General features: G+C 75.2%; 198 protein-coding genes, 3 rRNA genes, 4 pseudogenes and 1 riboswitch (1 of these 206 running past the window's edge). Of the genes and pseudogenes, 127 read left to right on the forward strand and 78 right to left on the reverse strand.

Going from position 1 to position 230,686, the window contains the following annotated elements; genetic code table 11:
- Positions 1-70: 70 nt before the first annotated feature.
- On the forward strand, positions 71-259 hold the full coding sequence (locus tag GY42_RS02780) for a DUF5302 domain-containing protein (protein ID WP_046528167.1): 189 nt from the start codon (positions 71-73) through the stop codon (positions 257-259).
- 89 nt (positions 260-348) lie between these two features.
- Here GY42_RS02780 and serA read toward each other — a convergent pair whose 3' ends face one another.
- Both serA and GY42_RS02790 read right to left on the reverse strand, forming a co-directional pair.
- Positions 349-1,548, reverse strand: a complete 1,200-nt coding sequence (gene serA, locus GY42_RS02785; protein ID WP_046528168.1) for a phosphoglycerate dehydrogenase — start codon at positions 1,546-1,548, stop codon at positions 349-351.
- 107 nt (positions 1,549-1,655) lie between these two features.
- Positions 1,656-3,905: a HelD family protein gene (locus tag GY42_RS02790; RefSeq protein WP_046530464.1), complete on the reverse strand. Its 2,250-nt coding sequence runs from the start codon at positions 3,903-3,905 to the stop codon at positions 1,656-1,658.
- 215 nt (positions 3,906-4,120) lie between these two features.
- Here GY42_RS02790 and GY42_RS02795 point away from each other — a divergent pair, with 215 nt between their 5' ends.
- From GY42_RS02795 to GY42_RS02815, 5 genes are all read left to right on the forward strand, one after another.
- Positions 4,121-5,335, forward strand: a complete 1,215-nt coding sequence (locus GY42_RS02795; protein WP_046530465.1) for a PP2C family protein-serine/threonine phosphatase — start codon at positions 4,121-4,123, stop codon at positions 5,333-5,335.
- On the forward strand, positions 5,332-6,930 hold the full coding sequence (locus GY42_RS02800) for a sensor histidine kinase (RefSeq protein WP_226235843.1): 1,599 nt from the start codon (positions 5,332-5,334) through the stop codon (positions 6,928-6,930). The genes GY42_RS02795 and GY42_RS02800 overlap by 4 nt, the downstream gene beginning before the upstream one ends.
- On the forward strand, positions 6,931-7,368 hold the full coding sequence (locus GY42_RS02805; protein WP_046528170.1) for a response regulator: 438 nt from the start codon (positions 6,931-6,933) through the stop codon (positions 7,366-7,368).
- 119 nt (positions 7,369-7,487) lie between these two features.
- A complete protein-coding gene (locus tag GY42_RS02810) occupies positions 7,488-8,426 on the forward strand; it encodes a proteasome assembly chaperone family protein (RefSeq protein ID WP_046528171.1) in 939 nt (312 codons plus the stop codon).
- Positions 8,427-8,740: 314 nt separating this feature from the next.
- Positions 8,741-8,944, forward strand: a complete 204-nt coding sequence (locus tag GY42_RS02815) for a cold-shock protein (RefSeq protein ID WP_046528172.1) — start codon at positions 8,741-8,743, stop codon at positions 8,942-8,944.
- 67 nt (positions 8,945-9,011) lie between these two features.
- On the opposite strand, the gene GY42_RS02820 is transcribed toward GY42_RS02815, so the two are convergent.
- Entirely contained in the window at positions 9,012-9,944 is a 933-nt protein-coding gene (locus tag GY42_RS02820; protein ID WP_046530466.1) for a fused MFS/spermidine synthase, read from the reverse strand.
- Positions 9,945-10,058: 114 nt separating this feature from the next.
- Between GY42_RS02820 and GY42_RS02825 the strand changes: the two genes are divergently transcribed.
- The 3 genes from GY42_RS02825 (at position 10,059) to GY42_RS19290 (ending at position 11,445) form a co-directional block, all read left to right on the forward strand.
- Complete coding sequence (locus tag GY42_RS02825; protein ID WP_236686695.1) at positions 10,059-10,499, forward strand: SAV_6107 family HEPN domain-containing protein; 441 nt, start codon at positions 10,059-10,061, stop codon at positions 10,497-10,499.
- A 151-nt stretch (positions 10,500-10,650) separates the two neighbouring features.
- Positions 10,651-11,055, forward strand: a complete 405-nt coding sequence (locus tag GY42_RS02830) for a DUF3040 domain-containing protein (RefSeq protein ID WP_046528173.1) — start codon at positions 10,651-10,653, stop codon at positions 11,053-11,055.
- Between the two features lie 57 nt (positions 11,056-11,112).
- Complete coding sequence (locus tag GY42_RS19290) at positions 11,113-11,445, forward strand: putative quinol monooxygenase (protein ID WP_160309390.1); 333 nt, start codon at positions 11,113-11,115, stop codon at positions 11,443-11,445.
- Here the strand turns inward: GY42_RS19290 and GY42_RS02840 are convergent.
- The 3 genes from GY42_RS02840 to GY42_RS02850 are packed head-to-tail and all read right to left on the reverse strand — an operon-like array spanning position 11,432 to position 16,046.
- A complete protein-coding gene (locus GY42_RS02840; protein ID WP_046528174.1) occupies positions 11,432-13,795 on the reverse strand; it encodes a transglutaminase domain-containing protein in 2,364 nt (787 codons plus the stop codon). The two genes, GY42_RS19290 and GY42_RS02840, sit on opposite strands and share 14 nt — an antisense overlap.
- On the reverse strand, positions 13,792-15,048 hold the full coding sequence (locus tag GY42_RS02845) for a DUF58 domain-containing protein (RefSeq protein WP_046528175.1): 1,257 nt from the start codon (positions 15,046-15,048) through the stop codon (positions 13,792-13,794). The genes GY42_RS02840 and GY42_RS02845 overlap by 4 nt, the downstream gene beginning before the upstream one ends.
- Positions 15,048-16,046 (reverse strand): AAA family ATPase, encoded by a 999-nt coding sequence (locus tag GY42_RS02850; RefSeq protein WP_046528176.1) that lies wholly within the window; start codon positions 16,044-16,046, stop codon positions 15,048-15,050. The genes GY42_RS02845 and GY42_RS02850 overlap by 1 nt, the downstream gene beginning before the upstream one ends.
- A gap of 497 nt (positions 16,047-16,543) precedes the next feature.
- Between GY42_RS02850 and mraZ the strand changes: the two genes are divergently transcribed.
- The 20 genes from mraZ (at position 16,544) to dnaE (ending at position 41,390) form a co-directional block, all read left to right on the forward strand.
- Positions 16,544-17,017: a division/cell wall cluster transcriptional repressor MraZ gene (gene mraZ / locus GY42_RS02855; RefSeq protein ID WP_046528177.1), complete on the forward strand. Its 474-nt coding sequence runs from the start codon at positions 16,544-16,546 to the stop codon at positions 17,015-17,017.
- A 230-nt stretch (positions 17,018-17,247) separates the two neighbouring features.
- Positions 17,248-18,246: a 16S rRNA (cytosine(1402)-N(4))-methyltransferase RsmH gene (rsmH, locus tag GY42_RS02860; protein ID WP_046528178.1), complete on the forward strand. Its 999-nt coding sequence runs from the start codon at positions 17,248-17,250 to the stop codon at positions 18,244-18,246.
- Positions 18,243-18,662, forward strand: coding sequence for a hypothetical protein (locus GY42_RS02865; protein ID WP_046528179.1), 420 nt, complete (start codon positions 18,243-18,245; stop codon positions 18,660-18,662). Before rsmH ends, GY42_RS02865 begins: the two co-directional genes overlap by 4 nt.
- Positions 18,663-18,778: 116 nt before the next feature.
- On the forward strand, positions 18,779-20,644 hold the full coding sequence (locus GY42_RS02870; RefSeq protein WP_236686696.1) for a peptidoglycan D,D-transpeptidase FtsI family protein: 1,866 nt from the start codon (positions 18,779-18,781) through the stop codon (positions 20,642-20,644).
- Positions 20,645-20,667: 23 nt separating this feature from the next.
- Positions 20,668-22,230: a UDP-N-acetylmuramoyl-L-alanyl-D-glutamate--2,6-diaminopimelate ligase gene (locus GY42_RS02875; protein WP_052748183.1), complete on the forward strand. Its 1,563-nt coding sequence runs from the start codon at positions 20,668-20,670 to the stop codon at positions 22,228-22,230.
- On the forward strand, positions 22,227-23,657 hold the full coding sequence (locus GY42_RS02880) for a UDP-N-acetylmuramoyl-tripeptide--D-alanyl-D-alanine ligase (RefSeq protein WP_046528180.1): 1,431 nt from the start codon (positions 22,227-22,229) through the stop codon (positions 23,655-23,657). The genes GY42_RS02875 and GY42_RS02880 overlap by 4 nt, the downstream gene beginning before the upstream one ends.
- A complete protein-coding gene (gene mraY, locus GY42_RS02885) occupies positions 23,654-24,736 on the forward strand; it encodes a phospho-N-acetylmuramoyl-pentapeptide-transferase (protein WP_046528181.1) in 1,083 nt (360 codons plus the stop codon). Before GY42_RS02880 ends, mraY begins: the two co-directional genes overlap by 4 nt.
- The gene (murD, locus tag GY42_RS02890; protein WP_046528182.1) at positions 24,737-26,206 is read left to right on the forward strand and encodes a UDP-N-acetylmuramoyl-L-alanine--D-glutamate ligase; all 1,470 of its coding nucleotides are present in this window, start codon (positions 24,737-24,739) and stop codon (positions 26,204-26,206) included. It begins immediately after the preceding gene.
- Positions 26,203-27,471, forward strand: a complete 1,269-nt coding sequence (gene ftsW, locus GY42_RS02895; protein WP_082131333.1) for a putative lipid II flippase FtsW — start codon at positions 26,203-26,205, stop codon at positions 27,469-27,471. Before murD ends, ftsW begins: the two co-directional genes overlap by 4 nt.
- Positions 27,464-30,139 carry a UDP-N-acetylmuramate--L-alanine ligase gene (gene murC / locus GY42_RS20090; protein ID WP_046528183.1) on the forward strand — a complete coding sequence of 892 codons (2,676 nt, stop codon included), beginning with the start codon at positions 27,464-27,466 and terminating at the stop codon, positions 30,137-30,139. Before ftsW ends, murC begins: the two co-directional genes overlap by 8 nt.
- Positions 30,140-30,709: 570 nt before the next feature.
- Entirely contained in the window at positions 30,710-31,261 is a 552-nt protein-coding gene (locus tag GY42_RS02905; protein WP_236686697.1) for a cell division protein FtsQ/DivIB, read from the forward strand.
- 216 nt (positions 31,262-31,477) lie between these two features.
- Entirely contained in the window at positions 31,478-32,755 is a 1,278-nt protein-coding gene (gene ftsZ, locus GY42_RS02910) for a cell division protein FtsZ (protein ID WP_046528184.1), read from the forward strand.
- Between the two features lie 8 nt (positions 32,756-32,763).
- Positions 32,764-33,546 (forward strand): polyphenol oxidase family protein, encoded by a 783-nt coding sequence (locus tag GY42_RS02915; RefSeq protein WP_046528185.1) that lies wholly within the window; start codon positions 32,764-32,766, stop codon positions 33,544-33,546.
- A gap of 176 nt (positions 33,547-33,722) precedes the next feature.
- The gene (locus GY42_RS02920; RefSeq protein ID WP_046528186.1) at positions 33,723-34,199 is read left to right on the forward strand and encodes a cell division protein SepF; all 477 of its coding nucleotides are present in this window, start codon (positions 33,723-33,725) and stop codon (positions 34,197-34,199) included.
- Between the two features lie 3 nt (positions 34,200-34,202).
- Positions 34,203-34,487 carry a YggT family protein gene (locus GY42_RS02925; RefSeq protein ID WP_046528187.1) on the forward strand — a complete coding sequence of 95 codons (285 nt, stop codon included), beginning with the start codon at positions 34,203-34,205 and terminating at the stop codon, positions 34,485-34,487.
- 169 nt (positions 34,488-34,656) lie between these two features.
- Positions 34,657-35,355, forward strand: a complete 699-nt coding sequence (locus GY42_RS02930; protein WP_046528188.1) for a DivIVA domain-containing protein — start codon at positions 34,657-34,659, stop codon at positions 35,353-35,355.
- 235 nt (positions 35,356-35,590) lie between these two features.
- On the forward strand, positions 35,591-36,049 hold the full coding sequence (locus GY42_RS02935; RefSeq protein WP_370297454.1) for a TraR/DksA family transcriptional regulator: 459 nt from the start codon (positions 35,591-35,593) through the stop codon (positions 36,047-36,049).
- 26 nt (positions 36,050-36,075) lie between these two features.
- The gene (gene lspA / locus GY42_RS02940; RefSeq protein ID WP_152667379.1) at positions 36,076-36,801 is read left to right on the forward strand and encodes a signal peptidase II; all 726 of its coding nucleotides are present in this window, start codon (positions 36,076-36,078) and stop codon (positions 36,799-36,801) included.
- Positions 36,798-37,733: an RluA family pseudouridine synthase gene (locus tag GY42_RS02945; RefSeq protein WP_046528190.1), complete on the forward strand. Its 936-nt coding sequence runs from the start codon at positions 36,798-36,800 to the stop codon at positions 37,731-37,733. Before lspA ends, GY42_RS02945 begins: the two co-directional genes overlap by 4 nt.
- A gap of 63 nt (positions 37,734-37,796) precedes the next feature.
- The gene (gene dnaE, locus GY42_RS02950) at positions 37,797-41,390 is read left to right on the forward strand and encodes a DNA polymerase III subunit alpha (RefSeq protein WP_046528191.1); all 3,594 of its coding nucleotides are present in this window, start codon (positions 37,797-37,799) and stop codon (positions 41,388-41,390) included.
- Positions 41,391-41,490: 100 nt separating this feature from the next.
- Here dnaE and GY42_RS02955 read toward each other — a convergent pair whose 3' ends face one another.
- The gene (locus GY42_RS02955) at positions 41,491-41,715 is read right to left on the reverse strand and encodes an RNA-binding S4 domain-containing protein (protein ID WP_046528192.1); all 225 of its coding nucleotides are present in this window, start codon (positions 41,713-41,715) and stop codon (positions 41,491-41,493) included.
- A gap of 135 nt (positions 41,716-41,850) precedes the next feature.
- Between GY42_RS02955 and hisD the strand changes: the two genes are divergently transcribed.
- Entirely contained in the window at positions 41,851-43,173 is a 1,323-nt protein-coding gene (gene hisD / locus GY42_RS02960; RefSeq protein WP_046528193.1) for a histidinol dehydrogenase, read from the forward strand.
- A 42-nt stretch (positions 43,174-43,215) separates the two neighbouring features.
- On the opposite strand, the gene GY42_RS02965 is transcribed toward hisD, so the two are convergent.
- On the reverse strand, positions 43,216-45,357 hold the full coding sequence (locus GY42_RS02965; protein WP_046528194.1) for a RecQ family ATP-dependent DNA helicase: 2,142 nt from the start codon (positions 45,355-45,357) through the stop codon (positions 43,216-43,218).
- 165 nt (positions 45,358-45,522) lie between these two features.
- On the opposite strand from GY42_RS02965, the gene GY42_RS02970 reads away from it, so the two are divergent.
- From GY42_RS02970 to GY42_RS02995, 6 genes are all read left to right on the forward strand, one after another.
- Entirely contained in the window at positions 45,523-46,614 is a 1,092-nt protein-coding gene (locus GY42_RS02970; protein ID WP_046530473.1) for a histidinol-phosphate transaminase, read from the forward strand.
- Entirely contained in the window at positions 46,611-47,234 is a 624-nt protein-coding gene (gene hisB, locus GY42_RS02975) for an imidazoleglycerol-phosphate dehydratase HisB (protein WP_046528195.1), read from the forward strand. Before GY42_RS02970 ends, hisB begins: the two co-directional genes overlap by 4 nt.
- A complete protein-coding gene (locus GY42_RS02980) occupies positions 47,231-47,710 on the forward strand; it encodes a hypothetical protein (RefSeq protein ID WP_046528196.1) in 480 nt (159 codons plus the stop codon). Before hisB ends, GY42_RS02980 begins: the two co-directional genes overlap by 4 nt.
- 82 nt (positions 47,711-47,792) lie before the next feature.
- Positions 47,793-48,440 (forward strand): imidazole glycerol phosphate synthase subunit HisH, encoded by a 648-nt coding sequence (gene hisH, locus GY42_RS02985; RefSeq protein WP_046528197.1) that lies wholly within the window; start codon positions 47,793-47,795, stop codon positions 48,438-48,440.
- Between the two features lie 52 nt (positions 48,441-48,492).
- Positions 48,493-49,245, forward strand: coding sequence for a bifunctional 1-(5-phosphoribosyl)-5-((5-phosphoribosylamino)methylideneamino)imidazole-4-carboxamide isomerase/phosphoribosylanthranilate isomerase PriA (priA, locus tag GY42_RS02990; protein ID WP_046528198.1), 753 nt, complete (start codon positions 48,493-48,495; stop codon positions 49,243-49,245).
- Positions 49,242-49,970 carry an SseB family protein gene (locus GY42_RS02995; protein ID WP_046528199.1) on the forward strand — a complete coding sequence of 243 codons (729 nt, stop codon included), beginning with the start codon at positions 49,242-49,244 and terminating at the stop codon, positions 49,968-49,970. Before priA ends, GY42_RS02995 begins: the two co-directional genes overlap by 4 nt.
- Positions 49,971-50,018: 48 nt before the next feature.
- On the opposite strand, the gene GY42_RS03000 is transcribed toward GY42_RS02995, so the two are convergent.
- From GY42_RS03000 to GY42_RS03010, 3 genes are read right to left on the reverse strand one after another with little or no spacing between them, the layout of a single operon-like run.
- Positions 50,019-50,420 (reverse strand): hypothetical protein, encoded by a 402-nt coding sequence (locus GY42_RS03000; protein WP_046528200.1) that lies wholly within the window; start codon positions 50,418-50,420, stop codon positions 50,019-50,021.
- 22 nt (positions 50,421-50,442) lie between these two features.
- Positions 50,443-51,171: a S1C family serine protease gene (locus GY42_RS03005; protein WP_046528201.1), complete on the reverse strand. Its 729-nt coding sequence runs from the start codon at positions 51,169-51,171 to the stop codon at positions 50,443-50,445.
- Positions 51,168-51,818 (reverse strand): hypothetical protein, encoded by a 651-nt coding sequence (locus GY42_RS03010; RefSeq protein ID WP_046528202.1) that lies wholly within the window; start codon positions 51,816-51,818, stop codon positions 51,168-51,170. The genes GY42_RS03005 and GY42_RS03010 overlap by 4 nt, the downstream gene beginning before the upstream one ends.
- Before the next feature lie 158 nt (positions 51,819-51,976).
- Here GY42_RS03010 and GY42_RS03015 point away from each other — a divergent pair, with 158 nt between their 5' ends.
- Positions 51,977-53,311, forward strand: coding sequence for an MFS transporter (locus GY42_RS03015; protein WP_046528203.1), 1,335 nt, complete (start codon positions 51,977-51,979; stop codon positions 53,309-53,311).
- Positions 53,312-53,314: 3 nt separating this feature from the next.
- Here the strand turns inward: GY42_RS03015 and GY42_RS03020 are convergent, their stop codons facing one another.
- The 4 genes from GY42_RS03020 to GY42_RS03035 all read right to left on the reverse strand — a co-directional run bounded on the left by GY42_RS03020 (position 53,315) and on the right by GY42_RS03035 (position 56,696).
- Positions 53,315-53,818 carry an FBP domain-containing protein gene (locus GY42_RS03020; protein WP_046528204.1) on the reverse strand — a complete coding sequence of 168 codons (504 nt, stop codon included), beginning with the start codon at positions 53,816-53,818 and terminating at the stop codon, positions 53,315-53,317.
- A 401-nt stretch (positions 53,819-54,219) separates the two neighbouring features.
- Positions 54,220-54,594 (reverse strand): DUF1844 domain-containing protein, encoded by a 375-nt coding sequence (locus GY42_RS03025; protein ID WP_046528205.1) that lies wholly within the window; start codon positions 54,592-54,594, stop codon positions 54,220-54,222.
- A gap of 114 nt (positions 54,595-54,708) precedes the next feature.
- A complete protein-coding gene (locus GY42_RS03030) occupies positions 54,709-56,214 on the reverse strand; it encodes a catalase (protein WP_046528206.1) in 1,506 nt (501 codons plus the stop codon).
- A gap of 68 nt (positions 56,215-56,282) precedes the next feature.
- On the reverse strand, positions 56,283-56,696 hold the full coding sequence (locus GY42_RS03035) for a Fur family transcriptional regulator (protein WP_046528207.1): 414 nt from the start codon (positions 56,694-56,696) through the stop codon (positions 56,283-56,285).
- A 387-nt stretch (positions 56,697-57,083) separates the two neighbouring features.
- On the opposite strand from GY42_RS03035, the gene infC reads away from it, so the two are divergent.
- From infC to GY42_RS03075, 8 genes are all read left to right on the forward strand, one after another.
- Positions 57,084-58,157, forward strand: coding sequence for a translation initiation factor IF-3 (gene infC, locus GY42_RS03040; protein ID WP_236686698.1), 1,074 nt, complete (start codon positions 57,084-57,086; stop codon positions 58,155-58,157).
- 89 nt (positions 58,158-58,246) lie between these two features.
- On the forward strand, positions 58,247-58,441 hold the full coding sequence (gene rpmI / locus GY42_RS03045) for a 50S ribosomal protein L35 (protein WP_046528208.1): 195 nt from the start codon (positions 58,247-58,249) through the stop codon (positions 58,439-58,441).
- 63 nt (positions 58,442-58,504) lie between these two features.
- Positions 58,505-58,888, forward strand: a complete 384-nt coding sequence (gene rplT / locus GY42_RS03050) for a 50S ribosomal protein L20 (protein ID WP_046528209.1) — start codon at positions 58,505-58,507, stop codon at positions 58,886-58,888.
- A gap of 127 nt (positions 58,889-59,015) precedes the next feature.
- Entirely contained in the window at positions 59,016-59,846 is an 831-nt protein-coding gene (locus tag GY42_RS03055) for a TrmH family RNA methyltransferase (RefSeq protein WP_236686699.1), read from the forward strand.
- A 95-nt stretch (positions 59,847-59,941) separates the two neighbouring features.
- The gene (gene thpR / locus GY42_RS03060; RefSeq protein ID WP_046528210.1) at positions 59,942-60,580 is read left to right on the forward strand and encodes an RNA 2',3'-cyclic phosphodiesterase; all 639 of its coding nucleotides are present in this window, start codon (positions 59,942-59,944) and stop codon (positions 60,578-60,580) included.
- 272 nt (positions 60,581-60,852) lie between these two features.
- A complete protein-coding gene (gene pheS / locus GY42_RS03065; protein ID WP_046528211.1) occupies positions 60,853-61,926 on the forward strand; it encodes a phenylalanine--tRNA ligase subunit alpha in 1,074 nt (357 codons plus the stop codon).
- 1 nt (position 61,927) lies between these two features.
- Positions 61,928-64,507, forward strand: a complete 2,580-nt coding sequence (gene pheT, locus GY42_RS03070) for a phenylalanine--tRNA ligase subunit beta (protein ID WP_046528212.1) — start codon at positions 61,928-61,930, stop codon at positions 64,505-64,507.
- Between the two features lie 271 nt (positions 64,508-64,778).
- Positions 64,779-69,758 (forward strand): ExeM/NucH family extracellular endonuclease, encoded by a 4,980-nt coding sequence (locus tag GY42_RS03075; RefSeq protein ID WP_052748184.1) that lies wholly within the window; start codon positions 64,779-64,781, stop codon positions 69,756-69,758.
- 59 nt (positions 69,759-69,817) lie between these two features.
- Here the strand turns inward: GY42_RS03075 and GY42_RS03080 are convergent, their stop codons facing one another.
- A complete protein-coding gene (locus tag GY42_RS03080) occupies positions 69,818-71,128 on the reverse strand; it encodes a TrpB-like pyridoxal phosphate-dependent enzyme (protein ID WP_046530477.1) in 1,311 nt (436 codons plus the stop codon).
- A gap of 200 nt (positions 71,129-71,328) precedes the next feature.
- Positions 71,329-71,427, forward strand: a riboswitch (TPP riboswitch).
- On the opposite strand from GY42_RS03080, the gene thiM reads away from it, so the two are divergent.
- The 3 genes and pseudogenes from thiM (at position 71,419) to thiD (ending at position 74,490) form a co-directional block, all read left to right on the forward strand.
- Positions 71,419-72,276: a hydroxyethylthiazole kinase gene (gene thiM, locus GY42_RS03085; RefSeq protein WP_082131335.1), complete on the forward strand. Its 858-nt coding sequence runs from the start codon at positions 71,419-71,421 to the stop codon at positions 72,274-72,276. Its footprint overlaps the riboswitch before it by 9 nt.
- 50 nt (positions 72,277-72,326) lie before the next feature.
- A pseudogene (locus tag GY42_RS18555) lies at positions 72,327-72,809 on the forward strand (thiamine phosphate synthase); the annotation flags it as partial.
- Positions 72,810-72,948: 139 nt separating this feature from the next.
- A complete protein-coding gene (gene thiD, locus GY42_RS03095) occupies positions 72,949-74,490 on the forward strand; it encodes a bifunctional hydroxymethylpyrimidine kinase/phosphomethylpyrimidine kinase (protein ID WP_236686700.1) in 1,542 nt (513 codons plus the stop codon).
- Positions 74,491-74,561: 71 nt separating this feature from the next.
- Here the strand turns inward: thiD and GY42_RS03100 are convergent, their stop codons facing one another.
- On the reverse strand, positions 74,562-75,314 hold the full coding sequence (locus GY42_RS03100; RefSeq protein ID WP_046528214.1) for a DsbA family oxidoreductase: 753 nt from the start codon (positions 75,312-75,314) through the stop codon (positions 74,562-74,564).
- Positions 75,311-76,294 carry a quinone oxidoreductase family protein gene (locus GY42_RS03105; RefSeq protein WP_046528215.1) on the reverse strand — a complete coding sequence of 328 codons (984 nt, stop codon included), beginning with the start codon at positions 76,292-76,294 and terminating at the stop codon, positions 75,311-75,313. Before GY42_RS03105 ends, GY42_RS03100 begins: the two co-directional genes overlap by 4 nt.
- Positions 76,295-76,377: 83 nt before the next feature.
- Between GY42_RS03105 and argC the strand changes: the two genes are divergently transcribed.
- From argC to GY42_RS03240, 27 genes and pseudogenes are all read left to right on the forward strand, one after another.
- On the forward strand, positions 76,378-77,442 hold the full coding sequence (gene argC, locus GY42_RS03110; RefSeq protein ID WP_201775252.1) for an N-acetyl-gamma-glutamyl-phosphate reductase: 1,065 nt from the start codon (positions 76,378-76,380) through the stop codon (positions 77,440-77,442).
- Positions 77,439-78,665 (forward strand): bifunctional glutamate N-acetyltransferase/amino-acid acetyltransferase ArgJ, encoded by a 1,227-nt coding sequence (gene argJ / locus GY42_RS03115; protein WP_046528217.1) that lies wholly within the window; start codon positions 77,439-77,441, stop codon positions 78,663-78,665. The genes argC and argJ overlap by 4 nt, the downstream gene beginning before the upstream one ends.
- Positions 78,662-79,669, forward strand: a complete 1,008-nt coding sequence (gene argB, locus GY42_RS03120; RefSeq protein ID WP_046528218.1) for an acetylglutamate kinase — start codon at positions 78,662-78,664, stop codon at positions 79,667-79,669. Before argJ ends, argB begins: the two co-directional genes overlap by 4 nt.
- Positions 79,666-80,979 (forward strand): acetylornithine transaminase, encoded by a 1,314-nt coding sequence (locus GY42_RS03125; RefSeq protein ID WP_046528219.1) that lies wholly within the window; start codon positions 79,666-79,668, stop codon positions 80,977-80,979. Before argB ends, GY42_RS03125 begins: the two co-directional genes overlap by 4 nt.
- Entirely contained in the window at positions 80,976-81,908 is a 933-nt protein-coding gene (gene argF / locus GY42_RS03130; RefSeq protein WP_046528220.1) for an ornithine carbamoyltransferase, read from the forward strand. Before GY42_RS03125 ends, argF begins: the two co-directional genes overlap by 4 nt.
- A complete protein-coding gene (locus GY42_RS03135) occupies positions 81,905-82,411 on the forward strand; it encodes an arginine repressor (protein ID WP_046528221.1) in 507 nt (168 codons plus the stop codon). Before argF ends, GY42_RS03135 begins: the two co-directional genes overlap by 4 nt.
- A gap of 73 nt (positions 82,412-82,484) precedes the next feature.
- Complete coding sequence (locus tag GY42_RS03140; protein ID WP_046528222.1) at positions 82,485-83,723, forward strand: argininosuccinate synthase; 1,239 nt, start codon at positions 82,485-82,487, stop codon at positions 83,721-83,723.
- Positions 83,720-85,138 carry an argininosuccinate lyase gene (argH, locus tag GY42_RS03145; RefSeq protein ID WP_046528223.1) on the forward strand — a complete coding sequence of 473 codons (1,419 nt, stop codon included), beginning with the start codon at positions 83,720-83,722 and terminating at the stop codon, positions 85,136-85,138. The genes GY42_RS03140 and argH overlap by 4 nt, the downstream gene beginning before the upstream one ends.
- A 96-nt stretch (positions 85,139-85,234) precedes the next feature.
- Positions 85,235-86,476: a methyl-accepting chemotaxis protein gene (locus GY42_RS19755; protein WP_052748185.1), complete on the forward strand. Its 1,242-nt coding sequence runs from the start codon at positions 85,235-85,237 to the stop codon at positions 86,474-86,476.
- A 93-nt stretch (positions 86,477-86,569) separates the two neighbouring features.
- Positions 86,570-87,175 carry a uridine kinase family protein gene (locus tag GY42_RS03155; protein ID WP_236686701.1) on the forward strand — a complete coding sequence of 202 codons (606 nt, stop codon included), beginning with the start codon at positions 86,570-86,572 and terminating at the stop codon, positions 87,173-87,175.
- An 89-nt stretch (positions 87,176-87,264) separates the two neighbouring features.
- Positions 87,265-87,897: a DNA-3-methyladenine glycosylase gene (locus tag GY42_RS03160; protein ID WP_152667380.1), complete on the forward strand. Its 633-nt coding sequence runs from the start codon at positions 87,265-87,267 to the stop codon at positions 87,895-87,897.
- A 75-nt stretch (positions 87,898-87,972) separates the two neighbouring features.
- A complete protein-coding gene (gene tyrS / locus GY42_RS03165) occupies positions 87,973-89,265 on the forward strand; it encodes a tyrosine--tRNA ligase (RefSeq protein ID WP_046528226.1) in 1,293 nt (430 codons plus the stop codon).
- A gap of 591 nt (positions 89,266-89,856) precedes the next feature.
- Positions 89,857-91,376 (forward strand): 16S ribosomal RNA (locus tag GY42_RS03170).
- Between the two features lie 412 nt (positions 91,377-91,788).
- A 23S ribosomal RNA gene (locus tag GY42_RS03175) occupies positions 91,789-94,900 on the forward strand.
- A 73-nt stretch (positions 94,901-94,973) separates the two neighbouring features.
- A 5S ribosomal RNA gene (gene rrf / locus GY42_RS03180) occupies positions 94,974-95,090 on the forward strand.
- The 16S, 23S and 5S rRNA genes sit together here, the layout of an rRNA operon.
- Before the next feature lie 1,442 nt (positions 95,091-96,532).
- Positions 96,533-97,348, forward strand: coding sequence for a hypothetical protein (locus GY42_RS03185; RefSeq protein ID WP_236686850.1), 816 nt, complete (start codon positions 96,533-96,535; stop codon positions 97,346-97,348).
- Complete coding sequence (locus GY42_RS03190; protein ID WP_046528227.1) at positions 97,345-98,355, forward strand: HAD-IIA family hydrolase; 1,011 nt, start codon at positions 97,345-97,347, stop codon at positions 98,353-98,355. Before GY42_RS03185 ends, GY42_RS03190 begins: the two co-directional genes overlap by 4 nt.
- Before the next feature lie 277 nt (positions 98,356-98,632).
- On the forward strand, positions 98,633-98,869 hold the full coding sequence (locus tag GY42_RS03195; RefSeq protein WP_046528228.1) for a hypothetical protein: 237 nt from the start codon (positions 98,633-98,635) through the stop codon (positions 98,867-98,869).
- On the forward strand, positions 98,866-99,714 hold the full coding sequence (locus GY42_RS03200; protein ID WP_046528229.1) for a TlyA family RNA methyltransferase: 849 nt from the start codon (positions 98,866-98,868) through the stop codon (positions 99,712-99,714). Before GY42_RS03195 ends, GY42_RS03200 begins: the two co-directional genes overlap by 4 nt.
- Complete coding sequence (locus GY42_RS03205; RefSeq protein WP_046528230.1) at positions 99,711-100,583, forward strand: NAD kinase; 873 nt, start codon at positions 99,711-99,713, stop codon at positions 100,581-100,583. Before GY42_RS03200 ends, GY42_RS03205 begins: the two co-directional genes overlap by 4 nt.
- Positions 100,580-102,316: a DNA repair protein RecN gene (recN, locus tag GY42_RS03210; RefSeq protein ID WP_046528231.1), complete on the forward strand. Its 1,737-nt coding sequence runs from the start codon at positions 100,580-100,582 to the stop codon at positions 102,314-102,316. The genes GY42_RS03205 and recN overlap by 4 nt, the downstream gene beginning before the upstream one ends.
- A gap of 6 nt (positions 102,317-102,322) precedes the next feature.
- On the forward strand, positions 102,323-103,510 hold the full coding sequence (gene steA / locus GY42_RS03215) for a putative cytokinetic ring protein SteA (RefSeq protein WP_046528232.1): 1,188 nt from the start codon (positions 102,323-102,325) through the stop codon (positions 103,508-103,510).
- A gap of 105 nt (positions 103,511-103,615) precedes the next feature.
- The gene (locus tag GY42_RS03220; RefSeq protein ID WP_046528233.1) at positions 103,616-104,692 is read left to right on the forward strand and encodes a copper transporter; all 1,077 of its coding nucleotides are present in this window, start codon (positions 103,616-103,618) and stop codon (positions 104,690-104,692) included.
- A pseudogene (locus GY42_RS20175) lies at positions 104,689-105,596 on the forward strand (hypothetical protein). The gene GY42_RS03220 and the pseudogene GY42_RS20175 overlap by 4 nt, the downstream one beginning before the upstream one ends.
- The gene (gene murJ, locus GY42_RS03230; RefSeq protein ID WP_046530482.1) at positions 105,593-107,266 is read left to right on the forward strand and encodes a murein biosynthesis integral membrane protein MurJ; all 1,674 of its coding nucleotides are present in this window, start codon (positions 105,593-105,595) and stop codon (positions 107,264-107,266) included. The pseudogene GY42_RS20175 and the gene murJ overlap by 4 nt, the downstream one beginning before the upstream one ends.
- A gap of 67 nt (positions 107,267-107,333) precedes the next feature.
- Entirely contained in the window at positions 107,334-108,998 is a 1,665-nt protein-coding gene (locus tag GY42_RS03235; RefSeq protein WP_046528234.1) for a CTP synthase, read from the forward strand.
- Positions 108,995-109,603, forward strand: coding sequence for an NUDIX domain-containing protein (locus GY42_RS03240; protein ID WP_046528235.1), 609 nt, complete (start codon positions 108,995-108,997; stop codon positions 109,601-109,603). Before GY42_RS03235 ends, GY42_RS03240 begins: the two co-directional genes overlap by 4 nt.
- Before the next feature lie 112 nt (positions 109,604-109,715).
- Here the strand turns inward: GY42_RS03240 and GY42_RS03245 are convergent, their stop codons facing one another.
- From GY42_RS03245 to GY42_RS03255, 3 genes are read right to left on the reverse strand one after another with little or no spacing between them, the layout of a single operon-like run.
- On the reverse strand, positions 109,716-110,735 hold the full coding sequence (locus GY42_RS03245) for a COX15/CtaA family protein (RefSeq protein WP_236686702.1): 1,020 nt from the start codon (positions 110,733-110,735) through the stop codon (positions 109,716-109,718).
- 24 nt (positions 110,736-110,759) lie between these two features.
- Entirely contained in the window at positions 110,760-111,551 is a 792-nt protein-coding gene (locus GY42_RS03250; RefSeq protein ID WP_046528237.1) for an ABC transporter permease, read from the reverse strand.
- Positions 111,548-112,489: an ABC transporter ATP-binding protein gene (locus tag GY42_RS03255; protein ID WP_046528238.1), complete on the reverse strand. Its 942-nt coding sequence runs from the start codon at positions 112,487-112,489 to the stop codon at positions 111,548-111,550. Before GY42_RS03255 ends, GY42_RS03250 begins: the two co-directional genes overlap by 4 nt.
- A 170-nt stretch (positions 112,490-112,659) precedes the next feature.
- Between GY42_RS03255 and GY42_RS18035 the strand changes: the two genes are divergently transcribed.
- From GY42_RS18035 to GY42_RS03300, 9 genes are all read left to right on the forward strand, one after another.
- Positions 112,660-113,265 (forward strand): hypothetical protein, encoded by a 606-nt coding sequence (locus GY42_RS18035; protein WP_052748186.1) that lies wholly within the window; start codon positions 112,660-112,662, stop codon positions 113,263-113,265.
- 191 nt (positions 113,266-113,456) lie between these two features.
- The gene (locus tag GY42_RS03265; RefSeq protein ID WP_046528239.1) at positions 113,457-114,245 is read left to right on the forward strand and encodes a helix-turn-helix transcriptional regulator; all 789 of its coding nucleotides are present in this window, start codon (positions 113,457-113,459) and stop codon (positions 114,243-114,245) included.
- A 64-nt stretch (positions 114,246-114,309) separates the two neighbouring features.
- Positions 114,310-115,767 (forward strand): Fe-S cluster assembly protein SufB, encoded by a 1,458-nt coding sequence (sufB, locus tag GY42_RS03270; protein ID WP_046528240.1) that lies wholly within the window; start codon positions 114,310-114,312, stop codon positions 115,765-115,767.
- Positions 115,767-117,071 (forward strand): Fe-S cluster assembly protein SufD, encoded by a 1,305-nt coding sequence (gene sufD, locus GY42_RS03275; RefSeq protein ID WP_046528241.1) that lies wholly within the window; start codon positions 115,767-115,769, stop codon positions 117,069-117,071. Before sufB ends, sufD begins: the two co-directional genes overlap by 1 nt.
- The gene (locus tag GY42_RS03280) at positions 117,068-117,400 is read left to right on the forward strand and encodes a non-heme iron oxygenase ferredoxin subunit (protein ID WP_046528242.1); all 333 of its coding nucleotides are present in this window, start codon (positions 117,068-117,070) and stop codon (positions 117,398-117,400) included. Before sufD ends, GY42_RS03280 begins: the two co-directional genes overlap by 4 nt.
- A 20-nt stretch (positions 117,401-117,420) precedes the next feature.
- Complete coding sequence (gene sufC, locus GY42_RS03285) at positions 117,421-118,185, forward strand: Fe-S cluster assembly ATPase SufC (RefSeq protein WP_046528243.1); 765 nt, start codon at positions 117,421-117,423, stop codon at positions 118,183-118,185.
- Positions 118,186-118,324: 139 nt separating this feature from the next.
- Positions 118,325-119,656 (forward strand): cysteine desulfurase, encoded by a 1,332-nt coding sequence (locus GY42_RS03290; protein ID WP_046528244.1) that lies wholly within the window; start codon positions 118,325-118,327, stop codon positions 119,654-119,656.
- Complete coding sequence (sufU, locus tag GY42_RS03295) at positions 119,653-120,171, forward strand: Fe-S cluster assembly sulfur transfer protein SufU (protein WP_082131336.1); 519 nt, start codon at positions 119,653-119,655, stop codon at positions 120,169-120,171. Before GY42_RS03290 ends, sufU begins: the two co-directional genes overlap by 4 nt.
- Positions 120,168-120,533 (forward strand): metal-sulfur cluster assembly factor, encoded by a 366-nt coding sequence (locus tag GY42_RS03300; protein WP_046528246.1) that lies wholly within the window; start codon positions 120,168-120,170, stop codon positions 120,531-120,533. Before sufU ends, GY42_RS03300 begins: the two co-directional genes overlap by 4 nt.
- Before the next feature lie 72 nt (positions 120,534-120,605).
- Here GY42_RS03300 and ypfJ read toward each other — a convergent pair whose 3' ends face one another.
- From ypfJ to GY42_RS03320, 4 genes are read right to left on the reverse strand one after another with little or no spacing between them, the layout of a single operon-like run.
- Positions 120,606-121,478 (reverse strand): KPN_02809 family neutral zinc metallopeptidase, encoded by an 873-nt coding sequence (gene ypfJ, locus GY42_RS03305; protein ID WP_046530484.1) that lies wholly within the window; start codon positions 121,476-121,478, stop codon positions 120,606-120,608.
- Between the two features lie 48 nt (positions 121,479-121,526).
- Positions 121,527-122,192 (reverse strand): energy-coupling factor transporter transmembrane component T family protein, encoded by a 666-nt coding sequence (locus tag GY42_RS03310; RefSeq protein ID WP_082131337.1) that lies wholly within the window; start codon positions 122,190-122,192, stop codon positions 121,527-121,529.
- Positions 122,189-122,920, reverse strand: coding sequence for an energy-coupling factor ABC transporter ATP-binding protein (locus GY42_RS03315; protein WP_046528247.1), 732 nt, complete (start codon positions 122,918-122,920; stop codon positions 122,189-122,191). The genes GY42_RS03310 and GY42_RS03315 overlap by 4 nt, the downstream gene beginning before the upstream one ends.
- Positions 122,921-122,930: 10 nt before the next feature.
- Positions 122,931-123,593 (reverse strand): biotin transporter BioY, encoded by a 663-nt coding sequence (locus GY42_RS03320; protein ID WP_046528248.1) that lies wholly within the window; start codon positions 123,591-123,593, stop codon positions 122,931-122,933.
- 234 nt (positions 123,594-123,827) lie between these two features.
- Between GY42_RS03320 and GY42_RS03325 the strand changes: the two genes are divergently transcribed.
- Entirely contained in the window at positions 123,828-125,426 is a 1,599-nt protein-coding gene (locus GY42_RS03325) for an ABC-F family ATP-binding cassette domain-containing protein (RefSeq protein ID WP_046528249.1), read from the forward strand.
- Positions 125,427-125,478: 52 nt separating this feature from the next.
- On the opposite strand, the gene GY42_RS03330 is transcribed toward GY42_RS03325, so the two are convergent.
- From GY42_RS03330 to GY42_RS03340, 3 genes are read right to left on the reverse strand one after another with little or no spacing between them, the layout of a single operon-like run.
- A complete protein-coding gene (locus GY42_RS03330) occupies positions 125,479-126,435 on the reverse strand; it encodes an SURF1 family cytochrome oxidase biogenesis protein (protein WP_236686703.1) in 957 nt (318 codons plus the stop codon).
- Positions 126,432-126,680, reverse strand: a complete 249-nt coding sequence (locus tag GY42_RS03335; protein ID WP_046528250.1) for a hypothetical protein — start codon at positions 126,678-126,680, stop codon at positions 126,432-126,434. The genes GY42_RS03330 and GY42_RS03335 overlap by 4 nt, the downstream gene beginning before the upstream one ends.
- Entirely contained in the window at positions 126,677-127,012 is a 336-nt protein-coding gene (locus GY42_RS03340; RefSeq protein WP_046530487.1) for a DUF3099 domain-containing protein, read from the reverse strand. Before GY42_RS03340 ends, GY42_RS03335 begins: the two co-directional genes overlap by 4 nt.
- Before the next feature lie 164 nt (positions 127,013-127,176).
- On the opposite strand from GY42_RS03340, the gene fabG reads away from it, so the two are divergent.
- The 3 genes from fabG (at position 127,177) to GY42_RS03355 (ending at position 129,352) form a co-directional block, all read left to right on the forward strand.
- Positions 127,177-127,926: a 3-oxoacyl-ACP reductase FabG gene (fabG, locus tag GY42_RS03345; protein ID WP_046528251.1), complete on the forward strand. Its 750-nt coding sequence runs from the start codon at positions 127,177-127,179 to the stop codon at positions 127,924-127,926.
- Positions 127,927-127,998: 72 nt separating this feature from the next.
- Positions 127,999-128,766, forward strand: coding sequence for an enoyl-ACP reductase FabI (fabI, locus tag GY42_RS03350; RefSeq protein WP_046528252.1), 768 nt, complete (start codon positions 127,999-128,001; stop codon positions 128,764-128,766).
- A 67-nt stretch (positions 128,767-128,833) separates the two neighbouring features.
- The gene (locus GY42_RS03355) at positions 128,834-129,352 is read left to right on the forward strand and encodes a SixA phosphatase family protein (RefSeq protein ID WP_046528253.1); all 519 of its coding nucleotides are present in this window, start codon (positions 128,834-128,836) and stop codon (positions 129,350-129,352) included.
- 7 nt (positions 129,353-129,359) lie between these two features.
- Here the strand turns inward: GY42_RS03355 and serB are convergent, their stop codons facing one another.
- Together serB and GY42_RS03365 are read right to left on the reverse strand one after the other, a co-directional pair.
- Complete coding sequence (gene serB / locus GY42_RS03360) at positions 129,360-130,025, reverse strand: phosphoserine phosphatase SerB (protein ID WP_269082295.1); 666 nt, start codon at positions 130,023-130,025, stop codon at positions 129,360-129,362.
- A 100-nt stretch (positions 130,026-130,125) separates the two neighbouring features.
- On the reverse strand, positions 130,126-131,367 hold the full coding sequence (locus GY42_RS03365) for a glucose-1-phosphate adenylyltransferase (protein ID WP_046528254.1): 1,242 nt from the start codon (positions 131,365-131,367) through the stop codon (positions 130,126-130,128).
- 107 nt (positions 131,368-131,474) lie between these two features.
- On the opposite strand from GY42_RS03365, the gene glgA reads away from it, so the two are divergent.
- Complete coding sequence (gene glgA / locus GY42_RS03370; protein WP_046528255.1) at positions 131,475-132,704, forward strand: glycogen synthase; 1,230 nt, start codon at positions 131,475-131,477, stop codon at positions 132,702-132,704.
- Between the two features lie 10 nt (positions 132,705-132,714).
- On the opposite strand, the gene GY42_RS03375 is transcribed toward glgA, so the two are convergent.
- Entirely contained in the window at positions 132,715-133,473 is a 759-nt protein-coding gene (locus tag GY42_RS03375; RefSeq protein WP_046528256.1) for a hypothetical protein, read from the reverse strand.
- A gap of 77 nt (positions 133,474-133,550) precedes the next feature.
- Positions 133,551-136,031 (reverse strand): DNA gyrase/topoisomerase IV subunit A, encoded by a 2,481-nt coding sequence (locus GY42_RS03380; RefSeq protein ID WP_046528257.1) that lies wholly within the window; start codon positions 136,029-136,031, stop codon positions 133,551-133,553.
- 135 nt (positions 136,032-136,166) lie between these two features.
- Between GY42_RS03380 and GY42_RS03385 the strand changes: the two genes are divergently transcribed.
- The 4 genes from GY42_RS03385 (at position 136,167) to GY42_RS03400 (ending at position 141,460) form a co-directional block, all read left to right on the forward strand.
- Positions 136,167-138,947, forward strand: coding sequence for a GNAT family N-acetyltransferase (locus GY42_RS03385; protein WP_046528258.1), 2,781 nt, complete (start codon positions 136,167-136,169; stop codon positions 138,945-138,947).
- Positions 138,948-139,039: 92 nt separating this feature from the next.
- A complete protein-coding gene (locus GY42_RS03390) occupies positions 139,040-139,612 on the forward strand; it encodes a DUF5998 family protein (RefSeq protein WP_046528259.1) in 573 nt (190 codons plus the stop codon).
- A complete protein-coding gene (locus GY42_RS03395) occupies positions 139,609-140,784 on the forward strand; it encodes an alkaline phosphatase family protein (RefSeq protein ID WP_082131338.1) in 1,176 nt (391 codons plus the stop codon). The genes GY42_RS03390 and GY42_RS03395 overlap by 4 nt, the downstream gene beginning before the upstream one ends.
- Positions 140,785-140,800: 16 nt before the next feature.
- Entirely contained in the window at positions 140,801-141,460 is a 660-nt protein-coding gene (locus GY42_RS03400) for a thymidine kinase (RefSeq protein ID WP_046528260.1), read from the forward strand.
- Between the two features lie 45 nt (positions 141,461-141,505).
- Here GY42_RS03400 and sepH read toward each other — a convergent pair whose 3' ends face one another.
- The gene (gene sepH / locus GY42_RS03405) at positions 141,506-142,585 is read right to left on the reverse strand and encodes a septation protein SepH (RefSeq protein ID WP_046528261.1); all 1,080 of its coding nucleotides are present in this window, start codon (positions 142,583-142,585) and stop codon (positions 141,506-141,508) included.
- Positions 142,586-142,752: 167 nt separating this feature from the next.
- Between sepH and GY42_RS03410 the strand changes: the two genes are divergently transcribed.
- The 3 genes from GY42_RS03410 to GY42_RS03420 all read left to right on the forward strand — a co-directional run bounded on the left by GY42_RS03410 (position 142,753) and on the right by GY42_RS03420 (position 144,777).
- Positions 142,753-143,337 carry a trimeric intracellular cation channel family protein gene (locus GY42_RS03410; protein WP_233421057.1) on the forward strand — a complete coding sequence of 195 codons (585 nt, stop codon included), beginning with the start codon at positions 142,753-142,755 and terminating at the stop codon, positions 143,335-143,337.
- Between the two features lie 40 nt (positions 143,338-143,377).
- Positions 143,378-144,208 carry an inositol monophosphatase family protein gene (locus GY42_RS03415; protein WP_046528263.1) on the forward strand — a complete coding sequence of 277 codons (831 nt, stop codon included), beginning with the start codon at positions 143,378-143,380 and terminating at the stop codon, positions 144,206-144,208.
- Positions 144,209-144,477: 269 nt separating this feature from the next.
- On the forward strand, positions 144,478-144,777 hold the full coding sequence (locus GY42_RS03420; protein WP_029287753.1) for a DUF4193 domain-containing protein: 300 nt from the start codon (positions 144,478-144,480) through the stop codon (positions 144,775-144,777).
- Positions 144,778-144,838: 61 nt separating this feature from the next.
- Here the strand turns inward: GY42_RS03420 and GY42_RS03425 are convergent, their stop codons facing one another.
- Positions 144,839-145,357, reverse strand: coding sequence for a DUF3093 domain-containing protein (locus GY42_RS03425; protein WP_046530490.1), 519 nt, complete (start codon positions 145,355-145,357; stop codon positions 144,839-144,841).
- A gap of 104 nt (positions 145,358-145,461) precedes the next feature.
- Between GY42_RS03425 and dut the strand changes: the two genes are divergently transcribed.
- The 4 genes and pseudogenes from dut (at position 145,462) to GY42_RS03440 (ending at position 147,928) form a co-directional block, all read left to right on the forward strand.
- Complete coding sequence (gene dut, locus GY42_RS03430) at positions 145,462-145,968, forward strand: dUTP diphosphatase (RefSeq protein ID WP_046528264.1); 507 nt, start codon at positions 145,462-145,464, stop codon at positions 145,966-145,968.
- A 260-nt stretch (positions 145,969-146,228) separates the two neighbouring features.
- Positions 146,229-146,654 (forward strand): annotated as a pseudogene (locus GY42_RS20105) (DUF3710 domain-containing protein); the annotation flags it as partial.
- Between the two features lie 133 nt (positions 146,655-146,787).
- Positions 146,788-147,159 (forward strand): OB-fold nucleic acid binding domain-containing protein, encoded by a 372-nt coding sequence (locus GY42_RS19575; protein WP_046528265.1) that lies wholly within the window; start codon positions 146,788-146,790, stop codon positions 147,157-147,159.
- A 4-nt stretch (positions 147,160-147,163) separates the two neighbouring features.
- Complete coding sequence (locus GY42_RS03440) at positions 147,164-147,928, forward strand: DUF3159 domain-containing protein (protein WP_046528266.1); 765 nt, start codon at positions 147,164-147,166, stop codon at positions 147,926-147,928.
- Here the strand turns inward: GY42_RS03440 and GY42_RS03445 are convergent.
- Together GY42_RS03445 and GY42_RS03450 are read right to left on the reverse strand one after the other, a co-directional pair.
- Positions 147,861-148,535: a potassium channel family protein gene (locus GY42_RS03445; RefSeq protein WP_046528267.1), complete on the reverse strand. Its 675-nt coding sequence runs from the start codon at positions 148,533-148,535 to the stop codon at positions 147,861-147,863. The two genes, GY42_RS03440 and GY42_RS03445, sit on opposite strands and share 68 nt — an antisense overlap.
- Positions 148,532-149,182 carry a potassium channel family protein gene (locus tag GY42_RS03450; protein ID WP_046530491.1) on the reverse strand — a complete coding sequence of 217 codons (651 nt, stop codon included), beginning with the start codon at positions 149,180-149,182 and terminating at the stop codon, positions 148,532-148,534. The genes GY42_RS03445 and GY42_RS03450 overlap by 4 nt, the downstream gene beginning before the upstream one ends.
- A gap of 118 nt (positions 149,183-149,300) precedes the next feature.
- Here GY42_RS03450 and GY42_RS03455 point away from each other — a divergent pair, with 118 nt between their 5' ends.
- Both GY42_RS03455 and GY42_RS03460 read left to right on the forward strand, forming a co-directional pair.
- Positions 149,301-151,304, forward strand: coding sequence for an APC family permease (locus GY42_RS03455; protein ID WP_046528268.1), 2,004 nt, complete (start codon positions 149,301-149,303; stop codon positions 151,302-151,304).
- A complete protein-coding gene (locus GY42_RS03460) occupies positions 151,294-152,550 on the forward strand; it encodes a class I SAM-dependent RNA methyltransferase (RefSeq protein ID WP_046528269.1) in 1,257 nt (418 codons plus the stop codon). Before GY42_RS03455 ends, GY42_RS03460 begins: the two co-directional genes overlap by 11 nt.
- Here GY42_RS03460 and GY42_RS19295 read toward each other — a convergent pair.
- Together GY42_RS19295 and GY42_RS03465 are read right to left on the reverse strand one after the other, a co-directional pair.
- Positions 152,540-152,716 (reverse strand): hypothetical protein, encoded by a 177-nt coding sequence (locus GY42_RS19295; protein WP_160309391.1) that lies wholly within the window; start codon positions 152,714-152,716, stop codon positions 152,540-152,542. The genes GY42_RS03460 and GY42_RS19295 overlap by 11 nt on opposite strands.
- Complete coding sequence (locus tag GY42_RS03465) at positions 152,713-152,976, reverse strand: helix-turn-helix domain-containing protein (protein WP_052748187.1); 264 nt, start codon at positions 152,974-152,976, stop codon at positions 152,713-152,715. Before GY42_RS03465 ends, GY42_RS19295 begins: the two co-directional genes overlap by 4 nt.
- Before the next feature lie 202 nt (positions 152,977-153,178).
- Between GY42_RS03465 and GY42_RS18040 the strand changes: the two genes are divergently transcribed.
- From GY42_RS18040 to acnA, 4 genes are all read left to right on the forward strand, one after another.
- Positions 153,179-153,793, forward strand: a complete 615-nt coding sequence (locus tag GY42_RS18040) for a hypothetical protein (protein ID WP_052748188.1) — start codon at positions 153,179-153,181, stop codon at positions 153,791-153,793.
- Between the two features lie 110 nt (positions 153,794-153,903).
- Positions 153,904-154,308, forward strand: coding sequence for an ImmA/IrrE family metallo-endopeptidase (locus tag GY42_RS03475; RefSeq protein ID WP_052748189.1), 405 nt, complete (start codon positions 153,904-153,906; stop codon positions 154,306-154,308).
- Positions 154,309-154,418: 110 nt separating this feature from the next.
- Positions 154,419-154,583, forward strand: coding sequence for a hypothetical protein (locus tag GY42_RS03480; RefSeq protein ID WP_046528270.1), 165 nt, complete (start codon positions 154,419-154,421; stop codon positions 154,581-154,583).
- A gap of 252 nt (positions 154,584-154,835) precedes the next feature.
- The gene (gene acnA, locus GY42_RS03485; protein WP_046528271.1) at positions 154,836-157,565 is read left to right on the forward strand and encodes an aconitate hydratase AcnA; all 2,730 of its coding nucleotides are present in this window, start codon (positions 154,836-154,838) and stop codon (positions 157,563-157,565) included.
- A gap of 102 nt (positions 157,566-157,667) precedes the next feature.
- Here acnA and GY42_RS03490 read toward each other — a convergent pair whose 3' ends face one another.
- From GY42_RS03490 to GY42_RS03505, 4 genes are read right to left on the reverse strand one after another with little or no spacing between them, the layout of a single operon-like run.
- Complete coding sequence (locus GY42_RS03490) at positions 157,668-158,555, reverse strand: aminoglycoside phosphotransferase family protein (RefSeq protein WP_046528272.1); 888 nt, start codon at positions 158,553-158,555, stop codon at positions 157,668-157,670.
- 58 nt (positions 158,556-158,613) lie between these two features.
- Complete coding sequence (locus tag GY42_RS03495) at positions 158,614-159,309, reverse strand: NUDIX hydrolase (RefSeq protein WP_046528273.1); 696 nt, start codon at positions 159,307-159,309, stop codon at positions 158,614-158,616.
- Entirely contained in the window at positions 159,306-160,007 is a 702-nt protein-coding gene (locus GY42_RS03500) for a type 1 glutamine amidotransferase (protein WP_046530495.1), read from the reverse strand. The genes GY42_RS03495 and GY42_RS03500 overlap by 4 nt, the downstream gene beginning before the upstream one ends.
- A gap of 5 nt (positions 160,008-160,012) precedes the next feature.
- A complete protein-coding gene (locus tag GY42_RS03505) occupies positions 160,013-161,467 on the reverse strand; it encodes a GuaB1 family IMP dehydrogenase-related protein (RefSeq protein WP_046528274.1) in 1,455 nt (484 codons plus the stop codon).
- A 137-nt stretch (positions 161,468-161,604) separates the two neighbouring features.
- Here GY42_RS03505 and GY42_RS03510 point away from each other — a divergent pair, with 137 nt between their 5' ends.
- The 4 genes from GY42_RS03510 to pflA all read left to right on the forward strand — a co-directional run bounded on the left by GY42_RS03510 (position 161,605) and on the right by pflA (position 167,560).
- Positions 161,605-162,213 carry a DUF4126 domain-containing protein gene (locus GY42_RS03510; RefSeq protein ID WP_046528275.1) on the forward strand — a complete coding sequence of 203 codons (609 nt, stop codon included), beginning with the start codon at positions 161,605-161,607 and terminating at the stop codon, positions 162,211-162,213.
- 60 nt (positions 162,214-162,273) lie between these two features.
- Complete coding sequence (gene dxs, locus GY42_RS03515; RefSeq protein WP_046530496.1) at positions 162,274-164,151, forward strand: 1-deoxy-D-xylulose-5-phosphate synthase; 1,878 nt, start codon at positions 162,274-162,276, stop codon at positions 164,149-164,151.
- A gap of 162 nt (positions 164,152-164,313) precedes the next feature.
- Positions 164,314-166,584: a formate C-acetyltransferase gene (gene pflB / locus GY42_RS03520; protein ID WP_046528276.1), complete on the forward strand. Its 2,271-nt coding sequence runs from the start codon at positions 164,314-164,316 to the stop codon at positions 166,582-166,584.
- 94 nt (positions 166,585-166,678) lie between these two features.
- Positions 166,679-167,560, forward strand: a complete 882-nt coding sequence (gene pflA, locus GY42_RS03525; RefSeq protein ID WP_082131681.1) for a pyruvate formate-lyase-activating protein — start codon at positions 166,679-166,681, stop codon at positions 167,558-167,560.
- 175 nt (positions 167,561-167,735) lie between these two features.
- On the opposite strand, the gene GY42_RS18045 is transcribed toward pflA, so the two are convergent.
- The 6 genes from GY42_RS18045 to GY42_RS03555 form a co-directional block, all read right to left on the reverse strand.
- Positions 167,736-168,653 carry a type IV toxin-antitoxin system AbiEi family antitoxin gene (locus tag GY42_RS18045; protein WP_052748190.1) on the reverse strand — a complete coding sequence of 306 codons (918 nt, stop codon included), beginning with the start codon at positions 168,651-168,653 and terminating at the stop codon, positions 167,736-167,738.
- Positions 168,654-169,030: 377 nt separating this feature from the next.
- A complete protein-coding gene (locus GY42_RS03535) occupies positions 169,031-171,151 on the reverse strand; it encodes a 3-hydroxyacyl-CoA dehydrogenase NAD-binding domain-containing protein (protein ID WP_046528277.1) in 2,121 nt (706 codons plus the stop codon).
- Complete coding sequence (locus GY42_RS03540) at positions 171,148-172,386, reverse strand: thiolase family protein (protein ID WP_046528278.1); 1,239 nt, start codon at positions 172,384-172,386, stop codon at positions 171,148-171,150. Before GY42_RS03540 ends, GY42_RS03535 begins: the two co-directional genes overlap by 4 nt.
- 197 nt (positions 172,387-172,583) lie before the next feature.
- A complete protein-coding gene (locus tag GY42_RS03545; protein ID WP_046530499.1) occupies positions 172,584-173,831 on the reverse strand; it encodes an HRDC domain-containing protein in 1,248 nt (415 codons plus the stop codon).
- Positions 173,832-173,922: 91 nt separating this feature from the next.
- Positions 173,923-174,468 carry a helix-turn-helix transcriptional regulator gene (locus GY42_RS19985; RefSeq protein ID WP_269082296.1) on the reverse strand — a complete coding sequence of 182 codons (546 nt, stop codon included), beginning with the start codon at positions 174,466-174,468 and terminating at the stop codon, positions 173,923-173,925.
- Between the two features lie 46 nt (positions 174,469-174,514).
- Positions 174,515-175,096 carry a DUF3000 domain-containing protein gene (locus tag GY42_RS03555; RefSeq protein WP_046528279.1) on the reverse strand — a complete coding sequence of 194 codons (582 nt, stop codon included), beginning with the start codon at positions 175,094-175,096 and terminating at the stop codon, positions 174,515-174,517.
- A 170-nt stretch (positions 175,097-175,266) separates the two neighbouring features.
- On the opposite strand from GY42_RS03555, the gene gndA reads away from it, so the two are divergent.
- Genes gndA through GY42_RS03570 form a run of 3 tightly spaced genes read left to right on the forward strand, consistent with a single transcriptional unit; the run spans position 175,267 to position 178,720 of the window.
- Entirely contained in the window at positions 175,267-176,721 is a 1,455-nt protein-coding gene (gndA, locus tag GY42_RS03560; protein WP_046528280.1) for an NADP-dependent phosphogluconate dehydrogenase, read from the forward strand.
- Positions 176,718-177,974, forward strand: coding sequence for a carboxylate--amine ligase (locus tag GY42_RS03565; RefSeq protein WP_046528281.1), 1,257 nt, complete (start codon positions 176,718-176,720; stop codon positions 177,972-177,974). The genes gndA and GY42_RS03565 overlap by 4 nt, the downstream gene beginning before the upstream one ends.
- Entirely contained in the window at positions 177,971-178,720 is a 750-nt protein-coding gene (locus GY42_RS03570; RefSeq protein WP_046528282.1) for an aspartate/glutamate racemase family protein, read from the forward strand. Before GY42_RS03565 ends, GY42_RS03570 begins: the two co-directional genes overlap by 4 nt.
- Positions 178,721-178,787: 67 nt before the next feature.
- Here GY42_RS03570 and GY42_RS03575 read toward each other — a convergent pair whose 3' ends face one another.
- Genes GY42_RS03575 through GY42_RS03605 form a run of 8 tightly spaced genes read right to left on the reverse strand, consistent with a single transcriptional unit; the run spans position 178,788 to position 186,191 of the window.
- On the reverse strand, positions 178,788-179,273 hold the full coding sequence (locus tag GY42_RS03575) for a hypothetical protein (RefSeq protein WP_046528283.1): 486 nt from the start codon (positions 179,271-179,273) through the stop codon (positions 178,788-178,790).
- Positions 179,270-180,073 (reverse strand): dihydrofolate reductase family protein, encoded by an 804-nt coding sequence (locus tag GY42_RS03580; RefSeq protein ID WP_052748191.1) that lies wholly within the window; start codon positions 180,071-180,073, stop codon positions 179,270-179,272. Before GY42_RS03580 ends, GY42_RS03575 begins: the two co-directional genes overlap by 4 nt.
- Before the next feature lie 9 nt (positions 180,074-180,082).
- Positions 180,083-181,282 (reverse strand): uroporphyrinogen-III C-methyltransferase, encoded by a 1,200-nt coding sequence (gene cobA / locus GY42_RS03585; protein ID WP_046528284.1) that lies wholly within the window; start codon positions 181,280-181,282, stop codon positions 180,083-180,085.
- A complete protein-coding gene (locus GY42_RS03590) occupies positions 181,279-182,727 on the reverse strand; it encodes a sulfate adenylyltransferase subunit 1 (protein ID WP_052748192.1) in 1,449 nt (482 codons plus the stop codon). Before GY42_RS03590 ends, cobA begins: the two co-directional genes overlap by 4 nt.
- Positions 182,727-183,659, reverse strand: coding sequence for a sulfate adenylyltransferase subunit CysD (cysD, locus tag GY42_RS03595; protein WP_046528285.1), 933 nt, complete (start codon positions 183,657-183,659; stop codon positions 182,727-182,729). Before cysD ends, GY42_RS03590 begins: the two co-directional genes overlap by 1 nt.
- Complete coding sequence (locus tag GY42_RS03600) at positions 183,656-184,369, reverse strand: phosphoadenylyl-sulfate reductase (RefSeq protein ID WP_175578555.1); 714 nt, start codon at positions 184,367-184,369, stop codon at positions 183,656-183,658. Before GY42_RS03600 ends, cysD begins: the two co-directional genes overlap by 4 nt.
- Positions 184,366-184,524, reverse strand: a complete 159-nt coding sequence (locus GY42_RS19580) for a hypothetical protein (RefSeq protein WP_163274735.1) — start codon at positions 184,522-184,524, stop codon at positions 184,366-184,368. Before GY42_RS19580 ends, GY42_RS03600 begins: the two co-directional genes overlap by 4 nt.
- On the reverse strand, positions 184,521-186,191 hold the full coding sequence (locus GY42_RS03605) for a nitrite/sulfite reductase (RefSeq protein ID WP_046528286.1): 1,671 nt from the start codon (positions 186,189-186,191) through the stop codon (positions 184,521-184,523). Before GY42_RS03605 ends, GY42_RS19580 begins: the two co-directional genes overlap by 4 nt.
- A gap of 349 nt (positions 186,192-186,540) precedes the next feature.
- On the opposite strand from GY42_RS03605, the gene zapE reads away from it, so the two are divergent.
- Entirely contained in the window at positions 186,541-187,593 is a 1,053-nt protein-coding gene (gene zapE / locus GY42_RS03610) for a cell division protein ZapE (RefSeq protein WP_046528287.1), read from the forward strand.
- A gap of 226 nt (positions 187,594-187,819) precedes the next feature.
- Here the strand turns inward: zapE and GY42_RS03615 are convergent, their stop codons facing one another.
- The 5 genes from GY42_RS03615 to GY42_RS03635 all read right to left on the reverse strand — a co-directional run bounded on the left by GY42_RS03615 (position 187,820) and on the right by GY42_RS03635 (position 195,905).
- Complete coding sequence (locus GY42_RS03615) at positions 187,820-188,302, reverse strand: DUF1269 domain-containing protein (protein ID WP_236686704.1); 483 nt, start codon at positions 188,300-188,302, stop codon at positions 187,820-187,822.
- A 145-nt stretch (positions 188,303-188,447) separates the two neighbouring features.
- Positions 188,448-190,238: a malto-oligosyltrehalose trehalohydrolase gene (gene treZ, locus GY42_RS03620; RefSeq protein WP_046530505.1), complete on the reverse strand. Its 1,791-nt coding sequence runs from the start codon at positions 190,236-190,238 to the stop codon at positions 188,448-188,450.
- An 83-nt stretch (positions 190,239-190,321) separates the two neighbouring features.
- Positions 190,322-192,832 (reverse strand): malto-oligosyltrehalose synthase, encoded by a 2,511-nt coding sequence (gene treY / locus GY42_RS03625; protein ID WP_046528288.1) that lies wholly within the window; start codon positions 192,830-192,832, stop codon positions 190,322-190,324.
- A complete protein-coding gene (glgX, locus tag GY42_RS03630; RefSeq protein WP_046528289.1) occupies positions 192,829-195,021 on the reverse strand; it encodes a glycogen debranching protein GlgX in 2,193 nt (730 codons plus the stop codon). The genes treY and glgX overlap by 4 nt, the downstream gene beginning before the upstream one ends.
- A 77-nt stretch (positions 195,022-195,098) precedes the next feature.
- Positions 195,099-195,905 (reverse strand): transglutaminase-like domain-containing protein, encoded by an 807-nt coding sequence (locus GY42_RS03635; RefSeq protein ID WP_046528290.1) that lies wholly within the window; start codon positions 195,903-195,905, stop codon positions 195,099-195,101.
- A gap of 204 nt (positions 195,906-196,109) precedes the next feature.
- Between GY42_RS03635 and GY42_RS03640 the strand changes: the two genes are divergently transcribed.
- The 3 genes from GY42_RS03640 to GY42_RS03650 are packed head-to-tail and all read left to right on the forward strand — an operon-like array spanning position 196,110 to position 198,201.
- Positions 196,110-197,378, forward strand: coding sequence for a glycosyltransferase (locus tag GY42_RS03640; RefSeq protein WP_082131340.1), 1,269 nt, complete (start codon positions 196,110-196,112; stop codon positions 197,376-197,378).
- Positions 197,375-197,908, forward strand: a complete 534-nt coding sequence (locus GY42_RS03645) for a hypothetical protein (RefSeq protein WP_046528291.1) — start codon at positions 197,375-197,377, stop codon at positions 197,906-197,908. The genes GY42_RS03640 and GY42_RS03645 overlap by 4 nt, the downstream gene beginning before the upstream one ends.
- A 23-nt stretch (positions 197,909-197,931) precedes the next feature.
- Positions 197,932-198,201 (forward strand): DUF6457 domain-containing protein, encoded by a 270-nt coding sequence (locus GY42_RS03650; RefSeq protein WP_046528292.1) that lies wholly within the window; start codon positions 197,932-197,934, stop codon positions 198,199-198,201.
- Here the strand turns inward: GY42_RS03650 and mobA are convergent.
- The 5 genes and pseudogenes from mobA to GY42_RS03675 form a co-directional block, all read right to left on the reverse strand.
- The gene (gene mobA / locus GY42_RS03655) at positions 198,173-198,775 is read right to left on the reverse strand and encodes a molybdenum cofactor guanylyltransferase (protein ID WP_046528293.1); all 603 of its coding nucleotides are present in this window, start codon (positions 198,773-198,775) and stop codon (positions 198,173-198,175) included. The two genes, GY42_RS03650 and mobA, sit on opposite strands and share 29 nt — an antisense overlap.
- A gap of 16 nt (positions 198,776-198,791) precedes the next feature.
- Positions 198,792-199,511, reverse strand: coding sequence for an ATP-binding cassette domain-containing protein (locus GY42_RS03660; protein WP_052748193.1), 720 nt, complete (start codon positions 199,509-199,511; stop codon positions 198,792-198,794).
- Positions 199,508-200,289, reverse strand: a pseudogene (locus GY42_RS20180) (ABC transporter permease). The gene GY42_RS03660 and the pseudogene GY42_RS20180 overlap by 4 nt, the downstream one beginning before the upstream one ends.
- A gap of 125 nt (positions 200,290-200,414) precedes the next feature.
- The gene (modA, locus tag GY42_RS03670; protein ID WP_236686705.1) at positions 200,415-201,284 is read right to left on the reverse strand and encodes a molybdate ABC transporter substrate-binding protein; all 870 of its coding nucleotides are present in this window, start codon (positions 201,282-201,284) and stop codon (positions 200,415-200,417) included.
- Positions 201,281-201,679, reverse strand: coding sequence for a TOBE domain-containing protein (locus tag GY42_RS03675; protein ID WP_046528294.1), 399 nt, complete (start codon positions 201,677-201,679; stop codon positions 201,281-201,283). Before GY42_RS03675 ends, modA begins: the two co-directional genes overlap by 4 nt.
- A gap of 129 nt (positions 201,680-201,808) precedes the next feature.
- Between GY42_RS03675 and GY42_RS03680 the strand changes: the two genes are divergently transcribed.
- Entirely contained in the window at positions 201,809-202,264 is a 456-nt protein-coding gene (locus GY42_RS03680) for a molybdenum cofactor biosynthesis protein MoaE (protein WP_046528295.1), read from the forward strand.
- A 25-nt stretch (positions 202,265-202,289) separates the two neighbouring features.
- Here GY42_RS03680 and GY42_RS03685 read toward each other — a convergent pair whose 3' ends face one another.
- Positions 202,290-202,583: a MoaD/ThiS family protein gene (locus tag GY42_RS03685; protein ID WP_046528296.1), complete on the reverse strand. Its 294-nt coding sequence runs from the start codon at positions 202,581-202,583 to the stop codon at positions 202,290-202,292.
- Entirely contained in the window at positions 202,580-203,629 is a 1,050-nt protein-coding gene (gene moaA / locus GY42_RS03690; RefSeq protein WP_046528297.1) for a GTP 3',8-cyclase MoaA, read from the reverse strand. Before moaA ends, GY42_RS03685 begins: the two co-directional genes overlap by 4 nt.
- Positions 203,630-203,710: 81 nt before the next feature.
- On the opposite strand from moaA, the gene GY42_RS03695 reads away from it, so the two are divergent.
- The 3 genes from GY42_RS03695 to GY42_RS03705 are packed head-to-tail and all read left to right on the forward strand — an operon-like array spanning position 203,711 to position 205,918.
- Complete coding sequence (locus tag GY42_RS03695; RefSeq protein ID WP_046528298.1) at positions 203,711-204,961, forward strand: molybdopterin molybdotransferase MoeA; 1,251 nt, start codon at positions 203,711-203,713, stop codon at positions 204,959-204,961.
- Entirely contained in the window at positions 204,958-205,437 is a 480-nt protein-coding gene (gene moaC / locus GY42_RS03700; RefSeq protein ID WP_046528299.1) for a cyclic pyranopterin monophosphate synthase MoaC, read from the forward strand. The genes GY42_RS03695 and moaC overlap by 4 nt, the downstream gene beginning before the upstream one ends.
- Positions 205,430-205,918, forward strand: coding sequence for a MogA/MoaB family molybdenum cofactor biosynthesis protein (locus tag GY42_RS03705; protein ID WP_046528300.1), 489 nt, complete (start codon positions 205,430-205,432; stop codon positions 205,916-205,918). The genes moaC and GY42_RS03705 overlap by 8 nt, the downstream gene beginning before the upstream one ends.
- Positions 205,919-205,928: 10 nt before the next feature.
- Here GY42_RS03705 and GY42_RS03710 read toward each other — a convergent pair whose 3' ends face one another.
- The 9 genes from GY42_RS03710 to GY42_RS03750 all read right to left on the reverse strand — a co-directional run bounded on the left by GY42_RS03710 (position 205,929) and on the right by GY42_RS03750 (position 217,049).
- Positions 205,929-207,176 carry a ThiF family adenylyltransferase gene (locus GY42_RS03710; RefSeq protein ID WP_046528301.1) on the reverse strand — a complete coding sequence of 416 codons (1,248 nt, stop codon included), beginning with the start codon at positions 207,174-207,176 and terminating at the stop codon, positions 205,929-205,931.
- Positions 207,173-207,514, reverse strand: coding sequence for a cupin (locus GY42_RS03715; protein WP_046528302.1), 342 nt, complete (start codon positions 207,512-207,514; stop codon positions 207,173-207,175). Before GY42_RS03715 ends, GY42_RS03710 begins: the two co-directional genes overlap by 4 nt.
- Before the next feature lie 45 nt (positions 207,515-207,559).
- Entirely contained in the window at positions 207,560-208,315 is a 756-nt protein-coding gene (gene narI, locus GY42_RS03720; RefSeq protein ID WP_046528303.1) for a respiratory nitrate reductase subunit gamma, read from the reverse strand.
- Positions 208,312-208,989, reverse strand: a complete 678-nt coding sequence (narJ, locus tag GY42_RS03725) for a nitrate reductase molybdenum cofactor assembly chaperone (RefSeq protein ID WP_046528304.1) — start codon at positions 208,987-208,989, stop codon at positions 208,312-208,314. Before narJ ends, narI begins: the two co-directional genes overlap by 4 nt.
- A complete protein-coding gene (gene narH, locus GY42_RS03730) occupies positions 208,986-210,686 on the reverse strand; it encodes a nitrate reductase subunit beta (protein WP_046528305.1) in 1,701 nt (566 codons plus the stop codon). The genes narJ and narH overlap by 4 nt, the downstream gene beginning before the upstream one ends.
- A gap of 61 nt (positions 210,687-210,747) precedes the next feature.
- Positions 210,748-214,464: a nitrate reductase subunit alpha gene (locus GY42_RS03735; RefSeq protein ID WP_046528306.1), complete on the reverse strand. Its 3,717-nt coding sequence runs from the start codon at positions 214,462-214,464 to the stop codon at positions 210,748-210,750.
- 48 nt (positions 214,465-214,512) lie between these two features.
- Positions 214,513-215,817, reverse strand: coding sequence for an MFS transporter (locus GY42_RS03740; RefSeq protein ID WP_046528307.1), 1,305 nt, complete (start codon positions 215,815-215,817; stop codon positions 214,513-214,515).
- 168 nt (positions 215,818-215,985) lie between these two features.
- A complete protein-coding gene (locus GY42_RS03745; protein ID WP_046528308.1) occupies positions 215,986-216,291 on the reverse strand; it encodes a DUF2249 domain-containing protein in 306 nt (101 codons plus the stop codon).
- Complete coding sequence (locus GY42_RS03750) at positions 216,288-217,049, reverse strand: helix-turn-helix transcriptional regulator (protein WP_046528309.1); 762 nt, start codon at positions 217,047-217,049, stop codon at positions 216,288-216,290. Before GY42_RS03750 ends, GY42_RS03745 begins: the two co-directional genes overlap by 4 nt.
- Before the next feature lie 125 nt (positions 217,050-217,174).
- On the opposite strand from GY42_RS03750, the gene GY42_RS03755 reads away from it, so the two are divergent.
- From GY42_RS03755 to GY42_RS03775, 5 genes are all read left to right on the forward strand, one after another.
- Positions 217,175-218,359 (forward strand): hypothetical protein, encoded by a 1,185-nt coding sequence (locus GY42_RS03755; protein ID WP_046528310.1) that lies wholly within the window; start codon positions 217,175-217,177, stop codon positions 218,357-218,359.
- A complete protein-coding gene (locus GY42_RS03760) occupies positions 218,356-221,037 on the forward strand; it encodes a multicopper oxidase domain-containing protein (protein WP_046528311.1) in 2,682 nt (893 codons plus the stop codon). The genes GY42_RS03755 and GY42_RS03760 overlap by 4 nt, the downstream gene beginning before the upstream one ends.
- Before the next feature lie 220 nt (positions 221,038-221,257).
- On the forward strand, positions 221,258-222,688 hold the full coding sequence (locus GY42_RS03765) for an MFS transporter (protein WP_082131341.1): 1,431 nt from the start codon (positions 221,258-221,260) through the stop codon (positions 222,686-222,688).
- On the forward strand, positions 222,688-226,947 hold the full coding sequence (locus GY42_RS03770; RefSeq protein WP_046528312.1) for a bifunctional nitrate reductase/sulfite reductase flavoprotein subunit alpha: 4,260 nt from the start codon (positions 222,688-222,690) through the stop codon (positions 226,945-226,947). The genes GY42_RS03765 and GY42_RS03770 overlap by 1 nt, the downstream gene beginning before the upstream one ends.
- A 191-nt stretch (positions 226,948-227,138) precedes the next feature.
- Positions 227,139-227,492: a hypothetical protein gene (locus tag GY42_RS03775; protein WP_046528313.1), complete on the forward strand. Its 354-nt coding sequence runs from the start codon at positions 227,139-227,141 to the stop codon at positions 227,490-227,492.
- A gap of 63 nt (positions 227,493-227,555) precedes the next feature.
- On the opposite strand, the gene GY42_RS03780 is transcribed toward GY42_RS03775, so the two are convergent.
- Positions 227,556-229,139 (reverse strand): molybdopterin-dependent oxidoreductase, encoded by a 1,584-nt coding sequence (locus GY42_RS03780; protein ID WP_046530510.1) that lies wholly within the window; start codon positions 229,137-229,139, stop codon positions 227,556-227,558.
- 185 nt (positions 229,140-229,324) lie between these two features.
- Here GY42_RS03780 and nirB point away from each other — a divergent pair, with 185 nt between their 5' ends.
- Positions 229,325-230,686: the 5' portion of a nitrite reductase large subunit NirB gene (gene nirB, locus GY42_RS03785; protein ID WP_046528314.1), read on the forward strand. 1,197 nt of this gene lie beyond the right edge of the window; only the first 1,362 of its 2,559 coding nucleotides appear in the window; it begins with the start codon at positions 229,325-229,327; its stop codon lies off the right edge, out of view.

The raw sequence follows: 230,686 nt of genomic DNA on the forward strand, positions 1-230,686 counted from the left end.
GCGTCGGGCCCTCGCGTCCACCACGCTGGGGGAGCCCGACGACCACGTCGCGAGAGCGGAGGACCATCGCATGACGCAGGACGAGAAGCCGTCGGCAGTGAGCGACGAGACCAGGGAGAAGTTCCGCGAGGCGCTCGAGCGCAAGAGGTCGAGCGGCCACCGGACGGCCGACGGGGGCCGGAACACCGGGGCCGTGCACGGGTCGGAGACCGCCGGGCCCGTGCAGCGGCGCTTCCAGCGCAAGTCCGGCTCCGCCTGACACCACGCACGACGAGGGCCGCGCAGCACGTGCTGCGCGGCCCTCGTCGTGCGTGCGGCCCGGGGCGGGCGGGCGCTCGCCGACGGACGTCAGTCGAGCAGGCGCAGCCGCAGCGACTCGGGTCGCTCGGTGAGCGCGGCGGCGACGGCCGCGGGCACGGGCGACGCGACGTCCGTGACCACGTAGCCCAGCTCGCCGCGCGTCGCGAGCAGCTGGCCCTCGATGTTGACGCCGTGCTCGGCGAGCGTCGCGTTGATGGTCGCCAGCACGCCCGGCACGTTGCGGTGCAGGTACGCGACGCGGTGCGCGTCGGGGCGCTGGTCGAGCGCGAGGTTCGGCAGGTTCACGGACAGGTTCGTCGAGCCCGTCGCGAGGTAGTCGCGCACCTTGTGCGCCACGAACTGGCCGATGGCCTCCTGGGCCTCCTCGGTCGAGCCGCCCGTGTGAGGCGTGAGGATGACGTTGGGCAGGCCCTGCAGCTCGGAGACGAACGGGTCGCCCTTGCGCTTGGGCTCCTCGGGGAAGACGTCGACCGCCGCTCCCGCCACGTGACCGGCGAGCACGGCGTCGCGCAGCGCGGCGTAGTCGACGACGAACCCGCGCGACAGGTTGAGGAAGATCGCACCCGGCTTCATGCGGGCGATCTGCTTGGCGCCGAACATGCCGGCGTTGCCGGCGCGGCCGTCGACGTGCAGCGTCACGACGTCGGCGGTCTCGAGCAGCTCGTCGAGCGTGCGCATGCGACGCGCGTTGCCGAGCGCGAGCTTCTCGGCAGTGTCGTAGAAGACCACCGACATACCGAGGTTCTCGGCGAGGACCGACAGCTGCGTGCCGATGTTGCCGTAGCCGATGATGCCCAGCGTGCGTCCGCGGACCTCGTGCGCACCGGTGGCGGACTTGTTCCAGACGCCCGCGTGCATCTCCTTGTCCAGCACCGTCTGGCGCCGCGTCAGCGAGATGATGTCGGCGATCGCGATCTCCACGACCGAGCGCGTGTTGGAGAACGGCGCGTTGAACACGGCGATGCCGCGCCCGGCCGCCGCGTGCAGGTCGACCTGGTTGGTGCCGATGCAGAACGCGCCGACGACCTCGAGGTCGCGCGCGGCGGCCAGCACGTCGGCCGACACCTGGGTCTTGGAACGGATCCCCAGGACCTGCACGCCGGACAGGGCCTCGGCGAGCTCGTCCTCGTCGAGCGCGCCGGTCCGCGTCACGACGTCGAAGCCCGCGGACTCGAGGATGGTCCGGGCGTGGGGGTGGAGGTTCTCGAGCAGCAGCGCGGTAGGCACGCCCCATGGTGCTCCCGGTCCGCGGGGCGGACCAAAGCCGTCCCGAAGGACGGGACGGTGTGCCCGGCGCGGCCGTGTCGCACCGCCGGGCGCCGTACGGCGGTCGGTCAGTCCCGCTCGACGAATCCCCGCGGGAGGTCCCGCGCGTGCACGACGTGCAGCGCGTGGGTCGGGCGGGTCATCGCGACGTAGAGGTCCCCGGCCGAGGCCGCGAGCACGTCGGCGGGCTCGACGAGCACGACGACGTCGAACTCGAGCCCCTTGGCCTGACCGGGCGTGAGCACGACGAGCGTCTGCTCGAGGTCCGGCAGCTCGCCGCCCGGGGCGTCCTCGGCGGTGCCGTCCAGCGCGCGGCGCACCGCGGCCGCGTGCGCGGGCGTCGCGACCACCGCGACGCGGCCCGCACCGCCGGCCTGGCCGACCGTGGCCGCCAGCTCGCGTGCGGTGGCCGCGGCGGCCGTCGTGACGTCGCCGCCGGCGACCCGGTGCAGACGCAGCGCGTCGGGCACGTCCCGCGCCGACGTCTGCGGGCTCACTGGCAGGCCCGCGGCCAGCGCGACCCGCCGCGCGGCGTGCGCGACGGTCGCGGGCGTGCGGTAGTTGACGGTGAGCTCGGCCAGCCGCCAGGACCCGCGCAGCAGCGGCCCGAGCATCGCCTCCCAGTCGTGCGTGCCCCCCGCGGACGACGTCTGCGCGACGTCCCCGACGATGGTCAGCGACCGCGTCGGCACGCGCCGCAGCAGCGCGCGCCACGCCATCGCGGACAGCTCCTGGGCCTCGTCGACGACCACGTGGCCGTAGGTCCACGAGCGGTCCGCGGCGGCCCGCTCGGCGGTCGTCAGCGACGGCCCGCTGCTCGCGAACCGGTCGGCGAGCGCCTCGGCGGACACGAGGTCCCCGGCGCCCGTGCTCTGCAGCACCTGGCGCGCGTACTCGAGCTCCTGCGTGCGCCGCTCGGCGTCGGCCCGCGCCTGCGCGCGGGCGGCCTGGTCGTCCTCGCCGAGCAGCTCGGCGGCCTCGTCGAGCAGCGGCACGTCGGCGGCCGTCCACGGGGCGTCCGCGGGCCGGACCAGCAGCGCGCGCTCGCGGTCGGACAGCTCGGGCGCGGCGGCCGCGAGCCGGTGGGGCTTGGTCCACAGGTCCGTGAGCAGGCCCTGGGGCGTGAGCGGCATCCACGCGAGGTTGAGCGCGATGCGGATCTCGCGCGTCGTGCGCAGGTCCTCGACGATCTCCGCGCGGTCCTCGGGCGGCACGTCCCACGCGAGCTGCTGCACGTACTGGTCGGCGAGCCGCGCGAGCATGTCGCGCACGAACGTCACGCGCGCGAGGTTGTGCGGCTTGTTCTGCCGGCGCGCGCGCGCGATGGCCCCCGCGACGTCCTTGGGTCGCACGACGACCGTGCGGCCGTCGATCCGCACGCTGGTGGGCTGCGCGGGCACGCGCTGCCGCTGGCGCACGGCCCGCGCGACGACGCGCGCCATCAGCGCCCGCCCCTTGATCTCGGCGACGGCGTCGGGCTCGGTGCCGCGCGCCTCGACGCCCGGGTACAGCTCGGCGAGCGTCGCGGTGACGACGCCGGTCTCGCCGAGCGAGGGCAGCACCTGGTCGATGTAGCGCAGGAAGGTGCGCGACGGGCCGACGAGCAGCACGCCCGAGCGCTCGAGCAGGCGGCGGTGCGCGTAGAGCAGGAACGCGGCGCGGTGCAGCGCGACGGCGGTCTTGCCGGTGCCGGGGCCGCCCTGCACGACGAGCGCGCCCGCGAGCTCGGAGCGGATGATCGCGTCCTGCTCGGCCTGGATGGTCGCGACGATGTCGCCCATGCGGCCGGTGCGCGCCGCGCCGAGCGCCGCGAGCAGCGCACCCTCGCCCGAGACGCCCGCGAGCGAGTCGGGGTCGACGCCCGCCGCGGCGAGCGCGTCGACGTCGAGCACGTCGTCCTCGAGGCCCGTGACGCGCCGGCCGGCCGTGACGAGGTGGCGGCGGCGCGCGACGCCGTCCGGGTGGGCGGCGGTGGCGCGGTAGAACGCCTGCGCGGCCGGTGCGCGCCAGTCGGTCAGCAGCGGCGTCTGCTCCTCGTCGGTGAGCCCGAGCCGTCCGATGTAGCGCCGCTCGCCCTCGCGCAGGTCGAGCCGGCCGAACGCGAGCCGGTCCTCGACCGCCTCGAGCTGCGCGACCCGGTCCTCGTAGAGCGTCGCGAACGCGTCGCGCTCCGAGCGGTTCTGCGGCGAGCCCGAGGGTCCGGCGCGGCGCACCGACGCGAGGCGGCGACGCGCCTGCGCGCGCAGCTCGTCGAGGCGCGCGTACAGCCCGTCGACGACTCGCTGCTCGCCGTCCAGCTCGCTGTCGATCCCTGCCACCAGCCCGTCCACCCCCGTCGTGCCGGGTGCGAGCCCGGTCGTCGGCGCCGTCGGGACCCGCCCGACCGCCCCCGCCCGTCGCGGGCGGCCGTCCATTATCCGCTCGTCGCGGCGGTGCCCGGGCCACGACGCGCGCGACGACACGATCGACGCCCTCGTCGCACGTGCGTGACGGTCCTGCCTTACAGTGCGTGCACACCGACGGGAAGGACCCCATGCACGGCTCTGCTGCACGCGAGGCCGAGGCGCCCCCCGCCTCCACCGCGGACGACCTGCCGTTGCGCATCCTCGTGGTGGAGGACGACGAGGGGGACGCGGTCCTGGTGCAGGAGCACCTGCAGGACGCGGGTCTCGTGCACGAGACCGTGTGGGCCCGCTCGGTCGACGAGGCGCTCGAGAACCTCGACGTCGACTGCGTGCTGCTCGACCTCGGGCTGCCCGACGCGATGGGGCTGAGCGCGCTGCAGCGCGTGCTCGACGCGGGCGCGCCGCCCGTCGTCGTGCTCACGGGGCTGACCGGCACCGACGCGGGCCTCGAGGCCGTCGCGGCGGGCGCGCAGGACTTCCTCGTCAAGGGGGACGTGCACCCCGACGTCCTCGCGCGTTCCGTGCGGTACGCGGTGCAGCGCCGCCGCCTCGAGGACACGGGCCGGGCGCTCTACCGCAGCCTGGTCCGTGCCGCGGAGACGACGCGCCTCGAGCGCGCGCTGCTCCCCACGCCGCGCGTGACCGACGAGCGCCTGGAGGTCCGCGTCGGCTACCGCGCGGGGCGCGACGGCCTGCTGGGCGGCGACTTCTACGACGTGGTCGAGCGTCCCGACGGGACGGTGCTCGTGATGGTGGGGGACGTGTGCGGGCACGGCCCCGACGAGGCGGCGCTCGGCGCGACGCTGCGCACCGCGTGGCGCACGCTCGTGATCGCGGGGACCCCGGCCGACGAGATCCTCGGGCTGCTCGAGCGCGTGCTGCAGGCCGAGCGCTCGCGCCCCGAGGTGTTCACGACGGCGACGATGCTCGCGATCCACCCCGACCGGCGCTCGGCCGACCTCTACCTCGCGGGCCACCCCGTGCCGCTGCTGGTGGGCGACCCGTCGTCGCTGCTGCCGGCCGACGCGCGCGGCCGCGCGCTCGGCATCCCCGTGGGCGGCGGCTGGCCCGCGCGCCGCCTCGACCTGGGGCCCGCGTGGCGCGTGCTGCTCTACACCGACGGCCTGCTCGAGGCCACGGTCGCCGCCGACGGCACGCGGCTGGGCAAGCCGGGTCTGCTCGAGCTCGCCGACCGGACGCTGCACGCGGCGCCGGACGACGGTGCCGCGGTCGCGCCCGACGAGGACCCGGTGCTCGGCCGGCTGCTGTCGGCGGTCCGCGAGCGCCACGGCGGCGACCTCGTCGACGACGCGGCGGTCGTGCTGGTCGGGTGGCCCGCGTGACGGCGTCCGCGCGCCCCGGCCCACCGCGCGCGACGCTGCGCCGCCGGCTCGGCGTCCTGCTGGGCGTCGCGGCCGCGGTCCTCGGTGCGGTCCTCGTGCTCACGGGGTACGTCGCGGCCCGCTCGTCGCAGGCGCAGGAGCTCGTCACGCAGACGTACTTCGACGCGGTCACGCGCGCCGACGCCGCGTACATCCGCCTCGTCGACGCCGAGACCGCGGTCCGCGGCTACGCGCTGACCGGTGACGACGTCACGCTCGAGCCGTACCACCGCTCGCGCGAGCAGGAGGACTCGATCACGGATGTCGCGCAGCGCGTCGAGCGGACCTCGCAGGACGAGGTGCTCGTCGCGAGCGCGCGCGCCGCGCGCGACGCCGCCGACCGCTGGTACGACGAGTTCGCCGAGCCCACGATCGCGGCCGTCGCCGCGGGCGGGCCGACGGCCGTCGACCCCGCCGCGATCGAGACGGGGCGCGTGCTGTTCGACGAGACGCGCACGGCCGTCGAGGTCTACAACGCCGAGCTGCGCGCCAACCGGCTCGAGGCCGTCGCGGCGGTCGAGCAGTGGCAGCGGCTCACCGCCCTGATCATCGCCGGGCTCGTGGTCGCGGCGCTCGCGGTCGGGACGACGCTGTGGGTCGTGCTGCGGCGCTGGGTGCTCGCACCCGTGGACGAGCTCGCGGCCGCGAGCCGCGCGGTGTCCTCGGGCGACCTCAGCCACGTCGTGCGCGTCGACGGGCCGGGGGAGATCGAGCAGCTCGCGGCCGACGTCGAGGCGATGCGCGTCGGGCTCGTGACGCAGCTCGCGGCGCTCGAGGAGTCGCGGCGCGAGATCGCCGACGCGCACGACCGGCTGACCGAGCAGGCCGAGGAGCTGCGGCGCTCCAACCGTGACCTCGAGCAGTTCGCGTACGTCGCGTCGCACGACCTGCAGGAGCCCCTGCGCAAGGTCGCGAGCTTCACGCAGCTGCTCAAGAAGCGCTACGGGGGTCAGCTCGACGAGCGGGCCGACCAGTACATCGACTTCGCGGTCGACGGCGCCAAGCGCATGCAGCGGCTGATCCAGGACCTGCTGGGGTTCTCGCGCGTCGGTCGCGTCGGGGGCGAGGTCGTCGACGTCGACGTCGCGCAGGCGCTCGACCGCGCGGTCGACCAGCTCTCGGAGCGCGTCGAGGAGACCGGTGCCGTCGTCACGCACGACGGCCTGCCGGTCGTCCGGGGCGAGGAGCCGCTGCTGGTCCAGCTGCTGCAGAACCTCGTCGGCAACGCCGTGAAGTTCCGGCACCCGGACCGGGTCCCGCACGTCCACGTCAGCGCGACGCGTGTGGAAGACTCCTGGGAGTTCGAGTGCCGGGACAACGGCATCGGCATCGACCCGCAGTACGCGGAGCGCGTCTTCGTCATCTTCCAGCGGCTGCACGCCAAGGACCTGTACGAGGGCACCGGGATCGGGCTCGCGCTGTGCAAGAAGATCGTCGAGTTCCACGGCGGTCGGATCTGGATCCCGGAGACCGCCGGGGACGGCACCAGCATCCGCTGGACGCTGCCGGCGGCCGAGGACGACGCCCCGCCCGCCGGGGTCGAGGGGCAGGCCTGAGTGTCCGTGCAGAAGCCGATCGACGTGCTGCTGGTCGAGGACGACCCGGGCGACGTGCTCATGACGCGCGAGGCGTTCGAGCACAACAAGGTGCGCAACCGCCTCTCGGTGGTCGCGGACGGCGTCAGCGCCCTCGAGTTCCTGCGCAAGGAGGGCGAGCACGCCGACGCCCCGACGCCCGACCTCGTGCTGCTCGACCTCAACCTGCCGCGCATGGACGGCCGCGAGGTGCTCGAGGCCATGAAGTCCGACGCGACGCTGCGCGCGATCCCCGTCGTCGTCCTGACGACGTCGGAGGCCGAGGAGGACGTCCTGCGCTCCTACTCGCTGCACGCCAACGCGTACGTGACCAAGCCCGTCGACTTCGACCGCTTCATCGACGTGGTCCGGCAGATCGACGAGTTCTTCGTCGAGGTCGTGCGCCTGCCCGGTCACTGACCTGGCTGGCCCCCACGGTCCTCCCGCGCGGTGCCGTGCAGGTCACGGCGCCGCGCGGGAAGAGTCCGGGCGGGTCCGGCGTTGCACCTCTCGACCGCACGACGAGAGGCGAGTGAGCGATGCTGGACCCCCGGGACATCTACGACGTGGACGTCGACGTGGCCGAGCGCGTGGACGCGGCGACGCGCGACGGCGGCGCCGGACCCGTGCTGGTGCACGCGGTGCGCGGCTTCGTCGACGCCGGCCACGCGGGTCAGGTCGCCGTCGACCACCTCGTGTCGGGCGCGCCCGCCCAGCGGCTCGTGACGTTCGACGTCGACCAGCTGGTCGACTACCGCTCGCGCCGCCCCGTCATGACGTTCGACGAGGGCTGGACGGGCTACGACGCGCCCGAGCTCGTCGTGGACCTCCTGCACGACGCGCAGGGCACGCCGTTCCTGCTGCTGCACGGGCTCGAGCCCGACGTGCAGTGGGAGCGCTGGGTCGCCGCGGTGCGCCAGGTCGTCGAGCGGTTCGACGTGCCGCTCGTCGTCGGGCTGCACGGCATCCCGATGGGCGTGCCGCACACGCGGCCGATCTCGGTGACCGCGCACGCGACGCGCGCCGACTTCGTGGCGGACCACACGTCGTTCTTCGGCACCGTGCAGGTGCCGGCCAGCGCGTCGGCGCTGCTCGAGCTGCGTCTCGGCGAGGCGGGTCACGACGCGATGGGCTTCGCGGTGCACGTGCCGCACTACCTCGCGCAGTCGCCGTACCCCGCTGCGGGTCTCGCGGGCCTGCGGCACGTCCAGCGCGCGGCCGGGCTCGACCTGCGGCTCGCCGACCTCGAGCCCGCGGCCGCCGAGGCGACGCGCGAGGTCGAGCGTCAGGTCGAGGGGTCGAGCGAGGTCGCGGCGGTCGTGCAGGCCCTCGAGGAGCAGTACGACGCCTTCACGCGCAGCGTGGGGCGGACGAGCCTGCTGGCCCAGGCGACCGACCTGCCGACGGCCGAAGAGATCGGCGCCGAGCTCGAGCGCTTCCTGGCGACCCAGGTGGACGAGGGCGGGGACGAGGGCTGACCCGTCCGCCGCCGTGCCGGCCGTCCGCGCGCGAGCGCTCGGTGCCGGGGGCGTCGTGACCGGATCGTTGCCGTCCCGCGGGGGACGAAACGGCCCGTTCCGTGGCGTACGCCACACCGGCGTGAAAGGATCGCGAGCGTTGCAGTGACGTACGGACGCTCGACCGGTCTCGCGCCGTGACCTCGGTCGCGGTGGCATGAGGTTCCGCCCGTCCCCGTGGGGACCGGACCGCCCGGTGCAGGACGTGAGGCATTGCGGCGCGGTGCGGGCAGTCGGCGCGCACCGTCACACGGTGGGACAGAAGGATGCGGGACATGGCACAGGGCTCGGTCAAGTGGTTCAACGCCGAGAAGGGCTTCGGGTTCATCGCGCAGGACGACGGCGGCGCCGACGTCTTCGTGCACTACTCGGCGATCGACACGCAGGGCTACCGCTCGCTCGACGAGGGGCAGCGCGTGGAGTTCGACATCACGCAGGGTCAGAAGGGTCCGCAGGCGGAGCACGTCCGCCCGCTGTGACCTGCGTCCCCGGCGCGACGCCGGGGCGCCGATGCGGGGCCGCACCGTCCGACGGTGCGGCCCCGCGTCATGCCCGGGGGGAGGCGCCCGGCGCGCGCCCGACCTCGCCCGCGCCGCCCGCCGTCCCCTCGGCGGGCGTGGGCGGGTCGTGGCGCGGCGTCGCGCGGCCCGCGAGCACGCGCGTCTCGCCGTCGGTCAGCAGGCGCGCCGGCACCGGCAGCGTCCGCAGCGTCCGGTCCAGGCCCGGCTCGTCGAGCAGCGAGGGGTCGTCGGTGCCGACCAGGACGAGGTTGCCGTAGCGCCGCCCCCGCAGCAGCGCGGGCTCGGCGACGACGCCGATGCGCGCGAACGCCGCCGCGAGCGTGGCGAGCTCGGCGCGCGCGAGCGCCAGCGGCGGACGGTCGGCGCAGTTCGCCAGGTAGACGCCGCCCGGGCGCAGCACGCGCGCCACGTCGCGCGTGAGCTCGAGCGTCGTGAGGTGGTCCGGGGTCCGGTCGCCCGCGAAGACGTCCCGCACCACGACGTCGAACGACGCGTCGGGCAGCGTCGCGAGCTCGGCGCGCGCCTCGCCCGTGCGCAGGCGCAGGTGCGGCGCGCGGGGGAGGGCGAACCACTCGCGCGCCAGGCGTGCGAGCTCGCCGTCGAGCTCGACCGCGAGCTGTCGGACGTGCGGGTGCCGGTGCGCCAGCGCGCGGGCGAGCGCGCACCCGCCGGCGCCGAGGTGCAGCACCGACAGGTCGGGGCGGGTGGCCGCGACCACGTCGATCACGGCGGCCGCCTGCTGCATGTACTCGAAGTCGAGCAGAGCGGGGTCGTCGAGGTCGACGAACGAGCTCGGCACGCCGTTGACCAGGAGCGTCGCGGCGCGGGGGCGGCCGGGCTCGGGGACGACCTCGGCCGTGCCGGTCGTGATCGGCACGGGGCCGTCCGGCCAGGTCGGCGCCGTCGCCGTCGATGTCGGTGGTCGGCGGGACGATGCATCACGACGTCGGGCAGCCACGCGCACACCGTACGTCGTGGCGGCTGCCGTGGGCGGCAGCTGTTGACGGAGTCGAACACGTGTTCGAAGATGGACCGGTGGCGGGAGTCCCGCCGGTCGAGGGAGGTGGCGGTCGTGAGCGCTGAGGTCGTCGTGCTGCACCCCGGGTCGCTGCCCCCGCAGACGAGCGAGCTGCTCGGGCGTGCCGACGCCGAGCTGCTCGCGGCGCAGTTCTCTGGCGAGCCGTGGGAGATGTTCTCGCACGCGCACATGGCCGCCCTGCGCGCCGGTGCGGCCCTCGTCGCCGCTCGCGGTCGCCCGACGGGACGGGGGGCGCCCCGGACCGTCTGGGGCATGCTGGACGTGGTGGCCCCCGAGCTCCACGCCCAGGCGGCCTTCTTCGCGCACGCGGCGACGCTCCGGTCGGCGGTGGACGCGGGGAGGTTCGAGCTCGTGGCCCCGGCGCGTGCCGAGCGGACGCTGTGCGCCGCGGAGGACATGGTCGACGCGGTCCGTGCCGTCCTCGTGCGTGACGCGGCGGACGGGGGTGAGGTGCGTGCGGTGGCGGGCAGGTGAAGCCTCGGTGCGCGACACGCCCGGCGGTGGCGCTCGCACAGGTTCGTGACGCATGATGATCGCCCTGCCGCAGGGACTGCTCGACTACCACGTTGGTGTGAGCCGATCTATCCTGAGGCGAAGAGTCCATTGGAGTGCGACGGGGGTCGGGATGCCACTCTCCGAGTACGAGCAGCGCGTGCTCGAGCAGATGGAGCGTCAGCTGACGTCTGACGACCCGCGGCTCGCCAACACGCTCACCCAGCGAGGTGGGCGACGGCCCGTCGTGCGCTACGTCGTCGCCGGTGTCGGCGCGGTCGTCGGCCTGCTGCTGCTGGTCGTGGGCGCCGCGACGTCGCTCCCGTGGCTCGGCGCCGCCGGGTTCGTCGTGATGTTCGCCGCGGTCGGGTTCGCGTTCGCGGGGCCGCACGGCACGCCTCGCGGCCCCCAGGGCACCGTGGCCCCGGACGGGACAGTCCGACCCGCGCCGGGTCGCACGGCGGCGAAGAAGAAGCAGGGCTTCATGTCGCGCTTCGAGGAGCGGTGGGACCGGCGCCGCGACGGCGACGGACGCTGACGACGCGTCTCGACGTGCTCGGACGGTGACGGGGACGTCCGTCCCGACCGTTGGAGCATGCCCGGTGGCACGCTCGTCAGCGTGATCCATCTCTACCTGCACGCTCGTGCGCTCCCGGGCGCGCGGCCCGCGGTCGAGTCCTTCCTCGCCGAGGCGCGCGCCGTCTACGAGGAGCCCGACGGCGTCGCCGTGCGGCTGCAGTGGTCGACCACCGACCCGGACGCCTTCGTCGAGATCATGGAGTACGCCGACGAGGCGACCTGGCGTCGTGACCAGGAACGCGTCGAGCACGATCCGCGCATGCGCGCCCTGATCGAGCGGTGGCACGGCCTGCTCGCCTCCGGTCCGGTCGTGTCGACCTACGAGGACGTGCCGATCACCGTGCCGTGACCTGCTCCCGGCGGCGCGCCGTCGACGACGCGACCGCCTCGTCGACGCCCGCGCGGACCGCCAGTCGCCACGCGTCGAGCTCGCCCGGCCGGACCGGCGCCGGCGACGGTGCGTACCGCGCCTGCTCGACGGCCGTCGCGAGGTGCTCGAGCGCGGCGAGCGGCGCCCCCGCGAGCGGGACCCCGGTGCGCTCCTCGAGCGTGGTGCGCACCCGTCGCACCGCGGCGCGAGGGCTGTCGGAGTCGGACCAGCGCAGGTCGGCGCGCGCCAGCTCACGCCGCAGGAGCGTCCACGCGTGCTCCGGGGACGCCGCGGACGCGCGGCGCCGCCGGGCGACGAGCACGAGGGCTCCCGCGCCCAGCAGCAGGACGGTGCCCACGGCGGTGCCCACCGCGACCGGCACCCACGGGGTGCTCGCGTCGTCCGCGGCCGACGGCGGGGTCGACGGTTGCGCGGTCGGGGCCGCGGACGGGGCTGCGCCGGGCTCGACGGCGTCGAGGTCGTCCTCCGGGACCTGGTCGGTCGCCGTCGTCGCCGCGAACGGGTCCGCCCAGACGGGCGGCGGGCCGGTCTGCGACGCCGGCGTCGGCTCGAACCGCACCCATCCCTGACCGTCGAAGTACAGCTCGGGCCACGCGTGCGCGAGCCGGCCCGTGACGACGTACTCGCCGTCCCGGTTCCGCTCGCCGGGCAGGAACCCCACGCCGACGCGGGACGGGATGTCGAGCGTGCGGGCCATGATCGCCATCGCGGTCGCGAACTGCACGCAGTACCCGCGCCGGTCCTCCAGGAAGTCCCACACGGCGTCGGACGACCGTGCGGGGGGCACGCGCGTGTCGTACGTGAAGTTGGCGATCGAGCGCAACCAGGTCTGCAGCGCGAGCGCCTGCTCGTACGGTCCCTGCGCGTCGGCCGTCAGCTCGGCGGCGAGCGCCGCGATGTCGTCCCGGTGCTGCGTCGCGGGCACCGCGGTGTACAGCTCCGCGTCCTCGGGCACCCCGACCTCGGCCCCGCGGAGGTCGGCCGCGCTGAGCGACGGCACCTGCACCTGCATCGCGTAGGTGAGACCCTCGCGCGTCGCGCGCTCGCCGACGACCTCGTCGCGCTGCTGGTCGTACCCCCACGCTCCCTCGACCGTCAGCGTGCGGGCGAACGTGCTCAGAGGCAGTCGCCGCTCCCGCAGCGCGCCGACCGAGACGTCCACCTGCGCGAGCGTGCCGGCCTCGGGCGACGGCGGCACGCCGCGCAGTGCGGGGTCGGAGGACAGCAGCAGCGCGGGGTCCCAGTCGGTGAGGCGGTCCGAGTCCGTGCGCTCCCAGAGCCGGCCGTCGAACGTCGCGAGGGTGAAGGCCCGGAGCGGGCCCACGAGGCGCGCGTCGACGGCGGGCGCCGCCGCTGCGTCGTCGCCGGCCTCCTCGGGGACGGGCGGCCCGGTGGCGTCGTCGTCCGCGTCCTCGGGGACCGGCGCCGCGGCGGCGTCGTCGTCCGCGCCGGGGTCGTCCGCCGCCGCGTCGGGCCCGGCGGTGGGGTCGACGACCCGGTACGTCAGCACGACCTGCCCCGAGCGCTGGCCGAGGCTGTCACGCAGGTCGAGGTCGTCGCTGAGCTCGAGCGGCCCGACCGCTCCCGACCCGAACGTCGGCAGCGAGACGCTCGCCCAGCCGGGCGCGTCCATCAGCGGCGGGCCGGCCACGACGGTCAACCCGGCCAGGGCCGCCGCCGTCACGGCGGCGACGACCGCGCGGCGCGCGCGCCCGACGTGCACGTGCAGGGGTGCGGCGCCGTAGGCGAGCAGCGCGAGGTAGGCGGTGGCGGTCCAGAAGACGGCCGCGGCGCCGGCGGGGAAGCCGAGCACGACGGCGGGCACCCAGAGCGCCAGCAGCGGGGCGCCGGCCAGCGCCGGCACCCGGAGCGCGAGCACCGCCGCGTCGACGAGCAGGAGCACGGCGACCGCGCCGACGACGACGAGCATCTCGCCCGGACGCACGTCCGGCATCGGCACGAAGGAGTCGTTCACGACCGCCACGCCCTGCTGCGCGGTCGCCCACGCACGGCGCAGCGCGTCGAGGTCGGGCAGGAACTGCGGTCGTCCCGGTGGTGCGCCGTAGCGCAGGACGAGCCCCACGACCGCGACCGCGGCACCGGCGGCGGTCGGCACCCACCACCGGCGGGTGAGCGCCCGGGTCAGCGCGGTCGTCGCGCCGACGACGAGCACCGCGGCCCCGGCGACGACGAGCCACCGCGTCCCCACGATGAGCCCCGACAGCGCGAGCAGCGCGGCCCAGGTCGCGAGGACGCCCAGCGCGGCGCCGAGCCACGCGCGCGCGCCCTGCTCGGGGGTCGGCGTCATCGTGCGCCCCCCAGCAGCTCGAGCCAGCAGGTCTGCAGGTCCGTGCCCGTGGTGACCTGCACGGCGCGCCATCCCGCTCGGCGCAGCGCCAGCACCGTGGCGTGCGCGTCGCGTGCGTCGCCGGAGGTCCGGCCGTCCTCGCGGACGACCGCCCACGCCTGCGCGGCGTCACCGAGGTGCGCGAGGCCGGCCCGAGCCCCCGGGGTCAACGGCCCGAGCGCCGCGAGCACGATCTCGCCGCCCGTCTGGCTCGTGCCCAGGACGCGGACCGCGTCGACGAGCGCGGCCTCACCCTCGGGCGCCGACCGGGCCGGCTCGAGGTCGATCGTCAGGTCGAGCAGCGCCGCGCGCGACTCCGGGCCGCTGCGGGCGTGGACGAACGGCGACGCGCCCGACCCCCCGCCCGGTGCGACGCCGGCACCCGCCAGGCGCACGGGGTGCCCGGCCTCGAGCATCGCGAGCGCCATCGACGCGGTCAGCGAGATCGTCCACTCGGCCGCGCTCGCGCGCACGGGCAGGTCGAGCAGCACGGTCACCGGGCGCAGCCCGGCACGCTCGTCCGAGCGCACCAGCAGCGAGCCGCGGCGTGCGCTCGAGCGCCAGTGCACGCGGCGCAGGTCGTCGCCCTCGCGGTAGTCGCGCAGGTGGGCGTCGTCGGTCGACGGGGTGCGCGCACCGAGCGCGACGCGGTCGGGCTCGCCCACCAGGACGTCGGAGGGTGCGGGGAGGGCCGCGACGGCGGGCCACACGGCCACCTGGGTCTCGTCGCCGAGGGTCGCGCGCGAGCGCACGACGCCGAAGGTGTCGACGCGCGTCACGACCAGCGGCCCCAGCGGCCAACGGCCCCGCCGGCCCGCGCGCACGGTGTAGCGGACGCTGGCCGTCTCCGGCCGGCGCACGACACGCGCGCGCAGGGCCCGACCGCCCGAGAGCTCGACCGCCGCCTGCTCCGAGAACCGCAGACCCGCGAGGCGTGCGCGGCCCGCGCGGTCGGTGGCGCGGACCTCGACCTCCACCTGGGACTCCTCACCCGCGTGCACCGGGTCCGGCAGCACGGACCGCCGGACGGCGAGTCCTCGTCGTCCGCGGGCCGCGTCGACCGCGACCGCGACGCCGAGCGCGACCACGGGCAGGGCCAGCAGCAGGACGCCGATCCGGACGAGGTCGAGCGAGCCGAGGCCGATCCCGACCTGCAGCGCGACGAGACCCGCCGCGGCGAGCGCCCAGCCCCGGGCGGTCGGACGCTGACGCATCAGCCCGCGGTCTGCCGGGCGGGTGCGGCGGTCGTGGCGACCGGCAGCGGCGTGCGGGCGACGACGGCGGCGACCACGTCCTGCGTCGTGCGTCCGGACAGCCGCGCCTCGGTGCTCGGGAGCAGGCGGTGCGCGAGCACCGCGACCGCGAGCTCCTGCACGTCGTCGGGCAGCACGTGATCGCGTCCCGCCATCGCGGCGAGCGACTTCGACGCCCGCAGCAGCTGGATCGCGGCGCGCGGCGACGCGCCGAGCCGCAGGCCCGGGTCCTCGCGCGTCGCGGTCACCAGGTCGACCACGTAGCGCTTGACGGCGGGTGCCGCGTAGAGCCGGCGCGCGACGTCGACGCAGCGCTGCACCTCGGCCGCGTCGGTGACGGGTCGCAGCCGCGCGAGCGGGTCCGCGGTCTCCTGCGCGTCGAGCATGTCGAGCTCCGCCTCGACGCTCGGGTAGCCGACGGTGAGTCGTGCCATGAACCGGTCGCGCTGCGCCTCGGGGAGCGGGTAGGTGCCCTCCATCTCGACCGGGTTCTGCGTCGCGACGACGAGGAACGGACGGGGCAGGGGGTAGGAGCGGCCGTCGACCGTGGCCTGCGCCTCCTGCATGCACTCGAGCAGCGCGGACTGCGTCTTCGGCGACGCGCGGTTGATCTCGTCCCCGATGACCACGTGCGCGAAGACGGGCCCGGGCCGGAACTCGAACTCGTGGGTCTGCGCCCGGAAGATGTTGACGCCCGTGAGGTCGCTCGGCAGCAGGTCCGGCGTGAACTGGATCCGCCCCACCGAGGCGTCGATGCTGCGCGCGATCGCCTTGGCGAGCGTCGTCTTGCCGACGCCGGGCACGTCCTCGAGCAGCAGGTGGCCCTCGGCCAGCAGGACGGCGAGCGACGTGCGCACGAGCTCGGGACGGCCGGTCACGACGGACTCGACGTTCGCGCGCAGGCGGGTGGTGACGGCGACGAGCGCGGCGAGCTCGTCCGGGGTCGGCGGTGTCGACATGTGTACGGCTCCCTCGGCGGACTGGGACGAGCGTACGCATGGCGCGCGCGCCGCGGGTGGCCTTCGTCGCCCGGGGTCGTCCGTCCGTGGTCGCCCGCGTCGTGCGCGGCCGTGCGGCCCGCGTCCCTCCACATCGCCCCACCCGGGTGCCGCGTCAGGGCCGCAGGGGAGCGCCGGTGGCGTCCGAGCACCCGTGGCGGGGTCGTATTGCCTGGGTTGGCCCCGGTTCGTCCGGCGTCCCGATCGCGCGCGACGCGCCGCGGCGCCACCGGGCGCGTCCGGGCCCTCCACTTCACTCCACGTGTCTGACCTGCGTGAACGCGGATCGAACGGGTGAACTTCCGGCATTCAAAAGATGCGGGTGGAGGGAAGTGGAGTACCGTGGAGGCACGTGGTGAGGGCTGGGGGGAGCTGGTCCGCACCGCTGCGGAGCGAGGGTCGGTGAGGCCCTCGCGCCGGGGTGGTCGACCGGTCGGGGCGCACGGGAGGGGAGTGAGGTGTCGTATGAGTCGTCCGGCGCCTTCGGCTCCTTCGCGCCCTTCCTCGGGACGTACACGCCGCGCCTGGACGACAAGGGGCGGCTCATCCTCCCGGCGAAGTTCCGGCCCCAGCTCGCCGGTGGGCTCGTGATGACGCGCGGGCAGGAGCGCTGCCTCTTCGTGCTCCCGATGGACGAGTTCCGCCGGATGCACGACCAGCTGCGCACCGCGCCCGTCACGAGCAAGCAGGCCCGCGACTACCTGCGCGTCTTCCTGTCCGGTGCGAGCGACGAGCAGCCCGACAAGCAGGGGCGCATCTCGATCCCGCCGATGCTCCGGACGTACGCCGGGCTCGACCGGGACGTGGCCGTGATCGGCACCGGCACCCGCGTCGAGATCTGGGACCTCCAGGCGTGGGAGACGTACCTGGCGGAGCAGGAGGCCGGGTACGCCGACACCACCGAGGAGGTCTTCCCGAACGGCCCCTTCTGACGAGCAGCACCCGCCCGAGACCGCCCGACGACCGCTCCGCCCGACGAGACCTCCTCCCGTCCGCTCTGACGCCACTTCCCCGGCGCCAGAGGGTCGGTGGGGGATCTGGCCGGACGGAGGAGGGACCGTCCGGCCATCCACGGGCACGACCGGCACCACCACACCGAGCACCGCACGCACCGCGACCCGCACGAGCGGACGGCCGCGGCGAGACCAGCAGGGGAGGGCAGATGGACGAGCAGCACGACGCCGCGACCCGGCACACGCCGGTGCTCCTGCAGCGGTGCCTCGACCTGCTCGCGCCCGCGCTCGCCGCCCCCGGTGCCGTGATGGTCGACTCGACGCTCGGCATGGGCGGGCACACCGAAGGCGTGCTGCGCGCGTTCGACCACGTGCGCGTCGTCGGGATCGACCGCGACCCGCAGGCGCTCGCGTTGGCCTCGGCGCGGCTCGCGCCGTTCGGTGACCGGTTCACGGGCGTGCACGCCGTGTACGACGAGATCCGCGACGTCCTCGACGACCTCGGCATCCCGGCGGTCCAGGGCGTCCTCATGGACCTCGGCGTGTCGTCGCTGCAGCTCGACGAGGTCGAGCGCGGCTTCGCGTACGCGCACGACGCACCGCTCGACATGCGCATGGACCCGACCACCGGCCCGACCGCGGCCGACGTCCTCAACACCTACGACGAGCGGGCGATCGCCCGGGTGCTGCGCGAGTACGGCGAGGAGCGCTTCGCCGCGCGCATCGCGCGCGGCGTCGTGCGGCGCCGCGAGCAGCGGCCGCTCACGCGGACCTCGGAGCTGGTCGACGTCGTCCGCGCGGGCGTGCCGGCGGCCACCCGGCGCACGGGCGGCCACCCCGCCAAGCGCACGTTCCAGGCGCTGCGCATCGAGGTCAACGGCGAGCTGGCGGCCCTCGAGCGCGCGCTGCCCGCGTCGGTCGAGGCGCTCGCGGTCGGCGGGCGGATCGTCGTCGAGTCGTACCAGTCGCTCGAGGACCGCCTCGTCAAGCGCACGCTCGCCGCGGGCGCGACGTCGAGCGCACCGCCCGACCTCCCGGTCGAGCCCGCGACGCACGCGCCCTACCTGCGGCTCCTCACCCGGGGCGCCGAGGAGGCCGACCCCGACGAGCTCGCGCGCAACCCGCGCGCGCAGTCCGTCCGCCTGCGAGCCGCCGAGCGGCTGCGTCCCACCCCCGACCACCTGCGCACCCCGAGGAGAGCCGCATGAGCGCCCTGCCCCTGGCCGCCGCCCGCACCGGTGCCGCGCGGGCCTACCCGCAGCCGGCACGCCCGGCCCCGGCGCCCCGCCCGCGGCTGCGCGTCGTCCGCGCGCCCGCGCAGTCCCGGTCCCGCGTGCCGTTCGTGCTCGCCTGCATGGCCGTGCTGGGCGGTGCGCTGCTCGCCGCCCTGCTGCTCAACACGCAGGTCGCGTCGCTCGCGTTCGAGCGGTACGAGCTGTCCAACGAGCTCGGGCGGCTGCGGCAGGACCGCATGGACCTCGTCGCGCAGCTCGACGCGAAGTCGTCGCCGACGCAGCTCGCCGAGGCGGCGCGCGCGCTCGGCATGGTGGAGGCCAACGGCACGGGGTGGCTGCGGCTCGCGGACGGCAGCGTCCAGGGAGCCCCCGCCCCCGCGGCCGGATGAGCACCCAGGCGCCCGGCGGTGCGTCGCGGGTGCGTCGCGCGCCGCACGCGCGCTCGGGGGCAGCCGCCCCGCGCGCCGCTGCGGATCGTCGCGCGTCGCGTGGCACCGTGGGCGGCGTGAGCGAGCGCACGGGCACCGTCCCGCGTCGTCGGCCCGGCGCGGGCGGCCCGACGCGTGACCGCGTCGCCGCGCGCCCGGCGACGGGCGCCGTCCGCGCGGGCCGACGCCTGCCCGCGGGCGACGCCGCGCCGCGCACCGTCGTGGCGTCGCGCGGGCGCATGGTCGCGCTGGTGGTCACGCTCGCGCTCGTGCTGTCGGTGTTCGTCGGCCGGCTGGTCTACGTGCAGGGCGTCGCCGGTCCCGAGATCGCGGCGCAGGCGCGCGCGGCGCGCATGACGCAGGTCTCCACGCTGGGCGCGCGCGGCGAGATCACGGACGCCGACGGCGTCGTGCTCGCGTCGTCCGTCGAGCGGTACCGCGTCGTCGTCAACCAGAACCAGGTCGCGGCGTACAAGGGGCGCGGGTCGGCCGACGCGCTGAGCGGGGCCGCGGGCGTCGCGTCGCAGCTCGCGCCGCTGCTCGGCACGAGCCCGGCCGAGCTCGGCGGGCGGCTCGTGGGGGACCGCGGCTACGTCGTCGTCGCCAAGGACGTGCTCCCGGAGGTCGCACGCGAGATCCGGGCCCTGCGGCTCGACGGCATCGTGGTCGAGCGCGTCGCGGACCGTGTGTACCCGAAGGGCGCGGTGGGCGGCAACATCGTCGGCTTCGTCAACTCCGAGGGCGTCGGGCTGCAGGGGCTCGAGTACGCGCTGGACGGCGAGCTGCAGGGCACCGCCGGCCAGGAGAGCTACGAGCGCGGGCGCGGCGGGCAGCCCCTGCCCGGCGGTGCCGGCGAGCAGACCCCCGCGCGCGACGGCCGGTCGGTGCGGCTCACGCTCGACCTCGACCTGCAGTGGAAGGCCGAGGAGGCGCTGCGCAACCAGGTCGCGGCGACGGGTGCCGAGGCCGGGACCGTCGTCGTGATGACGAAGGACGGGCGCGTGCTCGCGCTCGCCGACTCCACGGCGTTCGACCCGAACGCACCGGGCGACGCCGCGGCCGACGCGCTGTCGCGCAGCGTGTCCGACGCGTTCGAGCCCGGCTCCACGAGCAAGGTCGTGACGATGGCGGCGGCGCTCGAGGAGGGCGTCGTGCAGCCGACCGAGCGGTTCCAGGTCGCGGACCGGTGGCAGACCCCCCAGGGGGAGACGATCAAGGACTCGCACGACCACCCCGTGCTCAAGCTCACGGCCACGGGGATCTTCGCGGAGTCCTCCAACGTCGGCACGGTCGAGTTCGGCCAGCGGCTCTCGAAGCAGCAGCGGTACGACTACATGGCCAAGTTCGGGTTCGGGCAGCGCACCGGGATCGAGATGCCCGGCGAGACGCCGGGCAGCCTGCGCACGCCCGACAAGTGGCAGGGCCGCGACGAGTACGCCGTCATGTTCGGGCAGGCCGTGTCGGTCAACGCCCTGCAGGCCGCGAGCGTCTTCGCGACGATCGCCAACGGTGGCGTGCGCGTGGCGCCGCACATGGTCGCGGGGTACACCGACGCCGACGGCACCTACGTCGCGAAGGACGCCCCCGAGGCCACGCGCGTCGTCTCCGAGCAGACCGCCGCGAGCGTGCTGTCGATGATGGAGAGCGTCGTCGACGACGGCACGGGCACCAACGCGGCCATCCCCGGCTACCGTGTCGCCGGCAAGACCGGCACCGCGCAGCGCTTCAACCCGAGCGGCTACACGTCGTCGTTCATCGGGGTCGCCCCGGCCGACGACCCGCAGATCGTGACGGCGGTCATCCTGCACAACCCCCGCACGTCGACGTACGGCGGCACGGTCGCCGCGCCCGTGTTCGCGGACGTCACGGGATACGCGCTGCAGCAGCTGGGGATCGCGCCCTCGGGGGCCGCTCCGACGCTGTACCCGGCGACGTGGGAGTGACCGACCGGGGTAGATTCCTCCCCATGACGTCCCCCCTGGGCCGGCTGCGCCCTGAGCACCCGCCGGCCCGCAGGGTCGACGACCTCGTCGCGGCGTTCGCGCTGCGGACCACCGGCCCCGACGCCGCCGGGACCACCTTCACGGGTGTGTCCATGGCGAGCGGCGACGTGGCGCCGGGCGACCTCTTCGTCGCGGTGCCGGGCCTGAAGGTCCACGGCGCACGGTTCGCGGCCGACGCGGTCGCGCGCGGGGCCGTGGCCGTGCTGACCGACGACGAGGGCGCCGCGCTCGTGCCCGCCGGCACGCCGGTGCTCCTCGCCGACGACCCCCGGCTGCTGGCCGGGCCGGTGGCCGCGTGGGCGCTGGGCGACCCCGGCGAGCGCCTCGTGACCGTCGGCGTCACCGGCTCGAACGGCAAGACCACGACGACGTACTTCGTCGACGCCGCGCTGCGGGCCGTGCACGAGCGCACCGCCGTGCTGGGCACGGTCGAGCTGCGGATCGGCGACGACGCGGTCGAGAGCCCGCGCACGACCGTCGAGGCGCCCGTCCTGCAGTCGCTGCTCGCGCTCGCGCGCGAACGCGGCGCGACGGCGCTGACGACCGAGGTCTCGTCGCACGCGCTCGCCCTGGGGCGCGTGCTCGGCACGCGGTTCGACGTCGTGGGCTTCACGAACCTGCAGCGCGACCACCTCGACTTCCACGGCGACATGGAGGGGTACTTCCGCGCGAAGTCGCGGCTGTTCTCGCCCGAGCAGGCGCGCCGCGGCGTCGTCGTCGTGGACGACGTGTGGGGCCAGCGTCTCGCCGAGGAGGCGCCGATCCCGGTCGAGAGCGTCGCGACGCGCGCGGGCAGCCCGGTGTGCGCGGGCGCCGACTGGGTCGTGGTCGACGCCGACGTGGGCCTCGACGGCGTGGGCTCGCGGTTCTCGCTGCGCGGGCCCGACGGCCGCGTGCACGAGGCGCACAGCCCGCTGCCGGGTCTCGTCAACGTGTCGAACGCCGCCCTGGCGGTCGTGCTCGCGCACGCCGCGGGCGTGCCGCTGGGCGCCGCGATCGACGCGGTCGGGCGCGCGCACGCGATCCCGGGACGCATGGAGCGCGTCGTCGAGCGCGGCGACGGCTGGCCGCTGTGCCTCGTCGACTACGCGCACACGCCCGACGCGCTCACGCTCGCGCTCGAGGCGGTGCGCCCGATCACGCCGGGCCGGCTCGTGCTGGTCTACGGGTCCGACGGCGACCGCGACCGCGGCAAGCGCCCGATCATGGGCCAGGTCGGCGCCCGGCTGGCCGACGTGCTCGTGGTCACCGACGAGAACCCGCGCTCGGAGGACCCCGCGTCCATCCGGGCCGCCATCCTCGAGGGCGTGCGCGACGTGCGCCCCGACCTGGCCGACGTGCACGAGGCGACCAGCCGCGCGCAGGCCATCCGCGACGCCCTTCGTCTGGCTGGTCCGGACGACACCGTGATCGTCACGGGCAAGGGCCACGAGCCGACCCAGGAGATCGCCGGGGTGTTCCACCGCTACAACGACCGTGACGTGTTCCTCGCCGCCCGCGCCGAGCGCCGGGAGCAGCACGCGTGATCGCCCTCACCGCCGCGGAGATCGCGGCCGCGACCGGCGGCACGCTCGCCGGCGTCCCCGCGCACCAGGTCGTCACCGGCCCGGTCGTCGTCGACTCGCGCGAGGCGCTGACCGGCGGCCTGTTCGTCGCGCTGCCCGGCGAGCACGTCGACGGGCACGACTACGCGCCCGCGGCCGTCGAGGCCGGCGCCGCGCTGGTGCTCGCCGCGCGCGCCCTCGACGGCGTCCCGTGCGTCGTGGTGCCCGACGTCGAGCGCGCGCTGGGCGACCTGGCCCGCGACGTGCTCGTGCGCCTGCGCGAGGCCGCGGCGGCCCCCGGCGGCAGCGGCCTGCGCGTGCTGGGCGTCACCGGCTCGGTCGGCAAGACCACGACCAAGGACCTGCTCGCGCAGCTGTGCGGCGCGGCGGGCCCCACGGTCGCCCCCGTGCGGTCGTTCAACAACGAGATCGGGCTGCCGCTCACGGTGCTGCGCGCCGACGAGGCCACGCGGTTCCTCGTGCTGGAGATGGGCGCGAGCGGCCCCGGCCACCTCACGTACCTCACCGACGTCGCACCCCCCGACGTCGCCGCGGTCCTGCTGGTGGGCCACGCCCACCTGGGCGGCTTCGGCGGCACGGTCGAGGACGTCGCGCGCGCCAAGGCGGAGATCGTCGCGGGGCTCGTGCCCGACGGCACGGCCGTGCTCAACGCCGACGACCACCGCGTGCGCGCGATGGCAGCGCAGGCGCCCGGCCCGGTCGTGCTGTTCGGCGTCGCGCCCGACGCGCAGGTGCGCGCGGCGGACGTGCGTCTCGACGGGCTCGGGCGCGCGTCGTTCACGCTCGTGCACGCCGTGGACGGCGCGACCCACGAGCGCCGCGTGGAGCTGCGGCTCGTGGGGGAGCACCACGTGCACAACGCGCTCGCTGCCGCCGCGTGCGCGCTCGCGGTCGGCCTCGACCTGGACGACGTCGTCGCGGGCCTGTCCGCGGCCGACGCGCTGTCGCCGCACCGCATGCACGTCGTGGACCGCCCCGACGGCGTGACCGTGGTCGACGACTCGTACAACGCCAACCCGGACTCGATGCGCGCCGCGCTCAAGGCGCTCGCGGTCATCGCCGGGCGCGAGCGTCGCTCGGTCGCGGTGCTCGGCGAGATGCTCGAGCTGGGCGACGAGCACCGCACGGCGCACGACGCGATCGGGCGGCTCGTGGTGCGCCTCAACATCGGGCTCACGGTCGTCGTCGGCGAGGGCGCGCGTGCGATCCGCGACGGGGCCAACCACGAGGGGTCGTGGGGCGACGAGGTCGTGCTGGTCGACGACGTCGACGCCGCGGCCGCGTTCCTCGCGGACGAGCTCCGCGCGGGCGACGTCGTGCTCGTGAAGTCGTCGTACGGCGCCGGCCTGTGGCGCCTCGGCGACGTGCTGACGGGGGCCGACGCATGAGGGCAGTCCTGATCTCGGGCGGCATCTCGATGCTGCTGGCGCTGCTCGGCACGCCCCTGTTCATCCGGTTCCTCGTGCGGCGCCAGTACGGCCAGTTCATCCGGCAGGACGGCCCGACCGCGCACTTCACCAAGCGCGGCACGCCCACGATGGGCGGCGTCGTCATCATCGGCGCGACGCTCGTCGGCTGGGCGCTCGGCCTGCTGCTGACGGGGACCCGCCCGAGTGCGTCGGCGCTGCTCGCGCTGTTCCTCATGACCGGGCTGGGCGTCGTCGGCTTCCTCGACGACTTCATCAAGATCTCCCGGCAACGGTCCCTCGGGCTGTCGCCGCTGTGGAAGATCGTGGGCCAGGGCGTCGTGGGCGTCGTGTTCTCGGTGCTCGCGCTGCAGTTCCCCAACGGGCAGTTCCGCACGCCCGCCTCGACGCGCATCTCGTTCATCCGTGACACGAACCTCGACCTCGCGTTCGCGGGCGTCACGGTCGGCCTCGTGCTGTTCGTGGTCTGGGCCAACTTCCTCATCACCGCCTGGTCCAACGCGGTGAACCTCACCGACGGCCTCGACGGGCTCGCGACCGGTGTGTCCCTCATCGTGTTCGGTGCGTACGTGCTGGTGGGCGTCTGGCAGTTCAACCAGAGCTGCCAGGCGATCCTGTCCGCCGGGCCACGGTGCTACGAGACCCGCGACCCGCTCGACCTCGCGGTGGTCGCCGCGGCCATCACGGGTGCGCTGTTCGGCTTCCTGTGGTGGAACGCCAGCCCCGCGAAGATCTTCATGGGCGACACCGGCTCGCTCGCGCTGGGCGGTGCGCTCGCGGCGCTCACGATCCTCACGCGCACCGAGATCCTCGGCGCGATCATCGGCGGGCTCTTCGTGCTCATCGTGCTGTCGGACGTCATCCAGATCGGGTTCTTCAAGATGACCGGCAAGCGGGTGTTCAAGATGGCACCGCTGCACCACCACTTCGAGCTGTCGGGGTGGGGCGAGGTGACGATCGTCATCCGGTTCTGGATCATCGCCGGGCTGTTCGTGGCGCTCGGCGTCGGGATCTTCTACGCGGAGTGGGTGGCGCAGTAGGTGGACGCACGTTTCGACGGTCGCACGGTGCTCGTCGCGGGCCTGGGGGTCTCGGGCCGCGCCGCGGCCCAGGTGCTGGCCGACCGCGGCGCCCGGGTCGTGACGTACGACGACCGCGCGCCGGAGGCGGACGCGCACGACGTCGCGGTCCTGGTCGCCGACGGTCTCGCCGGCGCGGACCTCGTCGTCGCGTCGCCGGGCCTGCCGCCGCACCACGCCCTGCTGGTCGCGGCGCGCGAGCGCGACGTGCCCGTCTGGAGCGAGGTCGAGCTCGCGTGGCACGTCCGCGTGCCGCGCGACGGCGGCGACGGCCCCGCGCCGTGGCTCGCCGTCACGGGGACGAACGGCAAGACGACGACCGTCGGGATGCTCGAGTCGATCCTGCGCGCCGCCGGTCGGCGCACGCTCGCGGTGGGCAACGTCGGCACGCCGGTCGTGCTCGCGGCCGTCGACCCCGCGCTCGACGTGCTCGCGGTCGAGCTGTCGAGCTTCCAGCTGCACCACACGTCCTCGATGTCGGCGCAGGCCGCGGCGGTGCTGAACGTCGCCCCCGACCACCTCGACTGGCACGGGTCGCTCGAGGCGTACGCGGCGGACAAGGGCCGCATCTACGAGCACGCGCAGGTCGCGTGCGTCTACGACGCGAACCAGCCCGTGACCGAGCGGCTCGTGCGCGACGCGGACGTCGTCGACGGCTGCGTCGCCGTCGGTTTCACGCTCGGCACGCCCGCCGTGGGGCAGGTGGGGCTGGTCGACGACGTGCTCGTCGACCGGGGCTTCGCGCGGCTGCGGCACACGCACGCGGCCGAGCTCGGCACGCTCGCGGACCTGGCGCAGCTCGCCGGGCCGGGCGGCGTCGTGCCGCCGCACGTCGTGCGCAACGCCCTCGCGGCGGCCGCGCTCGCGCTCGCGCACGGCGTCGAGCCCGCGCACGTGCGGGACGGGCTGCGGGCGTTCGCGCCCGGGGCGCACCGCATCGTGACGGTCGGCCGCGTCGACGACGTCGCGTACGTCGACGACTCGAAGGCGACCAACGCGCACGCCGCGTCGGCCTCGCTCGCGGCCTTCGAGCCCGGGTCGGTCGTGTGGGTCGCGGGCGGCCTCGCCAAGGGCGCGGAGTTCGACGACCTCGTGCGCGAGCGGCGCGACCGGCTGCGCGGCGTCGTGCTCGTCGGCGTGGACCGTGCGCCGCTGCGCGACGCGCTCGCCCGACACGCGCCCGACGTCCCGGTCTTCGAGGTGGACGCCGGTGACACTGAACCGGTGATGGACCGCGCCGTGACCGCCGCGCGCCGGCTCGCCGCCGGTGCGCCGGAGGGCGTGCCCGTGACCGTGCTGCTGGCACCGGCCTGCGCGTCGATGGACCAGTTCGCCTCGTACGCCGCGCGTGGCGACGCGTTCGCCGCGGCCGTCCACCGCCTCGGGGGCGACGACGCCGGGCAGGAGCGGCGCGCGGACGGCGCGCCGTGACGCCCGGCCCCGACGCGCGCCCGCGCAGCGCACCGACCCGCGCGGTCACGCCGCCCGGCGGCACGCCCGAGGTGCGCGAGCCCGCGTTCCTCGGCACCTGGAACTCCGCCGTGACGAGCTACTACGTGCTGCTCGGGGCGACGCTGCTGCTCGTCGCGATCGGGCTGGTCATGGTGCTGTCGAGCTCGAGCGTCGAGTCGCTCGCGGCCGGGAAGTCGCCGTACGCGGTGTTCTTCAGCCAGGCGCAGTACGCGCTCATGGGGCTGCCCGTGCTCCTCGTGCTGTCGCGGGTGCCCGTGCGTCTCATGCGGGCGGCGGCGTGGCCGCTGCTGGGGTTCGCCGTGGTGTTCCAGCTGCTGGTGTTCACGCCGCTCGGGTGCGGTGCGGGCGGCAACCGCAACTGGGTGTGCGTGCCGGGCTTCACGGCGCAGCCCTCGGAGGCGGTCAAGCTCGCGCTCGTGGTGTGGCTCGCGGCGGTGCTCTCGCGCAAGCTGCGGCTGCTGCACGAGTGGCAGCACGCGCTGGTGCCCGCCGTCCCGGTGGCGGGCGTCGCGATCGGCGTGGTGCTCCTCGGGCACGACCTGGGCACCGCGATGGTGATGGTGCTGCTCGTGGCGGGGGCGATGTTCGTCGCGGGCGTGCCCCTGCGGATCTTCGCGGTCGCCGGCGCGGTGGCCGCGGCGGGCGTCGCGGCGCTCGCGATCGGCAGCGAGAACCGAATGGCGCGCATCATGTCGTGGCTGTCGGCGGACTGCGACGTGCAGAACGAGTGCTACCAGACGCTGCACGCGGGCTACGGCCTGGCGACGGGCGGCTGGAGCGGCGTCGGCCTCGGGCAGAGCGCCGAGAAGTGGTCCTACCTGCCGGCCGCCCACAACGACTTCATCTTCGCGATCCTCGGCGAGGAGCTCGGCATGGTCGGCACGCTGCTCGTGCTGGCGCTGTTCGCGCTGCTCGCGTTCGCGATGGTCCGCATCATGCGCCGTCACCCCGACCCCTTCGTGAAGATCGCCACCGCGGCCGCCTTCGCGTGGATCGTCGGGCAGGCGCTCGTCAACATCGCCGTCGTCATCGGACTGGCCCCCGTCATCGGGGTGCCGCTGCCGCTCGTCTCCGCCGGAGGTTCCGCACTCATCATGACCATGGCCGCCCTGGGCATGCTGCTCTCGTTCGCCCGCTCCGAGCCGGGCGCCGCCGAGGCGCTCGCCGCCCGACCCTCGGTCGTGCGGCGTTCGCTCGCGGTGATCGGGCGGACCCGTGGCTGACGCGCCGGGCGTCCTGCTCGCGGGCGGCGGCACCGCGGGGCACGTCAACCCGCTGCTCGCGGTCGCCGACGAGCTGCGCCGTCGGCACCCGCACGGGCGGATCGCGGTGCTCGGCACGGCCGAGGGACTGGAGTCCCGGCTCGTGCCCGAGCACGGCTACGACCTGCACGTCGTGCCGCGCGTGCCGCTGCCGCGCCGTCCCACGCCCGACTGGCTGCGGCTGCCCGGGCGGCTGCGCGCCGCGGTGCGTGCCGCGCAGGACGCGATCGACGCGGTCGACGCGCACGTGGTCGTCGGGTTCGGCGGGTACGTCGCGACGCCCGCGTACCTCGCGGCGCGCCGGCGCGGGATCCCCGTCGTCGTGCAGGAGCAGAACGCCCGCGCGGGCCTCGCGAACCGGCTGGGTGCGCGCTGGGCGGCCGCGGTCGCCGTGACGTTCGAGGGCACCGCGCTCCCGGGTGCGCAGGTGACCGGCCTGCCGCTGCGCACCGCGGTGCAGGACCTGCTCGCGGCCCGCGCCGTCGACGCGGCCGCGACGCGCCGCGAGGGTGCCGCGGCGCTCGGGCTCGACCCCGAGCTGCCGACGCTGCTGGTCACCGGGGGCTCGCTGGGCGCGGTGAGCGTGAACCGCGCCGTGGCCGGTGCGGCCGCCGACCTGCTCGCGACGGGTGCGCAGGTGCTGCACCTGACGGGCCGCGGCAAGGCTGACGAGGTGCGCGCGGCGCTCGAGGGCGTGCCGGGCGCCGAGCGCTACCACGTGGTGGAGTACCTCACGGCCATGGACCGCGCGCTCGCGGTCGCGGACGTCGTCGTCGGCCGCGCGGGCGCCGGCACGGTCTGCGAGCTCGCCGCGCTCGGGATCCCGGCGGTCTACGTGCCCCTGCCGTTCGGCAACGGCGAGCAGCGGCTCAACGCGGCGGGCGTCGTCGCCGCGGGCGGCGGGGTCCTCGTGGACGACGCCGACCTCACGCCGGCGTGGGTCCGCGCCCACGTCCCGGTGCTGCTGGGCTCGGGGGACGCGGCGCAGACCCGCGCGCGCATGGGCGCGGCGGCCGCCGCGGTCGGCGTCCGCGACGCCGCCGCGCGCGTCGCGGACCTGGTCGACGCGCAGCTGCCCGCGCACCTGCGGGCCACGGCACCGGCGGCCGCCGGGCGCCGCGCGCACGTCCCCGCCGTCGCGGACCCGGGGGAGCGCGGGCCGGTGGCGCTGGCCGACCTCGGCCGTGTGCACCTCGTCGGCGTGGGCGGTGCGGGGATGTCGGCGGTCGCGCCGCTGCTCGCGGCGCGCGGCCTGCGGGTCAGCGGGTCCGACGCGCACGACGGCCCGGCGCTCGCGCCGCTGCGGGCCGCGGGCGTGACGGTGCACGTGGGGCACGACGCCGCGCACGTCGAGGACGTCGACACGCTCGTGGTCTCGTCGGCGGTGCGCGACACCAACCCCGAGGTCGCCCGGGCGCGCGAGCGCGGCGTCCCGGTGCTGCACCGGTCCGAGGCGTTGGCCGCGCTCATGGCGGACCGCGACGCGGTCGCCGTCGCGGGCGCGCACGGCAAGACGACGACGTCGGGCATGGTGGCCGCGGCGCTCGTGCACGCGGGCGCCGACCCGTCGTTCGCGATCGGCGGGGTCGTGCGCTCGACCGCGGGCACGCTCGGCGGTGCGCGGCACGGCGAGGGGCCGTTCGTCGCCGAGGCCGACGAGTCCGACGGCTCGTTCCTCGCCTACGAGCCGCTCGTCGCGGTCGTGACGAACGTCGAGCCCGACCACCTGGACCACTACGGCACGCAGGAACGCTTCGAGGCCGCGTTCGAGCGGTTCGCCGACCGCGTGCGCGACGGCGGGCTGCTCGTCGCGTGCGCGGACGACGCGGGATCGGCGCGCCTCGTGGCCGCCGCGCGCGACCGGCTCGCGACGCGCGGTGTCGAGGTGCGCACGTACGGCGCGGCCCCGGACGCGGACGTGCGCGTCGGCGAGAGCACGGCGACCGACGACGGCCGGTGGCGCGTCGAGCTGACGCCGCGCGACGAGTCGCCGGTGGTGCTGCACCTGCGCGTGGCCGGTGCGCACATGGCGCTCGACGCGGCCGCGGCCTGGTGCGCGCTGCGTCGGCTGGGCGTCCCGGGCGAGGAGGCCGCGGCCGGGCTCGGCGACTTCGTCGGGACGGGTCGCCGCTTCGAGGACCGCGGCAGCGCGGACGGCGTGCGCGTGGTCGACGACTACGCGCACCACCCGACCGAGGTCGCGGCGCTGCTGCGGACCGCGCGCCAGGTCGCGGGCGAGGGGCGCGTCGTGGTGCTGTTCCAGCCGCACCTGTTCTCCCGCACGCGCACGTTCGCGCGCGAGTTCGGCGCGGCGTTCGACCTCGCCGACGCGGTGGTCGTGACCGACGTGTACGCGGCGCGTGAGGACCCGGACCCCGAGGTGACGGGTGCGCTCGTCGTCGCGCACGTGCCGACGCCCGGCAAGGCCGTGTTCGTGCCGGGCCGGGAGGACGCCGCGCGGGCCGCGGCCGCGCTCGCGCGCCCCGGCGACCTGCTGCTGACGGTCGGGGCTGGTGACGTGACCGACCTGGGCCCGGTCGTGCTGGCGGAGCTGGCGGCCCGCGCCGAGGTCGCGGGCGCGGAGGCGACGCCGGCCGACGGTGGTGCCGCGGGTGGTGCCCGGCCGTGAGCCCGCAGCGCCCGCCGGCACCGCGACGCCCGGCGGCGTCGCGGCCGGCGGCGCCCCGGCGTCCGGTCGCACGCCCCGGTCCTGGGCCGACCGCCGAGCCCTCGCCGTCCGGCGACGAGCCCGACACGACGCCGACCCGCGCGGCGCGTCCGGTCGCGCGCCCGGGGCTCGCCGACGGCCCGGCGGGAGCCGGCGGGTCGGGGCGCGCGGCGAGCGGTCCCGGGTCGCGTCCGGCACGGGCTGCCGACGCGACGCCGCGCGAGGGTGCGCGGGGTGCGGCGCGGGCGACGTCGGGTGCGACGCCGACGGTGCCGTCGACGGGGCGACGCGGACCGTCACGACGTACACGACGGGTCGGTTCTCCGGGCCCGTGCGACCGGCCGTGGTGTCCACCACGTCCCAGGAGCGGTTCGCCGAGCGCGCGCGGGCGCGCCGGCACCTCGCGCGCCGGCAGCTGCTGCTCACGGCCGGGGGCGTCCTGGGTGCGGGGAGTCTGGCTTGGCTGCTGCTGCTGTCGCCGGTGCTCGCGCTCGACCCGCAGAAGGTCGAGGTCACGGGGCCGGGACGGTCGTGGCGGTCGACCAGGTGCTCGCGGTGGTCGCGGAGCGCGCGGGGACGCCGCTGCCGCGGCTCGACACCGTGGGTCTGCGCGACGCGGTGCTCGACGTGCCGGGGGTGCGCGAGGCGCGCGTGGTGCGCGAGTGGCCGGACGGGCTCGCCGTCCAGCTGGTGTCCCGCGAGCCGGTCGCCGCGGTGCCCGAGCCCGACGGCGGGGGCGTCGTCCTGCTCGACGAGCAGGGCGTGCAGGTCGGTCGCGCCGACGCCCCGCCGGAGGGGTTGCCCACGGTCGACGTGCCGGTCGGCGACGAGCGCACGCTGACGGCCGTCCTGCGGGTGCTCGAGCAGCTGCCGCCCGACCTGCTGGCGCAGGTCGGGTCGGTGGCGGCCCGGACGCAGGACACCGTGACGATGCAGCTGCGCGACGGTCCCCAGGTCGACTGGGGGAGCGCGGACGAGACGCCGTTGAAGATCGCGGTGCTGCAGGCGTTGCGTGCGGCGCCGCAGGCGGCCGGTGCGTCGGTCCTCGACGTGTCCGCACCGCGCCTGCCGATCACCCGGTGACGGGGTCGACGCCGCCGATGGCGGCGAGGATCGCCGACACGCGCGCGGTGGTCGTTGAACGACGGGGAGCGGCGACCTAGCGTCACGTCCCGACAACACACCTGACATAACTCTCACCCTCAACCTGAGGGTGAAGGTTCATCGCACCAGTCCCGCGCGCCGGGGCGAGCACCAGCGGCCCAGCACGCCGCGACCCGCGAACGAGAGGCACCCACCGTGGCAGCTCCGCAGAACTACCTGGCGGTCATCAAGGTCGTCGGCATCGGCGGGGGCGGCGTCAACGCCGTGAACCGCATGATCGAGGTCGGCCTCAAGGGTGTCGAGTTCATCGCCGTCAACACCGACGCCCAGGCCCTGCTCATGTCCGACGCCGACGTCAAGCTCGACGTCGGCCGCGAGCTCACGCGCGGGCTCGGCGCGGGCGCCGACCCCGAGGTCGGCAAGAAGGCCGCCGAGGACCACGCGGAGGAGATCGAGGACGTCCTGCGCGGCGCCGACATGGTCTTCGTCACCGCGGGCGAGGGCGGCGGCACCGGCACGGGCGGTGCGCCCGTCGTCGCGCGCATCGCGCGCTCGCTCGGCGCGCTGACGATCGGTGTCGTCACGCGGCCGTTCACCTTCGAGGGCCGCCGCCGCTCGGTCCAGGCCGACGCGGGCATCGACGCGCTGCGCGCCGAGGTCGACACCCTCATCGTCATCCCGAACGACCGGCTGCTGTCGATCTCCGACCGCAACGTCTCGGTGCTCGACGCGTTCCACTCCGCCGACCAGGTGCTGCTGTCCGGCGTCCAGGGGATCACCGACCTCATCACGACCCCCGGCCTCATCAACCTCGACTTCGCCGACGTCAAGTCCGTCATGCAGGGCGCCGGGTCCGCCCTCATGGGCATCGGGTACGCGCGCGGCGAGGACCGCGCCGTGCAGGCCGCCGAGATGGCGATCTCCTCGCCGCTGCTCGAGGCGAGCATCGACGGGGCGCACGGCGTCCTGCTGTCGATCCAGGGCGGCTCCGACCTCGGGCTGTTCGAGATCAACGAGGCCGCGCGCCTCGTCCAGGAGGCGGCGCACGCCGAGGCGAACATCATCTTCGGCGCGGTCATCGACGACGCGCTCGGCGACGAGGTGCGCGTGACCGTCATCGCCGCCGGGTTCGACGGCGGTGGTCCGGTGCAGCGCCGCGACGGCCGCGCGCTCGGCCAGGTGAGCGGGTCGACGGCCCGCCAGGTCCCCGCGGTCGCGCCCGTCACGACCCTGCCGGGTGCGTCGGCCGTGCCGACGCCGCGCCCCGTGCAGGTCGCGGACGAGGACCTCGTGCCCGTGGGCTCGTCCGCGGCGACGGGGGCCTCGCCGCAGCAGGAGGTGCCCGCGTTCCTGTCGACCGAGGCCGAGCCGCGTCCGGTCACCGGTGCGCTCGAGGTGCCGCGGGTCCTCGCCGAGGAGCCGCCGGCCCGTCGTGAGCGCGACGACCTCGACGTGCCCGACTTCCTCAAGTAGGGGCGGTCGTGCCGGGCGCGCCCGCACCGGCGGACGACGTCGAGCTCGCCGTCGTCCCGCTCGGGGCGGGTGTCCTCGCGGGGTTCACGTCGCGGGCGGGCGGCGCCAGCGCCGGACCGTGGGCGGGGCTCAACCTCGGGTCTGCCGTCGGCGACGACCCGCGGGTCGTCGCCCGCAACCGGCACGCCGTCGCGCAGCGCCTCGGTGCGCCGCTCGTGCTCGCGACCCAGGTGCACGGCGCCGACGTCGTCCGTGTCGGCCCCGGGGGACTCGACCCCGAGGTCCGCGCCGACGCGCTCGTGACCACGGCGACCGGGGTCGCGCTCGGGGTCTACGTGGCCGACTGCGCGCCCGTGCTGCTCGCGGACCCCGTGGCGCGCGTCGTCGCGGCGGTGCACGCGGGTCGCCCGGGGCTCGTGGCCGGCGTCCTGCAGGCCGCGGTCGCGGAGATGGTCGCGCTGGGCGCCGACCCCGGCCGCACCCGCGCGGCCGTCGGGCCCTGCATCGCGGCCGCCTCCTACGAGGTCCCCGCGGCGATGCGGGACGCCGTCGCGGCCCGGGTCCCCGCGGCCGCGGGCGTGACGGCGGCGGGCACCCCCGCGGTCGACCTCGCGGCGGGCGTGGTCGCGGTCCTCGCGGCGTGCGGCGTCGGCGACGTCCACGTGGACGGCCGCGACACCTACGGCGACGCGGCGCTCTACTCGCACCGCCGCTCCGTCCACGAGCGCGCCCCGGCGACGGGGCGCTTCGCGGGCGTCGTCCGGCTCGTGGACCCGGCCGCGGCGCCGTGACGTGGCACAGGTCACGGCCGGTGCGCCCGACTCCCGACACGCCCGCGTGTCGCCGAGCCGCGTGCGGTCCGCGTTGCTAGCGTGACCAGCGCAGGGACGTCCGGCACCGGTCCGACGGTGACGGGGCGTGCGGGGGCGCGGGAGTCGGGGAGACCTGGCGGATGGGAGACGACGCGATGGCCGGAGCGCTGCGCAAGACGATGCTGTACCTCGGCCTGGCCGACGACCGGTCCGACCACGAGGAGTACCTCGAGGAGTACGAGGAGACGGAGACCGCCGTGCCCGAGGAGACGTACGAGGCGCAGGTGACGCCGCTGCACCGCACGCCGCGCGTGCAGGCCGCGCCCGCCCCGCGCGAGTCCGGCGACCTGCGACGCATCACGACGATCCACCCGCGCTCGTACAACGACGCGCGCAAGATCGGCGAGGCGTTCCGCGAGGGCACGCCCGTGATCATGAACCTCACCGACATGGACGACGCGGACGCCAAGCGCCTCGTCGACTTCTCGGCCGGGCTGATCTTCGGCCTGCACGGAGCCATCGAGCGGGTCACCGCCAAGGTGTTCCTGCTCTCGCCCGCGCACGTCGAGCTCGCGGGCGACACCGCGGCGCCCGAGCCGCCGGCGCGCGCCGGCTTCTACAACCAGAGCTGACGCGTGCGCATCTTCGCGAACCTGCTCTACCTGGTCGTCCTCGTCTTCTTCCTGCTGCTGCTCGTGCGGCTCGTCCTGGACTGGGTCCAGGTGTTCGCGCGCGAGTGGCGGCCGACCGGCTTCGTGCTGGTCGTCGCCGAGGTCGCCTACAGCGTGACCGACCCGCCGCTGCGCGCGCTGCGACGCGTGCTGCCCCCGATCGGCATCGGCTCGGTGCGTCTGGACCTCGCGTTCCTGGTGCTCGCGCTGGGCTGCACGTTCCTGATGTCGCTGCTCGCGAGCGTGTGAGCAGCCGAACGACACCGCGGCGGACCCGCCGTGATGCACGCCGGGCGACCCGCGTCGCCCGTGCCCCGGGGGGCGTGCACCGCCCCGAAACTCCGCTACCGTGGCCCGAGGTGGTCGGTGGACTGACTGCCGCCGACCGGACCCAGTACGACCGACAGAGGTGACGACGATGGCACTGCTCACCGCAGACGACGTCCTGAACAAGAAGTTCCAGGCGACCAAGTTCCGTGAGGGCTACGACCAGGACGAGGTCGACGACTTCCTGGACGAGGTCGTCAACACCCTGCGCGACCTGCAGGGCGAGAACGACGACCTCAAGACGAAGCTCGCGGCCGCCGAGCGGCGCATCGCCGAGCTGAGCCGTGCCGGGGCCCAGCAGTCCGCGCCGGCGCCCAAGCCGGAGCCGACGCCCGAGCCCACTCCCGCCCCGGCGCCCGCGCCGGTGCAGCCCGCGCCCGTGCCGGCCCTGGCGCAGCCGCCGGTGGCGGCCACGTCGGCGCCCGCGCCGGGTCGCAGCAGCGAGCCGGAGTCCGCGACGGGCATGCTCGCGCTGGCCCAGAAGCTGCACGACGACTACGTCCGCAGCGGCCAGGAGGAGTCGGACCGGCTCATCAACGAGGCCAAGACCCGCGCGACCCGCATCGTGCGGGAGGCCGAGGAGACGTCGCAGCGCACGCTCGGCCAGCTAGAGCAGGAGCGGTCGCTCCTCGAGCGCAAGATCGACGAGCTGCGCGTCTTCGAGCGCGACTACCGCACGCGTCTGAAGAGCTACCTCGAGAACCTGCTGGGCGACCTCGAGAACCGCGGCAACGCGCTGCCCCCGCGCTCCGGCCAGGGTCAGCCGGTCGCGGAGACGCAGAGCATCTGACGTACCACGACGCCGCCGGGGGAGGTGCCACCCCCGGCGGCGTCGGCGTACCCCGGGACGGCCGGGGCGGTGTGGTCGCGCGACCACACCGCCCCGGCCGTCGTCGCGTGCCCCACGTCACGGCGCGGGTGCAGGTCGGCACGGCGTGTCGCGCCCGCGGCGGGGGCGGCGCGTGATGTTGTGCGCGGGCGCAGACGCGCATACAGTCGCCGCACTCGAGACGGGGGGAACGTCCGTGAGCACCAACGATGCACTGAGCACGCTGACGACGGGGTCGCAGAAGGGTCGGGCGGCCCTCGTGGCGGTGCTGCCCGTCCGTGACGGGGAGGACCCGTGGACCGACGGGGAGCTCGCGGAGGTCGCCACCGAGCTGACCGCCGACCGCGAACGCCTGACCGCGGAGCTGGCCGAGGCCGACGCCGAGCTCTCCGAGCTCCTGCGCAACTCCGGCGACGGCGCCGGTGACGACCAGGCGGACTCCGGGTCGTCGGCGCTCGAACGCGAGCACGAGCTGACGCTCGTGAACAACACGCGTGACCTGCTGGAGCAGACGACGCACGCGCTCGACCGCCTCGCGGCCGGCACGTTCGGGGTCTGCGAGTCGTGCGGTCAGGCGGTGGGCAAGGCGCGCCTGCAGGCGTTCCCGCGCGCCGTGCTGTGCGTGACGTGCAAGCAGCGCGAGGAGCGGCGCTGACGCGCCCGTAGACTCCTGCGGTGCCCATGACGGACGACGACACCGCCCTGCCCGACGAGCGCCCGGACGGCGACGCCCCGACGGCGGGCGCGACGGCCGCGCCGACGCCCGCCGCTCCCGCGGCGGTGGACCCGGCACGGCGCCGTCGTCTGCTGCGCGTCTTCGGTGCGCTCACCGCGGGTGTCCTGCTGGTCGACCAGCTCACCAAGGTGTGGGCGGTCGCGGCGCTGCGTCCGGGTGAGCGCACGCCGCTGCTCGGTGACCTGTTCGGGCTGCAGCTCGTGCGCAACGACGGCGCCGCGCTGTCGATCGCGAGCGGCATGACGTGGGTGCTGACGCTCGTCGCGGTGGCCGTCGTGGTCGTGATCGTGCGGGTGTCGCGCCGGCTCGGCTCGCCCGGCTGGGCCGTCGCGCTGGGCCTGCTGCTCGGCGGTGCGCTCGGCAACCTCGTCGACCGCATGGTCCGCGAGCCGGGGCCGCTGCACGGGCACGTCATCGACTTCCTCGCGTACTGGCGGCTGTTCATCGGCAACGTCGCAGACATCGCGATCGTGGTGGCGGCGGTCCTCGTCGTGTGGTTGACCGCGCGCGGGGTGCACGTCGACGGCACGCGCGACGGCGCGTCCGACGCGGCCGAGGACGGGGCCGGTGCGGGGGACGCGGGCGACGGGCCCGCCGACGCGGCCGGCCGGCCCGCTGCCGCCGTCGACGACGGTCCGGGCACGGCACGGGGCCGGGACGGTGCCGCGTGAGCGGCGTGCGGTCGCTGCCGGTCCCGGACGGCCTGGCCGGCGAGCGGGTCGACGCGGCCCTCGCGCGGCTGCTCGGGCTCTCGCGCACGCGCGCGGCGGACCTCGCGACGGACGGCGCCGTGCGGGTCGACGGCCGCGCGGTCGCCAAGTCGGACCGGCTGGTCGCGGGCACGTGGCTCGAGGTCGACCTCACCGAGCCCGCACCGGCGACGCCCGTGGTCGTGCCCGAGCCCGTGCCGGGCATGCGGATCGTGCACGACGACGACGACGTCGTGGTCGTCGACAAGCCCGTCGGCGTGGCCGCGCACCCGTCGCCGGGGTGGACGGGGCCGACGGTGGTCGGGGCGCTCGCGGCGGCCGGCTACCGGATCTCGACGTCCGGCTCGGCCGAGCGCCAGGGGATCGTGCACCGCCTCGACGCGGGCACGTCGGGCCTCATGGTCGTGGCGAAGAGCGAGCACGCGTACACGGTGCTCAAGCGCGCGTTCAAGGAGCGCACCGTCGAGAAGGTGTACCACGCGCTCGCGCAGGGCCACCCGTCGCCGACGACCGGCACGATCGACGCACCGATCGGCCGGCACCCGTCGTCGGACTGGAAGTTCGCGGTCGTCGCGGACGGCAAGCCGTCGGTGACGCACTACGAGGTGCTCGAGATGCTGCCGGGCGCGTCGCTCGTCGAGGTGCACCTCGAGACCGGGCGCACGCACCAGATCCGCGTGCACTTCGCGGCGCTGCGGCACAGCCTCGTGGGCGACCTCACGTACGGCGCGGACCCGGCGCTCGCGGCGCGCGTGGGCGTGCAGCGGCAGTGGCTGCACGCCGTCCGGCTGGGGTTCGAGCACCCGGGCACGGGGCAGTGGCTCGAGACGCGCAGCGAGTACCCCGACGACCTCGCGGCGGCGCTCGAGGCGTTGCGGGGCGCGTACTCCTGATCGGCACCCCTGGCCCGGCGGGCCGCGTCGGGGGCGTCGGTGGGGCGACGTAGGATCGCACGCATGGCTGCTGGAGGATCCCCGGACCCGTCCTTCGTCCACCTCCACGTGCACAGCGAGTACTCGATGCTCGACGGTGCCGCCCGCATCGGCGAGATGCTCGACGAGGCCGCGCGCCTCGGGCAGCAGGCGATGGCGATCACCGACCACGGGTACCTGTTCGGGGCGTTCGAGTTCTGGCAGAAGGCCACCGACCGGGGCGTGAAGCCCATCATCGGGGTCGAGGCGTACGTCACGCCGGGCACGAGCCGGTTCGACCAGAACCGCGTGCGGTGGGGCGAGGCGCACCAGGCCGCCGACGACGTGTCGGCGCGCGGCGCGTACACGCACATGACGCTGCTGAGCCGCACCACCGCGGGCATGCACAACCTGTTCCGGATGGGGTCGCTCGCGTCCGTCGAGGGGCAGATGGGCAAGTGGCCTCGCATGGACCGCGAGCTGCTGTCGCGCTACGCCGACGGCCTGATCGCGACCACGGGCTGCCCGTCGGGCGAGGTGCAGACGCGGCTGCGCCTGGGTCACTGGGACGAGGCCGTGCGCGCCGCGGGCGAGCTGCAGGACATCTTCGGCAAGGAGTTCTTCTACGTCGAGGTCATGGACCACGGGCTCGACATCGAGAAGCGCGTCATCAAGGACCTGCTGCGCGTCGCCGAGGCCATCGGGGCGCCGCTGGTCGCGACGAACGACCTGCACTACACGCGCGAGGAGGACGCCCACGCGCACGAGGTGCTGCTCGCCGTCCAGTCCGGGTCGACGCTCGACGAGCCGACCAGCGACAACGGCGGGTCGCGGTTCGCGTTCGGCGGCACGGGCTACTACGTGAAGTCCGCGGCCGAGATGCGCCGCACGTGGGCCGAGCTGCCCGAGGCGTGCGACAACACGCTGCTCATCGCCGAGCAGTGCGACGTGTCGTTCAACACCGGCGCGAACTACATGCCGCGGTTCCCCGTGCCCGCGGGGGAGAACGAGGACTCCTGGTTCGTCAAGGAGGTCCAGAACGGTCTGCTGCGGCGCTACTCCGGCTCGATCCCGGACGCGGTGCAGAAGCAGGCCGACTACGAGGTCGGCGTCATCACGCAGCTCGGGTTCTCCGGCTACTTCCTCGTGGTCGCGGACTTCATCAACTGGGCCAAGGCGCAGGGCATCCGCGTCGGGCCGGGCCGTGGCTCGGCCGCCGGCTCGATGGCGTCGTACGCGATGGGCATCACCGAGCTCGACCCGCTCGAGCACGGCCTGATCTTCGAGCGCTTCCTCAACCCCGAGCGCGTGTCCTGGCCCGACGTCGACGTCGACTTCGACGAGCGTCGGCGCGGCGAGGTCATCCGGTACGTCACCGAGAAGTACGGCGACGACCGGGTCTGCCAGATCGTCACCTACGGCACCATCAAGGCCAAGCAGGCGCTCAAGGACGCGTCGCGCGTGCTGGGCTTCCCGTTCGCGATGGGGGAGAAGCTCACCAAGGCGATGCCGCCGCCCGTCATGGGCAAGGACATCCCGCTGTCGGGCATGTACGACCCCGAGCACCCGCGGTACGCCGAGGCGGACGAGTTCCGCCAGGTCGTCGCGGCGGACCCCGAGGCGCAGCGCGTGCTCGAGACCGCGCGCGGCCTGGAGAACCTCAAGCGGCAGTGGGGCGTGCACGCGGCCGGCGTCATCATGTCGAGCGAGCCGCTGCTCGACATCATCCCGATCATGAAGCGCCCGCAGGACGGCGCGATCATCACGCAGTTCGACCAGCCGGCGTCCGAGGCGCTCGGGCTGATCAAGATGGACTTCCTGGGCCTGCGCAACCTCACGATCCTCGACGACGCGCTCGAGAACATCGTGATGAACGGCAAGGAGCCCATCGCGATCGAGGAGGTCCCCCTCGACGACCGCGCGACGTACGAGCTCCTGGGCCGCGGCGACACCCTGGGCGTGTTCCAGCTCGACGGCGGGCCGATGCGGTCGCTGCTGCGGCAGATGCGCCCCGACAACTTCGAGGACGTCTCGGCCGTCATCGCGCTGTACCGCCCCGGCCCGATGGGCATGAACTCGCACGTGAACTACGCGCTGCGCAAGAACGGGCTGCAGGAGATCGAGCCGATCCACCCCGAGCTCGTCGAGCCGCTCGAGGACGTGGTGGGCGTCACCCACGGCCTGATCGTCTACCAGGAGCAGGTGCAGCGCGCCGCGCAGAAGCTCGCCGGGTACTCGCTCGGCCAGGCCGACCTGCTGCGCCGCGCGATGGGCAAGAAGAAGAAGGAGGTCCTCGACAAGGAGTTCGTGCCCTTCCAGGCGGGCATGCGCGAGCGGGGCTACTCCGACGCGGCGATCCAGGCGGTGTGGGACGTGCTCGTCCCGTTCGCCGGGTACGCGTTCAACAAGGCGCACTCCGCGGCGTACGGCGTCGTGTCGTACTGGACGGCCTACCTCAAGGCGAACTACCCGACCGAGTACATGGCGGGCCTGCTCACGTCGGTGCGCGACGACAAGGACAAGTCGGCGCTGTACCTCGGCGAGTGCCGCCACATGGGCATCACGGTGCTGCCGCCCGACGTCAACTCGTCGTCGGCGAACTTCACGGCCGTGGGCGCCGACATCCGCTTCGGCCTCACCGCGGTCCGCAACGTCGGCGCCAACGTGGTCGACGCGATCGTCGCGGCGCGCGAGGAGAAGGGCGCGTTCACGTCGTTCACCGACTTCCTCGACAAGGTGCCGGCCGTCGTGTGCAACAAGCGGACGATCGAGTCGCTCATCAAGGCGGGCGCCTTCGACTCGCTCGGGCACGCGCGGCGTTCGCTGCTGCTGATCCACGAGCAGGCGGTCGACGCGGTCATCGACGTCAAGCGCAAGGAGGCGACGGGCCAGTTCGACCTGTTCGCCGAGCTGGGCGGCGACGAGGAGACCGGCAGCGGCATCGCCGTGACCATCCCCGACCTGCCCGACTGGGACAAGAAGCAGCGGCTCGCGTTCGAGCGCGAGATGCTCGGCCTGTACGTGTCCGACCACCCGCTGTCGGGTCTCGAGCACGTGCTGTCCGCGCAGGCCGACGTCTCGATCGCGACGCTCAACGCCGACGAGGCGCGCCCCGACGGGTCGACCGTCGTGGTGGCGGGGCTCGTGACGAGCCTGCAGCGCAAGATGTCCAAGCAGGGCAACCCGTGGGCCGCCGTGACGCTCGAGGACATGGAGGGCTCGGTCGAGATCATGTTCTTCGGCGAGACCTACCTCGCCTACTCGACCGTGCTCGCCGAGGACGCGGTGCTCGTGATCCGCGGGCGCGTGCGACGGCGCGACGACCAGATGCAGCTGCAGGCGATGGAGGTGACGATCCCCGACACGTCGGCCGTCGCCGACGCGCCCGTCGTGGTGTCGCTCGCCGAGTCGCGCTGCACGCCGCCCGTCGTCGAGCGGCTGCGCGAGGTGCTGTCGACGCACCCCGGCGTGACCGAGGTGCACCTGCGGCTCACGAGCCCCGGTCGCGCGGTCGTCATGCGCCTCGGCGACGGGTTCCGCGTCGAGCGCTCGCCGTCGCTGTACGGCGACCTCAAGGCGCTGCTCGGGCCGAGCTGCCTCGCGACGCCGGGGCAGGCGACGGTGGGGCTGGCCTCCTAGCGGCGCGCGGGTCCGTGGCGGGTGCGCCGCCGCGGACCTGGCGCCCGCGGACCTGGCACCGCGCCCGCGGCGGAGGGCGCCGTCGGTCGGTGCGCCGCGCTCAGTCCTCGTCGTCGAGCTCGACGACCGCCTGCAGCGGACCGCCCGGCAGGTCGACCTCGACGACGTCCCCGACCTGCAGCTGCCGGCCGCGGCGCGTCTCCGGTTCGCCGTTGACGGTCACGGCGTCGTCGTCGAGCAGCGCGCGGGCGTGCCCGCCGGTCTCGGCGAGCCCGACGAGCTTGAGGAACTGGCCGAGGCGGATGGGGTCGTCGCGCGTGCTCACGCGCCCAGTCTGGCAGGACACGGAGCACGTGCGACGACGGGCCGTGCGGGTCGCGGCCCCGGGGACGGCACCCGGGCGCGAGGTGTGTCGCGGACGGACGGGAGCACGCGCGCCTCGCGGCCTAGAATCCGAGACGTGATCTCCCGCATCGACCTGCGCGGTCGGACCCTGTCGCGTCGTGAGCTGCTCGACGAGCTGCCCCGGGCCGAGCTCGACGTCGAGCACGCCGCGGCGGCCGTCGCGCCGATCCTCGAGCAGGTGCGCGCGCACGGCGCGGCCGCGCTGCGCGACCTGTCCGAGCGCTTCGACGGCGTGCGGCCGGTGCACGTGCGCGTGCCGGCCGAGGTCGTCGCGGCCGCGGTGGACGCGCTCGACCCGCGCGTGCGCGCGGCGCTCGAGGAGACGATCGTGCGGGTGCGTCGCGTGCACGCCGCGCAGCGACCCGCCGACTTCACGGTCGAGGTGGCCCCCGGAGCGCAGGTGCGCCAGCGGTGGCTGCCCGTGCGGCGCGTCGGGCTGTACGTGCCCGGCGGGCTCGCCGTGTACCCGTCGTCGGTGGTCATGAACGTCGTGGCGGCGCAGGAGGCGGGCGTCGAGTCGCTCGCGGTCGTGTCGCCGCCCCAGAAGGACCGCGACGGGTTGCCCGACCCGGTCGTGCTCGCGACGTGCGCGCTGCTCGGCGTCGACGAGGTGTACGCGGTCGGCGGCGCGCAGGCCGTCGCGATGCTCGCGTACGGCGCCGCCGGCTCGGAGGACGTCGACGGCGAGACGCTCTGCGAGCCGGTCGACGTCATCACCGGGCCCGGCAACGTCTACGTCGCGGCGGCCAAGCGCCTCGTGCGCGGTCTCGTCGGGATCGACGCCGAGGCCGGGCCGACCGAGATCGCGGTCCTCGCGGACGGCACGGCCGACGCCGTGCACGTCGCGGCCGACCTCGTGTCGCAGGCCGAGCACGACCCGCTCGCCGCGGCCGTGCTCGTCACGCCGTCGGTCGAGCTCGCGGGCGCGGTCGAGGCCAAGCTCGTCGACCGCGTCGAGGACACCGTGAACCGCGAGCGGGTCGCGACCGCGCTGCGCGGCTCGCAGTCGGCGATCGTGCTCGTCGACGACCTCGAGGCCGGGCTGGCCGTCGTCAACGCGTACGGCGCCGAGCACCTCGAGATCCAGACGGTCGACGCGGCCGCGTGGGCGCAGCGCGTCACGAGCGCCGGTGCGATCTTCGTCGGCCCCTGGTCGCCCGTGTCGCTCGGCGACTACATGGCGGGGTCCAACCACGTGCTGCCCACGGGCGGCTGCGCGCACTTCGCGAGCGGGCTCGGCGTGCACTCGTTCCTGCGCGCCGTCCAGGTGATCGAGTACGACGCCGACGCGCTCGCGGTCGTGGCCGACCGGGTCGTCGCGCTCGCGGACGCCGAAGGCCTGCCCGCGCACGGCGAGGCGGTGCGCGCGCGGTTCTGACGCGCCCACGGCTCGGGCGGTCGCCCGGCGGGGCGCCTCGGGTCAGCCGACGCCGAGCACGAACGGCAGCACCTGCTGCGCGCCCGCGCGCCGCAGCAGACGGCCCGCGACCGTCAGCGTCCACCCCGTGTCGGTGCGGTCGTCCACGAGCAGCACGCGTCGCCCCGCGACCGCGCCGGCCACGTCGGGCGGCAGGTCGAGGTGCCGCAGCACGTCGGCGAGCCGCTGGGCCGAGTTCACGTCGTGCCGCGACGGCGTGCCCGTCGGCACGAGCGCGCCGACGAGCGGCACGCCCAGCAGCCGTGCCGTCCCGGCGGCGAGGTGCTCGACGAGCGCGCCCCGGCTCTCGGACGCCACCGCGACGACCACGTCGACCTGCGGCGCCCACGCGTCGAGCACCGTGCGCACCGGTGGGCGCAGGTTCGCGGGCAGCTCGGCCGGGACCTGCTCGCGCAGCGCCTCGCGCAGCGGACCGCCCCACCCGAGGGCGTCGAGGCGGCCGACCGCGCGCCCCTCCTCGACCTGCTCGTCGGCGGGGATGCGCCCCTTGAGGTCGAGGCCGAGCGACCCGAGCCCCGACGGCCACTGCCGCCGTGCCGTCACGGGCTCGCCCGGCACCGCGAGCAGCTCGCGCGCGTGCTCGACGGCCGACGTGTCCGGAACGGCGCCCACGGCCTCGCCGGTGCAGCGGTCGCACCGGTCGCAGCGCCAGCCGTCGGGCAGGTCCGGGTCGTCGAGCGCGGCCCGCAGGAACGCCATGCGGCAGCCCTCGGTCGCCTGGTAGTCGAGCATCGTGCGCTGCTCGGCGCGCCGTGCCGCCGTGACGCGCGCGTACCGCTCGCCGTCGTACGACCACGGCTGACCGGTCGACTCCCAGCCGCCCCGCACGCGCCGCACGGCGCCGTCGACGTCGAGCACCTTGAGCATGCCCTCGAGGCGGCTGCGCCGCAGGCTCACGAACGTCTCGAGGCCCGCGGTCGACAGCGTGCCGTGCGCGTCGAGCGCCGCGAGCGTCGCGCGCACCTGGTCCTCGGGCGGGAACGCGGTCGAGGCGAACCACTCCCAGATCGCCTGGTCGTCGTGTCCCGGCAGCAGCACCACGTCGGCCCGCTCGGTCGCGCGACCCGCGCGGCCCACCTGCTGGTAGTACGCGATCGGCGACGACGGCGCGCCGACGTGCACGACGAAGCCCAGGTCGGGCTTGTCGTACCCCATGCCGAGCGCCGACGTCGCGACGAGCGCCTTGACCCGGTTGGCGAGCAGGTCGGCCTCGGCCTGCTCGCGCTCGGTCGGGTCGGTCTGCCCGGTGTACGCGCGCACGTCGAGCCCCGCGGCCCGCAGGTGCTCGGTGACCTGCTCGACCGCCGCGATCGTCAGGCAGTAGACGATGCCGGACCCCTGCAGCGCCGGGAGCGTCGCCGCGAGCCAGGCCAGGCGCGTCGCGACGTCGGGCAGCGTGGTCACCTGCAGGCGCAGGCTCGGGCGGTCGAGCGTGCCGCGCAGCACGAGCGCACCCGCGTCGTCGTCGCCGACCGCGAGCTGCTCGGCGACGTCGGCCGTCACGCGCGCGTTCGCGGTCGCCGTCGTCGCGAGCACCGGCACGCCGTGCGGCAGGTCGGCCAGGAGCGTGCGGATGCGGCGGTAGTCGGGGCGGAAGTCGTGCCCCCAGTCCGACACGCAGTGCGCCTCGTCGACCACCACGAGACCGGCGTCGGAGGCGAGCCGCGGCAGCACCTCGTCGCGGAAGCCCGGGTTGTTGAGGCGCTCGGGGGAGACGAGCAGCACGTCGACCTCGCCCGCCGCGATGCGCGCGTGCACGTCGTCCCAGTCCTGCTGGTTCGCCGAGTTCAGCGTCTCGGCTGCGATGCCCGCGCGGCGCGCCGCCTCGACCTGGTTGCGCATGAGCGCGAGCAGCGGCGACACGATGATCGTCGCGCCGCGCGGCGGACCGGCCGCGCCGCGGCGCAGCAGCGCGGTCGCGACGAAGTAGACGGCCGACTTGCCCCACCCCGTGCGCTGCACGACGAGCACGCGACGCCGGTCGGCGACGAGCGCCTCGACGGCCTGCCACTGGTCCTCGTGCAGGCGCGCGTCGGGCCGCCCGACCAGCGCGCGCAGCACGTCCTCGGCCTGCGCGCGCAGCGCGGTGCGGTCGACGGCGGCGGGGTCGGCGTGGGTCGGCATGACCGGCAGCGTACGTGCGTGCACCCACACCGCCCGCTGGGTGGGCGGGGCCGCGGGTGCGCCGCGCACGGTCCCTACACTCGGGGCGTGACCGTCTCGTCCGACCTCCCGCCCGACCCGTCGACCGTCCCCTCGACGGGCGGCGCGGCCGGCGCCCCCGGCGCGGTGCTGCCGCTGCGCCCCGAGCTCGCGGGCCTCGAGCCCTACGGCGCGCCGCAGCTCGACGTGCCCGTGCTGCTCAACGTCAACGAGAACCCGTACGCACCGTCGGAGCAGGTCGTCGCCGACGTCGCCGCGGCCGTCGCGCAGGCCGCGCGCGGGCTCAACCGGTACCCCGACCGCGACTTCGCGGACCTGCGGGCCGACCTCGCCGCGTACCTGCTCGCCGAGTCCGGCGTCGCGCTCACGCCCGCGCAGGTGTGGGCCGCCAACGGCTCGAACGAGATCATGCTGCACGTCCTGCAGGCGTTCGGCGGTCCCGGCCGCACGGCACTGTCGTTCGCGCCCACGTACTCGATGTACCCCGAGTACGCGCGCGACACCTCGACCCGGTGGGTCGTGGGGCGACGCGCGGAGGACTTCACGCTCGACCCCGAGCACGCGCGCGCGACGATCGCCGAGCACGCCCCCAGCGTCGTGCTGCTGGCGAGCCCCAACAACCCCACGGGCACCGCGCTGCCCGCCGCCACCGTGCGCGCGGTCCTCGACGCGGCGGCGCGCGTGCCCGGCGGCTGCGTGGTCGTCGTCGACGAGGCGTACGGCGAGTTCCGGCGTGCCGGCACGCCGTCGGCGCTCGAGCTGCTGGCGGAGCACCCGCACCTCGCGGTGAGCCGCACGATGTCGAAGGCGTTCGGCCTCGCCGGCGCCCGCGTGGGCTACCTGGCGGCCGCGCCCGCGCTCGTCGACGCGCTGCGGGTCGTGCGCCTGCCGTACCACCTGTCGGCCGTGACGCAGGCCGTCGCGCGCGCCGCGCTCGCGCACGCGCCCGAGCTCATGGCGCAGGTCGGCTCGCTGCGCGACGAGCGCGACGCGCTCGTCGCGTGGCTGCGCGGCCGCGGGTTCGAGGCGGCCGACTCGGACGCCAACTTCGTGCTGTTCGGCCGGTTCGACGACCGCGACGCGGTCTGGCAGGGTCTGCTCGACCGGGGCGTGCTCGTGCGCGTCACGGGCCCCGAGGGGTGGCTGCGGGTGTCGGTCGGCACCCCGGCGGAGACGGCGGCGTTCACGGACGCCCTGGTGGAGGTGACGGGACGATGAGCGGGGAGCCCAGCGGGACGGGCCGTCGCACGGCGCGCGTCGAGCGCGGCACGAGCGAGTCGAGCGTCGTGGTCGAGGTCGACCTCGACGGCACGGGACGCACGCAGATCGACACGGGCGTGCCGTTCTACGACCACATGCTCACGGCGCTCGGCAAGCACTCGCTGATCGACCTCACCGTGCGCGCGCAGGGCGACACGCACATCGACGCGCACCACACGGTCGAGGACACCGCGATCGTGCTCGGGCAGGCGCTGCGGCAGGCGCTGGGCGACAAGCGCGGCATCGTGCGCTACGGCGACGCCACGGTGCCGCTCGACGAGGCGCTCGCGCACGCGGTCGTCGACGTCTCAGGCCGGCCGTACTTCGTGCACTCGGGCGAGCCCGAGGGGCAGCAGTACCACCTCATCGGCGGCCACTTCACGGGCTCGCTCACGGCGCACGTGCTTGAGTCGATCGCGCACCACGCGGCGTTCACGGTGCACGTGCGCGTGCTCGCGGGCCGCGACCCGCACCACATCGTCGAGGCGCAGTTCAAGGCGCTCGCGCGCGCGCTGCGCACCGCGGTCGCGCTCGACCCGCGGGTGGACGGCGTGCCGTCCACCAAGGGGGCCCTGTGAGCGGCACGGACGACCTCGACGGCGTCGAGGTCCCCGACGACCTGTCGTCCCTGACGGCCGAGCAGCCGCCGACCGTCGCCGTGGTCGTCACGCAGGTGGCGGTCGCCGACGCGCTCGCGGCGGCGTGCTCGCTCGCCAAGGTCGACGTCGACGCCGTGCCCTCGCCGATCGGCGCGCTCGCGGTGGTCCGCGACCCGACGGCCGGCTCGGAGGCGGCCGGTGCCGTGTCGCGGCTGCTGCGGCAGGTGCCGGTGGTCCTGCTCGAGCGGCGCGAGGGCAAGATCGCCGCGTCGCAGTGGGTCGGCGGTGCGCGCGAGAAGGACCTGCCGGCAGGACTCGTGCTGTCCGGCGCGCCCCCGGTGCTCGAGGACCTGCTGCTCGGCGACGTGCCGGTGGGCGAGCTCGAGGGCGTCGTGACGTCGGTCGGGCTGTCGCGGTGGAAGGCCATGCGCATGCTGGCGGCGCACCGTCGCTGACGCGCCGGCGCCGTACGTCGGCCCGACGTCCGCCCGACGGACGCCCGACGGGCGCCGACCGGGGCGCGGGTAGCCTGTCCGGGTGTCTCCTCGCGTCGTCGTCCTCGACTACGGCTTCGGCAACGTGCGCTCCGCCGTCCGGGCCCTCGCCCGCGTCGGCGCCGACGTCGAGCTGACCGCCGACAAGCAGGCCGCGCTCGAGGCCGACGGGCTCGTGGTCCCCGGCGTCGGCGCGTTCGCGGCCGTCATGGCCGGTCTGCGCGCCGTGGGCGGCGACCAGATCGTCGACCGCCGACTCGCGGGCGGACGTCCCGTGCTCGGCATCTGCGTCGGCATGCAGGTGATGTTCGGCGAGGGCGTCGAGCACGGCGTGCGCACCGACGGCCTGGGCGAGTGGCCCGGCGTCGTCGACCGCCTCGAGGCCGACGTCGTGCCCCACATGGGCTGGGCGACGGTCGACGCCCCCGTGGGCTCGGTGCTGTTCGACGGGCTCGCCGACGAGCGCTTCTACTTCGTGCACTCCTACGCGGCGCGCACCTTCCCGCTGCACGACGCGCCGGCCGCAGGCGAGCACCCGCTCCCGCCGCCGCTCGTCACGTGGTCCGACCACGGCGGGCGCTTCGTCGCCGCGGTCGAGAACGGGCCGTTGTCGGCCACCCAGTTCCACCCCGAGAAGTCCGGCGACGCCGGCGCGCAGCTGCTGTCCCACTGGGTCGGCTCGCTGCGCTGAGCACCGCCCGCACCCGCCTCCGGCGCGTGCGGACCCCACCCGGAGAGGACCCATGACACCCACGCGTGAGCCCCGGCTCGAGCTGCTGCCCGCCGTCGACGTCGCGAACGGCCAGGCCGTGCGCCTCGTGCAGGGCGAGGCCGGTTCGGAGACGTCGTACGGCGACCCGCTGTCCGCGGCGCTCGACTGGTACGCGGGCGGTGCCGAGTGGATCCACCTCGTCGACCTCGACGCCGCCTTCGGGCGCGGCACCAACGCGGTGCTGCTGGGCAAGGTCGCGGCCGAGCTCGCCGCCAAGGGGGTCAAGGTCGAGCTGTCGGGCGGGATCCGCGACGACGCGTCGCTCGAGCGTGCGCTGGCGACGGGTGCGACGCGCGTCAACCTGGGCACGGCTGCGCTCGAGGACCCCGAGTGGACCGCGCGGGTCATCGCGTCGCACGGCGACCAGATCGCCGTCGGTCTCGACGTGCGCGGCACGACGCTCGCGGCCCGCGGCTGGACGCAGGAGGGCGGCGACCTGTGGGAGGTGCTCGCGCGCCTCGACGACGCGGGCTGCGCGCGGTACGTCGTCACCGACGTCACCAAGGACGGCACGCTGCGCGGCCCGAACCTCGACCTGCTGCGCGAGGTGTGCGCGCGTACGTCGGCGCCGGTCGTGGCGTCGGGCGGCGTCTCGAGCCTCGAGGACGTCGCGGCGCTGCGCACGCTCGTGCCGGCGGGCGTCGAGGGCGCGATCGTCGGCAAGGCGCTGTACGCGGGTGCGTTCATGCTGCCGCAGGCGCTGGACGTCGCCGGGCGCCCGTGACCGGCCGCGCGCTGCCGCCGTCGTCACCGTTCGCGGGCGACGACGGCTCGGCCGACCCCGCGCTCACGGCGACGCTCGCACGGTACGCCGACGGCGGTGCCGAGCTCGCGGACGTCGTCGCCGCGCTCGCGCCGACGCGCGTGCTCGTGCCCGTGCTGGCCGAGCTCGAGGTCGAGGGCGTCGTCGAGCACGACGGCCACGCCCACACCGTCGACAAGGAGGCGTCGGCCGGCGTCGTCGCGCTGCGCACGCCCGACGGCCGCACGGCGCTGCCCGTCTTCACGGGCGTCGCGGCGATGACCCGCTGGCGCGCCGACGCGCGCCCGGTGCCGTCCGACGTCGCGCGCGCCGCGCTCTCGGCCGTCACCGAGGGCTGGGAGGTCATGGTCCTCGACGCGGGCGGACCGGTCACCGCGGTGCTGCCGCGCACGGCCGTCTACGCGCTTGCCCAGGGTCAGCCGTGGCGCCCGGCGGTGCGCGCGGGCCGGGTCGACGACGACGTCCGCGCCGCGGTGCGCGACGCCGTGGCCGGCGTGCGCCTCGTCGCGGGTGCCGACGCGGTGCCCGGGACGCGCGCCGAGGTCGCCGTCGAGCTCGCGGTGCTGCCCGGTCTCGACCGCGCCGCGCTCGACCGCGTGCTCGGTCAGGTCAACGCGGCGCTCGCGCAGCACCCCGACGTCGCCGCGCGCGTCGACTCGCTCGAGCTGCGGGTCCGCACGGCCTGAGCGGCCTCGCCCGCGGCGGGTCGTCCCAGCGTACGCCGGCGGGTCGTCTCAGCGACGCCGCAACGCCCACGCGAGCGCGAACGCGCACCCGACGACCGCGCCCACGAGCTGCCCGCCGAGGATCACGCGGTTGAGGTCGAGCGCCGGGTGCCAGTGCGCACCGTCGTCGTCGACGACGAACACGCCGACCGCCTTGACGTGCGTGCCGAACGCACCCGCACCGGCGTCGCCGGTGCCGTACGGCCCGGCGCCGCGGTCGTCGTCGCGCCGCGGGCCGCGCACACCGCCGTCCCCGGTCGCGGTCGCCGCCCCCACGGCGCCCGTGACGCGCGCGACGGGCACGACGAGCGCACAGTCCCGCTCGTACGGCTCGCCGAAGACGCGGCGGACCGTGAACGTGTCGTCGGCGGAGCGCGTCAGCGCGGCGGGGTCGAGGCGGTGGTCACCCATGTCGTGCGTCCTCTCGGTGGGGTCACCCGCACGCGGGTGCGGGTGCGAAGGCCGTCTCGTCGGCCAGCAGGTCGCGCAGCGTGCTCACGGGCACGAGGAAGCTCATGTCGTCGGCGTTCTTGGCGTACACCACGCCGATGACGCGTCCCTCGGCGTCGAGCGCCGCCGACCCGGACGACCCGGGCTCGACGGGCGCGTCGGTCACGAGCACCTCGCCCAGGTTCTCGTTGAGGGGGTCCGTGACCGCACCCACGACGCGGCCGTCGGTCACCGTCAGCTGCCGCCCCAGCGGGTACCCGACGACCGTCACGGGGTCGCCCACGGCCGGGTCCGCGTCGGCGAGCACGGGTGCGGCGGGCAGCGCGTCGACCGTCCGCACGACCGCGAGGTCCGCGAGGGCGGCCGTGCTCGCGGCCTCGGCGGCGACGTCCCGGCCGTCGTACGTGCTGAGCTCGAGCTCGGCGGAGTCCGCGACGACGTGCCGGTTCGTCACGAGCGTGTGCTCGTCCACCGCGAACCCCGACCCGGTCGACAGCGCCCCGCACCCGATGTTCCGGATGCGCACGGCCATGCGCTGCGCGGCGTCGAAGCCGTCGGGCGACAGCTGCGAACCGTCCGCGCTCGCGGACGGCGCGGGCGCGCTGCTCGGGACGACGCTGCCCGGCACGGGCGGCGCGGGCTGCGGCAGCGCCGCGCACCCGGCCAGCGCGAGCACGCCCACGAGCGTCGCCGCGCCGACGCGGCGGCTCACCGCGCGAGCTCCCGCTGCAGCGCCGCGTTCGCGTCGGTCGCCGCGCCGCACACGCGCTCGACGTCCGCGCGGAACCGCGCGAGGTCGTCCGCGTCGTAGCGCGACGTGTCGCCGAGGTACTCGATGAGGCGCTTCTGACCGTCGATGCAGTTCGTCAGCGCCGTCGCGACGTCGCCCGCCGCGCGCGACACGCGCGTCTGGTAGTCGGCGAGCTGCTGCTGCGCGGCCGTCGTGTCGCCGAGCTGCGCCTTCTCGTCCGCGAGCTCGGTGATGCGGGTCTGCGCCGTCGCGAGCTGGCCGCGGGTCGCCTCGAGCTCGGACGACGTCGCCTCGAGGTCGGCCTGCGTCTGCGCGACCTGCGCACCGTGCTCGCGCGCGAGCGCCTCCCAGTCCGCCGCGGCGTCGCGCCACGAGTCGCTCGTGCGCCACAGGTACGTGCCGAGCACGCCCGCGCCGACCAGCGTGAGCACCAGCAGCACCGCGAGGACCGCGACCGCGGGGCGCCGGCGCCGCGCGGGCGGGGGAGCGGCCGTGGGTGCCGGCTGCGGGCTCGGCGCCGCGGCCGGCCAGCCGCCCGGCGGCACCGACGGCGGGACGGCAGGGGGCTGGGGTCCGGGGGAGGGGACGGGTCCGCTCGGGCCGCTCATCGCCCCAGGATAGGCGTGCGACGTGTGACGTCGGGCGCAGTCGCGCCGCGCGCGACGGGTGCGCTCCGGACGGGACGGGACGAGCCGGACAGGTCGCTGCGGTGCGCCCGGGACGGGCGGACCGGGGCACGGTGCGCGGCGTGTGACGATACGGACTCGTGATCTCCTCGTACCGCGACGTGCTGCGCCTGCCCGGCGTGCTGCGGCTGTTCCTCGTCTCGCTCGTCGCGCGCGTGCCGCACGCGACGACCGGCGTCGTGCTGACGCTGCACGTCGTCACGGCGCTCGACGAGGGGTACGCGCGTGCGGGCGTCGTCGCCGCGGCGATGACCGTGGGCCTCGCGATCGGCGCGCCGTGGCGCGGTCGCCTCGTCGACCGGGTGGGGCTGCGCCGTGCCGTCCTGCCGTCGGTGGTGGTCGAGTCGGGCGTCTGGCTCGCGGCGCCCCACCTCGCGTACGTGCCGCTGATCGCCGCGGCGTTCGTCGCGGGCGTCTTCCTCGTGCCCGTCTTCTCCGTGACGCGGCAGTCGCTCGCGGTGCTCGTGCCGCCCGCGCACCAGAAGGCGGCCTACGCGCTCGACTCGGTCTTCACCGAGCTCACGTTCATGCTCGGCCCCGTCCTCGGCGTGCTGCTCGTGACGCAGGGGTCGAGCGCGCTCGCGCTCACGGTGGTCGGGTCGGCGACCGTCGCCGCGGGCCTGCTGCTGCTGTGGGCGAACCCCCCGACGCGCACGGCCGGCGTCGAGCACGCGCCGCTGCCGCCCGGCACGCGCGTGCTGTCCGCGCACCTGCTGGTCGTGCTGCTCGCGGCCGCCGCCGCGTCGTTCGTGCTGATGGGCACCGACGTGTCGCTCGTCGCGGCGCTCAACGACGCCGGGCGCGCCACGGACGTCGGCTGGATGATCGCGCTGTGGGCCGGCGGGTCGGCCGTCGGCGGCCTGCTGCACGGCGCGAGCCCGCGGCAGCCGTCACCGCTGCTGCTCGTCGCGGTGCTCGCCGCCGCGACGCTCCCGGCCGCGTTCGTGCAGGGCCCGGTCGCGCTCGCGGTGGCCGTGTTCGTCGCGGGCCTGCCGTGCGCGCCCGCGCTGTCGTCCATCAACGCGACGCTCGTGCGGCTGGTCCCCGAGCAGCGCCGCGGCGAGGTCATGGGGTGGAGCGGGACCATGCAGACCGTCGGCAACGCGCTCGGCGCGCCGCTGTGCGGGTGGGTCATCGACCACGTGGGCGCGGGCGGCGGCTTCCTCACGGCGGCCGTCGTGGGCGGCGGCGTCGCGGGCCTCGGGCTCGTCGTGGTCGCGGTGCGCCGTCGCAGGCCCGCCCTCCTGGCGCCGGCGGGCGCGGCGGGCGACGTGCCGGCCGTGCCGTCGTCGCCGGCCGTCGTCACGTCGCCCGCCGCGGAGACGCCCGCCGAGGTCGTCGTCGACGACCCGGTCGGTGCGCGCGACGGCGCGGCCGGTGCGGACCCGCGGGGGCACGCGCCGACCGCGCCGTGACGCTCAGCGCGTGCTGAGGATCTCCGCGACGAACCGCGCGGAGCGCTCGCGCAGGCCCGCGACGCGCCGCTCGACGATCAGCTCGCGCATCGCCTCGGCGTCGGACCCGGCCTCGGTGCGGGTCGGTGGCCGCCGCACGTTGCGCGAGCACGTGAAGTCCGTGCAGATCAACGTGCCGATCGTGTTGCCGCGCCGCCCCGACGCACCGCCGCGACGCGCGACGTACAGCGTGACGTCGTCCGTCACGACGACGTCCTCGCACCACGCGCACACGGCACGGCGGCGGGCACGGGACGCGTCGGACGCGCGCAGCAGCACGCCGGTGGGCGCACCGTCGAGCTCGAGCACGACGTACGCGGACAGGGGCGCGCGGCGGTCGCGCCACCCCAGGTAGTCGAGGCGGTCCCAGTCGAGGGTCGTCAGGTCGGGGAGGGTCGCGTCGGCGGCCTCGCGGCGCGAGGCGTTGACGAGGGCGGAGCGCAGCTGCTTCTCGGTCAGGGGGAGCATGGGTTCTCGGTCTTCCGTGCGGCGGGGACCGTCGTCCCACCACGGTGCGCCGCGACCGGGGACGGGCGCGGGCGGGCCGGGGGACGACGGCAGGGCGGGCGGGGCCGCCACCGGCCGTCACGGGGACCGCGGGTGTGGTCGGCGCGTCGTCGGCACCCGTCGAGGGTGCGCGAGGACGGCGCGCCAGCGTGCAGGACGGTGCCCGGGCGCTCAGGAGACGGCGGTGCGGCGACGGGGGACGCCCGAGCAGGCCTGCACGGCCACCTCGCTCCCCCCGGTCACGCACCGCATGCTCGCTCCTCCGGTCGGTCGACGGCGCGCACGGGCCGCGCGCCTCGTCGAGGGTACGCCCGTGGTCGGCGCCCCGTCGCCCCGATTGCCGCGGGCGGTCGCGAGAGCGGTCAGGAGACCGGGCCGGTGAAGGCCTCGCCCGGGCCCTCGCCCGGCGCGTCCGGGAACGGCGACGCCTCCCGGAACGCGAGCTGCAGCGAGCGCAGGCCGTCGCGCAGCGAGCGCGCGTGCTGGTTGCCGATGTCGGGCGCCGACGCGGTGACGAGCGCCGCGAGGGCCGTGATGAGCTTGCGCGCCTCGTCGAGGTCGCGGTGCCGCGCACCGGCGCCGTGCGCGTCGTCCTCGGCGAGCCCGCACTTGACGGCGGCCGCGCTCATGAGGTGGACGGCGGCGGTCGTGATGACCTCCACGGCGGCGACGTCGGCGATGTCGCGCACCGCCTCGGCGGTCGGGTCCGGCGCGTCGTGGGCGGGCGAGTCGCTCATGCCCCGATCCTCTCACCGGTGCGGCGCACGGCCCGCACGCGGTCGGGCGGGCGCGGTGACGTGCGACGGCCCCGCACCCACCGGGGGTGCGGGGCCGTCGTGGGGCTCGGGGCGTCAGGCGACCGGCGTGCTGGCCGTCCCGGGCTCGCCAGCCTCGACCGGCGCGCCGGCGGCGACGAGCGCGGCCCGCAGCGCGGCGCCGAGCCCGGCGTCGACGTTCGTCCAGTACTGCACGGCGCGCGCGCGGATCTCGTCGCTGCGCACGGCGCCGACGTGGCCCGTGATCGTCTCGAGGAACCGCTCGCGCGCGGCGTCGTCGAACACGTCGCGGTAGAGGGTGCCGGCCTGGCCCCAGTCGTCGTCCTGCGGGTGCAGGGTCGCGGCGGCGCGGACCATCTCGCCGTCCGACTCCCAGCCGCCGGTCTCGGCCGCGCGCGCCGGGTCGGCGGCGGGGCCGCCGAGCGAGTTCGGCGCGTAGACCGGGCGGTCGGCGGGCGGGAACGCGTAGCGCGCGGCGCCGTCCTTCGAGTACGAGTGCACCTCGGCGTGGGGCGCGTTCACCGGCAGCTGCGCGTGGTTGGTGCCGACGCGGTACCGGTGCGCGTCGGCGTAGGAGAAGATCCGCGCGAGCAGCATCTTGTCGGGGCTCGGGCCGATGCCGGGCACGAAGTTGCTGGGCGCGAACGTCGCCTGCTCGATCTGCGCGAAGTAGTTCTCGGGGTTCCGGTTGAGCTCCATGACGCCGACGTCGATGAGCGGGTAGTCGGCGTGCGGCCACACCTTGGTGAGGTCGAACGGGTTGAACCGGTAGGTCTTCGCGTCCTCGTACGGCATGACCTGCACGCGCAGCGTCCAGCGCGGGAAGTCGCCGTCGGTGATGTGCTCGAACAGGTCGCGGATGTGGTGGTCGGCGTCGGACCCCGCGAGCTGCGCGGCCTCGTCGGCCGTGAGGTTGTCGATGCCCTGCTGGGTCTGGAAGTGGTACTTGACCCAGAACCGCTCGCCGGCCGCGTTGACCCACTGGTAGGTGTGCGAGCCGAAGCCGTCCATCGTGCGCCACGACCGCGGCAGGCCCCGGTCGCCCATGAGCCAGGTGACCTGGTGCGCCGACTCGGGCGACAGCGACCAGAAGTCCCACTGCATGTCGTTGTCGCGCAGGTTCGAGCCCGGCAGGCGCTTCTGCGACCGGATGAAGTCGGGGAACTTGATGCCGTCGCGCAGGAAGAACACGGGCGTGTTGTTGCCGACGAGGTCGTAGTTGCCCTCGGTCGTGTAGAACTTCAACGCGAAGCCGCGCGGGTCGCGCCACGTGTCGGGGGAGCCGTGCTCGCCGGCGACCGACGAGAAGCGCGCGAGCATCTCGGTCGTGGCACCCGGCTGGAACAGGGCCGCGCGCGTGTACGCCGACACGTCGTGCGTCACCGTGAACGTGCCGAAGGCGCCGCCGCCCTTGGCGTGGACGACGCGCTCGGGCACGCGCTCGCGGTTGAACTGCGCGAGCTTCTCGACCAGGTAGTGGTCGTGCAGGACGATCGGGCCGTCGGCGCCGACGGCGAGCGAGTGCGCGTCGGACGCGACGGGCGCACCGGAGTTCGTGGTGGTGGGCGGGACGTGGGGCACGGGGGCTCCTCCTTCGTCGGGACGGGCGCGGACGCCCGCGGGTGCCGGCAGGGACGGCACCGGGTGGGTCAGCCGGCGGACCGGCAGGCGGGGCACAGGCCCCAGAACGTGACCTCGGCCGTGTCGACCGTGAAGCCCGACGTCGAGCTCGGGGCCAGGCACGGTGCGTGCCCGACGACGCAGTCGACGTCGTCGACGGTGCCGCACGTGCGGCACACGACGTGGTGGTGGTTGTCGCCCGTGCGGCGCTCGTAGCGCGCGGGGTGCCCCGCGGGCTCGATGCGGCGCAGCATCCCGACGCCGGCGAGGGCGTGCAGCACGTCGTACACGGCCTGCACCGACACGGTCGGCAGGGTCGTGCGGACGCGCTGCAGCACCTCGTCGGCGTCGAGGTGCGCGTGCGCCTCGAGCGCGTCGAGCACGGCGAGCCGGGGAGCGGTCACCCGCAGCCCGTGCTGCCGCAGCAGGTCGGTGTCGGTCACGGTCCCACCTGATCATGGTTTCTGGAATCGTTCAAGTCTGACGACTGTCCAGGTCTCCCGCCTCGCGGTGGGTTGCCACGGGTCCGGAGGCGTGCCGTCGGGGCTCTGGTATGGTTGTCGGGACTGTTCCGCGCTACCGCGCGCCCTCGTCCCCGCACGGCACCTCGTCGACCGGCCCCGGCCGGACGGCCCAGGACCTCCGTGCCGGTGTCGGGGACCCGCGGCGGCACGGATGCACAAGTGGAGTCACGTCCCACCTGGGTCCCGCCCGTCCGGCTCGTCCGGCGACAGGGACCGGGTCCCAGTCGCCGGTCGTCGGGCTCGCCCGCCGGCCGCACGGTGGTCGCCCGCGAGGGAGGCCGCCGCGACCGGACATGGCCTCCTCCTGTGCCCAGGACGGGGGCCTTCCTCGTTCCTGGGGTCCATCACGACTCACCCGAGGAGCACCACATCAGCGAGCCCCGCATCAACGATCGGATCCGCGTCTCCGAGGTCCGACTCGTCGGCCCCCAGGGGGAGCAGGTCGGCATCGTGCGCCTGGAGGACGCGCTGCGCCTTGCCCAGGACGCGGACCTCGACCTGGTCGAGGTCGCGCCGACCGCCCGTCCGCCCGTGTGCAAGATCATGGACTACGGGAAGTTCAAGTACGAGGCCGACATGAAGGCCCGTGAGGCGCGTCGGAACCAGACGAACACGATCCTCAAGGAGATCCGTTTCCGTCTGAAGATCGACCCGCACGACTACGGGACCAAGAAGGGTCACGTCGAGCGCTTCCTCGCGGCCGGCGACAAGGTCAAGGTCATGATCATGTTCCGCGGCCGCGAGCAGTCGCGCCCGGAGATGGGCGTGCGCCTGCTCCAGCGGCTCGCCGCCGACGTCGCCGAGCTCGGCTTCATCGAGAGCATGCCCAAGCAGGACGGGCGCAACATGATCATGGTGCTCGGCCCGACCAAGAAGAAGGCCGACCAGCAGAAGGAGCGCCGCGCCGCGCAGTCGCGCGACGAGCGCCCGCGCCGCGAGGCGTCCGACGAGACCGTCGAGATCGCCGACGACGCGGTCGAGGTCGAGGAGACCTCGGCCGTCGAGCAGGCGCCCACGGTCGACCAGGCGCCCGCCGCCGAGCAGGCGCCCGTCGAGACGGCGCCCCAGCCCGAGCCCGAGGCTGCTCCGGCCGCCGCCGAGCCGGCGCCCGCGTCGCGCCCGGCCGCCCCGCGCCCCGCTGCGTCGGCACCGCGTCCGGCCGCGTCGGCACCGCGCCCCGCTGCGTCCGCGCCGCGTCCTGCTGCGTCGGCCCCGCGTCCCGCGGCCGCCCCGCGCCCGGCCGCGCGTCCCAGCACGCCGCGACCGGCGTCGGCCACGCCGGCTCCCGCCGCCCGGCCCGCACCGCGCCCCGGCGCGGCGCCCAAGCCCGCGCCGCGGCCCGGCCCGCGCGCCACGGGCGACGGCGGCGACGCCGGCTGACACACCGCACGGGTGCCGCCCCGCGGCGCCCGGACGAACCCCCGAGTCGCACGACCGTGCGATGCGAACGACAAGGAGAGACGGCAGCCATGCCGAAGAACAAGACGCACTCCGGTGCCAAGAAGCGGTTCCGGGTCACCGGCACCGGCAAGGTCATGCGCGAGCAGGCCGGTGGTCGCCACCTGCTCGAGCACAAGTCGAGCCGCCGCACCCGCCGCATCGCCGGTGACGTCGTCGTCTCGCCCGCCGACACTCCCAAGATCAAGAAGCTGCTCGGCCGCTGACCCCCTCGGCGCGTCAGCGCCCAGGCGGAGGCACCGAGCCCCGGACAAGGCAAGGAGCATCACGTGGCACGCGTGAAGCGGGCGGTCAACGCCCAGAAGAAGCGCCGGTCGACCCTCGAGCGGGCGAGCGGCTACCGCGGACAGCGCTCGCGCCTGTACCGCAAGGCCAAGGAGCAGGTCACCCACTCGCTGGTGTACGCCTACCGCGACCGCAAGGCGCGCAAGGGCGACTTCCGCAAGCTGTGGATCCAGCGCATCAACGCGGCCTCGCGTGAGAACGGTCTGACGTACAACCGTCTCATCCAGGGTCTGCGCCTCGCGGGCGTCGAGGTGGACCGTCGCGTCCTGGCCGACCTGGCCGTCAACGACGCCGCCGCGTTCACCGCGCTCGTGCAGGTCGCCAAGGCCGCCCTCCCCGAGGACGTCAACGCGCCCAGCGCCGCGTGACCTCGCCGCGCACCGTCGGCTGACCGCCGGCACCGCAGCACCGACGCCCCCGCCGTCCTCGTGACGGCGGGGGCGTCGTCGTCTCCCCGCGGTGACGCCGTCCCCGCGGCTCGGGGATGATGGGGCCGTGGCCGACGACCTGCTGAGCAACCCCCGCGCCGACCGCGTCAAGGCGGTGCGCGCGCTCGCCGACCGGTCCGCGCGGCGCCGGCACGGCCGGTTCCTCGTCGAGGGGCCGCAGGCCGTCCGGGAGGCCGTCGCTCCCGGCGGTGGGCGCGTGCACGAGCTGTACGCGACGCCCGACGCGGCGCAGCGGTACGCCGACGTGCTCGCCGCGGCCGACGCCGGCGGCGTGCGCGTGCGCCTCGCGACGCCCGAGGTGGTCGACGCCATGAGCGCCGACGCGCAGGGCCTGGTCGCGGTCGCGGACCTCGTGCACGCCGGCCTGGACGCGGTCGTCGCAGGCGCGCCCCGGCTCGTCGCGGTGCTCGCGCACGTGCGCGACCCCGGCAACGCGGGCACCGTGCTGCGCGCGGCCGACGCGGCCGGCGCCGACGCGGTCGTGCTCACGGCGAGCAGCGTCGACGTGCACAACCCCAAGGTGGTGCGCTCGACCGCGGGCTCGCTGTTCCACCTGCCGGTCGTCACGGGGCCCGAGCTCCCGGACGTCGTCGCGGCGCTGCGGGACGCCGGGGTCGCGGTGCTCGCCGCGGCGGGCGGGGGTGCGCACGACCTCGACGACCTGCTCGACGTCGCGGGGCGGGCACCGCAGGGCGTGCCCGACCTCGCGGCACCCACGGCCTGGGTCTTCGGCAACGAGGCGTGGGGGCTGCGCGACGAGGACCTCGCGCTCGCCGACGCCGTCGTGCGGGTGCCGCTGCGCGGGCGCGCCGAGTCGCTCAACCTCGCGACGGCCGCGGCGGTCTGCCTGTACGCGTCGGGGCGCGCGCAGCGCTGACCGCCGAGCGCCCGGGGCCGGACGCCCGAGCGGACGGTCCGCGTCGCGCGGCGCGAGACCTGCCGTGCCGGGGCGCGCCCTGGCAGGCTGACCGCATGCGACTGTTCGCCGCGGTGTGGCCGCCCGACGACGTGCTCGACCACCTCGACCTCGCGCTGGGCGCCGTCCGCGCCCGCAGCGGGCCCGACGACGCGGTGCGGTGGACCGCGCGCGACGCGTGGCACCTGACGTCGGCGTTCTACGGGACGCTGCCCGACGCCGTCGTCGACGCGCTGGGGGCCGACCTCGCGGCGCACGCGACCGCGCTCGCGCCGTTCGACCTGCGGCTCGCGGGCGCCGGTGTGTTCGCGCACCGCACGCTGTGGGTCGGCGCAGGCGGTGACGTCGCCGCGGCCACCGCGCTCGCGGCCGCGGCCCGTGCGGCGGGCGACGCGCACGGTGCACCGCCCGACCCCCGCGTGCGGCACCGTCCGCACCTCACGGTGGGACGCGTGCGGCCCGCGGGTCGTCCGGCGCGGCACCGCGGCACGCCTCCCGGTGCGCGGGGGCCGGGCCGGGACCGGGCCCGGTTCGACGACCCGGGACCCGCGGAGACGTTCGTGCAGGCGCTCGCGGTGTACCAGGGGCCGGTGTGGACCGTGGACGAGATCACGCTCGTCGAGTCGCGCCCGGGCGAAGGGCGTGGCGGCGGGCCGCTGTACACGCCGCTCGCGCGGTGTCCGCTCGGCCGCTGACCCGGGCTGTGGCAGCATGACGGCATGAGCGCGGTCGAGCGCACCCGCACGGCGGGTGGTCACCGATTTCCGCGGCCCGTCCCGGGCCGCGTGCGCTGACCTGCACGCCGACGCCGGCCGCTGACGTCCTTCGGACGCCCCGGCCGCCCCGGGGCGGGCGCCACTAGACTGCCCAGCCGGCCGACGTGCGTGCGCCCAGCACCGCGTCCGGCCGCCGGTCGAGGCCCGCACCCGCGGGTGCCGACCGCCCGGAACCGTCCTGGAAGGTCCCCATGACCAGCGACACCACGCTGTCCCCGCTCGACGCCGACGGCGTCGCCGCGGCCGTCGACGCCGCGCTCGCGGACGTCGCCGCCGCCGGCGACCTCGACTCCCTCAAGTCCGCCCGCCTCGCGCACACGGGTGACGCGAGCCCGCTCGCGCTCGCGAACCGCGCGATCGGCGCGCTGCCCGGCCCCGACAAGGCGGCCGCGGGCAGGCTCGTCGGGCAGGCGCGCGGGCGCGTCAACGCCGCGATCGCGGCGCGCACGGCCGAGCTCGAGGCCGAGCGCGACGCGCGCGTGCTCGTCGAGGAGTCCGTCGACGTCACGCTCCCGGCCGAGCGCCACCCGCTCGGCGCGCGCCACCCGCTGTCGACGCTCTCGGAGCGCATCGCCGACGTGTTCGTCGCGATGGGCTGGGAGATCGCCGAGGGCCCCGAGCTCGAGGCCGAGTGGTTCAACTTCGACGCGCTCAACTTCGGCGTCGACCACCCGGCGCGTCAGATGCAGGACACGTTCTTCGTCGCGCCGCCCGCCGGCGCCGACGTGCCGGAGGACGGCTCGGGCCTCGTGCTGCGCACGCACACGTCGCCCGTGCAGGCGCGCACGCTCCTCGAGCGCGGCGTGCCCGTGTACATCGCGTGCCCCGGCAAGGTGTTCCGCACCGACGCGCTCGACGCGACGCACACGCCCGTCTTCCACCAGGTCGAGGGCCTCGCGGTCGACAAGGGCCTGACGATGGCGCACCTCAAGGGGACGCTCGACCACTTCGCGCGGGCGATGTTCGGGCCGCAGGCGCGCACGCGCCTGCGGCCGTCGTTCTTCCCGTTCACGGAGCCGTCCGCCGAGATGGACCTGTGGTTCCCGCAGAAGAAGGGCGGGCCCGCGTGGATCGAGTGGGGCGGCTGCGGCATGGTCAACCCGGCCGTGCTGCGCGCGTGCGGCGTCGACCCCGACGTGTACTCGGGGTACGCGTTCGGCATGGGCATCGAGCGCACGCTCATGCTCCGGCACGGCATCGCCGACATGCGCGACATGGTCGAGGGCGACGTGCGCTTCTCCCAGCAGTTCCGGACGGTGATCTGACATGCCTCGTATCCCGCTGACCTGGCTCGGCGACCACGTCGAGCTGCCCGCCGACCTCACCGCCGAGACGCTCGCCGCGGACCTCGTGCGCGTGGGGCTCGAGGAGGAGGCGATCCACACCTCGGGCGTGACGGGCCCGCTCGTCGTCGGCCAGGTGCTCGAGCTGACGCCCGAGCCGCAGAAGAACGGCAAGACGATCAACTGGTGCCGCGTCGACGTCGGGGCGCACAACGACCTCGACGAGGCCGGCGAGCCGACCGTCGCGCGCGGCATCGTGTGCGGCGCGCACAACTTCGGCGTGGGCGACCGCGTCGTCGTCGCGCTGCCGGGCGCCGTGCTGCCCGGGCCGTTCCCGATCGCGGCGCGCAAGACGTACGGGCACGTGTCGGACGGCATGATCTGCTCGGCCCGCGAGCTCGGCCTGGGCGAGGACCACGCGGGCATCATCGTGCTGTCGCGCCTCGGCTACGGGCCGGACGTGACGGCGCCCGGCACCGACGCGCTGCGCCTGCTGGGGCTGGCCGACGAGGTGCTCGAGATCAACGTGACCCCGGACCGGGGCTACTGCTTCTCGATGCGCGGCGTCGCGCGCGAGTACGCGCACTCGACGGGTGCGCGCTTCACGGACCTCGGCCTGCCGTCCGACGACGTGCTGCGCGAGCGGCCCGCGGGGTTCGGCGTCGAGATCGACGACGACGCGGGCATCCACGACGTGCCGGGCTGCGACCGGTTCGTCGCGCAGGTCGTGCGCGGCGTCGCGGCGTCGGCGCCGTCGCCGGCGTGGCTGCAGCGGCGCCTCACGCAGGCCGGCATGCGACCCATCGGCCTCGCGGTCGACGTGACCAACTACGTGATGCTCGACCTCGGGCAGCCCATGCACGCCTACGACCTCGCGACGCTGACGGCGCCCGTGGTCGTGCGGCGCGCCCGGGCGGGGGAGCGCACGACCACGCTCGACGGCGTCGAGCGCACGCTCGACGCGCAGGACCTGCTGGTCACCGACTCGACCGGGGGGCGCGCGGCGCGCGTCCTGGGGATCGCGGGCGTCATGGGCGGCGCGGACTCCGAGGTGTCGGACGGCACGACCGACCTGCTGCTCGAGGCCGCGCACTTCGACGCCGTGAGCGTCGCGCGGTCCTCGCGGCGGCACCGGCTGAGCTCGGAGGCGTCCAAGCGGTTCGAGCGCGGCGTCGACCCGCGGCTCGCGCGGGTCGCGGTCGCGCGCGCGGCCGCGCTGCTCGTGGAGCACGGCGGCGGGACGGTTGACGACGCGCTCACCGACGTCGACCGCACGGGCACGCCCGCGCCGGTCGCGTTCGACCCCGCGCAGGCGGGGCGGCTCGTCGGCGTGCCGTACACGGACGACGAGGTGCGCGCGACGCTCGAGGAGATCGGCTGCACGGTCGACGCGTCGGTCGTGCCGTGGCGGGTCACGGCGCCCACGTGGCGTCCCGACCTCGTCGCGGGTGTCGACCTGGTCGAGGAGGTCGCCCGGCTGCGCGGGTACGACGCGATCCCGTCGGTCGTCCCCGCGGCGCCGACCGGCAGCGGGCTGACGCGCTCGCAGCGCCAGCGGCGTGCGGTCGCGGACGCGCTCGCGGCGGCCGGGCTCGTCGAGGTGCTGAGCTACCCGTTCGTCTCGGCCGCGCAGCTCGACGCGCTCGGGCTGGCCGCGGACGACGAGCGGCGCCACGCGGTGCGCCTGGTCAACCCGCTCGCCGACGGCCAGCCGCTGATGCGCACCGACCTGCTCGTGACGCTGCTGGAGACCGCGCGTCGCAACGTCGCGCGCGGCACGACCGACCTCGGCGTGTTCGAGCTCGGGCTGGTGACGCTCCCGGGTGCGGACGGCGGGGTCGCGCCGCGGCTGCCCGGGGGCGTGCGTCCCGCGGACGACGTGCTCGCGACCGTCGAGGCGGCCGTGCCGCACCAGCCGCTGCACGTCGCGGGCGTGCTCACGGGGCTCGTCGAGCCGGCCGGGCACTGGGGGCCCGGCCGCCGCGCGGACCACGCGGACGCGATGGCGCTCGTGCAGCGCATCGCGCAGCGCGTGGGCGTCGAGCTCGCGGTCGCGGCCGACGGCGAGCGTGCACCGTTCCACCCGGGCCGGTGCGCGCGCCTCACGGCGCCGACGGGCGTGGTCGTGGGGCACGCGGGCGAGCTGCACCCGCAGGTCGTCGCGGCGCTCGACCTGCCCGCGCGCGCGGTCGCGTTCGAGGTCGACCTCACGGCGCTGCTCGCGGCGTCGTCGGACGCGCCCGTCGAGGCCGCCCCGGTCTCGACCTTCCCGGTCGCCAAGGAGGACGTCGCGCTCGTCGTGGCGTCCGACGTCCCGGCGGCGGACGTGCTGGCCGCGGTCCGTGCGGGTGTCGAGCAGAGCCCCGCGGGCGACGTGCTGGAGGACGTGCGGCTGTTCGACGTCTACACGGGCGACCAGATCGGCGAGGGGCGCACGTCGCTCGCGTTCGCGCTGCGCCTGCGTGCGCCGGACCGCACGCTCACGGCTGCCGAGACCGCGGCGGTGCGTGACGCGGTCGTGGCCGAGGCGCACGCGCGCGTCGGCGCGGAGCTGCGCGCGTAGCGGACGGTTCCGTCTCACCGCAGGCCGGTCCCGGGTGCTCCCGGGGCCGGCCTGCGTCGTCCCTGCGCCGTGTCGCGCCCCGATCGTCACCGCGAAATACGGACGAACCGGGACGTCGTCGGACGAGTTCACCAGATAGTTACTGTCGGGTAGTTGCGGCGAAAGGGACGGACCCCACAGGGTGAGGACGGCCGTCCAGGTGCGGCCGCCTGCCCGCGCGACGAGGCGTGGTCACCACGACCCCTCGCCGCGCCCGACGGAGGAGATCTGCGTGCACGTCAGACGAACGGCCACCGGAGCGCTCACCGCGCTCGCCCTGGTGCTCACCGGCGGTGTGGCAGCCGCCGGAGCCGCGAGCGCGGCGGTGTCGACCGACGCGACCCTGCTGGTCAACGAGGTGTACGGGGGCGGGGGCAACTCCGGCGCCCCGTTCGACCGGGACTTCGTGGAGCTGGTCAACACGGGTGACGCCCCCGTGGACCTCGCGGGGTACTCGCTGCAGTACGCGTCCGTGACGGGCGCGTCGTGGCAGGTCACGCCGCTGTCCGGCAGCGTGCCCGCCGGTGCGACGTTCGTCGTCGGGCAGGCGTTCGGCGCGAACACCGCGGCTCCCGACGTGCCGGTGGACCTCGAGGGCACGAACGTCGCGATGAGCGGCACGAACGGCAAGGTCGCGCTCGTGCAGGGCACCGCCGCACTGACGTGCTCGACCGGGTGCGCACAGGTCGACACGGTCGTCGACCTGCTCGGCTGGGGGCCGACCGCCTCGTCGTTCGCCGGGACCGCCCCGGCGCCCGCGACGACCAACGCGACGTCGGTGCAGCGCGACGACGCGCACACGCACTCGGCGGACAACGCGGCGGACTTCCGCGCCGCGACGCCGACGCCCACGTCGGCGGGCACGGGGCCGGGTGAGCCCGGCGAGCCCGGTGAGCCGACGACCGTGACGATCGCCGAGGTGCAGGGCACCGGCGACGCGTCGCCGCTCGTGGGCCGCACGGTCACGACGTCCGGCGTCGTCACCGCGGTGTACGCGACCGGCGGCTACGACGGCTACGTGCTGCAGACCCCGGGCTCGGGCGGGGGCGACACCACCGGACGTACGGGGTCCGAGGCGGTGTTCGTGTACTCGCCGTCGACCGTGGGCGAGGTCGTCGCCGGGCAGCATGTGCGCGTCACCGGGCAGGTCGCCGAGTACTTCGGGCTCACGCAGATCGCGGTCGAGGGTGCGGCGGCGGTCGAGCAGCTCCCGGCCGCCGACGCGCCGACGCCTGTGCAGGGCACGTGGCCCGCCGACGCGGCGGCGCGCGAGGCGCTCGAGTCGATGCTCTACCTGCCGACGGGCGACCTCACCGTCTCCAACACGTACACGACCAACCAGTACGGCGAGGTCGCGCTCGCGGTCGGCACGACGCCGCTGCTGCAGCCGACCGACGTCGCGCGTCCTGGTTCTCCCGAGGCCGCGGCGGTCGTCGCCGACAACGCCGCCCGCGGCGTCGTGCTCGACGACGGCGCGTCGATCAACTTCCTCGCACCCGGCAACGGCGCGCTGACACCGCCGTACGTGTCGCTCGACAACCCCGTGCGGATCGGCGCGGCCGTGCAGTTCACCGACCCGGTCGTCGTCGACTACCGCAACAACGCGTGGAAGCTCAGCCCGACCGCGCCCGTCGCGGCCGGCGGCCCCGCACCCGCGACGTTCGAGAACACCCGCACGTCGGCGCCCGCGGCCGTGGGCGGCGACCTCAGCGTCGCGTCGTTCAACGTCCTCAACTACTTCACGACGCTCGGCGACGAGAACCCCGCGTGCGTGCCGTACCGCGACCCCACGGGTGAGCCGGTCACGGTCCGCGAGGGCTGCGACCAGCGCGGCGCGTGGGACAAGGCGGACCTCGAGCGGCAGCAGGACAAGATCGTCGCGGCCATCACGGCGCTCGACGCCGACGTGGTCGGCCTGCTGGAGATCGAGAACTCGGCGCGAGTCACGGGCACGCCCGACGCCGCGCTCGCGACGCTCGTCGACGCGCTGAACGAGGCGGCCGGTGCCGGGACGTGGGCGTACGTGCCGTCGTCCACCGAGCTCCCGCCCGCGGCCGAGCAGGACGTCATCACCAACGCGATCATCTACCGGCCGGCCGCGGCGACGCCCGTGGGCGACCCCCGCGCGCTGGGCGACCAGGGCGGCGACGACCAGGCGTTCGGCAACGCGCGCGAGTCTGTCGGCCAGGTCTTCACGCCGGCCGCGGGCGGCGAGCCCCTGCTGGTCGTGGTGAACCACTTCAAGTCGAAGAGCTCGGCCGGCCCCTGGCCGGGCGACCGCGACACGGGCGACGGGCAGGGCGCGTCGAACGAGTCGCGCGTGCGCCAGGCGACCGCGCTGCGTGACTGGGTGCCCACCGTGCAGGGCGACGCCGCGGCGGTCGCGCTGGTCGGCGACTTCAACTCGTACACGCACGAGGACCCGCTGCAGGTGCTGTACGACGCGGGCTACTTCAACGCCGCGGCGCAGCTCGCGCCGGGTGAGCACTCGTACGCGTTCCAGGGACTGTCGGGCTCGCTCGACCACGTGCTCCTCAACGAGGCGGCCGCGACCCGGGCGACCGGCGCGGACGTGTGGGGCATCAACGCCGAGGAGTCGATCGCGCTCGAGTACAGCCGGTTCAACTACCACGGCACGTCGTTCTACGCGCCGGACCCGTACCGCTCGTCGGACCACAACCCGGTCAAGGTCGGGTTCGCCGCGGGTGAGGACAACACCGGACCGGTCGACCTCACGTTCCTCAACATCAACGACTTCCACGGGCGCATCGACGCCAACACCGTGAAGTTCGCGGGGACCGTCGAGCAGCAGCGCGCGGCGGCGGACGGCCCGGTGGCCTTCCTGTCGGCGGGCGACAACATCGGTGCGTCGCTGTTCGCGTCGGCCGTGCAGGACGACCAGCCGACGATCGACGTGCTGAACGCTCTGGACCTGCGCGCGTCGGCGGTCGGCAACCACGAGTTCGACAAGGGGTACGACGACCTCGTCGACCGTGTGATCGCGGGCGGTGACAACGCCGCGTTCCCGTACCTGGGGGCGAACGTCTACGAGAAGGGCACCACGACGCCCGCGCTCGACGAGTACGCGCTGCTCGACATGGGTGGTGTGAGCGTCGCCGTGATCGGCGTGGTCACGCAGGAGACCCCGACGCTCGTGACGCCGGGCGGCATCGCCGGTCTGGACTTCGGCGACCCGGTCGAGGCGGTCAACCGCGTCGCGGCGCAGCTCACGGACGGCGACCCCGCCAACGGCGAGGCCGACGTCATCGTGGCGCAGTACCACGAGGGCGCGGGCGCCGGGACGCCCGACGGCGCGACCCTCGAGGAGGAGGTCGCCGCGGGCGGCGCGTTCGCGGCGATCGTCAGCGAGACGGTCCCCGCGGTCGACGTGATCTTCACGGGTCACACGCACAAGCAGTACGCGTGGCTCGCGTCGCACGGCGACGTCGAGCGTCCGGTCGTGCAGACCGGGTCCTATGGCGAGCTCCTCGGCAAGGTCGTGCTCACGTACGACCGCGACGCGGACGCGGTCACGGCCGTGACCGCGGAGAACGTCGCGCGCACCACGACGGCCGACGCCGACCTCGTCGCGGCCTACCCGCGCGTGGCCGAGGTCAAGACGATCGTCGACGCGGCGCTCGCGTACGCGAACGAGGTCGGTGCGCAGCCGGTCGGCTCGGTCACGGCGGACGTCACGACCGCGTTCAGCGGCGGCGCGTACGTCGGCGGCGTGTACCAGGGCTCGGCCCCGGGCACGACGACGGGCCGGGACGACCGCAGCCGCGAGTCGGCGCTCGGCAACCTCGTGGCGGACGCGCTGCTCGACACGTTGGCCTCCCCGGAGCGCGGCGGTGCCGACATCGGCGTCGTCAACCCCGGCGGCCTGCGTGCCGAGCTGCTGTACGCGCCCGACGGCACGATCACGTACGCCGAGGCCAACGCGGTGCTGCCGTTCGTCAACAACCTCTGGACCACGACCCTCACGGGCGACCAGGTGGTGACGATGCTCGAGCAGCAGTGGCAGACCAACCCGGACGGCACGATCCCGAGCCGCCCGTACCTGCAGCTGGGGCTGTCGGACAACGTCGCGTACACGTACGACGCGACGCGGCCGCTGGGCGACCGCATCACGTCGGTCACGGTCGACGGCGCGCCGATCGACCCCGCGGGGGAGTACCGCATCGGCACGTTCTCGTTCCTCGCGCAGGGCGGCGACAACTTCCGGGTGTTCTCGCAGGGCACGGCCACGGCGGACTCGGGCCTCATCGACCGCGACGCCTGGATCGCGTACCTGCGGGCGCACCCGGGGCTGACGCCGGACTTCGCCGAGCGCGCGGTGTCGGTGCCCGCGCTCGACGCGCCGGTGGCACCGGGCGACGAGCTGACCTTCACGGTCGGCGGGATCAACCTCACGAGCCTCGGGGCCCCGGAGAACACCGCGGTCGAGGTGCTGTGGGGCGAGCAGTCGCTCGGGTCGTTCCCGCTCGTGCGGGGCGACGGGCCCGACGCGTCGGCCCAGGTCACGGTCACGGTGCCCGCGGGCGTCGAGCCCGGTGAGCACGCGCTGACGGTCGTGGCCGCACCCAGCGGCACGACGGCGACGGTGCCCGTCACGGTCGAGGCGGGTCTGCCCGCGTCGACCACGACGCTCACGGCCTCGCCCGACTCGCACGTGCACGGCACGTGGGGGCAGCGCGTGCGCCTGGTCGCGACGGTCACGGCCGACGCCCCGGTGACGGGTGCGGTCGAGTTCGTCGTCGGCGACGACGTGCTCGGCACGGCCGCTCTGCGCGACGGCCGCGCGACGTTCACGCTGCCGGCGGCCACGGCGGCGGGGACCTACGAGGTCGTGGCCCGGTGGGCCGGGACCGACGCGGTCGCGGGCTCGCAGTCGGAGCCGGTGACCGTCACGGTCGAGCAGGCGACCAGCACGACGACGCTGAACGTCGTGCAGTCGCCGCTGTCCCGGTGGGTGCCGTCGGCGTGGGTCGCGACCGTCGCCCTCGACACGTGGCGCGTGCCGTCCGGCACGGTCGAGCTGCGCGAGGGCGACCGGGTCGTGGCGCGCGCGAACGTCGTGCTCGGCGTCGCGGTCGGCACGGTGCCGCGCGACCTCGGCAGCGGCACGCACCGCCTCACCGCGGTGTTCGTCCCGTCCGACCCGACGAACGTCGCGGGCAGCACGAGCCGCACGGTGTCGGTCCGCGGCTGACGCGACGGACGACGGGGCCCGGCCGGAGAGATCCGGCCGGGCCCCGTCGTCGTGCCGCGTCAGACGTAGTCGCTGTACGCGGGCAGGTCCAGCACGCCGTTGCCCGACAGGCCGATGACGATCGTCTCGTCGGTCGTCGCGGCGCGAGCGTGCGCGAGGGCGCCGGCGACCGCGTGCGTGGACTCCGGCGCGGGGATGAGCCCCTCGGCGCGCGCGAACTCGACGCCCGCCGCGAACGCCGCGTCCTGCTCGACGGCGATCGCCTCCATGAGGCCCAGCTCGTACGCGTGCGACACCATGGGTGCCATGCCGTGGTAGCGCAGCCCGCCGGCGTGGATCGCGGGCGGCACGAAGTCCTTGCCGAGCGTGTGCATCTTCAGCAGCGGCGTGAGGCCCGCGACGTCGCCGAAGTCGTACCGGTACTCGCCCTGCGTCATCGACGGGCACGCCGCCGGCTCGCACGCGACCACGCGCGTCGTGGTCCCGTCGCGCAGGTTGCGGCCCAGGAACGGGAACGACAGGCCGCCGAGGTTCGACCCGCCGCCCGCGCACCCGAACACGACGTCGGCGGTCTCGCCGATCTCGTCGAGCTGGGCCAGCGCCTCGACGCCGATGACGCTCTGGTGCAGCAGCACGTGGTTGAGCACCGAGCCCAGCGCGTAGTGCGCCGCCGGGTCCTTCGCGGCCGACTCGACGGCCTCGCTGATCGCCATGCCGAGCGAGCCCGTGGTCGTCGGGTCGGTGGCGAGCATCGCGCGCCCCGCCTCGGTGAGGTCCGACGGCGACGCGTGGCACGTCGCGCCGTAGGTCTCCATCTGCATGCGGCGGTACGGCTTGGCGTCGTACGACGCGCGGACCTGCCACACCTCGCAGTCCAGCCCGAGCAGCGCGCACGCCATGGACAGCGACGCGCCCCACTGGCCCGCGCCGGTCTCGGTGGTGAGCCGCGTGATGCCCTCGACCGCGTTGTAGTACGCCTGCGCGACCGCCGTGTTGGGCTTGTGCGACCCGGCCGGCGAGACCCCCTCGTACTTGTAGTAGATCTTCGCCGGGGTGCCGAGCGCGCGCTCGAGGCGCAGCGCCCGCACGAGCGGCGACGGCCGCCACAGCGCGTACATCTCGCGCACGGTCTGCGGGATCTCCACCCAGCGCTCGGTCGAGACCTCCTGCGCGATGAGCGCCATCGGGAACAGCGGCGCCAGGTCGTCGGGCGTCAGGGGCTCGCGCGTACCCGGGTGCAGCGCCGGTGGGCACGGCTCGGGCAGGTCCGCCGCGAGGTTGTACCAGTGCGTCGGCACGCTCGACGGCACCACGGTGCCGACGGGGTCCGTGAGCACGGCGGGTCGGGTCGCGTCGGGGGAGGTCGTCATGTCGCCTCGCAGGGTCGGGCGCGCACGCGCGCGGTGGCGGACGCGGGTCACGTCCGCCGCCCCCGGGCGTCGGCGACCCGCACCGCGAGGGTAGCGGCGCGCGCCCGCGCCCGGCGGGCACGTCCACGACCAGGGGCGACGTGCGCCCCGGCCCGCGGCGCGGACGCTCCTGGGAGGGCGTGCGCGGTGTTGCTACGGTGGTCCGCGACACGGGGTGCCCGGTACCGAGCCGGGCTGAGATCACACCCGTCGAACCTGATCTCGTTAGCACGAGCGAAGGGATGTCGACCATGACGTCTGCCGTCCTCCCGTCCGCCCCGCACCGCACGGGTGCCCCGCCGGACGACCTGGCCGCCGCGGCGGCCGCCGCGCTCGCGGCCGTCCGTGAGCGCACGCCGCTGGTGCAGTGCCTCACCAACGAGGTGACGACGAACCTCGTCGCCAACGCCCTGCTCGCACTCGGCGCGTCGCCCGCGATGGCCGCGGTGCCGGGTGAGGCGCAGGAGCTCGCGGGCGTCGCGGGCGCCGTCCTGGTCAACCTCGGCACGCCCGGCCCCGACCAGCGCGCGTGCGTCGCGCCGACCGTCGCCGCGGCGGCCGGCGCGGGCGTCCCGTGGGTCCTCGACCCCGTGGCGGTCGGCGTGCTGTCGGTGCGCACGCGCCTGGCCGGTGCGCTGCTGGCGGAGAGGCCCGCGGTCGTGCGCGGCAACGCGAGCGAGGTCCGCGCGCTCGCGGGCCACGCGTCGGGCGGGCGCGGCGTCGACGCGCTCGACGGCGTCGACGCGGCGGCCGACGCGGCCGTCGCCGTCGCCGCGCTGACCGGCGGCGTGGTCGCGGTGTCCGGGCCGGTCGACCTCGTCACCGACGGCACGACGACCGTGCGGCTGGCCGTCGGCGACCCGCTGCTGACGGCGATCACGGGGGCCGGGTGCGCGCTCGGCGGGCTCGTCGCGGCGTTCGCCGCCGTGACCGACCCGTTCACCGCGGCGGTCGGCGCGTCGACCGCGCTGGGCGTGGCCGCCGAGCGGGCCGCGCGCGACGCGCACGGCCCCGCGTCGTTCCAGGTCGCGCTCGTCGACGAGCTGTACCGCCTGACGCCCGACGCGCTGGGTGCGCGCGTGCTCGACGCCGCGGCGGTGCCGGCGTGAGCGCGGCACCCGCCCTGCCGGGGGGCGTCTACCTCGTGCTCGACGCGGACGTGTGCGCCCGTGCCGGGCACCATCCCGCGCAGGTCGCCGGTGCGGCCGTCCGCGCGGGCGTCGGGACCGTCCAGGTGCGCGCCAAGCGCGCGAGCGTGCGCGAGCTCGTCGACCTCACGGTCGCCGTCGCCGACGCGCTGCGTCTCGCCGGGCCCGCGGCGCTCGTGGTCGACGACCGGGTCGACGTCGCGCTCGCGGCGCGTGCCCGCGGGGCCTCGGTCGACGGCGTGCACGTCGGGCAGCGCGACCTCGAGGTCGACGACGCCCGTGCGCTGCTCGGCGCCGACGCGCTGATCGGGGTCTCGGCCGCGCTGCCCGAGCACGTGCGCGCCGCACCGGGCGCCGACCACGTGGGCAGCGGCCCGGTGCGACTCACGCCCACCAAGCCCGAGGCCGGTCCCGCGCTCGGGTTCGACGGCCTGCGGCGCGCGGTCGACGCCGCCGCCGGGCGGCCGGTCGTCGCGATCGGCGGGCTGACCGCGTCCGACGCGCCCGCGCTGCGCGCCGCGGGCGCGCACGCGATGGCCGTCGTGAGCGCGGTGTGCGCGGCCCCGACCCGGGCGCGGCGGCGGCCGCGCTGGTCACGGCGTGGGACGGTGCGCTCGTCGTGGGCGGTGCCCGGTGACCGGGCCGACGGGTGCCGACACGGACCTGACGACGGGACGGCCCGCGAGCCGCGTGCGGGTGCTGTCCGTCGCGGGCACCGACCCGACCGGCGGGGCCGGTGTGCAGGCCGACCTCAAGTCGTTCGCGGCGCACGGCGCGTACGGCATGGCGGTGGTCACCGCGCTCGTCGCGCAGAACACGCACGGCGTGCGCGACGTGCACGTGCCCGACGTCGCGTTCCTGCGCGCGCAGCTCGACGCCGTGGGCGACGACGTGCGCGTCGACGCCGTGAAGATCGGCATGCTCGCGACCCGCGCGGTCGCGCTCGAGGTGGGCGACTGGCTCGCGCGCACGCGGCCGCCGGTCGTCGTGCTCGACCCGGTGATGGTCGCGACCAGCGGCGACCGCCTGCTCGACGCGGACGCCGAGGACGCCGTGCGCGACCTCGTGGGCGCCGCGCACCTCGTGACGCCCAACCTGCCCGAGCTCGGCGTCCTGCTGCGCGAGCCGACGGCCCGCACGTGGTCCGCCGCGCTCGACCAGGCGCGCCGACTGGCTCGCACGCGCGACGTCGTCGTGCTGCTCAAGGGCGGCCACTTGGGCGGCGCCGCGAGCCCCGACGCGGTCGTCGACGCGACGACCGTCGTCGAGCTCGACGCGCCGCGCGTCGCGACCACCGCGACGCACGGCACGGGCTGCTCGTTGTCGGCGGCCGTCGCGGCGCTGCGACCGCGACGCCCCGACTGGGTGAGCACGGTCGGGGAGGCCAAGCAGTGGCTCACGGGCGCGATCGCCGCGGGCGAGGCGCTGCGCGTCGGCTCCGGGCGCGGGCCGGTCGACCACCTGCACCACGCGCCGACCCTGGGCGCGCGGCCGTTCGGCGACGAGGCGTGGGACGTCGTCGCCGGGCTGCGGGCCGCGTGCGACGACCTGCCGTTCGTGCGCGCGCTCGCGGACGGCACGCTGCCGCGCGCGGCGTTCGAGGCGTACGTGCACCAGGACGCGCTCTACCTGGCGGCGTACTCCCGCGTGCTGGCCCGCGCGAGCGAGCTCGCACCCACGGGGGAGGCGCAGGCGTTCTGGGCCCGCGGCGCGAGCACGTGCCTGGACGTCGAGGCCGCGCTGCACCACGAGCGGCTCGCCGGCGGGCGGTACGCCGGCGTCCCCGCGTCCGCCGTCACGACGGCGTACACCGACCACCTGCTCGCGGTCGGCGCGACCGGCACGTACGCCGAGGTCGCGGCCGCCGTGCTGCCCTGCTACCGGCTGTACGCCGACATCGGCGCGCGCATCCTCGCGCGGGCCGGCGACCTGGCCGACCACCCGTACGGCGACTGGGTCGTGACGTACGGCGACCCGGCGTTCGCGGCGTCGGCGGCGCAGGCGGGCGCGCTCGCGGACGCCGCGGCGCGCGAGGTCGGTGCGGCGACGCGCGCGCGCATGCTCACGGCGTACGTGCGCTCGTGCGAGCACGAGGTCGCGTTCTTCGACCAGGTCGACCTCGTCGCGGACGTGCCGCCGGGCCGTCGGCGGGAGGCGACGCCGGCGCGGGTCTGAGGTCCGCCCGCGGCAAGGACGGGCCGGCTGCCGGCGCCCCCGTCGCGGGCGGGCGCCGGCCCGGCGTCGCGTCAGCAGGACCCGTCGGTGCAGGCCTCGGCGCTCGGGGCGGCGGTCAGCGGGTTGGCCTCGCGCCACCCGGCGTCGAGCAGCTGCGTGAACACCTCGGCGGGCTGCGCGCCCGAGACGGCGTACCTCCGGTCGACGACGAAGAACGGCACGCCCGTGACGCGCAGCGCGCGCGCCTCGTCGAGGTCGGCGCGGACCTCGTCGGCCGCGTCGTCGCCCGCGAGGGCGCTCGCGACCTGCTCGTCCGACCAGCCGTGGTCGCCGAACCCGGCCTGCGCGGCGATCCGCACGAGCGCACCGTCGGCGCCCAGGTCGACGCCCTGCTCGAAGTGCGCCGAGAACAGCGCCTCCATGGTCGCCTCGACGAGCGCGGCGCCACCGGCGCGGCGCGCGAGGTGCAGCAGGCGGTGCGCGTCGAACGTGTTGAACGCGAGCGTGCGGTCGAAGTCGTAGCGAAGGCCCTCGCCCGCGGCGACGTCGGTGACGTGGCCGAACATCTGCGCGACCTGGTCGCGGGGCAGGCCCTTCATCTCGACGAGCGCGTCGATCTCGGGGCGGCCGGGCCCGGTGGGGGTGTCGGGGGACAGCTGGTAGGAGCGCCACACGACCTCGACGTGCTCGGCGTGCGGGAAGTCGCGCAGCGCCGTGGCGAACCGACGCTTGCCGATGAAGCACCAGGGGCACGCGACGTCGGACCAGACCTCGACGGTGACGGTCCGCGGCGGGGCGGCGAAGACGGGGGTGTCGAGGCTCATGGCAGCAGGAGGACCTTTCCGGTGGTGGTGCGCCCCTCGAGGGCGCGGTGTGCGTCGGCCGCGTCGGCCAGGGGGTACGTGGCGCCGACGCGGACGTCGAGCGCACCGGCGGCGACGGCGTCGAACAGCTCGGTCGCGCGCCACAGCAGCTCGTCGCGCGTGGCCGTGTGGTCGCCGAGCGTGGGGCGCGTGACGAACAGCGAGCCGCCCGCGTTGAGCCGCTGCAGGTCGACCGGCGGCACCTGCCCGGACGACCCGCCGTAGAGCACGAGCGTGCCGCGGCGGGCCAGCGACGCGAGCGACGCGTCGAACGTGTCCTTGCCGACGCCGTCGTAGACGACGTGCACGCCGCGGCCGCCGGTGAGGTCGCGGACCAGCGCGGGGAGCTCGGTGGTGAGGTCGGACAGCTCGCGGTAGCGGAGGACGTCGCTCGCGCCGGCCGCGCGCGCGAGCGCCTCCTTGTCCGCCGAGCCGACGGTGGCGATCACGCGCGCACCGCGCGCGGCCGCGAGCTGCGTGAGCAGCAGACCGACGCCGCCCGCACCGGCGTGCAGCAGGACGTCGTGCCCCTCGCGCAGCGGGAAGGTCGAGGTGGTGAGGTAGTGCGCGGTCATGCCCTGCAGCGGGAGCGCGGCGGCGGTCGCGTCGTCGACGCCGGGCGGCACGGGCAGCGCCTGGGCCTCGGGCACGGCGACGAGCTCGGCGTACGAGCCGGGCGCGGACGCCCACGCGACGCGGTCGCCGGGCGCGAGCGTCGTGACGTCCGCACCGACCTGCACGACCTCGCCGGCGCCCTCCGACCCCACGACGTGCGGGAACGGCATACGGTAGGTGCCGCTGCGCCGGTAGGTGTCGATGAAGTTGACGCCCGCGGCCGCGACGCGCACGAGCACCTGGTCGGGTGCCGGGGTCGGGTCGGGGACGTCGGTGACCTCGAGGACCTCGGGGCCGCCGGCCCGGGTCGCGACGACTGCACGCATGCCTGGCGCAACCACCGCGACGGGGCGGTGTGTTCCCCGCGCGTCGTTGGTATTTGTGTGCAGCCGACTGTATGTTCATGCACATGACGTTCACCGTGGCGGTCGCCGGCGCCAGCGGGTACGCGGGCGGGGAGATCCTGCGCCTGCTGCTCGACCACCCCGAGGCGCGCATCGGCACGCTCACCGCGCACAGCAGCGCGGGCACGCCGCTGGGCACGCACCACCCGCACCTGCGCGACCTCGCCGACCGCGTGCTGCAGCCCACCTCCGCGCAGGCGCTCGCGGGCCACGACGTCGTCGTGCTCGCGCTGCCGCACGGCGCGAGCGGCCAGGTCGCCGCCGAGCTCGAGTCGCTCGGCGAGGACCCGGTCGTGCTCGACCTCGGCGCCGACCACCGCCTGCAGGACGCGGCCGACTGGGAGGCGTACTACGGCAGCCCGCACGCGGGCACGTGGACGTACGGCCTGCCCGAGCTGGTGACGGCCGTCACCGGTGGCCGCCAGCGCGCGGCGCTCGCGGGTGCGCGCCGCATCGCCGTGCCCGGCTGCAACGTCACGGCCGTCACGCTCGGCCTGCAGCCGGGGGTCGCGGCGGGCCTGCTCGACCCGACCGACCTCGTCGCGGTGCTCGCCAACGGGTACTCGGGCGCCGGCAAGGCCCTCAAGCCGCACCTGCTCGCGTCCGAGGCGTTCGGGTCGGCCGTCCCGTACGCGGTCGGCGGCACGCACCGGCACGTCCCCGAGATCGCGCAGAACCTGCGCAGCGCGGGCGCGGCCGACGTGCGCACGTCGTTCACGCCCGTGCTGGTGCCGATGTCGCGCGGCATCCTCGCGACCGCGACCGCCCGGCTCGCACCCGGCGTCGACGTCGACGAGGCCGCCCTGCGCACGACGTGGCGCGACGCCTACGCCGACGAGCCGTTCGTCCACGTGCTGCCCGACGGCCAGTGGCCCACGACGGCGGCCGTCACGGGGTCGAACACCGCGCTCGTGCAGGTCGCGCTCGACGCGCGCGCGGGCCGCGTCGTCACCGTGACGGCCATCGACAACCTCGTCAAGGGCACCGCCGGCGGTGCCGTGCAGTCCCTCAACCTCGCGCTCGGGCTCCCCGAGACGCTCGGCCTGCCCCGGAACGGAGTCGCCCCGTGACCGACCACCTCGGACCCGCCCTCGAGGGCACGTCACCCGGCACGTCGCCCGGCGTGACCGCGCCGGCGGGCTTCCGCGCGTCCGGCGTCACCGCCGGGTTGAAGGCGTCCGGGCGCCCGGACCTCGCGATCGTCGTCAACGACGGGCCGCGTCACGCGGGTGCCGCGGTGTTCACGACCAACCGCGTCGTGGGCGCGCCGGTCGTCTGGTCGCGCCAGGTCGTCGCGGACGGCGTCGTCTCGGCGGTCGTCCTCAACTCGGGCGGGGCGAACGTCAGCACGGGGCCCGAGGGCTTCCTCGACGCGCACCTCACGGCCGAGCGCGTCGCGACGGCCCTGGGCGTCTCGTCCGGCGACGTCGTCGTGTGCTCGACCGGTCTCATCGGCGAGCGCCTCCCGCGCGAGACGCTGCTGGCGGGCGTCGACCTCGCGGCCGCCGCGCTCACGCCCGACGCGGGGCTCGACGCCGCGACGGCCATCATGACGACCGACACCGTGCCGAAGACCGCGCACGTCACGGTCGAGACGCCCGACGGCGCGTTCACGGTCGGCGGCATGGCCAAGGGCGCGGGCATGCTCGCGCCGGCGATGGCCACGATGCTGTGCGTCGTCACGACCGACGCCGACGTCGCGGCGCCCGTGCTCGACGCCGCGCTGCGCGCCGCGACCGCCGAGACGTTCGACCGTGTCGACTCCGACGGCTGCATGTCGACCTCCGACACCGTGACGCTGCTCGCGTCCGGCGCGTCGGGCGTCACGCCCGCCGCCGACGTCCTCACCGACGCCGTGCGGCGCGTGTGCGCGTCGCTCGCGCGCCAGCTTGTCGCCGACGCCGAGGGTGCGTCGCACGACATCGCGGTGCACGTCGTCGGGGCCACGACGCCGGACGCCGCGGTCGCCGTCGCGCGGGCCGTGACGCGCTCGAACCTGTTCAAGGCCGCGATGTTCGGCAACGACCCCAACTGGGGGCGCGTGCTCGCGCAGGCGGGCACGGTGCCCGAGGAGGTCGCGCCGTTCGACCCCGAGGCGATCGACGTCGCGATCAACGGCGTGCTGGTCTGCAAGGCCGCGCGCCCGCACGCCGACCGCGGCGAGGTCGACCTCGCCTCGGCCCGCGAGGTGCACGTGACCGTCGACCTGCACGCGGGTGACGCGGCCGCGACCGTCTGGACCAACGACCTCACGCACGACTACGTCCACGAGAACAGCGCGTACTCCACATGACCACGACCCCCCCGCCCGTGCCCGACGACTTCGTCTTCGACACCCGCACCGACCTGCGCGCCGACCAGAAGGCGGAGGTGCTCGTCGAGGCGCTGCCCTGGCTGCAGCAGTTCTCCGGCGCGCTCGTCGTCGTCAAGTACGGCGGCAACGCGATGATCGACGACGACCTCAAGCGCGCGTTCGCGCAGGACATGGTGTTCCTGCGGCAGGTCGGCCTGCGGCCCGTCGTCGTGCACGGCGGCGGACCGCAGATCAACGCGATGCTCGACCGCCTCGACATCCGCAGCGAGTTCCGCGGCGGGCTGCGCGTCACGACGCCCGAGGCGATGGACGTCGTGCGCATGGTCCTCACGGGCCAGGTGTCGCGCGAGCTCGTCGGCCTGCTCAACGCGCACGCGCCGCACGCCGTCGGGCTGTCGGGCGAGGACGCCGGGCTGTTCCAGGCACGCCGCCGCACCGCCGTGGTCGACGGCGTCGAGGTCGACGTCGGGCTCGTCGGCGACGTCGTGCAGGTCAACCCCGGCGCCGTGCTCGACCTGCTGGACGCGGGCCGCATCCCGGTCGTCTCGACCGTCGCGCCCGACGTCGACGACCCCACGCAGGTGCTCAACGTCAACGCCGACACCGCGGCGGCCGCGCTCGCGGTCGCGCTCGGCGCGCGCAAGCTCATCGTGCTCACCGACGTCGAGGGCCTGTACACCGACTGGCCGGACCGGTCCTCGCTCGTGCGACGCATCCGCGCGTCGGCCCTCGCCGAGCTGCTGCCGCGGCTCGACGCGGGCATGCGCCCCAAGATGGAGGCGTGCTGGCGCGCCGTCGAGGGCGGCGTGCCGCGTGCGCACGTGATCGACGGCCGCGCGCCGCACTCGATCCTCGTCGAGGTGTTCACGTCCGACGGCGTCGGGACGATGGTGCTGCCCGACGCCGACCCCGACGGCCACCCGTCGACCGTGCCCGTGCGCGCCGTGCGCCTGGCGACGCAGGACCAGGAGGACGACCGGTGACGACCACGCCCGAGGGCACCCCCACGACCGCGCGGCACCGGGCGCCCGGCGCCGAGGACGCGCTGCCGGTCCCCGCCGCCGCGGGCTCGGTGGCCGAGTGGACCGAGCGCTACGCGCACGCCGTCATGGACACGTTCGGCCCGCCGCAGCGCGTGCTCGTGCGCGGCGAGGGCGTCTACGTGTGGGACGCGGACGGCACGCGCTACCTCGACCTGCTCGGCGGCATCGCCGTGAACTCGCTCGGCCACGCGCACCCGACGCTCACGGCGGCGGTCAGCGCGCAGCTCGGCACGCTCGGCCACGTGTCGAACTTCTTCGCGAGCCCCGCGCAGATCGCGCTCGCCGAGCGTCTCGTCGCGCTCGCCGACGCGCCCGAGGGGTCGCGCGTGTTCCTCGCGAACTCCGGGACCGAGGCCAACGAGGCCGCGCTCAAGCTCACGCGCCGGCACTCGGGCGGCGCCCGGCCGCGCGTGCTCGCGCTCGAGGGCGCGTTCCACGGCCGGTCGCTGGGCGCGCTGTCGCTCACGCACAAGGCCGCGTACCGCGAGCCGTTCGAGCCGCTGCCCGGCGGTGTCGAGTTCCTGCCGTTCGGCGACACCGACGCGCTGCGGGCCGCGTTCGCCGAGGGCGGTGACCAGGTGGCCGCGCTGTTCGTCGAGCCCATCCAGGGCGAGGCGGGCGTGCGGTCGCTGCCGCCCGGCTACCTCGCGCTCGCACGCGAGCTGACGACGGCGCACGGCGCGCTGCTGGTGCTCGACGAGGTGCAGACCGGCATGGGCCGCACGGGCCGCTGGTTCGCGCACCAGCACCCGCACCTCGGCGGGGGCGTCCGCCCCGACGTCGTCACGGTCGCCAAGGGCCTCGGCGGCGGGTTCCCCGTGGGTGGGCTCATCGCGTACGGGCCCGACGTCGCCGCGCTGCTCGGCCGCGGTCAGCACGGCACGACGTTCGGCGGCAACCCCGTCGCGTCCGCCGCGGCCCTCGCGACCGTCGGCGTCGTCGAGCGCGACGGCCTCCTCGCGCACGTCACCGCGCTGGGGGAGCGGCTGCGCGAGCGGCTGCGCTCGACCGGCAACCCGCTCGTGCGCGAGGTGCGCGGCGAGGGGCTGCTCATCGCCGTCGAGCTCGCGGCCCCCGTCGCGGCCCGTGTCGCGGCCGACGCGCTCGCCGCCGGGATCATCGTCAACCCGTGCACGCCCACGACGCTGCGCCTCGCGCCGCCGTACGTCCTCACCGACGAGCAGGCCCAGCCGTTCGTCGACCTCGTCGCCGCGCTGCCGGCCGACCTCGCCGCGGAGGAGACCCCGTGACCCGCCACTTCCTGCGCGACGACGACCTGTCGCACCGCGAGCAGGCCGCCGTGATCGAGCTCGCGCTCGCGTTCCGCGACGACCGGTTCATCCGCACGCCGCTGTCGGGCCCGCGCGCGGTCGCGGCGGTCTTCGACAAGCCGACCCTGCGCACGCAGGTCAGCTTCCTCACGGGCATCGCCGAGCTCGGCGGCTTCCCGCTGCCGGTCGACGGGGGGCTGGCCCGCATCGGCGAGCGCGAGTCGATCGCCGACACCGCGCGCGTGCTCGGGCGTCAGGTCGCCGCGATCGTGTGGCGCACGCACGCGCAGACCCGCATCGAGGAGATGGCCGCGCTCGCGGGCGTCCCGGTGGTCAACGCGCTCACGGACGAGTTCCACCCGTGCCAGGTGCTCGCCGACCTCATGACGGTCGCGCAGCACCGCGGCGGCGTCGCGTCGCTGCCGGGCACGACGCTCGCGTACGTCGGCGACGGCGCGAACAACATGGCCCACTCGTACCTGCTGGGCGGCGCGACCGCGGGCATGCACGTGCGGGTCGGGGCCCCGGCGGACGCGGCGCCGGACCCCGCGGTGGTCGCGGACGCCGAGCGCGTCGCGGCGGGCACGGGCGGGTCGGTGACGGTCGTGCACGACCTGGCCGCCGCGGTCACGGGCGCGGACGTCGTGGCGACCGACACGTGGACGTCGATGGGCCAGGACGCGCGGGACGCGGACGACGAGGCGCGGTTCGTGCCGTTCCGGCTCGACGCGGCGGCGCTCGCGCTCGCCGCGCCCGACGCGCTCGTGCTGCACTGCCTGCCCGCCTACCGCGGCAAGGAGATCACCGCCGACGTGCTCGACGGGCCCCAGTCGGTCGTGTGGGACGAGGCCGAGAACCGGCTGCACGCGCAGAAGGCGCTCCTGACGTTCCTGCTGGAGCAGTTGTGAGCACGCCGACGGTCGCGGCGACGAAGGCCGCACGGCACGCGCTCATCGTGTCGCTGCTGCAGCGCGGCACCGTCCACTCGCAGGGTGAGCTCGCGGGGCTGCTCGCGGACGAGGGCGTGACGGTCACGCAGGCGACGCTGAGCCGCGACCTGGTCGAGCTGCGCGCCGTGAAGATCCGCACCGCGACGGGTGCGCTCGCCTACGCCGTGCCGGCCGAGGGCGGCGACCGCACGCCGACGATGGCCGACACCGAGCAGCTCGCGGCGCGGCTCGTGCGCCTGAGCGCCGAGCTGCTGGTCACGGCCGAGGCGTCGGGCAACCTCGTGGTGCTGCGCACCCCGCCGGGCGGCGCGCAGCTGCTGGCCTCGGCGATCGACCACTCGGTGCTCCCGTCGGTGCTCGGGACGATCGCGGGGGACGACACGGTGCTCGTCATCTCGCGGGACCCGGCGGGGGGCGACGCGCTCGCGGCGCGGTTCCTCGCGCTCGCCGCCGAGGGCTGACCTCAGTTATGAATAGGTCCGCATGTGGATGTATGTTCATGCATGCAGACCTCGATGAAGGAGAGAACCTGACATGACCGAACGCGTCGTCCTCGCGTACTCCGGCGGCCTCGACACCTCGGTGGGCATCGGCTGGATCGCCGAGGCCACCGGTGCCGAGGTGATCGCCGTCGCGGTCGACGTCGGCCAGGGCGGCGAGGACCTCGAGGTCATCCGCCGACGCGCGCTCGACTGCGGCGCGGTCGAGGCGTACGTCGCCGACGCGCGCGACGAGTTCGCCACCGAGTACTGCATGCCGGCGCTCAAGGCGAACGGCCTGTACCTCGACCGGTACCCGCTGGTCTCGGCGCTCTCGCGCCCCGTCATCGTCAAGCACCTCGTGCGCGCCGCGCGGCAGTTCGGCGCGACCACCGTCGCGCACGGCTGCACCGGCAAGGGCAACGACCAGGTCCGCTTCGAGGTCGGCATCACCTCGCTCGCGCCCGACCTCAAGTGCCTCGCGCCCGTCCGCGACCTCGCGCTCACGCGCGACAAGGCCATCGAGTACGCCGAGAAGCACCAGCTGCCGATCGCGACCACCAAGCACAACCCGTTCTCGATCGACCAGAACGTGTGGGGCCGCGCGGTCGAGACCGGGTTCCTCGAGGACATCTGGAACGGCCCCACCAAGGACGTCTACACCTACACCGACGACCCGACGTTCCCGCCGGTCGCCGACGAGGTCGTCATCACGTTCGAGCAGGGCGTGCCCGTCGCGCTCGACGGCGTGCCGGTGACCCCGCTACAGGCGATCCAGGAGATGAACCGCCGCGCCGGCGCGCAGGGCGTCGGCCGCATCGACATCGTCGAGGACCGCCTGGTCGGCATCAAGTCGCGCGAGGTCTACGAGGCCCCCGGCGCGATCGCGCTCATCGCGGCGCACCAGGAGCTCGAGAACGTCACCGTCGAGCGCGAGCAGGCCCGCTTCAAGCGCGGCGTCGAGCAGCGCTGGACCGAGCTCGTCTACGACGGCCAGTGGTTCTCGCCCCTGAAGAAGTCGCTCGACGTGTTCGTCGAGGACACGCAGCGCTACGTGTCCGGCGAGGTGCGCCTCGTGCTGCACGGCGGCCGTGCGACCGTCTCGGGCCGTCGCTCCGACTCGAGCCTGTACGACTTCAACCTCGCGACGTACGACACGGGCGACACGTTCGACCAGTCCGCCGCGAAGGGCTTCATCGAGATCTACGGCCTGAGCTCCAAGCTCGCCGCGGCGCGCGACGTCAAGTTCGGCAACGCGCCCGACCTCGGCTCGCAGGGGGGCATCGACGCGTGACCGCCCAGCCCGGCCCGCTCGCGCTGTGGGGCGGACGCTTCGCGTCCGGCCCCGCGGCGGCCCTCGCCGACCTCTCGCGCTCGACGCACTTCGACTGGCGCCTCGCGGACGACGACATCACCGGATCGGTCGCGCACGCGCACGTGCTGCACGCCGCCGGTCTGCTGTCGGACGCCGAGGTCGCCGGCATGGTCGACGCGCTCGAACGCCTCCGGGCGGACGTCGCGTCGGGCGCGTTCGCGCCCACGCCGGACGACGAGGACGTGCACACCGCGCTCGAGCGCGGTCTCATCGAGCGGGCCGGGACCGAGCTCGGCGGCAAGCTGCGCGCCGGGCGCTCCCGCAACGACCAGATCGCGACGCTCGTGCGCATGTACCTGCGGCGTCAGTCGCGCGTGCTGTCGGGCCTCGTGCTCGACGTCGTGGACGCGCTCGTCGCGCAGGCCGAGGCCGCGGGCGACGCGCCCATGCCGGGCCGCACGCACCTGCAGCACGCGCAGCCCGTGCTGCTCGCGCACCACCTGCTCGCGCACGCGTGGCCGCTGCTGCGCGACGTCGAGCGGTGGGCCGACTGGGACGCGCGCGCGGCCCGCTCGCCGTACGGCTCGGGCGCGCTGGCGGGCTCCTCGCTCGGGCTCGACCCGGCGAAGGTCGCGGCCGAGCTCGGCTTCGACGGACCGGTGGAGAACTCGATCGACGGCACGGCGTCGCGCGACGTCGTCGCCGAGTTCGCGTTCGTCGCGGCCATGACGGCCGTGGACCTGTCGCGCCTCGCCGAGGAGGTCGTGCTCTGGGCGACCAAGGAGTTCGGCTTCGTGCGCCTGCACGACGCGTACTCCACGGGGTCGAGCATCATGCCGCAGAAGAAGAACCCGGACGTCGCCGAGCTCGCGCGCGGCAAGGCGGGGCGCCTGGTGGGCGACCTCACGGGACTGCTCACGACGCTCAAGGGCCTGCCGCTCGCGTACAACCGCGACCTGCAGGAGGACAAGGAGCCGGTCTTCGACCAGGTCGACCAGCTCACGGTCCTGCTGCCGGCGTTCGCGGGCATGGTCGCGACGCTGACGTTCGACACCGAGCGCATGGCGGCTCTCGCGCCGCAGGGCTTCTCGCTCGCGACCGACGTCGCCGAGTGGCTCGTGCGCGAGGGCGTGCCGTTCCGCGTCGCGCACGAGGTCGCGGGCGCCTGCGTGCGGGTCTGCGAGGAGCGCGGGATCGAGCTGTGGGACCTGTCGGACGACGACCTCGCCGCGATCAGCCCGCACCTGACGCCCGGCGTGCGCGCCGTGCTGTCGGTCGAGGGCTCGCTCGCGTCGCGCGACGCCGTCGGGGGCACCGCGCCCGTGCGCGTCGCCGAGCAGCTCGGCCGTGCGCGCGACGCCGCGGCCCGGCTGCGTGCGGCGCGCACCGTCTGACGGTCCCCGGGGCCGGTCCCCTCAGGAACGACCCGGGGCGGCCGATCGCGGCAGGGGAGCGGCGCACTGCAGCGCCCCCGCAGCGAGAAGGTGACCATGGCAGCCTCCGGCCACGCCCCGTCGACCCCGGTCGAGCCCTACCTGTCCGACCTCAACGGCGTGCAGCGCTGGTTCGCGAACGTCGGCGTGCGCGGCAAGGTCGCGATGCTCGCGACCGTCATGGTCGTGCTGCTCACCGTCACGGCCGTCATCGCGGTGACGGGTCTGCGGTCGATGACCGCCGCGGGTGCGGACGTCGACGCCCTCGCGACCCGCACGACGCAGCTCGTGCTCGGCGTCGCGGTGCTGACCGGCGTGCTCGGGTTCGTGCTCGCGCGCGTCGGGTCGCGCAGCATGGAGCGGGAGCTGGAGCGGCTCGTCGCCGTGGCCGGGTCGATCGAGCGCGGTGACCTCACGGCCCGCGCGCGCATGGACAACGGCGACCAGATCGGCGTCGCGGCCCGGTCGCTGGACGCGGGCCTGGACGCGCTCCAGGCCTCGCTCGCCGGCGTGACGCGCCAGGTCGGCGCGCTGGCCGACGACGCGCGTGCGCTCGACACCGGCAACGTCGAGCTGCGCCGCGAGGCCGGGGTCGTCGACGGCGACGCGCGCTCGCTCGCGGCGTCGGCCGCGGACGTCGCTCACACCGTGCAGGCCGTCGCGGCGGGTGCCGAGCAGATGGGCGCCTCGATCCGCGAGATCGCGACGAGCACCGACGACGCCGTGCGGGTCGCGCGGGACGCGCAGGACGCGGCGCGCGAGGCGGCCGACACGGTGGCGCGGCTCGGCGAGTCGTCGACGCAGATCGGGAACGTCGTCAAGCTCATCACCTCGATCGCCGAGCAGACGAACCTCCTCGCGCTGAACGCCACGATCGAGGCGGCGCGCGCCGGCGAGGCGGGCAAGGGCTTCGCGGTCGTGGCCGGCGAGGTCAAGGAGCTCGCGGGCGAGACCGCGCAGGCGACGGACGACATCGCGCGCCGCGTCGACGCGATCCAGGCCGACACGACCGCGGCGGTCGAGGCGATCACGCGCATCACCGACGTGATCGGGCGCATCAGCGACCACCAGTCGACCATCGCGGCGGCGGTCGAGGAGCAGAGCGCGACGACGGCCGAGATGACGCGCGGCGTCACGCGCGCCGCCGAGGGCGTCGGCCAGATCGCGACGACGTCGTCGGCGGTCGCGGGGCGCATGAGCGCGACGACCGAGCGTCTCGACGAGGCGGGCGGGCACGTGACGGCCATCGCGTCGGGGTTCGGGCAGGTCGGCGAGCTCGTCGGCACGTTCCGCGTCTGACGTGCGCGTCCGCGACCACCGGCGCGTCCCGCCGGTGGTCGCGGCGCGTCCGGCCCGGACGGGTGTGGCCGCGCCGTCGGGCATCATGGCCGCGTGGACGCGTCCCCGGCAGCCGTGAGCGGGCCGGTCGACGCCGCGGGCACGGTGGCGGGGCGGGTCCTGGCGGGCCCGGCGCGGCTGGGGCCGGTCCGGCTGCTCGCGGTCGACGGACCGGCCGGCTCCGGCAAGACGACGTTCGCGGCACGCGTCGCCGACGCGGTGCGCACGACCGGTGCGCGCGCGACGGTGCTCGGGCTGGACGACCTGTACGACGGGTGGACCGGGCTGGACGGGACGCTGTGGCCGCGGCTGCACGCGCAGGTGCTCGAGCCGCTGCGCCGCGGTCGCGCGGCGCGCTACCAGCGGTACGACTGGGCGGCCGGTCACCTCGCCGGCTGGGTGGACCTCGACGTCCCGGACGTCCTGGTCCTCGAGGGGTGCGGGTCGGCGCGGCGTGCGGTCGACGCCCTCGCGACGCTCACCGTGTGGGTCGAGGCCGACGACGACGTGCGGCTCGCGCGCGGCCTCGCGCGCGACGGCGCGCACGAGCGTGCGCACTGGCTCGCGTGGATGGCGCTCGAGCGTGCGCACTTCGCACGTGAGGGCACGCGCGGACGCGCCGACGTGCGGCTCGACGCGTTTGGCATGATGACCACGTGAACGCGGCCGAGACCACGCCCGGTCCCGGCGACGAGGTCGTCGCCGGCGTCGGGGGCGTCCCCGCGCGCACCTGGTACGCGCGTGACGTCATGGTGGTCGCGCACGACCTGCTCGGCGCGTTCCTCACGGCACGCAGCGCCGAGGGCGACGTCACCGTCCGCGTCACGGAGGTCGAGGCGTACGGCGGTGACGACGACCCGGGCTCGCACGCGTTCCGTGGCCGCACCGCGCGCAACGCCGCGATGTTCGCCGAGCCCGGTCGGCTCTACGTCTACCGCCACCTCGGGCTGCACCACTGCCTCAACGTCGTCGCCGAGCCCACCGGCCGCGCGGCCGCGGTGCTGCTGCGCGCGGGCGAGGTCGTCGAGGGCGCGGACCTCGCGTGGCGGCGGCGCGAGGCCGCGGGCGTCGTCGACAACCGGCGCCAGCTCGCGCGCGGGCCGGCCCGGCTGGCCGTGTGCCTCGGGCTCGACCTGGACGCCAACGGCGCCGACCTGACCGAGCCCGGGGGAGCGGTCGTGCTGCGACGGCGTGACGCGGCGACCGCCCTGCCCGCGGTCGCGACCGGACCGCGCGTCGGGGTGTCCGGCCCCGGCGGCGACGGTCGGCGCCACCCGTGGCGCCTGTGGCTGACCAACGAGCCGACGGTCTCGGCCTACCGGCCCGCGTATCGCTCGCCGACGTCGGCAGACGCCCCCGGTGGGGCGACGGCGTCGGCCTGACGCGGAGCGCGCGTCGCACCAGACCCCCGACGTGGGCCCGACACCGGGCGCCCGCGTCCGACCGAGGAGAACGACGTGACCGACATCCTGGACGAGCTCGAGTGGCGTGGGCTGATCGCCCAGACGACCGAGCGCGACGCGCTGGCCGCCGCGCTGGCGCAGGGCCCCGTGACCTTCTACACCGGCTTCGACCCGACGGCTCCGAGCCTGCACCACGGGCACCTCGTGCAGCTGGTCGTCATGCGTCACCTGCAGCTCGCCGGCCACCGGCCGCTCGCCCTCGTCGGCGGCGCGACCGGGCTGATCGGCGACCCCCGCATGTCGGGCGAGCGCGTGCTCAACACCCGCGAGACCGTGGCCGAGTGGGTCGACCGGCTGCGCGAGCAGATCGAGCGGTTCCTCGACTTCGGGGGCGACAACCCGGCGCGCATGGTCAACAACCTCGAGTGGACGGCGCCGCTGTCCGCGATCGACTTCCTGCGCGACGTGGGCAAGCACTTCCGCCTGGGGACCATGCTCGCCAAGGACACGGTGGCGCGCCGGCTCGAGAGCGACGAGGGCATCTCGTTCACCGAGTTCAGCTACCAGATCCTGCAGGGGCTCGACTACCTCGAGCTGCACCGCCGTCACGGCTGCACGCTGCAGACCGGCGGCAACGACCAGTGGGGCAACCTGCTGTCGGGCGTCGAGCTGATCCGCAAGACGGACCGCTCGCCCGTGCACGCGCTGACGACGCCGCTCATCACGAAGGCGGACGGCACCAAGTTCGGCAAGTCGGAGGGGGGCGCCATCTGGCTGGCGCCCGACATGATGACGCCGTACGCCTTCTACCAGTTCTGGGTGAACACCGACGACGCCGACGTCGTGCGCTACCTCAAGGTGTTCACGTTCCGCACGCGCGAGCAGATCGCCGAGCTCGAGGCCGCGGTGGCCGAGCGCCCGGCGGCGCGCGAGGCGCAGCGCGCGCTGGCGTACGACGTGACGGCGCTCGTGCACGGGAGCAGCGCGGCCGACGCGGTCGTGGCGGCCAGTCAGGCGCTGTTCGGACGGGGCGACCTGGCGGACCTCGACGCGGCGACGTTCGCCGCCGCCGTCGCCGAGCTGCCGACCGCGCCCGGCCGGCCCGGCGACCTGGTCGTCGACCTGCTCGCCGCGACGGGCGTCGTCACGAGCAAGGCCGCGGCGCGGCGCGCGGTCGTCGAGGGCGGGGCGTCGGTCAACAACGTCCGGGTCACGGGGGACGACGCGACGCTGTCGGCGGACGACCTGCTGCACGGGCGGTGGGCGGTGCTGCGACGCGGCAAGCGGACGCTCGCGGTCGTGGACGCCGAGGCCGACGCCGGGTCGCCGGTCCCCGGGCGGGACTGACCGACGGGGCGGCACCCCGGACCCCGACGGCCCCCGGCGAGCGCACGCTCACCGGGGGCCGTCGCCGTCGGCAGGGCGACGACCGGTGCGGCCCGGGAGCCGCGCGCAGGGCGTGACCACGGTCACCGTCACCGGGATTTGCCCTCCGCGCAACGCTCGCGTAATGTTCTTGGAGCCCGCCCGGCAGGGAGGAACGGACACCGAGCTCGACTCGGTGGTCGGTCCCACGGAGCAGGGCATCCCCGCAAGGCCCGCACACGGCGCCCCAAACGCCGTGCTAGAGTCCTGCGGCGGCGATCGGAAAGCCACGGACCACCACGGTGGTCAAAGGCCGGAAGAAAGCCTGCTAGACTGGAGAAAGACACAAAGCCTCCTGCAAAAGCCGAAAGGCCGACGAGGATGCGCGTCTGTTCCTTGAGAACTCAACAGTGTGCCAAGTAGTCGATGCCATGTAAATGGTGTCGAGCTCGGATCAGGTCCACCCCCGTGGGTCTGGTTCGGGGATGATGCCAGTTGATGCCCTCTTTCGAGGGGGTTCTTTGTGGTGTCTGTTGCTTGCTGGTCTTCGGGCTGGTGAGTGGCTGATGAACATTCACGGAGAGTTTGATTCTGGCTCAGGACGAACGCTGGCGGCGTGCTTAACACATGCAAGTCGAACGGTGAACCTCAGCTTGCTGGGGGGATCAGTGGCGAACGGGTGAGTAACACGTGAGTAACCTGCCCTTCACTCTGGGATAAGCCTTGGAAACGGGGTCTAATACCGGATACGAGACGCACGGGCATCTGTAGCGTCTGGAAAGATTTATCGGTGGAGGATGGACTCGCGGCCTATCAGCTTGTTGGTGGGGTAATGGCCTACCAAGGCGACGACGGGTAGCCGGCCTGAGAGGGCGACCGGCCACACTGGGACTGAGACACGGCCCAGACTCCTACGGGAGGCAGCAGTGGGGAATATTGCACAATGGGCGCAAGCCTGATGCAGCGACGCCGCGTGCGGGATGACGGCCTTCGGGTTGTAAACCGCTTTCAGCAGGGAAGAAGCGAGAGTGACGGTACCTGCAGAAGAAGCGCCGGCTAACTACGTGCCAGCAGCCGCGGTAATACGTAGGGCGCAAGCGTTGTCCGGAATTATTGGGCGTAAAGAGCTCGTAGGCGGTTTGTCGCGTCTGCTGTGAAAACCTCAGGCTCAACCTGGGGCTTGCAGTGGGTACGGGCAGACTAGAGTGCGGTAGGGGTGACTGGAATTCCTGGTGTAGCGGTGGAATGCGCAGATATCAGGAGGAACACCGATGGCGAAGGCAGGTCACTGGGCCGCAACTGACGCTGAGGAGCGAAAGCATGGGGAGCGAACAGGATTAGATACCCTGGTAGTCCATGCCGTAAACGTTGGGCACTAGGTGTGGGGTCCATTCCACGGATTCCGTGCCGCAGCAAACGCATTAAGTGCCCCGCCTGGGGAGTACGGCCGCAAGGCTAAAACTCAAAGAAATTGACGGGGGCCCGCACAAGCGGCGGAGCATGCGGATTAATTCGATGCAACGCGAAGAACCTTACCAAGGCTTGACATACACCGGAAACGTGCAGAGATGTGCGCCCCGCAAGGTCGGTGTACAGGTGGTGCATGGTTGTCGTCAGCTCGTGTCGTGAGATGTTGGGTTAAGTCCCGCAACGAGCGCAACCCTCGTCCCATGTTGCCAGCGGGTTATGCCGGGGACTCATGGGAGACTGCCGGGGTCAACTCGGAGGAAGGTGGGGATGACGTCAAATCATCATGCCCCTTATGTCTTGGGCTTCACGCATGCTACAATGGCCGGTACAAAGGGCTGCGATACCGCGAGGTGGAGCGAATCCCAAAAAGCCGGTCTCAGTTCGGATTGGGGTCTGCAACTCGACCCCATGAAGTCGGAGTCGCTAGTAATCGCAGATCAGCAACGCTGCGGTGAATACGTTCCCGGGCCTTGTACACACCGCCCGTCAAGTCATGAAAGTCGGTAACACCCGAAGCCGATGGCCCAACCGTTTGGGGGGAGTCGTCGAAGGTGGGACTGGCGATTAGGACTAAGTCGTAACAAGGTAGCCGTACCGGAAGGTGCGGCTGGATCACCTCCTTTCTAAGGAGCATCTGGCAGCTGGTCGTCCTGTCATGGGGCGGGGTGGTTGTCCAGGCCCACGCTCGGTCCGAACGCGGCCGGGGTGGTGCTCAAGGGTGGAACATCGACTACTGGCCGACTCGTTGGGTCGGTGGCTCCTAGTACGCCGTCAGGTTCGCCTGGTGGGAGGGAACGGATGCTCACCGGTTCGGTGCGGGTCGGCCTGGCACGCTGTTGGGTCCTGAGGGAACAGCCCGTGAGGGGGTGTTGCCTTGGTCGGGACCTTCGGTCCGGTCGAACCGCTGGATCTGCGCTGGTGGCGCCCTGCAAGGGGTGGTGCGGGTGCGGGTGCGGTAGGCGCCGGGGGCTGGGGGTGACCGGTGGTTGCTTGAGAACTGCACAGTGGACGCGAGCATCTTTGAATGATCTTTGTGGTCAAGTTTATAAGTGCACAGGGTGGATGCCTTGGCACCAGGAGCCGAAGAAGGACGTAGTAGCCTGCGATAAGCCTCGGGGAGTTGGCAAACGAACCGTGATCCGAGGATTTCCGAATGGGGAAACCCCGCCACAGTCATGTGTGGTGACCTTCACCTGAATATATAGGGTGAGTGGAGGGAACGCCGGGAAGTGAAACATCTCAGTACCGGCAGGAAGAGATATTCCGTGAGTAGTGGCGAGCGAAAGCGGATCAGGCCAAACCGTGCGCGTGTGATAGCCGGCAGGCGTTGCGCGTACGGGGTTGTGGGACCTTTCCGTTGCTTCTGCCGAAGCAGCAGGGAGTTACAAAGTCGCGTCATAGTCGAAGGGCATTGAAAGGCCCGGCACAGAGGGTGTTACCCCCGTAGACGAAATGGCGTGGCCTCCCGAAGGGGATCCCAAGTAGCTCCGGGCCCGAGAAACCCGGAGTGAATCTGCACAGACCACTGTGTAAGCCTAAATACTACCTGGTGACCGATAGCGGACAAGTACCGTGAGGGAAAGGTGAAAAGTACCCCGGGAGGGGAGTGAAATAGTACCTGAAACCGTGTGCATACAATCCGTCGGAGCCTCCCTAGCAGGGGTGACGGCGTGCCTTTTGAAGAATGAGCCTGCGAGTTAGTGGTACGTGGCGAGGTTAACCCGTGTGGGGAAGCCGTAGCGAAAGCGAGTCCGAATAGGGCGTCTTTAGTCGCGTGCTCTAGACCCGAAGCGAAGTGATCTAGCCATGGGCAGGGTGAAGCGCGGGTAAGACCGCGTGGAGGCCCGAACCCACCAGGGTTGAAAACCTGGGGGATGACCTGTGGTTAGGGGTGAAAGGCCAATCAAACTTCGTGATAGCTGGTTCTCCCCGAAATGCATTTAGGTGCAGCGTCACGCGTTTCTTGCCGGAGGTAGAGCTACTGGATAGCCGATGGGCCCCACCAGGTTACTGACGTTAGCCAAACTCCGAATGCCGGTAAGCCAGAGCGTGGCAGTGAGACTGCGGGGGATAAGCTCCGTAGTCGAGAGGGAAACAGCCCAGACCACCAGCTAAGGCCCCTAAGCGTGTGCTAAGTGGGAAAGGATGTGGAGTTGCACAGACAACCAGGAGGTTGGCTTAGAAGCAGCCACCCTTGAAAGAGTGCGTAATAGCTCACTGGTCAAGTGATTCCGCGCCGACAATGTAGCGGGGCTCAAGCACACCGCCGAAGCTGTGGCATTCACACTCGAGACAAGCCTTCGTGGTTCAGTCGTGTGGATGGGTAGGGGAGCGTCGTGCCGCCAGCGAAGCCGCGGGGAAACCCAGTGGTGGAGGCGGCACGAGTGAGAATGCAGGCATGAGTAGCGAATGACGGGTGAGAAACCCGTCCGCCGAATGACCAAGGGTTCCAGGGCCAGGCTAATCCGCCCTGGGTAAGTCGGGACCTAAGGCGAGGCCGACAGGCGTAGTCGATGGACAACGGGTTGATATTCCCGTACCGGCGAAGAACCGCCCATACCGAGCCCGGTGATGCTAACCGTCCGAGCCTGCCCCATCGTCCTTCGGGACACCGGGGCAGGGGAGCACGGGACCCGAACCGGTAGTAGGTAAGCGTATTAACAGGAGTGACGCAGGAAGGCAGCCCAGCGTGGCGATGGTAGTCCACGTCCAAGGTCGTAGGGTCAGGTGTAGGCAAATCCGCACCTGGTGAAGCCTGAGAACCGACGGGTACCGCGTATGCGGGAAATGGGTGATCCTATGCTGCCAAGAAAAGCTTCGACGCGAGGTTCTAGCCGCCCGTACCCCAAACCGACTCAGGTGGTCAGGTAGAGAATACCAAGGCGATCGAGAGAATCGTGGTTAAGGAACTCGGCAAAATGCCCCCGTAACTTCGGGAGAAGGGGGGCCTCAAGCGTGATCCACCCATGCGGTGGTGAGCGTGGAGGGCCGCAGAGACCAGGGAGAAGCGACTGTTTACTAAAAACACAGGTCCGTGCGAAGTCGCAAGACGATGTATACGGACTGACGCCTGCCCGGTGCTGGAAGGTTAAGAGGACGGGTCAGCTCTTCGGAGCGAAGCTCAGAATTTAAGCCCCAGTAAACGGCGGTGGTAACTATAACCATCCTAAGGTAGCGAAATTCCTTGTCGGGTAAGTTCCGACCTGCACGAATGGCGTAACGACTTCTCCGCTGTCTCAACCGCGAACTCGGCGAAATTGCACTACGAGTAAAGATGCTCGTTACGCGCAGCAGGACGGAAAGACCCCGGGACCTTTACTATAGCTTGGTATTGGTGTTCGGTGCGGCTTGTGTAGGATAGGTGGGAGACTGTGAAGCCGGCACGCCAGTGTCGGTGGAGTCAACGTTGAAATACCACTCTGGTCGCTCTGGACATCTAACCTCGGTCCGTAATCCGGATCAGGGACAGTGCCTGGTGGGTAGTTTAACTGGGGCGGTTGCCTCCTAAAATGTAACGGAGGCGCTCAAAGGTTCCCTCAGCCTGGTTGGCAATCAGGTGGCGAGTGCAAGTGCACAAGGGAGCTTGACTGTGAGACTGACAGGTCGAGCAGGGACGAAAGTCGGAACTAGTGATCCGGCGGTGGCTTGTGGAAGCGCCGTCGCTCAACGGATAAAAGGTACCCCGGGGATAACAGGCTGATCTTGCCCAAGAGTCCATATCGACGGCATGGTTTGGCACCTCGATGTCGGCTCGTCGCATCCTGGGGCTGGAGTAGGTCCCAAGGGTTGGGCTGTTCGCCCATTAAAGCGGTACGCGAGCTGGGTTTAGAACGTCGTGAGACAGTTCGGTCCCTATCCGCTGCGCGCGCAGGAAACTTGAGAAGGGCTGTCCCTAGTACGAGAGGACCGGGACGGACGAACCTCTGGTGTGCCAGTTGTTCCGCCAGGAGCACGGCTGGTTGGCTACGTTCGGAAGGGATAACCGCTGAAAGCATCTAAGCGGGAAGCCTGCTTCAAGATGAGGTTTCCACGGGGCTCGTCCCCGAGAGGCTCCCAGCTAGACCACTGGGTAGATAGGCCGGATGTGGAAGGCAGGACTCAAGACTGCCGCAGCTGACCGGTACTAATAAGCCGACAACTTGACTAACTCATTCATTGCTACGCGTCCACTGTGCGGTTCCCGAGAAACCAACGGGAACCCGTTGACAACTCGACAGCGTTACGGCGGTCATAGCGAAGGGGAAACGCCCGGTCCCATTCCGAACCCGGAAGCTAAGCCCTTCAGCGCCGATGGTACTGCACTCGCCAGGGTGTGGGAGAGTAGGACGCCGCCGGACAATCATTCAACGAAAGGCCCACCCCTCACAGGGGTGGGCCTTTCGTCGTTCACCGCGTGACAGACAGATCGTGAGGTCCCGCCGTGCGGCCAGGGGGCTCGGCGACGGTATCCCTGTCCGATCGGGGCAGCAGCGCTCGCCCTCGACGGGTCGCGGCAGCGGTCGTCCTCGACTGGCGCCGCGTCACGGCCGCGCCGCACGCGTGATGAACCTCTCACCAACCCCACCTCGCGAGCTCGACGTGCGTGCACCGTCGGCCGCCGGGATGGGACGATGGGCACTCAAGACGACGGGGAGTACAGATGAACAGCGACGCCACGGACTCGGGCGACCAGCAGCGCCCGCGACGCGCGGGTGAGGTGCGAGGCTCCGGGCCTCGGCGTGAGCCGCGCCGCGACGGTGCGCCCCGCGCAGGCCGCGACGGCGACCGCGCCGGCGGCGGCCGGTCCTGGGCACCGAGGGGCGACACCGGACGTGGCGTCGACCGAGGAGGCCGAGGCGGAACGGGCGGCGCGGCGCGGCGACCCGGGTCGGGTTCCGGCGTTGCGGGGTACGGCGCACCTGGCCGGGACGCTGGCGACCGCGCGCGCCCTGACCGTCGCGGCGCGGAGGCCTCGCGCGCGCGAGGCGGGGCGTGGGGTGCGTCGTCGGACCGCTCGTCGCGGACGGGTGGCGTCGCTCGTCCGGCCCGTGAGGGCGACGGGCGACGGGACGAGCGTGACGGACGTGGCGCCGGACGTGGCGCGGGCGGCCGGCCGGAGCGTGGGTCGTGGTCGAGCGAGGGACGGGGTGCTGAGCGTCCCGCGCGGCGGGGGCCTTCCGCGTCCGGCGAGCAGGGACGTGATCGGGACCGCGGTGCGGGCGCGAGCCGCGGTGGTGAGCGTGCGTACGGACGTCCGGACCGCCCTCGAGGCGGTGCCGGTGGCGACCGGGGACGACCTTCGTACGGAGCAGACCGGCGTGGACCGGCGGACGGCGGCGCTGAGAGGCGCCCGTCGACGGGACGCGCCGCGGGCGCGGGCGGTGGCAGCCGTGGACCCGTGCGCGGGCCTGAGCGTGGTGGGTCCGGCCCGGGACCCGCGCGCGCCGACGGAGCACGGCCGTGGTCGCGCGACGCCGATGGCGCGCGCGGCGTCGACGAGCGCCGCGGTGACGAGCGACGTGGCCCGGCACGCCCGGCTCACGACGGGGGGCCTCGTGGCCCGCGGGACGGCCAGCGGAGCACCGGGCGGCCCCTCCGCGGCGGTGCCGGCCGGCCGGACCGACCGGGCGCCGGGGGTGCGTCCCGCGCGACCGGGGCGCCGACCGAGCACGTCGAGCGGGTCCCCGCTCCGCCGCTGCCCGACGACGTCACGTTCTCGCAGCTCGACCGCGACGTGCGCGGGCGGCTGCGCACGCTGAGCAAGGAGAACGCCGACCGTGTCGGACGGCACCTCGTGATGGTGGGTCGCTTGATCGACGACGACCCCGAGGCCGCCTACGAGCACGCGCAGGCCGCGGTGCGCCGCGCGGGACGCGTCGACGTCGTGCGCGAGGCCGCGGGTCTCGCGGCGTACCGGACCGGGCGGTTCGCCGAGGCGCTCCGCGAGCTGCGGACCGTGCGCCGGCTCAACGGGTCGTCGGAGCACCTGCCCGTCATGGCCGACGCCGAGCGCGGGCTCGGACGCCCCGAGCGCGCGATCGCCCTGTCGCAGGAGCCCGAGGCCGCCGAGCTCGACCGTGACGCACGCGTCGAGCTCGCCATGGTCGTCAGCGGGGCGCGCCTCGACCTGGGCCAGCCCGAGGCCGCGGTCGCGGCCCTGACGGGTGAGCTCGTGCAGGGCCTGCGGGGCGTGCTCGCCGCGCGGGTCGCCCAGGCACGCGCCGCCGCGCTCGAGGCGGCCGGGCTCCCGGACGCCGCCGCGGCGGAGCTCGCGCCGTTCTCGCGCCGGGTGCTGGACGAGGCGGCCGGCGCCGCGTCGGACGACGACGTCGTGGTGTACGACCTCGTCGAGGACGAGGACGCGCAGGACGAGGACGCGCAGGACGAGGACGACGCGTTGCACGAGGTCGCCGATGCTCGGGGTGACGAGGTCGCCGTGCGCGACGAGCCCGACGACGACGGCTCGGAGGCGGGCGTGACGGCGGACGGCACGGCCGCGCCGGCCGAGCCGGGTGCGGACGCACGCGGCAGCCGCCCGGTCGACGACGTGACCGACGCGGGCACGACGGACGAGGGCACGACGGACGAGGGCATCACGAACGAGGGAGCACGGTGAGCGCACGAGGACTGCTGGGCAGCGACGAGCCGCTCGCGACGCGCTACGACCTGGCGCTGGTCGACCTCGACGGGGTGGCGTACCGCGGGCACGAGCCCATCGACGGCGCCGCGGAGGGCCTCGCGCAGGCCCGCGCGGCCGGCATGCGGCTCGTGTTCGTGACGAACAACGCGTCACGTGAGCCCGAGACCGTGGCGGACCAGCTCACCGGCCTCGACATCCCGACGCGTGCCGACGAGGTCATGACCGCGGCGCAGGCCGCGGCCGAGCTCCTCGCGACCCGGGTCGAACCCGGGGCGCCCGTGCTCGTCGTCGGCGGTGCGGGGCTGCACACGGCCGTGCGTGCGAAGGGCTACCGCGTCGTCGGCTCGGCCGACGACGAGCCCGTGGCGGTCGTCCAGGGCTTCGCTCCCGACCTCGGGTGGTCGGACCTCGCCGAGGCCGCGTACGCGGTGCAGCGCGGGGCGTGGCACGTCGCGTCCAACCTCGACCTGAGCCTGCCCACGGCCCGTGGCTTCGCGCCCGGCAACGGTTCGCTCGTGGGCGCCGTCCGTGCCGCGACCGGTGTCGAGCCGGCCAGCGCGGGCAAGCCGTCGCCGACGATGTACCGGCTCGCGGTCGCCCGTGCGGGCGCCGCCGCGCCGCTCGTCGTCGGTGACCGCCTCGACACGGACCTCGCGGGGGCACGCGCGGGCGACATGCCCGGCCTGCACGTCCTCACGGGCGTGAGCACGGCGCGCGACGCGGTGCTCGCGGCGCCCGGGGAGCGCCCGCACTACCTCGCCGCCGACCTGCGTGCCCTGCTCGTGCCCCACCCGGAGCCGGTGGTCGACGGCGGCTGGTGGGTGTGCCGCGACGCGGCCGCGCGCGTCGTGGACGGCGGGCTCGAGCTGCGGGGGACCCCGGTGGACCCGGTGGACCTCGTGCGTGCCGCGTGCGCCGCGGCGTGGGACGCCGTCGACACCGGTGCGCCGCTCGACGCGGCGTCGGTGCCCGAGCTCGGCTGACCGGCCGGCGAGCACCCGGCCTGTGGGTGGCGCGCGCCCCGTGTCGCCGCCGGCGGGTAGCGTGGACGCGCGCCGCCCGTCCGCGGACGGCGCTCCGAGGACCCGCGTCCGCCCGACGGCACCGAGGTGCGGCCCGGCGACGTGCGGACGGCACCGGGACGGAGCCGAACGAGGTGGGCCGGACCTGGGACGGCACGGGCGCGTGGCCTGACCGCCGCAGGATCAGGACCAGCACCAGGATCGGACCGAGGCAGGACCAGACCAGGGAGGACGTGACATGAGCGAAGCCGTGCAGGACCCCGGCGAGCCGCGTGCCGTGCCCTCCCCGGCGACGCTGGCCGCGCACGCCCGTGACGCGGGCCCCGGCGACGGCGTCCTGGACGGGGACGCCGCCGTCGAGGAGGCGCTGCGCCGGCTCGAGGGGGTCGACGACCTCGACCTCGCGGCCCAGGCCGCGACGTTCGAGGCCGTGCACACGGCGCTCCAGGAGCGGCTGGCGGACGCCGAGGGATGACGGCGACCACGACGAGGGCCCGGATCGACGCGGAGCTCGTGCGCCGCGGCCTCGCGCGATCGCGCGGCCAGGCGGGAGCGCTGCTGGCGGCCGGGCGCGTGCGCGTCGACGGCGCCACGGTGACGCGCGCCGCGACACCCGTCGGCGAGGGCCAGGACGTCGTCGTCGACGCCGACCCGGGCGACCCCGGGTACGCGTCGCGCGCGGCGCACAAGCTCGCCGACGCGCTCGACGCCTACGGTCCCGCCGGCCCGGACCCGGCCGCAGGGACGTGCCTCGACGCCGGCGCCAGCACGGGCGGGTTCACCGACGTCCTGCTGCGGCGCGGCGCCCGGCACGTCGTCGCCGTGGACGTGGGCCACGGCCAGCTCGTCGCGCGCCTGCGCGACGACCCGCGCGTCGAGGTGCGCGAGCACGTGAACGTGCGCGACCTCGCGGCCGGGGACGTCGCACCCGCGCCGCGGCTCGTCGTGGCCGACCTGTCGTTCATCTCCCTCACGCTCGTCCTCGCGCCGCTGCTCGCGGTCGCGGCGCCCGGTGCGGACCTCGTCCTCCTGGTCAAGCCGCAGTTCGAGGTCGGGCGCGAGCGGCTCGGCGCCGACGGCGTCGTGCGCGACCCGCGACTGTGGGCCGAGGTCCTGACCGCCGTCGCGCACCACGCCCAGGGCCTCGGCGCGACCGTGCGCGACGTCCGGCCGAGCACGCTGCCCGGGACCCACGGCAACGTCGAGTTCGTGCTGTGGCTGCGGGCCCCCGGCGGGGACGCCCCCGCGGTCGCGCTCGACGTGACCGCGGCGGTGTCCGACGCCGTCACCACCGCCGGACGGATCGGAGCGACCCCGTGACCCGACGCGCCCTCCTCGTGCGCCACAGCGGGCGGCCCGAGGCCCTGGCCGCGACCGACGCGGTCGTGCGGGCCCTGCGCGCCGCCGACGTCGAGCCCGTGACCGCGACGCGCGACACGACGCCCGGTGAGCTCCCCGACTTCGAGCTCGCCGTCGTGCTCGGCGGCGACGGCACGATCCTGCGCGCCGCCGAGCTCACGCGCGGCACCGACGTGCCGCTGCTCGGGGTCAACCTCGGCCACGTCGGGTTCCTCGCCGAGATCGAGCCCGCCGACGTCGAGACGGCCGTGCAGCGGCTCACCGCGGGGGAGTACGCCGTCGAGGAGCGCACGACGCTCGACCTGCGCGTCATCGGCACCGACGGACGCGTCGAAGGCTGCTGGGCGCTCAACGAGGCGGCGCTGGAGAAGACCGACCCGGCGCGCATGATCGAGGTCGTGATCGAGGTCGACGGCCGGCCGCTGTCGTCGTTCGGCTGCGACGGGCTGGTCGTGGCCACGGCGACCGGCTCGACCGCGCACGCGTTCTCGGCCGGGGGACCGGTCGTGTGGCCCGACGTGCACGGCATGGTGATGGTGCCGCTCGCGGCGCACACGCTCTTCGCGCGTCCGCTGGTGCTGGGGCCGAGCAGCGTGCTCGCGGTCGAGGTGATCGACCGGTCGCCGTCACCCGCGGTCGTCACGTGCGACGGGCGGCGGCAGCACGCGCTCCCGCGCGGGGCACGGCTCGAGGTGCGCGTCAGCGACGTGCCCGTGCGGTTCGCGCGGCTCAACCCGGCGCCGTTCACGACGCGGCTCGTGCAGAAGTTCGACCTGCCGGTGGTGGGGTGGCGCGGCGTGACCCGCGAGGACGAGGACGGTGCGGGGTGATCGACGAGATCCGGATCGACGACCTGGGCGTCATCGGGCGCGCGCACGTGCGGCTCGGCCCCGGGCTGACGGTCCTCACCGGCGAGACCGGCGCCGGCAAGACCATGGTGCTCACGGCGCTCGGCCTGCTGCTGGGCGGCAAGGCCGACCCGGCGACCGTGCGCACGGGCGCGGACGGCGCCGCGGTGGAGGGGCGCGTGCTGCTGCCCGCCGACTCTGCCGCGCTCGTGCGGGCGCGCGACGCGGGCGCCGACGTGGACGACGACGGCACGCTCGTCGTGCTGCGGACCGTGAACGCGGGCACGCCCGACGCACCGGGACGCTCCCGGGCGTACCTCGGCGGACGCTCGGTGCCGCAGGGCGTGCTGGCCGAGATCGCCGAGGAGCTCGTGACCGTGCACGGCCAGGCCGACCAGGTGCGGCTGCGCTCGTCCGCGCGGCAGCGGGCCGCGCTCGACGCGTTCGCGGGCGCCGCGCACGCGCAGACGCTCGCGGCGTACGCCGAGGCGTGGTCGCGGCGCGTGCGCGTGCGTGCCGAGCTCGACGACCTCGTGACGCGCGCGCAGGAGCGTGCGCGCGAGGCCGAGCTCCTGCGTCTCGGGCTGGTCGAGGTCGAGCGCGTCGACCCGCAGCCCGGCGAGGACGTCGAGCTCGCGGCCGAGGCCGAGCGTCTCGGGCACGCCGAGGACCTGCGGGCGGCCGCGGCGGGCGCGCACGTCGCGCTCGTCGGTGACGAGGACGTGGCCGACGGCGGCGCGGCCGCGACGCTGCTCGTCGAGGAGGCCCGCCGCCAGCTCGAGCAGGTGGGGCACCACGACGCAGCGCTCGCGGCGCTCGCGGTGCGCGCCGCCGAGGCCGGCTACCTGCTCGCCGACGTCGCCGCCGAGCTGTCCGCCTACGTGCAGGACCTGCAGGCGGACCCGGCGCGGCTCGACGCCGTGCAGCGCCGCCGCGCCGAGCTCACGGCGCTGACGCGCAGCTACGGCGAGGACGTCGCCGCGGTGCTCGCGTGGTCGCAGGACGCGTCGCGCCGCCTCCTCGAGCTCGACGGCGGGCAGGAGCGCGTCGACGAGCTGCGCGCGCGCTGCGCCGAGCTCGACGCGACGCTCCAGGAGCTGGGCGCCACGATCACGTCGACGCGCACCGAGGCCGCGGCGCGGCTCGCCGCGGCCGTGACCGACGAGCTCGCGGGCCTCGCGATGGCCGGGGCGCACCTCGAGGTCGTCGTGCGCCCCGCCGACGAGCCGGCCGCCCACGGCGCCGACCACGTCGAGATGCTGCTCGTGCCGCACCAGGGCGCGCCCGCACGCCCCCTCGGCAAGGGCGCGTCGGGCGGCGAGCTCTCGCGCGTCATGCTCGCGCTCGAGGTCGCGCTCGCGACGGCCGAGGGCTCGGGCGCCGCGACGCCGGGCACGTTCGTGTTCGACGAGGTCGACGCCGGGGTCGGCGGGCGTGCCGCGACGCAGATCGGCGAGCGGCTCGCGCAGCTCGCGCGCGGGACGCAGGTCCTGGTCGTGACGCACCTCGCCCAGGTCGCCGCGTTCGCCGACCGTCACCTGGTCGTGACGAAGTCCGTCGCCGACGGCGTGGACGTCGTCACGGAGTCTGACGTGCGGCAGGTCGAGGGCGAGGACCGCGTGCGCGAGCTCGCCCGGATGCTGTCCGGCCAGGACGACTCGGAGGCGGCGCGCGCGCACGCGGCCGAGCTCCTGGCCCAGTCCGTGGGACGATGACCCCCGATGAGAGTCTCCCTGCGCCGCCGCACGTCCCCGACCGATGACGCCGAGATCGTCGGGCCGCTCCGCGTCGACCCCCGGACCAAGTCGCTGACCAAGCGGCTCAAGCCCGGTGACGTCGCGGTGATCGACCACCTCGACCTCGACCGCGTGTCCGCCGAGGCGCTGGTCGCGTGCCAGCCCGCCGCGGTCCTCAACGCCGCGCGCTCGACGTCCGGCCGGTACCCCAACCTCGGCCCCGAGATCCTCGTGAGCGCGGGCGTCCCGCTGGTCGACGACCTCGGCCCCGACGTCATGGCGCTCACCGAGGGTCGTGTCCTGCGCATCGTCGAGGGCGCCGTGTACGACGGCGACACGCTCGTCGCCGAGGGCGTCGCGCAGACGCCCGAGAGCGTCGCGGCGACGATGGAGGAGGCCCGCGCGGGGCTGTCCGTGCAGCTCGAGTCCTTCGCCGCCAACACGATGGACTACCTGCGGCGCGAGCGCGAGCTCCTGCTCGACGGCGTCGGCGTGCCCGACATCGACACGCGCATCGACGGCCGCCAGGTGCTCATCGTCGTGCGCGGGTACCACTACAAGGAGGACCTCGTCACGCTGCGCCCGTACATCCGCGAGTACCGCCCGGTGCTCATCGGCGTGGACGGCGGCGCGGACGCGATCCTCGAGGCGGGCTGGCGGCCCGACATGATCGTCGGCGACATGGACTCCGTCTCCGACCGCGCGCTGCAGTGCGGCGCCGAGATCGTGGTGCACGCCTACCGGGACGGGCGCGCGCCCGGCATCGCGCGCGTCGAGCAGCTCGGCGTGCCGCACGTCGTGTTCCCCGCGACGGGCACCAGCGAGGACGTCGCGATGCTGCTCGCCGACGACAAGGGCGCCGAGCTCATCGTCGCGGTCGGCACGCACGCGACGCTCGTCGAGTTCCTCGACAAGGGTCGCGCGGGCATGGCGAGTACGTTCCTCACGCGCCTGCGCGTCGGCGGCAAGCTCGTCGACGCCAAGGGCGTGTCGCAGCTGTACCAGCACCGCATCTCGAACCTGCAGCTCACGCTGCTCGTCCTCGCGGGGCTCCTCGCGCTCGGGGTCGCGCTCGCGTCGACGGCCGCCGGTCAGACCCTCATCGGCCTCGTGGGCGCCCGCGTCGACGACCTCGTGTCGTGGGCGGGCTCGCTGTTCGGCGGAGCGACGTGACGCGCGCCGGTGCGCGCCCGGTCACGACCGCCGCGCACCCCGGCCCCTGCCCGCCGCACGCCCCGCCGCGACCCGTCGCGCACCCGACCGAGAGCACCCCACCCCGTGATCGACTTCCGGTACCACATCGTCTCGCTCATCTCCGTCTTCCTCGCGCTCGCCGTCGGCATCGCGCTCGGCGCCGGACCGCTCAAGGAGACCATCGGCGACACCCTGACCGGTCAGGTCCAGGTCCTGCGCACCGAGAAGGAGGACCTGCGCGCGCAGCTCGACGCGACCGGCGGCGACCTCGCGGCCGTCGAGGCGTTCGCCGCGGCGTCGGGCGACCGGCTGCTGCCGGGCACGCTCACGGACCGCCGCGTCGCGCTCGTGCTGCTCGAGCAGGTGCCGCAGGCGGAGGTCGAGGGGCTGACCGCGCGGATCGCGCTCGCGGGCGCGACCGTGTCCGCCACCGCCACCGTCAACGACACGTGGACGGACCCCGGCCTCGCGACCTACCGGCGCACGCTCGCGGGCACGCTCGTCTCGTACCTGGACGCGCCGCCCGCCGCCGACGCGGGCACCGACGTCGAGCTCGCCGAGGCGCTCGTCTCGGGCCTCGTCGGCGCCGACGCGGCCGCGCCCGACACGCTGTCGGAGAACGCGTCGTCGCTGCTCGACGTGCTCGCGGAGGGCGACCGTGCGCTCGTGACGTTCTCGGAGGACGTCACGCGCCCCGCCGACGCGGTCGTCGTCGTGGTCGGCGCGGCGCCCGCCGCGTCGGGCGCCACGCCGTCGCCCGACGCCGTCGCCGCGGCGACGCAGTCCCGGCTCGCGATCGCGTCCGCCGCCCAGCGGCTCTCGGACGGCGCGGTCCTCGCGGGCGACACGCGCAGCGGTGACAGCCTCGTGGCCGCCGCGCGCGCGGACGGCGACCTCGCGGCCTCGCTCACGACCGTGCAGGACGCGACCACCGTCGCGGGGCAGGTCGTGGTGCCGCTCGCGCTGGCCACGAGCATCGCGGGGCGGCCCGCGCACTACGGCTTCGGGGACGGGCTGACGCCGCTGCCCCCGGCCGTGCAGCTGCCGCCCGTCGACCGCACGCCGAGCGTGCCCGAGGAGCAGACCGCTGACGGCGCTGACCCGGCGCAGCCCCAGGGCGAGGACGGTGCGACCGCGGGTGACGACGGCGGTGCCGGGTGAGCGTCGTGCGACGGCTCGTCGCGGCGTCCGCCGCCGCGGGTGCCACGTCGCTCGTGCGCGGCGCGCTCGATTGGCAGCCGCCCGGCGGCGCCGCGACGTGGACGCGCACCAACCACCGCGGTGAGCCCGTGAGCCTGCTCGAGGGTCCGTCGCTCGCGGCGGGCGTCCTGGCCGGTGCGCTCGTCGGCACCGGCGGAGCGCGCGCGACCGCGGCCGCGACGGTCGCCGTGGTGGGCTCGTGCGCGTTCGGCCTGGTCGACGACCTGCGGGAGGACACCTCGACGCGGACGAAAGGTCTGCGCGGCCACCTGGGGGCGCTGGCGCACGGCCGGCTGACCACCGGGGGACTCAAGGTGCTGGGGATCGGCGCGAGCGCGCTCGCGGCCGCGGCCCTGGCGCCCCCGCGGGCGGCGCCGCGTCGCGACCCGTCGCGCGCGCCGTGGACACGCTCGCGTCGGCCGCGCTCGTCGCCGGCACCGCGAACCTCGTCAACCTGCTCGACCTGCGTCCGGGACGCGCGCTGAAGGCCTCGGCGCTCGTGGCCGCCCCGCTCGTCACGGGCCCGGGTGGCGGCGTCGCGTCCGCGGTGCTGGGTGCGGCGTCGACCGCGATCGAGGCGGACCTCGCGGAGACCGACATGCTCGGGGACTCGGGCGCGAACGCGCTGGGCGCCGCGCTCGGCACCGCGCTCGTGCTCGGCGCGCCGCGCCGCGTGCGGCTGGGAGCGCTCGCGGTCGTGGTCGGCCTGACGCTCGCGAGCGAGCGCGTCAGCTTCACACGCGTCATCGAGCGGACGCCGGTGCTGCGCGAGCTCGACGCGTGGGGCCGCCGGCCCGCGCACGTGCCGCGGCCCGCGCCCGTGCCGGCCGGGGGCGGTCGCGCGACGGGGCCCGACGCGGCATGAGCGGGCGGCTGCGCCGCACGCTGCAGGGGCTGCTCGGTGCCGCGGCGCTGATCGCCGTGGTCACGGTCGTGAGCCGTGCCCTCGGGCTCGTGCGCACGCTCGTGCTCAACGGCACGGTGGGCTCGGGCGACATCGCCGACGCCTACAACGCCGCGAACACGCTGCCGAACATCTTGTTCGAGGCCGCCGCGGGCGGTGCCCTCGCGGGCGCGATCGTGCCGCTGCTCGCGGCCCCGGTCGCGCGCGCCGACCGCGAGCAGGTGGGACGCGTCGTCTCCGCCGCGCTCGGCTGGGTGCTGCTCGTCCTGGTGCCGCTGGGGGGTCTGCTCGCGGCGCTGAGCGGCGTGGTCGGGGCGTTCGCCGCGAAGGGCGACCCGGTGATGGCGGCCACCATCCGGTACTTCGTCCTGGTGTTCGCGGTGCAGGTGCCCGTCTACGGCCTGACGGTGCTCCTGTACGGCGTGCTGCAGGCCCACCGGAAGTTCTTCTGGCCCGCGTTCGCGCCCGTGCTGAACTCGGCGGTGCTGATCGCCACGTTCGCGCTCTACGGCGTCCTCGCCGACGGCGAGGTCAGCGACCCGACCGCGCTCCCCCCGGGTGCGCTCGACCTGCTGGCCTGGGGGACCACCGCGGGCGTCGTCGCGATGCTGCTGCCCGTCCTGCTCCCGGCGCGTCGCCTCGGGGTCCGGCTGCGCCCGACGCTGCGCTTCCCGGGCGACACGGGCCGCCGGTTCCGCGCCCTGGGGCTCGCGGGCCTCGGCGGCGTCGTCGCCCAGCAGGTCTCGGTCCTCGTGATCGTGCTGCTCGCGACCGGGCTGCTGCCGAACGACGGGCGCGGCTACTCGGCGATCGTCTACGCGCAGCAGGTGTACCTGCTGCCGTACGCCGTGCTCGTCGTGCCGCTCGCGACGTCGACGTTCCCGCGCGTCGCGGCGCACGCCGCCGCCGGGGACCGGTCGCGGTTCGCCGCGACCTCGGCCGTGACGACGCGCGCGGTGCTCGTCGTGGGGGCGCTGGGGGCGGCCGCGGTACTCGCGGGGGGCGGTGCGGTCGCGGCGGTGTTCGCCGACATGACCCCGGGCGACGGCGCCGGGCTCGTCGAGGCCATGGGCGTCCTGCTCACGTGGATGCCCGCGGGCGTCGTCGGGCTCGCCGTGATGTTCCACGTCTCGCGCACGCTCTACGCGGTCGAGCGGGCCCGGGCGGCGGTCCTCACCAACGTCGCGGGCTGGGGTGCGCTCGCGGTGCTGGCGCCCGTGCTCGCGCTCCTCGCGGGCCGGGACGACCCGGTGGGCGTGCTGCGGGGGATCGGTCTCGCGACGTCGCTCGGCATGGCCGTCGGCGCGGTCGCCGCCCTCGTGGCGCTGCGGCGTGTCGCAGGGCCGTCCGCGCTCGCCGGGCTGGGACGCACGGCGCTGGTCGCGCTCGCGGCGGCCGCGGCGGGTGCCGCCGCGGGTCGTGGCGTCGCGACGACCGTGCTCGAGGTCGTCGGCGACGACGCGCTGACGGCGACCGGCGCCGCCGCGGGCGGTGCGGTCGTGGCCGCGACCGTGGTGGTCGCGGCCGTCGTGCTGCTCGACGGGGGGACGCTCCTGGGCGTGCTGCGCGTCGAGCGGGCCGAGCCCGTCGGTCCCGCCACGACGGTCGTCCCGCCGCCCCCCGTCGGCTGACCGCGACCGGTCCCACGGCGCGAGGTCCCCTCACCGGTCCGCGCGTCCGGTAGGGTGGAAGCCCGTGATGGATCGCGCACATCGACTCTCCGGGCGGTCGGACAACCTGACCCGGCACATCTTCGTCACGGGGGGCGTCGCCTCCTCACTGGGGAAGGGACTGACGGCCAGCAGCCTCGGTCGCCTGCTCCGCTCGCGGGGCCTGCGGGTCACGATGCAGAAGCTCGACCCGTACCTCAACGTCGACCCCGGGACGATGAACCCGTTCCAGCACGGTGAGGTCTTCGTCACCGAGGACGGTGCCGAGACGGACCTCGACGTCGGCCACTACGAGCGGTTCCTCGACGTGAACCTCGTCGGCTCGGCCAACGTCACGACCGGCCAGGTCTACTCGAACGTCATCGCCAAGGAGCGTCGCGGCGAGTACCTCGGCGACACCGTGCAGGTCATCCCGCACATCACCGACGAGATCAAGGAGCGCATGCGCTCGCAGGCGTCGGACGACGTCGACGTGATCATCACGGAGATCGGCGGCACGGTCGGCGACATCGAGTCGCAGCCGTTCCTCGAGGCCGCGCGCCAGGTGCGCCACGACCTGGGACGCGACAACGTGTTCTTCCTGCACGTGTCGCTGCTGCCGTACATCGGCCCGTCGGGGGAGCTCAAGACCAAGCCCACGCAGCACTCCGTCGCGGCGCTGCGCAGCATCGGCATCCTGCCCGACGCGATCGTGCTGCGCGCCGACCGCGAGGTGCCCGAGTCGATCAAGCGCAAGATCGCGCTGTTCTGCGACGTCGACGTCGACTCGGTCGCGATCGCGCGCGACGCGTCGAGCATCTACGACATCCCGCGCGTGCTGCACGCCGAGGGCCTCGACGCGTACGTCGTGCAGCGCCTCGGCCTGCCCTTCCGCGACGTCGAGTGGAGCGGCTGGCAGGACCTGCTGCGCCGCGTGAACACGCCCGCGCACCACGTCGAGGTCGCGCTCGTCGGCAAGTACATCGACCTGCCCGACGCGTACCTGTCGGTGACCGAGGCGCTGCGCGCCGGCGGGTTCCACCACGACGCGCGCGTCACGATCCGCTGGGTGACGTCGGACGACTGCCAGACGCCCGCGGGCGCGCAGGAGGCGCTGGGCGGCGTGGACGCCGTGCTCGTGCCCGGCGGGTTCGGCGTGCGCGGCATCGAGGGCAAGCTCGGCGCGCTGCGCTGGGCGCGCGAGCACAAGGTGCCCACGCTGGGCCTGTGCCTCGGCCTGCAGTGCATGGTCATCGAGTACGCGCGCAACGTCGTGGGCCTCGAGGGCGCGTCGTCCTCGGAGTTCGAGCCCGACTCGCCGCACCCCGTCATCGCGACCATGGCGGAGCAGCTCGCGATCGTCGACGGCGCGGGCGACATGGGCGGCACGATGCGCCTGGGCGCCTACGACGCGACGCTCGTGCCGGGGTCCGTCGTCGCCGAGGCGTACGGCACCGAGCACGTGTCCGAGCGCCACCGCCACCGGTACGAGGTGAACAACGCGTACCGCGAGCAGCTCGAGGCCGCGGGCCTCGTGATCTCGGGCGTCTCGCCCGACTCCTCGCTCGTGGAGTTCGTCGAGCTGCCGCGCGAGGAGCACCCGTTCTACGTCGCGACGCAGGCGCACCCCGAATTCAAGTCGCGCCCGACGCGTGCCCACCCGCTGTTCGCGGGCCTCGTGGGTGCGGCCCTCGCGGCGCGGAACCCCGCGTGAGCGACGACCGGCTGGTCGACGTCCCGCGCGAGCGGGACGTCGTCGAGCACCGGCTGCTGCACGCCGGGCGCGTGTGGGACCTGGTGTCCGACACGGTGGCGCTCGACGACGGCGACGTGGTGCGCGAGTACGTCGACCACCCGGGTGCCGTCGCGGTGGTCGCGCTCGACGAGCAGGACCGCGTGCTGCTGCTGCAGCAGTACCGGCACCCCGTGCGGCACGAGCTGTGGGAGCCGCCCGCGGGGCTGCTCGACGTCGAGGGGGAGGACCCCGTGGCGGCGGCGGCGCGCGAGCTCGCCGAGGAGGCGGACCTCGTGGCCGGCCGCTGGTGGCGCCTCGTGGAGATCTTCAGCTCGCCGGGCGGCTCGGACGAGCGCATCACGGTGTTCCTGGCGCGCGACCTCGCCGAGGTGCCGGTCGACGAGCGGTACGTGCGCGGCGAGGAGGAGGCGTCGATGGTGCCCGTGTGGGTGCCGCTCGACGACGCCGTCGCCGCCGTGCTCGCGGGGCGCCTGCACTCGCCGACGGCCGTCGCGGGCGTGCTGGCGGCGGCCGCCGCGCGCGCGGCGGGCTGGTCGACCCTCACCGAGGTGACGCCGGCCTGAGGGCCGGCGGGCGCGATCGCACCGCGGCCCCGGACGCTCCAGGCGCCCGGGGCCGCGGTGCGTCCGGGGGTGGACGTCGGCCCCGCGGACGGGGCGGTGGGTGGGCCCCGCGTCAGGCCTGCGGCCGGACCCGCAGGGTGCCGAGGAACGCCGTGAGCATCGCGGTCAGCCCCGCCGCGCCGAGCATGTGCAGGTTGACCAGGGCGATCGGCAGACCGGTGAACAGCTGCACGTAGCCGACGAGGCCCTGCGCGAGCGTGACGACGAGCAGCAGGACGCCGGCCCGCAGCGGCCGTGCCACCGCAGCCGGCTCCGGGGCCGCGACGGGCGCGACGCCGCGCGCCGGCTGCGTGACGCCGTCGACGCGGTCGTAGGCGGGCTGCGCGGTGCGGCGGGCGCGGGCGAGCAGCGCCAGCACGACCAGCAGCGTGCCGACGAACGCCCACACGGCCAGCGCGTGCACGCGCGCGGTCGCGTACGGGTCGACCGCGAACCGGTAGCCGACCTCGTCGTCGCCCGAGTGCGGGCCCGCGCCCGTGACGACGACGCCGAGCACGAGCACCACGACGCCGACCGCCGCGAGCACGCGGGTCAGGGTGCGCACGCGCGCGTCGACGACCGGCGTCGCGGGGCCGTCGCCCTCGCGCGTGCGGACCAGCAGCCACGCGGAGACGGCCACGAGCACCATCGAGATGAGGAAGTGCGACCCGACGACCAGCGGGTGCAGCTCGACGAGCACCGTGATGCCGCCCACGACCGCCTGGATCGCGACGCCGACGATCGGCGCCCACGCCCATGCGCGGTACGTGCTGGTGCGCGCGCGGTCGCGGCCAGCGAGCAGCGCGACCGCCACCGCGAGCACGACGAGCACGCCCGTGAGCGTGCGGTTGCCGAACTCGACGATCGGGTGGATGCCCATCTCGTCGTGGAACACGGGCGCGAACTGCCCGGGCTCGCACTGCGGCCACGTCGAGCAGCCCAGGCCCGAGCCGGTGAGGCGCACGGCGCCGCCGGTCACGACGATGAGGATCTGCGCGACGAGGTTCGCGACGACGGCGCGCACCGTCCAGCGCGGCCGCAGCCGCTCGAGCAGGGAGGGTGCGGGCGTCGGGGCGGGGGCGGTGCCGGTCACGGGGTCCAGGGTAGGCGGCGCGCGTCAGTGCCAGCGGAACAGCCGCGCCGTGAGCGCACCGAGGCCCACGGTCCACGCCGCGAGCACGAGGACGGGGACGAGCGGCAGCGTGCCGTCGACGAGCGCACCGCGCAGCACGTCGCCCAGGGCTCCCGACGGCAGCCACGTCGCGACGGCCGCGACGGGTCCCGGCAGGCGGTCGGCCGGCACGACCACGCCACCGCCCAGCGCGAGCACGAGCAGCAGGAGGTTCGCGAGCGCGAGCACGGCCTCGGCGCGCAGCGTCCCGGCGACGAGCAGCGCGAGCGCGGTGAACGCGCCCGTGCCGATCACGACGCCGACGAGCGCGAGCGCGAGGCCCGCGGGGTCGGGGCGCCAGCCGAGCGCGAGCGCCGCGGCGCCGATGAGCACGACCTGCACCGCCTCGACGGCGAGCACGCCGAGCACCTTGCCCGCGAGCAGGCCGCCGCGCCCGAGCGGCGTCGTCGCCATGAGCCGCAGCACGCCGTTGCGGCGGTCGAAGGCGGTGGCGATGGCCTGGGACGTGAACGACGCGGTCATCACGGCGAGCGCGAGGATCCCGGGCGCGAGGAAGTCGACGCGCGACGCGCCGCCCGTGTCGAGCTCGACGAACGTGCCCTGCACGAGCCCGACGAGCGCGAGCACCGGGACGATCGCGGTGACGAGCACCTGCTCGCCGTTGCGCAGGATCATGCGCGCCTCGAACGCGGCCTGCGCGAGCACGCGGCCCGCCGCCGGGGCCGCGGCGGGCGGCGTGCCGACGTGTGCGTCCGGGGTGCCGGGTGCGGTCGTCATCGCAGGCTCCGTCCCGTGAGGTCGAGGAACACGTCCTCGAGCGTGCGGCGCCCGGTGTCGAGCCGCGTGACGAGCACGTCGCGCTCGGCCAGCCAGGCGGTCACGTCGGCGACCGTGCCCGGGCGCACCGGTCCGGTGACCGCGAACGACGACGCCGAGCGGTGCTCGACGCCGAAGCCGGCACCGAGGCGCTCGCGCAGCCCGGCCGGGTCGACGTCGGCGGAGACCCGCACCACGAGCGTGCCGTCGTCGTCGCCGGCGGCGCCTGTGCCCGACGCGAGCAGGTCCGCGACGGTGCCCTGCGCGATGACGGTGCCGTGGTCGACGACCACGACGTGGTCGGCGAGCCCCTCGGCCTCCTCCATGAGGTGCGTGGTCAGCACGACCGCGGCGCCCGCGTCGCGCAGCTCGCGCACGAGCTCCCACACGGCGAGCCGCGACTGCGGGTCCATGCCCGCGCTGGGCTCGTCGAGGAACAGCACCTGCGGGCGTCCGACCACGGCGACGGCGAGCGCGAGCCGCTGGCGCTGACCGCCGGACAGGCGGCGCACCGTGGTGCGCGCGAACGCGTCGAGCCCGAGCCGCGCGGCGAGCGCGTCGGTCGGCACCGGGTCGGCGTACATGCGCGCGACGTGGTCGAGCATCTCGCGCGCGCGGACGCCGGTCGGCAGCCCGCCGTCCTGGAGCATGACGCCGACCCGCGGGCGCAGCGCCGGGCCGTCGGCCACGGGGTCGAGCCCCAGGACGCGCACGCTGCCGGCGTCGGGCGCGCGCAGGCCCTCGCAGCACTCGACGGTCGTCGTCTTGCCGGCGCCGTTGGGGCCGAGGACGGCGGTCACGCGGCCGGCCGACGCGGTGAGGTCGAGTCCGTCGACGACGGCGCGTCCGTCGTACCTCTTGACGAGGCCGCGGACCTCGACGGCGGGGGAGTGCGGCACGTCGAGGGAGTCTAGGTGCTCGCGCACGTGGCGCCGCGGCCCGCCCGCACGGGCGTCCGCGCCGACGTGCGTGGACGTGCGCGCACCGGGCGCCGCGGTGCTCTAGCGTGTCCGCCCGGTGGGTCGCAGATGTCCCGAAGATCCCGACGTCCGAGCAGGCAGGAGCACCGGTGGTCACGTACCGCATCGACACGACGACGCTGCGGGAGGTGCCGCAGGACGTCGGCGCCACCTGGGAGCACGTGGACCGGCTCGAGGCGAGCGGCCCGGCCGGTGACGGCGAGCGCGTGGTGTGGCTGCGGATCCTCGGCGCGCTCGCGTCGGCGGAGCAGCTCGGCTGGGCCGACGCCGCGCGTCGCGGCGGGCCCGCGACGCTCGCGGACCTGCGGGAGCCTGCTCGCCCGCCCGTCCCGGCGTCCGCGTGGCGGCCGTTGCTGCGGCTCGCGCAGGTGCTGCACTGGCGCGGCCGGCTCGGCGACGCCGACGACGTGGTCGAGGCGGTGCGACGCGCCGCTCTCGCGGCGCACGACGCGGCCGGCGTCGACGAGGCTGTGCGACGCGACTGCGCGTCGGTCCTGGCGTTCGCCGACCAGGGGCAGGGCAAGGCGCGGTACGACGCCGGGCGGTACGCCGAGGCGCGCGCGCTGTTCGCCGCGGCGCTCGAGCGGCGCACGCGCGAGGGGGCGCCCGCCGACCAGGTCGAGTCGAGCCGGATCTCGCTCGCGGCGGCCGAGCGCCGGCTCGCGGGCGTCGACGGCGGTGCCGCCGCGGTGTGACGTGCCCCACGAAGCGGCGGCGCGGGCGGCGGTCGACGTGTCACCCGGGGCGCCCACGAAGGGTGACCTTGCTTGCGGGGATGGATTTCGGCAACAAGGATGTTGCCGATATCGGGTGCCGACGCGCCCACGCCCGCGGCGCCACGCCGGTGCGCGGAGCCGATCCCCACCGACGTCCGCGGGAGGTGCGCATGACCGGGTCCCTGACGAACCCCGCCGCCACGTCCCGCGACGCCACCTCGCCCGACGCCGCGGCGCCGCGCACCGCGCCCGACGCGGCGCCCGACCACGACGCCTCGACGCGCCGTCGCATCCTCCAGCTCGTCGCCGCCGACGGCCCCGTGAGCGCGGCCGACCTCGCCGCCGCGCTCGACCTCGCCGCGGCCGGCGTGCGCCGCCACCTGCAGGCGCTCGAGCAGGCCGAGCAGATCACGGTCCACGAGGGGCCCGCCGCGAGCCGCGGCCGCGGCCGCCCCGCGCGGCGGTACGTCGTCACCGCGCCCGGCCAGGCCGCGCTCTCGCAGGGCTACGCCGAGATCGCCGCCGACGCGCTGCACTTCCTCGCGCACGCCGCCGGGCCGGACGCGCTCGAGCGGTTCGCCGAGCACCGCGTGCGCGAGCTCGAGGACCGGCACGCCGCGGCCGTCGACGCCGCTGGCGGTGACGTCGCGGCCCGTGCCGAGGCGCTCGCGGTCGCGCTCGCGGGCGACGGCTACGCCGCGTCGGCGCGACCCGTGCCGGGCGCGTCCGTCGTGCAGCTGTGCCAGGGCCACTGCCCGGTGCAGGAGATCGCGGCGCAGTTCCCGCAGCTGTGCGAGGCCGAGACCCGTGCGTTCGGGCGGCTGCTCGGCGTGCACGTCCAGCGGCTGTCCACGCTCACCTCGGGCGGGCACGTGTGCACCACGAGCGTCCCGACCGTCCCCACCCGCACCGCCGACGTCGACCCCACCGGGCCGCCCGACCCCGCCGCCGGACGGTGAGACCGGCCACCACGACCCCGCCCCCTGCCTCCCACGCCGTGCACTCGACGGAAGGACCGACACCATGAGCGCACCCACGGACGACACGGCCACCCGGCCGGCGGCCACCGAGCCGCTGAGCCAGGACGAGGCCATCGCCTCGATCGGCAACTACACCTACGGCTGGCACGACCCCGACGTCGCCGGCGCCTCCGCGCGCCGCGGCCTGTCGGAGGACGTCGTGCGCGACATCTCGCGGCTCAAGAACGAGCCCGAGTGGATGCTCAAGACGCGCCTGAAGGCCCTGCGCCTGTTCGACAAGAAGCCCATGCCCTGGTGGGGCGCGGACCTGTCGGGCATCGACTTCGACAACATCAAGTACTTCGTGCGGTCCACCGAGAAGCAGGCCACCAGCTGGGAGGACCTGCCGGAGGACATCAAGAACACGTACGACCGCCTCGGCATCCCGGAGGCGGAGAAGCAGCGCCTCGTCGCGGGCGTCGCCGCGCAGTACGAGTCCGAGGTGGTCTACCACCAGATCCAGGAGTCGCTCGAGGAGCAGGGCGTCATCTTCCTCGACACCGACACGGGTCTGCGCGAGCACCCCGAGATCTTCGAGCAGTACTTCGGCTCGGTCGTGCCCCCGGGCGACAACAAGTTCGCGTCGCTCAACACGGCCACGTGGTCGGGCGGCTCGTTCGTCTACGTGCCGCCGGGCGTGCACGTCGAGATCCCGCTGCAGGCCTACTTCCGGATCAACACCGAGAACATGGGCCAGTTCGAGCGGACGCTGATCATCGCCGACGAGGGCTCCTACGTGCACTACGTCGAGGGCTGCACCGCGCCGATCTACCAGTCGGACTCGCTGCACTCCGCCGTGGTCGAGATCGTCGTGAAGAAGAACGCGCGCGTGCGCTACACGACGATCCAGAACTGGTCGAACAACGTCTACAACCTCGTGACCAAGCGGGCGACCGTGGCCGAGGGCGGGACGATGGAGTGGGTCGACGGCAACATCGGCTCCAAGGTCACCATGAAGTACCCGGCGATCTACCTCATGGGCGAGCACGCGCGCGGCGAGACGCTGTCGATCGCGTTCGCCGGCGAGGGCCAGCACCAGGACGCCGGCTCCAAGATGGTGCACGCCGCACCGCACACGTCGAGCTCGATCGTGTCGAAGTCGGTCGCGCGCGGCGGCGGCCGCACGTCCTACCGGGGTCTCGTGCAGATCCTCGAGGGCGCGTCCCACTCGGCGTCCAACGTGCTGTGCGACGCGCTGCTGGTCGACCAGATCTCGCGCTCCGACACGTACCCGTACGTCGACGTCCGCGAGGACGACGTGTCGATGGGCCACGAGGCGACCGTGTCGCGCGTGAGCGAGGACCAGCTGTTCTACCTCATGTCCCGGGGCATGGCCGAGACCGAGGCCATGGCGATGATCGTGCGCGGGTTCGTCGAGCCCATCGCGCGCGAGCTGCCCATGGAGTACGCCCTCGAGCTCAACCGCCTCATCGAGCTGCAGATGGAAGGGGCCGTCGGCTGATGACGACCACGACGAACGAGGGCGCCGCGACCGGCCTCTCGACGGACCACTCGCGCGCGGTCGCCGACGGTGCGCACAGCCACGGCGTCGGCACGGTGCCCGAGGCGTCGCGCGCCGCGCGGCGCACGAGCTTCGACGTCGCCGACTTCCCCGTGCCCACCGGGCGCGAGGAAGAGTGGCGCTTCGCGCCGGTCGACCGGTTCGCACCGCTGTTCGCGGGTGCGAGCGACGGCGTCCTGACAGGCCACGGCGTCCTCACGACGGTCGTCGAGGCGCCCGAGGCGCGCGTCGAGATCGTCGACCGCGACGACGCGCGGCTCGGCCGCGCGGGCGTCCCCGGCGACCGCGCCGCGGCCGTCGCGTGGGCGTCGTTCGAGCGCGCGACCGTCGTGACGCTGCCGCGCGAGTCCGTGTCCTCGAAGGTCACCTCGGTGGTCGTCGAGGGCGTCGAGGGCGCCGGCACGCACGAGGCGCCGCTCGAGCCGACGGCCGCGCACCTGCTGGTGCACGCCGAGCCGCTCGCGCAGGGCGTCGTCGTCCTCGACCACGTCGGGCACGCCAACCTCACCGAGACGGTCGAGATCGTCGCGGAGGACGGCGCGCACCTGACGGTCGTGTCCGTGCAGGACTGGGCGGAGGGCTCGGTGCACGCCGCGAGCCACCGCCTGCGCATCGGCCGCGACGCGACGGTCAAGCACATCGTCGTGACGCTCGGCGGCGACGTCGTGCGCGTCACGCCCGACACCGAGTTCGTCGGCGAGGGTGCGTCGGTCACGGCGCTGGGCGCGTACTTCGCGGACGCCGACCAGCACCAGGAGCACCGCCTGTTCGTCGACCACGCGGTCCCGAGCTGCGTCTCGCGCGTGACCTACAAGGGCGCGCTGCAGGGCGCCGGCGCCCACACCGTGTGGGTCGGCGACGTGCTGATCCGCGCGGCGGCCGAGGGCACCGACACGTACGAGCTCAACCGCAACCTCGTCCTCACCGACGGTGCGCGCGCCGACTCGGTGCCGAACCTCGAGATCGAGACGGGCGTCATCGAGGGGGCCGGGCACGCCTCGGCCACCGGGCGCTTCGACGACGAGCAGCTGTTCTACCTGCGCGCCCGTGGCATCCCCGAGGCCGACGCGCGTCGCCTCGTCGTGCGCGGGTTCTTCGCCGAGCTCATCCACGAGATCGGCGTGCCCGAGGTCGAGGAGCGGCTCATCGCGTCGATCGAGGCCGAGCTCGAGAAGTCCATGAGCGAGATCCTCGGCACGACGCCCCAGGTCGAGGGCTCCGACGCGTCGGTGACCACGGCATGACCGCTCAGCTCGCCTGCCTGACGGCGGACGTGCCGGTCGCCGGCACGCTGCGCGTCGAGCTCGAGGGCCCCGCCGGCCCCGTCGAGGTCGCCGTCGTGCGCGACGAGTCCGGCGACTGGCACGCCATCAGCGACATCTGCTCGCACGGCGCCGTCTCGCTGTCCGACGGCGAGGTCGAGGACTGCACGGTCGAGTGCTGGCTGCACGGGTCGAAGTTCGACCTGCGCACCGGTGAGCCCCTGTCGCCGCCTGCGGTCCGCCCCGTCCCCGTCTACCCCGTGACCGTCGACGGCGAGCGTGTGCTCGTCGACGTCGACGCCCCGCTCTGACCCCCGAGGAGTACCCCGAGATGTCCACCCTGGAGATCCGCGACCTGCACGTCAGCGTCGAGACGAAGGAGGGCCCGAAGCCCATCCTGCGCGGCGTCGACCTCACCGTGAACAGCGGCGAGACCCACGCGATCATGGGCCCCAACGGGTCCGGCAAGTCCACGCTGGCGTACTCGCTGGCCGGCCACCCCAAGTACGAGATCACGTCGGGCACCGTGCTGCTCGACGGCGAGGACGTGCTCGCGATGTCGGTCGACGAGCGCGCCCGCGCCGGCATGTTCCTCGCCATGCAGTACCCGGTCGAGGTCCCCGGCGTGTCGGTGTCGAACTTCCTGCGCACCGCCAAGACCGCGATCGACGGCGAGGCGCCCCCGCTGCGCTCGTGGGTCAAGGACGTGCGCGGCGCGATGGACAACCTGCGCATGGACGCGTCGTTCGCCGAGCGCTCGGTCAACGAGGGCTTCTCGGGCGGCGAGAAGAAGCGCCACGAGATCCTCCAGATGGAGCTGCTCAAGCCGCGCTTCGCGATCCTCGACGAGACCGACTCGGGCCTCGACGTCGACGCGCTGCGCATCGTGTCCGAGGGCGTCAACCGCGTCCGCGAGACCACCGACGTCGGCATGCTGCTGATCACGCACTACACGCGCATCCTGCGCTACATCAAGCCGGACTTCGTGCACGTCTTCGTCGACGGCAAGATCGCCGAGCAGGGCGGCCCCGAGCTGGCCGACCGGCTCGAGAACGAGGGCTACGACCGGTTCCTGCCGGCCGGCACCTCCGCCTGAGCACCGTCCCGGTGGCCGCCGGGCGCCCCGCGCGCACCGGCGGCCACCGCACCCTCGTCCCTGGGCGACCGTCGCCACCTGACCCCGCGCCCCCGCGGGGTCGCCCCGCCGGCCGCCTCCCGTCCGCCCGGAGGACCCCATGACCAGCACGCTCGAGCCGCTCGCGCCGACCCTGTCGGCGGCCGAGCTCGCCGCCGTGCGCGCCGACTTCCCGCTCCTGGAGCGCACGCTGCGCGACGGGCGCCCGCTCGTCTACCTCGACTCGGGCGCGACCTCGCAGAAGCCCGAGGTCGTCCTCGACGCCGAGCAGGACTTCTACGTGCGGCGCAACGCGGCCGTGCACCGCGGCGCGCACCAGCTCGCCGAGGAGGCGACGCAGGCGTTCGAGGACGCCCGCGCACGCGTCGCCGAGTTCGTGGGCGCGACGCCCGGCGAGCTCGTGTGGACCTCGAACGCCACCGCCGCGATCAACCTCGTCGCGTACGCGATGTCGAACGCGACCGCGGGGCGCGGGGGCCAGGCCGCCCGCCGGTTCGCGCTCGCGCCGGGCGACGAGATCGTCGTCACCGAGTCCGAGCACCACGCGAACCTCGTGCCGTGGCAGGAGCTCGCGGCCCGCACGGGTGCGACGCTGCGCTGGATCGGCGTCGACGACGACGGCCGCCTGCGGACCGAGGAGCTCGCGACGGTCGTCACCGAACGCACGCGCGTGCTGGCGTTCACGCACGCGTCGAACGTCACCGGCGCGGTCACCCCCGTCGAGGCGTTCGTGGCCCGCGCGCGCGAGGTCGGCGCGCTGACCGTGCTCGACGCGTGCCAGTCGGTGCCGCACCTGCCGGTCGACCTCGCCGCGCTCGGCGTCGACTTCGCGGCGTTCTCGGGGCACAAGATGTACGGCCCCACGGGCGTGGGCGCGCTGTACGGGCGGCGCGAGCTGCTCGAGGCCATGCCGCCCGTGACGACCGGTGGCTCGATGGTCGAGGTCGTCACGATGGAGACGACGACGTACGCGCCGCCGCCGCAGCGCTTCGAGGCCGGCACGCAGATGGTGTCGCAGGCCGTCGCGCTCGGCTGCGCCGCGACGTACCTGTCGGAGCTCGGGATGCCCGCGGTCGCGGCGCACGAGCGGCACCTCGCGGGGCTGCTGCTTGACGCGGTCGCGTCCGTGCCCGGCGTCCGCGTGATCGGCCCGACCGAGAACCGGGACCGGCTCGCGGCGGTGTCGTTCGTCGTCGACGGCGTGCACGCCCACGACGTCGGGCAGGTGCTCGACGATGCCGGCGTGGCCGTGCGCGTCGGCCACCACTGCGCGCAGCCGCTGCACCGCCGGTTCGGCGTCGCCGCCACGGCCCGTGCGAGCGCGGGCGTCTACACGACCGACGACGACGTCGCGGCGTTCCGGGAAGCACTCGCGGGGGTCCGCGCGTTCTTCGGACTGGGCGGCACGACGACGGACGGGAGGCCCGCATGAGCTCGGCCATGGAGCAGCTGTACCAGCAGGTCATCCTCGACCACGCGAAGTTCCCGCACGGCCGCGGCCTGCCCGAGGGCGTCGGCGCGGTCGGCGTCGCGGCGGCCGACCACGGCACGTGCGCCGCGACGTCGCACCAGGTGAACCCGACCTGCGGCGACGAGGTGACGCTGCACGTCGACGTCGACACGAGCGGCGGCACGCCGGTCGTGCGCGGCGTCGCGTGGGAGGGCCAGGGCTGCTCGATCTCGCAGGCGTCGACGTCGGTGCTGCACGACCTGGTCGTCGGCCAGGACCTCGCGACCGTCGACCGGCTCGCCGCGTCGTTCCGCACGATGCTGCAGTCGCAGGGTGCGGGGCTCGCCGACGAGGCCGAGGAGGAGGCCCTGGGCGACGCGGTCGCGTTCGCGGGCGTCTCCCGTTACGCCGCACGCGTCAAGTGCGCCCTGCTCGGCTGGGTCGCGCTCGACGACGCCCTCATCCTGTCCGGTGCCCGTACGACGGAGGACGCATGACCACCGAACCCACCACCCCCGCCGCGGTCGACGGTGCCTCCGCAACCGCGGGGGCCGCGACGGTCGCCGACGTCGAGGAGGCGATGCGCGACGTCATCGACCCCGAGCTCGGCATCAACGTCGTCGACCTCGGCCTCGTGTACGGCGTCGTCATCGACCAGACCAACACCGCGGTCATCGACATGACGCTCACGTCGGCGGCCTGCCCGCTGACCGACGTCATCGAGGACCAGTCCGCGCAGGCGCTCGACGGCATCGTCGACGGATTCCGCATCAACTGGGTGTGGATGCCACCGTGGGGTCCCGAGAAGATCACGACCGACGGTCGCGAGCAGATGCGGGCCCTCGGCTTCAACATCTGACGCACGACGCAGGCCCCCGCACCGGACCGGTGCGGGGGCCTGCGTGCGTCGGCCCGGTGGTCGGGACGCCGGTCAGAGGCTGTCGGTCGCGAACGTGTCGCACGCCGCGAGCGACCCCTGCTCGTAGCCGGTGGTGAACCAGCGCTGCCGCTGCTCGCTCGACCCGTGCGTCCAGGTGTCGGGGTTCACGCCGCCGCCCGACTGCTGCTGGATGTGGTCGTCGCCGACGGCCGCCGCGGCGTCGAGCGCCTGCGCGAGCTGCTCGGCGGTGATCGGCTCGAGGAACGGCGTGTCCGTGCCGGGGCGGGGCGTCTGCGTGGCAGCACCGGCCCACATGCCCGCGTAGCAGTCGGCCTGCAGCTCGACCCGCACCGAGTCGGACTCCGCACCGCCCCCGCTGCGGTCGGCGCGGTCGAACACGCCCGTGAGGTTCTGCACGTGGTGGCCGTACTCGTGCGCGTACACGTACATCTCGGCGAGCGGGCCGCCCTGCGCACCGAACTGCTGCTGCAGCGTCTCGAAGAACGTGATGTCGAGGTAGATCCGCTGGTCGGGCGGGCAGTAGAACGGGCCCGTCGCGGACGACGCCTGGCCGCAGCCGGTGCTCACGCCGCCCGTGAACTCGTCGGCCCCGGGGGCGCGGAACGTCACGCCCTGCGGCACCGCGGTCGCCCAGTAGGCGTCGAGCGACTGCAGGGTCGCGGAGAACCGGCACACGGGGTCCGTGTTGGCCTGCTCGACGGTGCACTCGCCGACCTCGGTCACCTGACCGCCGCCGTCGCCCTGCTGTGCGCCCTGCAGCACGGGGGACAGGTCCTGGCCCGTGAACAGGTAGATCGCGAGGGCGATGAGCCCGACAATCCCGCCGCCGGCCGCCACGCCGCCCGCGCGACCGCGGCGCCGGACGCGCCCACCCTCGAAGTTCCCGCCCTGGCTGAAGGTCACGCGCACACGGTAGGTCCCGGCCCGCGGACGCGCTCGTCGAGCGGCGGGTCAGTCGGCGAGGCCGCGCGCGGCGAGCGCGTCGCCGGTCGTGCGCGCGTGCGCGACCATCCGCACGGCCGCGGGCACGACGGTCGCGCGCGGGTCGCGCTCGAGGCCGCGCGCCCGCGCGGCGTCCCGGGACTCGCCGACCACGCGGGCGACGACCGGCACGGTGCGCAGGAACAGGCCCACGGCCAGCGCGACGGTCTCGGGCGGGAGCCCCACGTGGCGCAGCGGCCGGGCCGCGCGGGCGACGACCGCGAGCAGGTCGTCGGCGCGGGTGGTCGCGGTCACGAGCGTGCCGGCGAGCACGAGCGTGACGACGTCGAGCGCGGCCTCGACGCCGACCTCCCAGCCGCGCGCCCAGGTCTGGTAGCCCGCGAGGACGCCCGCGGCGACCAGCACGGGCAGCATCCCGCGGACCGTGCGTCGCCAGGGGAGGCGTGCGAGCACCGCCAGCGCCAGCACGACGCCGAGCGCGAGCGTCGCGGCCGTCGGCCCGCGCAGCACGACCAGGACGACGCCGAGCGCCGCCAGGGCGACGAGCTTGCGGCCCGCGGGGGCGCGGTGCACGAGGCTCGTGCCGGGGTGGTGCAGGCCGAGCGGTCCGGCCCACGGCCCGCGCAGCGGGCGCCCGGTGCTCGCCGTCCCGCCGCGGCGGCCGACCGGGCTCACGGCGTGGCCACCGCGTCCGACGACCCGGTCATGAGCGCGCGGTACCGCGCGAGCGCCGGGCCGGGCGCGTCGTCCGCGACGACCTGCCCCTGGTCCACGACGAGCACGCGCTCGGCACGCGCGGCCGCGTCGAGGTCGTGCGTGACGACCACGACCTGCTGGTCGAGCGACGCGAGCAGCGCGTCGACGTGCGTGCGCCAGCGCAGGTCGAGCAGCGTGGTGGGCTCGTCGCACACCAGCACGGCGGGCTCGGTCGCGAGCACGGCGGCCAGCGCGAGGAGCTGGCGCTGCCCGCCCGAGAGCTGGTGCACCGACACGTGGGCGCGCTCCGCGATACCGATGCGCTCGAGGGCCGCGTGGGCCCGCGCCGTGCGCTCGGCCGCGTCGGGCACCGTGCGGCGCAGCGACAGCGCGACGTCCTCGAGCGGCGTCGGCATGACGAGCTGCGCGTCGGGGTCGGTGAACACGAACCCGACGCGCCGGCGCACGGCCGCGCCGTCGCGCACGGTGTCGAGGCCGTCGACGCGCACGGCACCGGCCGACGGCAGCACGAGCCCGTTGAGCAGGCGCGCGAGCGTGGACTTGCCCGACCCGTTGGCCCCCACGACGGCGACGCGTCGCTCGCCGAGCCGCAGCGTCACCGGGCCCAGCAGGCGCACCACGCGCTCGGGCCCGCCCGCCGGGTCGGGGGACCACGCGGTGACCTCGGCGGCGTCGAGCTCGATCACGCGCGGCGCGTCATGCGCGGCCGCGGCGCAGGTCGGGGAACGCGCGCAGCACCGCGAGCGTCACACCGGCGGCGAGCAGGTTCTTCACGACGTCGCCGGGCCAGTAGACGACGTCGATCGCGAGCGCCTCGCCGGGCCCGACCCCGAGCCGCGCCATGAGCCCGACGATCCCCGCGGGGTGCGTCACGAGGAACGACGACCCCAGCCCCGCGGCGACCAGCAGGGCGTAGCGCCACCGCGGGCGCGCGCGCAGCGCGAGCCCGCCGAGCCACCCCGCGGCGGCCGCCGCGAGCGGGAACGCCAGCAGGTACCCGGCCGACGGCTTGCCCAGCACGCCGAGCCCGCCGGTCATCTCCGCGAAGACCGGGACGCCCGCCAGGCCGACCACGAGGTACAGCGCGACGGCGAGGAACCCGCGCCGCGCACCGAGCACGAGCCCGGCCACGACCACGCCGAACGTCTGCAGCGTGATCGGCACGGGCGTGCCCGTGGGGATCGCGGGCACGAGCGCGCACGCCGCGACGAACGCCGCGAACGTCGCGACGAGCGCGACGTCGGTGCTCGTGCGGCGTGCGGCGCGCGGCGCCGGGGGAGAGGCGGGCGCGTCGGCCACCGGGGCGGTCGACGCGTCGACCAGGGACGACGCGCGGTCGTCGGGCAAAGCGCTGGACATGGCGGGCCTCCTGGCGGTGGGCTGGGCGGTGCCCGTGGTCGTCCGACGGGTGCTCGGGCCGCTGGCCACGCTAGCGGCTCGGTAGGATGGTGGGCGTTTGTGCGGGCCGCCAGAACCGCCGCGGCTTTCTCGTAGGAAGTCGCTCGTCGGACACCGAGCCGAGCGCCGCACGCACCCGCACCTGTCCGCACGGACATCTGCCCGGACCATCTGCACGGAACCGAGGGACCACCTGTGATCACCGCCTCGGGCGTCGAGCTGCGCGTCGGCGCCCGCGTCCTGCTGGAGCCGACGACGTTCCGGATCGCCGCGGGCGACCGGATCGGGCTGGTCGGCCGCAACGGCGCCGGCAAGACGACCCTCACCAAGACCCTCGCGGGCGAGACGCAGCCCACGGGCGGGACGATCTCGCGCGGCGGCGACGTCGGCTACCTCCCGCAGGACCCGGCCTCGGGCGACCTCGAGCAGCTCGCGATGGACCGCGTGCTCTCGGCGCGCGGCCTGGACGCCGTGCTCACCGCGATGCGCGAGACCGAGGGGCTCATGGCGTCGGCCGACGACGCGACGCGCGACAAGGCGATGGACCGGTACACGCGGCTCGAGGCGCGGTTCACCGCGGCCGGCGGCTACGCGGCCGAGAGCGAGGCGCACCGCATCACCGCGGCGCTCGGCCTCGACGACCGCGTGCTCGGGCAGACGCTCGGCACGCTGTCGGGTGGTCAGCGTCGTCGCGTCGAGCTCGCGCGCATCCTGTTCTCGGGTGCCGAGACCCTGCTGCTCGACGAGCCGACCAACCACCTCGACGCCGACTCGATCGTCTGGCTGCGCGACTACCTCAAGGTCTACCCCGGCGGGTTCGTCGTCATCAGCCACGACGTCGAGCTGCTGCGCGCGACGGTCAACAAGGTGTTCCACCTGGACGCGAACCGGTCGCAGCTCGACCAGTACAACCTCGGCTGGGACGCCTACCTGAAGCAGCGTGAGACGGACGAGAAGCGTCGCCGTCGCGAGCGGGCCAACGCCGAGAAGAAGGCCGCGACGCTGCTCGCGCAGGCCGACAAGATGCGCGCCAAGGCCACCAAGGCCGTCGCGGCGCAGAACATGGCGCGCCGCGCCGAGCGCATGCTCTCGGGCCTCGAGGAGGTCCGCGTGTCCGACAAGGTGGCCAAGCTGCGGTTCCCGGACCCGGCGCCGTGCGGTCGCACGCCGCTCACGGCCGAGGGCCTGTCGAAGTCCTACGGGTCGCAGGAGGTCTTCACCGACGTCTCGCTCGCGATCGACCGCGGCAGCAAGGTCGTCATCCTCGGCCTCAACGGCGCCGGCAAGACGACGCTGCTGCGGATCCTCGGCGGGCTGCAGGACCCCGACACGGGCGAGGTGCGCGCGGGCCACGGGCTCAAGCTCGGGTACTACGCGCAGGAGCACGAGACGCTCGACCTGGACCGCACGGTCGTCGAGAACCTGCGCACCGCGGCGCCCGACCTCACCGACACGCAGGTGCGCTCGGTGCTCGGCTCGTTCCTGTTCTCGGGCGACGACGCCGACAAGCCCGCGCGCGTGCTCTCGGGCGGCGAGAAGACGCGGCTCGCGCTCGCGGCCCTCGTCGTGTCGAGCGCGAACGTGCTGCTGCTCGACGAGCCGACGAACAACCTCGACCCCGCGTCCCGCGAGGAGATCCTTGCGGCCCTGCGGGGCTACACGGGGGCGGTCGTGCTCGTGAGCCACGACGAGGGCGCGGTCGCAGCGCTCGAGCCCGAGCGCGTGCTGCTGCTGCCCGACGGCGACGAGGACCTCTTCGGCCCCGACTACCTGGACCTCATCGCACTGGCCTGACCCGGGCGCGGGTCCGCCCCGGCCCGGGCCCGGCCCGGGCGGGCGCGTCGGCTCAGACCCGCCGCGCGGCCTCCTGCGCGTCGATCTCGGCGTCCTCGTCGATCTCGTCGCGTCCGCGGGCGCGCCGCGGGCGCGGTGCGGGCGTCGGGGGAGCGGGCGTGCCGTCGGGCGTCGCGGGCCCGACGGGCGGCCCGCCGACCCCGGTCCACTCGCGGCGGGCCGACACGCTGAACGCGACGAGCCCGCCGGCGGCGAACACCCACCACTGGAACGCGTACGACAGGTGCGACCCCGGGTCGGTGCTGGGGGCCGCGAGCGTGCCCAGCACCTCGTCCGGTGCGGGGACCTCGCGCACGACGGCCCCGTAGGCCGCGTAGGGCGGCGCGTCGACGCCGCCCGCGGCGAGCACCTGCGCGGGGGCGATCGCGTGCGCCTGCCGGTCCGGTGCGGTGCGCGTGCTGGGGCGCTCGCCCGGGCGCAGCCGCACCGTCACGGTCACGTCCCCGGCCGGCGGCGCCGGGACGTCCACGTCGGCCGAGCCGTCCGACCCCGTGGGCACCCACCCGCGGTCCACGACGAGCACGCGGCCCGCGTCGACCGGCGGCCCGAACGCGCCGGGCGCGGCGTCCGTGACCAGCAGCGGCACGAGCGCGTGGTACGCGGGCGTGCCGTCGACGGGGCGGTTGCGCAGCAGCACGGTCGACCCCGGCAGGTAGCGGCCCTGCACGACGACCGAGCGCCACGCGTCGGCGTCGGGCAGCGCCGCGGCGGGGTCGGGCACGACGTCCGCCAGGTCCACCGGCTCCGCCGCGTAGTTCGCCTCGACGACCGCGATCGCGGCGTCCCGCGCGACGTGCCGGTGCCACTGCCACCGGCCCAGGAACGTGCAGACCACCGCCATGACGAGCCCGACGACCAGCAGCCCGAGCGCGCGGCGGCGCGCGTCGGCGCGCAGGTCCGCGGGCGTCAGGCGCAGGACGTCGTCGCCCGCGGGCGGCGCGGCGGTCACGCGCCGACCCGGTCCAGGTCGTCGACGGGCACGACGTCACGCAGGAAGTCGCGCACCCGCAGGTACTCCGACAGGTGCTCACGGTGGTCCTCGCACGCGAGCCACACCTTGCGGCGCTGCGGCGTGTGGAGCTTGGGGTTGTTCCACAGCACGCCCCACGCGGGCGCCTGCCGGCACCCCCGCGCGCTGCACACCAGCTCGTCGACCGCATCGGGCACGGCCGACCCGTCCGGCGTCGTGCTCACCGTCCACCTCCCAGCTCGTCCTTGCGGGGCGCGGGACCGATCTCGCGCGCCTCGTAGTACACGTCGGGCTCCTCCCGGCGCCGCCGGGCGGTGGTCGCGAGCAGCACCGCCACGTAGGGCAGCACGCTCGCGGCGACCAGCAGCGCGAGCGGCACCCACAGCGGCACGTGCGACCACAGCAGCCCTGCCGCGACGAAGCACACCACGCGCACGCCCATCTGCCACAGGTAGCGGCGCTGGCGGCGGGCCAGGTCGTCGGCCGGCGACTCGGGGGCCGAGGTGATGCGGTGCACCTCCGGCTCCTGCCGGGCACCGTGCCGACGCGTGCTCACCACCCGATGGTAGGCGTCGGTCCTGTGCCCGGCCGCGCGGGCGCCGCACCGGGGCCGCCGTGCGGCGCAGGTCACGCTTTGTCGAGGTCCCACAACGCCCGGCCCCCAACTCGTGGCGCCCCGCACCGCCGTGCCGCGCACCGGCTCGGCTAGCGTCGTGTCCCGTGCCTGCCACGACACCCGAGCCCACGACCCCCGACGCGACCCCCCGCCAGCGCAGCGTGCTGGTGACCGGCGCCAACCGCGGCATCGGCCGCGCGATCGCCGAGCGGCTCGTCGCCGGGGGTGACAAGGTCGCCACGATCGTCCGCTCGGGCGGCGCCCCCGAGGGCGTGCTCGAGGTGATCGGCGACGTGCGGGACACGGCGTCCGTCGATGCGGCGTTCACGCAGGTCGAGGCCGCGCACGGCCCCGTCGAGGTGCTCGTCGCCAACGCCGGCGTCACGCGCGACCAGCTGCTCATGCGCATGACCGACGACGAGTTCGCCGAGGTCCTCGACGTCAACCTCACCGGGGCCTTCCGCGTGGTGCGCCGCGCCAGCAAGGGCATGATCCGGCTGCGCCGCGGCCGCATCGTCCTCATCTCGTCCGTCGTCGGCCTCTACGGCTCGCCGGGCCAGGTCAACTACGCGTCGTCGAAGTCGGCGCTCGTCGGCATGGCGCGCTCGATCACGCGCGAGCTCGGCGCGCGCGGCATCACCGCGAACGTCGTCGCCCCCGGGTTCATCGACACCGACATGACCAAGGCACTCCCGGAGGACCGCCAGCAGGCCTATCTCGGCTCGATCCCCGCGGGCCGGTTCGGCCAGGCCGACGAGGTCGCCGCCGCCGTGCAGTTCCTCGCGTCCGACGCGGCCGCGTACGTCTCGGGCGCCGTGCTGCCCGTCGACGGCGGCCTCGGCATGGGCCACTGAGCCCGCGCCCCACCCCCACCCTCCCGACCGCACGCGCCCCGCGCGGCGGACCGTGACCGCGAAAGGCACACCATGGCACTCCTCGAGGGCAAGACCCTCCTCGTCACCGGCGTCCTCACGGACGGGTCGATCGCGTTCCACGTCGCGCGCCTCGCGCAGGAGCAGGGCGCGCAGGTGATCCTCACGTCGTTCGGGCGCCAGCTGCGCCTCACGCAGGCCATCGCGCGCCGGCTGCCGCAGCCCGCGCCCGTCGTCGAGCTCGACGTCACGAACGCCGACGACCTCGCGGCGCTCGCCGACCGCGTCCGCGAGCACGCCGACCGCCTCGACGGCGTCGTGCACTCGATCGGGTTCGCGCCGCAGTCCGTCATGGGCGGCAACTTCCTCGCCGGCGAGTGGGAGGACGTCGCGACCGCCGTGCACGTGTCGGCGTACTCGCTCAAGGCGCTCGCGGTCGCCGCGCTGCCGCTGCTGACCCGCGGCTCGGGCCTCGTCGGCCTCACGTTCGACGCGCGCTACGCGTGGCCCGTGTACGACTGGATGGGCGTCGCGAAGGCCGCGTTCGAGTCGACCGCGCGCTACCTCGCGCGCGACCTCGGCCCGCAGGGCGTGCGCGTCAACCTCGTCTCGGCGGGGCCGATCCGCACGACGGCCGCTAAGTCGATCCCCGGGTTCGAGACCATGGAGGGCCGCTGGTCCGACCGCGCACCGCTCGGCTGGGACGTCACCGACCCCGAGCCGACCGCGCGTACCGTCGCCGCGCTGCTGTCCGACTGGTTCCCCGCGACCACGGGCGAGATCGTGCACGTCGACGGCGGCGTGCACGCCATGGGGCAGTGACGTACGTCGCGTCCCGCCGGGCGCGACGCGCCCTGACGTCGCGCCGAGCGTCTGCGACCCTGGGCACGTGAGCACCCACCACCTCGTCATCCTGCGTCACGCCAAGGCCGAGCCGGGCGGCGCCGTGGTCGACCACGAGCGGCCGCTCGCGCTCGCGGGACGGCGGCAGGCGAGCGCGGTCGGTGCCGCGCTCGCCGAGGCCGGGCTCGCACCGACGCACGTGCTGTGCTCGTCGGCGCTGCGCACGCGGCAGACGTGGGAGCTCGTACGGACGCCGCTCGCGGCGGCAGGTGCGCCCGACGCCGCGGTCACGGTGACCGACGCGCTCTACGACGCGGGCGCGGCCGACGTGCTCGGGCTCGTGCGCGGCGTGCCGCAGGATGCGGCGACCGTGCTGGTGGTCGGGCACGAGCCGACCGTGTCGCACGTCGCCGACGCGCTGGCGGGCCCCGGGTCGGACGGCGGCGCCGTTGCGCGCGTGCGCCCCGGCGTGCCCACCGCGACGTGGAGCCTGCTGGAGGTCGACGGCCCGTGGGCCCGGCTCGACCTCGGCGCGGCGCGGCTCGTGGCGGTCCGCACGCCCTGAGGCGGCATCAGCGCTCGCAGAACGCGTCGAGCGCGAGCACGGCGTCGAGGCGGTCGCGGACGACCGCGTCGGCCGCGGCCGCGAGGACGGGCTTGGCGTTGAACGCGACGCCGGTCGCGGCGGCCGCGAGCATGTCGAGATCGTTCGCGCCGTCGCCGATCGCGATCGTGCGCTCCAGGGGGATGCCGGTGCGTCGCGCGTAGTCGGCGAGCGTCGTCGCCTTGGCCGCGCGGTCGACCACGGGGCCGTCGACGCGGCCCGTGAGCCGCCCGTCGCGCACCTCGAGCCGGTTGGCGTGCACGAGCTCGATGCCGAGCCCCGCCGCGAGGGGCGCGACGACCTCGACGAACCCCCCGGACACGAGGCCGACCGGCCAGCCGCGGCGCTGCAGCTCGGCCACGAGCTCGCGCGCGCCCGGCGTGAGCTCGGCCTCGGCGAGCACGTCGTCGAACACGGTGACCGGCAGGCCCGCGAGCGTCGCGACGCGCTCGTGCAGCGACTGCGCGAAGTCGATCTCGCCGCGCATGGCGCGCTCGGTGATCGCCGTGACCAGGTCCACCGACCCGGCGCGCGCGGCGAGCATCTCGACGACCTCGCCCGTGATGAGGGTCGAGTCGACGTCCATGACGACGAGGCGTCGCGTGTCGGCGGGCGCGGCGGGGCGGGTGTCCACGACCGGCAGGGTAGTGGCGGCCGGTCGGTGCCCGCGGCGGCGTCCGCAGGGTGTGCGGACGCCGCCCTCCCGCCGGCACCCGCCGACGGGAGGGCGCGGTTCAGTCCGTGATGATCGTGCCCTTGGGGACGACCGTGATGCCGCTGTCGGTCACCGTGAAGCCGCGCGCGCGGTCGTGCTCGGGGTCGAGGCCGATGCGGGCACGCTCCGGCACGACGACGTTCTTGTCGAGGATCGCGCGGTGGATCTGCGCGTACCGCTCGACCTGCACGCCGTCCATGAGCACCGAGTCGGTGATCTGCGCCCACGAGTGCAGCCGGATGCCGGGGGACAGCACCGACCCCGACACGGTCGCGCCCGACACGACCACGCCGGGGGAGACGATCGAGTCCGCGGCGTGCCCCAGGCGGCCCGCGCCCGCGTGCACGAACTTCGCGGGCGGCAGGCCCGTGTAGCCCGTGTACAGCGGCCACGCGTCGTTGTAGAGGTTGAACACCGGCTCGACCGAGATGAGGTCGTGGTTCGCGTCGAAGTACGACTCGATCGTCCCGACGTCACGCCAGTAGTCGCGGTCGCGGTCGGTCGAGCCGGGCACGTCGTTGCGGATGAAGTCGTACACGCCGGCCGTCCCGCGCTCGACGAACCACGGCACGATGTCCCCGCCCATGTCGTGGCGCGAGTTCACGTTCTCGGCGTCGACCGTCACCGCCTCGACCAGGGCGTCGGCGTTCGCGACGTAGTTGCCCATCGAGGCCAGGATCTCCAGCGGGGAGTCCGGCACGGGCGTCGGGTCGGACGGCTTCTCGCGGAACGCGGCGATGCGCGACGGGTCGCCGGGGACGGTCTCGATGACGCCGAACTGGTCGGCCATGCCGATGGGCTGCCGGATGCCCGCGACGGTCAGCTCGGCGCCCGAGTCGATGTGCGCGTCGACCATCTGCGAGAAGTCCATGCGGTAGACGTGGTCGGCGCCGACCACGACCACGATGTCGGGGCGCTCGTCGTCGATGATGTTGAGGCACTGGTAGATCGCGTCCGCGCTGCCCAGGTACCAGTGCTTGCCGACGCGCTGCTGCGCGGGCACCGCCGCGACGTAGTTGCCGAGCAGCGACGACATGCGCCACGTCTTGGACACGTGCCGGTCGAGCGAGTGCGACTTGTACTGCGTGAGCACGATGACGTGCAGGTACCGCGAGTTGATGACGTTCGACAGGGCGAAGTCGACGAGGCGGTAGATGCCGCCGAAGGGGACCGCGGGCTTCGCGCGGTGCGCGGTGAGCGGCATGAGCCGCTTGCCCTCCCCTCCGGCGAGGACGATGGCGAGGACACGCGGCGCTGGCATGTGCCCAACCTAGGCCCGAGACGCGTCCCGGGCGAGGTCACCGCGCCGCCGGGCGCTAGCGTGTCGCCTGGAGACCGGCGGTGGGCCGGTCACGACGGGAGGATCCGGTGCGCGTCGACCTGCTGACCCGCGAGTACCCGCCGCACGTGTACGGGGGCGCGGGCGTCCACGTGGCGGGCCTGACCGCGGTGCTGCGCGAACGCGTCGACGTGCGCGTGCACTGCTTCGACGCGCCCGTCGCGGAACCGGGCACGTACGGCTACGACGTGCCGGGCGGCCTCGCGGGCGCCAACCCGGCGCTCGCGACCATGGGCGTCGACCTCGCGATCGTCGACGGCATCGGGCGCGTCGACGGCGACGGGGCGCCGACCGACCTCGTCCACTCGCACACCTGGTACGCGAACCTCGCCGGGCACCTCGCGTCGCTGCTGCACGGAGTGCCGCACGTGCTGACGGCGCACAGCCTCGAGCCGCTGCGGCCGTGGAAGGCCGAGCAGCTCGGCGGCGGGTACGCGCTGTCGTCCTGGGTCGAGCGGACCGCCTACGAGTCGGCCGCGGCGATCATCGCCGTCAGCGGCGGCATGCGCGCCGACATCCTGCGCTCGTACCCCGCGGTGGACCCCGCGCGCGTGCACGTCGTGCACAACGGCATCGACCTCGACGGCTGGCGGCGCCCGACGTCGGACGACGACCTCGCGCACGCGCGCGCCGTCGTGCAGGGCCTGGGCATCGACCCCGACCGCCCGGCCGTGGTGTTCGTGGGCCGCATCACGCGCCAGAAGGGCCTGCCGTACCTGCTGCGCGCGGTCGAGGCGCTGCCCGCCGACGTGCAGGTCGTGCTGTGCGCGGGCGCCCCCGACACGCCCGAGATCCTCGCGGAGGTCACGGGCCTCGTCGAGGACCTGCGCACGCGGCGCACCGGTGTGGTGTGGATCGACAAGATGCTGCCGCGCGACGAACTCGTCGCTGTCCTCGCGCACGGCACGGTGTTCGCGTGCCCGTCGGTCTACGAGCCGCTCGGCATCGTCAACCTCGAGGCCATGGCCGTCGGGCTGCCGGTCGTGGGCACCGCCACGGGCGGCATCCCCGAGGTCGTCGACGACGGCGTGACGGGCTGGCTCGTGCCGATCGAGCAGGTGCAGGACGGCACCGGCACGCCGGTCGACCCCGAGCGCTTCGTGGCGGACCTGGGGGCCGCGCTCGTCGAGGCCGTGTCCGACCCGGCGCGCGCGGCCGCGTGGGGGGTCGCGGCGCGCCGGCGCGTCGAGGACCACTTCTCGTGGCACGCGATCGGCGAGCGCACGCTCGAGGTCTACCGGGGCGTGCTGGAGCGCTGAGCGTCGGCGGTCAGCCGCGGCGCAGCTGCGTCGCGGCGGCCGCCATCGCGCGGCGCGCGACCCGGTCGACCTCGCGCAGCGCGGTCGACCGCTGGTCGGCCTGCCACAGGTTCACCGCGCCGCCGTCGTCCTGCGTCGCGAGCGCGACGATCGCGCGCAGCCGCGCGGCGCTCGACAGCACGCGCACGCGCTGGCCCGCGACCCCGCCCGGCAGGCGCCCCGCGGGCAGCGCGCCGTCGCGCACCGAGGCGATGTCGTCGGCCGCGTCGGGCCGCCAGCGCTCGACCCCGAGCTGCACGAGCGCCTCGGTCGCGGTGAGCAGGCCCTGCCGCAGGTCGCGCTCGGCGTCCTCGAGCGTGCCGACCTGCGCCCACACGGCGGTGCGCCAGTCCGGCACGGGGGAGGTCTGCCACGTCACCAGGTGGCCGGGCTCGAGGTCGGACCCGAACCGCTCGACCTCCGGCACGAGCGCGAGCGAGCGCGCGCCGGCGCGCAGCAGCACGCACTCCCCGGCCTCGACGGCGGCGCCCGAGACCTCGGGCGGTGCCGCGACGGGCTCGCCGGGCACGGGCAGCAGCACGGCGACCTCGTCGACCGGGGAGCCCAGCCACGTGAGCCACGCGTCGAGCGCGAGCGTCTCGCCCTCGGACGTCACGGCGTGCGGCTCGTCGTCGTGCTGGACCGCGGCCAGCGCGCCGTCCCGGGAGCCGGGGGCCGTGAGCCACAGCGCGAGCAGGACGGAGCGGGGCAGGTCGAGCGAGGCAGCCACGGCACCACGGTAGGTGGTGCCGCGGCGTGCTCCGAACGACGTGCCCGCGACCCGGTCGCGCGCCGGAGACTCCCGGGTCAGCCGATCGCGTGCACGGGGGCCGCGAGCGGCACGCCCGACCCGTCGCGGCGCTCGTCGAGCGTCGGCAGGTCCACGGGCTGCCCGCCCGCGCCCGTCGCCCGCGCGGGTGCGGGGCCCACGTGCGCGAGGATCAGCGCGTCCTCGCCCTTGAGGAACCGGTGCGAGCGGACGCCGCCCGTCGCGCGGCCCTTGCCGGGGTACGCCGAGAACGGCGTCACCTTGGCGGCGCCGGCCTGCGTGCCGGGCAGCGCGGTCGACGTGCCGGACACCGTCACGACCACGGCGTCGTCCTGCGGCCGCACGACCGCGAACTCGACGACGCGGGCACCGGCGGCGAGGTTGATGCCCGCCATGCCGCCGGCCGCGCGGCCCTGCGGCCGCACCTGGGACGCGGGGAAGTGCAGCAGCGACGAGTCCGAGGACACGAGCACGAGCTCGTCCTCGTCACTCGCCAGGGCGGCCGCGACGACCTCGTCGCCGTCGCGCAGGCCGATCGCCTCCCACGTGTCCCGGTTGGCCGGGACGTCGCCGGGCACGACGCGCTTGACGACGCCCTGCACGGTCGCGAGCGCCACGGGCGGCGCGTCGGCGCCCAGCGGCACGAGCGCCAGCACGCGCTCGCCGGTCTCGAGCGCGACCGCCTCGCCGACCGGCAGGCCGCCCGAGAGCGACGGCGGGCCGTCGGTGGGCGGCATGGTCGGCAGCTCCAGCACCGACAGCCGCACGACGCGGCCGCGGTTCGTCAGCGCGCCCACCTCGGCGCGCGCGGTCGTCGCGAGGGCCGACGCGACCACGTCGTGGCGGCTGCGCACCGTGCCGTCGCCCCGCACGGGCTCGACGTCCTCGGCGGTGCGGGCCAGCAGACCCGTCGCCGACAGCAGCGCCCAGCACGGCGTGTCGGGGATCTCCAGGGGCGCCGCGGCGGCCTTCGCCGACGTCGGCGCGCCCGCGGCGCCCGCGAGGCCCGTGCCGCCCGCGTGCTCGAGCAGGACCGTGCGGCGCGGCGTGCCGTACGTCGCGGCGACCTCGGCCATCTCGTCCGAGACGACCGTGCGCAGCAGCGCGTCGTCGCCGAGGATCGCCTGCAGCCGGGCGATCTCCTCGACCAGCTCGTCGCGCTCGCGCTCGAGCTCGAGGCGCGAGAACCGCGTCAGGCGGCGCAGCCGCAGCTCGAGGATGTACTCGGCCTGCGGCTCGGACAGGTCGAACACCGACCGCAGGCGCGTGCGCGCGGTCTCGGCGTCGTCCGACGTGCGGATGACCTGGATGACCTCGTCGATGTCGAGGATCGCCACGAGCAGACCCTCGACGAGGTGCAGGCGCTCCTGCCGCTTGGCCAGCCGGTACGACGTGCGACGACGCACGACCTCGAGGCGGTGGTCGACCCACACGCGCAGCAGGTCGACCAGGCCGAGCGTGCGCGGCTGCCCGTCGACCAGCGCCACGTTGTTGATCGAGAACGAGTCCTCGAGCGGCGTGTACCGGTAGAGCTGCTCGAGCACGGCCTCGGGGTGGAAGCCGGTCTTGACCTCGATGACCAGGCGCAGGCCGTGCTGCCGGTCCGTGAGGTCGACCGCGTCGGCGATCCCGGAGAGCTTCTTGTTCTGCACGCCCTCCTTGATCTTCTCGATGACCTTCTCGGGCCCGACCATGTACGGCAGCTCGGTGACGACGATGCCCTTGCGGCGCGGCGTGACGTTCTCGACGCGCGCGGTCGCCCGCGTGCGGAACGCGCCACGGCCCGTGCGGTACGCGTCGCGCACGCCGTCGAGGCCGACGATCTTGCCGCCCGTCGGCAGGTCCGGCCCGGGCACGAAGCGCAGCAGGTCCTCGAGCGTCGCGTCGGGGTGCAGCACGAGGTGCCGCGCGGCCGCGACGACCTCGACGAGGTTGTGCGGCGCCATGTTCGTCGCCATGCCGACCGCGATGCCCGACGTGCCGTTGACCAGCAGGTTCGGGATCGCCGCCGGCAGCACGCCCGGCTGCTGGAGCTTGTTGTCGTAGTTGGGGACGAAGTCGACGACGTCCTCGTCGAGCCCCTGCGTCATCGCGACCGCTGCGGGCGCCATGCGCGCCTCGGTGTACCGCGACGCGGCGGGGCCATCGTCGAGCGAGCCGAAGTTGCCGTGCCCGTCGACCAGCGGCAGCCGCAGCGAGAACGGCTGCGCGAGCCGCACCATCGCGTCGTAGATCGCCGAGTCGCCGTGCGGGTGCAGCTTGCCCATGACCTCGCCGACCACGCGCGCCGACTTCACGTACGGGCGGTCGGGGCGCAGGCCCATGTCGGCCATCTGGTAGACGATGCGCCGCTGCACGGGCTTGAGGCCGTCGCGCGCGTCCGGCAGCGCGCGCGAGTAGATGACCGAGTAGGCGTACTCGAGGAACGAGCCCTCCATCTCGGTCGCGACGTCGACGTCGACGATCTTCTCGACCAGGTCCTCGGGCGGCAGGTCGGGGGTCGCGGGACGACGCGCCATGGGCTGGTTCGCTCCTCGGTGCTGCGGTGCGGGCGGTGGGACGGGGCCCCGCCGCCGACGACGGACGGCCCTCGTGGTGCATTCTCCCCGTGCCGGGGGAGTCATCGGCGCAGCCGCGCCGCTAGCCTGGCGGGCATGGCCGACGTCGACCCCGGAGACGGGCACTTGGGCCCGGCGGCCGAGGGGGCCGCCGGAGCGGCACCCTACCCCGCGGGCTGGGAGGCGGACGTCGTCCTCACCGACGGCTCCACGACCCGCCTGCGTCCCATCCGCCCCGAGGACGCCGACGCGCTGCAGGCGTTCCACGTCGGGCAGTCCGAGCGCTCGACGTACCTGCGGTTCTTCGCCCCGCTCGAGCGGCTGTCGGACCGGGACCTCGACCGCCTGGTGCGGGTCGACCACGTGGACCGGGTCGCGCTCGTCGCGCTCACGGGCGCACCCGACGCCGACGAGCCCGAGCGCATCATCGGCGTCGCGCGCTACGACGTCGTCGAGCCCGAGACCGCCGAGGTCGCGTTCAACATCGCCGACGCCCACCAGGGCAAGGGCCTCGCGTCGGTGCTGCTCGAGCACCTGGCCGCCGCGGCGCGCGAGCGCGGCGTGCGCCGGTTCGTCGCCGAGGTGCTGCCGCAGAACGGGCGCATGCTCGCGGTCTTCAGCGAGGCCGGGTACGAGGTGCGCCGGCGCACCGAGGACGGCGTCGTGCAGGTCACGTTCGGCATCGACCCGACGGACCGGTCGCTGGCCGTCGCGGCCGACCGCGAGCACCGCGCCGAGGCGCGGTCGATGCGCGCGCTGCTGACGGCGCGCAGCGTCGTGGTGGTCGGCCCCGGGCCCGAGCCCGAGCGCCCGCTCGCGGCGCGGCAGGCCGAGCGCGTCGTCGAGGGCCTGGCCGCCGCGGCGCGCGCCGGCACGATCGCGGTGCACGCGGTCGGCGTCGGCCACGGCGAGGGCCTCGGGGACGACGGCGTGCACCGGCACCGCCGGGTCGACGACGTGCCCGGGCCGGTCGAGCTCGCGGTCGTCGCGCTCCCGGCCGCGCAGGTGCTCGACACCGCGCGCCGGCTCGGTGCGCTGGGCGTGCGCGGGCTCGTGCTGCTGTCGGGCGGGTTCGCCGAGGCGGGGCCCGAGGGGCTCGCGCGGCAGCGGCTGCTGCTGGGCGTCGTGCACGGCGCGGGCATGCGGCTCGTCGGCCCGTCGTCGTTCGGGCTGCTCGCGACGCACGACGGCACGACGCTCGACGCGTCGCTCGCGGTCCGACCGCCGCGCCCCGGGCGCATCGGCCTGTTCTGCCAGTCGGCGCCGTTCGCGGTGACGCTGCTCGCGGCGGTCGAGCGGCGGGGCCTGGGGCTCGCGCAGCTCGTGTCGGCCGGCCACCGGGCCGACGTGTCGGGCAACGACGTCATGCAGTTCTGGGGCGAGGACGAGGGCACCGACGTCGTCGCCCTCTACCTCGAGTCGATCGGCAACCCGCGCAAGTTCACGCGCGTCGCGCGGCGCCTCGCGTCCCACAAGCCGGTCGTCGTGGTCGCGGCCGGCCGCACGGGCCACGTCGTGCCGCCCGGTCACGCGGTGCGGCCCACGCGCGCACCGCGCCGCACGTTCGAGGAGGTGCTGCGCCAGTCCGGCGTCGTGCGCGTCGAGAACGTGCACCAGATGCTCGACGTCGTGCAGCTGCTCGCGCACCAGCCGCTGCCGCGCGGCAAGCGCGTCGCGATCCTCGCGAGCTCGACGGGCGTCGCCGCGCTCGTGGCCGAGGCCGCGTCCGCCGCCGGGCTCGTGGTGACCGACCGCGTCGAGCGCATCGCCGAGGACGCGCGCGCCGACGAGGTGCGCGACGCGGTCGAGCGCGTCTACGGCGACCCGGGCGTCGACGTCGTGGTGGCCGTGCGCGTGCCGACGCTGGGCGTGCCGGACCCCGTGCTGCCGCGCGAGGTGGCCCGCGCCGCCGCGCGCACGGGGCTCACGACGGTGGCCTGCATGTTCGACCTGCACGGGCTCACCGCCGAGCTCGCGGCCACCGACCCCGAGGGGCGCGTGCGCACCGTGCCCGCCTACGCCGCGCCCGAGGACGCCGTGCTCGCGCTCGGCCACGCCGCGCGCTACGCGGCCTGGCGCGCGGCCGACCGCGGCACCACCGTGCACCCGACGGGCGTCGACCTGCGGGCCGCGCGTCGGCTCGTCGCGCGCGCGCTCGCGGAGTCCGGCGCGACCGACGGCGCCCCCGTGCCGCTCGACGCCGCGCAGACCGCCGAGCTGCTCGCGACGGTCGGCGTGCACGTGTGGCCCTCGATCCGCGTGCACGACGCCGACGAGGCCGTCGCGGCCGCCGAGCGGCTCGGCTGGCCCGTCGCCGTCAAGACGACCGTGCCCGCCCTGCGGCACCGGGCGGACCTCGGCGGGGTCCGCCTCGACGTCGCCGACGAGGCGGAGCTGCGCGCGGACGTCGCGGGGATCCTCGCGCTCGCGGCCGACCACGACCCCGGCGCGGGCGTGCCGCCGATCGAGGTGCAGGCGATGGCCCCGCACGGCGTCGCGTGCGTCGTGCGGTCCGCCGAGGACCCGCTGTTCGGACCGCTGCTGAGCCTCGGCGTCGCGGGCGACGCGGCCGACCTGCTCGGCGACGTCGCCTACGCCGTGCCGCCCCTGACCGACGTCGACGTCGCCGAGCTCGTGCGGACGCCCCGCGCCGCACCCCGGCTGTTCGGGTACCGCGGGCTGCCCGCGCTCGACGTGCCCGCGCTCGAGGACGTCGTCGCGCGGGTCGCGGTGCTGGCCGACGCGCTGCCCGACCTGCGCTCGCTCGAGCTCAACCCCGTGGTCGTGTCGCCCACCGGACTGGCGGTGCTCGGTGCGCACGCGTCGGTCGCCCCCGCGGACCGGGCCGACGCCGCGCGCCGGCTCGCGCGCGCATGACCCGCGACGACCGCGGCGCGCGCCGGCGCGGGCCCTTCGCGCGCCCCCGCGGGCGTGCCCGCCCGGGCGCGCGGGGATGGGAGGATGGGACCGTGCCCGCCCTCTCCACACCGCTGCGTCACGACCTGGACCGCGCCGGCTACTACCCCGAGCTGGTCGCCGAGGTGCTCGAGCTCGCGCTCGCCGACGAGATCGTCGTGGCCCACCTGGTCCACCCCGAGACGACGTTCGACGGCGCCGAGGTGCGCCGGCACGTCACGGTCCTCGCGCTGACGCCGACGCGGCTCGTCGTCACGCACGTCGACGACCACCCCGCGGACTCCGAGCACCCGTCGCCCAGCGCGCAGGCCACGACCGAGGCCGTGCCGCTCGGCGAGCTTCGCTCGGTGGCGTTCACGCACGTCGTGCCCAACCCCCAGGAGCACCACGCGGGCGACGGCGCGGCCGAGCTGACGCTCGCGGTCGGCTGGGGCGCGGTGTCGCGCGTCGACCTCGAGCCCGCGACCTGCGGCGACCCGCAGTGCGACGCCGACCACGGCCTGAGCGGCTCGATCACGCCCGACGACGTCGTGGTGCGCGTGAGCGCCGCCGCCGAGGGGCGCGACGCCGTGCTCGCCGCGATGGCGTTCGGCCGGACGCTGTCGGCGGCGACGACGCGCCGGTGAGCGGCACGACGGCCGCCGCGCTGCCCGCGCCCGACGACCTCGTCGCCCCCGTGGCGCCGGGCGGTGACGCGCGCTCGATCACGCACGTGCTGCCCGCGCTCGGCGACGCGCTGGGCGTCGCCGTGCCCGGCGGCGCCGCGGCGCGGTCGTTGCTCGGGCTGCCCGACGCGCGGCGCGTGTGCGTCGTGCTGGTCGACGGGCTCGGGCACCTCAACCTCGCCGAGCGGGGCGGCCACGCGCCGTTCCTGCGCTCGCTGCTGGCGGGCTCCGAGCCGCTGGTCACGACGTTCCCGTCGACGACCGCGACGGCGGTCGCGGCCTTCGGCACGGGGCGGGGCCCCGGCACGACCGCGATGCTCGGGTACACCGTCCGCGTCCCCGCGACCGGTCGGCTCGGCAATCTCGTGTCCTGGACCGACATGCCGCCCGCCGCGCAGTGGCAGCCGCACCCGACGGTCCTCGAGCGGTTCGCCGCGGCCGGCGTCGCGGTCACGAGCGTCGGGCCCGCGCGCTTCCAGGGGTCCGGCCTGACGGCGGCCGCGCTGCGCGGCGCGACGTACGCGCCCGCCGAGTCGCTCACGCAGCGCGTCGACGGCGTGCTGCGCGCGCTGCGCGAGCCCGGGCTGGCCTACCTGTACTGGCACGACGTCGACAAGACCGGCCACCACCACGGGTGGGGGTCGTGGCAGTGGGGCGAGGCGCTCACCGAGCTCGACGGCGAGCTCGCGCGCCTGGCCCGCTCGCTGCCGCGGGACACGCTGCTCGTCGTCACCGCCGACCACGGCATGGTCGACGTCGACCCGGCCCGGCGCCGCGACGTCGCGACCGACCCCGTGCTCGGCGCCGGCGTCGCCACCACGGGCGGCGAGCCGCGCGCGCTGCACCTGCACGTCACGCCGGGCACCGACCCCGGCGACGTGGCCGCGCGGTGGCGCGACGCGCTCGCGGACGACGCGGTGGTCCGCACGCGCGACGAGGCCGTCGCGGCCGGCTGGTTCGGCCCCGTGGACGCCCGCGTCCTGCCGGTCGTCGGTGACGTCGTCGTCGCGACGACCGGGGCGGCGACCGTCGTGGACTCGCGCACGCAGACGCCCGCGTCGATCGCCCTGCCGGGTGTCCACGGCTCCATGACCGCGCGCGAGATGCTCGTGCCGCTGCTGGTGCACCGGTGACCCGGAGGAGACGCTGATGGCCGAGCTGGTGTTCTTCTCCGGCACGATGGACTGCGGCAAGTCGACGCTCGCGCTGCAGATGCACCACAACCACGCCGCACGCGGTCGTGACGGCGTGCTGTTCACGCGGCAGGACCGCGCGGGCAAGGCGGTCATCTCCTCGCGCCTGGGCCTGCAGCGCGACGCGGAGGAGGTCGACGACACGACCGACTTCTGGGCCGAGGTCGTCACGCGCCGCACGCGCGGACGCGCGGTCGACTACCTCGTCGCCGACGAGGCGCAGTTCTACACGGCCGCGCAGGTCGAGCAGCTCGCCCGCGTGGTCGACGAGCTCGCGGTCGACGCGTATGCGTTCGGCATCACGACCGACTTCCGCGCGCGGCTCTTCCCGGGCTCGGCGCGGCTCGTCGAGCTCGCCGACCGGGTCGAGGTGCTGCAGGTGCGCGCGCTGTGCTGGTGCGGCGCCCGCGCGACCCACAACGCGCGCACCGTGGACGGCCTCATGGTCGTCGAGGGCGACCAGGTCGTCGTCGGCGACGTGGCGGCCGGTGCCGGCGAGGTCGCGTACGAGGTGCTGTGCCGTCGCCACCACGTGCGGCGCATGACGGCGCGGGTCGCCCGCGCGACCGTGCCGACCGGCCAGACGCTGCTGTTCGAGGACGACGACGCCGGCTGAGGCGGGCGTCCGCGCGTCAGCCGCGGATCGGGGGAACGCGCGGCGTCACTCGGGCTTGGCGCCGAACACGATCTCGTCCCAGCTCGGCACCTTGGCGCGCGTGCGCCGCGTCCGCCGCTCGGGCGCGGCCGGGCGCTCCGGCTCGGGTGCGGGCGCGTCGTCGGACGCCACCGGCTCGTCCGGCACGAGCGCGGGCACCGGAGCCGTCGGTGCGGCCGGCGCACGCTCGCCGCGCGGCGGCGTGAGCACGACGGCCTCGCGCCCCGGGTCGGCGTCGACGGGGTGCGCGCCGGGCACGTCGAGCTCGTGCGCCGTGGGCACGTCGTCACCGCCGCCGGGGCCGCTCGCCGAGAAGTCGAACGCGTGCTGCGGGCCGAAGCCCTCGAACTCCTCGTCGTCGCCCTCGAGCTCGAGGGGCTGCCGGACGCCGCGGCGCTGCCGCAGCTCGTCGAGCAGCACGTGCGTCGGCTCCGGCTCGGGTGCGGCCGGCTCCTGCATCGTGTCGAGGTCGAACACGACGTCGCGGACGGCCGCCAGGTGGCGCCGCGCCGCGGGCTCGTCGATCTCCGTCTCCGACAGCCAGCGGGCCTCGTCCTCGTCGGCCACGACCGTGCGGCGCACCGGGTCGTACGACCAGCGGGCCTCGCGCGGCTCCTCGGACACCACGAACCGCGCGACGACCGTCCACGGCCCCGTGCCCTCACGCGCGGCGTCCCACGACAGCGACGCGACGTCGACGCCGCGCGCCGCGAGGCGGTCCGTGACGAGCTCGCCCAGCAGCGGCGCCCCCGAGTCGCGGCCCACGCGCGTCGCGCGGGCCTGCTCGGCGACGTACTCGCGCTCGGCGAGCACGGGCCCCTCGTAGCGGCGGACCGACTCGACGGGCACGCCCGCGGCGTCGGCGACCTCCTGCGCGGTGGCACCGGCCCGGATGCGCGACTGGATCTCGCGCGGGCTCAGCGACCCCGCCTGCTCGGCCCGCAGCTGCTCGAGCTGCGGCCGGTCGCGGCGCACCGCCGCGCGCAGCGGGTCGTCGATGCGCACGCGGAAACGCTGCCCGTCGGCCGCGACCAGGACGAGGTGCTCCCCGTCCTCGTGGAGTCCGACCAGCTCCAGCTCACCCATACGACCTCCCGCTGTCCACGCAGGAGCCTGCCACCGATCCGCCCGGAACGCGTGCACCCCGGCCCGGTGCGCCGTGAGGTCGTCGTCACGTGCGGGAGGATGGCGCCGTGCTGCCCGAGCTGCCGGTCGAACCGGTCCTGGAGGTCGTCGGCGTCTTCGTGGCCGCCATGTCCGGCGCGCTCGCCGCCGTGCGCAAGCAGTTCGACCTGTTCGGGCTGCTCGTGCTGGCGTGGGCGACCGGTCTGGGCGGCGGCGTGCTGCGCGACCTGCTGATCGGCGCCGTGCCGCCCGTCGGCATCAGCGACGTGCGGCTCATGGGCGCCGCGCTCGCGGGCGGGCTCGTCATGTACTTCGGCCACCCGCGCCTCGAGCGCGCGCGCCGCGTGATCGTCGTGCTGGACGCGGGCGCGCTCGCGCTGTTCGCGGTGGTCGGCACGGTCAAGGGGCTCGAGCACGGCACGACCGCGCTCGCCGCGATCGTCGTGGGCGTGCTCACGGGCGTCGGCGGCGGGATCCTGCGCGACCTGCTCACGGGCGAGGTGCCGGTCGTCCTGCACCACCGTCAGCTCTACGCGGTGCCCGCGCTGCTCGGGTCGGCCGCGACGGTCGCGCTGTGGCACCTGGGGCTGGCCGGCGCCGTCGGCCTCTCCGCGGTCGCCGTCGGGGTGTTCGCGCTGCGCGTGCTCGCGCTGCGGTTCGACCTCAACGCGCCGGGGCCGTGGCGCGCACCGGGCGCCTCCCGCCAGCGATGACGGGCCCGGGGCCGGCGGCGGGCTGCGGCAGGATGGGTCCGTGACCGTCCCCGCCGCACCGTCCGTCACCGAGCTCGTCGCCGTCGCCGAGGAGGTCGCGCGCGCCGCCGGCCGCCTCGTGCACGACGGGCGCCCCGAGACCGTGGGCGTCGCCGCCACCAAGTCCAGCGCCGTCGACGTCGTCACCGCGATGGACCTCGCGAGCGAGGACCTCGTGCGCCGCACGCTCGCGCGGCTGCGCCCCGACGACGCCGTGCTCGGCGAGGAGGGGGGCAGCACCGCCGGCACCTCGGGCGTCACGTGGGTCGTCGACCCCATCGACGGCACCGTCAACTACCTCTACGGGCTGCCCGCGTACGCCGTGAGCGTCGCGGCCGTGGCCGGCGACCCCGACCCGGCCACCTGGACCGTGCTCGCGGGTTGCGTGCACGCACCCGCGACGGGGGAGACGTGGACCGCCGCGCGCGGCCACGGCGCCCGCCTGGACGGCCGCCCGCTCGCGCTGACGACCGCGCCCCCGCTGGACCGCTGCCTCGTCGGCACCGGGTTCGGGTACGTCGCGGACCGGCGCCGCGACCAGGCGCGCGTCCTGGCCGCGCTGCTCCCGCAGGTGCGGGACGTGCGTCGCATCGGCGCCGCCGCGATCGACCTCTGCCAGGTCGCGACCGGACGTCTCGACCTCTACTACGAGCGCGGCCTGCAGCCCTGGGACCTCGCCGCCGCGTCGCTCGTCGTGCAGGAGGCCGGCGGCGTCGTGCAGGGCCTGCGGGGCGCGCCCGCGGGGTCGGCGATGACCGTCGCGGGCGCCGCGGCGCGCGTCGGCGAGCTCACGACGCTGCTCGAGGACCTCGACGCCGACACCGGTCCGTGAGCGTGGGGCGGACCCGCGGGGCGCCCGGTCGCCCCGCGGGGGTGAGATCCGCCTCGTCCGGTCCGTCCCGAGGCGGCCTGGCCTGCGAGGACGTGGTCCGGTCGGTGACGGTTCGCCGGGTCTGACCACCTGGGCGCGCGTCCGTGTTCGCATCCGCGCCCGCGGTGGGGCACAATCCGTCCGCGCGGGGGGAACAAAACACTGCCGTGGTGCATTGATCCCGCGTACCACGACCCACTGCTGCAGAAGACGGAGTGTGACGCTCACACATGGCAACCGACTACGACGCCCCGCGCAAGACCGAGGAGGACCTGAGCGAGGACTCGCTCCAGGAGCTCCAGGCCCGGCGCTCCGACAAGAACTCGGGCGTGGTGGACGAGGACGAGACGGAGGCGGCCGAGGGGTTCGAGCTCCCCGGCGCCGACCTGTCCGGCGAAGAGCTGTCCGTCCGCGTCCTGCCCCGACAGGCCGACGAGTTCACGTGCTCGTCGTGCTTCCTGGTGCACCACCGCAGCCAGCTCGCGTACGAGCGCAACGGCCAGCCCGTGTGCTCGGAGTGCGCGGCCTGACGTCGCCCACGACGCCTCGACCGGCCGGTCGCCCCTGCGGGGGTGGCCGGCCGTCGTCGTGTCAGGCGGCCGGCGCGCCCGCGGCCTCGAGCGCCGCGACGAGCGCGTCCGGGCGCCGCGTCGAGACGATCCAGTAGGGCGTCGGGTCCTGCGGGTCCTCGACCTCGACCCGGACGCCGCCGCCGATCCACGACCGCAGGCACGCGAACGCGCGGGCGTCGAGCGCCGGTCCCAGCTCGGTGCGCAGAGCGGCGCGGTCCAGGACGCGCGGGGCGCGCAGCAGCGCGACGGGGATGCGCGCGTTCCCCGCGCGCAGCACGCCGGCGACCACCTCGACGCGGGGTGTCGTCAGGACCGCTCCCGCCAGGCCGGCGAGCAGCGCGGCGACGCCGACGACGAGCGCGAGCCGTGCGTCGACGGGGACGAACGCGACCCCGAGCACGCCCGCGAACGCGACGACCCCGCCCCAGCCCACGGCGCCCGGCCACAGCCGCTCGCGGAAGGGCGCGCCCACGGCGGCGGTGCGCGGCGACGGGGGCTCGGACGAGACGGGCGTGACCGGGTCGGGCGTCGGGGTCATGCGCACAGGATCTCATCGTCGCCGGGCCGCGGGCGTCGTCCCGGACGGCAGCCGCACCGCGACGCGCGCGTCGCGGCGCCCCGGGCGCGGTAGGGTCGGCCCCCGTGACCGGGACCCACCGCACCGAGGACGTCCAGGTGCTGCTGCAGCGCCTCGACGCGGACCTGCCCGCCCCCGCGTACGCGCACCCCGGTGACGCGGGCGCCGACCTGGTGGCGCGCGTCGACGTCGTGCTCGGCCCGGGTGAGCGCGCGACCGTCCCCACCGGTGTCGCCATCGCGCTGCCCGAGGGGTACGCCGCGTTCGTGCACCCGCGCTCGGGCCTCGCGGCGCGCCACGGCCTCACGGTCGTCAACGCGCCCGGCACGGTGGACGCCGGGTACCGCGGCGAGATCGCCGTGACGCTGCTCAACACCGACCGCGAGCAGCCGCTCGAGCTGCGCCGCGGCGACCGCATCGCCCAGCTCGTCGTGCAGCGCGTCGAGCACGCGAGGTTCGTCGAGGTCGCGCAGCTGCCGGGCTCCGTGCGCGGTGCGGGCGGGTTCGGCTCGAGCGGCGGCTGGGCCGGCGCGGGTGCCGGAGCAGGCGCGGGCGCGGGCGCCGGGACCTGACGCGGGACCGGCCCCTGCGCCGGGATCGGAACTACTGTCGACGTCGCGGTCGTTGTGACGTCAGAGGACTGCAGGACGAGGGCGCTCGGCGCCGGTCGGAGGAAGCGAACGTGGGTCTGTTCCGTCGTGGCCCCAAGGAGGACGACGCGCGCGACGCCGCCGTCGACGTCCCGCAGGACGCCGCCGTCGCCGAGGTCGAGGCGGCCCCCGAGCTCGGTGACGCCCGCGGACCGTGGGACGTCGACGCGACGCACCCCGAGATGCCGCGCGTCGACCTCGGCGCCATCCGGCTGCCGCAGGTCGACGGCATGGAGGTGCGCCTCGAGGTCGACAAGGCGACCAACGTGGTGTCCGCGGTCGCCGTGCTCCTCGACGGGTCGTCGCTGCAGCTCCAGGCGTTCGCCGCGCCCCGGACCGAGGGCATCTGGGACGAGATCCGCGAGGAGATCGCCGCCTCGATCACGCAGCAGGGCGGCACCGTCGACGACCTGCCCGGCCCGTACGGCCGCGAGCTGCTCGCGCGGCTGCCCGTGCGCACCCCCGAGGGGCGCACGGGTCACCGCCCGGCACGGTTCCTCGGCACGGACGGACCGCGCTGGTTCCTGCGCGGCGTGCTCACCGGCCGTGCGGCGGTCGAGCCGGACGCGGCCGGGCGGCTCGAGGACCTCTTCGGGCAGGTCGTCGTCGTGCGCGGCACCGACGCCCGGCCCCCGCGGGACCTGCTGCCGCTGCAGCTGCCCGGCGGCGCCACGCCGCCGCCCCCGCCCGCGGCCCCCGCCTCGCGCCGCCCGAGCGCGGGCCCGAGATCACGGAGATCGGATGACCACGCTGCGCGACCGCGTGCGCAAGGCCCTCGCCTCGCAGGCCGAGATCGAGGCCGACGAGGAGCGCGCCGACGCCGTGAGCGTGCCCGGGTGCTGCCCGGTCGACGCGCTGCCGCACCGCGCGCGCGCCTCGGTGTCCGGCGTGCTGCGCTCCGTCACGCTGCGGCCGCGCGAGGGCGTGCCCGCGCTCGAGGCCGAGCTGTACGACGGCTCCGGGACGCTCGACCTCGTGTGGCTCGGCCGGCGCAGCATCGCCGGCATCGAGCCCGGCCGGCGGCTCAAGGTCGACGGGATGGTGTGCCTCGTCGACGGCCGCCGCACGATCTTCAACCCGCGCTACGAGCTGCGCGCCCGACCGGGGGAGTGACCCGATGACCGCACCGCGCGACGACGCCCGTGACGACGAGCCGGTCGTCCTCGACGCGGTCGACGACGTCGTGCCGCCCGAGGAGGGCGGCGCCCGCGGCCTGCGGTCGCTGACGGCCGAGCAGTTCTCGGCCGTCGACGCGCTCGGCGGCGTGCGCGGCATGGTCGAGGCGGTCGCGCCCGGGCTGCTGTTCGTCGTGGTCTACATCGCGGCGGGTCAACGCCTGCAGCCCGCGCTGATCTCGGCGGCCGCCGCCGCGGCGCTCGCGGTCGTCGCGCGTCTCGTGCAGCGCACGCCCGTGACGCAGGCGTTCTCGGGCGTGCTCGGCGTGGGCGTCGGCGTGATCTGGGCGTGGCGCACCGGCGACGCGGGCGACTACTTCGCGTACGGCCTCATCGTCAACGCCGCCTACCTCGTGGGCACGCTCGCGACGATCGTCGTCGGGTGGCCGCTCGTCGGGCTCGTCGTCGGGATGTTCAGCAACCGCGGCCCGCTCGCGGGCGGCACGTGGGGCGGTGCGCTCGAGTGGCGCGCGGAGCCCGCGCTGCGCCGCCGCTACGCGCTCGCGACCTGGCCCTGGGTGGCGATGTTCGGGGTGCGCCTGCTCGTGCAGCTCCCGCTCTTCCTCGCCGGTCAGGTCGTGTGGCTGGGCACGGCGAAGCTCGCGATGGGCCTGCCGCTGACCGCCCTGACGCTGTGGCTCAGCTGGATGCTGGTCCGCGGGTCAGCAGGCGCTCGAGCGCCTGCTCGTCCGCCTCGTGCCCCGTGACGAACAGCAGCTCGTCACGGCCCTCGAGCGTGTCGTCGGGGCTCGGCGCCAGCGGGCGCGCGTCGCGGACGATGCACGCGAGCACGGTGTCCGCGGGCCACTCGACCTGACCGACGCGCACGCCCGCGAGGGGTGAGCCCTCGGGCAGCGTGAGCTCGAGGATGTCCGCCTTCGACTGGTGGAACGTGAAGATCCGCACGAGGTCGCCGACGGCGACGGCCTCCTCGACCATCGCCGTCATGATGCGCGGCGTCGACACGGCCACGTCGACGCCCCACGCGTCGTCGAACATCCACTCGTTCTTCGGGTTGTTGACGCGCGCGACCGTGCGCGGCACGCCGAACTCCGTCTTCGCGAGCAGCGACACCACGAGGTTCGCCTTGTCGTCGCCCGTCGCGGCGACCATGACGTCGCACTCGTCGGCGCGGACCTCGCGGAGCGTGGGGAGCTCGCACGCGTCGGCCAGCAGCCAGTCCGCCTCGGCGACCTGCGCGACCCGCATCGCCGACGGCTGCCGGTCGATCAGCGTGACCTCGTGGTCGTGCGCGAGCAGCTCGCGCGCGATGGACCGGCCGACGGACCCGGCGCCGGCGATGACGACCCTCATGACTCCACCTTCGGGGGCGAGGTGAGCACACGCTCCACGGCCGGCGCGTCCTCGACGCGCAGCAGCAGGTGCACGGTGTCGCTCTCCTGCAGGACGGAACCGGCCGTCGGCAGGACGCCGTCGCCGTAGCGCGTGAGGTACGCGACGCGCGCGCCGCTGGCCTCCTCGAGCGCGCGCAGCGGGCGTCCCACCCAGCCGGCGTGCACGTCGACCTGCGCGAGCTGGATCTGCCCCGAGGCGTCGCGGTACTCGTCGGTCGTGCCCATCGGCAGCATGCGGCGCAGCACCTGGTCGGAGGTCCACCGCACGGTCGCGACCGTGGGGATGCCCAGGCGCTGGTAGATCTCGGCGCGGTGCGGGTCGTAGATGCGGGCCACGACGTTCTCCACGCCGAACGTCTCGCGCACCACGCGCGCCGCGAGGATGTTCGAGTTGTCGCCGTCGGACACCGCGGCGAACGCGTACGTGTCGTCGATGCCGGCCGTGCGCAGGGTGTCGCGGTCGAAGCCGAGGCCGGTGACCTTGTTGCCCTGGAAGTCGGCGTCGAGCCGGCGGAACGCGTCGGGGTTCTGGTCGATCACCGCGACCGAGTGGCCGCGGGCCTCCAGGGACTGCGCGAGCGTCGCCCCCACGCGCCCGCATCCCATGATGACGAAGTGCACAGCCGGTCACGCTATACCCCGCGGGCGCTCTCGCGCGCCCGTCGCGGCGGGTCCCGCGCGGGGCCTGTGAGCCGGGGGCCCCGCGGGCATACGATCGCTGCTCGTGTCGGACCTCGCAGACGCCGCCAAACGGCTCGTGCTCGGCCGGCCGGTCCGCAGCGACCGGCTGGGCCACACCCTCCTGCCCAAGCGCATCGCGCTGCCCGTCTTCGCGTCCGACGCGCTCTCGTCCGTGGCGTACGCGCCCGACGAGATCCTGCTGACGCTGTCGCTCGCCGGGCTCACGGCGCTGACCATCTCGCCGTGGGTCGGGATCGCGGTCGCGCTCGTGCTGCTCACGGTCGTCGCGTCGTACCGGCAGAACGTGCACGCCTACCCGTCGGGCGGCGGCGACTACGAGGTCGCGTCGGTCAACCTCGGGCCGCGCGCGGGTGTCACGGTCGCGAGCGCGCTGCTCGTGGACTACGTGCTCACGGTCGCGGTGTCGATCTCGTCGGGCGCGCAGTACGCGGCCACGGCGATCCCGGCGCTGCGCGGGCACGAGACGACGTTCGCGATCGGGCTGGTGGTCGCGCTGACGCTCGTCAACCTGCGGGGCGTCAAGGAGTCGGGGACCGCGTTCGCGATCCCGGTGTACCTGTTCATGGCGGCGATGGGGTCGATCGCCGTGGTCGGGGCCGTCCGCTACTTCACCGGCACGCTGCCCGCCGCCGAGAGCGCGGGCTTCGGCGTCGCGTCGGAGCCCGGGTTCGACCAGGGCCTCATGGGGCTCGCCGGCGGCTTCCTGGTGCTGCGCGCGTTCGCGTCGGGCTGCGCCGCGCTGACGGGCGTCGAGGCCATCAGCAACGGCGTGCCGGCGTTCAAGAAGCCCAAGTCCCGCAACGCCGCGACGACGCTGCTGCTGCTCGGGTCGATCTCGATCGCGATGATCCTGTCGATCCTGCTGCTCGCGCAGGCCACGGGCGTGAAGTTCGTCGACGACCCGGCGACGCAGCTGCTGCGCGACGGCGTGCCCGTCGGCGACGCGTACGAGCAGCACCCCGTCATCAGCCAGCTCGCGGCGTCGGTCTTCTCGGGCGTCGACGTGCTGTTCGTGGTGGTGTCGGTCGTGACGGGCCTGATCCTCGTGCTCGCCGCGAACACCGCGTTCAACGGGTTCCCCGTGCTCGGGTCGATCCTCGCCAAGGACGGCTACCTGCCGCGCCAGCTGCACACGCGCGGCGACCGCCTCGCGTTCTCCAACGGCATCCTCACGCTCGCCGCTGCCGCGATCGCGCTCATCTGGGCGTTCGACGCCCAGGTCACGCGGCTCATCCAGCTGTACATCGTCGGCGTGTTCGTGTCGTTCACGCTGTCGCAGCTGGGCATGGTCAAGCACTGGACCCGCGAGCTGCGCACCGAGCCGGAGCCGCGCGCACGGGCGCGCATGCGCCGCTCGCGCGTCATCAACACCGTCGGCCTCGGCATGACGGGCACGGTGCTCGTCATCGTGCTCCTCACGAAGTTCACGCACGGCGCCTGGATCGCGATCCTCGCGATGGCCCTGGTGTTCGTCGCCATGCAGGGGGTGCACGAGCACTACCGCCGCGTGCGCGCCGAGCTCGCGCTGGCCGACGACGAGCAGGGGGCACGCGCGCTGCCGAGCCGCGTGCACGCGGTCGTGCTGGTGTCGCACCTGCACCGCCCGACCATGCGCGCGCTGGCGTACGCCCGCGCGTCGCGCCCGAACGTGCTCGAGGCCGTCACCGTCGGGGTCGACGCGGACGACGTCGCCGCGCTGCGCGCGCAGTGGGACGCGGCCGACCTGCCGGTGCCGCTGCGCGTGCTGGACTCGCCGTTCCGCGAGATCACGCGCCCGGTGCTGACCTACGTGCGCTCGATCCGCCGCGAGAGCCCGCGCGACCTCGTCGTCGTGTACATCCCCGAGTACGTCGTGGGGCACTGGTGGGAGCAGCTGCTGCACAACCAGAGCGCGCTGCGCCTCAAGAGCCGTCTGCTGTTCACGCCCGGGGTGGTCGTGGCGTCCGTGCCGTGGCAGCTCGCGTCGAGCGAGGGGCAGACGGGGCTCGAGGACCCGGTCCGGGGTACCGTGCCGCGTGGCTACTGACACCCCCGGCGCGACGGTCGACCTCGAGATCGGGCCCGTGGCCCACGGCGGGCACTGCGTGGCCCGGCACGACGGGCGCGTCGTGTTCGTGCGGCACACCCTGCCGGGCGAGCGCGTCCGGGCGCGGCTCACCGACGCCGCGCCCGACGCGAAGTTCTGGCGCGCCGACGCGGTCGAGGTGCTCGACGCGTCGCCCGACCGCGTGCCGTCGGCGTGGCCCGCCGCCGGACCCGGCGGGGTCGGCGGGGGAGAGCTCGCGCACGTCGCGCTGCCCGCCCAGCGTGCCTGGAAGTCCGCCGTGCTGGCCGAGCAGCTGCGGCGGCTCGCGCGCGTCGACCTCGCCCCCGAGGTCGCGGGCGTCCCCGGGGACGACGAGCGCGGTGGCCTCGCGTGGCGCACGCGCATCGACCTGCACGTCGACGCCGAGGGGCGCGCCGGGATGCGCCGGCACCGGTCGCACACGGTGCTGCCGCTGGCCGACATGCCGCTCGCGAGCGAGCACGTCGCGGCCCTCGGCCTGTTCGACCGGCGGTGGCCGGCCGGCACCCGCGTCGAGGCGGTCGCACCCGCGGACGGCGCGACGCCGATCGTCCTGCTCGACGGCGCGCCGTTCGACCTGCACGCGAACCGGCCCGACCCCCGGCCGAACGCGCGCGCCGCCGTGCGCGAGCGGGTCGAGGTCGGTGCGGTGACCTACGAGTACCGCGTGGCCGCGGCGGGCTTCTGGCAGGTGCACCGGGGAGCGCCCGCGCTGCTCACGTCGCGCGTGCTCGACGCGGTGGGCGACGTCGCGGGTGCCACCGTGCTGGACCTCTACGCGGGTGCGGGGCTGTTCTCGTCGCCGTTGGCCGACGCGGTCGGTCCCGACGGTCGGCTCGTGGCGGTCGAGGGTGACGAGCGTGCCGTGCGGGACGCGCGGCGCAACGCGCACGACCGGCCGCAGGTCGAGCTGCACGCGGGGGACGTCGCCGACGTGCTGACGGGGCGGCGCGGCGGCGTGCCCGCCGCGGCCGCGGCCGACGTCGTCGTGCTCGACCCGCCGCGGACGGGTGCCGGCCGGCGCGTCGTCGAGGCGGTCGCCGCGCTGCGACCCGAGCGGATCGTCTACGTCGCGTGCGACCCGGCGGCACTGGCGCGCGACGTCGCCCTGCTCGCCGAGCGCGGGTGGACGGGGCTCGAGATCACGGGGCACGACCTGTTCCCCATGACGCATCACCTCGAGGCGGTCGCCGTCCTCACGCGCTGACGTGGCGTGCGTGCGCGCGGTCGTCGTGCTCCGCGGCGTCGGCCCGCGCGTCGGCGGGTGACAGCCGATCGGGCCCGACCCACGCGCAGCCGTGGCAGACCGCCCAGTGCACGACCGGCTCGTCCTCGTCGTCGTACTCGAGCTGGGCGCCGGCGGGTCGGGTCATGCGGGTCCTCCTGCGGGGGTGTCGGGCCGGACCGGGTCGCCGGTCCGGTCGTCGGGGCGCGGTTCGAACAGGTCGGTGCACGGCGTGTCGAGGCGGTCGGCGATCGCGCGGGCGAGCTGCGGCGTCACGGTGCGGAGCTGGCCGTTCTCGAGCTGCCACACCGTGGCCTGCGAGCGCCGCACGAGGAACGCGAGCTCGCGCTGGGTGAGCCGTCGCCGCACGCGCCGCTCGCGCAGCAGCGCCGGGTCCTTCACGCGCATCGACCTCTCCCCGTGTCGTCGGGCCGCCCATCATCGCCGCCCGGCGCGCGCACTGACAAGTGGTGTGCGCACCATGGATGCGCGCTGCGCACCGCGGTGCGCGCCACTTGTCGGGCGGTGGCCGCGGATCGCCGCTCCCATCTGCGACGATGGCCCCGTCGCTTGTCACGCAGGGTGGCGCGGCGGAGGAGGTGGCTCGCCCGTGGAGGGTCCGACGACGCTCGCCGACCTCGTCGCGCTCGCGCGCGAGCGCCGTCCGGGGGAGTCGCTCCGTTCCCTCGCGCGGGCCGCGCAGGACGCCGGCTTCGCGGTCGTGCACACGACGATCGCCGGGATCGCGTCCGGCAGGTACGACTCCGTGCCCTCGCCCGAGACCGTGCGCGCGCTCGCGTGGCTCGCGGGAGTGGACGAGGACCGCGCCATGGCGGCCGCGGCGCTCCCCGTGCCCCGCGAGCCGCTCGCGGACGCGCTGCCCGCGGGCGTCGACGCGCTGGGGCCGCGCTCGCGACGTGCCGTCGTGGAGGTCGCGCGGGCGCTCGTGCGTGCCGAGGGCGCGGCGGGCGGCGCCGCCGACGGGCGGCTGGCCGCGGCGGTGCGCGACGAGGTCGCGCGCCGGCATGCCGCGCACGAGCTGCCCGCCCGGTTCCTGGTGCTGCCCGTGGACGACGCGGTCGAGGCCGTGCTGCGGGCCGCGCCCGAGCACGTCGCGGGTCTGGTCGACGCGACCGTCCTCGGGACGACGTGGGACGCGACGGCCGAGGGCTGGGCGGCGCGCGCCGGCGAGCCGGACCTGCCGCCCGTCCCGGACGCCGACTGAGCGCGCGTCGGACGTCCCGGGACGTCCGCACGCCCACCCGCCCGTCGGGCGGCGTCACGGCCTGTGGAGGGCCGGAGCGCGCGGCCGGTGGGGCGGGCTACCGTCGCCGCGTGGTGGAGCACCCCTGGCGGCGGCTGCGCGCCATGCCGCACGTGCGCCTGGTCTGGCGGCGGCTGCCGGGGGTCCTGGGGCTCACCGACGGGCGGTCGGTTGTCGTGCTGCACCCGGACCAGTCGCAGGCGCAGCGCCGGTGCACGCTCGCGCACGAGCTCGCCCACATCGAGCTCGGGCACGTGGGCGGCTGCACGCCGGCGCAGGAGCGTGAGGTGCGGGCGCTCGTCGCGCGCCGCCTGGTGCCCGACGACGCGCTGCTCGCGGCGTGGCGCTGGACGCGCCACCCGCGCGAGCTCGCGGACGAGCTCGGCGTGGACGTGGCGACCGTCCTCGACCGGCTCGCGGGCCTCGACGAGGCCGGGCGCGCCCGCCTGCGCGCGGTCGACGACGGCGTCGCGTGACGTGCGCGCGGCCGGCGGTCGCGGCGCCCGTGCCGACGTCCTAGCGTGGGACGTGCGGCGCCGCACGGGCGGCGCGACGTCCATCCAGCGGAAGTCCCCGGGAGGTCACCATGACGGAGTCGCAGGACCGCGCGAGCCGGCTGGCCGAGGCCAAGCGCCTCGTGACCCAGGAGCTGCACAAGCAGGGCACGCCCGAGTACGACCCGCGCGCGTACGAGCGCGCCGTCGAGGCCGAGCGCAAGGCCGCCGAGGCGCTGCGCGCGCAGCAGGGCTGACGCGTCGGGCACCTGCCGGGCGTCCGGTGGTGACGAGGGGCGGTCCGCACGGCCGCCCCTCGTGGCGTGTCGGGGTGCGCGCGCGGGGGAGCCGACGCGCTACGATGTATCTCGACATCAAGATATAAGTGCACGACGGCCCGGTGGACGCCGGGCCCGCGCCGCGGCGCGCGCACCTAGGCTGGTGCGTCGGCCGCCCCCACCGCCGGGCACCCCCAGACGAGCCCGGCACTCGCCAGCGAAGGAGCACCCGTGAGCAGCGTCGACAGCTTCGGATCGAAGGGCACCCTCGAGGTCGGTGACGCCTCGTACGAGATCTACCGCCTCTCCGCCGTCCCCGGCGTCGAGCGCCTGCCGTACAGCCTCAAGATCCTCGCCGAGAACCTGCTGCGCACCGAGGACGGCGCCAACATCACGGCCGACCACGTGCGCGCGCTCGCCGGCTGGGACCCCGACGCCCAGCCCGACACCGAGATCCAGTTCACGCCCGCGCGCGTCATCATGCAGGACTTCACCGGAGTGCCCTGCGTGGTCGACCTCGCCACGATGCGCGAGGCGGTCGAGGACCTCGGCGGCGACGCGTCCCGCATCAACCCCCTCGCGCCCGCCGAGCTCGTGATCGACCACTCGGTGCAGATCGACGTCGCCGGCCGGCGCGACGCGTTCGAGCGCAACGTCGAGCTCGAGTACGAGCGCAACCGCGAGCGGTACCAGTTCCTGCGCTGGGGCCAGACCGCGTTCGACGACTTCAAGGTCGTCCCCCCGGGCACCGGCATCGTGCACCAGGTCAACATCGAGTACCTCGCGCGCGTCGTCATGGTCCGCGACGGCAAGGCCTACCCCGACACGTGCGTCGGCACCGACTCGCACACCACCATGGTCAACGGCCTGGGCGTGCTCGGCTGGGGCGTCGGCGGCATCGAGGCCGAGGCCGCGATGCTCGGCCAGCCGGTCTCGATGCTCATCCCGCGCGTCGTCGGCTTCAAGCTCACGGGCGAGATCCCCGCGGGCGTCACCGCGACGGACGTCGTCCTGACGATCACGCAGATGCTGCGCCAGCACGGCGTGGTCGGCAAGTTCGTCGAGTTCTACGGCGAGGGCGTCGCCTCGGTGCCGCTCGCGAACCGCGCGACCATCGGCAACATGAGCCCCGAGTTCGGCTCGACGGCCGCGATCTTCCCGATCGACTCCGTCACGCTCGACTACCTGCGCCTCACCGGCCGCAGCGAGGAGCAGCTCGCGCTCGTCGAGGCGTACGCGCAGGAGCAGGGCCTGTGGCACGACCCGTCGCGCGAGCCCGTGTTCTCCGAGTACCTCGAGCTCGACCTGTCGACCGTCGTGCCGTCGATCGCCGGGCCCAAGCGCCCGCAGGACCGCATCGAGCTCTCGCGCGCCAAGGAGCAGTTCCAGCGCGACCTGCCGACCTACGCGCCCGAGGTGCTCAACGGCGTCGACGAGGCCGAGCGCGAGTCGTTCCCCGCGTCCGACGCGCCGGCGATCACCGACACCGCGGCGCGCCGCTACCCGGTCACCGACTCCGAGGGCCGCGAGTTCGACCTCTTCCACGGCGCGGTCGCGATCGCGTCGATCACGTCGTGCACCAACACGTCGAACCCGTCGGTCATGCTCGCGGCCGCGCTGCTCGCCAAGAACGCCGTCGAGGCGGGCCTGAGCGCACGCCCGTGGGTCAAGACGTCGATGGCGCCCGGCTCGCAGGTCGTCACGAACTACTACGAGAAGGCCGGCCTCTGGCCCTACCTCGAGAAGCTCGGTTTCCACCTCGTCGGCTACGGCTGCGCGACGTGCATCGGCAACTCCGGCCCGCTCGACGAGAAGGTGTCCGAGGCCGTGCAGGAGCACGACCTCGCGGTCGCCGCCGTGCTCTCGGGCAACCGGAACTTCGAGGGGCGCATCAACCCCGACGTGAAGATGAACTACCTCGCGTCGCCGCCGCTGGTCATCGCGTACGCGCTCGCGGGCACCATGGACTTCGACTTCGACAGCGACCCGCTGGGCCGCACCGAGGACGGCCACCCGGTGTTCCTGCGCGACATCTGGCCCACGCCCGAGCAGGTGCAGGCGACCATCGACGCGTCCATCGACCGCCAGATGTTCACCGACGACTACGCCGACGTGTTCGCCGGTGACGACCGGTGGCGCTCGCTGCCCACGCCCGAGGGCGACACGTTCGCGTGGGACGCCGACTCGACGTACGTGCGCAAGCCCCCGTACTTCGAGGGCATGGGCGCGACGCCCGAGCCGGTCACCGACATCGCCGGTGCACGCGTGCTCGCCAAGCTCGGCGACTCGGTCACGACCGACCACATCAGCCCCGCCGGGTCCATCAAGGCGGACTCGCCGGCCGGGCAGTACCTCGCCGAGCACGGCGTCGAGCGCCGCGACTTCAACTCCTACGGCTCGCGCCGCGGGAACCACGAGGTCATGATCCGCGGCACGTTCGCGAACATCCGGCTGCGCAACCAGCTCGTCCCGGGCGTCGAGGGCGGTTTCACGGTCAACCACCTCACGGGCGAGCAGACGACCATCTACGACGCGTCGGTCGCCTACCAGGACGCGGGCGTCCCGCTCGTCGTGCTCGGCGGCAAGGAGTACGGCTCGGGCTCGTCGCGCGACTGGGCGGCCAAGGGCACGCGCCTGCTGGGCGTGCGCGCGGTCATCACCGAGTCGTTCGAGCGCATCCACCGCTCCAACCTCATCGGGATGGGCGTGCTGCCCCTGCAGTTCCCCGAGGGCGAGTCGGCCGACTCGCTCGGGCTCGACGGCACCGAGACGTTCGACGTCTCCGGCGTCACGGCGCTCAACGAGGGCACCACGCCGCGCACGGTCCGCGTCACGGCGACCAAGGCCGACGGCACCGTCGTCGCGTTCGACGCGGTCGTGCGCATCGACACCCCCGGCGAGGCGGACTACTACCGCAACGGCGGCATCCTGCAGTACGTGCTGCGCTCGCTGGTCGCCTGACCCGACCCGCACGCACCGACGGCCCGTCGGCTCCCGCGAGGAGCCGGCGGGCCGTCGTCGTGCGGTCGTCGTGCGTCCCGACACGCCGCGCAGGCGTGCCGCTCAGCCCGCGGCGACCTGCGCGGCCGTGTGCCGGCCCACCTCGGCCAGCACGGGGTACTCGTCCGGGTGCGCCAGCAGCACCGCGACGTACGACGCCGCCCACGCCCGCGCCCGGGCCCAAGTCGCGGCGTCCCAGCCGCGCATCTCCTGCGTCCGCGCGACGAACGCCGCGCGTCCCGCCGCGTCGAACGTCATCCAGGCCGTCGCGAGGTCGCTCGCCGGGTCGCCCGCACCCAGGTCGCCGAAGTCGATGAGCCCCGTGAGGTGCGCGCCGTCGGCCACCAGGTTGCCGGGGTGCGGGTCGCCGTGCACCCACACCGCGGGGCGGTCCCACACCGGGGCGTCGACGCCCGCGTCGAGGGCGGCGCGCAGCGCGGCGACGTGCGGCAGGTCGTCGGTCGTGCGGGCACGCATCGTCTCGACGCGGTCGGCGAGCGGCACGCCCCGGTACGGGTTGCGCGGCGCGTCCGCGGGCGCGGGCACGTGGAGCGCCGCGAGCGCGTCGGCGAGCTCGGTCGCCCACGCGGCGCGGGGCGCGACGGGCAGCGCGGCGACCTGCGTCCCCGTCAGCCACGGCACGACGCTCCACGACCACGGGAACCCGCGGCCCGGGCGGCCCGTGCGCACCGGGGCGGGCACGGGCACGGGCAGCTGCGGCGCGAGGACGGCCAGCCAGCGCTGCTCGCGCTCGACCAGCGTCGAGGACAGGTCCCGCACCGGGAACCGGAGCGCGAGCGCGTCGCCCAGGCGCCAGGTCACGTTGTCCCAGCCGAACACGCGCCCGTGCAGCGGGAGGTCCGCGAGGTCGGGGTGCTGGTCGACCAGCAGCGCGCGGGCCAGGTCGGCCGTCACGTCGACCTGGATCTTGGGGTGGGGGGCGGCGGTCACGCGGCGACGGTACGAGAGCGTGACGGGCGACGTCGAACCGTCGCTGCCGCGCAGCCGCTCACGGCGTGACGGGGCGGGACGTGTCCCACGGCACCGACCAGCCCGCGGCGTCGAGCACGCCCGCGAGCACGAGCGCGGTGAACCCCCACACCACGACGCCGCCGTCGAGCTCGAACGCCGGGGTACGGACGCGACCGCGGGCGACGGGGTGCACGACGACCCCGCGGCGGGCGGGGTCGACGAGGTCGGCGACGGGAGCCCGGAACACGTCGACGGCCTCGCGGTGGTCCACCGCGGCGACGCGCGACGGCGTCCGCCACCACGCGAGCACGGGCGTGACGAGGTTGTCGCTCACGGGCAGCGGCACGTCTGCGAGCGTGCCGAGCACGTCGACGCCCGACGGCTCGAGACCGGTCTCCTCGACGGCCTCGCGCAGCGCCGCCCCGACGGGGCCGTCGTCGCCCGGGTCGATGCCGCCCCCGGGGAACGCGACCTGGCCGGGGTGATGCGACATCGTGGCCGAGCGGCGCTGCAGCAGCACGTCGAGGTCGGCCGGCACGCGCGCCGCGCCGGGGGAGCGGGCGGGCACGGCGTCGAGCGCGCCGAACAGCACGAGCACGGCCGAGCGGCGCGTCGTCGTGCCGTCCGGCGCGAGCCGCGACGGTGCGCTCGGCCAGACGACGCCGTCGCGCGCGACCCGCTCGAGGTCGGCGCGCGCGTCCCGCGAGGGCCGCGCCCCGGCGGCCGACGTCACGCGCGCGCCCGCACCTGCGCGGCGAACGCCGTGAACGTCGCGGCCGCGGCGGGCGCCATACCGGGCAGGACCCGCGCGCCGTCGGCGCGGATCCGTTCGGCCTCGCCGTCCTCGAGGTCGGCCGCCATCTCGGGCGTCGCGAGCCACAGGTCGAGCATCGCTGCGTCGAGCTCGGGGTGGAACTGCAGCCCCAGCGCGCTGCCCGCACGGAACGCCTGCACGGGCGTCGCGTCGGTCTCGGCGAGCAGCGTCGCACCGGGCGGCAGGTCGACCGCGTCGCCGTGCCAGTGCAGCACGGTGGGCGTCGCGCCGGCGGCGCCGAGACCGCTCAGCACGGGGTCGTCCGCGACGACCCGCACGGGCGCGAAGCCGATCTCGCGCGCGCTGCGCCGGTGCAGGCGAGCGCCGAGCGCCAGCGCGAGCAGCTGGTGACCCAGGCACACGCCGAGCACGGGCACGTCGGCGTCGACCGCGGCCGCGAGCAGCGTGCGTTCCGCGGCGAGGCCGGGGTGCCCGGCCACGTCGTCGGCGTCCATCGGGCCGCCCATCACCACGAGCCCCGCGAGCTCGTCGGGCCGAGGCAGGCGCGGGTCGGGCTCGTCGAGGACCGTGCGGACGCGGTACGGCACGTCGAGCGCGCGCGCGACCGCGCCCGGCCCCTCGTGCGGGGCGTGCGTGAGCACGAGGACCGGGCGCACGCCGGTCACCAGCCGTCGGGCAGCGGGCGGCCCTCGGCGTAGCCGGCCTCGGACTGGATGCCGACGACCGCGCGCTCGTGCAGCTCCTCGAGCGTCGTCGCGCCGACGTACGTCGCGGCCGAGCGCACGCCCGACGTGATGTGGTCGAGCAGGTCCTCCACGCCGGGGCGGCGCGGGTCGAGGTACATGCGCGAGTGCGAGATGCCCTCCTCGTACAGCGCCTTGCGGGCGCGGTCGAACGCCGACCCGCCCTGCGTGCGCGCCGCGACGGCCCGCGCCGAGGCCATGCCGAAGCTCTCCTTGTAGAGCCGGCCGTCGCCGTCGGTGTGCATGTCGCCGGGCGACTCGTGCGTGCCCGCGAACCACGACCCGACCATGACCTGCGACGCCCCCGCCGCGAGCGCGAGCGCGACGTCGCGCGGGTGCCGCACGCCGCCGTCGGCCCACACGTGCTTGCCGAGGCGCCGGGCCTCGGCCGCGCACTCGAGCACGGCCGAGAACTGCGGACGGCCGACGGCGGTCATCATGCGCGTCGTGCACATGGCGCCCGGGCCCACGCCGACCTTGACGATGTCCGCGCCCGCGGTGACGAGGTCGCGCACGCCCTCGGCGGTCACGACGTTGCCCGCGACGACCGGCACCTGCGGGTCGAGCGAGCGGACCGCGGCGAGCGCGTCGAGCATCTTGCGCTGGTGTCCGTGCGCGGTGTCGACGACGAGCACGTCGACGCCCGCGTCGAGCAGCTCGGCGGCCTTGGCGCGCACGTCGCCGTTGATGCCGACCGCGGCCGCGATGCGCAGCCGGCCCTGCGCGTCGAGCGCCGGGGTGTAGATCGACGAGCGCAGCGCGCCGACGCGCGTGAGCACGCCGACCAGCCGCCCGTCGTCGACGACGGGCGAGAACCGGCGGCGCTCGCGGTGCAGCTGCTCGAACGCGTCCCGCAGGCCCTGCGTGCCGCCCTGCTCGACGACCGCGAGGTCCACGGTGGTCGGGTCGGGCGTCATCACCTGGTCCACCTGCGTGAACATGTCGACGCCGCCGCAGTCCGCGGCCGTCACGACGCCCACCGGGCGGCCGTCGTCGACGACGACCGCGGCGCCGTGCGCGCGCTTGGCGATGAGCGTCAGCGCGGTGTGCACGGTGTCGTCGGGCGCGACGACCGTCGCGGTCTCGACCACCGGGTGCCGCTGCTTGACCGATGCGACGACCTTGCGGACCACCTCGGTGGGCGTGTCCTGCGGCAGCACCGCGATGCCGCCGCGACGCGCGACCGTCTCGGCCATGCGACGGCCCGCGACGGCGGTCATGTTGGCGACCACGATCGGGATGGTCGTGCCGGTGCCGTCGGACGACGCGAGGTCGACGTCGAAGCGGGACGTGACCTCCGAGCGGGACGGGACGAGGAAGACGTCGCCGTAGGTGAGGTCGGACGCGGCCGTGTGGCCGGGCAGGAAGCGCATGGGTGATCCCCTTTCCGAGGCATCCTACCGGCCGTCCCGCGGCGTCCCCGGGCGGCGCGAGCGGCTCCCGGCGCGTGCGCCGCGAGCGTCCGGGACGTGCGGGGGCGCCTGCCGGGCGCGCCGGTAGGCTCGCGCGCATGCTCGTCGCGCTCACCGGGGTCGGCCTGTCGGCCGCCGCCGGGCTCAACGCGTACGTCCCGTTCCTGGTGGTCGCGCTGCTCGCGCGGTTCACCGACCTGGTCGTGCTGCCGGCCGGTCTGACGTGGATGGAGAGCGGCTGGGCGATCGGCGTCGGGGCCGTGCTGCTGCTCACCGACGTCGTGCTCGACAAGGTGCCGCTCGTCGACACCGTGAACGACGCCGTGCAGACCGTGATCCGGCCCGCGTCGGGCGCCGTCGTGTTCGCGGCGACGTCGGCCGCCCAGGACCTCGAGGGATCGGCGTGGGTGCGCGACAACCCGTGGGTCCCGGTCGTCGCGGGCGTCGTCGTCGCGCTCGTGGTGCACGCCACCAAGGCGACCGTGCGGCCCGTCGTCAACGCGAGCACGGGAGGCCTCGGCGGCCCCGTCGTCTCGACCGTCGAGGACGGCGCCGCCGTCGGCCTCAGCCTGGTCGCGGTGCTGCTGCCGGTGCTCGTGCTCGTCGCGCTCGCGGCCGGTGCCGCCGTCGTCGTGCTGCTGCTGCGGCGTCGGCGCGCGCGACGGCGCGGGCCAGCGGCGCAGGACGAACCGGTCGCCGGGTCCTAGAGTGGGACGTCCGGCACCCGCCGGGTGACGCCCGGTGACGGGCAGGACGAGGAGGACCACGTGGGGATGCTCGAGCGCATCTCGTCGCCGCAGGACCTGCGTCGGCTCTCGACGCACGAGGTGGACGAGCTGGCCGCCGAGATCCGGGCCTTCCTGGTCGACCAGGTCTCCCGGACCGGTGGGCACCTGGGGCCGAACCTCGGCGTCGTCGAGCTGTCGATCGCGCTGCACCGCGTGTTCGACTCGCCGCGTGACGCGATCGTGTTCGACACGGGTCACCAGGCGTACGTGCACAAGCTCCTCACGGGACGGCAGGACTTCTCGTCGCTGCGGCGCCGCGACGGCCTCTCGGGCTACCCGAGCCGCGCCGAGTCCCCGCACGACGTCGTGGAGAACTCGCACGCGTCGACCGCGCTGTCGTGGGCCGACGGCATCGCCAAGGCGCGCCAGGTGCGCGGCGAGACCGACCGGCACACGGTCGCCGTCATCGGCGACGGCGCGCTCACGGGCGGCATGGCGTGGGAGGCGCTCAACAACATCGCGGCCGACCCGGACCGCCGCGTGGTCGTCGTCGTCAACGACAACGGACGGTCCTACGCGCCGACGATCGGCGGGCTCGCGCAGCACCTCGACTCGTTGCGCACGACGCAGGGCTACGAGTCGGTGCTGTCGTGGGGCAAGACGACGCTGCGCCGCTCGGGGCCGCCCGGGCGTCTCGCGTACGAGGCGCTGCACGGCCTGAAGAAGGGCATCAAGGACGTCGTCGCGCCGCAGGGCATGTTCGAGGACCTGGGCCTGAAGTACGTGGGCCCGGTCGACGGCCACGACGAGCAGGCGGTCGAGCGGGCGCTGCGCAGCGCGCGCGCGTTCGGCGGGCCCGTGATCGTGCACGTCATCACCGAGAAGGGGCGCGGGTACACGCCGGCCGAGCAGGACGTGGCCGACCGGTTCCACGCGGTCGGGCGCATCCACCCCGAGACGGGGCTGCCGCTCGCGCCGTCGCGCTTCGGCTGGACCAGCGTGTTCGCCGACGAGATCGTGCGGATCGGCCGGCGTCGGCCCGACGTCGTGGCCATCACCGCGGCGATGCTGCAGCCCGTGGGGCTCGCACCGTTCGCGGCCGAGTTCCCCGAGCGCGTGTTCGACGTCGGGATCGCCGAGCAGCACGCCGCGACGTCCGCGGCCGGCATGGCGTTCGGCGGCCTGCACCCGGTCGTCGCGGTGTACGCGACGTTCCTCAACCGCGCGTTCGACCAGGTGCTCATGGACGTCGCGCTGCACCGCGCGGGCGTCACGTTCGTGCTCGACCGCGCCGGCATCACCGGCGACGACGGTGCGAGCCACAACGGCATGTGGGACCTCGCGATGCTCTCGATCGTCCCGGGTCTGCGCCTCGCCGCGCCGCGCGACGAGGCGACGCTGCGCACGGCGCTGCGCGAGGCGGTCGACGTCGACGACGCTCCGACGGTCGTGCGGTACCCGAAGGGTGCGATGGGCGACCCGATCCCGGCGCTCGAGGACGTCGACGGCGTCGACGTGCTGGCCCGGCACGACGGCGGCGCGTCGCGCGTGCTGGTCGTGGGGGTCGGGGCCATGGTGCCGACCGCGCTCGCGGTGGGCGAGCTGCTCGCCGGGCACGGCGCCACGGTCACCGTGGTCGACCCGCGCTGGGCGCTGCCCGTGCCGTCGGCGCTGGTCAAGCTCGTCGACGAGCACGACCACGTCGTGACGGTCGAGGACGGCCTCGTGGACGGCGGCATCGGTGCGCTGCTGGGGCAGCGCGCGCGCGAGGCCGGCGTCGCGACGCCCGTGCAGTCGTTCGGCGTGCCCGCGCGGTTCCTCGACCACGCGACGCGCGACGAGATCGTGGCGGAGCTGCGGCTGGGCCCGCACGACGTCGCGGCGGACGTGCTGACGGCGCTGCGCGCGCGCGACTGAGGGGGCCGCGGCGCGCCTGGCGGCGAGCAGGCGGCAGGTCGGTAGGTTTCCCTGTGGCCGGGGTCACGGGTGCTCCTGACCGTGCGAGGACCGAGGTCCCAAGACATCCCATCATTTGCTCAATAGCGTCGTGACATCGGCCCCGACGCAGGGAGTAGTCAGATGTCCATCACCGCTGTACCCAGCGACCGCAGCGACACCGCCGTACCCGCGGCCTGGGAGGGCTTCACCACCGGGCCGTGGACGGACCACGTCGACGTCCGCGACTTCATCCAGCGGAACTACACGCCGTACACCGGCGACGCGAGCTTCCTCGCCGGCCCCACCGCCCGCACCACGGGCATCTGGGACAAGCTGTCGGCGATGTTCCCCGAGGAGCGCGAGAAGGGCGTCTACGACGTCGACGCGACGACGCCGTCGACCATCACCGCCCACGCGCCCGGCTACATCGACGAGGGCAACGAGGTCATCGTCGGCCTGCAGACCGACGCGCCGCTCAAGCGCGCGATCATGCCCAACGGCGGCTGGCGCATGGTCCAGACGTCGCTGGAGACCTACGGCTACGAGGCGCCGCAGGAGATCATCGACATCTTCACCAAGTACCGCAAGACGCACAACGACGGCGTCTTCGACGTGTACCCCCCGAACGTGCGCGCCGCGCGCTCGTCGCACATCATCACGGGCCTGCCCGACGCGTACGGCCGCGGCCGCATCATCGGCGACTACCGCCGCGTCGCGCTCTACGGCGTCGACCAGCTCATCGCCGCGAAGAAGCTCGAGAAGGCCTCGCTCGACATGGAGCGTTCGGTCGAGGACGTCATCCGCGACCGCGAGGAGCTCGCGGAGCAGATCCGCGCGCTCGGCGAGCTCAAGCAGATGGCGGCGTCCTACGGCTACGACATCTCGCAGCCCGCGACCAACGCGCGCGAGGCCGTGCAGTGGCTGTACTTCGCGTACCTCGCCGCCGTGAAGGAGCAGAACGGCGCGGCCATGTCGCTCGGTCGCACGTCGACGTTCCTCGACGTGTTCCTGCAGCGCGACCTCGAGTCGGGTGCGCTGACGGAGGAGCAGGCGCAGGAGATCATCGACGACTTCGTCATCAAGCTGCGCATCGTGCGGTTCCTGCGCACGCCCGAGTACGACAGCCTGTTCTCGGGCGACCCGACCTGGGTGACCGAGTCCATCGGCGGCATCGGCGAGGACGGGCGCCCGCTCGTCACCAAGACGTCGTTCCGGTACCTGCAGACGCTGTACAACCTGGGCCCGGCGCCCGAGCCGAACATGACCGTGTTCTGGAGCGAGCGGCTGCCCGAGGGCTTCAAGCGGTACTGCGCGCAGGTGTCCATCGACACGTCTGCCGTGCAGTACGAGTCCGACGAGCTCATCCGCGCCTCGTGGGGCGACGACGCGGCCATCGCGTGCTGCGTGTCCCCGATGCGGGTCGGCAAGCAGATGCAGTTCTTCGGTGCGCGGGTCAACCTCGCCAAGGCGCTGCTCTACGCGATCAACGGCGGCCGTGACGAGATCTCCGGCAAGCAGGTCGCGCCGGTGTCCGCGCCCGTCGAGGGCGAGGTGCTCGACTACGACGACGTCATGGCCAAGTTCGACAAGACCATGGACTGGCTCGCCGAGACGTACGTCGACGCGCTGAACTGCGTGCACTACATGCACGACAAGTACGCGTACGAGCGCATCGAGATGGCGCTGCACGACCGCACCATCCTGCGGACCATGGCCTGCGGCATCGCCGGCCTGTCGGTCGTCGCGGACGCGCTGTCGGCGATCAAGCACGCGAAGGTCACGCCGCTGCGCACGGCCGACGGCCTGATCACCGAGTACGCGATCGACGGCGACTTCCCGACGTACGGCAACGACGACGACCGCGCCGACGACATCGCGGTGTGGATCGTGCGGCGCTTCATGGAGAAGATCCGCGCCGTCCCGACGTACCGCAACGCGCTGCACACGCAGTCGGTGCTGACGATCACGTCGAACGTCGTCTACGGCAAGGCCACCGGGTCGACGCCCGACGGCCGCAAGGCCGGCGAGCCGTTCGCCCCGGGCGCCAACCCGATGAACGGGCGCGACACGCACGGCATGCTCGCCTCGGCGCTCTCGGTCGGCAAGCTGCCGTACTCCGAGGCGCAGGACGGCATCTCGCTGACCTCGTCGATCGTCCCCTCGGGCCTCGGCCGCGAGAAGGACGAGCAGGTGACGAACCTGGTCGGCCTGCTGGACGCGTACATCCTGTCCTCCGGCTACCACATGAACGTCAACGTGCTGAACCGCGAGACGCTCCTGGACGCCATGGAGCACCCGGAGAACTACCCGCAGCTCACCATCCGGGTCTCCGGCTACGCCGTGAACTTCGTGCGGCTCACGCGCGAGCAGCAGCTCGACGTGCTGTCCCGCACGTTCCACGGCGCGGTCTGACCCACCGGTCCCCGGCCCGGCGCGCGCAGCGCCGGGCCGGGCGACCACCGACGTACCCTCGCAGCACCCACCCGACGACAGCGTGGAGGTCACCGTGACCACGACCGTGCAGGACGGCGCACCCGTCGTGCCGCTCGGCGTCCCGCTCGTCGGCGGGTCGCACACCCGCACCCAGGGCCACGGCACCGCGGGCCTGGAGACCACCGAGGCGGAGCGCTCCGAACGGCTCGCCGCGGTCCGCGAGGGCCGGCTCGGGTCGGTCCACTCGTGGGAGCTCGTGACCGCGGTCGACGGCCCCGGCACGCGCCTGACGATCTTCCTGTCGGGCTGCCCGCTGCGGTGCCTGTACTGCCACAACCCCGACACCATGGAGATGCGCCGCGGCACCGACGTCGCGGCCGACGAGCTCCTGGCCCGCATCGCGCGCTACCGCGGCGTGTTCAAGGCGACCGGCGGCGGCGTCACCATCTCGGGCGGCGAGCCGCTCATGCAGCCCGCGTTCGTGCGCCGGCTGGTCCGCGGCGCGGCCGCGATGGACGTGCCGGTCGCGATCGACACGTCGGGCTTCTTCGGCGCGCACGCGACCGACGAGATGCTCGACGACGTGTCGCTCGTCCTCCTGGACGTGAAGTCCGGCGACCCCGAGACGTACAAGCGTGTCACCGGCCGCGAGCTGCAGCCCACGCTCGACTTCGGCCGCCGCCTGTCGGCCCGCGGCACCCGCATGTGGATCCGGTTCGTGCTCGTGCCGGGCCTGACCGACGCGCCCGAGAACGTCGCGGCCGTGGCGGACTACGTCGCGTCGCTCGGCGAGGCCGTCGAGCGGGTCGAGGTGCTGCCGTTCCACCAGATGGGCCGCGACAAGTGGTCCGAGCTGGGCATGCGCTACGAGCTCGACGACGTCGAGCCGCCGTCGCGCGAGGCCGCCGAGGCCGTCCGCGACGTCTTCCGCGCGCGCGGTCTGACGACGTTCTGACCCCACCCTCGGCCCCGTGAGAGTGCGATCCAGTCGTCGCCCTCGTGCCCTTGAGAGTGCGATCCAGTCGCCAACCTCATGTCCGTGAGAGTGCGATCGAGTCGTCGCCACCCCGGGACCGTGACCACCAGAGCGCGATCGGGTCTGGCGGCGAGGGCGACGGCGGACGCGGTGGTCACCACCTCTGGCGAGCCAGCACGACCCCGGCGTGCCGGATGAGCTCGGCGACGGCTCTCTCGAGCGCGTTGCGGCTCCCGAGGACGTCGCCCCGGTGGACCCCGATGACGGTCCAGCCGAACCGGATCCGCAGGTCGTCCCGTCGACGTTCGTCGGCCCGTCGCTGCGCCACCGTCCGGTGATGGTGCTCGTCGCCGTCGTACTCGACGCCGACGCGGGCGTCGCGGTAGCCGAGGTCCAGACGGTAGACCTCGCGACCGCCGCGGCGGATCGAGATCTGCGCCTCGGGCCGGGGAAGGCCGGCCTCGAACAGCCGCAGGCGGAGCCAGGACTCGCCGGCCGACTCGGTCTGCGGTTCGCAGAGCTCGATGAGCCGACGGGCGCGCGCGATGTTGCGTGCCCCGGGCAGCTCGCGCGCGCGACGCATGAGTCGTGCGGGGTCGACGAGACCCGCGTGCGCGAAGGCGTCGATCGCGGCGAGGCCGATGTACCCGGGTGCGTACCGGGCGAGATCCAGCGCCGTGCGTTCGGCCGTCGTGGCGGGTATGCCACCGAGCTCGGTGACATCGGCCGCGGGCAACACGCCGGTCCAGCACTGCTGCCCGGGCCGTCGGACGCGAGGCACGGCCGTCGGGACGATGCACTGCAGGCGGGGTGGCGCAAGGTGCTGCCCGGGGGCGCGCGTGTCGACACCGTGCAGCCACGCAGCGGTCTCACGGCACACGGCGGCACCGCGGGGCAGCACCGTGCTGATCGCGCAGGCCCGTGTGGCGGGATCCTCGAGCAGGTCCCGACGGACGAGCACGCTCCGGAACAGCTGGACGTACCGTCCCGACGTGATGAGCCGGTGGCTGGCGGCCCAGGTGGAGCCGGTGGCGCGGAGGTGACGCATGTCGAGCACGGGGGCGTCCTGCATCCGCCCACGGTCGCGGTCACCGGGCCCGGAGGTGCACAGGGGGCTCGCGGCCGTGGACGTCTCTGCCGCACACCGACTCTGAGGGCGGCTCGGGGCATCGGTGACCACGGCGCGGCGCGCTCACGGCGACCCGGTCGCTGGATCGCACTCTCGCGAGCGGGTGAGTGGGCGTGCGGCGACGCGGTCAGCTGGATCGCACTCTTGCGAGTGTGGTTGGGGTGGGCGTGTGACTGGATCGCACTCTCGCGGGAAGGGTGGGGTGGTGGGCGAGGGCGGTGCGGTGACTGGATCGCACTCTCGCGAGAGTGGGCGGGGGTGGGCGAGGGCGGTGCGGTGACTGGATCGCACTCTCGCGGGAGGGGGAGGGAGGGGGCGGGTCAGGGGCGGGGGACGTTCGCGACCCCGTCGGGCAGCAGCCGACGTCCCAGGACGCGCTCGGCGTAGCCGCGGCGGTCCAGGTACGGCGTGATGCCGCCGAGGTGGAAGCCCCAGCCGGCGCCGAGGATCATGCACAGGTCGATCTGCTGCGGCGTCGCGACGACGCCCTCGTCGAGCATGTGCCCGATCTCGACCGTGAGCGCCGTGAGGACGGCGTCGAGCACGCCGGCCTCGTCGAGCGGCGTCGCGTCGGCCGCGCCCTCGCGGGCCGCGTCGAACACCGACTGCACCGCGGGGTCCACGCGCTTGGGCAGCCCGCGGGCCGCCGCCGGACGCACCACGGGCGTGCCCTCGGCGACGAGCTTCTCGAGCCCGGGGGAGCGCGGGAACCGGTCGCCGAGGTCGTCGCGCAGCGACGTCAGCACGTGCAGGCCGACCGCGGGTCCCACGAGGTCGAACAGCTCGAACGGCGGCATCGGCAGGCCCAGCGGGTCGAGCGCACGGTCCGCCACCTCGACCGGCGTGCCGTGCTCGACCGCGTCGACGATCACGCCGAGCAGCAGCACCAGCAGCCGGTTGACGACGAACCCGGGGCGGTCCCGCACGAGCACCGCGGTCTTGCGCAGCTGCGCCGCGACCGCGAACCCGGTGGCCAGCGCCTCGGCCGACGTGTGCTCGGCCTGCACGACCTCGACGAGCGGCATCGCCGCGACCGGGTTGAAGAAGTGCAGGCCGACGACGCGCTCGGGGTGGCGCAGGTCGGCGGCCATGCGCGTCACCGACAGGGCTGACGTGTTGGTCGCGAGCACCGCGTCGGGCGCGACCACGTCCTCGAGCTCGGCGAGCACGCGCTTCTTGAGGTCGAGGACCTCGGTGACCGCCTCGATGACGAGGTCGCAGTCGGTGAACACGGCGATGTCGGTCGAGCCCGTGACCTGGGCGGTGATGCGGGCACCGGCGTCGGAGGTCATGCGGCCGGACGACACGAGCCGCTCGACCGTCGAGCGGACCGTCGCGAGCCCGTGCGCGACGCGCTCCTCGTCCAGGTCGCGCATCACGACCGGGACCCCGAGCCGCTGCGCGAGCAGCAGCGCGATCTGCGCGGCCATGAGCCCGGCACCGACGACGCCGACGCGCGTGACCGGCCGGGCGAGCGCGCGGTCCGGGGCGCCGGTCGGCCTGCGGCCGGCCTGCACGAGCCCGAACGCGTACACGCTCGCGCGCATCTCGTCGCTCATGATGAGGTAGGCCAGCGCCTCGTCCTCCGCCGCGAACGCGGTGTCGCGGTCGGCGTCGCGCGCGGCCTCGAGCAGGTCGAGCGCGCGGTAGGGGGCGGGGCGCGAGCCGTGCACCACGGCGTCCAGGTGCCGGCGCGCACCGTCGACGACCGTGCGCCAGGTCGCGGCGTCGTCGAGCGGCCGCCGCGGCACGGTCACGTCGCCCGCGAGCACGCGCGCCGCCCAGCGCACCGACTCCTCGAGGAAGTCCGCGGGGTCGAGCACGACGTCGACGAGCCCGATCTCGGCGGCCTGCTGCGCCGTGAACGGCTTGTTCGCGGCGGGCCGGGTGAGGACCACGTCGACGGCCCGCTCGATCCCGACGAGCCGCGGCACGAGGTACGCGCCGCCCCACCCGGGGACGAGGCCCAGCCCGGTCTCGGGCAGCGCGAGCGCCCGCACGTCGGCCGACGCCGTGCGGTAGTCGCAGTTCAGCGCGACCTCGAGCCCGCCGCCGAGCGCCGCGCCGTTGACGAACGCGAACGTGGGCACCCCCAGCTCGCCCAGCAGCCGGTACGCGGCGTGGCCGCCGCGCCCGAGCGCGAGCGCGTCGTCGCGCGACGTCACGCCGGCGACCTGCGTGAGGTCGGCGCCCGCCGCGAGGTAGTACGGCTTGCCGGTGACGGCCAGGGCCGCGATCTCGCTGCGTGCGGCGCGCGCCTGCTGCGCGCGCAGCACCTCGGCGAGCTCGGCGACGCCGCGCGGCCCGAGCGTCGTGGGCTTCGTGTGGTCCAGCCCGTTGTCGAGCGTCACCAGCGCGAGCGTGCCGAGCCCGCCGGGCAGGCGGACGTCGCGGACCAGGGCGTGCGTGACGCGCTCCTCGCGCGGCGCGGTCGTGCTCATCGGGCGGCCTCCTCGCCGGTGAAGTGGGGGTTCTCCCAGACGACCGTGCCGCCCTGCCCCAGGCCGACGCACATCGTCGTGAGGCCGTAGCGGACGTCGAGGCGCTCGGCGAACTGCCGCGCGAGCTGCGTCATGAGCCGGACGCCCGACGACGCGAGCGGGTGTCCGACCGCGATCGCGCCGCCGTACGGGTTGACGCGGGGGTCGTCGTCGGCGATGCCGAACGCGTCGAGGAACGACAGCACCTGCACCGCGAACGCCTCGTTGATCTCGACGAGCCCGACGTCGTCGATCGTCAGGCCCGCGCGCTCGAGCGCGCGGCGCGTCGCGGGCACGGGCCCCAGGCCCATGACCTCGGGCTCGACGCCCGCGTACGCGAACGACACGAGCCGCATGCGCACCGGCAGGCCCAGCTCCTCGGCGACGTCCTCGGCGGCGAGCAGGCAGGACGCGGCGCCGTCGGTCAGGGGAGCCGAGGTCGCGGCGGTGACGCGCCCGCCGGGGCGGAACGGCGTGGGCAGGTCGGCGACCGCGGCGAGGGTCGTGCCGGGTCGCGGCGGCTCGTCGGCGGTCGCCAGGCCCCAGCCGCGCTCGGGGTCGCGCAGCGCGACGGGCACGAGGTCGGGCTCGATGCGCCCGGACGCCAGCGCCGCGGCGTACCTCTCCTGGCTCGCGACGCCGTACGCGTCGGCGCGCTCCTTGGTCAGCTCCGGGAACCGGTCGTGCAGGTTCTCGGCCGTGACGCCCATGTTGAGCGCGTCCGGGGCGACGAGCCGCTCGGCCAGGAAGCGGGGGTTCGGCTCGGCGTCGAAGCCCATGGGGTGGTGGCCCATGTGCTCCACGCCGCCCGCGATCGTCACGTCCTGCGCGCCGACCCCGATCGCCGCGGCCGTGGTCGTCACGGCGGTCATGGCCCCGGCGCACATCCGGTCGATCGCGAACCCCGGGACGGTCGGGGGCAGGCCCGCGAGCATCGCGACCGTGCGCCCGAGCGTCAGGCCTTGGTCCCCCTGCTGCGTGGTCGCGGCGAGCGCGACGTCGTCGACGCGCTCGGGCGGAAGCTGCGGGTGGCGGCGCAGCAGCTCGCGCACGGTCCGCACGGCGAGGTCGTCGGCGCGGGTGTGCGCGTACAGCCCGTCCTTGCGGGCGCGCCCGAACGGGGTGCGGACCCCGTCGACGAAGACCACGCTGCGGCCGTGCTGCGACCGGGCGGGGGCGGGGGAGGTGCTCGGCATCTGTCCTCCTGGGGGACGGCGGTGTCCGGTGGAGCGCGCGAGGTGCGTCGTCGCGTGGCCGGGACTATGGTCCCTGGACGCACGAAGTTACTCAAGAGTAACAGCGGCGGACCAGCGCGTTCCCGCGGCACCACCGAGCATGCCGGAGCATGCCCCCGACGGCGCGTCAGGAGGCCGCCGAGGAGGCGTCGCCGGGCTCAGGCCGTGGCGAAGGCCGTCGCGAGCCGGTCCGCGAGCAGCTCGACCTGCCACGCGCGCGCACCGCCCGCCGTCAGCGTCGCCGCGACCGCCGCGGCGTCCAGCGGGGCCGGCGGCGACCAGCACAGCCGCCGCAGCAGGTCCGGCTGCAGCAGGTTCTCGACGGGCACCGTGTGCTGCTCCGAGAGCTCGGCCACCACCGCGCGCGCCGCCGCGAGACGCGCGGCCGCCGCGGGGTCGCGGTCCGCCCAGGCCCGCGGCGGCGGCGGGCCGTCGCTCGCGGGACCGCGCGTCGCCGGCAGCTCGGCCTCGGGCAACGCGGTGGCGCGGTCGATCGCGCCCTGCCACAGCGCGGCACGTCGACGCGTGCCCTTGCCCATGAACGCCGGCAGGGCCGTCAGCTGGCCCACCGTGCGGGGCATCGCCTGCGCCGCGGCGACGATCGCCGCGTCGGGCAGCACCCGGCCGGGGGAGATGTCCCGCTCGCGCGCGTTGCGGTCCCGCGTCGCGTACAGCTCGCGCACCACCGCGAGCCGGCGGGCGTCACGGATCGTGTGGAGGCCCGACACCCGCCGCCAGGGCTCGGCGCGCGGCGCCGGCGGGGGCGCGGTGCGCACGGCCTCGAACTCCTGACGTGCCCACTCGGCCTTGCCGGAGACGGCGAGCCGCTCGGCCAGGACCTGACGCACCTCGACGAGGACCTCGACGTCGAGCGCCGCGTAGCGCAGCCACTCGGGGGGCAGCGGACGCGTCGACCAGTCGACCGCCGAGTGCTCCTTGGCCAGGCCCAGCCCGAGCGTGTCCGCGACGACCGCCGCGAGGCCGACGCGCTCCATGCCCAGCAGGCGCGCCGCGAGCTCGGTGTCGAACACGCGCGACGGTCGCATGCCCTGCTCGGCGAGCCCCGGCAGGTCCTGCGACGCCGCGTGCAGCACCCACTCGACGCCCACGAGCGCGTCGGACAGCGCCGACAGGTCCGGCAGGGCGATCGGGTCGATCAGCGCCGTGCCCGCGTCCTCGCGTCGCAGCTGCACGAGGTACGTGCGCTGGCCGTAGCGGTAGCCCGACGCGCGCTCGGCGTCGACCGCGACCGGGCCCGTCCCGGCGGCGAACGCCGCCACGGTCGCGGCCAGCGCCGCCGGCGTGTCGATGACCGGCGGCACGCCGTCGGCGGGCTCGAGCAGCGGGACCACCCGCGGCGGGGTCGGCTCGGCCTCGGGCTCCTCGTGCGACACCTCGGCCTCCATGACCTCCACCGTAGGTGACGCGGGCGGTGCGTCCGCGCAGGCCGCGCGCGCGTCGCGCGTCGTGCTCGTCACGCGCGCGGCCGCACCGGGGTCAGTCGATCAGGCCCGTGCGGATCGCGATGGCCACGAGCTCGGCGCGGTCGCCCGTGCCCAGCTTGCGGGAGATGCGCGCGAGGTGGCTCTTGACCGTGAGCGCGGACAGGCCGAGCTCCTCGCCGATGCGCCGGTTCGTGTTGCCCTCGGCCACGCGCGCCAGGACGCTGAGCTCGCGCGCGCTCAGCTCCGCGGTGGGAGCGGCGGGCACGGGCGCCGGCGTCGGCGGCGCGGGGCGGACCGGCGCCGCCGCGGGCTCGGTCGTCGACGCGACACCCCCGCGCAGCCCGCCCGTGAGCAGCGCGGAGAGCTCCCCGCGACCCGCGTGGCGCGCGAGCACGACCACGCGGTGGGCGCCGCGGCGCTGCAGCGTGCGCACGAGCGTGCCGCCCTCGCCGTCGGCGATCTGCGTGACCACGACGCACATCGGGTTGCGCGCGGGCGTCGACGGCGGCACGCGCCGCGACGTGGGCACGCCGGTGAGAGCGGTCGCGCGGCGGGCCTGCAGTTCACGGGCGTCGCGGCGGAGGGGCTCGATGGTCACGCCAGACCATCGGCAGGAAGGCCCGTCCACTTGAGGGAGAACCGCGTCAGCGGCGCGGCAGCGCGACGACCCCGTCGGGCAGCGGCGGCAGGCCCGCGGCCGTGCACAGCAGCGTCGTCCAGGCCGTCAGGTGCGGCGCGAGGTGCTCGTCCCACGCGGTCCACGACGCGCGGATCTCGAGCTCGGTCTGCTCGTCGCGGCGCTCGAGCGCGCCGAAGCTCTGGGACAGCACGCGCGTCACGGTGCCGCCCGCGGCGTGCGGCTCGACGCCCGCCGCGGTGAGCGACTCGGTGAACCACGACCACGCGACCTCGGCGAGCAGCGGGTCCGCGCCGACCTCGGGCTCGAGCGTCGCGCGCACGAGCGTCACGAGCCGGAACGAGCCCTCCCAGGCCTCCTGCCCCTCGGGGTCGTAGAGCACGACGAAGCGTCCCGACGCGAGGTCCTCGGCCGCGACGGACCGTCGCGCGGTGCGCACGTCGGCGGTCAGCGCGGCCGTGAACGGCGCGATCCGCGCGGGCCCGGGCACCTCGTCGAGCACCACCTCGGGTCGCACGGGCACGCCGCGCAGCGAGCGCAGCGCCCGGACGAACTCGGCAGGGACGTCCTCGGGTCCGGCGGGGGTCACGCGGCGAGCGTACGGGCGGGCCGCGCCGTCTCGGTCCCCGGCACGCCGGGGGAGGTGACGTCCGGGCGGTCTAGGCTCGTCGTCGCACCCGCACGTGCGCGGCGCGCGCCCGGCCGCAGCGGCCGGGGCGCCGCACGCGCCGTGCCCCCCGGCATGAAGGAGCGCACCTGATGTCTGTCCCGTCGTCGGCGGTCGGCACCGCGCAGATCGGTGTCACCGGGTTGGCCGTCATGGGCCGCAACCTGGCACGGAACTTCGCGCGGAACGGCTTCACGGTCGCGGTGCACAACCGCACGTACGCGCGCACGCAGTCGCTCGTCGCCGAGCACGGCGCCGACGGCACGTTCGTGCCCTCGGAGTCGATGGCGGACTTCGTCGCGTCGCTCGAGCGCCCGCGCAAGGTCGTCGTCATGGTGCAGGCCGGCGCGCCGACCGACGCCGTCATCGACGAGCTAGTGCCGCTGCTCGAGGAGGGCGACATCGTCGTCGACGCCGGCAACGCGCACTTCCCCGACACGGTCCGCCGCGAGGCCGCGCTGCGCGCCAAGGGCCTGCACTTCGTCGGGACGGGCGTCTCGGGCGGCGAGGAGGGTGCGCTCAACGGTCCGTCGATCATGCCCGGCGGCACCGCCGAGTCGTACGCGTCGCTCGGCCCGATCCTCGAGAAGATCTCGGCGAAGGTCGACGGCGTGCCGTGCTGCACCCACGTGGGCCCCGACGGCGCCGGCCACTTCGTCAAGATGGTGCACAACGGCATCGAGTACGCCGACATGCAGCTCATCGCCGAGGCGTACGACCTGCTGCGCAGCGGCCTGGGCGCGTCGGCGCCGGAGATCGGCGAGGTCTTCGCGGCGTGGAACACGGGCGACCTCGAGTCGTTCCTCATCGAGGTGACCGCCGAGGTCCTGGCGCACACCGACGCCGCGACGGGACGGCCGTTCGTCGACGTCGTCGCCGACGCCGCCGAGCAGAAGGGCACCGGACGCTGGACCGTGCAGAACGCGCTCGACCTGGGCGTGCCGATCACGGGCATCGCCGAGGCGACCTTCGCGCGTGCGCTGTCCGGCTCGGCGCCGCAGCGTGCCGCGGCGCGCGGCGTGCTCCCGGCCGACACGCTCGCGTGGAACGTCCCCGACGCCGGTGCGTTCATCGAGGACGTGCGCCTCGCGCTGTACGCGTCGAAGGTCGTCGCGTACTCGCAGGGCTTCGACCAGATCGCCGCGGCCAGCGAGCAGTTCGGGTGGGACATCGACCGCGGCGCGATGGCGCGCATCTGGCGCGGCGGCTGCATCATCCGCGCCAAGTTCCTCGACCGCATCACGCAGGCGTACGAGCGTGACGCGCACCTGCCGCTGCTGCTGGCCGACCCGTACTTCACGGCCGCCGTCGCCAACGGCGTGGCCGCGTGGCGGCGCGTCGTGTCGGCCGCGGCCGCGCACGGCGTGCCGACGCCGGCGTTCTCGTCGTCGCTCGCCTACTACGACGGCGTGCGGGCCGAGCGCCTGCCGGCGAACCTCATCCAGGCGCAGCGCGACTTCTTCGGCGCGCACACCTACCGCCGCACCGACCGCGAGGGCACGTTCCACACGGACTGGTCGGGCGACCGCTCCGAGCAGACCTGGTGAGCCGCCGCACGGGGGCCCAGGTGCCCGTCGCCCGGCTCCAGCCCGTGATCCTCGGCGGCGACGTCGGCGCGTACAGCCTCGCGCGGACGTTCCACGAGGCGTACGGCGTGCGCTCCGTCGTCGTGTCGACCGTGTCGACCGGGCTCGTGCGGCACTCGAGGATCCTCGAGAACGTCGTCGAGCCCGGCATCGACGACGGCCCGACGGTCGTGCGTCGGCTGCGCGACGTCGCGGCGCGGTTCGCCGACCGGCACCTCGTGCTGCTCGGCAGCGCCGACTGGCTGGTCCGGACGATCGTCGAGAACCGTGCCGAGCTCGAGGACCTGTACACGATCCCGTACGTGGACGTCGCGACGCTCGACCGCGTGACCGACAAGGTGCTGTTCGGCGAGCTGTGCGCCGAGCTCGGCATCGACCACCCCGCGACGGTCGTGCACGACGTGCAGGGCGGCGGCACGCCCGACACGTCGGGCCTGCGGTTCCCGGTGATCGCGAAGGCCGCGGACACCGCCGCCTACCACCTGGTCGAGTTCCCGGGGAAGAAGAAGGTCTTCACGGTCGACACGCCGGCCGAGCTCGCGGAGCTGCTGGGACGCGTGCAGGCCTCGGGGTACCAGGGCAGCTTCGTCGTGCAGGACCTCATCCCAGGGGACGACTCGGGCATGCGGATCCTCACGTGCTACTCGGACGCGAGCGGGAAGGTGCGGTTCTCCGCGTTCGGGCACGTGCTGCTCGAGGAGCACACGCCCGGTGCGCTGGGCAACCCCGCCGGCATCATCACCGGTCACGACGAGCAGATCGTCGCGCAGGCCACGCGGCTCCTGGAGCACCTGGGCTGGACCGGGTACGCGAACTTCGACCTCAAGCACGACCCGCGCGACGGTCGCACCGTGTTCTTCGAGCTCAACCCGCGACTCGGGCGGTCGAACTTCTACATCACCGCCGGCGGGCGCAACACCGCCGAGCTGTACGTGCGCGAGCACGTGCAGGGGCTCGACCCGCTGCCCGACGGCGCCGTCGACCACCTCACCGAGCCGCACCTGTACACGGTGCTGCCGCGGTGGCTGCTGCGCCGGTACGTGGCCGACCCGGCGCTGCGCGCCCGCACGCGTGCGCTCGGCCGGGCCCGGCGGGTGACGAACCCGCTGTGGTACCGCGCCGAGACCGACCCGCGGCGCCTCGCGTACCTCGCGGTCGCGCAGGCCAACCAGGTGCGCAAGTACCGCCGGTACTACCCGACGGGCGACGCGTGAGCCCGGCCCCGCACGACCCGGCGGCCCCCGCGGGGGCCGCCGGACGGGTCGAGGTCGGCGTCATCGGCGGCGTCGGCCCCGCGGCGACCGTGTGCTTCCTCGACCTGGTCGTGCGGCACACCGCGGCCGACCGCGACCAGGACCACGTCGACCTCGTCGTGCTGCAGCACTCCTCGATCCCGGACCGCACCGCGTACATCCTCGGGCGGTCCGACGAGGACCCCGGCCCGGTGATGGCGGCCGACGCGCGCCGCCTGGAGCGGCTGGGCGTCGGTTTCGTCGTCGTCCCGTGCAACACCGCGCACCACTTCACGGACGAGGTCGCGGCCGCCGTGGACGTGCCCGTGCTGAGCATCGTCGACGAGACGGCCGACGAGGTCGCCGCCCGCCCGGGCACCGCCCGCGTCGGGGTGCTCGCCACGAGCGGCACGCTCGCCGCACGCGTCTACCAGCGTGCGCTCGAGGCCCGCGGGCTCGAGCCCGTCGTGCCGGACGACGCCGACCAGGACGTCGTCATGGGCATCATCTACGACCAGGTGAAGGCCGGACGGCCGGCCGACGTCGCGGCGCTGCACGCCGTGGCCGACCGGCTCGGGGCCCGCGGCGCGGACGTCGTGGTGCTCGGCTGCACCGAGCTGTCCGTGGTCGCCGCGGAGCACGACCTGCTCGCCGACGCGCGGTACGTCGACTCGCTCGACGTGCTCGCTCGCCGCACGGTCGAGCGCGCGGGCTACCCGCTGCGCTGACGCGCGGGCTGCCCGCCGCGCCGACCGGCGGTCGACCTCGGGGCCCGGCCGGGTACGTCGCCCGGGGTCAGCCCAGCTCGCTCGTGCCCGAGTACAGGTGCAGCACGGGCACGTGCAGCTCGTCGCGCGCGCGGGACGCCCAGTCGGTGTGGAACGTGTCCTCGACCATGTGCGGGTACGTCACGACGACGACCTCGCGCACGCCGCCGCCGGCGACCGCGCCGCGCAGCGCGGGCAGCGGGTCGTCCTCGGTGATCTCGCCGGTCGCCTCGCGGCCCGCGGCGACGAACTCCGCGACGCTGCCCTCGACCTGCTCGGCCGCGGTCTGGCGCGCCTGCGTGCGGCTCGGCTCGTGGCCGGTCGCGCGCTCCCACGCCTCCTTGAGCTCGCCCATGCTCAGCGCGTCGATGATCCACGGCACGAGCGGGCGGTCGGTGTCGGCGGGCACGAGCACGCGGTAGGCCAGGGTCTCGTCGGCGTGCAGGTCGACGATGTGCTGGACGTCGGAGGCGGCGAGCGTGTCCTCGGCGAGGACGAGGATGGTGTCGGTCACGCCCCCGAGCCTACGGCCGCGCGCAGGTCCCAGCAGGTCAGCAGCGTGCCGTCCGGCGCGTGGAGCACGAGCCGCAGGTGCGCGGGGCGCGGCGGCGCGAGCCAGGGTGCGCCGTGCACGACGCGCGGAGCGGGCCCGGCGACGAGCGTCGGCGACGTGGTCAGGCACAGCTCGTCGACGACGTCGGCCGCGAGCAGGTCGCCCAGCAGGCCCGGACCGCCCTCGGCGAGCACGCGTGTCAGGCCGCGGGCCCGCAGCGCCGCGACGGCCGCGGGCAGGTCGGGGGAGTCGGGGTCGTCGTGGCCCGGCACGACGAGCGCGCGGTCGGGCCCCACGAGGTCGCGGGCGCGCGCGGCGCCGGCGGCGCCCGTGACGACGAGGGGCGGTCGCGCACCGGTCGCGAGGTCCGCGGGCACGTCGCCGCGGCGCGTCACGACCGCGAGCTCGACGACCTCCGGCACGCCGGCCGCCGTGCGGGCCGCGCGCAGGTGGTCCGCGACCGGCAGCTCGCGGTAGCCCTCGGCGCGCACCGTCCCGGCGCCGACGAGGACGACGTCGGCCAGCGCGCGCAGCACCGCGAACACCCGCGCGTCGGCGGGCGTGCCGAGCGAGCCCGAGCGGTCGTCGCCGCCCGTCGCGGCGCCGTCGACCGACGCGACCATGTTGGCGCGCACGTGCGGCGCGTCGCGCACGAGCAGCGCGACGAGCTCCGCCTCGCCCGGCACGGGCGCGAGGGTGCGCCGGTCGGTCACGGGCACGAGCACGTCGAGCGGGACGTCGGGGGGCGTGGGCTCCGGCACGCGGCCAGGTTACGAGCGGCCGAGCGTCGCGGCGAGCGCGGCCACGTCGCCCACGACGACGACCGCGGGGTTGCGCACACCGACCTCCCGGGCGCGGTCGGCGATCGTCGCGGCCGTGCCGAGCGTCGTGCGCTGCGTCGGCAGCGTGCCGTCCTCCACGACCGCGACCGGCGTCGTGGCCGCGAGGCCGTGACCGACGAGCCGGTCCATGTGCTCACCGAGCCGCCCGACGCCCATGAGCAGCACGAGCGTGCCGCGCAGCCGCGCGAGCGTCTCCCAGTCGGTGTCGGCGTCGTGCGCCGACACGACCGTCACCTGGCGCGCGAGGTCCCGGTGCGTCACCGGCACGCCCGCGGCGCCCGGCACCGCGATCGCGCTCGTGACGCCCGGCACGACCTCGACGTCCACCCCGGCGGCGAGGCACGCCGCGAGCTCCTCGCCACCACGTCCGAGCACGAACGGGTCGCCGCCCTTGAGCCGCACGACGCGCTGCCCGGCCCGCGCGCGCTCGACGAGCAGCCGGTTGATCTCGTCCTGCGTGAGCGTGTGCGCGTGGGGCGCCTTGCCCGCCTCGACGACCTCGACGCCCGGCTCGAGCTCGTCGAGCAGCGCGCGCGGCGCGAGCCGGTCGACCACCACGACGTCGGCCTCGGCGAGCGCCCGGCGTCCGCGGGTCGTGATGAGCCCCGGGTCGCCGGGACCGCCGCCGACGAGCGCCACGTGACCCGCGCCCGCGCGGTGCCGGCGCACGGGCAGCGCGCCCGTGTCCAGCAGGGTCTGCAGGGCCGCGCGCAGCGCGAGCGCCCGGCGCGGGTCGCCCCCCGCCGACACGGCGACCGTCACGTCGCCCGCGCGTGCGACCGCCGGGGTCCACGCGGTCGACGACGCCGCGTCGTCGGCGCGGACGCACCACGTGCGTGCGGCCTCGGCGTCGGCCGACACGGTCGCGTCGGTGCGCGGGTCGCCGGTCGCGGTGTGCACGAGCCACGCACCGTCCAGGTCGCCGGGCGCGTACTCGCGCGCGAGCCACGTGACGGCGCCGGCGGCCGCGAGGTCCGCGAGGTCCTCGCACAGCGCGGGCGCCACCACGCGGACCGCACCGCCGTCCGTCAGCAGCGAGCGCACGCGGCGGGCCGCGACCGGACCACCGCCGACGACCACGACCAGCCGCCCGGTGACGTCCAGCAGCAGCGGGTGGCGCGGGCTCATATCCCGGCCCCCGCGAGCCAGTCGTCGTCGCGCTCGTCCGCGCGCACGGGCGCCAGCCGGTCCAGCAGGGTCGGTCCGACCATGCCCGCCGCGAGGGTCGAGCCGTCCGTCGGGTCGACGAGGAGGAAGCCTCCCGTGCGCCGGTGCGTCGCGTAGTCGTCGAGCACGACGGGCTCCGCCAGGCGCAGCCGCACGCGCCCGATCGCGTTCAGCCCGAGCGAGCGCGGCGCGGCCTCGCTCGACGTGTCGGTCGCGTCGATCGTGCGCACGGTGTCGACCGGGTCCCACTGCTCGACGGTCAGCGTGTCGACGTCGAGCCGCGCGTCGACCTCGCGCAGCAGCCCTCGCACGGTGCGGGTCCCGATGCGCACGAGCACGCGGGCCCCCGGCACCGACCTGCGCTCCGTGAGCCAGCAGACCGTGCCGACCAGGTCCTGACCCGTCGGCACGGCCTCGTCGGCGGGGACCAGGACGTCGCCGCGCGCGACGTCGACGTCGTCGGCGAGGCGCACGGTGACCGACCGTGGGGCGTCCGCCGCCGCCAGCGGGCCGTCGAACGTGTCGATGCCGACCACGCGGCTGGTGCGCCCGGACGGCAGCACGCGGACCGCGTCGCCCACGCGCACGACGCCCGACGCGACCTTGCCCGCGTACCCGCGGTAGTCGGCGTGCTCGGGCGTGCGCGGCCGGATCACGTACTGCACGGGCAGGCGCAGCGGCTCGGTGCTCGCGTCGCGCGCGACCGGGACCGCCTCGAGCAGCTCGAGCAGCGTCGGGCCGTCGTACCAGGGCGTGCGTGCCGACCGCTCGACGACGTTGTCGCCCTCGAGCGCCGACAACGGCACCGCGTGCACCTCGGGCAGTCCGAGCACGCGCGCGTGGTCGGCGAACTCGCGCGCGATCGACCGGAACGTCGCGGCGTCGAAGCCGACCAGGTCCATCTTGTTGACCGCGAGCACGACGTGCGGCACGCCCAGCAGCGCCGTGAGCGCGGCGTGCCGACGCGTCTGCTCCAGGACGCCCTTGCGCGCGTCGACCAGCACGATCGCGAGCTCGGCCGTCGACGCGCCCGTGACCATGTTGCGCGTGTACTGCACGTGCCCCGGGGTGTCCGCCAGCACGAACGCGCGGCGCGCGGTCGAGAAGTAGCGGTACGCGACGTCGATCGTGATGCCCTGCTCGCGCTCGGCGCGCAGGCCGTCGGTCAGCAGCGCGAGGTCGACCGCGCCGCCGTCGCCGCCGCGTGCCGCGGTCGCGCGCTCGACGGCGGAGAGCTGGTCGGCCAGCACCGACTTGGTGTCGTAGAGCAGCCTCCCGATGAGCGTGCTCTTGCCGTCGTCGACCGACCCCGCGGTCGCCAGGCGCAGCAGGTCGCGGCGGGCGTGCCCGTCGTCGACGCCGGGTGCCGGCGCGTCGAGGACGTCGGCGGGTGCGTGCGTGCCCATCAGAAGTACCCCTCGCGCTTGCGGTCCTCCATGGCGGCCTCGGAGGCCCGGTCGTCCGCGCGGGTGGCCCCGCGCTCGGTGAGGCGGCTCGCGGCGACCTCGGCGATGACGTCGGCGACGGTCGCCGCGGTCGAGTCGACCGCACCCGTGCAGCTCATGTCGCCGACCGTGCGGTACCGCACGCGGCGCCGCTCGACCGGCTCGTCGGGGCGCGGCCCGCCCCAGTCGCCCGCGGTCAGCCACATGCCGTCGCGCGCGAAGACGTCCCGCTCGTGCGTGTAGTAGATCGACGGCAGGTCGATCCGCTCGCGCTCGACGTACCGCCACACGTCCAGCTCGGTCCAGTTCGACAGCGGGAAGACGCGCACGTGCTCGCCCGGCCCGTGGCGGCCGTTGTAGAGGTCCCACAGCTCGGGGCGCTGCCGGCGCGGGTCCCACTGCCCGAACTCGTCGCGCAGCGAGAACACGCGCTCCTTGGCGCGCGCCTTCTCCTCGTCGCGCCGCCCGCCGCCGAACACGGCGTCGAACCGGTGCGCCGTGATCGCGTCGAGCAGCGGCACGGTCTGCAGCGGGTTGCGCGAGCCGCCCGGCCGCTCCACGACCCGGCCGTCGTCGATCGCGTCCTGCACGCTCGCGACCACGAGCCGCAGGCCGAGCTCCGCGACGGTGCGGTCGCGGTACTCGATGACCTCGGGGAAGTTGTGCCCGGTGTCGACGTGCATGACCGGGAACGGCACGGGCGCGGGCCAGAACGCCTTGCGCGCGAGGTGCAGCATGACGATCGAGTCCTTGCCGCCCGAGAACAGCAGGACGGGGCGCTCGAACTCGCCCGCGACCTCGCGCATCACGTGGACGCCCTCGGACTCGAGCGCGTCGAGCTGCGTGAGCCGGGCCGGCGTCGTGGCCGGCAGGGAGGTGGTGGTGGTCGTCATGTGTGCAGCCCGCATTCCGTCTTGTTCCTGCCCGCCCAGCGCCCCGCGCGCGGGTCCTCGCCCGGTGCCACCGCGCGCGTGCACGGCGCGCACCCGATCGACGCGTACCCCAGCTCGCGCAGCGGGTTGAGCACCACGTGGTGCTCGGCGACGTACGCGTCGACGTCGTCCGCGGTCCACGCGGCGAGCGGGTTGAGCTTGACCTTGCTGCGCCGCGCGTCCCACCCGACGACCGCGATGTCGGTGCGCGTCGGCGCGTCCTCGCGGCGCATGCCCGTGATCCACGCGGCGTACGGTGCGAGGCCGCGCTCGAGCGGCTCGACCTTGCGCAGCGCGCAGCACAGGTCCGGGTCGCGGTCGTGCAGCCGCGGGCCGTGCTCGGCGTCCTGCTCGGCGACGGTCCGCAGCGGCAGCACGGTGCGCAGCCGCACGTCGGTGAAGGCCGCGTAGTAGTCGCGCGTGCCGATCGTCTCGGCGAAGTGGTAGCCCGTGTCGAGGAAGATCACGTCGATCCCCGGCGCGGCCTTGGCGGCGAGGTCGACGAGGACCTCGTCGCCCATCGACGACGCCAGCACGAGGTCGTCGCCGAACGTGTCCCGCGCCCAGCGCAGCACGTCGCCCGGGTGGGCGCCCTCGAGCTCGCGGCCCGCGCGCTCGGCCAGTGCGCGCAGCTCGTCGGCCGCCAGGCCCGCGGCCACCGGGGCGCTCACCGCGCCACCAGCCCGACGAAGCGCAGCGCGAACGCCCGCGCGCACGTGCGGCACTCCCACTGCCCGTGCGTCTCGCCCGCGGGCCACAGGTCCTCGCCCGCGCAGAACGGGCAGTAGTACGGCACCGCGCGCTGCCCGGCGTCGCTCGCGCTCATCGCAGGTCCTCCTCGTCCGCCCGCTGCACCCACTGCGCGAACAGCTCGCCCTCGGTGCGCTGCTCGTCGAACCGGCGCGTGACGCGCTCGACGTAGTCGGGCAGCTCGGCGGCCGGCACGCGCAGGCCGCGCAGCGTCTTGCCCAGCCCGCTGGTCAGGCCGAGCCCGCCGCCGAGGTGCACCTGGTAGCCCTCCTCGCCGTCCGCCAGCGCGCCCTTGAGCCCGATGTCGGCGGTCTGGATGCGCGCGCACGAGTTGGGGCAGCCGTTGAGGTTGATCGTGATCGGCTGGTCGAACGTCGGCAGCCGGTCCTCGAGCTCGCCGATCAGCGCCGCCGCGCGGCCCTTGGTCTCGACGATCGCGAGCTTGCAGAACTCGATGCCGGTGCACGCGAGCGTCCCGCGCCGGAACGTCGACGCGGTCCGGACGTGCAGGCCCAGGGACTCGAGCCCGTCGACGAGCGCGTCCACGCGGCCGGCCTCGACGTCGAGCACGACGAGCTTCTGCTCGGTCGTCAGCTGCACACGGTCGGACCCGGCCTCTTCGACGAGGTCGGCCAGCGCGGTGAGGACGGGGCCGGAGACGCGTCCCACGGTCGGTGCCGCCCCCACGTAGAACCGGCCGTCCTTCTGCGGGTGCACGCCCACGTGGTCGCGCCGGCCCGTCGGCGGGGGCGGCGGCTCGGGGCCGTCGGGCAGCGCGTACCCGAGGTACTCCGTCTCGAGCACCTGCCGGAACAGCGCGGTGCCCCAGTCGGCGAGCAGGAACTTCAGACGGGCGCGCGTGCGCAGCCGGCGGTAGCCGTAGTCGCGGAAGATCCCGGCGACGCCCGCCCACACCTCGGGCACGCGCTCGAGCGTGACGAACGCGCCGAGGCGCTTGCCGAGCATGGGGTTGGTCGACAGCGCACCGCCGACCCACAGGTCGAAGCCGGGGCCGAGCTCGGGGTGCACGACGCCCACGAACGCCACGTCGTTGATCTCGTGCGCGACGTCGTGGTGCGGCGACCCGCTGATGGCGGTCTTGAACTTGCGCGGCAGGTTCGAGAACGCCGGGTCGCCGATGTAGCGCTCGCGGATCGCGGTCACGGCGGGCGTGCCGTCGACGATCTCGTCGGCCGCGACCCCGGCGACGGGCGAGCCGAGGATGACGCGAGGCACGTCGCCGCACGCCTCCTGCGTGGTCAGCCCGACCGACTCCAGGCGTCGCCAGATCTCGGGGACGTCCTCGATCCGGATCCAGTGCAGCTGGACGTTCTGCCGGTCGGTGATGTCGGCGGTGTCGCGCCCGAACTCCTGCGAGATCCCGGCCACGGTCCGCAGCTGCGCGAGCGTGAGGGTGCCGCCGTCGCAGCGCACGCGCAGCATGAAGTACTCGTCGTCGAGCTCGTGCGGCTCGAGCGTCGCCGTGCGCCCGCCGTCGATGCCGGGGCGGCGCTGGGTGTACAGGCCCCACCAGCGCATCCGGCCGCGCAGGTCGTCGGGCGGGATCGAGGCGAAGCCCTCGAGCGCGTAGACGGTCTCGATGCGGTGGCGCACGTGCAGGCCGTCGTCCTCCTGCTTGAGGCGCTCGTTGGCGTTGAGCGGCTCACGCTGGTCGAACGCCCACTGGCCCTCGGGGCGCTTGGCCGGCTCGGCGAGCCGTGGGGTGGTCGTGGTCTGCGCCATGGGGCGCACCTCCGGGGATGCCGGGGCACGTGATCACGCGTCCGCGCACGACCGTCAGCGGTCGTACGGTTCGGGCGCGGACACGCGCCCGAGAGGGACGGGGCGGGTCAGCGGGTCCGCGGACAGCACGTGAACGGGACCGTGGGGGCGCAACAGCGCCGACACGCACAGGCGGTCCCGAGGAGGTTCACGTGACGAGGGTGACACGTGTCATGACGGCCAGTCAGCAGGTGTCCGGATCGCGAGACATGTGCTCAAGGAGTGGACGGCCGTCCAGGGGGCGGAGAGACGGCCCCGCGTCCCCGTCCCGCACGCGGTGCCGCGGACGTGGGACGTATCCTCGACCCTCGTGACGACCGCCGAGCCCACGGAGACGTCGGCCGTGCCGCCGTCGCTCACCGCGCGCCACCCCCGCGTCCCCGCCGACCGGCTGCTGGCCGAGCTCGCACCGCCGCGGCACTTCGCGCACGAGTCCTTCGCCACCTACCGGCCCGATCCCGCGCACGCGTCCCAGCAGCGCGCCCTGGACCGGCTGCGCGAGGTGGCGGACGCGCTCCGCGCGCCCGCCCGCTCCGGTCGCTGGTGGCGGCGCGGGGCCGCCCCCGCCTCGCCGGCCGTCTACCTCGACGGCGGGTTCGGCGTCGGCAAGACCCACCTGCTCGCGTCGCTCGCGCACGCGGTCGGGCGCGAGCGCACCGTGTACGGCACGTTCGTCGAGCTCACCCACCTCGTCGGCGCGCTGGGGTTCGCGGCGACCGTCGACGCGCTCGCCGCGCACCGGCTCGTCTGCATCGACGAGTTCGAGCTCGACGACCCCGGTGACACCGTCCTCATGTCGCGCCTGCTGCGCGAGCTCGCCGACCGTGGCGTCGCGCTCGCCGCCACGTCCAACACGCTGCCCGGCGCGCTCGGCGAGGGGCGGTTCGCCGCCGAGGACTTCCTGCGCGAGATCCAGGCCCTCGCGGCACGCTTCGAGGTGCTGCGCATCGACGGCGACGACCACCGGCACCGGACCGTCAGCACGCACGCCGCCCGCCTCGACGACGCCGCGGTCCGCGCCGCGGTCGCGGCGAGGCCGGGTGCCACGATCGACGGCTTCGACGCGCTGCTCGACCACCTCGCGACCGTGCACCCGAGCCGCTACGGCGCGCTGCTCGACGGCGTGCCCCTCGTCGGGCTCACCGGGGTCCACCAGGTCGACCGGCAGGACGTCGCGCTGCGGCTGGTCGTGCTGGTCGACCGGCTCTACGACCGCGACGTGCCGGTCGTGCTCGCCGGCGACGGGGCGGAGCTGTTCACCGACGCCATGCTCGCGGGCGGCTACCGCAAGAAGTACGCCCGGGCGCTGTCGCGGCTCGCGGCGCTCACGGTGCAGGGGGCCGCGACGACCGCGGCGCCGTAGCCGCGCCTGACGGACCTGCAGGTCCCGCGACCAGGATTCCTCGGCGCGCGGAATGGCACCCGTTCGGCGCGACCCGCCCGTCGCGCGACAACGGTCCAGTACGCGCCCCTCGTGGACGCATGTTCTCGACAGTCATCCGTGACGCACGTCCAGCGTCGGCGTTTGCTCGGGCACTTATCTGCTCTGACCGCGCCCGACGCCGGTGCGCCGGCGTGCCACGTCGGCCTCAGACGTTCTCCTGGAACGCCTCCCGCAGCCGCGCCTCGTCCTCGTGCGTCAGGTTGGTCTGCAGCAGCTCGCCCTGGATGCCGCGCTCGCGCAGCGCGCTCACGACGCGGTCCGGCACGCTCGTGGTCGCGAGCAGGAACAGCGCCGACGTGCCCGGCGTGACCTTCTCGCGGACCGAGCGGATGAAGTCGTCGTCGATGCCGACGTCGGTGAGCGCGCCGCCCACCGCACCTGCCGCGGCGCCGATCACGACACCGACGAGCGGCATGAAGAACAGCAGGCCGAACAGCAGACCCCAGAAGGTGCCCCCGAGCGCACCGACGGCCGCGAGGTCGTGCGCCTGGCGCGTCCGCGGCTTCTTCTTGTCGGGCTGCCACGAGACGGTCGCGGCGTCCTGCACCTGGACGAGCTCCTGCTTCTGCAGCTCCAGGAGCGCCTGCGCCGCCTGCTCAGCCCCCTCCGGGGTCTCGAACCTCCACACGCTGAGAGTGGCCGCGGTCGTCTCCTCGTCGTCGCGCGCCCCCGGCACGTCGCCGGGGGCCGTCACCCCAGGGTGGGCGCGTCGAGGGCCGCGCCGCGTCACCCGCCCCGGGTGATCCGCCGACCGCGTCGACGCGACGCGCGCATCACGCGAGCACGACGACGGCACGCGCGGGCACCTCCACGACGAGCGGGTCGCCGGCCGCGGCGGGCGGCCGCACGACCCCGCCGTCCCAGTCGGCGACGACGTGCACGGGCCGCTCGACCGGCACCGGGACGGCGGCGGCGACGTGCGCGAGGTTGACGACGACGCGCGCCGCGCCGCGGTGCACGACGAGCACCCCCTGCCACGGTCCGTCGTCGGCGCCCTGCGCGGGGTGCACGTCGACGAACGTGCGCGAGCGGTCGCCCGAGCCGAGGTCCGGCACGGCGCGCCGCAGCGCGACGAGCACGCGGTACCACTCGAGCAGCCGCGCGTGCCCGGGGCGCGTCGGCTCGTCCCAGTCGAGGACGCTCGCCGCGAACGTCGCGGGGTCCTGCGGGTCGGGCACGTCGACCGGGCCGCCGTACAGGTCCTGCCAGCCGTGCCCGCCGAACTCGCGGGTGCGGCCCTCGCGCACGGCGGCCGCGAGCTCGGGCTCGGGGTGGTCGGTGAAGAACAGCCACGGCGTGGTCGCGCCCCACTCCTCGCCCATGAACAGCAGCGGGCTGAAGGGGGAGAGCAGCACGAGCGCGGCCTGCGCCGCGAGCCCGCCGGCGTCGAGGCGCGCCGAGGGGCGGTCGCCGAGCGCGCGGTTGCCGACCTGGTCGTGGTTGGCGTCGAACACGACGAACCGGTGGCCGTCGACGTCCGCGGGCACGGGCGCGCCCCACGGGCGGCCACGGAACGTCGAGGGGCCCCCGTCGTGCACGAACACGCGCGTGAGCGCCGTGACCAGCGCGTCCGGCGTGCCGAAGTCGACGTAGTACCCGTGCCGCTCGCCGGTGACCAGCGCGTGCACGGCGTGGTGCACGTCGTCGGCCCACTGCCCGGTCATGCCCCAGCCGCCCGTGGCGGTGGGACGCAGGCTCACGACGTCGTTGAGGTCGGACTCGGCCACCAGGCCCAGCGGGCGTCCCAGGCCGTCGGACAGCTCCGCGACCTCGTCGGCGAGCTGCGCGAGCAGGTGACGCGGCGAGTCGTCGCGCAGCGCGTGCACGGCGTCGAGCCGGAACGCGTCGACGTGGAAGTCCCGCGCCCACCCGAGCACCGAGTCGCAGATCCACCGGCGCACGTGCTCCGAGCCGGGCCCGTCGAGGTTGATCGCGTCGCCCCAGGGCGTCTGGTGCGTGTCGGTGAAGTACGGGCCGAGCTCGTGCAGGTAGTTGCCCGACGGCCCGAGGTGGTTGTGCACCACGTCGAGGCACACCGCGAGCCCGTGTGCGTGCGCCGCGTCGACGAACGCCTGCAGCGCGGCCGGTCCGCCGTACGGCTCGTGCACGGCCGACAGCGCGACGCCGTCGTACCCCCAGCCGTGCCGTCCGTTGAACGCGGCGACGGGCAGCAGCTCGACGACGTCGACCCCGAGCGCGACGAGGTGCTCGAGCCGGTCCGCCGCCGCCGCGAGCGTGCCCTGCGGCGTGAACGTGCCGACGTGCAGCTCGTACGTCACGGCGCCGCGCACGTCGACGCCGCTCCACCCGTCGTCGGTCCACGCGAACCGGTCGACGTCGAACACGCGCGACGCGCCGTGCACGCCGTCGGGCAGCCACGTGCCGCGCGGGTCGGGGCGCGGCGGCCCGCCGTCGAGCGAGAACGCGTAGTCCGTGCCGTGCGGCAGCGCGACGTCGGCGCCCCACCAGCCGTCGTGCTGCGCGTGCAGGTCCGAGCGGTCGCCCGTCGCGGGCAGCACGAGCTCGACGCGCTCGGCGTACGGCGCCCACAGGCGCGGAGTCAGTGGCACGTGGTCCCCCCGGGGCCTCGTCGGGACGACGGATCAGGTCGGTGCTGCGTGCCGGCGGCCGCGGCCGACGGCACGCGTCAGGTGGCCTCGTGCACGAGCAGCGCGACCGGCAGGCGTTCGAGGACCTCGGCGACCGGGCGGACGCCACCGGGCAGCACCCGGTCGCTGAGGACGTCGTGCCACGTGCCCTCGGGTAGCGCGACCGTGTGGTCCGCCCACCCGCCGAGCCGCTCGACGGCCGCCGCGAGCCGGGTCGCGACCACCACGACCCGCGGAGCCCCCGCGGCCGTGCGCGCGTACGTGAGGGTGTGGCCCGAGGAGTGGGGCAGCGCGACGAACCCGGCCTCGGGCCCGACGAACGCGTCGGCGACGTCCCGTCGCACGCGCAGGGCCCGCGACGTCACGAGCATCTTCTCGTCGGCGAGCCCGCGCGCACCCGCGCCGTCGTCGAGCCGCGCGAGGCGCGCGGCGAGCGCGTCGGCGTCGACCGGGCGCCGGTTGTCGGGGTCGACGAGCGTCGGCCCCGGCACCTCGGTGCCCTGGTAGACGTCGGCCACCCCCGGCAGCGTGAGCTGCACGAGCTTGGTGCCGAGGGTCGCGGCACGCACGGCCTCGCGCGTGCGGGCGTCCCAGTCGCCGAGCAGGGCGAGCACGGCCGGGTCGGTGCGCGCGGTGCGCGCCGTGTCGAGCACCGCGCGCTCGTACGCCGCGTCGGGCGCCGTCCAGGTCGTGCGCGACTTCGCCTCGCGGATCGCCTTGGTGAGGTACTCGACCAGGCGGTCCTCGGCGATCGGGCCGTCGTCGGCCCACGTGCCCACCAGGGTCTGCCACAGCAGGTACTCGGTGCGCCCGTCGAGCAGCGTCCCGCGGTACCCGGCCGACGCGCGGCGCAGCTCCTCGACCAGCGCCGCCCACTCGCGCGGCAGCTCCGACAGCACGCCCAGGCGCGCGCGGGTGTCCTCGCCGCGCTTGGTGTCGTGCGTCGACAGCGTCGTCATGCCGAGCGGTGCCGTCGCCTGCGCGCGAGCCGCCCACGCCGCGAGGTCGGTCGGCGTCGTCGCGAACCGGGCGGGCTCGCCGCCGACCTCGCACAGCGCGACCAGGTGGGTCCAGCGGTAGAACGCGGTGTCCTCGACGCCCTTGGCCATGACGGCGCCGCAGGTCTGCTGGAAGCGCACGACGAGCTCGTCGCGCCGCGGGTCGCGCGTCCGGCCCGCGGAGCCGGCCTCGCGTCCGGCCAGCAGGTCGAGCAGCACGTCCATGGTGGCCTCGCGCTCGGGGCCCGTCCGGCGGCGGGCGCGCGCACCGGCGGCGGCGAGCACCGCGGCCGACGTGGGGGCGACCGGCTCGCCCGGCACGACGTACGCGCGGTACCGGTCGAACGCGACGAGCAGCTCGACCAGGCAGTCCTCGAGCGCGCGCCACGTGTGGTCGCGCAGCCGCAGGTCGTCGTGGCAGATCGCGGCCGCGAGGTTGGTCAGGCGGTGCACCTCGGCGTAGAGCGGCCCGTCGACGATCTCGCGCTTGGCCTGCTCCTCGACCTCCTCGAACGCGTCGGACACGTCGCCCGTCAGGCGGTGCATGACGGAGCCGAGCTGCGCCGCGCCGCCCGGGTCGACGAACGTCTGCTGCACGCGCCAGAGCGCCTCGTACCCCGTGGTGCCGGCGGTCGCCCAGTCGTCGGGCAGCTCCTCCTCGCCCGCGAGGATCTTCTCGACCACGACCCACGCGCCGTCGGTCGCCTCGCGCAGCCGCGCCAGGTACCCCGCGGGGTCGGCCAGACCGTCGGGGTGGTCGATGCGCAGGCCGTCCACGACGCCCTCGCGCAGCAGCCGCAGCGTGAGCGCGTGCGTCGCGTCGAACACGTCCGGGTCCTCGACGCGCACCGCGACGAGCGTCCCGACGTCGAAGAACCGCCGGTAGTTCAGCTCCTCGTCGGCGACCTTCCAGTACGCGAGCCGGTAGTGCTGCCGTTCGACCAGCTCGGCCAGCGGCAGCGCCTCGGTGCCCGCCCGGACGGGGAACACGTGGTCGTGGTAGCGCAGCACGGTGGACGGGCCCACGCCGGGCACGTCCTCCTCGACGAGCCGCAGCTCGTCCGCCGCGATCACGGCGCCGATGCGGTCGCCCAGCACGGGCATGAGCACCGCGCCGTCGCCCGCCGACCAGTCCACGTCGAACCACGCCGCGTACGGCGAGTCGGGGCCGTCGGTCAGCACGGACCACAGCGCGCGGTTGTGCCACACGGGGGTGGGCACGGCCATGTGGTTCGGCACGACGTCGAGCACGAGGCCCAGACCCGCGTCGTGCGCCGCCGCGGCGAGCCGCCGCAGCCCGTCCTCGCCGCCGAGCACGTCGGACACCCGGTCGTGGTCGACCACGTCGTACCCGTGCGTCGACCCGGGGGCCGCCGTCAGCACGGGGGACAGGTACACGTGCGTGACGCCGAGCGACGCGTAGTACGGCACGCGCGTCGCGACGTCGTCGAACGTGAGGTCGGCCCCGAGCTGCACGCGGTACGTCGAGACCGGGACCGGGTGCCCCGGCCGCACCGTGCGACGCTCGGGGACCGCGCGGTCCTCGCTCACACCTGCCCCTTGGCGATCCGCGTCGCCTCGCGGCCCGCGCTCGCGGCCGCGCCGCTGCCCGAGGCCCCGGGCAGCTCGCGCTCCGGCGGCCGGGTGAACAGCACCATCGAGCGCGGCGCGAGGGTCACGCGGCCGCGCGACCGGACCTCGCGCCCCGCCTTGACCTGGCCGTCGGTGTCGAGCACCGCGGTCCACACCGCGCCGTACTCCGCACCGGGCAGCTGGAACTGCTTCTTCTCCCAGTGCGAGTTGAACAGCAGCAGGAACGAGTCGTCGACGACCTCCTCGCCACGCGCGTCGGGCTCGTCGATCGCGTCGCCGTTGAGGAACACCATGACCGCGAACGCGTGGTCGGAGCCCCACGCCTCGTCGGACATGTGCGCACCCGACGGCGTCATCCACGCGATGTCGCGCAGGTCGGACTCGCCGCCGTGCTCGGCGGCGCCGGCGAAGAACCGGCGCTGCCGGAACACCGGGTGGTCGCGGCGCAGGTGGACGACCCGGCGCGTGAACTCGTGCAGCGACTGCTGCGCGTCGTCCAGGTCCCAGTCCACCCACGTGATCGGGTTGTCCTGGCAGTAGCCGTTGTTGTTGCCGCCCTGCGTGCGGCCGAGCTCGTCGCCGTGCGCGAGCATCGGCACGCCCTGCGAGAGCAGCAGCGTCGCGAGGAAGTTGCGCTGCTGGCGCGCGCGCAGCCGCTCGACCTCGGGGTCGTCGCTCGGGCCCTCGACGCCGCAGTTCCAGGACCGGTTGTGGCTCTCGCCGTCGCGGTTGTCCTCGCCGTTCGCCTCGTTGTGCTTGTCGTTGTACGACACGAGGTCGCGCAGCGTGAAGCCGTCGTGCGCCGTGACGAAGTTGATGCTCGCGATGGGCCGGCGGCCGGTGTGCTCGTAGAGGTCCGACGAGCCCGACAGGCGGCTCGCGAACTCGCCGAGCGTCGACGGCTCGCCGCGCCAGAAGTCGCGCACCGTGTCGCGGTACTTGCCGTTCCACTCGGTCCACAGCGGCGGGAACCCGCCCACCTGGTACCCGCCCTCGCCGAGGTCCCACGGCTCGGCGATGAGCTTCACCTGGGAGACGACCGGGTCCTGGTGGACGAGGTCGAAGAACGCCGACAGGCGGTCGACCTCGTGGAACTGACGTGCGAGCGTCGCGGCGAGGTCGAACCGGAAGCCGTCGACGTGCATCTCGGTGACCCAGTACCGCAGCGAGTCCATGATGAGCTGCAGCACCGCGGGCGAGCGCATGAGCAGCGAGTTGCCCGTGCCCGTGGTGTCGAAGTAGTGCGACGGGTCGTCGTCGACCAGCCGGTAGTAGCCCGCGTTGTCGATCCCGCGGAAGCTCAGCGTCGGGCCCATGTGGTTGCCCTCGGCGGTGTGGTTGTAGACCACGTCGAGGATGACCTCGATGTTCGCCGCGTGCAGCGCCTTGACCATCGACTTGAACTCCTGCACCTGCTGACCCGCGCCGGTCATGGAGGAGTAGCCGTTGTGGGGCGCGAAGAACCCGATGGTGTTGTAGCCCCAGTAGTTCGACAGCCCCTTCTCCTGCAGCGAGGGGTCGTTGACGAACTGGTGCACCGGCATGAGCTCGATCGCCGTCACGCCCAGGTCCGCCAGGTGCTCGACCACCGCGGGGTGCGCGATCCCGGCGTACGTGCCGCGCAGCTCCTCCGGCACCGCCGGGTGCTGCATCGTCAGGCCCTTGACGTGCGCCTCGTACAGGATCGTCTCGTGGTACTGGTGGCCCGGCGGGCGGTCGTGGCCCCAGTCGAAGAACGGGTTCACGACGACCGACGTCATGGTGTGCGCGGCGGAGTCCGACTCGTTGCGCGTCTCCGGGTCGCCGAACGTGTACGAGTAGAGCGACGGGTCGCCGTCGATCTGGCCGTCGATGGCCTTCGCGTACGGGTCGAGCAGCAGCTTCGACGGGTCGCAGCGGTGCCCCTGCGCGGGGTCGTACGGGCCGTGCACGCGGTACCCGTAGCGCTGGCCGGGCGCGATCTGCGGCAGGTAGCCGTGCCAGACGAACGCGTCCACCTCGGGCAGGTCGATCCGCGTCTCGGAGCCGTCGTCGTCGAGCAGGCACAGCTCGACCCGCTCGGCGACGCCGGAGTACAGGGCGAAGTTGGTCCCCGTGCCGTCGTACGTGGCGCCGAGGGGGTAGGGGCGTCCGGGCCAGATCTGCATGGGCTCAGAGTGCCAGCAGGGTCCGACCTCGGCTCATCGAGCGCGTGTGGGCGGGGTCACAGCACGCGGACGGGCGTTCAGGCGAGCGTGACGAGGTCCCGCACGTCATCATCCGGCAGCGCGTCGGCGACGGCCGTCACCTCGAGCGTGCGCAGCGCGGCGACGCCCCCGTGCACGGACAGGAACGCCGTGTCGGACGCGTCGCGGCCGGTCGCGATGCGCACGAGCGAGCCGCGCGGCGCGAGCGTGGTCGCGTCCACGACGCACCACCGGCCGTCGACGAGCGCCTCGGCGACCGCGTGCAGGTCCATCGGGTCGAGCCCGGGCGCGTACGCCGACGCGACGCGTGCGGGCACGTCGAGCGCGCGCAGCAGCGCGACCACGAGGTGCGCGTAGTCCCGGCACACGCCACGTCGCGCCAGCAGGGTGCGCACGGCACCGTCGGTGGGCAGGCTCGACCCCGGCACGTACGCCAGCCGCGTGCCGACCCACGACGCGACCGCCGCGAGCAGGTCGGCCCCCGCCAGCCCGGCGAACTCGGCGCGCGCCGTGGGCGCGAGCACGTCGGACTCGCAGTACCGGCTCGGACGCAGGTACAGCAGCGCGTCGGCGTCGTCCTGCGGCGGCGAGCCGGCGCCCGTGGGCGTGGCCGGGTCGGCGACGGTGGCCCGGTAGGTGACGACCAGCTCGCCGGGTCCTGCCTCGAGCACGTGCAGCCGCGTGCCGTGCGCGTCGCGCACCTCGCGCACGTCGACGGCGCGCCCGTCCGACCTGACGTCGAGGTGCTCGTCGTCGGGCGCCGCGTGCGCCGCGGCGACCTCGAGGACGAGCCGGGCGGACGCGGTCACGTCCAGGACGAGGTGGGTCGAGACGTCGCGTCGCACGCGGTCAGCCTGGCAGCAGCCCGCGGCGCTGTCGCGCGGAGCCGGCGTCCCCGGTCGGCCGCCGGGGACGGTGCGCGGCGCGGCCTCACGTGAAGCGTTTAGTCCCGACGTCGCACGGTGCGCGCCCAGGTCCGTCGGCTACCGTGGCACGACCGCGCCGACGGCGACGCGGGACACGACAGCGACCACGAGCGAGGCCCAGCCATGACCGCAGCGCCCGAGCCGACGGGCCCGCAGGTGACCGTCGTGGTGCCGACGTTCAACGAGGCACCCAACGTCGCCGAGCTCGTGCGGCGCGTCGGCGTCGCGACCCGCGGCCTGGACGCCGAGCTGCTGTTCGTCGACGACTCGCGGGACGGCACCGCCGACGAGGTGCGCCGGGTCGCTCCCGGCGCCGAGCTGCCCGTGCGGGTCGTCCACCGCGACGTGCCGACCGGGGGCCTGGGCGGCGCCGTGCTCGAGGGCCTGCGGGCCTCGCACGCGCCGTACGTGCTGGTCATGGACGGCGACCTGCAGCACCCGCCCGAGCTCATCCCCACGATGGTCGCCCGCGCGCGCGAGCCCGAGGTCGACGTGGTCGTGGCGTCGCGGTACGTCGGCGAGGGCTCGAGCGCCGGCCTGGCGAACGCGGCGCGGCAGGCGGTGTCGTCGACGTCGACCGCGGTGACCCGCGCGATGTTCCCGGTGCGCCTGCGGGACTGCTCCGACCCGATGACCGGCTTCTTCGTGGTCCGCCGCGCGGCGGTCGACGTCGACGCGCTGCGGCCGCGGGGCTTCAAGATCCTGCTGGAGATCCTCGCCCGCCACCCGATGCGCGTCGTCGAGGTGCCGTTCGTGTTCGGCGCCCGCTACGCGGGCGAGTCCAAGGCGAACCTCGCGCAGGGCCTGCACTTCCTGTGGCAGCTCGCGGGCCTGCGCTTCGGGCGCATGTCGCGGTTCGCGATCATCGGCGGCCTCGGCGCGCTCGCCAACATCGCGATCGTCGCGCTCCTGACGTCGCTCGGCATGACGTGGCTGCCCGCCGCGATCGTGGCGGCCGAGGCGACCATCGTGGGGAACTTCCTGCTGCAGGAGCGGTTCGTGTTCCGCGACCTGCGCGACGAGGGCAAGGGCGCGTGGGCCCGCTTCGGTCAGTCGTTCACGTTCAACAACGTCGAGACGGTCGTGCGGATGCCGGTCATGGCCGTGCTGGTCGAGACGATGCACGTCGCCGCGGTGCTCGCGACCGCGATCACGCTCGTCGTCGCGTTCGTCGTGCGGTTCACGTTCCACTCGCGGATCGTCTACCGGCCGCGTGCGTCGTCGCGTCGCGCGCGCATGGTCGAGCGCGAGGCCGAGCAGGCCGGGCCGCCCCCGCGCCCTCATCCGAGCACGTCTGACCCCGCGCCCGTCCGGGTGTGGGCTCGCGGCCTGCGCGTGCGGCCCGCGCGCGTGGCCCGCAGGATCGTGGTGCACCCCTGGAGGCCACCATGACCGAGCACGCCGACGCGCCGATCGACCTCGAGCTCGTGCGCACCTACATCAACGACCACGTCACCGGCGCGACAGCGGTGTCCGCGCGGGTCGCCCGCATGAGCCGCAACCCCGACGCGGGCGCCGACGCCCCGCTGCTCGCCGAGCTCGCGCGCCAGCTGCGCGAGGAGCGCGACGTGCACGAGGCGACCGCGCGCGACCTCGGGTTCACGATGTCGCGCTGGAAGCACCTCGGTGCGGCGCTCGCCGAGCGTGTCGCTCGCCTCAAGCCCGACGGCCGGTGGACCCGCCGCTCGCCGCTGTCGCTCGTGCTCGAGCTCGAGATCCTGCGCTCGGGCCTCGAGGGCAAGCGCCTGGGCTGGGTCACGCTGCGCGAGCACGCCGACGTGCTCGGGCTGGACGCCGACCGGCTCGACGCGCTGGTGGCGCGCTCGCGCGAGCAGGCCGACACGGTCGAGGCGATCGCGGCCCGGGCGCGCGAGCGCGCGTTCGCGGCAGCGGGGGAGCGGACGTCGGCCGACGACGCCTAGGCTGCTCGCGGACGGAGGTCGCGATGGACGCGCTGCAGCGGTGGATGGACGACGTGGTGCCGGCGCTCGGCGTGGACCCGGACCTCGTGTCCGCCACGACCGACGACGTGCTCGACATGGTGAGGGACGTCGCGCACGGGGTCGTGCGCCCCGGCGCACCGCTGACGGCGTACCTCGTGGGGCTCGCCGCCGGCCGCGCCGCGGCCGAGGGGCAGGACCCCGCCGCGGCGGTGCGCGACGGGCTCGCACAGGTCGACGCCCTCGTCAGGGCGTGGGAGCCGACCTCGGCCTGAGCGCCGCGTCGCGCGCGGCCGCGAGGTCGGCCGGGTCGTCGACGTCGAGCGTCGTGCGCTCGTCGACGGCCACCACGACCGTGCGCAGCCCGGTGAGCAGGTGCCGCGCGGGGCGGCCGTCCGGCGCGTCCGCGAGGACGTCGCGCACGGCCGCGAGCCGGTAGGCGGCCAGCAGCGGCTGCGGCCGTCCGTCGGGTCCGGCCGCGACGGCCGCGTCGGCGTCGGAGCGCTCCAGCGCGTCGCGCAGGGACGGCACCACGTCCCCGGCGAACGGCTGGTCGCCCGCGACGACGACCACGACCCGTGCCCGCGGGTGGGCGGCGGCACCGACCGCGACCCCGGCGGCGACGCCGGCGAACGGCCCGCCGCCGGGCGGGTCCTCGCGCGCCCAGAGCACGCCGCGCGGGACGTCGCGCGGCGGGCCCACCACCACGACCGGCACGTCGCCCAGCGCGAGCAGGAGGCGGTCGAGCACGGGGCGTCCCCCCACGTCGAGCGCGGTCTTGTCGACGCCGCCCATGCGGCGCGCCGTGCCGCCGGTCAGCACCACGGCGACGGCGGGCGCGAGGGTCACGCCGCCACGCTACGTGTCACGCGACCGCGGCGGCCACCCGCGCCGCGTAGGACGTCGCGGGGTCGGCGGCGACCTCCTGCGGCGTGCCCCGCTGCGCCGCGCGGCCGTCCTCGAGGACGAGCAGCTCGTCGGCCAGGTCGAGCGCGTCGCGCAGGTCGTGCGTGACGAGCACCGTCGGCAGGCCGCGGGCGACGTGGCGCCGGACGACGGCGCGCACGTGCGTGCGGGTCTCGGCGTCGAGGGCGCCGAACGGCTCGTCGAGCAGCAGCGCGCGGGGCTGCGCGGCGAGCGCGCGCGCGAGCGCCACCCGCTGCGCCTGGCCGCCCGAGAGCCGGTCGGCGCGTGCCCGGGCGTGGGCGGCGAGCCCGAGGTCGGCCAGCAGCGCGTCGGCGGACGCGCGCGCCGCACGTGCCCGCGCGCCCTGCGCGCGCAGCCCGAACGCGACGTTCTCACGCGCCGACAGGTGACCGAACAGGAGCCCGTCCTGCAGCACGACGCCGAGCCGACGGTGCCGCGGCGCGATCGTCGCACCGGTCGCGGCGTCGTCGAGCACGGTGCCGCCGAGGCGCACGTGCCCCGCAGCCAGGGCGGCGATCCCGGCGAGGGACTCCAGCAGCGTGGTCTTGCCGCTGCCGTTCGGTCCCATGACGGCGAGGACCCGTCCCGGCGGGACGCTCAGCCGGACGTCGAGGTGCAGCGCCCCGCGCTCGGCGACGACGTGCGCGTCGAGCGTCATCGGTCCACCCGGCGCGTGCGGCCGCGGCCGGGCAGTCCGCCGACCCAGCGTCCGCGCATCGCGACGAGGACCGCCACGGACACGACGAGCAGCAGCACCGACATGGCCACGGCCTGCTCGGGTGCGGCGTCCATCGCGAGGTAGACCGCGAGCGGGACCGTCCGCGTGGTGCCGGGGAAGTTCCCGGCGAACGTGACGGTCGCGCCGAACTCCCCGAGCGCACGCGTGAAGCACAGCGCCGCGCCGGCCGCGACGCCGGGGGCGACCGACGGGAGCGTGACGCGGCGCAGGACGTAGGCGGGGCCGCGCCGAGCGTCTCGGCCACGAGGGCGCGCCGGCGGTCGGCCCCGCGCAGCGCGCCCTCGACGGTGAGCACGAGGAACGGCAGCGCCACGAACACCTGGGCCAGGACGACCGCGACCGACGTGAACGGGACGGTCACGCCGAACCACGCGTCCAGCCGCGACCCGAGCAGCCCGCGGCGGCCCAGCAGGAGCAGCAGCGCGACGCCGCCCACGACGGGCGGCAGCACCAGCGGCACCGTCACCAGCGAGCGGACCAGCCGGCCGCCCGGGACGTCGTCCCGGGCCAGGACCCAGGCCAGCGGCACGCCCACGACGAGGCAGACCACCGTCGTGCAGGCCGCCGTGACGACCGACAGCCGCAGCGCCTCGACGACGGCCGGGTCGGCGACCAGGGCGGCCATGTCGCCCCACGGCGTCGCGGCGAGCAGCGCCACGAGCGGCAGCACGAGCAGCGCGAGCCCGACCACCGCCAGCGCACCGAGGACGAGCGTGCCGACCGCGGGTCGCGCGCGCCGAGCGGTTCGTCGGTCGACGTCGGCCGGCGGCCTCGCGGACGCCCTGCCGGGTGCCCGCGGGGACCGGGTGGGGGCGGGTGTCGTCACGGGACGTCGAACCCCGCGTCCTCGAGCGCCTGGCGGCCGACCGGCCCCCGGAGCAGCGCGACGAACGCGGCGGCGGCCCGCGGGTGCGGTGCGTCGGGCAGGGCCAGCGCGGGGTAGTCGGTCGGCACCTGGACGTCGGCGGGGACGTCGATGCCCTCGACCGCGCCGCCGGCCGCGATGACGTCGGTCCGGTACACCAGGCCCGCGTCGGCCTCGTCGAGCCGCAGACGCGTCAGGACCGCGCGCACGTCCTGCTCGAGCGTGTCGGGCGCGGGCGTCACGCCGGCCTTCGCCAGGACCTGGGCGCCGACCGCGCCGCACGGCACCTCGGCGGCGCACAGCGCGACGGTCCGCGCGGGGTCGGCGAGGTCGGCGAGCGTCGTGACGCCGCCGGGGTTGCCCGCGGGCACCGCGATCTGCAGCTGGTTGGTCGCCACGACGACGGGGTCGCCGCCGAGCGCGTCGGTCACGGTCGTCATGGTCGCGGGGCTCGCGGTGACGACCACGTCGGCCGGGGCGCCGCTGACGACCTGCGTGGCCAGCGCCGAGCTGGCGCCGAAGCTCGTCCGCACGGTGAGCCCGGGGTGCTCGGCCTCGAGCGTGGCGGCGAGGTCGGTCACGACGTCCGTGAGCGAGGCCGCGGCGAGCACCACGAGGGTCCCCTCGAGCGTGTCCCCGGGCGGTACGGCGGTGCTCGCGCCCGGCGCCGGGGTCGCGGCGGTCGGTCCGGCGTCCGGGGCGGCGGCGCCGGTCGAGGAGCAGCCCGTCAGCGCGAGCGCGGCCACGAGCAGGGCGACCGGTGCCGTGCGGAGCGTGCCACGGCCCGCCGGCCCGCGCCGCGGCAGCGCGGCGTCCCGGCCGGTCACCGGGTCTCCACGTGCTCGACGGCCACGTTGGTCGCCTTGACGGACGCGACGGCCACGACGCCGGGCTCGAGGCCCAGGTCGTCCGCCGCCTCCCGGCTGATGAGCGACACGAGGCGGTACCGGCCCGCCTGGATCTCGACCTGCGCCATGACGGTGTCGCGCACGACGCGCGTGACGATGCCGCGCAGCCGGTTGCGGGTCGAGCGCTGGTCGCTGCCGGGCTCGGGCTCGGTGCCGAGCCCCTGCGCGAGCCGGGCGAGCGCGCCGCCGTCGACCGCGTGGTGCCCCGTGGCGTCGCGGGTCGACGCGAGCCGTCCCGCCTCGATCCAGCGGCGGACGGTGTCGTCGCTCACGCCCAGGAGGGTCGCGGCCTCGCTCACGCGGTAGGTCGGCATGCGCCCACAGTACGAGGTGGTGGCCGCAGATGCGGGGGAGAACGCCGTGGATATCCGCATCTGCGGGACGTGTGCGCGGTGCGCCGCGCTGGATGCGGCGCTGCGGGGCGGGCTGCCTACCCTGGACCCGTGGCCCACGACACCTCGCGCCTGCACCCCCCGGCGCGTCGCGTCGTCGTCGCCGACGTCACGACCGCACCCGTCGACGTCGCCGCGCTCGCCGCCGCCGTCGGGGACGCCGCCGCCGGAGCCGTCGTCACGTTCGCGGGCGTCGTGCGCGACCACGACCACGGCCAGGGCGTGACTGGGCTGGAGTACGTCGCCCACCCCGACGCGGGCGCCGTCATCGCGCGCGTGGTCGCCGACGTCACGGCCCGCAGCGCCGTCGACGCCGTCGCCGTGGTGCACCGCGTCGGCGCGCTCGCCGTGGGGGAGTGCGCGCTCGGCGTCGCGGTGTCGGCGGCGCACCGCCGCGAGGCGTTCGAGACGGCCGCGCTGCTCGTCGACGAGGTCAAGGAGCACCTGCCGGTGTGGAAGCGGCAGGACCTGACCGCCGGCGGCCACGAGTGGGTCAACAGCGCCTGACGCGCGCCGCGACCGCCACGGACGCTCAGCCGCCCGCGAACGGCGGCAGCACGTCGACGCGCGCGGGCGTGCCCACGGGCTCGTCCCGGTCGCGGTGCAGCACGCCGTCGACCAGCAGCGCGCAGCGCGCCGCGACCGCACCGAGCGCGTCCCCGTGGCGGGCCGCCAGCAGGTCCAGCAGCCCACCGACGGTCGCGTCGGCGGGGACCTCGACCTGCTCGGCGTCGCGTCCCGCGGCCTCGGCCGCCGCCGCGAAGTACCGCACCTCGACCGTGCGCGTCCCGGTCGTCGCGCCTGTCGTGCCGTCCACCGTCGTCATCCCCCGATCGCGCTCATCGTGCGGGCCGGCTGCAGGAACGACGGGTCGTCGATGCCGTGCCCGGCGGCCTTGCCGCGCTGCGCGGCGCGCCACGCGTCCGCGACTGTCGCGTCGTCCGCCCCGCCGCGCAGCAGCCCGCGCAGGTCGTCCTCCTCGCGCGCGAACAGGCAGCTGCGCACCTGCCCGTCGGCCGTCAGCCGCGTGCGGTCGCACGCGCCGCAGAACGGGCGCGTGACCGAGCCGATGACGCCGACCGTCGCTCCCGCGTGCCCGCGGACCGTCCACGTCTCGGCCGGGGCCCCGCCGCGCGCGCCGTCGGGCTCGGGCACCAGGTCGTACGCGGCCGCGAGGGCGTCGAGGATCTCGCGCGCCGTCACGAGGTCCTCGCGCCGCCACGACCCGTGCGGCCCGAGCGGCATCTGCTCGATGAAGCGCAGGTGGTACCCGTGCTCGAGCGCCCACGCGAGCAGCGGCACGGCCTCGTCGTCGTTGACGCCGCGCTGCAGCACCGCGTTGACCTTGACGGGCGTCAGCCCCGCCTCGACCGCGGCCGCGAGGCCCGCGAGCACGTCGGCGTGCCGGTCCCGCCGTGCGATGCGCGCGAACCGCTGCGGGTCGAGCGAGTCCAGCGACACGTTGACGCGGTCCAGCCCGGCCTCGGCCAGGGAGCGCGCACGCTTGTCGAGCCCCAGCGCGTTGGTCGTCAGGGCCGTGCGCACCCGGGCGCCGTCGGGCGTGCGCAGCGCCGTGGTCGCCGCCACGATGCCCTCGAGGCCCCGCCGCAGCAGCGGCTCGCCGCCCGTGAACCGGACCTCGCGGATGCCGAGCCGCTCGACGCCGACGCGCACGAGCCGCACCACCTCGGCGTCGGTCAGCACCGTGTCGTCCGGCGCCCACGGCAGACCCTCGGCCGGCATGCAGTAGGTGCACCGCAGGTTGCACCGGTCGGTCAGCGACACGCGCAGGTCGGTGGCGACCCGGCCGTACCGGTCCGCCAGTCCCTGCGCGCGCGGCTCCGAGCCGCCCGCGGCGCTCACGGCTCGCATCCCACGATGGTACGGACCGCACCGACGAAGGCCGGTCGCGGGCGGTCCGGGGCGCGGTGCCGCCGGCGATAGGTTGGGCGCATGGTCGAGGTCCCTCCCGCGCGGGCCGACCTGGCTCCGCGCGTCGTCCGTCCGCTCGACGAGCACGCCGCCGCCGTCCTCGCGCTCGCGGGCCCGCTGCCGACCGTCACCGTGCCGCTCGCGCAGGCCGCGGGACGCGCGCTCGCGGTCGACGTGCGCAGCGGCGTCGACCTGCCGCCGTGGGACTCCTCGGCCATGGACGGGTACGCCGTGCGCGCCGCGGACCTGCGGCCCGGGGCCGTGCTCGACGTCGTCGACGACGTCCCCGCCGGCGACACGCGCGAGGTGACCGTCCCGGACGGTGCGGTGACGCGGATCATGACCGGGGCGCCCGTGCCGAGCGGCGCCGACGCCGTGCTGCCGGTCGAGCTCACCGACGGCGGCACGGCCCGCGTGCGGGTCGACGACGTGGTCGCCCCGGGGGCGCACGTGCGGCGCCGCGGCGAGGACGTGCGCGCCGGCGACGTCGTGCTGCGGGCGGGCGACGTGCTCGGCGCCGGAGCCGTCGGGCTGCTCGCCGCGACGGGCCACGCGCACGTCGCGGTGCACGCCCGGCCGCGCGTCGCGGTGCTGTCCACCGGCTCCGAGCTGGTGCCGCCCGGGACGCCGCTGCGGCACGGGCAGATCCACGAGTCCAACGGTCCCCAGCTCGCCGCCGCGGCCGCCGCGGCCGGTGCCGAGGTCGTGCTGCTCGCCGCGGTGCGCGACGACGTCGACGGCGTGCGGGCCGCGCTCGCCGACGCGGCCGCGCGGGCCGACGTCGTCGTCACGACCGGCGGCGTGTCGGTCGGCGCGTACGACGTCGTGCGCGACGCGCTGCTCGCGGGCGGGCGCGCCGAGCTCGTGCACGTGCGCATGCAGCCCGGCAAGCCGCAGGCCGTCGCCGTGCTCCCGGACGGCACGCCCGTGCTCGGCCTGCCCGGCAACCCCGTGAGCTGCTTCGTGTCGTTCGAGCTGTTCGTGCGGCCGCTGCTGCGCCGCATGCTCGGCGCGTCCGACGTGCACCGCCGCCGGCTGACCGCCAGCGTGCCGGACGCGCTGAGCTCGCCCGCCGGTCGGCGCCAGCTGCTGCGCGCGCGCCTGGACTGGACCGGCGGGACGCCCGTGGCCGTGCCCGTCGGCGGCCCCGGCTCGCACCTGCTCGGCGCGCTCGCGCGCGCCGACGCGCTGATCGACGTCCCCGAGGACGTCACGCACGTCGCGGCGGGGGACGCCGTGACCGTCATCGACCTGAGGGAGCACGACGCGTGAGCCAGTCCGACCGCCTGACCCACGTCGACGCGCGCGGCGCCGCGCGCATGGTCGACGTCGCCGAGAAGGACGTCACCGTGCGCACCGCGCGCGCCACGGGGCGCCTCGTGACCACGCCGCAGGTCGTCGCGCTGCTGCGCGGCGAGGGCGTGCCCAAGGGCGACGCGCTCGCGGTCGCGCGCATCGCCGGCATCCAGGCGGCCAAGCGCACGCCCGACCTCGTGCCGCTGTGCCACCCCGTCGCGATCCACGGCGTCACGGTCGACCTCGAGGTCGTCGACGACGGCGTGCGCATCGACGCGACCGTGCGCACGGCCGACCGCACGGGCGTCGAGATGGAGGCGCTCACGTGCGTCGCCGCCGCGGGGCTCACGCTGGTCGACATGGTCAAGGCCGTCGACCGCGGCGCGCACCTGACGGACATCCGGGTCGAGGAGAAGGCCGGCGGGCGCAGCGGGACGTGGACGCGTGACTGACGCGCCCGCGCCGCGCGCCGTCGTCGTCACGGCCTCGGACCGGGCCGCGGCGGGCGAGTACGCCGACCGCTCCGGCCCGCTGCTCGTCGCGGGCCTGCGGGAGCTGGGCCTCGCGGTCGACGACGCCGTGGTCGTCCCCGACGGCGCACCGGTCGAGCGCGCGTTGCGCGACGCCGCGGCCGCGGGCGTCGCGCTGGTCGTGACGACGGGCGGCACGGGCCTGGGGCCGCGGGACCGCACGCCCGAGGCGACCCTCGCGGTCGTCGAGCGCGTGGTGCCCGGGATCGCCGAGGCGCTGCGGGCCGACGCCGTGCGGCGCGGCGTGGCCGCGGGCGTGCTCTCGCGCGGCGTGGCCGGGGTCGCCGGGCGCACGCTCGTCGTCAACGTCGCGGGGTCCACCGGGGCCGTGCGCGACGCGCTCGAGGTGCTCGCCGGCGTGCTGCCGCACGCGCTCGCGCAGCTCGCGGGCGGCGACCACTGACGCTCGCGCGTCATGCGCCGCGCGCCGCCGCGACGCGCGCCCACGCCGCGAGCCCGCCGGGCAGGTGACGCACGTCGTGCACGCCGGCCGCGCGCGCGAGCCGCGCCGCGTGGGCGGCGCGCGCACCGACGCGGCACACGAGCACGAGCGGTCGGTCGGGGTCGAGCTCGGTGAGGCCCTGCTCGGAGGCGAACCGCGCGAACGGCACCGAACGCGCGCCGGGCAGCGGGGCCGCGGCGGCCTCGGGCGCGTCGCGCAGGTCGACGACGTCGACGTCCGGGCGCGACGCGAGCAGCCGCAGCACCTCGGCGACGCCCGTCAGGGCGCCGGTGTCGGTGTCGCTGTCGGTGCCGGTCCCGGCGCCGACCGACTGGACGGCGCGCGCCGGTCGTGCGTCGGGCTCGGGTCGTGCGTCGGGCTCGGCGTGCGCGTCGGGCTCGGGGCGCGTGGTGACGGGCACGCCGGCCGCGGGTGCGCTCGCCGCGCGGCGACGCACCGGCACGTCCTGCCACGTGCCCGCGAACGCGTCGTGCACCGCGACCCGGCCCAGCAGCGTGCGCCCCGTGCCGCACACGAGCTTGACGGCCTCGAGCGCCATCGCGGCGCCCGCCGCGGCGCAGACCGCGCCGAGCACGCCGTCGACCGCGCACGACGCGACCGTGCCGTCGGGCGGCGGGCCGCCGAACACGTCCCGCAGGTCGACGCCCTCGCCCACGGGCGGGTCGGACCAGAACGTGCTGACCTGCGCGTGACCGCGGTGCAGCGACCCCCAGACCCACGGCACGCCGAGCCGCGCGCACACGTCGTTCACGAGGTAGCGCGTCGCGAAGTTGTCGGTGCCGTCGACCACGAGGTCCCAGCCGCGCAGCACGTCGTGCGCGTTCGCGTCGTCGAGGCGCACGGCGTGCGTCACGACCTCGACCGCGGGGTCCACCGCGCGCACCGCGTCGGCGGCCGAGTCGACCTTGCGCCGCCCGACGTCGGCCGTGCCGTGCACGACCTGCCGCTGCAGGTTCGAGGCCTCGACGACGTCGTCGTCGACCACGCCGAGCGTGCCGACCCCCGCGGCCGCGAGATACAGCAGGACCGGCGACCCCAGGCCGCCCGCGCCGAGCACGAGCACGCGCGCGGCCAGCAGGCGGCGCTGGCCGACCTCCCCGACCTCGTCGAGCGCGAGGTGCCGCGCGTAGCGGGCCACCTGCTCCGCCGTGAGCGGCGGACCGGGCGCGACGAGCGGCGGCAGGGCGGGGCTGGTCACCCGTGCGACCCCGTGGCGACGCTCGTCACGGTCGTGAGCAGCAGGACGCTGTCCGCCAGGGCGAGCACCGAGTGCCGCTCGTGCGTGAGCTCCCACAGCTCGCCGGCCGCGACGTCCTGCTGCACGTCGCCGTCGACCTCGACGCGCACGTGCCCCTGGAGGGCCTGCAGCGACGCGGCCGGGGGAGACGCGTGCTCACCGAGCCGCGCCCCCGCGACGAGCGCGATGACGGTCTGCCGCAGCTCGCCGTCGTGCACCACGAGCTGCGCGCTGCGGCCGTGCGGGTCGGTGCGGGCCGCGGCGAGGTGCTCGGCGGCGAGGGCGGTGAGGTCCGGCATGGGTCGATCCTCCCAGGGCTCGGTGACGGACGGATGTCGACGGTCTCACAGGCGCGGGCGGGCTCCCGGGCGCTCGACGCGCTCCCAGCCGGGCCGCACGGCGCGCGACGAACCGGTCGCGTGGTCGCGCGAGCGATACACGACGTACGGCCGGAACAGGTAGCCGACGGGCGCCGAGAACACGTGCACGAGCCGCGTGAACGGCCAGATCGCGAACAGGACCAGCGCGCTGAGGACGTGCAGCTGGAACATCAGCGGCACGCCGGACATGAGCTCGGGCCGCGGCTGGAACGTCAGGAGGCTGCGGATCCACGGCGAGATGCTGCCGCGGTAGTCGTACGCGGCGCCGAAGAGCTGGTACAGCACGGTCGCGGCGGTGCCGAAGCCCAACGTCGCGGCGAGCACGACGTACATGAGCTTGTCCGAGCGCGTCGTGGCGAGGAACACCGGCCCGACCATGCGGCGTCGGTAGACGAGGATCACCAGGCCCGCGATCGTCAGCACGGCGGCGGCCGTGCCCATCCACGTGGCACCGAGGTGGTACGCGTGCTCGTCGATCCCGACCGCCTCGAGCCACGTGCGGGGGACCAGCAGCCCGACCACGTGGCCGGCGATGACCAGGAGGATGCCCAGGTGGAACATGGGCGAGCCCCAGCGCAGCAGCCGGTTCTCGTAGACCTGCGACGAGCGCGTCGTCCAGCCGAACTGGTCGTAGCGGTAGCGCCACACGTGGCCGACGACGAACACGGCGGCCACCGCGTACGGCAGCGCGACCCACAGCAGCGCGTCGGTGGGGGTCATGCCGGGACCTCCGAGCGGACGGTCGGGAACGGGAGCAGCGGGGTGTCCATGCCGACCGTCTCGGTCGGGGGGCCCTGCGCGAGCAGCGCCGCGAACCGGGCGGCCGTCGCGTCGTCGACGGGCGGCAGCGTCAGGCACACCGCGTCGAGCAGGTGCGCGTACGGCGAGCCGTAGCCGTGCAGCGCCGAGCGCAGCACCTCCAGCCCGTCGCGGTGGCTCGCGAGCAGCACGTCCGGGACGGGGCCGCGGTCGCGGGCCGACAGCTCGAGCACGCCGGGCAGGTGGTCGGGCAGCTCGTCCTCGCGCGGCTGCCAGCCGCACGCCCGGAAGGCCTCGGAGAACCGGATGAGCGCCATCCCGCGCCGCCGCGTGTCGCCCGCGCCGTAGTACGTGAGGTACAGCGCGCAGCGGCGGCGCAGGTCGAACGTCTGCACGTAGTGCGCCTGCCGGTCGGTGAGGTCCCACGCGGCGACGGCGTCGACGAACGCGACCAGCGCGTCGCGCACGGCGCCCGGCAGCGACGCCGCCGCCTCGCGGACCCCCGCGAGCTGCTCGTCGTGGTCGGGCCCCGGGTGGTCGAGCAGCAGCGCGGCCGCCATGTGCGCGGTCGCGCGCTGCTCGGCGTCGACCCGCACGGGGTCGAGGAACGGCAGGACCGGGAAGCGCCGGCTCATCGGTGCGCCTCGTCCGGCGTGCCGGGACCCTCGCCGTACCCGGGTTCCCCGGGCGCGGGCGGGAACATGCCGGCCGGTGCGCCGTTGCCGTCCCAGTTGAGCAGGTTGACGCGCTCGGGCGTGCCCTCGCCGGCCGGCGCCCGGTCCGCCCGCTGGCGGTGCCGCAGCGCGTGGAACGTCTCGACCGACGCGCGCATCGGTCGTCCCGAGGAGGACCCGAACGGGCCCGCGCCGCCCATGCCCGGGCCGCCCTCGGTCTCGAGCGAGCAGCCCGTGGCGATCTCCTCGAGGTCGCGCGCGACCTCGGCGTGCGCGACGGGGATGACGTACCGGTCCTCGTACTTCGCGATCGCCAGCAGCCGGTACATCGCCTCCATCTCGTCGGCGTCCATGCCGACGGCCGCCGCGATGCGCTCGTCCTGCTCGAGGCCGAGGTTGACGTTGCGCATGTGCGCGCGCATCGCCGCGAGGCGCTGCAGCACCTCCCGCACGGGTTCGACGTCGCCCGCGGTGAACAGCCCCGCCAGGTACTCCAGCGGGATCCGCAGCCGGTCGATCGCCGCGAACAGCGTCGGGGCGTCCTCGCCGTCGGCACCCGACCCGGACACGACGTCGACCACGGGGGACAGCGGCGGGATGTACCAGACCATCGGCATCGTGCGGTACTCGGGGTGCAGGGGCAGCGCGACCTGGTACTCGCTGATGAGCTTCCAGATCGGCGAGCGCTGCGCGGCGTCGATCCAGTCCTGCGGGATGTCGGCGGCGCGGGCGGCCGCGACGACCTCGGGGTCGTGCGGGTCGAGGAACACCGAGCGCTGCGCGTCGAGCAGCGCGTGCTCGTCCTCGACCGACGCGGCCTCGAGGACCTTCTCCTCGTCGTACAGCACGAGGCCCAGGTAGCGCAGCCGCCCCACGCAGGTCTCGGAGCACACGGTCGGCAGCCCGACCTCGAGGCGCGGGTAGCACAGCGTGCACTTCTCGGCCTTGCCGGTCTTGTGGTTGAAGTAGACCTTCTTGTACGGGCAGCCGGTGACGCACATGCGCCACCCGCGGCACTTGTCCTGGTCGACCAGGACGATGCCGTCCTCCACGCGCTTGTACATCGCGCCCGACGGGCACGAGGCGACGCACGACGGGTTGAGGCAGTGCTCGCAGATGCGCGGCAGGTAGAACATGAACGTCTGCTCGAACTCGGCCTTGACCTGCGTGCTCATGCTCGCGAGCACCGGGTCGTCCGCCATCGTCTCGCCCGCGCCGCCGAGGTTGTCGTCCCAGTTGGCCGACCACTCGATCTTCATGTCGTCGCCCGTCAGGAGCGACTTGGGCCGGGCGACGGGGGTGTGCTCGCCCTGCGGCGAGGACAGCAGCACGTCGTAGTCGTACGTCCACGGCTCGTAGTAGTCGTGGATCTCGGGCAGCGTCGGGTTGGAGAAGATGTGCGCGAGCTTGCTCAGGCGCCCGCCCGCGCGCAGCTTGAGCCGGCCTCGGCGCGTGCGCACCCAGCCGCCGCGCCAGCGCTCCTGGTCCTCGTACGTGCGCGGGTAGCCGATGCCGGGGCGCGTCTCGACGTTGTTGAACCACACGTACTCGACGCCCGTGCGGTTCGTCCACGCCTGCTTGCAGGTCACCGAGCACGTGTGGCACCCGATGCACTTGTCGAGGTTCATGACCATCGCCATCTGGGCCATCACACGCATCGGGCACCTCCGGCGCACCGCTCGGTCGGCTGGTCGGTCGACGGGTCGTTCGCGGCAGCCATCAGTACTGCACCTCCTGCGAGCGGCGGCGGATCGTCGTGACCTCGTCACGCTGGTTGCCGGTCGGCCCCAGGTAGTTGAACGCGAACGACAGCTGCGCGTACCCGCCGACCAGGTGGCTCGGCTTGAGCAGCACGCGCGTCAGCGAGTTGTGGATGCCTCCGCGCAGCCCCGAGATCTCGGAGCGGGGGACGTCCACCGTGCGGTCCTTCGCGTGGTACATGTACACGGTCCCGGCGGGCATGCGGTGCGACACGATCGCGCGGGCCACGACGACGCCGTTGCGGTTGTAGGCCTCGATCCAGTCGTTGTCCTTCACCTCGATCGCCGCCGCGTCCTGCGGGGACATCCAGATGGTCGGGCCGCCGCGCGAGAGCGACAGCATGAACAGGTTGTCCTGGTACTCCGAGTGGATCGACCACTTGGAGTGCGGCGTCAGGTACCGCACGGTCACGGCGGCGTGCCCGCCGTCGGGGTCGGCCGCGCCGAGCCGCGAGTCGCCGAACAGGCGGTGCAGGTCGAGCGGCGGCCGGTAGATCGGCAGGGCCTCGCCGAGCTCGGTCATCCAGTCGTGGTCGAGGTAGAAGTGCTGGCGGCCGGTGAGCGTGTGCCAGGGCTTGTGGTGCTCGACGTTGACGGTGAAGGCCGAGTAGCGGCGGCCGCCGTGCTCCGACCCCGACCACTCGGGCGACGTGATGACAGGCACGGGCCGGGCCTGCACGTCGGCGAACCGGATGCGGTCGCCCTCGTGGTCGCGCGCGAGCTCGGCGAGCGACGTGCCCGTGCGCTGCTCGACGTGCTCGAAGCCCTGCACCGCGAGCCGCCCGTTGGTCGTGCCCGACAGCGCGAGGATCGCCTCGCACACGTGGCGCGCGTCGGTGAGCAGCGGCTGACCCGCCGCGACCCCCGACGTGGCGGTGCCGTTGGTGCGGGCGAGCGCCGCGACCTCCTTGTCGGGGGAGAACGCGACGCCCTTGGTCACCATCCCGGCCGTCGCCGTGAGCGGGCCGAGCGCGCCCCAGCGGTCGCCGATCGTCGCGTAGTCCCGCTCGACGACGACGAGCTTGGGCATCGTCACGCCGGGGCGCAGGTCGGACGCCGGGACCGTGCCGTGCGGCGTCGCGAGCTCGTCGGGCGTGTCGTGCAGCAGGGGCATCGCGACGACGTCGCGGCGCGTGCCCAGCCGCTCGCCGCCCAGCCGCTGCACCTCGCGCGCGAGGGTGCCGAAGATGTCGAAGTCGGTGCGGGTCTGCCACGGCGGGTTGATCGCCGGGTTGAACGAGTGCACGAACGGGTGCATGTCCGTGGTCGACAGGTCGTGCTTCTCGTACCAGGTGGCCGCGGGGAGCACGACGTCGGAGAACAGCGTGGTCGACGTCATGCGGAAGTCGCTCGTGACCAGCAGGTCGAGCTTGCCGCGCGGCGCCTCGTCGCGCCACGTCATGGTCGTCGGGCGCCGGTCCGGCCCGGCCTCCTGCGCGCGGACGGCCGCGTCGGTGCCGAGCAGGTGCCGCAGGAAGTACTCGTTGCCCTTGCCCGAGGACCCGAGGATGTTCGCGCGCCAGACGTTGACCACGCGCGGGAAGTTGCGCGGGTCGTCGGGGTCCTGGCACGCCCAACCCAGTCGGCCGGCCCGCAGCTCGTCGACCACGTGCTGCGCGGGCTCGACGCCCGCCGCCGCGGCCTCGTCGGCCAGGTCCAGCGGGTTGCGGTCGAACGTCGGGTAGCTCGGCATCCAGCCGCGCTGCGCGGACTCCACGAGGCAGTCGGCCGTCGTGCGGCCCGCGAACTGGCCGCGTGCGAGCGGGCTGGCCAGCGCGTCGGCCGGCAGGCCGTCGTACCGCCACTGGTCGGTCGCGAGGTACCAGAACGCCGTGCCGATCATCTGGCGGGGCGGACGCGCCCAGTCCAGCCCGAACGCGTACTGCGCCCACCCGGTGACCGGCCGGCACTTCTCCTGCCCGACGTAGTGCGCCCAGCCGCCGCCGTTGACGCCCTGGCACCCGGTCATGTGCACGAGCGCGAGGAACGTGCGGTAGATCGTGTCGGAGTGGAACCAGTGGTTGGTCCCCGCGCCCATGAGGATCATCGAGCGGCCGCCCGAGTCCTCGGCGTTCTGCGCGAACTCCCGTCCGATGCGCGCCGCGGCCTGCGCCGGGACCGACGTGATCTCCTCCTGCCACGCGGGCGTGCCGGGCGACGACGCGTCGTCGTACCCGGTCGGCCACGTGCCCGGCAGGCCGTCACGACCCACGCCGTACTGCGCGAGCAGGAGGTCGAAGACGGTCGTGACGAGGTGCTCGCCGACGCGCCGCACGGGCACGCCGCGGCGGACCACGCCGGCACCGCCTTCGTGCTCGCGACCCGCCTCGGGGGCCACGTCGAACCGCGGCAGGTCGATCGCGACGGACGCGCCGTCCCACGACGCCAGGTCGGCGACCGACAGCTGCGGGTCGAGGTCGCCCAGCAGCAGGTTCCACTCGCCGGCCTTGGCCGGGTCGAACCGGTGGCCCAGCGTCCCGTTCGGGACGGTCGGCGTGCCGTCGGCGTCGAGCACGACCGTCTGGAACGCGCCGTCGCGGTCGGCCGTGGGCTCGGGGAGCTGGTCGCCCGTGAGGAACTTGTCGGGCACGTACGCGTCGCCGCGCGGCTCGAGGCGCACGAGGTGCGGCGCGTCGGTGAACCGCTGCAGGTACTGCGCGAACCGCGGCGTGCGGCGCTCGACCAGGAACTCGCGCAGCACGACGTGGCCCATCGCCATGGCGAGCGCGCCGTCGGTGCCCGGGTGCGGTGCGAGCCACTCGTCGGCGAACTTCGTGTTGTCGGCGTAGTCGGGGCTGACGGTGACGACCTTCTGGCCGCGGTAGCGCGCCTCGGCCATGAAGTGCGCGTCGGGCGTGCGCGTGACCGGGACGTTGGAGCCCCACATGATCAGGTACGCGGCGTTCCACCAGTCGGCGGACTCGGGGACGTCGGTCTGGTCGCCGAACACCTGGGGCGAGGCCACGGGCAGGTCGGCGTACCAGTCGTAGAACGACAGCATCGTGCCGCCGAGCATCGAGACGAACCGTGACCCGGCGCCGTGCGACACCATCGACATCGCGGGGATGGGCGAGAAGCCCGCGACGCGGTCCGGGCCGTACTCCTCGATCGTGTGCACGTGCGCCGCGGCGACGATCTCGGCCGCCTCGTCCCACGTCGCGCGCACGAGGCCGCCCTTGCCGCGGGCCCGCTTGTAGGCGGGGTCGGGGTCGGCCGTGACGGCCTTCCACGCCTCGACGGGGTCGCCCAGGCGTGCCTTGGCCTCGCGGTAGGCGCGCAGCAGCGTGCCGCGCACGTACGGGTAGCGGATGCGCGTGGGCGAGTACGTGTACCAGGAGAACGCGGCGCCGCGCGGGCAGCCGCGCGGCTCGTACTCGGGGGAGTCGGGGCCGACCGACGGGTAGTCGGTCTGCTGCGTCTCCCACGTGATGATGCCGTCCTTGACGTACACCTTCCACGAGCACGAGCCGGTGCAGTTGACGCCGTGGGTGGAGCGCACGACCTTGTCGTGGCTCCACCGGTCGCGGTAGAACGCGTCGCCCTCGCGGCCGCCCTCGAGGAAGACGGTGCGCAGGTCCGGTGACACCTCCCCGGGGCGCAGCCGCGCGCCGAGCCGCAGGAGCGCCTGCGCGGGGCCGGAGTCCGTGGGGACGTGGCGGGGGCTGGTGGTGGTCATCGGACCTCCCGTGGGGGCGGGCTCTCGGTGCGGGGGCGGGTCAGCGGCTCAGCTGGGTCGGGGCGCTCCGGGCCGTGCGTAGTACACCCAGGTGAGCACGGTGCAGGCGGCGAAGTAAACAGCTGCGCCGACGAAGAATGCGGACGGCGACCAGACGGACAGCGCCATGCCGACCAGGAAGGGCCCGAACGCGGCGATCGCGGACGTGAATCCGATGACGCCGCCGGCCTGCCGGCGGGGGAAGATCATGGGCATCTGCTTGAACGTGCCGGCGTTGCCGATTCCCGCGAACGTGAACACCGCGAGCATCGCGACGAGGAACCACGTGAACTCGCCGACGTCGGTCGGTGTGAGGAACAGCAGCGCGACGACGGTCGAGATCGTCATCCCGATGCCCGAGACCAAGGTCCAGACGGCGCCGCCGAAGCGGTCGCACAGCGGGCCCCACGCGGCGCGTGTGATCGACCCGAGCAGCGGGCCCAGGAACGCGAACTTCAGCGGGTCGGGGGCGTTCTCGAAGCCGCCGTACACGTTGGTGATGAGCAGGCCTAGCTGCGCGGCGAAGCCCGAGAACGCACCGAACGTCATGGTGTAGATCGCCGTCATGACCCACGTGTGCTTCTCGCGGAAGATGTCGAGCTGCTGGCGGAAGTTCGCCTGCACGGGCACGCGGCGCAGCACCACCGCGGCGAGCACGATGCCGAGCACGACCCACGGGATGAGGACCAGCGCCGCGTTGTGCAGCCAGATCTGCCCGCCCTCGGTGGTCTGCTGCGGCGTGAGGGCCGCGGTGCCGAGCAGGCCGAACCCGACGACCCACGGCACGAGGAACTGGATGAGGCTGACGCCGAAGTTCCCGATGCCGGCCTGCAGGCCCAGGGCGGTGCCCGACATCCGGCGGGGGAAGAAGTAGCTGGTCGAGGGCATGAACCCGGCGAACGCACCGCCGCCGATGCCGGTCGCGAAGGCCAGCACCAGCAGGGTGGTGTACGACGTCGACGCGTCGCGCACCGCGAGCGTCCAGCCGATCATCGGCAGCAGCAGGAGGGTCGAGGACCCGCCGACGAGCGTGCGGGTGCCCACGACGGGTGGCAGGAACATGAAGACCAGCCGCATGAGACCGCCGGCCAGGCCGGGCAGCGCCACGAGCCAGTAGAGCTGCTCCTTCGTCAGGTCGAAGCCGACGAGGTTGAGCCGCGGGGCGATCGCGCTGACCAGGTACCAGACCGCGAAGGCGAGCGTCAGGTTGTAGGTCGTGACCCACAGCGTGCGCCAGGCGCGTCGCTCGTCCCAGGTGTCGGCGTTCTCCGGGTCCCAGTTGGACAGGTCCGGCGCCAGGGTGGCGTTCGACATCGAAGGCCCTTCGTGCCACGGGGGCCCAGCGCCCCCCTTCCCGGCCACCATGTCAAAGCGCCAGGGGTTTTGCCACCACCTCGACCGTGAAAAATGAGCGACCGGGAAAACGGCGACGCACGGGCCCGACGGGCGTCGCCGCCGGGCCCGTGCGTCGTCCGTCCGTGCTCAGTCCTGCGCGCGGCGCGTGATCCGCACGTGCCACGCCTCGGGGCCCTCGACGAGGTACTCGACGTCGATCGGCGCCCGGTCGGCGAGCTGCGCGAGCAGGGGCCGCGGGGCGTGCGGCGCGACGATCACGAGCGCGGCGCCCGGTGCGATCGCGTCGAACGCGCCGAACACCGTCGCGTGGCGGATCGCGTGCGGGATCGTGCGCACGTCGAGGACCGGGTCGGCCTCGTCGTGGCCGCCGCAGCCGCACGTGTGCCCGGCCGGCTCGGGGGCGGTGGGCAGGATCTCGACGGGCTGGCTCATGGCTCTCCTTCGGTGGTGGCCCGCCGGGCGGCGGACGACGGGGGTGCGGCGCCCGCGGACGCGGTGCCGGTCAGGTGGAGCGCGCAGTGACGCGGCCCGACGAACGGCTCGAGCCGCTCGGCCCGCACGGGGCCGCCGACCTGCTCGAGCACGCCCTGCGCGAGCCCGAGGTGCACGCTGCACACGACCTCGGGTCGCTCGCGGGCGAGGTCGAGGAAGGGGCAGCGCCACAGGTCGAAGGTGGCGCGGTCCTCGCTGAGCACGGGGTCGAAGCCGAGCCGGTCCAGGTGCGCCTCGAGCGCGAGCACCTGGTCGTCCGCGCCCGACGGCAGCGAGGGCAGGTCGGCGAGCATGTCGTGCCCGGCCTGTCGTGCGGACTCGCGCACGTCGCCGACGGGGGACCCGTACCCGCCGAGCAGGACGCTCGTCAGGCGGGCGCGCGCGACCGACTCCGCCAGGTGGCGGGCGGCCGCGGGGTCGGTGCGGACGTCGTCGCGCGTCGTGGCGCGGTAGACGGTGCGGGGCCGCCCGCGCGTCGCGCGGTGCTCGGGCTCGCGCACGACGAAGCGTGCGTCGACGAGGCGCTGCAGGTGCTCGCGCACCGTGTTCTCGTGCAGGCCGGTCCGCGCCGCCAGCGCCGACGTCGTCTGCGGCCCGTCGGCCTGCAAGACGTGGAGGAGGTCGAGCCGGCTCGGCGAGGACAGCACGCGCGCGGTGGGCGTGCGGCGGACGTCGTCGCCGTCGTCGTGCTCGGTCACGTGCACCTCCGTGGTGGTCGGTCTCGGCGCGGGTGGTCGCGGTGACGGGATCGGTCGAGGGCCCGGTGGTGGCTCGGGACCCAGGTCCCGGGCCTTGCCGGTGGCTCATTAAATACCGTCGTGCCGTGGAAAAGACCAGGACCAGGGTCCCGCCGCACTTCGTGCTGCTCGTCCCCGGCGGCCTCGCGCTGCTCGCGGGGCTCGACGCCGCCCTGCTGCTGCTCGGGCTGCCCGCACCCGTGCGGCTCGAGCGCTGGTCCGACGTGCACGGACCGCTCATGGTGCTGGGGTTCGTCGGCACGCTCGTCGCGCTCGAACGTGCCGTCGCCGTGCGGCGGCCGCTCGCGTTCGCCTCGCCCGCGCTGCTCGGGGTCGGTGGTCTGGCGCTCCTGACGCCCGCGCCGCTGTGGGTCGGCCGCGCGTGCCTCGCGCTCGGGACGCTCGCGCTCGTCGGCATCTACCTCGCGGTGTGGCGCACGCAGCCCGCCGCCGCGCTCGCGGTGCAGGCCCTGGGCGCCGCGCTCGCCGTCGCGGCCGCCGTGCTGTGGCTCGCAGGGGCGGCCGTGCCGCACCTCGTCCCGTGCCTCACGGGCTTCCTCGTCCTGACGATCGCGGGCGAGCGCCTCGAGCTGCTGCGGGTCGGCGGGCCGGGGCCGCGCGTCGAGGACGCCGTGTGGGGCCTGGCCTGCGCGTGGGCGCTCGCCGCGACGGCTGCGCTGCTGTGGCCCGCGGTCGGCTGGGCGCTGCTCGGTGCCGTGCTGCTCGCGCTCGTCGCGGTCCTCGTGCGGCACGACGTCGCACGACGCACGGTGCGCGCCACGGGCCTGCCCCGGTTCATGGCGTGCGCGATGCTCGCCGGCTACGCGTGGCTCGCCGTCGCGGGTGCGCTCTGGCTCGTCGCCGGGCCGGTGCTGGCCGGACGCGGGTACGACGCCGCGCTGCACGCCGTGTTCCTCGGCTTCGTGCTGTCGATGGTCATGGCCCACGCACCCGTGATCCTGCCGGCCGTGCTGCGGCGCCCCCTGCCGTACCGGCCCGCGATGTACGTCCCGCTCGTGCTGCTGCACGCCACCCTCGCGCTGCGGGTGCTCGTCGGCGACGCGCGCGGGCTCGACGTCGTGGTGCAGGTCGCAGGCGTGGGCAACGTCGTGGCCCTCCTGCTGTTCGTCGTCGTCGCCGTGACGTCCGCGGTGGTCGGACCGCCGCCCGTCGCCCGGCGCCCCGCGCGGTCGACGGCGACCGGTGCGCCGGGCACCACGACCCCGCCCCCGCCCGCCGCCGCGGGTCTCACCCTCGGAGGTCCCCGGTGAACCGCGCCGCGCACCACGTCCGTGCCAACGCCCTCGTCCTGGTCTGGCTCGTCGCGGCCGCCGTCGCGGCGCTCGCGCACCGCTGGTTGCCCGAGGCCGGGTGGCTCCTGGTGCACCTGCCGCTGCTCGGCGCGATCACCACCGCGATCCTCGTGTGGAGCCAGCACTTCGCCGACACGCTGCTGCGCAGCCCCGCACCGCGTCGCGCGCTCACGTGGCGCCTGGCGGCCCACACCGCCGGGGTGCTCGCGGTCGTCGCCGGGCACCTGACGTCGGTGCCCGCGCTCGTGGTCGCCGGGGGCGTCGCCGTCGCCGGCATCGGTGTCGCGCAGGCCGTCGGCATCGTCCGGCAGGGCCGCGGCGCGCTGCCCTCGCGGTTCGGCCACCTCGCGCGCGCCTACGTCGCGGCGGGCCTGCTGCTGGTCCCGGGCGTCGCGTGCGGCGTCGTCATGGCCACCGCCGCGCCCGGCCCCGAGGCGTACGCGCGGTGGTACGTCGCGCACGTCGTGCTCACGCTGATCGGCTTCGTCGGCGTCACGGTCGCGGGCACGCTCGTCGTGCTGTGGCCGACGGTCCTGCGCACGCGCATCGACGCGGCCGCCGAGACCGCGGCTCGCCGCTCGCTCGTGCTGCTCGTAGCCGGGACCCTGCTCGCGGCGCTCGGGCCCGCCACGGGCCTGCGCGCCGTCACGGTCGCGGGAGTCGCGGTCGTGCTGGCCGGCATCGCGCTGACCGCGCACGTGCTGGTCCGCCAGGCGCGCACCGCACCGCCCGTCACGTACGCCGCGCTGGGCGTCGGTGCCGCGGTCGTGTGGTGGGCCGCGTCGGTCGCGGTGCTCGGCGTGGTCGTCGCGACCGCCGGCTCGTGGGCCGCGACCGTCCCGCGGCTCTCGGCGCTCACGCCCGCGACCGTCGGCGGGTTCGCGGCGCAGGTGCTCGTCGGCGCGCTGTCCTCCCTGCTGCCCGTCGTGCTCGGCGGCGGTCCCGCCGTCACGCGCACCGTGGCCGCCGAGCTCGACCGCTCCGCCGTCGTGCGCGCCGTGCTGCTCAACGGTGCGCTCGTGATCTTCGTGCTGCCCGCGCCGAGCCTCGTGCGCGTCGTCGCCTCGAGCACCGCGCTCGCGGTGGGCGTCTGGTTCCTCGTGCTCGTCGCGCGGGCCGTCCGGCTCGCCCGGCAGCCCGGCACGATCGATCGCCCCGCGCCCGTCGTCCCGGCCCGCGCCGCCGCGGTCGACCCCGTCGCGGTCGCCCTGGCACGCTCGCGGCGGCGCGGAGCCGGTGCGCTGGCCGTCGGCGCGCTCGTCGTGGTGACCGCCGTCGCGCTCGCGGGCGACCCCACCGCGGCGGGCCTCACGCAGGTCCTCGCCGCGGGCGCCGCGGCTGCCCCCGCCACGTCGGACGCCGGGGCGACGGGACGCACCACCACGGTGCGCGTCGAGGCGCAGGACATGCGGTTCGTGCCCGACACGGTCGAGGTGCCCGCCGGCGACCGGCTGGTCATCGAGGTCGTCAACACCGACACCACGGTGCACGACCTCGTGCTCGACGGCGGTGCCACGTCGGGGCGCCTCGCACCGGGTGGCACGGCCTCGGTCGACGTCGGCGTCGTGCAGCAGGACCTCGCGGGCTGGTGCTCGGTCGCCGGGCACCGCCTCATGGGCATGACGCTGGACGTCGTCGTGGTGGGCGGGCAGCCGGCCCCACCCGTCGCGGCGGCCCCGGGGGGCGACGCCGGCACGGGGCACGACATGGCCGGCACGCACCACGGCACGGCGGGGGACGGCACGCGTGCGGCCGACCTGCTGGACCTCGTGGCGGCCCCCGACGACGCGTTCGTCGCGCGCGACGCGACGCTGCCGCCGGTCGGCGACGGCACGACCCACCACGTGACGCTCGCGGTCACCGAGACCGTCCAGGAGGTCGCCCCCGGCGTCACGCGCACCGCCTGGACGTTCGGCGGCACCGCACCCGGACCCGTGCTGCACGGGCGGTTGGGCGACACGTTCGTCGTCACGCTCGTCAACGACGGCAGCCTCGGGCACTCGATCGACTTCCACGCCGGCGCGCTCGCACCCGACGACGTCATGCGGACCATCGAGCCCGGCGAGACGCTCACGTACACGTTCCGGGCGACGCGCAGCGGCATCTGGATGTACCACTGCTCGACCATGCCGATGAGCCTGCACATCGCGAACGGCATGTTCGGCGCGGTCGTCATCGACCCGCCCGGCCTGCCCGAGGTCGACCACGAGTACGTGCTCGTGCAGTCCGAGCTGTACCTGGGCGAGCAGGGCGGCACCGCCGACGAGGCCGCGCTCACCGCGCAGCAGCCCACGCTGCTGACGTTCAACGGCTACGCGAACCAGTACCGCGACCGACCCCTCGCGGTCCGCGCGGGCGAGCGCGTGCGCGTGTGGGTGCTCGACGCCGGGCCGAACCGGCCGTCGTCGTTCCACGTCGTCGGCGGGCAGTTCGACACCGTCTACCGCGAGGGCGACTGGACCCTGCGCGACGGCGGGTCGACGGGGACGGGCGGCGCGCAGGTGCTCGCGCTCGCGCCCGCCGAGGGCGGGTTCGTCGAGCTGACGTTCCCCGAGGCCGGCACCTACCCGTTCGTCACGCACGCCATGGGCGACGCCGAGCGCGGCGCGCAGGGCCGGTTCCGCGTCACGGACTGACCGCGACGCCACGCGGCCCGGGGGAGTTCTCACACCCCGGGCCGCCGGTGTGTGCGCGGAACGTTGCGGGCCGGTGACGCGGGTGCGCGTCCGGGCGAAACACGCGCTGCCTAGCGTCCTGCTCGACGCCGGCCCCACGCGGCGACGCCCGCCGGGCACCGCCCGGCCCCGACGCCCGACCCCGCGCAGCCCTGCGCGGACCGACGCCCGGAGGCTCCCCGTGACCCAGACCCCGACGACCGACGCGCCCGCCGCCTCGGCGACCGCGCCCGCAGACCCCACCCCGGCACCCCCGACCCCGGCGCCCGGCGCCGAGGTCCTCACCCCGGCCGGCGTCGAGCCCGTGCTCGTCCGGCACCGCGGCCGCTGGCTGCACGGCTGGGACCCCGAGGCGCCCGACCAGTGGCGCACGGCGGGGCGCGCCGTCGCACGCCGCAACCTCGTGCTGTCGATCCTCGCCGAGTTCCTCGGGTTCGCGGTCTGGGCGTTGTGGAGCATCGTCGTGCCGCAGCTGCCGGCGGCCGGGTTCACGCTGACCGCCGACCAGATGTTCTGGCTCATCGCGGTGCCGTCGCTCGTCGGCGCGACGCTGCGCATCCCGTACACGTTCGCCGTCCCCGTCTTCGGCGGGCGCAACTGGACGGTCGTGTCGGCGCTGCTGCTGCTCCTGCCCACGGGTGCCCTGGTGTGGGCCGTGCAACGACCCGACCTGCCGTTCGGCGCGCTGCTCGCGGTCGCCGCGCTCGCGGGCGTCGGCGGCGGCAACTTCGCGTCCTCGATGGCGAACATCTCGTTCTTCTACCCCGAGCGCGAGAAGGGCCGGGCGCTGGGCCTCAACGCCGCGGGCGGCAACGTCGGCACCGCGGCCGTGCAGCTCGCGGTGCCGCTGGTCGTCGTCGGTGCGGCCGGCGTGCACCTCGAGCGGGCCGGTCTGATGTTCGTGCCGCTCGCGATCCTCGCTGCGGTGCTCGCGTGGCGGCTCATGGACAACGTCAAGGACGCCGCGGCCGACCCGCGCGCGTACGGCTCGGCCGCGCGCCACCGTCACACGTGGGTCATCTCGTTCGTGTACATCGGCACGTTCGGCTCGTTCATCGGGTTCTCAGGGGCGTTCCCGACGCTGCTCAAGGCCCAGTTCCCCGACGTGACGCTGTCGATCGCGTTCCTCGGCGCGCTCGTCGGGTCGGTCGCGCGCCCGGCGGGCGGTGCGCTCGCCGACCGGCTCGGCGGCGCCCGCGTGACGGTCGCGGCGTTCGCGGTCATGGCGGTCGGGACCGTGTCGGCGATCCTCGCGCTGCGGGCCGGCTCGTTCCCGGTGTTCTTCGGCTCGTTCCTGCTGCTGTTCCTCGCCACGGGGGCCGGCAACGGGTCCGTGTACCGCATGATCCCGGCGGTGTTCCGGCACGGCGCGACCGGCGACGCCGATCGCGGCCGGCGGGCCAAGGCCGCCGCGGGGTGCATCGGGATCGCGGGCGCGGTCGGTGCCGTCGGCGGGTTCCTGGTGCCGCGCGGGTTCGCGGCGTCGACCACCGCGACGGGTGGCATCGAGGCGGCGCTGTGGGTGATCGTCGCGACCTACGCCGTCATGGCCGCCACCACGTGGGTCGTGTACGCGCGCCGCGGCTCGGCGTTCGGCGACGCCGTCATCTGATGACGGCCACCACCACCGCGCGGGACGCGCGCACGGCCACGACGCAGGTCGCGACCGTGTGCTCGTACTGCGGCGTCGGCTGCGGGATCGTCCTCGACGTCGGGGACGACGGCACGGTGCGCCGCGCGAGCGGCGACCGCTCGCACCCCGCGAACGCCGGGCGCCTGTGCACCAAGGGCGCGACGAGCGCGACGATGCTCGCGGCCGGCGGACGCGTGACGACCGCGCTCGTGCGGCCCGAGCGCGGCGCCGAGGCCGTGCCGGCCGACGTCGACGCCGCGGTCGCGGACGTCGCCCGCCGGATGCGCACGATCCTCGACCGCGACGGTCCCGACGCGATCGCGCTGTACGTGTCGGGTCAGCTGAGCATCGAGGCGCAGTACCTGGCGAACAAGCTCGCCAAGGGGTACCTGCGCACGCGGTGGATCGAGTCGAACTCGCGGCTGTGCATGGCGAGCGCGGGCACGGGCTACAAGCTGTCGCTCGGTGCCGACGGCCCGCCGGGGTCGTACGACGACCTCGACCACGCCGACGTGTTCCTGCTCGTCGGCGCGAACATGGCCGACTGCCACCCCGTGCTGTTCCTGCGGCTGCTCGACCGCGTCAAGGCCGGCGCCCGGCTGATCGTCGTCGACCCGCGGCGCACGGCCACGGCCGAGAAGGCGGACCTGTTCCTGCAGGTCCGGCCCGGCAGCGACCTCGCGCTGCTCAACGGCCTGCTGCACCTGCTCGTCGAGGCCGGCGCGGTCGACGAGGCGTTCGTCGCCGAGCACACCGAGGGCTGGGACGCGATGCCCGCGTTCCTCGCGGACTACCCGCCGGACGTCGTCGAGCGGCTCACGGGCGTGCCCGCGGCCGACCTGCGCGCGGCCGCCGCGATGATCGCCGGAGCGGGTGACTGGGTGTCGTGCTGGACGATGGGCCTCAACCAGTCGACGCACGGCACGTGGAACACGAACGCGCTGGTCAACCTGCACCTCGCGACCGGTGCGATCGGGCGCCGGGGGAGCGGACCGTTCTCGCTCACCGGCCAGCCCAACGCGATGGGCGGGCGCGAGATGGGGTACATGGGCCCGGGCCTGCCGGGGCAGCGCAGCGTGCTCGACGCCGACGACCGCGCGTTCTGCGAGGACCTGTGGGGGCTGCCACCCGGGACGATCCGCACCGAGGTCGGCACCGGCACGGTCGACATGTTCCGCCGCATGGCCGACGGCGAGATCCGTGCCGCGTGGGTGATCTGCACCAACCCGGTCGCGTCGGTCGGCAACCGCCGCACCGTGGTCGAGGGTCTCGAGCGCGCCGAGCTCGTCGTCACGCAGGACGTGTTCGCCGACACCGAGACCAACGCGTACGCCGACGTCGTGCTGCCGGCCGCGCTGTGGTCCGAGGTCGACGGCGTCATGGTGAGCTCCGAGCGCACCATGACGCTCGCGCGGCGGGCGCTGGCCGCCCCCGGGCAGGCGCTGCCGGACTGGCAGCTCGTCGCGCGCGTCGCGACGGCCCTGGGGTTCGACGGCTTCGCGTACGCGTCGTCGCAGGAGGTCTTCGACGAGCTGCGCCGCGCGAGCAACCCGCGCACGGGCTACGACCTGCGGGGGGTCAGCTACGAGCGGTTGCGCCGCGAGCCCGTGCAGTGGCCGTGCGCGTCCGCCGACGCGCCCGCGCGCAACCCGGTGCGCTACCTCAACGACGGCGAGCACCAGCCGCTGCTCACCCGCCCCGACGGCACGCGGCCGCGCCTGGCGTTCCCCACGCCGAGCGGTCGCGCAGTCTTCCACGCGCGCCCGCACGTCGACCCGGCCGAGCTGCCGGACGACGACCACCCGTTCTGGTTCACGACGGGCCGCGTGCAGCACCAGTGGCACACCATGACCAAGACCGGCAAGGTCCCGGCGCTGAACCGGCTCGAGCCCGGCCCGTTCGTCGAGGTGCACCCCGAGGACGCCGCGCGGCTCGGGCTCGTCGAGCGGGCGCCCGTCGAGGTCGCGTCGCGGCGCGGCCGCGCGGTGCTGCCGGTCGTCGTGACCGACCGCGTGCGCCCCGGCACGCTGTTCGCGCCGTTCCACTGGAACGACGTGTTCGGCGAGCACCTCGCGGTCAACGCGGTGACGAACGACGCGGTCGACCCGCTGTCCCTGCAGCCCGAGCTCAAGGCGTGCGCGGTCGCGCTCACGCCCGTCGCCGCCGAGGTCGCGCCCGCCCGACGCACGCACGGCGCGACACCCGGACCCGACCCCGACCCCGGCGCGGCGCCCGCCTCCGCGTCGGCGACGCTCGACGGTCCGGCCACGATGCGGGCGCTCGCGGCCGCGCTCGGCGTCGACGACGTCGAGGCCCCCGCGCTCGGCGACGGCGAGCGGCGCTACCTGGCGGGGTTCCTCGCGGGTCTCGGGCGTGGCACCGGCGCGGCGGGGACGCCCGTGCTGCCGCCGACGGCGCCGTTGCGCGACGACCACGCGCTGTGGGTCGACGGCGTGCTGGCGGGGCTGTTCTCCCGCGCGCCGGGTGCACCGTCCGCGGCCGCCCTGCGGGCGCCGGCCCGCACCGTCACGGTGCTGTGGGCGTCCCAGACGGGCACCGCCGAGGAGCTCGCGGGCGTCGTCGCTGACCGGCTCGGGGCCGCCGGGCTCGGCACGCGGCTGCGCGCGATGGACGACGCGCTCGACGACCTGCCCCGGCGCGGTGACGTCGTGCTGGTCACGAGCACGTTCGGCGACGGCGACGCACCCGACAACGGGGCGGCGCTGTGGGAGAGGCTCGCGGACCCGCAGGCGCCGTCGTTCGGCGGTGCGCGGTTCGCGGTGCTGGCGCTGGGCGACCCGACGTACGACCGGTTCTGCGGGCACGGGCGGCGCCTCGACCACCGGCTCGCCGAGCTCGGCGCGCAGCGGCTCGTGCCGCGCCTCGAGCGCGAGCCCGGCGACGACACCCCGGTCGGCCCGTGGCTCGACGGGCTCGTCGCGGCGCTGACCGGCGGCGAGCAGGACGACGACGCGGCTGACGGTGGCACGGTCGTGGGAGGCGCCGACGACGCGGACGCGCGCGACGGCGTCGGCGGCGGGCCGGCTCGTGCGCCGGCGCGCACGGCACCCGTCGCGCCGTCCGGGTCGGGTGACGCGCCCGCCCGGGCGTCGCGGCGGCACCCCGGCACGGCGCGGCTCGTGGGCCGTCGGCGCCTCGGGGCAGCGGGCGCCGCGAAGGAGGTGCGCGAGGTCCTGCTCGACACGTCGGGCTCGCCGCTGCCCGTGCCGTACGCGGCCGGGGACGCCCTGGCGGTCCGCCCTCGCACGCCGGTCGCGCTGGTCGAGGAGATGCTCGGCGCGACGGGGCTGGACGCCGCCGCGCCGGTCGTGCTCGACGGCGTGACGCAGCCGCTGCACGACGCGCTGCGCACCGGCCTCGACCTGGGCCGCCCGACGCCGGCGCTGCTGCGGTTCGTCGCCGACCGCACGACCCGTGCGGCGGGTGACGACCTGCGCCGCCTGCTGCGGGCGGGCGACCGCGCGGCGCTCGACGCGTGGACGTGGGACCGCGGCGTCGTCGACGTGGTCGCGGCGCACCCGCTCGACGCGACGCCGCAGGAGTGGGTCGACGCGCTGCGCACGCTCCAGCCGCGCGCGTACTCGATCTCGTCGAGCCCGCTCGTCGACCCGGCCCGCGTGCGCCTGACGGTGTCGGTCGTGCGGTGGGCGGGGCCCACCGGACGGCCGCGCGGCGGCACGTGCTCGACGTACCTCGCGGACGCCGCCCCGGACGCCGAGGTCGCCGTGCACGTGCAACCCAGCGCCCACTTCCGCCCGCCGTCGGACCCCGACGCACCCGCCGTGATGATCGGTCCGGGCACGGGCGTCGCGCCGTTCGTCGGGTTCCTCGCCGAGCGCGAGGCGCGCGGGCACCGCGGCGACAGCTGGCTGGTCTTCGGCGAGCAGCACGCGGCGACCGACTTCTGGTACCGCGACGAGCTCGACGCGTGGCGCACGAGCGGCGTGCTCACGCGCCTCGACACCGCGTTCTCGCGCGACCAGCGGCAGAAGGTCTACGTGCAGGACCGGCTGCGCGAGCACGCGCGCGACCTGTGGTCCTGGCTCGAGCGCGGCGCGCACGTCTACGTGTGCGGCGACGCGCGGCGCATGGCGCCCGACGTCGACGCGGCGCTGCGCGAGGTGGTCGCCCGCGAGGGCGGGCTCGCCGAGCCGGACGCCGCCGCGTACGTCCGGCGGCTCGCGGCGGAGCGACGCTACGTGCGCGACGTGTACTGAGCGCCCGCGTCGACCGGACGTACCCCGCGCGGCGTCGGCCCGGCGAGCGTGACGGGTTCCGTGCTCCCGCGAGCCGCGGCGCGTCCGCCGCGGGAACCCGGGGCCGCACGGGGAACCCGGTGCCGCGGTCGTGCGTTCCCCCGGGAGTGCCTGCCGGCCGGTGGCGCACGCCCCGACCCGCAGGAGGTGCCGTGCGCGGCCGCAGGACCCGTGTCGTCGTCGCCGCCCTCGTCGTGCTCGGCCTGGTCGGCTCGCTCGCGGTCGGCCTCGTCGCGGGGACGGGCGGCGGGCGCGTCGACGTGCCCGCGACGGGCCCCTGGGCGGTCCTGGTCGGCCCCGAGCACCCGACCGTCGCCGCGTGCACGAGCGACCCCGCGGTCGAGCGCGTGTCGGTGCCGGACGGCCAGGACGGCGGGCCGCTCGCGGTCGTCCTGTACGCCGACGCGGCCCGCGGCGACCTCGACCGCGTGCTCGCGTGCCTGCAGCGCGACCCGGGCGCGGCGCAGGTGCAGGTCGTGCAGGTGTCGCGCGGCGTCCAGGGCTGATCGCGGCGGCCGTCGGCCGTCCCACGCGGTCGCCCGTGCGACCGGCGCGGGTGCGGCCCCGGCTCAGGTCACCGTCACGTCGAGCGTGTCGTAGCCCGCCGCGCCGTCGGGCACGACGTCGGCCGGGACGCCCGTCTGCGGGCCGTCGGGGTCCCACGCACGCACCGCGAGCACGTGGTCGCCCGGTGCCGCGTCGGGCCACGTCCACCGCCACTGCCGCCACGAGTCCACGCCGCCGTCGGCGGCCAGGTCGGCGTCCTGCCACGCGCCGTCGTCGACGCGCACCTGCACGCGCTCGACGCCGCGGTGCTGCGCCCACGCCGTGCCGGCCACGACGACGTCGCCCGCCGCGACCGTCGCGCCCGTGCGGGGCACCTCGATGCGCGACTGCGTCTTCACGGGGCCGCGCTCGGACCAGCCGCGCTGCGTCCAGTACGCGCTGACCCGGTCGAACCGCGTGACCTCGAGCTCGGTGACCCACTTGGTCGCCGACACGTAGCCGTACAGCCCGGGCACGACCATCCGCACCGGGAACCCGTGCTCGGGGGGCAGGGGAGCGCCGTCCATGCCGACCGCGAGCAGCGCGTCCCGGTCGTCGGTGAGCGCCTCGAGCGGCGTGGACGCGGTGAACCCGTCGGCGCTGCGCGAGAGCACCATGTCGGCGTCGGCCGTGGGCACGGCCCGCGCGAGGACGTCGCGCACGGGCAGCCCGAGCCAGCGCTGGTTGCCCACGAGCCCGCCGCCCACGGGGTTGGAGACGCACGCGAGCGTCACCCACGCCTCGACGAGGTCGGACGCGAGGAGCTCGTCCCACGTGAGCTCGACCTCCCGCTCGACGAGCCCGTGCACGCGCAGGCGCCACGTGGCCGGGTCGACCTGCGGCACCACGAGCGCGGTGTCGATGCGGTAGAAGTCCGCGGGCGGCGTCGCCCACGGTCCGACGCCCGCGACCTGGACGCCGCTCGGTGGTGACGGCGCGGGACGCGCGGGCGACGGCAGCCGCAGGGCCGCGCGCGCGGCCTGCGCGCCGCGCGCACCGGTGGCGGCGACGCGCCCGACGACCGCCCCGACGACCCCGACCGCGGCGGCCAGCGCGGTGAGCTGCAGGAACGTGCGGCGGCCGGGCGGTGCGGGTGCGTCGGCCACCGGGCCAGGTGCCGCCGCGGTGGGCGGTGCGGCGGGCGGCAGGCGGCGCAGGAGCTCGCGCAGCGTCCACAGGCCCGCGACGGTCCCGACGACGGCCGGGGCCGGGGCGAGCGCACCGGTGTCGGGGCGCAGCGACGCGGCGAACGCCGCGACCCCGCCGAGCAGCACCACGAGGACCGCGCCGACCGACCACCGGCGCCGCGCGGCGACACCGGCGACGGCCGCGAGGGCGGCCAGCACCAGGGCCTCCCCGACGCCGAGCACGAGCTTGTCGGCCGTGCCGAACGCCGCGACCGCGGCGTCCTTGAGCCACCCCGGCGTCGCGTCGACGAACGCCGCACCGACCGCCACGAGCGGGTCCGTCGAGGGCCCCGTGACGATCGCCACCAGGGCTCCGACACCCACCGTGACCGCACCGGCGGCCAGCCCCGCGAGACCCGCGAGGAGGTCGGGCGTGCGCGGGCGGCGCGTGCGCGGGGCCGCGACCGTGGGGGTCGTCATGCGCGCCACGCTAGGCCGCGGGCACGGAGCGCGCCACGGCGCACGGGACGAAGGTCTCACACGCGAGGCCCGCCCGGTGAGAGGGAAACGTTCCGGCGCGGAAACCCCGGCGCACCCCTGCGCGAAACGCCCGGTTCGTAGCGTCGACGCACGCCCTCGTCCCACCCGGCCCGCCTGGAGGCCCCATGGACCCCCGTCATCTCGTCGTCGTCGGCGGCGGCATGGTCGCGCAGCGTCTCGTCGAGGCCCTGCGCGACCGCGACGCCGCCGGCTCCTGGCGCGTCACGGTGCTCGCGGAGGAGCCGCGCCGCCCCTACGACCGCGTCGCGCTCACGAGCTACTTCGCGGGCCGCACCCCCGACGACCTCGCGCTCGGCGACCCCGCGCTGTGGGACGACCCGCTCGTGACGTTCGTGCGCGGCGACGCCGTCACCGCCGTCGACCGGGAGTCGCGCAGCGTCACGGCTGCCTCGGGCCGCACGTACACGTACGACCACCTGGTCCTCGCGACGGGGTCGTCGGCGTGGGTGCCGCCCCTCGAGGGCGCCGACCTCGAGGGCGTCTTCGTGTACCGCACGCTCGACGACGTGGCCGCGCTGCGAGGTCACGTCACGCGCCTGGCCGAGCAGCGGCCCGTGCGCGGGGTCGTGCTCGGCGGCGGTCTGCTGGGCCTGGAGGCCGCGGGCGCCCTGGACGCGCTCGGCGCCCGCGCGACCGTGCTGCAGGTCGACACGCACCTCATGTCCGCGCAGGTCGACCTCGGTGGCGGCGAGGCGCTGCGGCGGCTGATCAACGGGCTCGGCATCGGCGTGCGCACGCAGGCCAGGACGACGCGTGTGCTGCCGCACCGTCGCGGGGGCGTCGGCCGTGTCGAGCTCGCCGACGGCACGCGGCTCGACGCGGACGTCGTGGTCGTGGCGGCGGGCGTGCGTCCGCGGGACGAGCTCGCACGCACCAGCGGCCTCGAGATCGGCCCGCGCGGCGGCGTGGTCGTCGACGACACGTGCCTCACGGCCGACCCGCACGTCTCGGCCGTCGGCGAGGTCGCGTGCATCCAGGGCGCGTGCATCGGGCTCGTCGCGCCCGGCTACACGATGGCCGAGGTGACGGTCGACCGGCTGCTCGGCGGCGGGGCCGCGTACCCCGGTGCCGACACCGCGACCAAGCTCAAGCTCGCGGGCGTCGACGTCGCGAGCTTCGGCGACGCGTTCGCGCGCACGCCCGGCGCGCTCGAGGTCGTGTGGGCCGACCCGGTCGCGGGCGTCTACAAGAAGCTCGTGGTGTCCGACGACGCGCGCACGCTGCTCGGCGGCGTCCTCGTCGGCGACGCGAGCGCGTACGCGAGCCTGCGCCCGCTGGTCGGCCGCGAGCTGCCCGGCGACCCGGGCGCGTTCCTGCTGCCCGCCGGGGGAGCGGGAGCGCCGGACCTCGAGCTGCCCGACGAGGCGACGGTCTGCTCGTGCAACAACGTCACCGCGGGGTCGATCCGGCACGCCGTGACCGACCAGGGCTGCCACGACCTCGGCGCGGTCAAGGCGTGCACGCGC

The organism is Cellulomonas sp. FA1, assembly GCF_000986825.1.
Classification (GTDB): Bacteria; Actinomycetota; Actinomycetes; order Actinomycetales; family Cellulomonadaceae; genus Cellulomonas; species Cellulomonas iranensis.

Coding starts and splice junctions, on each gene's coding strand:
- GY42_RS02780 (WP_046528167.1), top strand. CDS start 71: ATGACGCAGGACGAGAAGCCGTCGGCAGTGAGCGACGAGACCAGGGAG.
- GY42_RS02795 (WP_046530465.1), top strand. CDS start 4,121: ATGCACGGCTCTGCTGCACGCGAGGCCGAGGCGCCCCCCGCCTCCACC.
- GY42_RS02810 (WP_046528171.1), top strand. CDS start 7,488: ATGCTGGACCCCCGGGACATCTACGACGTGGACGTCGACGTGGCCGAG.
- GY42_RS02815 (WP_046528172.1), top strand. CDS start 8,741: ATGGCACAGGGCTCGGTCAAGTGGTTCAACGCCGAGAAGGGCTTCGGG.
- GY42_RS02830 (WP_046528173.1), top strand. CDS start 10,651: ATGCCACTCTCCGAGTACGAGCAGCGCGTGCTCGAGCAGATGGAGCGT.
- GY42_RS19290 (WP_160309390.1), top strand. CDS start 11,113: ATGCCCGGTGGCACGCTCGTCAGCGTGATCCATCTCTACCTGCACGCT.
- GY42_RS02840 (WP_046528174.1), bottom strand. CDS start 13,795: ATGACGCCGACCCCCGAGCAGGGCGCGCGCGCGTGGCTCGGCGCCGCG.
- GY42_RS02845 (WP_046528175.1), bottom strand. CDS start 15,048: ATGCGTCAGCGTCCGACCGCCCGGGGCTGGGCGCTCGCCGCGGCGGGT.
- GY42_RS02850 (WP_046528176.1), bottom strand. CDS start 16,046: ATGTCGACACCGCCGACCCCGGACGAGCTCGCCGCGCTCGTCGCCGTC.
- rsmH (WP_046528178.1), top strand. CDS start 17,248: ATGGACGAGCAGCACGACGCCGCGACCCGGCACACGCCGGTGCTCCTG.
- GY42_RS02865 (WP_046528179.1), top strand. CDS start 18,243: ATGAGCGCCCTGCCCCTGGCCGCCGCCCGCACCGGTGCCGCGCGGGCC.
- GY42_RS02875 (WP_052748183.1), top strand. CDS start 20,668: ATGACGTCCCCCCTGGGCCGGCTGCGCCCTGAGCACCCGCCGGCCCGC.
- mraY (WP_046528181.1), top strand. CDS start 23,654: ATGAGGGCAGTCCTGATCTCGGGCGGCATCTCGATGCTGCTGGCGCTG.
- GY42_RS02920 (WP_046528186.1), top strand. CDS start 33,723: ATGGCCGGAGCGCTGCGCAAGACGATGCTGTACCTCGGCCTGGCCGAC.
- GY42_RS02930 (WP_046528188.1), top strand. CDS start 34,657: ATGGCACTGCTCACCGCAGACGACGTCCTGAACAAGAAGTTCCAGGCG.
- lspA (WP_152667379.1), top strand. CDS start 36,076: ATGACGGACGACGACACCGCCCTGCCCGACGAGCGCCCGGACGGCGAC.
- dnaE (WP_046528191.1), top strand. CDS start 37,797: ATGGCTGCTGGAGGATCCCCGGACCCGTCCTTCGTCCACCTCCACGTG.
- GY42_RS02965 (WP_046528194.1), bottom strand. CDS start 45,357: ATGCCGACCCACGCCGACCCCGCCGCCGTCGACCGCACCGCGCTGCGC.
- hisB (WP_046528195.1), top strand. CDS start 46,611: ATGAGCGGGGAGCCCAGCGGGACGGGCCGTCGCACGGCGCGCGTCGAG.
- priA (WP_046528198.1), top strand. CDS start 48,493: ATGACACCCACGCGTGAGCCCCGGCTCGAGCTGCTGCCCGCCGTCGAC.
- GY42_RS03000 (WP_046528200.1), bottom strand. CDS start 50,420: ATGGGTGACCACCGCCTCGACCCCGCCGCGCTGACGCGCTCCGCCGAC.
- GY42_RS03010 (WP_046528202.1), bottom strand. CDS start 51,818: ATGAGCGGCCCGAGCGGACCCGTCCCCTCCCCCGGACCCCAGCCCCCT.
- GY42_RS03020 (WP_046528204.1), bottom strand. CDS start 53,818: ATGCTCCCCCTGACCGAGAAGCAGCTGCGCTCCGCCCTCGTCAACGCC.
- GY42_RS03025 (WP_046528205.1), bottom strand. CDS start 54,594: ATGAGCGACTCGCCCGCCCACGACGCGCCGGACCCGACCGCCGAGGCG.
- rpmI (WP_046528208.1), top strand. CDS start 58,247: ATGCCGAAGAACAAGACGCACTCCGGTGCCAAGAAGCGGTTCCGGGTC.
- thpR (WP_046528210.1), top strand. CDS start 59,942: ATGCGACTGTTCGCCGCGGTGTGGCCGCCCGACGACGTGCTCGACCAC.
- pheS (WP_046528211.1), top strand. CDS start 60,853: ATGACCAGCGACACCACGCTGTCCCCGCTCGACGCCGACGGCGTCGCC.
- pheT (WP_046528212.1), top strand. CDS start 61,928: ATGCCTCGTATCCCGCTGACCTGGCTCGGCGACCACGTCGAGCTGCCC.
- GY42_RS03080 (WP_046530477.1), bottom strand. CDS start 71,128: ATGACGACCTCCCCCGACGCGACCCGACCCGCCGTGCTCACGGACCCC.
- thiM (WP_082131335.1), top strand. CDS start 71,419: ATGACGTCTGCCGTCCTCCCGTCCGCCCCGCACCGCACGGGTGCCCCG.
- GY42_RS03100 (WP_046528214.1), bottom strand. CDS start 75,314: ATGAGCCTCGACACCCCCGTCTTCGCCGCCCCGCCGCGGACCGTCACC.
- GY42_RS03105 (WP_046528215.1), bottom strand. CDS start 76,294: ATGCGTGCAGTCGTCGCGACCCGGGCCGGCGGCCCCGAGGTCCTCGAG.
- argC (WP_201775252.1), top strand. CDS start 76,378: ATGACGTTCACCGTGGCGGTCGCCGGCGCCAGCGGGTACGCGGGCGGG.
- argB (WP_046528218.1), top strand. CDS start 78,662: ATGACCACGACCCCCCCGCCCGTGCCCGACGACTTCGTCTTCGACACC.
- GY42_RS03140 (WP_046528222.1), top strand. CDS start 82,485: ATGACCGAACGCGTCGTCCTCGCGTACTCCGGCGGCCTCGACACCTCG.
- GY42_RS19755 (WP_052748185.1), top strand. CDS start 85,235: ATGGCAGCCTCCGGCCACGCCCCGTCGACCCCGGTCGAGCCCTACCTG.
- GY42_RS03160 (WP_152667380.1), top strand. CDS start 87,265: ATGGTGGTCGCGCACGACCTGCTCGGCGCGTTCCTCACGGCACGCAGC.
- GY42_RS03195 (WP_046528228.1), top strand. CDS start 98,633: ATGAGCGAAGCCGTGCAGGACCCCGGCGAGCCGCGTGCCGTGCCCTCC.
- GY42_RS03200 (WP_046528229.1), top strand. CDS start 98,866: ATGACGGCGACCACGACGAGGGCCCGGATCGACGCGGAGCTCGTGCGC.
- steA (WP_046528232.1), top strand. CDS start 102,323: ATGAGAGTCTCCCTGCGCCGCCGCACGTCCCCGACCGATGACGCCGAG.
- murJ (WP_046530482.1), top strand. CDS start 105,593: ATGAGCGGGCGGCTGCGCCGCACGCTGCAGGGGCTGCTCGGTGCCGCG.
- GY42_RS03235 (WP_046528234.1), top strand. CDS start 107,334: ATGGATCGCGCACATCGACTCTCCGGGCGGTCGGACAACCTGACCCGG.
- GY42_RS03250 (WP_046528237.1), bottom strand. CDS start 111,551: ATGACGACCGCACCCGGCACCCCGGACGCACACGTCGGCACGCCGCCC.
- GY42_RS03265 (WP_046528239.1), top strand. CDS start 113,457: ATGACCGGGTCCCTGACGAACCCCGCCGCCACGTCCCGCGACGCCACC.
- sufB (WP_046528240.1), top strand. CDS start 114,310: ATGAGCGCACCCACGGACGACACGGCCACCCGGCCGGCGGCCACCGAG.
- sufD (WP_046528241.1), top strand. CDS start 115,767: ATGACGACCACGACGAACGAGGGCGCCGCGACCGGCCTCTCGACGGAC.
- GY42_RS03280 (WP_046528242.1), top strand. CDS start 117,068: ATGACCGCTCAGCTCGCCTGCCTGACGGCGGACGTGCCGGTCGCCGGC.
- sufC (WP_046528243.1), top strand. CDS start 117,421: ATGTCCACCCTGGAGATCCGCGACCTGCACGTCAGCGTCGAGACGAAG.
- GY42_RS03290 (WP_046528244.1), top strand. CDS start 118,325: ATGACCAGCACGCTCGAGCCGCTCGCGCCGACCCTGTCGGCGGCCGAG.
- sufU (WP_082131336.1), top strand. CDS start 119,653: ATGAGCTCGGCCATGGAGCAGCTGTACCAGCAGGTCATCCTCGACCAC.
- GY42_RS03300 (WP_046528246.1), top strand. CDS start 120,168: ATGACCACCGAACCCACCACCCCCGCCGCGGTCGACGGTGCCTCCGCA.
- GY42_RS03320 (WP_046528248.1), bottom strand. CDS start 123,593: ATGTCCAGCGCTTTGCCCGACGACCGCGCGTCGTCCCTGGTCGACGCG.
- fabI (WP_046528252.1), top strand. CDS start 127,999: ATGGCACTCCTCGAGGGCAAGACCCTCCTCGTCACCGGCGTCCTCACG.
- GY42_RS03365 (WP_046528254.1), bottom strand. CDS start 131,367: ATGCCAGCGCCGCGTGTCCTCGCCATCGTCCTCGCCGGAGGGGAGGGC.
- GY42_RS03380 (WP_046528257.1), bottom strand. CDS start 136,031: ATGGCGCGTCGTCCCGCGACCCCCGACCTGCCGCCCGAGGACCTGGTC.
- GY42_RS03385 (WP_046528258.1), top strand. CDS start 136,167: ATGGCCGACGTCGACCCCGGAGACGGGCACTTGGGCCCGGCGGCCGAG.
- GY42_RS03400 (WP_046528260.1), top strand. CDS start 140,801: ATGGCCGAGCTGGTGTTCTTCTCCGGCACGATGGACTGCGGCAAGTCG.
- sepH (WP_046528261.1), bottom strand. CDS start 142,585: ATGGGTGAGCTGGAGCTGGTCGGACTCCACGAGGACGGGGAGCACCTC.
- GY42_RS03410 (WP_233421057.1), top strand. CDS start 142,753: ATGTCCGGCGCGCTCGCCGCCGTGCGCAAGCAGTTCGACCTGTTCGGG.
- GY42_RS03420 (WP_029287753.1), top strand. CDS start 144,478: ATGGCAACCGACTACGACGCCCCGCGCAAGACCGAGGAGGACCTGAGC.
- GY42_RS03425 (WP_046530490.1), bottom strand. CDS start 145,357: ATGACCCCGACGCCCGACCCGGTCACGCCCGTCTCGTCCGAGCCCCCG.
- GY42_RS19575 (WP_046528265.1), top strand. CDS start 146,788: ATGACCACGCTGCGCGACCGCGTGCGCAAGGCCCTCGCCTCGCAGGCC.
- GY42_RS03440 (WP_046528266.1), top strand. CDS start 147,164: ATGACCGCACCGCGCGACGACGCCCGTGACGACGAGCCGGTCGTCCTC.
- GY42_RS03445 (WP_046528267.1), bottom strand. CDS start 148,535: ATGAGGGTCGTCATCGCCGGCGCCGGGTCCGTCGGCCGGTCCATCGCG.
- GY42_RS03450 (WP_046530491.1), bottom strand. CDS start 149,182: ATGGGATGCGGGCGCGTGGGGGCGACGCTCGCGCAGTCCCTGGAGGCC.
- GY42_RS19295 (WP_160309391.1), bottom strand. CDS start 152,716: ATGACCCGACCCGCCGGCGCCCAGCTCGAGTACGACGACGAGGACGAG.
- GY42_RS03465 (WP_052748187.1), bottom strand. CDS start 152,976: ATGCGCGTGAAGGACCCGGCGCTGCTGCGCGAGCGGCGCGTGCGGCGA.
- GY42_RS03480 (WP_046528270.1), top strand. CDS start 154,419: ATGACGGAGTCGCAGGACCGCGCGAGCCGGCTGGCCGAGGCCAAGCGC.
- GY42_RS03505 (WP_046528274.1), bottom strand. CDS start 161,467: ATGCGCTTCCTGCCCGGCCACACGGCCGCGTCCGACCTCACCTACGGC.
- GY42_RS03510 (WP_046528275.1), top strand. CDS start 161,605: ATGCTCGTCGCGCTCACCGGGGTCGGCCTGTCGGCCGCCGCCGGGCTC.
- pflB (WP_046528276.1), top strand. CDS start 164,314: ATGTCCATCACCGCTGTACCCAGCGACCGCAGCGACACCGCCGTACCC.
- GY42_RS18045 (WP_052748190.1), bottom strand. CDS start 168,653: ATGCAGGACGCCCCCGTGCTCGACATGCGTCACCTCCGCGCCACCGGC.
- GY42_RS03535 (WP_046528277.1), bottom strand. CDS start 171,151: ATGAGCACGACCGCGCCGCGCGAGGAGCGCGTCACGCACGCCCTGGTC.
- GY42_RS03540 (WP_046528278.1), bottom strand. CDS start 172,386: ATGCCGAGCACCTCCCCCGCCCCCGCCCGGTCGCAGCACGGCCGCAGC.
- GY42_RS03545 (WP_046530499.1), bottom strand. CDS start 173,831: ATGGAGGCCGAGGTGTCGCACGAGGAGCCCGAGGCCGAGCCGACCCCG.
- gndA (WP_046528280.1), top strand. CDS start 175,267: ATGTCTGTCCCGTCGTCGGCGGTCGGCACCGCGCAGATCGGTGTCACC.
- cobA (WP_046528284.1), bottom strand. CDS start 181,282: ATGAGCCCGCGCCACCCGCTGCTGCTGGACGTCACCGGGCGGCTGGTC.
- GY42_RS03590 (WP_052748192.1), bottom strand. CDS start 182,727: ATGGGCACGCACGCACCCGCCGACGTCCTCGACGCGCCGGCACCCGGC.
- cysD (WP_046528285.1), bottom strand. CDS start 183,659: ATGACGACCACCACCACCTCCCTGCCGGCCACGACGCCGGCCCGGCTC.
- GY42_RS19580 (WP_163274735.1), bottom strand. CDS start 184,524: ATGAGCGCGAGCGACGCCGGGCAGCGCGCGGTGCCGTACTACTGCCCG.
- GY42_RS03605 (WP_046528286.1), bottom strand. CDS start 186,191: ATGGCGCAGACCACGACCACCCCACGGCTCGCCGAGCCGGCCAAGCGC.
- glgX (WP_046528289.1), bottom strand. CDS start 195,021: ATGCAGATCTGGCCCGGACGCCCCTACCCCCTCGGCGCCACGTACGAC.
- GY42_RS03640 (WP_082131340.1), top strand. CDS start 196,110: ATGACCGCAGCGCCCGAGCCGACGGGCCCGCAGGTGACCGTCGTGGTG.
- GY42_RS03645 (WP_046528291.1), top strand. CDS start 197,375: ATGACCGAGCACGCCGACGCGCCGATCGACCTCGAGCTCGTGCGCACC.
- GY42_RS03650 (WP_046528292.1), top strand. CDS start 197,932: ATGGACGCGCTGCAGCGGTGGATGGACGACGTGGTGCCGGCGCTCGGC.
- GY42_RS03660 (WP_052748193.1), bottom strand. CDS start 199,511: ATGACGCTCGACGCGCACGTCGTCGCCGAGCGCGGGGCGCTGCACCTC.
- GY42_RS03675 (WP_046528294.1), bottom strand. CDS start 201,679: ATGCCGACCTACCGCGTGAGCGAGGCCGCGACCCTCCTGGGCGTGAGC.
- GY42_RS03685 (WP_046528296.1), bottom strand. CDS start 202,583: ATGACGACGGTGGACGGCACGACAGGCGCGACGACCGGGACGCGCACG.
- moaA (WP_046528297.1), bottom strand. CDS start 203,629: ATGCGAGCCGTGAGCGCCGCGGGCGGCTCGGAGCCGCGCGCGCAGGGA.
- GY42_RS03695 (WP_046528298.1), top strand. CDS start 203,711: ATGGTCGAGGTCCCTCCCGCGCGGGCCGACCTGGCTCCGCGCGTCGTC.
- GY42_RS03715 (WP_046528302.1), bottom strand. CDS start 207,514: ATGCCGGACCTCACCGCCCTCGCCGCCGAGCACCTCGCCGCGGCCCGC.
- narI (WP_046528303.1), bottom strand. CDS start 208,315: ATGACCCCCACCGACGCGCTGCTGTGGGTCGCGCTGCCGTACGCGGTG.
- narJ (WP_046528304.1), bottom strand. CDS start 208,989: ATGAGCCGGCGCTTCCCGGTCCTGCCGTTCCTCGACCCCGTGCGGGTC.
- narH (WP_046528305.1), bottom strand. CDS start 210,686: ATGCGTGTGATGGCCCAGATGGCGATGGTCATGAACCTCGACAAGTGC.
- GY42_RS03735 (WP_046528306.1), bottom strand. CDS start 214,464: ATGACCACCACCAGCCCCCGCCACGTCCCCACGGACTCCGGCCCCGCG.
- GY42_RS03740 (WP_046528307.1), bottom strand. CDS start 215,817: ATGTCGAACGCCACCCTGGCGCCGGACCTGTCCAACTGGGACCCGGAG.
- GY42_RS03745 (WP_046528308.1), bottom strand. CDS start 216,291: ATGAGCCAGCCCGTCGAGATCCTGCCCACCGCCCCCGAGCCGGCCGGG.
- GY42_RS03770 (WP_046528312.1), top strand. CDS start 222,688: ATGACGGCCACCACCACCGCGCGGGACGCGCGCACGGCCACGACGCAG.
- GY42_RS03780 (WP_046530510.1), bottom strand. CDS start 229,139: ATGACGACCCCCACGGTCGCGGCCCCGCGCACGCGCCGCCCGCGCACG.